Source organism: Cryptosporangium arvum DSM 44712, from assembly GCF_000585375.1.
In the GTDB taxonomy this organism is placed as follows: domain Bacteria; phylum Actinomycetota; class Actinomycetes; order Mycobacteriales; family Cryptosporangiaceae; genus Cryptosporangium; species Cryptosporangium arvum.
In genome coordinates, this window is record NZ_KK073874.1 from 8,605,083 (window position 1) to 8,832,064 (window position 226,982).

209 protein-coding genes, 4 tRNA genes and 6 pseudogenes (2 of these 219 cut by a window edge) are annotated in these 226,982 nt (G+C 71.0%); 106 read left to right on the forward strand and 113 right to left on the reverse strand.

Features of this window, described 5'->3' with window-relative positions; translation table 11 throughout:
* Positions 1-566 (reverse strand): annotated as a pseudogene (locus tag CRYAR_RS39255) (Ppx/GppA family phosphatase) (its annotated part extends 346 nt beyond the left edge of the window); the annotation flags it as partial.
* Positions 567-666: 100 nt separating this feature from the next.
* Between CRYAR_RS39255 and CRYAR_RS39260 the strand changes: the two are divergent.
* On the forward strand, positions 667-1,455 hold the full coding sequence (locus tag CRYAR_RS39260; RefSeq protein WP_035858405.1) for a DUF3109 family protein: 789 nt from the start codon (positions 667-669) through the stop codon (positions 1,453-1,455).
* Between the two features lie 39 nt (positions 1,456-1,494).
* Here the strand turns inward: CRYAR_RS39260 and CRYAR_RS39265 are convergent, their stop codons facing one another.
* Positions 1,495-2,469, reverse strand: a complete 975-nt coding sequence (locus tag CRYAR_RS39265) for a helix-turn-helix domain-containing protein (RefSeq protein WP_035858408.1) — start codon at positions 2,467-2,469, stop codon at positions 1,495-1,497.
* Between the two features lie 117 nt (positions 2,470-2,586).
* Between CRYAR_RS39265 and CRYAR_RS39270 the strand changes: the two genes are divergently transcribed.
* Positions 2,587-2,769, forward strand: coding sequence for a hypothetical protein (locus tag CRYAR_RS39270; protein ID WP_035858409.1), 183 nt, complete (start codon positions 2,587-2,589; stop codon positions 2,767-2,769).
* Positions 2,770-2,772: 3 nt separating this feature from the next.
* Here the strand turns inward: CRYAR_RS39270 and CRYAR_RS39275 are convergent, their stop codons facing one another.
* Positions 2,773-3,453, reverse strand: a complete 681-nt coding sequence (locus CRYAR_RS39275; protein WP_035858412.1) for a response regulator transcription factor — start codon at positions 3,451-3,453, stop codon at positions 2,773-2,775.
* On the reverse strand, positions 3,450-4,850 hold the full coding sequence (locus tag CRYAR_RS39280; RefSeq protein ID WP_084701540.1) for a sensor histidine kinase: 1,401 nt from the start codon (positions 4,848-4,850) through the stop codon (positions 3,450-3,452). Before CRYAR_RS39280 ends, CRYAR_RS39275 begins: the two co-directional genes overlap by 4 nt.
* A 158-nt stretch (positions 4,851-5,008) precedes the next feature.
* Between CRYAR_RS39280 and phoU (CRYAR_RS39285) the strand changes: the two genes are divergently transcribed.
* Positions 5,009-5,659, forward strand: coding sequence for a phosphate signaling complex protein PhoU (gene phoU, locus CRYAR_RS39285; protein WP_035858414.1), 651 nt, complete (start codon positions 5,009-5,011; stop codon positions 5,657-5,659).
* An 18-nt stretch (positions 5,660-5,677) separates the two neighbouring features.
* Positions 5,678-6,376 (forward strand): HAD-IA family hydrolase, encoded by a 699-nt coding sequence (locus tag CRYAR_RS39290; protein WP_051571580.1) that lies wholly within the window; start codon positions 5,678-5,680, stop codon positions 6,374-6,376.
* 3 nt (positions 6,377-6,379) lie between these two features.
* Here CRYAR_RS39290 and CRYAR_RS39295 read toward each other — a convergent pair whose 3' ends face one another.
* The 5 genes from CRYAR_RS39295 to mshA form a co-directional block, all read right to left on the reverse strand.
* Positions 6,380-7,135, reverse strand: a complete 756-nt coding sequence (locus CRYAR_RS39295) for a phosphoglyceromutase (RefSeq protein WP_035858416.1) — start codon at positions 7,133-7,135, stop codon at positions 6,380-6,382.
* Positions 7,136-7,159: 24 nt separating this feature from the next.
* Positions 7,160-10,282 (reverse strand): discoidin domain-containing protein, encoded by a 3,123-nt coding sequence (locus tag CRYAR_RS39300; protein WP_035858418.1) that lies wholly within the window; start codon positions 10,280-10,282, stop codon positions 7,160-7,162.
* A gap of 360 nt (positions 10,283-10,642) precedes the next feature.
* Positions 10,643-12,262 (reverse strand): MFS transporter, encoded by a 1,620-nt coding sequence (locus CRYAR_RS39305; RefSeq protein WP_051571581.1) that lies wholly within the window; start codon positions 12,260-12,262, stop codon positions 10,643-10,645.
* A 37-nt stretch (positions 12,263-12,299) separates the two neighbouring features.
* A complete protein-coding gene (locus tag CRYAR_RS39310) occupies positions 12,300-12,791 on the reverse strand; it encodes a type III secretion system chaperone family protein (protein WP_035858420.1) in 492 nt (163 codons plus the stop codon).
* Between the two features lie 9 nt (positions 12,792-12,800).
* On the reverse strand, positions 12,801-14,060 hold the full coding sequence (gene mshA, locus CRYAR_RS39315) for a D-inositol-3-phosphate glycosyltransferase (protein ID WP_035858422.1): 1,260 nt from the start codon (positions 14,058-14,060) through the stop codon (positions 12,801-12,803).
* Positions 14,061-14,212: 152 nt separating this feature from the next.
* Between mshA and CRYAR_RS39320 the strand changes: the two genes are divergently transcribed.
* Together CRYAR_RS39320 and CRYAR_RS39325 are read left to right on the forward strand one after the other, a co-directional pair.
* Positions 14,213-14,974 carry an SDR family oxidoreductase gene (locus CRYAR_RS39320; protein ID WP_035858425.1) on the forward strand — a complete coding sequence of 254 codons (762 nt, stop codon included), beginning with the start codon at positions 14,213-14,215 and terminating at the stop codon, positions 14,972-14,974.
* Complete coding sequence (locus CRYAR_RS39325) at positions 14,971-15,786, forward strand: hypothetical protein (RefSeq protein ID WP_245620621.1); 816 nt, start codon at positions 14,971-14,973, stop codon at positions 15,784-15,786. Before CRYAR_RS39320 ends, CRYAR_RS39325 begins: the two co-directional genes overlap by 4 nt.
* On the opposite strand, the gene CRYAR_RS39330 is transcribed toward CRYAR_RS39325, so the two are convergent.
* Positions 15,751-16,800 carry a UDP-N-acetylmuramate dehydrogenase gene (locus tag CRYAR_RS39330; RefSeq protein WP_245620622.1) on the reverse strand — a complete coding sequence of 350 codons (1,050 nt, stop codon included), beginning with the start codon at positions 16,798-16,800 and terminating at the stop codon, positions 15,751-15,753. The two genes, CRYAR_RS39325 and CRYAR_RS39330, sit on opposite strands and share 36 nt — an antisense overlap.
* A gap of 106 nt (positions 16,801-16,906) precedes the next feature.
* Between CRYAR_RS39330 and CRYAR_RS39335 the strand changes: the two genes are divergently transcribed.
* On the forward strand, positions 16,907-17,671 hold the full coding sequence (locus CRYAR_RS39335; protein WP_035858427.1) for a maleylpyruvate isomerase N-terminal domain-containing protein: 765 nt from the start codon (positions 16,907-16,909) through the stop codon (positions 17,669-17,671).
* Here the strand turns inward: CRYAR_RS39335 and CRYAR_RS39340 are convergent.
* The gene (locus tag CRYAR_RS39340) at positions 17,648-18,118 is read right to left on the reverse strand and encodes an Lrp/AsnC family transcriptional regulator (RefSeq protein ID WP_035858429.1); all 471 of its coding nucleotides are present in this window, start codon (positions 18,116-18,118) and stop codon (positions 17,648-17,650) included. The genes CRYAR_RS39335 and CRYAR_RS39340 overlap by 24 nt on opposite strands.
* Before the next feature lie 77 nt (positions 18,119-18,195).
* Between CRYAR_RS39340 and CRYAR_RS39345 the strand changes: the two genes are divergently transcribed.
* A complete protein-coding gene (locus CRYAR_RS39345) occupies positions 18,196-19,218 on the forward strand; it encodes a Glu/Leu/Phe/Val dehydrogenase family protein (RefSeq protein ID WP_035858430.1) in 1,023 nt (340 codons plus the stop codon).
* Here the strand turns inward: CRYAR_RS39345 and CRYAR_RS39350 are convergent.
* The 5 genes from CRYAR_RS39350 to CRYAR_RS39370 form a co-directional block, all read right to left on the reverse strand.
* On the reverse strand, positions 19,199-19,936 hold the full coding sequence (locus tag CRYAR_RS39350; protein WP_051571583.1) for an alpha/beta fold hydrolase: 738 nt from the start codon (positions 19,934-19,936) through the stop codon (positions 19,199-19,201). The two genes, CRYAR_RS39345 and CRYAR_RS39350, sit on opposite strands and share 20 nt — an antisense overlap.
* Positions 19,937-19,965: 29 nt before the next feature.
* Positions 19,966-20,268, reverse strand: coding sequence for a DUF2516 family protein (locus CRYAR_RS39355; RefSeq protein WP_211247865.1), 303 nt, complete (start codon positions 20,266-20,268; stop codon positions 19,966-19,968).
* 19 nt (positions 20,269-20,287) lie between these two features.
* Positions 20,288-21,289, reverse strand: a complete 1,002-nt coding sequence (locus CRYAR_RS39360) for a DUF4352 domain-containing protein (RefSeq protein ID WP_035858433.1) — start codon at positions 21,287-21,289, stop codon at positions 20,288-20,290.
* An 88-nt stretch (positions 21,290-21,377) separates the two neighbouring features.
* On the reverse strand, positions 21,378-23,009 hold the full coding sequence (locus CRYAR_RS39365; RefSeq protein WP_035858435.1) for an EAL domain-containing protein: 1,632 nt from the start codon (positions 23,007-23,009) through the stop codon (positions 21,378-21,380).
* Between the two features lie 40 nt (positions 23,010-23,049).
* The gene (locus CRYAR_RS39370; protein WP_211247866.1) at positions 23,050-23,388 is read right to left on the reverse strand and encodes a VanZ family protein; all 339 of its coding nucleotides are present in this window, start codon (positions 23,386-23,388) and stop codon (positions 23,050-23,052) included.
* Between the two features lie 89 nt (positions 23,389-23,477).
* Between CRYAR_RS39370 and CRYAR_RS39375 the strand changes: the two genes are divergently transcribed.
* On the forward strand, positions 23,478-24,104 hold the full coding sequence (locus tag CRYAR_RS39375; RefSeq protein ID WP_035858443.1) for a DUF47 domain-containing protein: 627 nt from the start codon (positions 23,478-23,480) through the stop codon (positions 24,102-24,104).
* Between the two features lie 3 nt (positions 24,105-24,107).
* Complete coding sequence (locus tag CRYAR_RS39380; protein ID WP_035858445.1) at positions 24,108-25,103, forward strand: inorganic phosphate transporter; 996 nt, start codon at positions 24,108-24,110, stop codon at positions 25,101-25,103.
* On the opposite strand, the gene phoU (CRYAR_RS39385) is transcribed toward CRYAR_RS39380, so the two are convergent.
* The 21 genes from phoU (CRYAR_RS39385) to CRYAR_RS39485 all read right to left on the reverse strand — a co-directional run bounded on the left by phoU (CRYAR_RS39385) (position 25,100) and on the right by CRYAR_RS39485 (position 54,548).
* On the reverse strand, positions 25,100-25,780 hold the full coding sequence (gene phoU, locus CRYAR_RS39385; RefSeq protein WP_281174664.1) for a phosphate signaling complex protein PhoU: 681 nt from the start codon (positions 25,778-25,780) through the stop codon (positions 25,100-25,102). The two genes, CRYAR_RS39380 and phoU (CRYAR_RS39385), sit on opposite strands and share 4 nt — an antisense overlap.
* A 52-nt stretch (positions 25,781-25,832) precedes the next feature.
* Positions 25,833-26,477 (reverse strand): phosphate signaling complex protein PhoU, encoded by a 645-nt coding sequence (gene phoU, locus CRYAR_RS39390; RefSeq protein WP_035858449.1) that lies wholly within the window; start codon positions 26,475-26,477, stop codon positions 25,833-25,835.
* Positions 26,478-26,507: 30 nt separating this feature from the next.
* Positions 26,508-27,284, reverse strand: coding sequence for a phosphate ABC transporter ATP-binding protein PstB (gene pstB / locus CRYAR_RS39395; protein WP_035858451.1), 777 nt, complete (start codon positions 27,282-27,284; stop codon positions 26,508-26,510).
* A gap of 39 nt (positions 27,285-27,323) precedes the next feature.
* Positions 27,324-28,397: a phosphate ABC transporter permease PstA gene (gene pstA, locus CRYAR_RS39400; RefSeq protein ID WP_035858454.1), complete on the reverse strand. Its 1,074-nt coding sequence runs from the start codon at positions 28,395-28,397 to the stop codon at positions 27,324-27,326.
* A 1-nt stretch (position 28,398) separates the two neighbouring features.
* Positions 28,399-29,433 carry a phosphate ABC transporter permease subunit PstC gene (gene pstC / locus CRYAR_RS39405; RefSeq protein ID WP_084701546.1) on the reverse strand — a complete coding sequence of 345 codons (1,035 nt, stop codon included), beginning with the start codon at positions 29,431-29,433 and terminating at the stop codon, positions 28,399-28,401.
* Positions 29,434-29,566: 133 nt separating this feature from the next.
* A complete protein-coding gene (gene pstS / locus CRYAR_RS39410; protein WP_051571587.1) occupies positions 29,567-30,667 on the reverse strand; it encodes a phosphate ABC transporter substrate-binding protein PstS in 1,101 nt (366 codons plus the stop codon).
* Positions 30,668-30,918: 251 nt separating this feature from the next.
* Positions 30,919-31,518 (reverse strand): prepilin peptidase, encoded by a 600-nt coding sequence (locus CRYAR_RS39415; protein ID WP_169745148.1) that lies wholly within the window; start codon positions 31,516-31,518, stop codon positions 30,919-30,921.
* Positions 31,515-32,429 (reverse strand): type II secretion system F family protein, encoded by a 915-nt coding sequence (locus tag CRYAR_RS39420; protein WP_051571592.1) that lies wholly within the window; start codon positions 32,427-32,429, stop codon positions 31,515-31,517. The genes CRYAR_RS39415 and CRYAR_RS39420 overlap by 4 nt, the downstream gene beginning before the upstream one ends.
* Before the next feature lie 2 nt (positions 32,430-32,431).
* On the reverse strand, positions 32,432-34,354 hold the full coding sequence (locus CRYAR_RS46490; protein ID WP_051571594.1) for a type II secretion system F family protein: 1,923 nt from the start codon (positions 34,352-34,354) through the stop codon (positions 32,432-32,434).
* Positions 34,351-35,847 carry a TadA family conjugal transfer-associated ATPase gene (locus CRYAR_RS39430; protein WP_035858456.1) on the reverse strand — a complete coding sequence of 499 codons (1,497 nt, stop codon included), beginning with the start codon at positions 35,845-35,847 and terminating at the stop codon, positions 34,351-34,353. The genes CRYAR_RS46490 and CRYAR_RS39430 overlap by 4 nt, the downstream gene beginning before the upstream one ends.
* A gap of 2 nt (positions 35,848-35,849) precedes the next feature.
* Positions 35,850-37,028, reverse strand: a complete 1,179-nt coding sequence (locus CRYAR_RS39435) for a CpaE/TadZ family protein (RefSeq protein WP_051571595.1) — start codon at positions 37,026-37,028, stop codon at positions 35,850-35,852.
* Positions 37,029-37,044: 16 nt separating this feature from the next.
* Complete coding sequence (gene cpaB / locus CRYAR_RS44300; RefSeq protein ID WP_084701550.1) at positions 37,045-37,788, reverse strand: Flp pilus assembly protein CpaB; 744 nt, start codon at positions 37,786-37,788, stop codon at positions 37,045-37,047.
* A gap of 46 nt (positions 37,789-37,834) precedes the next feature.
* A complete protein-coding gene (locus CRYAR_RS39445) occupies positions 37,835-39,103 on the reverse strand; it encodes a pilus assembly protein TadG-related protein (RefSeq protein WP_035858457.1) in 1,269 nt (422 codons plus the stop codon).
* A complete protein-coding gene (locus CRYAR_RS44305; RefSeq protein ID WP_051571599.1) occupies positions 39,091-39,492 on the reverse strand; it encodes a TadE/TadG family type IV pilus assembly protein in 402 nt (133 codons plus the stop codon). The genes CRYAR_RS39445 and CRYAR_RS44305 overlap by 13 nt, the downstream gene beginning before the upstream one ends.
* Positions 39,493-39,494: 2 nt before the next feature.
* The gene (locus tag CRYAR_RS39455) at positions 39,495-39,686 is read right to left on the reverse strand and encodes a Flp family type IVb pilin (RefSeq protein ID WP_035858459.1); all 192 of its coding nucleotides are present in this window, start codon (positions 39,684-39,686) and stop codon (positions 39,495-39,497) included.
* A 95-nt stretch (positions 39,687-39,781) separates the two neighbouring features.
* Entirely contained in the window at positions 39,782-39,976 is a 195-nt protein-coding gene (locus CRYAR_RS39460) for a Flp family type IVb pilin (RefSeq protein WP_035858460.1), read from the reverse strand.
* Between the two features lie 103 nt (positions 39,977-40,079).
* Entirely contained in the window at positions 40,080-40,274 is a 195-nt protein-coding gene (locus CRYAR_RS39465; RefSeq protein WP_035858462.1) for a Flp family type IVb pilin, read from the reverse strand.
* Between the two features lie 199 nt (positions 40,275-40,473).
* The gene (gene ggt / locus CRYAR_RS39470) at positions 40,474-42,213 is read right to left on the reverse strand and encodes a gamma-glutamyltransferase (RefSeq protein ID WP_051571601.1); all 1,740 of its coding nucleotides are present in this window, start codon (positions 42,211-42,213) and stop codon (positions 40,474-40,476) included.
* A gap of 75 nt (positions 42,214-42,288) precedes the next feature.
* A complete protein-coding gene (locus CRYAR_RS47825; RefSeq protein ID WP_157018426.1) occupies positions 42,289-52,818 on the reverse strand; it encodes an IPT/TIG domain-containing protein in 10,530 nt (3,509 codons plus the stop codon).
* A gap of 72 nt (positions 52,819-52,890) precedes the next feature.
* Positions 52,891-53,778, reverse strand: a complete 888-nt coding sequence (mshD, locus tag CRYAR_RS39480; protein WP_035869752.1) for a mycothiol synthase — start codon at positions 53,776-53,778, stop codon at positions 52,891-52,893.
* 53 nt (positions 53,779-53,831) lie between these two features.
* Positions 53,832-54,548: a winged helix-turn-helix transcriptional regulator gene (locus CRYAR_RS39485; RefSeq protein WP_035858466.1), complete on the reverse strand. Its 717-nt coding sequence runs from the start codon at positions 54,546-54,548 to the stop codon at positions 53,832-53,834.
* Positions 54,549-54,660: 112 nt separating this feature from the next.
* Here CRYAR_RS39485 and CRYAR_RS39490 point away from each other — a divergent pair, with 112 nt between their 5' ends.
* The 9 genes from CRYAR_RS39490 (at position 54,661) to CRYAR_RS39525 (ending at position 60,657) form a co-directional block, all read left to right on the forward strand.
* Positions 54,661-55,419: an alpha/beta hydrolase family protein gene (locus CRYAR_RS39490; RefSeq protein WP_281174665.1), complete on the forward strand. Its 759-nt coding sequence runs from the start codon at positions 54,661-54,663 to the stop codon at positions 55,417-55,419.
* A gap of 20 nt (positions 55,420-55,439) precedes the next feature.
* A complete protein-coding gene (locus CRYAR_RS39495; RefSeq protein ID WP_157018428.1) occupies positions 55,440-56,288 on the forward strand; it encodes a hypothetical protein in 849 nt (282 codons plus the stop codon).
* Positions 56,289-56,368: 80 nt separating this feature from the next.
* Positions 56,369-57,100, forward strand: coding sequence for an LmeA family phospholipid-binding protein (locus CRYAR_RS39500; RefSeq protein WP_084701552.1), 732 nt, complete (start codon positions 56,369-56,371; stop codon positions 57,098-57,100).
* 28 nt (positions 57,101-57,128) lie between these two features.
* The gene (locus tag CRYAR_RS39505; RefSeq protein ID WP_035858474.1) at positions 57,129-57,551 is read left to right on the forward strand and encodes a TlpA family protein disulfide reductase; all 423 of its coding nucleotides are present in this window, start codon (positions 57,129-57,131) and stop codon (positions 57,549-57,551) included.
* Positions 57,552-57,652: 101 nt separating this feature from the next.
* Entirely contained in the window at positions 57,653-57,727 is a 75-nt protein-coding gene (locus CRYAR_RS51410) for an Ms5788A family Cys-rich leader peptide (RefSeq protein WP_392726396.1), read from the forward strand.
* A gap of 79 nt (positions 57,728-57,806) precedes the next feature.
* Complete coding sequence (locus tag CRYAR_RS39510) at positions 57,807-58,274, forward strand: DUF4395 domain-containing protein (protein WP_035858476.1); 468 nt, start codon at positions 57,807-57,809, stop codon at positions 58,272-58,274.
* A complete protein-coding gene (locus tag CRYAR_RS39515; protein ID WP_035858479.1) occupies positions 58,271-59,104 on the forward strand; it encodes a sulfurtransferase in 834 nt (277 codons plus the stop codon). Before CRYAR_RS39510 ends, CRYAR_RS39515 begins: the two co-directional genes overlap by 4 nt.
* A gap of 2 nt (positions 59,105-59,106) precedes the next feature.
* A complete protein-coding gene (locus tag CRYAR_RS39520) occupies positions 59,107-59,409 on the forward strand; it encodes a DUF1416 domain-containing protein (protein ID WP_035858481.1) in 303 nt (100 codons plus the stop codon).
* An 87-nt stretch (positions 59,410-59,496) separates the two neighbouring features.
* On the forward strand, positions 59,497-60,657 hold the full coding sequence (locus CRYAR_RS39525) for a hypothetical protein (protein WP_035858483.1): 1,161 nt from the start codon (positions 59,497-59,499) through the stop codon (positions 60,655-60,657).
* Between the two features lies 1 nt (position 60,658).
* Here the strand turns inward: CRYAR_RS39525 and CRYAR_RS39530 are convergent, their stop codons facing one another.
* Positions 60,659-61,021, reverse strand: a complete 363-nt coding sequence (locus CRYAR_RS39530; protein WP_035858486.1) for a DsrE family protein — start codon at positions 61,019-61,021, stop codon at positions 60,659-60,661.
* Positions 61,022-61,218: 197 nt separating this feature from the next.
* On the opposite strand from CRYAR_RS39530, the gene CRYAR_RS39535 reads away from it, so the two are divergent.
* On the forward strand, positions 61,219-61,761 hold the full coding sequence (locus tag CRYAR_RS39535) for a heme-binding beta-barrel domain-containing protein (RefSeq protein WP_035858488.1): 543 nt from the start codon (positions 61,219-61,221) through the stop codon (positions 61,759-61,761).
* Positions 61,762-62,037: 276 nt separating this feature from the next.
* Here CRYAR_RS39535 and CRYAR_RS39540 read toward each other — a convergent pair whose 3' ends face one another.
* Positions 62,038-62,886 (reverse strand): aminotransferase class IV, encoded by an 849-nt coding sequence (locus tag CRYAR_RS39540; RefSeq protein WP_035858490.1) that lies wholly within the window; start codon positions 62,884-62,886, stop codon positions 62,038-62,040.
* A gap of 30 nt (positions 62,887-62,916) precedes the next feature.
* Here CRYAR_RS39540 and CRYAR_RS39545 point away from each other — a divergent pair, with 30 nt between their 5' ends.
* The 6 genes from CRYAR_RS39545 to CRYAR_RS39570 all read left to right on the forward strand — a co-directional run bounded on the left by CRYAR_RS39545 (position 62,917) and on the right by CRYAR_RS39570 (position 68,746).
* Positions 62,917-63,396, forward strand: coding sequence for a Fur family transcriptional regulator (locus CRYAR_RS39545; protein WP_051571603.1), 480 nt, complete (start codon positions 62,917-62,919; stop codon positions 63,394-63,396).
* Positions 63,393-64,436 carry a CAF17-like 4Fe-4S cluster assembly/insertion protein YgfZ gene (ygfZ, locus tag CRYAR_RS39550; RefSeq protein ID WP_051571605.1) on the forward strand — a complete coding sequence of 348 codons (1,044 nt, stop codon included), beginning with the start codon at positions 63,393-63,395 and terminating at the stop codon, positions 64,434-64,436. The genes CRYAR_RS39545 and ygfZ overlap by 4 nt, the downstream gene beginning before the upstream one ends.
* Before the next feature lie 191 nt (positions 64,437-64,627).
* The gene (locus CRYAR_RS39555; protein ID WP_157018430.1) at positions 64,628-65,206 is read left to right on the forward strand and encodes an aerial mycelium formation protein; all 579 of its coding nucleotides are present in this window, start codon (positions 64,628-64,630) and stop codon (positions 65,204-65,206) included.
* A 117-nt stretch (positions 65,207-65,323) separates the two neighbouring features.
* A complete protein-coding gene (locus tag CRYAR_RS39560) occupies positions 65,324-65,728 on the forward strand; it encodes a hypothetical protein (RefSeq protein WP_035858492.1) in 405 nt (134 codons plus the stop codon).
* A 50-nt stretch (positions 65,729-65,778) separates the two neighbouring features.
* The gene (locus CRYAR_RS39565; RefSeq protein ID WP_035858494.1) at positions 65,779-66,666 is read left to right on the forward strand and encodes a sigma-70 family RNA polymerase sigma factor; all 888 of its coding nucleotides are present in this window, start codon (positions 65,779-65,781) and stop codon (positions 66,664-66,666) included.
* Between the two features lie 115 nt (positions 66,667-66,781).
* On the forward strand, positions 66,782-68,746 hold the full coding sequence (locus CRYAR_RS39570) for a helicase C-terminal domain-containing protein (protein WP_084702052.1): 1,965 nt from the start codon (positions 66,782-66,784) through the stop codon (positions 68,744-68,746).
* Positions 68,747-68,753: 7 nt separating this feature from the next.
* Here the strand turns inward: CRYAR_RS39570 and CRYAR_RS39575 are convergent, their stop codons facing one another.
* On the reverse strand, positions 68,754-70,151 hold the full coding sequence (locus CRYAR_RS39575) for an AI-2E family transporter (protein WP_035858496.1): 1,398 nt from the start codon (positions 70,149-70,151) through the stop codon (positions 68,754-68,756).
* A 96-nt stretch (positions 70,152-70,247) separates the two neighbouring features.
* On the opposite strand from CRYAR_RS39575, the gene CRYAR_RS39580 reads away from it, so the two are divergent.
* Positions 70,248-70,598, forward strand: a complete 351-nt coding sequence (locus CRYAR_RS39580; RefSeq protein ID WP_245620628.1) for a GroES family chaperonin — start codon at positions 70,248-70,250, stop codon at positions 70,596-70,598.
* Here CRYAR_RS39580 and CRYAR_RS39585 read toward each other — a convergent pair.
* Together CRYAR_RS39585 and CRYAR_RS39590 are read right to left on the reverse strand one after the other, a co-directional pair.
* Entirely contained in the window at positions 70,595-72,004 is a 1,410-nt protein-coding gene (locus CRYAR_RS39585; protein ID WP_169745149.1) for a PrsW family intramembrane metalloprotease, read from the reverse strand. The genes CRYAR_RS39580 and CRYAR_RS39585 overlap by 4 nt on opposite strands.
* A 10-nt stretch (positions 72,005-72,014) precedes the next feature.
* Entirely contained in the window at positions 72,015-74,219 is a 2,205-nt protein-coding gene (locus CRYAR_RS39590) for an FUSC family protein (RefSeq protein ID WP_169745150.1), read from the reverse strand.
* Positions 74,220-74,745: 526 nt separating this feature from the next.
* Here CRYAR_RS39590 and CRYAR_RS39595 point away from each other — a divergent pair.
* The 5 genes from CRYAR_RS39595 (at position 74,746) to CRYAR_RS39615 (ending at position 81,355) form a co-directional block, all read left to right on the forward strand.
* Entirely contained in the window at positions 74,746-75,237 is a 492-nt protein-coding gene (locus CRYAR_RS39595) for a hypothetical protein (protein WP_051571326.1), read from the forward strand.
* A 271-nt stretch (positions 75,238-75,508) separates the two neighbouring features.
* The gene (locus CRYAR_RS39600; RefSeq protein ID WP_035858503.1) at positions 75,509-76,714 is read left to right on the forward strand and encodes a GAF domain-containing sensor histidine kinase; all 1,206 of its coding nucleotides are present in this window, start codon (positions 75,509-75,511) and stop codon (positions 76,712-76,714) included.
* A 523-nt stretch (positions 76,715-77,237) separates the two neighbouring features.
* Positions 77,238-78,035, forward strand: a complete 798-nt coding sequence (locus tag CRYAR_RS39605) for a universal stress protein (RefSeq protein WP_157018436.1) — start codon at positions 77,238-77,240, stop codon at positions 78,033-78,035.
* 122 nt (positions 78,036-78,157) lie between these two features.
* On the forward strand, positions 78,158-80,320 hold the full coding sequence (locus tag CRYAR_RS39610) for a HelD family protein (protein ID WP_063725831.1): 2,163 nt from the start codon (positions 78,158-78,160) through the stop codon (positions 80,318-80,320).
* Between the two features lie 21 nt (positions 80,321-80,341).
* A complete protein-coding gene (locus CRYAR_RS39615; protein ID WP_035858507.1) occupies positions 80,342-81,355 on the forward strand; it encodes a DUF389 domain-containing protein in 1,014 nt (337 codons plus the stop codon).
* A 72-nt stretch (positions 81,356-81,427) separates the two neighbouring features.
* On the opposite strand, the gene CRYAR_RS49295 is transcribed toward CRYAR_RS39615, so the two are convergent.
* On the reverse strand, positions 81,428-82,108 hold the full coding sequence (locus tag CRYAR_RS49295; RefSeq protein ID WP_035858509.1) for a hypothetical protein: 681 nt from the start codon (positions 82,106-82,108) through the stop codon (positions 81,428-81,430).
* 779 nt (positions 82,109-82,887) lie between these two features.
* Between CRYAR_RS49295 and CRYAR_RS39625 the strand changes: the two genes are divergently transcribed.
* On the forward strand, positions 82,888-83,226 hold the full coding sequence (locus CRYAR_RS39625) for a histone-like nucleoid-structuring protein Lsr2 (protein WP_035858511.1): 339 nt from the start codon (positions 82,888-82,890) through the stop codon (positions 83,224-83,226).
* 126 nt (positions 83,227-83,352) lie between these two features.
* On the opposite strand, the gene CRYAR_RS39630 is transcribed toward CRYAR_RS39625, so the two are convergent.
* The gene (locus CRYAR_RS39630; RefSeq protein ID WP_084701558.1) at positions 83,353-83,706 is read right to left on the reverse strand and encodes a response regulator; all 354 of its coding nucleotides are present in this window, start codon (positions 83,704-83,706) and stop codon (positions 83,353-83,355) included.
* Between the two features lie 212 nt (positions 83,707-83,918).
* On the opposite strand from CRYAR_RS39630, the gene CRYAR_RS39635 reads away from it, so the two are divergent.
* A complete protein-coding gene (locus CRYAR_RS39635) occupies positions 83,919-84,266 on the forward strand; it encodes a hypothetical protein (RefSeq protein ID WP_157018438.1) in 348 nt (115 codons plus the stop codon).
* A 99-nt stretch (positions 84,267-84,365) separates the two neighbouring features.
* Complete coding sequence (locus CRYAR_RS39640; RefSeq protein WP_035858517.1) at positions 84,366-84,650, forward strand: YggT family protein; 285 nt, start codon at positions 84,366-84,368, stop codon at positions 84,648-84,650.
* Positions 84,651-84,656: 6 nt separating this feature from the next.
* Here the strand turns inward: CRYAR_RS39640 and CRYAR_RS39645 are convergent, their stop codons facing one another.
* Positions 84,657-85,745, reverse strand: coding sequence for an FG-GAP repeat domain-containing protein (locus tag CRYAR_RS39645; RefSeq protein ID WP_169745151.1), 1,089 nt, complete (start codon positions 85,743-85,745; stop codon positions 84,657-84,659).
* Between the two features lie 119 nt (positions 85,746-85,864).
* On the opposite strand from CRYAR_RS39645, the gene CRYAR_RS44310 reads away from it, so the two are divergent.
* Together CRYAR_RS44310 and CRYAR_RS39655 are read left to right on the forward strand one after the other, a co-directional pair.
* The gene (locus CRYAR_RS44310) at positions 85,865-87,517 is read left to right on the forward strand and encodes an IPT/TIG domain-containing protein (RefSeq protein WP_084701562.1); all 1,653 of its coding nucleotides are present in this window, start codon (positions 85,865-85,867) and stop codon (positions 87,515-87,517) included.
* Between the two features lie 80 nt (positions 87,518-87,597).
* Positions 87,598-88,401 (forward strand): hypothetical protein, encoded by an 804-nt coding sequence (locus CRYAR_RS39655; RefSeq protein WP_157018440.1) that lies wholly within the window; start codon positions 87,598-87,600, stop codon positions 88,399-88,401.
* On the opposite strand, the gene CRYAR_RS39660 is transcribed toward CRYAR_RS39655, so the two are convergent.
* Entirely contained in the window at positions 88,398-89,006 is a 609-nt protein-coding gene (locus CRYAR_RS39660) for a class I SAM-dependent methyltransferase (RefSeq protein WP_035858518.1), read from the reverse strand. The two genes, CRYAR_RS39655 and CRYAR_RS39660, sit on opposite strands and share 4 nt — an antisense overlap.
* Before the next feature lie 19 nt (positions 89,007-89,025).
* Here CRYAR_RS39660 and CRYAR_RS51105 point away from each other — a divergent pair.
* Together CRYAR_RS51105 and CRYAR_RS49305 are read left to right on the forward strand one after the other, a co-directional pair.
* Positions 89,026-89,175 (forward strand): annotated as a pseudogene (locus tag CRYAR_RS51105) (cupin domain-containing protein); the annotation flags it as partial.
* A gap of 68 nt (positions 89,176-89,243) precedes the next feature.
* The gene (locus tag CRYAR_RS49305; RefSeq protein WP_051571616.1) at positions 89,244-89,612 is read left to right on the forward strand and encodes a helix-turn-helix domain-containing protein; all 369 of its coding nucleotides are present in this window, start codon (positions 89,244-89,246) and stop codon (positions 89,610-89,612) included.
* On the opposite strand, the gene CRYAR_RS39670 is transcribed toward CRYAR_RS49305, so the two are convergent.
* From CRYAR_RS39670 to CRYAR_RS39685, 4 genes are all read right to left on the reverse strand, one after another.
* The gene (locus CRYAR_RS39670; RefSeq protein WP_035858520.1) at positions 89,609-90,415 is read right to left on the reverse strand and encodes an ABC transporter permease; all 807 of its coding nucleotides are present in this window, start codon (positions 90,413-90,415) and stop codon (positions 89,609-89,611) included. The two genes, CRYAR_RS49305 and CRYAR_RS39670, sit on opposite strands and share 4 nt — an antisense overlap.
* On the reverse strand, positions 90,412-91,290 hold the full coding sequence (locus CRYAR_RS39675) for an ABC transporter permease (RefSeq protein ID WP_035858522.1): 879 nt from the start codon (positions 91,288-91,290) through the stop codon (positions 90,412-90,414). Before CRYAR_RS39675 ends, CRYAR_RS39670 begins: the two co-directional genes overlap by 4 nt.
* Before the next feature lie 106 nt (positions 91,291-91,396).
* On the reverse strand, positions 91,397-92,596 hold the full coding sequence (locus tag CRYAR_RS39680) for an ABC transporter substrate-binding protein (RefSeq protein WP_035858524.1): 1,200 nt from the start codon (positions 92,594-92,596) through the stop codon (positions 91,397-91,399).
* Positions 92,597-92,632: 36 nt separating this feature from the next.
* On the reverse strand, positions 92,633-93,682 hold the full coding sequence (locus tag CRYAR_RS39685) for an ABC transporter ATP-binding protein (protein WP_051571618.1): 1,050 nt from the start codon (positions 93,680-93,682) through the stop codon (positions 92,633-92,635).
* 146 nt (positions 93,683-93,828) lie between these two features.
* On the opposite strand from CRYAR_RS39685, the gene CRYAR_RS39690 reads away from it, so the two are divergent.
* Both CRYAR_RS39690 and CRYAR_RS39695 read left to right on the forward strand, forming a co-directional pair.
* Entirely contained in the window at positions 93,829-94,587 is a 759-nt protein-coding gene (locus CRYAR_RS39690; RefSeq protein WP_051571621.1) for a FadR/GntR family transcriptional regulator, read from the forward strand.
* Between the two features lie 28 nt (positions 94,588-94,615).
* The gene (locus tag CRYAR_RS39695) at positions 94,616-95,365 is read left to right on the forward strand and encodes a cache domain-containing protein (RefSeq protein WP_084701566.1); all 750 of its coding nucleotides are present in this window, start codon (positions 94,616-94,618) and stop codon (positions 95,363-95,365) included.
* On the opposite strand, the gene CRYAR_RS39700 is transcribed toward CRYAR_RS39695, so the two are convergent.
* Positions 95,362-95,922, reverse strand: a complete 561-nt coding sequence (locus CRYAR_RS39700) for a hypothetical protein (RefSeq protein ID WP_035858526.1) — start codon at positions 95,920-95,922, stop codon at positions 95,362-95,364. The two genes, CRYAR_RS39695 and CRYAR_RS39700, sit on opposite strands and share 4 nt — an antisense overlap.
* Before the next feature lie 14 nt (positions 95,923-95,936).
* On the reverse strand, positions 95,937-96,944 hold the full coding sequence (locus CRYAR_RS39705; RefSeq protein WP_035858528.1) for a hypothetical protein: 1,008 nt from the start codon (positions 96,942-96,944) through the stop codon (positions 95,937-95,939).
* Positions 96,945-97,035: 91 nt separating this feature from the next.
* On the opposite strand from CRYAR_RS39705, the gene CRYAR_RS39710 reads away from it, so the two are divergent.
* From CRYAR_RS39710 to CRYAR_RS39725, 4 genes are all read left to right on the forward strand, one after another.
* On the forward strand, positions 97,036-97,608 hold the full coding sequence (locus CRYAR_RS39710) for an NYN domain-containing protein (RefSeq protein WP_035858530.1): 573 nt from the start codon (positions 97,036-97,038) through the stop codon (positions 97,606-97,608).
* A gap of 135 nt (positions 97,609-97,743) precedes the next feature.
* The gene (locus CRYAR_RS39715; RefSeq protein WP_211247869.1) at positions 97,744-98,310 is read left to right on the forward strand and encodes a hypothetical protein; all 567 of its coding nucleotides are present in this window, start codon (positions 97,744-97,746) and stop codon (positions 98,308-98,310) included.
* Positions 98,311-98,314: 4 nt separating this feature from the next.
* Positions 98,315-100,432: an SPFH domain-containing protein gene (locus CRYAR_RS39720; protein ID WP_035858534.1), complete on the forward strand. Its 2,118-nt coding sequence runs from the start codon at positions 98,315-98,317 to the stop codon at positions 100,430-100,432.
* Positions 100,432-105,246 (forward strand): DNA repair ATPase, encoded by a 4,815-nt coding sequence (locus tag CRYAR_RS39725; protein WP_035858536.1) that lies wholly within the window; start codon positions 100,432-100,434, stop codon positions 105,244-105,246. Before CRYAR_RS39720 ends, CRYAR_RS39725 begins: the two co-directional genes overlap by 1 nt.
* Here CRYAR_RS39725 and CRYAR_RS39730 read toward each other — a convergent pair.
* Positions 105,184-105,834 (reverse strand): DedA family protein, encoded by a 651-nt coding sequence (locus tag CRYAR_RS39730; RefSeq protein ID WP_035858539.1) that lies wholly within the window; start codon positions 105,832-105,834, stop codon positions 105,184-105,186. The two genes, CRYAR_RS39725 and CRYAR_RS39730, sit on opposite strands and share 63 nt — an antisense overlap.
* Positions 105,835-105,944: 110 nt before the next feature.
* Between CRYAR_RS39730 and CRYAR_RS39735 the strand changes: the two genes are divergently transcribed.
* A complete protein-coding gene (locus CRYAR_RS39735) occupies positions 105,945-106,970 on the forward strand; it encodes an alpha/beta hydrolase-fold protein (RefSeq protein WP_035858542.1) in 1,026 nt (341 codons plus the stop codon).
* Between the two features lie 49 nt (positions 106,971-107,019).
* Here the strand turns inward: CRYAR_RS39735 and CRYAR_RS39740 are convergent, their stop codons facing one another.
* The 6 genes from CRYAR_RS39740 to CRYAR_RS39765 are packed head-to-tail and all read right to left on the reverse strand — an operon-like array spanning position 107,020 to position 114,250.
* Positions 107,020-109,161 (reverse strand): hypothetical protein, encoded by a 2,142-nt coding sequence (locus tag CRYAR_RS39740; RefSeq protein WP_035858544.1) that lies wholly within the window; start codon positions 109,159-109,161, stop codon positions 107,020-107,022.
* Between the two features lie 15 nt (positions 109,162-109,176).
* Complete coding sequence (locus CRYAR_RS39745; protein ID WP_035858546.1) at positions 109,177-110,445, reverse strand: lipopolysaccharide biosynthesis protein; 1,269 nt, start codon at positions 110,443-110,445, stop codon at positions 109,177-109,179.
* On the reverse strand, positions 110,442-111,761 hold the full coding sequence (locus CRYAR_RS39750) for a glycosyltransferase family 2 protein (protein WP_084701568.1): 1,320 nt from the start codon (positions 111,759-111,761) through the stop codon (positions 110,442-110,444). Before CRYAR_RS39750 ends, CRYAR_RS39745 begins: the two co-directional genes overlap by 4 nt.
* 10 nt (positions 111,762-111,771) lie before the next feature.
* Positions 111,772-112,527, reverse strand: a complete 756-nt coding sequence (locus tag CRYAR_RS44320) for a polysaccharide deacetylase family protein (protein ID WP_051571627.1) — start codon at positions 112,525-112,527, stop codon at positions 111,772-111,774.
* Complete coding sequence (locus CRYAR_RS39760) at positions 112,524-113,438, reverse strand: glycosyltransferase family 2 protein (RefSeq protein WP_035858548.1); 915 nt, start codon at positions 113,436-113,438, stop codon at positions 112,524-112,526. The genes CRYAR_RS44320 and CRYAR_RS39760 overlap by 4 nt, the downstream gene beginning before the upstream one ends.
* A complete protein-coding gene (locus CRYAR_RS39765) occupies positions 113,438-114,250 on the reverse strand; it encodes a glycosyltransferase family 2 protein (protein ID WP_051571629.1) in 813 nt (270 codons plus the stop codon). The genes CRYAR_RS39760 and CRYAR_RS39765 overlap by 1 nt, the downstream gene beginning before the upstream one ends.
* Before the next feature lie 115 nt (positions 114,251-114,365).
* Here CRYAR_RS39765 and CRYAR_RS39770 point away from each other — a divergent pair, with 115 nt between their 5' ends.
* Positions 114,366-114,788 (forward strand): YccF domain-containing protein, encoded by a 423-nt coding sequence (locus CRYAR_RS39770; RefSeq protein ID WP_035858553.1) that lies wholly within the window; start codon positions 114,366-114,368, stop codon positions 114,786-114,788.
* Here CRYAR_RS39770 and CRYAR_RS39775 read toward each other — a convergent pair.
* Entirely contained in the window at positions 114,708-115,736 is a 1,029-nt protein-coding gene (locus tag CRYAR_RS39775) for an SLAC1 family transporter (RefSeq protein ID WP_157018444.1), read from the reverse strand. The two genes, CRYAR_RS39770 and CRYAR_RS39775, sit on opposite strands and share 81 nt — an antisense overlap.
* A 71-nt stretch (positions 115,737-115,807) precedes the next feature.
* On the opposite strand from CRYAR_RS39775, the gene CRYAR_RS39780 reads away from it, so the two are divergent.
* Positions 115,808-116,731, forward strand: coding sequence for a LysR family transcriptional regulator (locus CRYAR_RS39780; RefSeq protein ID WP_035858556.1), 924 nt, complete (start codon positions 115,808-115,810; stop codon positions 116,729-116,731).
* Between the two features lie 90 nt (positions 116,732-116,821).
* Complete coding sequence (locus CRYAR_RS39785) at positions 116,822-117,283, forward strand: hypothetical protein (RefSeq protein ID WP_035858558.1); 462 nt, start codon at positions 116,822-116,824, stop codon at positions 117,281-117,283.
* Positions 117,284-117,290: 7 nt separating this feature from the next.
* Here the strand turns inward: CRYAR_RS39785 and CRYAR_RS39790 are convergent, their stop codons facing one another.
* Positions 117,291-117,746: a lamin tail domain-containing protein gene (locus CRYAR_RS39790; RefSeq protein ID WP_051571632.1), complete on the reverse strand. Its 456-nt coding sequence runs from the start codon at positions 117,744-117,746 to the stop codon at positions 117,291-117,293.
* A gap of 211 nt (positions 117,747-117,957) precedes the next feature.
* Here CRYAR_RS39790 and CRYAR_RS39795 point away from each other — a divergent pair, with 211 nt between their 5' ends.
* From CRYAR_RS39795 to CRYAR_RS39805, 3 genes are all read left to right on the forward strand, one after another.
* Complete coding sequence (locus CRYAR_RS39795) at positions 117,958-118,431, forward strand: hypothetical protein (protein WP_035858561.1); 474 nt, start codon at positions 117,958-117,960, stop codon at positions 118,429-118,431.
* An 89-nt stretch (positions 118,432-118,520) separates the two neighbouring features.
* The gene (locus CRYAR_RS39800) at positions 118,521-119,474 is read left to right on the forward strand and encodes an ATP-binding protein (protein WP_035858563.1); all 954 of its coding nucleotides are present in this window, start codon (positions 118,521-118,523) and stop codon (positions 119,472-119,474) included.
* Positions 119,475-119,488: 14 nt separating this feature from the next.
* Positions 119,489-119,881, forward strand: coding sequence for an SCO5389 family protein (locus CRYAR_RS39805; protein ID WP_035858565.1), 393 nt, complete (start codon positions 119,489-119,491; stop codon positions 119,879-119,881).
* Positions 119,882-119,915: 34 nt separating this feature from the next.
* On the opposite strand, the gene CRYAR_RS39810 is transcribed toward CRYAR_RS39805, so the two are convergent.
* Both CRYAR_RS39810 and CRYAR_RS47830 read right to left on the reverse strand, forming a co-directional pair.
* The gene (locus CRYAR_RS39810) at positions 119,916-121,055 is read right to left on the reverse strand and encodes a chitinase (RefSeq protein ID WP_051571634.1); all 1,140 of its coding nucleotides are present in this window, start codon (positions 121,053-121,055) and stop codon (positions 119,916-119,918) included.
* 317 nt (positions 121,056-121,372) lie between these two features.
* Positions 121,373-122,179 (reverse strand): hypothetical protein, encoded by an 807-nt coding sequence (locus CRYAR_RS47830; RefSeq protein ID WP_157018446.1) that lies wholly within the window; start codon positions 122,177-122,179, stop codon positions 121,373-121,375.
* 246 nt (positions 122,180-122,425) lie between these two features.
* Between CRYAR_RS47830 and CRYAR_RS39820 the strand changes: the two genes are divergently transcribed.
* The 5 genes from CRYAR_RS39820 to CRYAR_RS39840 all read left to right on the forward strand — a co-directional run bounded on the left by CRYAR_RS39820 (position 122,426) and on the right by CRYAR_RS39840 (position 127,063).
* On the forward strand, positions 122,426-124,228 hold the full coding sequence (locus CRYAR_RS39820) for an AfsR/SARP family transcriptional regulator (protein ID WP_051571635.1): 1,803 nt from the start codon (positions 122,426-122,428) through the stop codon (positions 124,226-124,228).
* 73 nt (positions 124,229-124,301) lie between these two features.
* On the forward strand, positions 124,302-124,958 hold the full coding sequence (locus tag CRYAR_RS39825; protein WP_035858570.1) for a DUF5709 domain-containing protein: 657 nt from the start codon (positions 124,302-124,304) through the stop codon (positions 124,956-124,958).
* 94 nt (positions 124,959-125,052) lie between these two features.
* The gene (locus tag CRYAR_RS39830) at positions 125,053-125,343 is read left to right on the forward strand and encodes a hypothetical protein (RefSeq protein ID WP_035858572.1); all 291 of its coding nucleotides are present in this window, start codon (positions 125,053-125,055) and stop codon (positions 125,341-125,343) included.
* A gap of 206 nt (positions 125,344-125,549) precedes the next feature.
* Positions 125,550-126,134, forward strand: a complete 585-nt coding sequence (locus tag CRYAR_RS39835; protein ID WP_084701578.1) for a SigE family RNA polymerase sigma factor — start codon at positions 125,550-125,552, stop codon at positions 126,132-126,134.
* On the forward strand, positions 126,131-127,063 hold the full coding sequence (locus tag CRYAR_RS39840; protein ID WP_035858573.1) for a hypothetical protein: 933 nt from the start codon (positions 126,131-126,133) through the stop codon (positions 127,061-127,063). The genes CRYAR_RS39835 and CRYAR_RS39840 overlap by 4 nt, the downstream gene beginning before the upstream one ends.
* On the opposite strand, the gene CRYAR_RS39845 is transcribed toward CRYAR_RS39840, so the two are convergent.
* Positions 127,064-128,584: an APC family permease gene (locus CRYAR_RS39845; protein WP_035858575.1), complete on the reverse strand. Its 1,521-nt coding sequence runs from the start codon at positions 128,582-128,584 to the stop codon at positions 127,064-127,066.
* 70 nt (positions 128,585-128,654) lie between these two features.
* On the opposite strand from CRYAR_RS39845, the gene CRYAR_RS44325 reads away from it, so the two are divergent.
* Together CRYAR_RS44325 and CRYAR_RS39855 are read left to right on the forward strand one after the other, a co-directional pair.
* Positions 128,655-129,371 (forward strand): TetR/AcrR family transcriptional regulator, encoded by a 717-nt coding sequence (locus CRYAR_RS44325; RefSeq protein WP_051571637.1) that lies wholly within the window; start codon positions 128,655-128,657, stop codon positions 129,369-129,371.
* Positions 129,365-130,327: an acetylxylan esterase gene (locus CRYAR_RS39855; protein ID WP_035858578.1), complete on the forward strand. Its 963-nt coding sequence runs from the start codon at positions 129,365-129,367 to the stop codon at positions 130,325-130,327. Before CRYAR_RS44325 ends, CRYAR_RS39855 begins: the two co-directional genes overlap by 7 nt.
* Here the strand turns inward: CRYAR_RS39855 and CRYAR_RS39860 are convergent.
* A complete protein-coding gene (locus CRYAR_RS39860; RefSeq protein ID WP_035858580.1) occupies positions 130,315-132,021 on the reverse strand; it encodes a PAS domain-containing protein in 1,707 nt (568 codons plus the stop codon). The two genes, CRYAR_RS39855 and CRYAR_RS39860, sit on opposite strands and share 13 nt — an antisense overlap.
* Positions 132,022-132,100: 79 nt before the next feature.
* Positions 132,101-134,446, reverse strand: a complete 2,346-nt coding sequence (locus CRYAR_RS39865; protein ID WP_035858583.1) for a glycosyltransferase family 39 protein — start codon at positions 134,444-134,446, stop codon at positions 132,101-132,103.
* Between the two features lie 192 nt (positions 134,447-134,638).
* Between CRYAR_RS39865 and CRYAR_RS39870 the strand changes: the two genes are divergently transcribed.
* From CRYAR_RS39870 to CRYAR_RS39880, 3 genes are read left to right on the forward strand one after another with little or no spacing between them, the layout of a single operon-like run.
* Positions 134,639-135,064 (forward strand): hypothetical protein, encoded by a 426-nt coding sequence (locus CRYAR_RS39870; RefSeq protein WP_035858586.1) that lies wholly within the window; start codon positions 134,639-134,641, stop codon positions 135,062-135,064.
* Between the two features lie 13 nt (positions 135,065-135,077).
* The gene (locus CRYAR_RS39875) at positions 135,078-135,305 is read left to right on the forward strand and encodes a helix-turn-helix transcriptional regulator (protein WP_035858589.1); all 228 of its coding nucleotides are present in this window, start codon (positions 135,078-135,080) and stop codon (positions 135,303-135,305) included.
* Complete coding sequence (locus CRYAR_RS39880; protein WP_035858590.1) at positions 135,302-136,273, forward strand: NAD(P)-dependent alcohol dehydrogenase; 972 nt, start codon at positions 135,302-135,304, stop codon at positions 136,271-136,273. Before CRYAR_RS39875 ends, CRYAR_RS39880 begins: the two co-directional genes overlap by 4 nt.
* A 19-nt stretch (positions 136,274-136,292) precedes the next feature.
* Here the strand turns inward: CRYAR_RS39880 and CRYAR_RS44330 are convergent, their stop codons facing one another.
* Positions 136,293-138,713, reverse strand: coding sequence for a serine/threonine-protein kinase (locus CRYAR_RS44330; protein WP_084701582.1), 2,421 nt, complete (start codon positions 138,711-138,713; stop codon positions 136,293-136,295).
* Positions 138,714-138,944: 231 nt separating this feature from the next.
* On the opposite strand from CRYAR_RS44330, the gene CRYAR_RS39890 reads away from it, so the two are divergent.
* The gene (locus tag CRYAR_RS39890) at positions 138,945-140,456 is read left to right on the forward strand and encodes an FAD-binding oxidoreductase (RefSeq protein ID WP_035858591.1); all 1,512 of its coding nucleotides are present in this window, start codon (positions 138,945-138,947) and stop codon (positions 140,454-140,456) included.
* On the opposite strand, the gene CRYAR_RS39895 is transcribed toward CRYAR_RS39890, so the two are convergent.
* The 3 genes from CRYAR_RS39895 to CRYAR_RS39905 are packed head-to-tail and all read right to left on the reverse strand — an operon-like array spanning position 140,425 to position 143,266.
* Entirely contained in the window at positions 140,425-141,393 is a 969-nt protein-coding gene (locus CRYAR_RS39895) for an SLAC1 family transporter (protein WP_035858592.1), read from the reverse strand. The genes CRYAR_RS39890 and CRYAR_RS39895 overlap by 32 nt on opposite strands.
* 8 nt (positions 141,394-141,401) lie before the next feature.
* On the reverse strand, positions 141,402-142,058 hold the full coding sequence (locus tag CRYAR_RS39900) for a response regulator (RefSeq protein ID WP_035858593.1): 657 nt from the start codon (positions 142,056-142,058) through the stop codon (positions 141,402-141,404).
* Positions 142,055-143,266, reverse strand: coding sequence for a sensor histidine kinase (locus CRYAR_RS39905; RefSeq protein ID WP_157018450.1), 1,212 nt, complete (start codon positions 143,264-143,266; stop codon positions 142,055-142,057). The genes CRYAR_RS39900 and CRYAR_RS39905 overlap by 4 nt, the downstream gene beginning before the upstream one ends.
* Before the next feature lie 131 nt (positions 143,267-143,397).
* Here CRYAR_RS39905 and CRYAR_RS39910 point away from each other — a divergent pair, with 131 nt between their 5' ends.
* Both CRYAR_RS39910 and CRYAR_RS39915 read left to right on the forward strand, forming a co-directional pair.
* Entirely contained in the window at positions 143,398-144,096 is a 699-nt protein-coding gene (locus CRYAR_RS39910; RefSeq protein WP_035858594.1) for an ABC transporter ATP-binding protein, read from the forward strand.
* Positions 144,089-144,853 (forward strand): ABC transporter permease, encoded by a 765-nt coding sequence (locus CRYAR_RS39915; RefSeq protein WP_035858595.1) that lies wholly within the window; start codon positions 144,089-144,091, stop codon positions 144,851-144,853. Before CRYAR_RS39910 ends, CRYAR_RS39915 begins: the two co-directional genes overlap by 8 nt.
* Positions 144,854-144,918: 65 nt before the next feature.
* Here CRYAR_RS39915 and CRYAR_RS44340 read toward each other — a convergent pair whose 3' ends face one another.
* The 5 genes from CRYAR_RS44340 to CRYAR_RS39940 are packed head-to-tail and all read right to left on the reverse strand — an operon-like array spanning position 144,919 to position 151,116.
* On the reverse strand, positions 144,919-145,488 hold the full coding sequence (locus CRYAR_RS44340) for a hypothetical protein (protein WP_051571646.1): 570 nt from the start codon (positions 145,486-145,488) through the stop codon (positions 144,919-144,921).
* A 4-nt stretch (positions 145,489-145,492) separates the two neighbouring features.
* Positions 145,493-146,677 (reverse strand): ABC transporter substrate-binding protein, encoded by a 1,185-nt coding sequence (locus CRYAR_RS39925; protein ID WP_169745152.1) that lies wholly within the window; start codon positions 146,675-146,677, stop codon positions 145,493-145,495.
* An 11-nt stretch (positions 146,678-146,688) separates the two neighbouring features.
* Entirely contained in the window at positions 146,689-147,288 is a 600-nt protein-coding gene (locus tag CRYAR_RS39930) for a GTP-binding protein (RefSeq protein WP_035858599.1), read from the reverse strand.
* Positions 147,289-147,301: 13 nt separating this feature from the next.
* Entirely contained in the window at positions 147,302-147,724 is a 423-nt protein-coding gene (locus CRYAR_RS39935) for a roadblock/LC7 domain-containing protein (RefSeq protein ID WP_035869809.1), read from the reverse strand.
* Entirely contained in the window at positions 147,721-151,116 is a 3,396-nt protein-coding gene (locus CRYAR_RS39940; protein ID WP_035858602.1) for a sensor histidine kinase, read from the reverse strand. Before CRYAR_RS39940 ends, CRYAR_RS39935 begins: the two co-directional genes overlap by 4 nt.
* Positions 151,117-151,361: 245 nt before the next feature.
* Between CRYAR_RS39940 and CRYAR_RS39945 the strand changes: the two genes are divergently transcribed.
* Entirely contained in the window at positions 151,362-152,048 is a 687-nt protein-coding gene (locus CRYAR_RS39945) for a response regulator transcription factor (RefSeq protein ID WP_035858605.1), read from the forward strand.
* Between the two features lie 297 nt (positions 152,049-152,345).
* On the opposite strand, the gene CRYAR_RS47835 is transcribed toward CRYAR_RS39945, so the two are convergent.
* Both CRYAR_RS47835 and CRYAR_RS39955 read right to left on the reverse strand, forming a co-directional pair.
* A complete protein-coding gene (locus CRYAR_RS47835) occupies positions 152,346-152,765 on the reverse strand; it encodes a hypothetical protein (protein WP_157018453.1) in 420 nt (139 codons plus the stop codon).
* A 92-nt stretch (positions 152,766-152,857) separates the two neighbouring features.
* Positions 152,858-154,069, reverse strand: coding sequence for an ABC transporter substrate-binding protein (locus tag CRYAR_RS39955; RefSeq protein WP_035858608.1), 1,212 nt, complete (start codon positions 154,067-154,069; stop codon positions 152,858-152,860).
* A 221-nt stretch (positions 154,070-154,290) separates the two neighbouring features.
* Here CRYAR_RS39955 and CRYAR_RS39960 point away from each other — a divergent pair, with 221 nt between their 5' ends.
* A complete protein-coding gene (locus CRYAR_RS39960) occupies positions 154,291-155,505 on the forward strand; it encodes an MFS transporter (RefSeq protein WP_211247871.1) in 1,215 nt (404 codons plus the stop codon).
* Here the strand turns inward: CRYAR_RS39960 and CRYAR_RS39965 are convergent.
* Complete coding sequence (locus tag CRYAR_RS39965) at positions 155,447-156,310, reverse strand: alpha/beta fold hydrolase (RefSeq protein WP_035858609.1); 864 nt, start codon at positions 156,308-156,310, stop codon at positions 155,447-155,449. The two genes, CRYAR_RS39960 and CRYAR_RS39965, sit on opposite strands and share 59 nt — an antisense overlap.
* Positions 156,303-157,154: a helix-turn-helix transcriptional regulator gene (locus CRYAR_RS39970; RefSeq protein WP_035858610.1), complete on the reverse strand. Its 852-nt coding sequence runs from the start codon at positions 157,152-157,154 to the stop codon at positions 156,303-156,305. Before CRYAR_RS39970 ends, CRYAR_RS39965 begins: the two co-directional genes overlap by 8 nt.
* A gap of 87 nt (positions 157,155-157,241) precedes the next feature.
* Here CRYAR_RS39970 and CRYAR_RS39975 point away from each other — a divergent pair, with 87 nt between their 5' ends.
* Positions 157,242-158,000 (forward strand): SDR family NAD(P)-dependent oxidoreductase, encoded by a 759-nt coding sequence (locus CRYAR_RS39975; protein ID WP_051571650.1) that lies wholly within the window; start codon positions 157,242-157,244, stop codon positions 157,998-158,000.
* A gap of 162 nt (positions 158,001-158,162) precedes the next feature.
* Here the strand turns inward: CRYAR_RS39975 and CRYAR_RS39980 are convergent, their stop codons facing one another.
* Positions 158,163-158,396 carry a hypothetical protein gene (locus CRYAR_RS39980; RefSeq protein ID WP_157018455.1) on the reverse strand — a complete coding sequence of 78 codons (234 nt, stop codon included), beginning with the start codon at positions 158,394-158,396 and terminating at the stop codon, positions 158,163-158,165.
* Positions 158,397-158,527: 131 nt separating this feature from the next.
* On the opposite strand from CRYAR_RS39980, the gene CRYAR_RS39985 reads away from it, so the two are divergent.
* From CRYAR_RS39985 to helR, 3 genes are read left to right on the forward strand one after another with little or no spacing between them, the layout of a single operon-like run.
* A complete protein-coding gene (locus CRYAR_RS39985; protein ID WP_035869815.1) occupies positions 158,528-159,964 on the forward strand; it encodes an MFS transporter in 1,437 nt (478 codons plus the stop codon).
* Positions 159,948-160,559 (forward strand): acyl-CoA-like ligand-binding transcription factor, encoded by a 612-nt coding sequence (locus tag CRYAR_RS39990; RefSeq protein WP_035858614.1) that lies wholly within the window; start codon positions 159,948-159,950, stop codon positions 160,557-160,559. The genes CRYAR_RS39985 and CRYAR_RS39990 overlap by 17 nt, the downstream gene beginning before the upstream one ends.
* Positions 160,560-160,609: 50 nt before the next feature.
* Positions 160,610-162,745, forward strand: coding sequence for an RNA polymerase recycling motor ATPase HelR (helR, locus tag CRYAR_RS39995; RefSeq protein ID WP_035858617.1), 2,136 nt, complete (start codon positions 160,610-160,612; stop codon positions 162,743-162,745).
* Here the strand turns inward: helR and CRYAR_RS40000 are convergent.
* The gene (locus CRYAR_RS40000) at positions 162,732-163,616 is read right to left on the reverse strand and encodes a LysR family transcriptional regulator (protein WP_051571652.1); all 885 of its coding nucleotides are present in this window, start codon (positions 163,614-163,616) and stop codon (positions 162,732-162,734) included. The genes helR and CRYAR_RS40000 overlap by 14 nt on opposite strands.
* A 70-nt stretch (positions 163,617-163,686) precedes the next feature.
* Here CRYAR_RS40000 and CRYAR_RS40005 point away from each other — a divergent pair, with 70 nt between their 5' ends.
* The 3 genes from CRYAR_RS40005 to CRYAR_RS40015 are packed head-to-tail and all read left to right on the forward strand — an operon-like array spanning position 163,687 to position 165,607.
* Positions 163,687-164,712 carry a threonine aldolase family protein gene (locus CRYAR_RS40005; protein ID WP_051571654.1) on the forward strand — a complete coding sequence of 342 codons (1,026 nt, stop codon included), beginning with the start codon at positions 163,687-163,689 and terminating at the stop codon, positions 164,710-164,712.
* The gene (locus tag CRYAR_RS40010) at positions 164,703-165,053 is read left to right on the forward strand and encodes a VOC family protein (RefSeq protein WP_035858619.1); all 351 of its coding nucleotides are present in this window, start codon (positions 164,703-164,705) and stop codon (positions 165,051-165,053) included. Before CRYAR_RS40005 ends, CRYAR_RS40010 begins: the two co-directional genes overlap by 10 nt.
* Positions 165,050-165,607 (forward strand): TetR/AcrR family transcriptional regulator, encoded by a 558-nt coding sequence (locus CRYAR_RS40015; protein ID WP_035858622.1) that lies wholly within the window; start codon positions 165,050-165,052, stop codon positions 165,605-165,607. Before CRYAR_RS40010 ends, CRYAR_RS40015 begins: the two co-directional genes overlap by 4 nt.
* Here CRYAR_RS40015 and CRYAR_RS40020 read toward each other — a convergent pair.
* Positions 165,600-165,776, reverse strand: coding sequence for a hypothetical protein (locus CRYAR_RS40020; RefSeq protein ID WP_157018457.1), 177 nt, complete (start codon positions 165,774-165,776; stop codon positions 165,600-165,602). The two genes, CRYAR_RS40015 and CRYAR_RS40020, sit on opposite strands and share 8 nt — an antisense overlap.
* A gap of 51 nt (positions 165,777-165,827) precedes the next feature.
* A complete protein-coding gene (locus CRYAR_RS40025; protein WP_035869825.1) occupies positions 165,828-167,225 on the reverse strand; it encodes an MFS transporter in 1,398 nt (465 codons plus the stop codon).
* Positions 167,226-167,275: 50 nt separating this feature from the next.
* Between CRYAR_RS40025 and CRYAR_RS40030 the strand changes: the two genes are divergently transcribed.
* Positions 167,276-167,851: a TetR/AcrR family transcriptional regulator gene (locus CRYAR_RS40030; RefSeq protein ID WP_035858625.1), complete on the forward strand. Its 576-nt coding sequence runs from the start codon at positions 167,276-167,278 to the stop codon at positions 167,849-167,851.
* Here CRYAR_RS40030 and CRYAR_RS40035 read toward each other — a convergent pair.
* Entirely contained in the window at positions 167,822-168,883 is a 1,062-nt protein-coding gene (locus CRYAR_RS40035; RefSeq protein ID WP_211247872.1) for a pyridoxal phosphate-dependent aminotransferase, read from the reverse strand. The two genes, CRYAR_RS40030 and CRYAR_RS40035, sit on opposite strands and share 30 nt — an antisense overlap.
* Positions 168,884-168,947: 64 nt before the next feature.
* Here CRYAR_RS40035 and CRYAR_RS40040 point away from each other — a divergent pair, with 64 nt between their 5' ends.
* The gene (locus CRYAR_RS40040) at positions 168,948-170,366 is read left to right on the forward strand and encodes an aminotransferase-like domain-containing protein (RefSeq protein WP_035858628.1); all 1,419 of its coding nucleotides are present in this window, start codon (positions 168,948-168,950) and stop codon (positions 170,364-170,366) included.
* A 1-nt stretch (position 170,367) separates the two neighbouring features.
* Here CRYAR_RS40040 and CRYAR_RS50465 read toward each other — a convergent pair whose 3' ends face one another.
* From CRYAR_RS50465 to CRYAR_RS40055, 3 genes are all read right to left on the reverse strand, one after another.
* Complete coding sequence (locus tag CRYAR_RS50465; RefSeq protein WP_035858630.1) at positions 170,368-171,051, reverse strand: acyltransferase; 684 nt, start codon at positions 171,049-171,051, stop codon at positions 170,368-170,370.
* Between the two features lie 17 nt (positions 171,052-171,068).
* Positions 171,069-172,676, reverse strand: coding sequence for a DUF2142 domain-containing protein (locus tag CRYAR_RS40050; protein WP_035858633.1), 1,608 nt, complete (start codon positions 172,674-172,676; stop codon positions 171,069-171,071).
* Positions 172,677-172,765: 89 nt separating this feature from the next.
* Positions 172,766-173,494 (reverse strand): alpha/beta hydrolase, encoded by a 729-nt coding sequence (locus CRYAR_RS40055; protein ID WP_211247873.1) that lies wholly within the window; start codon positions 173,492-173,494, stop codon positions 172,766-172,768.
* A 46-nt stretch (positions 173,495-173,540) separates the two neighbouring features.
* On the opposite strand from CRYAR_RS40055, the gene CRYAR_RS40060 reads away from it, so the two are divergent.
* Positions 173,541-174,164: a TetR/AcrR family transcriptional regulator gene (locus CRYAR_RS40060; protein ID WP_035858637.1), complete on the forward strand. Its 624-nt coding sequence runs from the start codon at positions 173,541-173,543 to the stop codon at positions 174,162-174,164.
* On the opposite strand, the gene CRYAR_RS40065 is transcribed toward CRYAR_RS40060, so the two are convergent.
* Positions 174,154-174,438 carry a hypothetical protein gene (locus tag CRYAR_RS40065; RefSeq protein WP_035858639.1) on the reverse strand — a complete coding sequence of 95 codons (285 nt, stop codon included), beginning with the start codon at positions 174,436-174,438 and terminating at the stop codon, positions 174,154-174,156. The genes CRYAR_RS40060 and CRYAR_RS40065 overlap by 11 nt on opposite strands.
* A gap of 143 nt (positions 174,439-174,581) precedes the next feature.
* Here CRYAR_RS40065 and CRYAR_RS40070 point away from each other — a divergent pair, with 143 nt between their 5' ends.
* Complete coding sequence (locus tag CRYAR_RS40070) at positions 174,582-176,084, forward strand: mannitol dehydrogenase family protein (protein ID WP_035858641.1); 1,503 nt, start codon at positions 174,582-174,584, stop codon at positions 176,082-176,084.
* Here the strand turns inward: CRYAR_RS40070 and CRYAR_RS40075 are convergent.
* Positions 176,081-176,731, reverse strand: coding sequence for a TetR/AcrR family transcriptional regulator (locus tag CRYAR_RS40075; RefSeq protein WP_211247874.1), 651 nt, complete (start codon positions 176,729-176,731; stop codon positions 176,081-176,083). The two genes, CRYAR_RS40070 and CRYAR_RS40075, sit on opposite strands and share 4 nt — an antisense overlap.
* A 99-nt stretch (positions 176,732-176,830) precedes the next feature.
* On the opposite strand from CRYAR_RS40075, the gene CRYAR_RS40080 reads away from it, so the two are divergent.
* Entirely contained in the window at positions 176,831-178,525 is a 1,695-nt protein-coding gene (locus tag CRYAR_RS40080; RefSeq protein WP_211247875.1) for a CocE/NonD family hydrolase, read from the forward strand.
* A gap of 66 nt (positions 178,526-178,591) precedes the next feature.
* Here the strand turns inward: CRYAR_RS40080 and CRYAR_RS40085 are convergent, their stop codons facing one another.
* Positions 178,592-179,527, reverse strand: a complete 936-nt coding sequence (locus CRYAR_RS40085) for an NADP-dependent oxidoreductase (RefSeq protein ID WP_035858642.1) — start codon at positions 179,525-179,527, stop codon at positions 178,592-178,594.
* A gap of 114 nt (positions 179,528-179,641) precedes the next feature.
* Here CRYAR_RS40085 and CRYAR_RS40090 point away from each other — a divergent pair, with 114 nt between their 5' ends.
* Positions 179,642-180,115: a MarR family winged helix-turn-helix transcriptional regulator gene (locus CRYAR_RS40090; protein WP_035858644.1), complete on the forward strand. Its 474-nt coding sequence runs from the start codon at positions 179,642-179,644 to the stop codon at positions 180,113-180,115.
* On the opposite strand, the gene CRYAR_RS51110 is transcribed toward CRYAR_RS40090, so the two are convergent.
* A complete protein-coding gene (locus tag CRYAR_RS51110) occupies positions 180,043-180,381 on the reverse strand; it encodes a diguanylate cyclase domain-containing protein (protein WP_342673891.1) in 339 nt (112 codons plus the stop codon). The two genes, CRYAR_RS40090 and CRYAR_RS51110, sit on opposite strands and share 73 nt — an antisense overlap.
* Here CRYAR_RS51110 and CRYAR_RS49995 point away from each other — a divergent pair.
* Entirely contained in the window at positions 180,295-180,543 is a 249-nt protein-coding gene (locus CRYAR_RS49995; protein ID WP_035858646.1) for a hypothetical protein, read from the forward strand. The genes CRYAR_RS51110 and CRYAR_RS49995 overlap by 87 nt on opposite strands.
* Positions 180,544-180,665: 122 nt before the next feature.
* Positions 180,666-180,998: a gamma-glutamylcyclotransferase family protein gene (locus CRYAR_RS40100; RefSeq protein ID WP_169744971.1), complete on the forward strand. Its 333-nt coding sequence runs from the start codon at positions 180,666-180,668 to the stop codon at positions 180,996-180,998.
* A 133-nt stretch (positions 180,999-181,131) separates the two neighbouring features.
* Here CRYAR_RS40100 and CRYAR_RS40105 read toward each other — a convergent pair whose 3' ends face one another.
* Complete coding sequence (locus tag CRYAR_RS40105) at positions 181,132-182,022, reverse strand: SPFH domain-containing protein (protein ID WP_084701586.1); 891 nt, start codon at positions 182,020-182,022, stop codon at positions 181,132-181,134.
* Between the two features lie 328 nt (positions 182,023-182,350).
* Here CRYAR_RS40105 and CRYAR_RS40110 point away from each other — a divergent pair, with 328 nt between their 5' ends.
* Positions 182,351-184,735 (forward strand): phosphoketolase family protein, encoded by a 2,385-nt coding sequence (locus CRYAR_RS40110; protein ID WP_035858651.1) that lies wholly within the window; start codon positions 182,351-182,353, stop codon positions 184,733-184,735.
* 23 nt (positions 184,736-184,758) lie between these two features.
* On the opposite strand, the pseudogene CRYAR_RS51415 reads toward CRYAR_RS40110, so the two are convergent.
* Positions 184,759-184,971 (reverse strand): annotated as a pseudogene (locus CRYAR_RS51415) (hypothetical protein); the annotation flags it as partial.
* A gap of 220 nt (positions 184,972-185,191) precedes the next feature.
* Between CRYAR_RS51415 and CRYAR_RS51120 the strand changes: the two are divergent.
* The 3 genes and pseudogenes from CRYAR_RS51120 to CRYAR_RS40125 all read left to right on the forward strand — a co-directional run bounded on the left by CRYAR_RS51120 (position 185,192) and on the right by CRYAR_RS40125 (position 187,856).
* On the forward strand, positions 185,192-185,995 hold the full coding sequence (locus CRYAR_RS51120) for a DUF6544 family protein (RefSeq protein ID WP_051571659.1): 804 nt from the start codon (positions 185,192-185,194) through the stop codon (positions 185,993-185,995).
* Between the two features lie 350 nt (positions 185,996-186,345).
* Positions 186,346-186,498, forward strand: a pseudogene (locus CRYAR_RS51125) (DUF4389 domain-containing protein); the annotation flags it as partial.
* A gap of 839 nt (positions 186,499-187,337) precedes the next feature.
* Entirely contained in the window at positions 187,338-187,856 is a 519-nt protein-coding gene (locus tag CRYAR_RS40125; RefSeq protein WP_035858653.1) for an RICIN domain-containing protein, read from the forward strand.
* A gap of 155 nt (positions 187,857-188,011) precedes the next feature.
* Here the strand turns inward: CRYAR_RS40125 and CRYAR_RS51130 are convergent.
* Positions 188,012-188,645 (reverse strand): annotated as a pseudogene (locus CRYAR_RS51130) (helix-turn-helix domain-containing protein).
* On the opposite strand from CRYAR_RS51130, the pseudogene CRYAR_RS51135 reads away from it, so the two are divergent.
* Positions 188,626-189,037: pseudogene (locus tag CRYAR_RS51135) on the forward strand (zinc-binding dehydrogenase); the annotation flags it as partial. The pseudogenes CRYAR_RS51130 and CRYAR_RS51135 overlap by 20 nt on opposite strands.
* A 6-nt stretch (positions 189,038-189,043) precedes the next feature.
* Positions 189,044-189,442 carry a (R)-mandelonitrile lyase gene (locus CRYAR_RS40135; RefSeq protein ID WP_035858654.1) on the forward strand — a complete coding sequence of 133 codons (399 nt, stop codon included), beginning with the start codon at positions 189,044-189,046 and terminating at the stop codon, positions 189,440-189,442.
* Between the two features lie 69 nt (positions 189,443-189,511).
* Here CRYAR_RS40135 and CRYAR_RS40140 read toward each other — a convergent pair whose 3' ends face one another.
* Positions 189,512-190,453, reverse strand: coding sequence for a magnesium and cobalt transport protein CorA (locus tag CRYAR_RS40140; protein ID WP_211247879.1), 942 nt, complete (start codon positions 190,451-190,453; stop codon positions 189,512-189,514).
* Positions 190,454-190,807: 354 nt separating this feature from the next.
* On the reverse strand, positions 190,808-191,602 hold the full coding sequence (locus tag CRYAR_RS40145; protein ID WP_035858658.1) for a MerR family transcriptional regulator: 795 nt from the start codon (positions 191,600-191,602) through the stop codon (positions 190,808-190,810).
* 78 nt (positions 191,603-191,680) lie between these two features.
* Here CRYAR_RS40145 and CRYAR_RS40150 point away from each other — a divergent pair, with 78 nt between their 5' ends.
* The 3 genes from CRYAR_RS40150 (at position 191,681) to CRYAR_RS40160 (ending at position 194,034) form a co-directional block, all read left to right on the forward strand.
* Positions 191,681-192,028, forward strand: a complete 348-nt coding sequence (locus CRYAR_RS40150; protein WP_035858660.1) for a nuclear transport factor 2 family protein — start codon at positions 191,681-191,683, stop codon at positions 192,026-192,028.
* Positions 192,029-192,070: 42 nt separating this feature from the next.
* Positions 192,071-192,856: an SDR family oxidoreductase gene (locus CRYAR_RS40155; protein ID WP_084701592.1), complete on the forward strand. Its 786-nt coding sequence runs from the start codon at positions 192,071-192,073 to the stop codon at positions 192,854-192,856.
* A gap of 164 nt (positions 192,857-193,020) precedes the next feature.
* Positions 193,021-194,034: an alpha/beta hydrolase gene (locus CRYAR_RS40160; protein ID WP_035858664.1), complete on the forward strand. Its 1,014-nt coding sequence runs from the start codon at positions 193,021-193,023 to the stop codon at positions 194,032-194,034.
* Positions 194,035-194,161: 127 nt separating this feature from the next.
* On the opposite strand, the gene CRYAR_RS40165 is transcribed toward CRYAR_RS40160, so the two are convergent.
* Positions 194,162-194,234, reverse strand: a tRNA-Lys gene (locus CRYAR_RS40165).
* Between the two features lie 233 nt (positions 194,235-194,467).
* On the opposite strand from CRYAR_RS40165, the gene CRYAR_RS40170 reads away from it, so the two are divergent.
* The 9 genes from CRYAR_RS40170 to CRYAR_RS40210 all read left to right on the forward strand — a co-directional run bounded on the left by CRYAR_RS40170 (position 194,468) and on the right by CRYAR_RS40210 (position 199,457).
* Complete coding sequence (locus CRYAR_RS40170) at positions 194,468-195,208, forward strand: polysaccharide deacetylase family protein (RefSeq protein ID WP_035858666.1); 741 nt, start codon at positions 194,468-194,470, stop codon at positions 195,206-195,208.
* A gap of 141 nt (positions 195,209-195,349) precedes the next feature.
* Positions 195,350-195,422: transfer RNA gene (locus CRYAR_RS40175), tRNA-Glu, on the forward strand.
* Between the two features lie 25 nt (positions 195,423-195,447).
* Positions 195,448-195,522: transfer RNA gene (locus CRYAR_RS40180), tRNA-Asp, on the forward strand.
* A 56-nt stretch (positions 195,523-195,578) separates the two neighbouring features.
* Positions 195,579-195,655: transfer RNA gene (locus CRYAR_RS40185), tRNA-Phe, on the forward strand.
* A gap of 223 nt (positions 195,656-195,878) precedes the next feature.
* Positions 195,879-196,277 carry a VOC family protein gene (locus CRYAR_RS40190; RefSeq protein ID WP_035858668.1) on the forward strand — a complete coding sequence of 133 codons (399 nt, stop codon included), beginning with the start codon at positions 195,879-195,881 and terminating at the stop codon, positions 196,275-196,277.
* 113 nt (positions 196,278-196,390) lie between these two features.
* The gene (locus CRYAR_RS40195; protein WP_035858670.1) at positions 196,391-196,825 is read left to right on the forward strand and encodes a hypothetical protein; all 435 of its coding nucleotides are present in this window, start codon (positions 196,391-196,393) and stop codon (positions 196,823-196,825) included.
* Between the two features lie 407 nt (positions 196,826-197,232).
* Entirely contained in the window at positions 197,233-197,646 is a 414-nt protein-coding gene (locus CRYAR_RS40200) for an SRPBCC family protein (RefSeq protein WP_035869841.1), read from the forward strand.
* A gap of 65 nt (positions 197,647-197,711) precedes the next feature.
* Positions 197,712-198,905, forward strand: a complete 1,194-nt coding sequence (locus CRYAR_RS40205; RefSeq protein ID WP_051571661.1) for an LLM class flavin-dependent oxidoreductase — start codon at positions 197,712-197,714, stop codon at positions 198,903-198,905.
* Positions 198,906-199,025: 120 nt separating this feature from the next.
* A complete protein-coding gene (locus CRYAR_RS40210) occupies positions 199,026-199,457 on the forward strand; it encodes a response regulator (RefSeq protein WP_035858672.1) in 432 nt (143 codons plus the stop codon).
* On the opposite strand, the gene CRYAR_RS40215 is transcribed toward CRYAR_RS40210, so the two are convergent.
* Both CRYAR_RS40215 and CRYAR_RS40220 read right to left on the reverse strand, forming a co-directional pair.
* Positions 199,396-200,349 (reverse strand): hypothetical protein, encoded by a 954-nt coding sequence (locus tag CRYAR_RS40215; RefSeq protein ID WP_035858673.1) that lies wholly within the window; start codon positions 200,347-200,349, stop codon positions 199,396-199,398. The two genes, CRYAR_RS40210 and CRYAR_RS40215, sit on opposite strands and share 62 nt — an antisense overlap.
* Before the next feature lie 48 nt (positions 200,350-200,397).
* Complete coding sequence (locus tag CRYAR_RS40220; protein WP_035858675.1) at positions 200,398-200,979, reverse strand: TetR/AcrR family transcriptional regulator; 582 nt, start codon at positions 200,977-200,979, stop codon at positions 200,398-200,400.
* 40 nt (positions 200,980-201,019) lie between these two features.
* On the opposite strand from CRYAR_RS40220, the gene CRYAR_RS40225 reads away from it, so the two are divergent.
* Positions 201,020-202,030, forward strand: a complete 1,011-nt coding sequence (locus CRYAR_RS40225) for an FAD-dependent monooxygenase (RefSeq protein ID WP_035869845.1) — start codon at positions 201,020-201,022, stop codon at positions 202,028-202,030.
* Here CRYAR_RS40225 and CRYAR_RS49325 read toward each other — a convergent pair.
* The 8 genes from CRYAR_RS49325 to bldC form a co-directional block, all read right to left on the reverse strand.
* Positions 202,027-203,265 carry an exonuclease domain-containing protein gene (locus CRYAR_RS49325; RefSeq protein ID WP_051571665.1) on the reverse strand — a complete coding sequence of 413 codons (1,239 nt, stop codon included), beginning with the start codon at positions 203,263-203,265 and terminating at the stop codon, positions 202,027-202,029. The genes CRYAR_RS40225 and CRYAR_RS49325 overlap by 4 nt on opposite strands.
* A 55-nt stretch (positions 203,266-203,320) precedes the next feature.
* Entirely contained in the window at positions 203,321-206,764 is a 3,444-nt protein-coding gene (locus tag CRYAR_RS40235) for a UvrD-helicase domain-containing protein (RefSeq protein WP_035858678.1), read from the reverse strand.
* A 98-nt stretch (positions 206,765-206,862) separates the two neighbouring features.
* A complete protein-coding gene (locus tag CRYAR_RS40240; RefSeq protein ID WP_035858679.1) occupies positions 206,863-207,360 on the reverse strand; it encodes a hypothetical protein in 498 nt (165 codons plus the stop codon).
* On the reverse strand, positions 207,360-210,155 hold the full coding sequence (locus tag CRYAR_RS50470) for an FtsK/SpoIIIE domain-containing protein (protein WP_035858681.1): 2,796 nt from the start codon (positions 210,153-210,155) through the stop codon (positions 207,360-207,362). Before CRYAR_RS50470 ends, CRYAR_RS40240 begins: the two co-directional genes overlap by 1 nt.
* 268 nt (positions 210,156-210,423) lie before the next feature.
* Positions 210,424-210,693 carry a hypothetical protein gene (locus CRYAR_RS40250; protein WP_035858684.1) on the reverse strand — a complete coding sequence of 90 codons (270 nt, stop codon included), beginning with the start codon at positions 210,691-210,693 and terminating at the stop codon, positions 210,424-210,426.
* A 153-nt stretch (positions 210,694-210,846) separates the two neighbouring features.
* Positions 210,847-212,373 (reverse strand): Hsp70 family protein, encoded by a 1,527-nt coding sequence (locus CRYAR_RS40255; protein WP_035858686.1) that lies wholly within the window; start codon positions 212,371-212,373, stop codon positions 210,847-210,849.
* Between the two features lie 76 nt (positions 212,374-212,449).
* A complete protein-coding gene (locus CRYAR_RS40260) occupies positions 212,450-213,820 on the reverse strand; it encodes a tetratricopeptide repeat protein (RefSeq protein WP_035858688.1) in 1,371 nt (456 codons plus the stop codon).
* 222 nt (positions 213,821-214,042) lie between these two features.
* Entirely contained in the window at positions 214,043-214,249 is a 207-nt protein-coding gene (gene bldC, locus CRYAR_RS40265; RefSeq protein ID WP_035858691.1) for a developmental transcriptional regulator BldC, read from the reverse strand.
* 601 nt (positions 214,250-214,850) lie between these two features.
* Between bldC and CRYAR_RS46595 the strand changes: the two genes are divergently transcribed.
* The 3 genes from CRYAR_RS46595 to tgmB all read left to right on the forward strand — a co-directional run bounded on the left by CRYAR_RS46595 (position 214,851) and on the right by tgmB (position 216,727).
* Positions 214,851-215,045, forward strand: a complete 195-nt coding sequence (locus CRYAR_RS46595; RefSeq protein WP_073261466.1) for a DUF3073 domain-containing protein — start codon at positions 214,851-214,853, stop codon at positions 215,043-215,045.
* A gap of 326 nt (positions 215,046-215,371) precedes the next feature.
* Positions 215,372-215,776: a putative ATP-grasp-modified RiPP gene (gene tgmA / locus CRYAR_RS40270; protein ID WP_035858693.1), complete on the forward strand. Its 405-nt coding sequence runs from the start codon at positions 215,372-215,374 to the stop codon at positions 215,774-215,776.
* Positions 215,777-215,779: 3 nt separating this feature from the next.
* Positions 215,780-216,727, forward strand: coding sequence for an ATP-grasp ribosomal peptide maturase (gene tgmB, locus CRYAR_RS40275; RefSeq protein ID WP_035858695.1), 948 nt, complete (start codon positions 215,780-215,782; stop codon positions 216,725-216,727).
* Between the two features lie 144 nt (positions 216,728-216,871).
* Here the strand turns inward: tgmB and purM are convergent, their stop codons facing one another.
* Positions 216,872-217,954 carry a phosphoribosylformylglycinamidine cyclo-ligase gene (purM, locus tag CRYAR_RS40280; protein WP_051572387.1) on the reverse strand — a complete coding sequence of 361 codons (1,083 nt, stop codon included), beginning with the start codon at positions 217,952-217,954 and terminating at the stop codon, positions 216,872-216,874.
* 81 nt (positions 217,955-218,035) lie between these two features.
* A complete protein-coding gene (gene purF, locus CRYAR_RS40285) occupies positions 218,036-219,559 on the reverse strand; it encodes an amidophosphoribosyltransferase (RefSeq protein ID WP_035858697.1) in 1,524 nt (507 codons plus the stop codon).
* A gap of 260 nt (positions 219,560-219,819) precedes the next feature.
* Between purF and CRYAR_RS40290 the strand changes: the two genes are divergently transcribed.
* Positions 219,820-220,275: a cupin domain-containing protein gene (locus tag CRYAR_RS40290; protein WP_157018459.1), complete on the forward strand. Its 456-nt coding sequence runs from the start codon at positions 219,820-219,822 to the stop codon at positions 220,273-220,275.
* On the opposite strand, the gene CRYAR_RS50010 is transcribed toward CRYAR_RS40290, so the two are convergent.
* Positions 220,250-220,606 (reverse strand): sterol carrier family protein, encoded by a 357-nt coding sequence (locus tag CRYAR_RS50010; protein ID WP_245620634.1) that lies wholly within the window; start codon positions 220,604-220,606, stop codon positions 220,250-220,252. The genes CRYAR_RS40290 and CRYAR_RS50010 overlap by 26 nt on opposite strands.
* Before the next feature lie 220 nt (positions 220,607-220,826).
* Between CRYAR_RS50010 and CRYAR_RS40300 the strand changes: the two genes are divergently transcribed.
* Positions 220,827-223,712, forward strand: a complete 2,886-nt coding sequence (locus CRYAR_RS40300) for a carboxypeptidase regulatory-like domain-containing protein (protein ID WP_035858700.1) — start codon at positions 220,827-220,829, stop codon at positions 223,710-223,712.
* Positions 223,713-223,844: 132 nt separating this feature from the next.
* On the opposite strand, the gene purL is transcribed toward CRYAR_RS40300, so the two are convergent.
* The 3 genes in view from purL to purS are tightly spaced (each overlapping or abutting the next) and all read right to left on the reverse strand, a layout consistent with a single transcriptional unit that may run on beyond the window.
* Positions 223,845-226,097 carry a phosphoribosylformylglycinamidine synthase subunit PurL gene (purL, locus tag CRYAR_RS40305; RefSeq protein ID WP_035858702.1) on the reverse strand — a complete coding sequence of 751 codons (2,253 nt, stop codon included), beginning with the start codon at positions 226,095-226,097 and terminating at the stop codon, positions 223,845-223,847.
* Positions 226,094-226,774: a phosphoribosylformylglycinamidine synthase subunit PurQ gene (purQ, locus tag CRYAR_RS40310; RefSeq protein WP_035858703.1), complete on the reverse strand. Its 681-nt coding sequence runs from the start codon at positions 226,772-226,774 to the stop codon at positions 226,094-226,096. Before purQ ends, purL begins: the two co-directional genes overlap by 4 nt.
* Positions 226,771-226,982: the 3' portion of a phosphoribosylformylglycinamidine synthase subunit PurS gene (purS, locus tag CRYAR_RS40315; protein ID WP_245620636.1), read on the reverse strand. The gene runs 49 nt beyond the window's last position; the window shows 212 of its 261 coding nt (coding positions 50-261); its start codon lies beyond the right edge, outside the window; its stop codon occupies positions 226,771-226,773. The genes purQ and purS overlap by 4 nt, the downstream gene beginning before the upstream one ends.

A 226,982-nucleotide genomic window follows, 5' to 3' on the forward strand; every position in this document is an offset into this window, starting at 1 on the left:
ACGCTGTCGGCGTAGTCACGCAGCTCGGTGACCTGCTTGCGTTTCGGCGGATCGTCGGACAGCCACTCCCGGGTCAGCCGACCGGCTCCCAGCGGCACCGACAGCGCCAGCTCCGGGCTCTCGTCGATGCCCACCGCGATCTCCAGCGAGCCGCCCCCGATGTCGAGGCACAGCAACCGCCCGGCCGACCAGCCGAACCAGCGCCGGACGGCGAGGAACGTCAGCCGCGCCTCGTCCTCGCCGGAGAGCACGGACAGACCGACGCCGGTCTCCTTCCGCACCTTCTCCAGTACCTTCTCGCCGTTGCGCGCTTCGCGGATGGCCGACGTGGCGAACGCGAGCAGGTGATCGACGTCGAGCCGGAGGGCGGCGTCCTTGGCCGAGACCACGGCGTCGAGCAGAGCGTTGGCGCCTTTGTCGGAGAGCTTGCCGCTGTTGTTCACCGCCTCGGCCAGCCGCAGCACCGACTTCTCGGAGTAGGCCGGGGTGGGATGCCCGCCTCGGCGGGCGTCGACCACCAGTAGATGAACGGTGTTCGACCCGACGTCCAAAACCCCCAACCGCATACTCGAACGGTACGCCCTGATTCGTGTCGACTCCGACCTCGTCACCCACTGTTCACCAGGGTCGTAGGCTGGCGGCGTGACTCATACGGTGGCACTCCCGATGCCCCGGCCGCGCGACGCGGAGGTCGGGCTCGACTTCCCGCGGGAGTGGCTGGAAATCACCGATCCGGCCGACCCGGAGCACGTGATCAAGGCCGACCTGACCTGGCTGCTCTCCGACTGGACGTGCATCTACGGCGCCGGCTGCCACGGGGTGGTGGAGGGCAGGGCGGAGACCGGCTGCTGCAGCCACGGGGCGTTCTTCACCGATGACGACGACGTCGCGCGCGTCGCGTCGTACGTGAAGCGGTTGACCCCGGCGGACTGGCAGTTCTACCGCAAGAGCGCGCCGAAACACTGGACCGAGCGGGACTCGGTCGGCGACGAGGACGACCGGCTGCGCACCGCGGTGGTGGACGGCGCGTGCCTGTTCCACAACCGCGAGGGGTTCCCGGGCGGCGCCGGGTGCGCGCTGCACGCGCTCGCGCTGCGGGAAGGGCGTCACCCGCTGGAGACCAAGCCCGACGTCTGCTGGCAACTGCCGGTGCGCCGGGAGCAGGAGTGGGTGACGCGCACCGACGGCAGCCAGGTGCTCGTCGACACGCTCGGGGAGTTCGATCGACGCGGGTGGGGTGAGGGCGGGCACGATCTGCACTGGTGGTGCACGTCCGCGCCCGAGGCGCACGTCGGCGCGGAGCCGCTCTACCGGACGTACGCGCCCGAGTTGATCGCGCTGATCGGCGAGAGCGCCTACACCGAGCTGGCCCGGCTGTGCGACGCCCGCGCCGCCCGCGGCCTGATCGCGCCGCACCCCGCCACCGTAGAAGCCACCCGCGCCGCCGGCGCCTGAGGGCGGCGCCCGCTCCACGTTCGAGCCACTATGCGACTGCTAGGCGGCGCCTTCGTCCGGGCACTCCTCCGAGGCGGCGCGGAACGCGCGGCGGTAGTCGCGGGGCGGTACGCCGCGGCGGCGGACGAACTGGTCGCGGAGTGCGGCCGCGGTGCCGAAGCCGACCCGCTTCGCGACCTCCTCCACCGGCAGGTCGCCGCCCTCGAGCAGCTCCTCGGCCCGATGCAGCCGCTGCGCGAGCAGCCAGGCCCGTGGCGTGGTGCCGGTGGCGGCCCGGAAGTGACGCGCGAAGCTGCGCGGGCTCATCAGTGCCTTCGCCGCCAGCACCTCGACGGTGAGCGACTCGTGCAGGTTCGACCGCATCCAGGCGAGCACCTCGACCAGCCGGTCGGAGTCACCGGCCTCCGGCAGCGGCGAGACGATGTACTGGGCCTGCCCACCGTCACGGTGCGGCGGGATCACCACCGACCGCGCCAACGCGTTCGCCACCCGCGCGCCGTACTCCCGGCGCACCCAGTGCAGGCAGAGGTCGAGCCCGGCGGCGCTACCGGCGCCGGTGAGCACCCGCCCCTCGTCGACGTAGAGCACGTCCGCGTCCATCGTGACGCCGGGGAACGCCCGGGAGATGAACTCGCAGTTCTGCCAGTGCGTCGTCGCCTTGCGTCCCTCGAGCAGGCCGGCCGCGGCCAGCACGAAGGTGCCGGAGCAGAAGCCCATCAGCGTGGCGCCGCGGGCGTAGGCGCGGCGCAGTGCGTCCAGGTACTCGGCCGGCGGCTGGGTGAAATCCTCCCAGGGCATCACGAGCACGAGGTCGGACACGTCGATGCGGCTGAAGTCACCGTCGAGCTGGATGGTGGCGCCGTACCGGGTGCGGATCGGCCCCTCCTCGGCGGGGACGATCGCGAAGTCGAACTCGGGAAGGCCGATGTCGGTTCGGTCGTAGCCGAAGACCTCGGTGACGATGCCGAAGGTCAGCGCGCCGATCATGCGCGGGGTGACGCCGGTGACGATCATGCCGCCATCATGGCAGCTTTCTTGCGCTCAGAGGAACCCTGTCATTGGCAGTTTTCTTGGCATGGTGGTCCCGTTTGCCACTCACGCCCGAGGTGCCGTCGGCGAGACGCTTTTCGCATGTTCGCAATCGACTGCCACCACCACGGCGCACGCACCCTGGCCAGCACCGACGACATCCGCAACTACCGCAACACCGACCACGGCATCGAGCTGGAGGTGGAGTGCTGGTGCGGCGGGATCGTCACCGTGACCACCGGCCGCAGCGCCGCGACCCCCGTCCTCACGGGAGCCGCAGCGTGAGAATCAGGCCTCGAACTTGTAGCCGAGACCGCGGACCGTGACGAGGTACTGCGGGGTGCTCGGCGACGGTTCGATCTTCGCCCGCAGGCGCTTCACGTGGACGTCGAGCGTCTTCGTGTCGCCGACGTAGTCCGCACCCCAGATCCGGTCGATCAGCTGGCCGCGGGTCAGCACCCGACCGGCGTTGCGGAGCAACATCTCGAGCAACTCGAACTCCTTGAGCGGCAGCGCGATGTTGGCTCCGCCGACGGTGACCGTGTGCCGGTCGACGTCCATCCGCACCGGGCCCGCCTCGAGCGTCGCCGGCGAGAGCTCCTCGGGCTCCGTGCGACGGCGCAGCACCGCCCGGATCCGGGCGACGAGCTCCCGCGGGGAGTACGGCTTGGTCACGTAGTCGTCGGCACCGATCTCCAGCCCGACGACCTTGTCGATCTCACCGTCGCGGGCGGTGACCATGATGATCGGCACGGTCGAGCGGGCGCGGAGCGTCCGGCACACCTCGGTGCCCGACAAGCCCGGCAGCATGACGTCGAGCAGGACGATGTCGGCACCGGCCCGGTCGAACTCGGTCAGCGCGTCCGGGCCGGTGGCGGCGAGCCCGACCTCGAAACCCTCCTTGCGGAGCATGTAGGACAAGGCGTCGGAGAACGACTCCTCGTCTTCGACCACCAGAACTCGGGTCACGCTTCACCTCTCGTACTTGCTGTGGGGCTGTGGGCCGGGGGCGTGGCGCCCCCGGCGTTCCGGGTCAGCGCCGACGGCGGGGCGTCCGCGGCGGCGTGGTCTTCGGCGGCGGGCTCATCGGCCGCGAGCGGCGCGGCCGGGTCTAACTCGCCGGCGCGGCGGCCCGCCTCGGGCGGGCGGCGCGGCGCGGCGGGGTCCGGCGCGGCGTTCGGGTCGGTCAGACCGTCGAGGTCCTCGAGCGCGTCGAAGTCCTCGAAGCCCGGGGAATCGCAGCCCGGGTCGGGCAGGCGCAGCGTGAACGTCGACCCGGAGCCCTCGACGCTCCAGACGTCGACGCTGCCACCGTGGTTGGTGGCGATGTGCTTGACGATCGCCAGCCCCAGGCCGGTTCCGCCGGTCTCGCGGGAGCGGGCCGGATCGGCGCGGTAGAAGCGCTCGAAGATCCGGTCGAGGTCGGGTTCGGCGATCCCCATGCCCTGGTCGGACACCGAGATCTCGATCAGGTGCCCACGGCGCCGGGTGCCGATCGCGACCCTGGTGCGCTCCGGGCTGTAGGTGACCGCGTTCTCGACCAGGTTGGCGATCGCGGTGACCAGCTGGCTCTCGTTGCCTTCGACGACCAGGCCGCGTTCGCCCCCGGACACGACGGTGATCGTCTTGCCCTCGGCGACGGTCTTCGTACGGTCGACGACCTCGGACACCACCCGGTCGACCGGCACGACGACCGGCTCGGGCAGCGGGTCGGCGCCCTGCAGCCGGGAGAGCTCGATCAGCTCCTGCACCAGACGGCCGAGCCGACCCGATTCGTGCCGCATCCGCTTGGCGAACCGCTGGACGGCGACCGGATCGTCGACGGCGTCCTGCAGCGCCTCGGAGAGCAGCGACAGCGCCCCCACCGGCGTTTTGAGCTCGTGGCTGACGTTGGCGACGAAATCACGGCGGACGTTGGCCAGCCGGTGCGCCTCGGTGACGTCTTCCACCTGCATCACGGCGTGGCCGCTGACGCCGAGCGGGGCGGCCCGGACCCGAACCCCCAACGGTTCCAGGCCGCGCCCGCGCGGCAGCTCAATCTCGGTTTCCCGCACCTCGCCGATCTGCCGAACTTGCCGGCTGAAGGCGCGAAGCACCGAATGTCCGATCCGACCGTCCCGGACAACCCCTAGCCTACGTGCCGCAGGGTTCGCGAGCACGACATCATCGCGGGGATCTAGAACAACTACGCCGATTCCCAGCCCGTCGAGGCTCCGCCGGGCCAGATCGAGGTCGAGGCTGACGGTGGGGGACGGCGTCGCCTCCGGCCGCGGCGGACGCCGCTGGAGGGCGAACACCGCGTACCCCACCGCTGCACCGAGCAGCACAGCGGGGACGCCTACCAGCAGCGCCGTTACGAGATCCACGACTTCGATCGTAAGAGGCGTGAAGTCCGCGGTGACCCTAACGTGACCTGCTGACCGAAATCTGCGGCTGCTGTTCACCCGTTAGCCGCCCAACCTTTGGTGGATCGACACCGGAACGGAAAGCCTCGCGGGCGCCCGAACTACTAACGTCAGGACGCATGCGCGATTCGTTCCACGGCGAGCTCTCGAAGGTCAACGAGATCCTCGTCCGGATGACCGACCTCGCGCGAGTGGCGATGGATTCGGCCACCACCGCGCTGCTGACGTCGGACCTCCGGCTCGCCGAGGCGGTGATCTCGGGCGACGCCCAGATCGACGCCCTCCACCGTGAGCTGGAAGAACGCTCGATGGATCTGCTCGCGCGCCAGCAACCGGTCGCGGTCGACCTCCGTACGATCATCGGCGGCCTGCGGATGGTCTCGTCGCTGGAGCGGATGGGCGACCTGGCCCGGCACGTCGCGACGATCGCGCGCATGCGGTACCCGGACTGCGCCGTCCCCGACGAGCTGAAACCGATCTTCGCCGAGGCGGCGGCGGTGGCCGACAAGCTGGTCGTCAAAACGCGTGACGTTTTAGTGGAGCGAGATGTGTCACTCGCGGCCGAAATCGTCAAGGACGACGACCGCATGGACGAGCTGCACCGCGAGCTGTTTGCCCGGGTTTTGGACGACAACTGGGCTCACGGCATGGAAGCGGCGATCGATGTGACCCTTCTCGGGCGCTTTTACGAGCGCTACGGCGACCACTCGGTCTCGCTGGCCAGGCGCATGGTGCAACTGGTGACGGGTGTGCTGCCGGCCAGCGCCTGAGGAAGAATTGCGGTCGTGATGGCCGCACGCACTCCCCTGAACCGCCTGGCTCAACCGGAGACCTGGTCGACGACGCTCGCCGGGATCCTCTTCGACCTCGACGGCACGCTTGTCGACTCCACCGCGGTCGTGGAGCGTCAGTGGGTCACGTTTCTCGGCTGGTACGGGCTACCGGCGTCGGCGCTCCCCCAGCAGTTCCACGGGAAACGGGCCGAGGACCACATCCGCGACATGCTCCCCGCCGAGCAGGTCGCCGACGCCGCCGCGCGCCTCACGGCCCTGGAGGCCAGCGACATCGCCGGGGTGACGGCGGTCGCCGGCGCGCAGCGGCTCATCGACGCCGTCGACGGTGTGGTGCCGTGGGGGATCGTCACCAGCGGCATGCGCGCGGTCGCCACCGCCCGGCTGGCTGCGGCCGGGTTGCCGACACCGGAGGTGCTGGTGACGGCCGAAGACGTCCAGGCCGGCAAACCCTCCCCGGAGCCCTACCTGCTGGGGATGGAGCGGCTCGGCGTCGGCGGTGCGGTCGTCGTGTTCGAGGACGCACCGGCCGGGATCCGGTCCGGACGCGACGCGGGCTGCCCGGTGGTGGCCCTCACCACGTCCCACCCCGCCGAGGACCTCAGCGAGGCGGACGTGGTGGTGGCGGACCTCACCGCGGTGGTCTTCACCGCGCCCGCCCGCGACGACAGCGCCGTGCTGACCGCCGCGAACTGAGCCCTAGCGGCCCTGGTTGGCGACCGCGGCGACGGCGGCCTCGGCCGCGTCCGGGTCGAGGTAGGTACCGCCCGGGTTGGTGGGCTTGAACTCGGCGTCGAGGTCGTAGCGCAGCGGGATGCCGGTGGGGATGTTCAGCCCGGCGATCGCCTCGTCGCTGACGCCGTCGAGGTGCTTCACGAACGCGCGCAGCGAGTTGCCGTGCGCGGCGACCAGTACGGTCTTGCCGGCCCGCAGGTCGGGGACGATCGAGTCGTACCAGTACGGCAGCGCGCGCTCGAGCACGTCCTTGAGGCACTCGGTCTGCGGCCGGAGCTCCGGCGGCAGCGCCGCGTACTGCGGGTGGTCGAACTGGGACCACTCGTCGTCCCGGTCCAGCGGCGGGGGCGGCGTGTCGTAGGAGCGACGCCAGAGCATGAACTGCTCCTCGCCGAACTCCTCGAGCGTCTGCTTCTTGTTCTTGCCCTGCAGAGCGCCGTAGTGCCGCTCGTTCAGCCGCCAGCTGCGTGTCACCGGGATCCACAGGCGGTCGAGGGCGTCCAGCGCGATCGTCGACGTCCGGATGGCCCGGCGCAGCAACGACGTGTGCAGCACGTCGGGCTGCAGCCCGGCCTCCTTCAGTAGCTCACCGCCCCGGCGCGCCTCGTCCTCGCCCTTAGCCGTGAGGTCGACGTCGACCCACCCGGTGAACAGGTTCTTCGCGTTCCACTCGCTCTCGCCGTGGCGGAGCAAAACCAGGGTTCCGATCGCTGCACTCATACCCCACAGCCTGCCAGAGCCGGCTCAGCCCTCTGCTTGTACCACCGAGATGGAGTAGGGCGGCAGGGAGACGGTGGTCGACGGTTGAGTCGTCTTGATCGGCGGGACGCTCTTCTTGGGCTGCCCGGCGTTTTCCGCGGAATCCCCGGGCTCCCATTCGTAGTTCTCGCTCGAGTACTGGTACATGGCGATCGGGCCGCTGAGGTCGCCGCCCGAGCCTTCGACCTTGACCTTGACCGTCTTCTTCGGGTCCTTGTTGATCAGCATCACGGAGATCTTGCCGTCCGGCCGCCGGATCCCGTACGCCGAGACCTGGGGACTCCCGTCGGCGAGCTTGAGGTCAGAGGTCGTTTTGAGCACCTGGTGCTTCTCGTTACCCGGCTTCACCCAGTGCCGGGTGACGAGTTGCGCCGCGAAGTACCCGACGACCGGCCGGATCTTGAAGTCCTCGTAGAACTGCAACATCATCAGGTTGCCGTAGGTGTTGCACTTCTCGCCCTCTTTTTCCTGGAAAGACCAGTTCGGCTCGAGCCCGTAGTAGTAGCTCGTGTTCCCGCCCTTGGCCAGGAACATCGCCGCGGTCTCGACGTTGACGATCGCGCCCGGGAATTCCACCTCGGCCTCGCCGGCGAACGACGAGTAGCCGTACTCGGTGATCACCATCGGCACGTCCTTGGGCAGGCCGTGCTCGTACTGCTTGTCGATGATGTCGTTGAACAGCTTCGCGTGCTGGGCGAGCTGCTTGTCGGGCTTTCCGCAGACGTCGTCGAACGGGTACCACTCGAACGAGAAGAAGTCGAAGTCGTCCATCCGCTTGTTGGCCTTGAGGTACTTGATGAAGCGGCTGGTCCAGGACTTGTCGCCGCTCGCGTCGGCCCAGTGGATCCAGTCCGGGAGAACGGTCTGATACCCCGGGCCGCCCATCTGGATGTCCGGCGCCACCTTCTTGATCGCGTCCGCGACCTGCATGTACAGCTGCCCGTAGTCCTCCGGCGTGGCCAGCTGGCCGTCGGGCTCCTCGCCCATCTCCACCTGGAAGAACGGGAACTTCTTCTTCTTGAGGTACGAGACGAGCGCGGCGGCGTCCTCCGGGATGCCGTAGAGCACCGGCACCGGGATCATCATCGGCTCGTTGTTCGTCAGCCCGCTGGCGTAGGTGCGCTCGAAGCTGGCGTGCTCGTAGTTCTTGTCCATGTCCGTCGCGCGGTGCCACGGGTCGGTGGACGACACCCAGGTCGGGGACTGCTCCTGGTCCTTGCGGTGCACGATGTGGTCGACGAACGAGCCGTCCTTGGTGTAGCCGATCGAGAGCTCGCGCACCGAGTAGCCGAGCCGGTCCCGGATGTCGCCGCTGTCGGGCCCCGTGCCGGACCCCTCCGACATCACGATGCGGACGAACTGCGCGTCCATCGGCGAGTCGGCGACCGTCACGGTCTGCTTGCCGCCCGTGCCGGTGAACTCGCCGGCCGGGAAGTCCTTCCAGTTCGCCGTCGGGTGCGCGGGGTGGATCGCGTCGTTGCTGCCGGCCCAGTACTGGACCTTGAACTTCTTCGCGTACGCGTCGCCCCAGTTGATCGTGATGTCCTGTACCGGCTTCGCGTAGCCGAGGCCGATCATGATCCACTGCTGGTGCTCGGAGGCCGACTTCTTGGTGAAGTGCGGATCCAGGTACGGATTGCTCTTCCAGAAGCTCTCGGGGTCACCGTCGGTCATCTTGGCGAACGCGTCGTTGTTCGCCTGGTCGATCGTGTTTCCGCGGCGCGGGAGGTTGTACCCGTAGGAGACGCCCGCGTCCTTCTCGATCGTGTCGTTGGAGGTCCAGTAGCCCTCCTTCTTGCCCGGGTTGCTCCAGGTGCCGACCGGGTTCCAGTGCCAGGCCTTGACGCCGAGCTCGGTACGGAGGCGGTAGCTGATCGATCCCCAGCCGGCCGACTTCATCGCGGTGATGTTCGTCGGCGTCCAGACCTTGTCGATCTCGCCGCCCTCGAGGCCGTCGACGCCGGCGCCGAGCTGCTTGTGCGGCTGGAAATCCTGGACGACCTCGTTGAGCGCGACCGTGACCGTGCCGTCGGCGGAGCCGGAGAGTAACTGGAACGGCGGCCGGACCTTGCTGTCGGCGGCCATCAGCGCCACCACGATGATCGCCGCGGCGGCCGAGATCAGCTTCGGGCGCTGCCAGAGCGGGCGCACGTCGGCGATCTTCTTGCTGCCGTCGCGGCCACGGCGGTGACCGGGACCGTCGGCGGGGCTGACCGGGGCGTCGGCGAGCGGCAGGCCCACCCCCGGACCGCTACCGGTGGCGTTGGAACCGGCCGACCAGCCCAGCTCGGACGGTGCCGCCGGCTGCGCAGGGCCCGCCGACCAGCCGACCTGCGCCGCGGCCGGTCCGGCAGCGGCCGGTCCGGCGGCGGGCGGGGGGCTCGCCGGTGCGTACGGGCCGGCGTTCGGGGGCGGGCCGGCCGGAGCGGGCGGTGCGGACGCGGCGCGCGGCGGCACGGGCAGGCCCGAGACCGGGCGCGGCGGTACCGGCATCCCGGAGACCGGTCGGGGCGAGTACGGCGGCCCGGACGCGGGAGGTGCCGAGGGGACGGCGGAGACCGGGCGGGCCGGCGAGCCGTACGTGGTGCCGTAGGTCTGCGCAGGCGGCGGAGGAGGCGGAGGCGAATACCGGCTCCGGTCGTCGTACCCGGACGCGTTGTCGTAACCGTTGTCGTACCCGCCACGGCGGTCGTACCCGGCACGGTCGTCGTGACCAGCACGGTTGTCATAGCCCGCACGATCGTCGCGACCAGCCCGGTCGTCGTACCCGGCCCGGTCGCCGTAACCAGCCCGGTCGTCGTACCCGGCGCGGTTGTCGTACCCGTTGCCGGCCTCGTGACCGGCGCCGCCGTTGTACTCGTTCCCGGCGTTGTACCCGTTCCCGGCGTTGTACCCGTTCCCGGCGTTGTACCCGTTCCCGGCGTCGTAGCCGTTCCGGTCGTCGTAGCCGCCGCGGTCGTCGTACCCGCCCCGGTTGTCGTACGCGGCGCGGTTGTCGTACCCGTCGTAGCCGCGATCGTCGTGACGGCCGGCATCCTGCGGCCGCCCCCCGCCGTAGACGGCGCCCGACTCGTGCGGATCCGCGTCGTACTCGTAGTTCCGCGGCATCGGCGGTGGAGGAGGAGGCGCCGAACGACGACGTACGTCCTGATCGTCCGACTGGCCGTCGTGGTTCCACCCACCACGCCCGCCGGGACCGTATTGACCGCCCTCGTTCACGCTGCTCCCCGTTGACCGGCAGGGCAACTGACCACCGTTACCCCGTCAGGCGCGATGGTAGGCAGCGAGCGCCGCCGTGAAATCGGTGGTCCGTCCCGCAAATCGGGTCACACCGATCACGTCTGGCTCAAACTTTTACGCGTCAGCTAAGCATCGTTTAAGAGAATTCACAGGATCGCGGTTCGGTCCCGCGCAATGGCCGTAAAGGTCGAAATCATCCCTTCATGCGTCCGAACCGCGTACCTGAGATCAAACCCGGGCCCCGTCCCCCGAAGGGTCCCCCGAGGGTTCCTCCGCAGCGTCGTCCGGCTCCGACGGTTCCGTCCCAGCGGCGTCCGCGCCGCTAGCCTGCTGGCGCCGCGGCAGGAACAGCAGCGCGACGATCGCGCCGAGCCACGCGACCACCGCCGAGCCCACCGCGGTCAGATGCATGGCGTCCACGAACGCGTCCTTGGCCGCGTCGACGAGCGCCAGCGCGTCCCGGGCCGACGACGGGGCGGAAGCGACCAGACGACCGGCCGCTTCGAGCGCGCCGCCGATCGACTCCCCCGCGTCGTCGCGGGCGGCCGCGGGGAGCACGTCGACGGCGTCGCCCAGGTGCGAGCGGTAGGACGCCGAGAGCAGCGACCCCATGATCGCGACGCCGAGCGCGCCACCGACCATCCGGACCGTGTTGTTCACCGCCGAGCCCGCCCCGGCCCGGTCCCGCGGCACCGCCGACATCACCGCCTCGGTGGCCGGCGCCATCGCGTTGCCCATGCCGAAGCCGAGCGCGAACACGATGATCTCGATGACCCAGATCGGGGTGTCGCGGCCGACGAACGTGTACGCGCCGAGGGCGGCGCCGACGAGCGTCATGCCGAACGCGACCACGATCCGGGTGCCGTAGCGCTGCGCCATCGTGGCCGAGCGGGGCGCGGCCAGCGCGATGCCCACCGCGACCGGCACCACGAGCAGACCGGCCTGCAGCGGCGAGTAGTCGCGCACCGCCTGCCAGAAGTAGGCCAGGAAGAACGTCGCGCCCTGCATGGCGAAGAAGACCAGGCCGATGCTGACCGCCCCGGCCGAGAACGCGGCGTTGCGGAACAGCGTGACGTCGAGCGACGGGTGGCTGCTGCGTGCCTCGACGAACACGAACAGCGCGACGAGCGCGATGCCGCCCAGGATCGGCCCGAGAACGGCCGGCGACCCCCACTCGGTCGTCTCACCGCCGTGGATGATGCCGTAGACCAGCAGCGACAGACCAGCGATCGAGAGCAGCACCCCGAACGGGTCGATCCGCCCCGGTGAGGGGTCCTTCGACTCCGGCACCACGAGCGCGATCGCGACGACGCCCACCAGCACGAACGGCACGTTGACCAGGAAGACCGAGCCCCACCAGAAGTGCTCGAGCAGCAGCCCTCCGGTGACCGGGCCGATCGCGATGCCGATGCCGGAGAAGCTCGCCCAGATGCCGATCGCCTTGCCGCGCTCGGACGGGTCGAACACGTTCGTGATGACCGAGAGCGTCTGCGGCTGCACCAGCGCCGCGCCGATCCCCATCAGCGCGCGGGTGCCGATCAGCTGGCCGGGCGTCGAGGCGAACGCGGAGGCCACCGAGGCCAGACCGAACACCACCATGCCGACGACGAGGAACAGCCGGCGCCCGAACCGGTCCCCGAGCACACCGGCGCTGAACATCAGCCCGGCGAAGACCAGCGTGTACGAGTTGATCGCCCATTCCATCTGGGACTGGGTGGCGCCCAGATCGGCCTGGATGGTCTTCAGGGCGACGTTGAGGATCGTGTTGTCGAGAATGACGACGAGCAGGCACACCACCAGCACGGCGAGGATCAGCCAACGGCGGCGATGCACGGTCTGAGCGTCCACGGGCCGGACGCTACTGCGCGTTTCTTGTGTCCTGCAACTAGTTGCCGGCCCAGTCGGCGAACGCCTCCAGGTTCTGCAGCGACTCGCCCCGCTTCACGCGCCAGGCCCACTCACGCCGGATAGCACTGGGAAATCCGATTTCGAGCATCGAATTGAAGCTGTTGTCGGAGTACTCCAGCACCGCTCCAAGGATGCGGTCGAGCTCGTCCTCGGTGATCGAGGCCAGCGGCAGGCGCCCGGTGAGATATACGTCACCGGCCTTGTCGATGCTCCACGAAACCCCGTACATCCGGGCGTTCTTCGTGAGCAGGTAGGAATACAACTCCTCGCGGTTCTCGTCCGGGTGCCGCATGACGAACGCTTCCACGCGCAGCGAGTGGTCGCCGATCACGAGGTTCGCCAGCGTCTTCTGCTTGCGCGTCCCCGGCAGCGTCACGACGAAATCGCCGCCGGGCGTGCGTTCGTAGTCGGCTTCCCGGTCCTTCAAGAACGCTTCGAGGACCGCGGTCAGCTCTTCTTTCGTCGCCACGCAACCTCCCTAGACGGGGGTCAGATCACCCCGGCGTTGCCGCATTGCGGCACGGTACCCGTCCAGAAGGCCGTCAGCCGTGCGCTGCCAGGAGAATCGTGCGGCGTGCACCACACCTCCCCGGCCGAGCGCGGCGCGGTAACGGGGCTCGGCGATCAGCCGGCCGAGCACGCGGGCGTAGTCGCCGGGGTCGTGCGAGCCGACCAGGACGCCGGACACCCCGTCGGCCACCGCGGTCCTTAAACCGCCGACCGACGCGGCGACGACCGGCGTGCCACAGGCCTGCGACTCGACCGCGACCAGCCCGAACGACTCGTTGTGGCTCGGCACGACGGTGACGTCGGCGGCGCGGTAGAGCTGCCCCAGCTCGTCGGGCGGGATCGGCGCGAGGAAGCGGATCAGGTCGCTGACGCCGAGCGACGACGCGAGCCGCCGCAGCGCCGCGGGCTCGCCCATGCCGTTGCCGCTGGCCCCGCCGCACACGACGACGGTCAGCGACCGGCGCAGCGACGGGTCGGCCGCGACCAGTTCGGCGGCGGACCGCACCAGGATGTCCGGTGCCTTCAGCGGCTGGATGCGCCCCACGAACAGCAGCACGGTGCCGTCCTCGGGCAGGCCGAAGTGCCGCCGGGCCACCCGCCGGTCACCCGGCTGGAACCGCCCCAGGTCGACGCCGGGCGACACTGTCGCGACGCGGGCGGCGTCGGCGCCGTAGAGGTCGACGAGCTGGCGCGCCTCGGCCGGGGTGTTGGCCACCAACAGGTCGGAGTCGGCGACGACCTGCTCCTCGCCGAGCACCCGGCTGGCGGGTTCCGGGCGGTCGCCGTCGGCCAGCGCCGCGTTCTTCACCTTGGCGAGCGTGTGCGCCGAGTGCACGAGCGGCACGCCCCACCGCATCCGGGCGAGCGCGCCCACCTGCCCCGAGAGCCAGTAGTGCGAGTGCACGAGGTCGTACCAGCCGGGTTCCTGGTGCGCTTCGGCCTCCAGCACCGCGCCGGAGAACGCGCACAGCTGGCCGGGTAGTTCGTCGCGCCCGAGCCCCTCGTACGGGCCGGCCGGAACGTGCCGGACCAGCACTCCGGGCGTCATCTCGACGACCGGGGGCAGGTCGGACGAGGTGGCCCTGGTGAAGATCTCGACCTGGACACCGGCACCGGCCAGGCGCCGGGAGACCTCCGCGACGTAGACGTTCAGCCCGCCGGCGTCGCCGGTTCCTGGTTGGTCTAGCGGAGAGGTATGGAGTGTGATCGTCGCGACCCGGCGTGGCAACTCTCGTCCGTCCCGTTGCCGGCGAGTCGAAAACGACACCCCGCACTCTCCCCTCGACACATCCGGTCCGACACTACGTAACACTCTCGCCTTCAAGCATCTTCCTGCCCGGGCCGTGACGCACCGCACCGGGCATGCGGCAGGATCGAGTCATGAGTAACCCGAGGCCGGTTGCGGTAGTCACCGGCGCCAGCAGTGGAATCGGAGCCGCGAGCGCCCGGCGGCTGGCCGCCGAGGGCTATCAGGTCGCGCTCGGGGCGCGACGACGGGACCGGCTGGACGCGCTCGCCGCCGAGATCGACGGGGTCGCGCTCACGCTCGACGTCACCGACGAGGCCTCGGTCGCCGCGTTCGCCGAGGCCGTCGAGGCCCTCCCCGGCCCGCTCGAAGTGCTGCTCAACAACGCCGGCGGGGCGAAGGGCCAGGAGCCGATCGAGGTCACCGACCCGGCCGACTGGCAGTGGATGTACGAGGTCAACGTGATCGGCACACTGCGGGTCACCAAGGCGCTGCTGCCCGCGCTGAAGGCCGCAGAGTCCGCGCACGTCGTGCTGATGTCGTCGACCGCCGGGCACGGCGTCTACGAGGGCGGCGCCGGCTACACCGGGGCCAAGCACGCGATAAATGCGTTCTCCGAGACGCTGCGGCTGGAGCTGAACGGGCTGCCGATCCGGGTGACCGAGATCGCACCCGGCATGGTTCGCACGGACGAGTTCTCGAAGGTCCGGTTCGGCGGCGACGAGGCCCGCGCCGAGAAGGTGTACGAGGGGGTCGCGGAGCCGCTGACCGCGGAGGACGTCGCCGACGTCGTCGGGTGGGCGGTGACCCGGCCGCGTCACGTCGACATCGACCTGGTGGTGGTCCGGCCGGTCGCGCAGGCGGCCAATCACAAGGTGCACCGGGTCAAACCGTGAAACGGGCTCCGCGGCTGGCGGCCGGGCGCGCTCGCGCGCTGGGTCTGCCCACCCGGGGCACCACGAACCCCAACCGGCTGCGCCGGATGGACCGGTGGCTCGTCGACACCCAGCCGCTACCGCCGTCCCCGCTGGTGGTCGACCTGGGATACGGCTCGTCGCCGGTGACGACCGTGGAGCTCTACGGTCGGCTGCGTGCGCGCAGGCCCGACGTCCGGGTCGTCGGGCTGGAGCTGGACGGCGAGCGGGTCGCCGCGGCGGCGGACGCGGCCGAGCCGCCGGCGTTGACGTTCCGGCGCGGCGGTTTCGAGCTGGCCGGGCTGCGGCCCGCGGTGGTGCGTGCGGCGAACGTCCTGCGTCAGTACGAGGAGGCGGCCGCAGCCGACGCGTGGCGGACGCTGTGCGGCGGCCTGGCGCCCGGCGGGCTGCTGATCGACGGGACCTGCGACGAGCTGGGGCGGATCGGCGGCTGGGTCGCGCTCGGGCCGGAGGGACCGCGCACGCTGACGTTCGCGGTGCGGGTGGCCTCGCTGGACCGGCCGTCGACGCTGGCCGAGCGGCTGCCCAAAGCGCTGATCCACCGGAACGTGCCCGGTGAGCGGGTGCACGCGCTGCTCGTCGCGTTCGACGCCGCCTGGGACGCCGCCGCCCCGATGGCCCCGTTCGGCCCCCGCCAGCGCTGGATCGACGCGGTGTCCCGGCTGGCCGCCGACGGCTGGCCGGTGCTGGACAGCGTCCGCCGGTGGCGGCTGGGCGAACTCACGCTCCCGTGGGAGTCAGTAGCGCCCCTTGCCGAGCTCGACGCCGACTAGGTGGGGTTCGGGCACGAGCGTCACGCCGTAGGCGCCCTGGACGCCGGCGACGATCTCCTCGGCGAGGTCGAGCAGCGCCGCGGTGGTGCCGTCGCCGCGGTTGGTGAGCGCGAGCGTGTGCTTCGTCGAGATGCCGACGCCGTCGCGTCCGTAGCCGCGCCGGAACCCCGCGCGCTCGATCAGCCAGGCCGCCGACGTCTTCACCCGGCCGCCGGGCGCGTCCCATCGCGGCGGGGCCTCCGGCGCCCGGATCTCCAGGTCGGCGAACACCTCGGGGTCGAGCACGGGGTTGGTGAAGAACGAACCCACGCTGCGGGTGTCGGGGTCGTCGGGGTCGAGCACCATGCCCTTGCTCCGGCGCAGCCCGAGAACGGCGTCGCGGACGTCCCCGAGCGGAGCCACGCCACCGGCGGGCACACCGAGCACCCGGGTCAGCTCCCCGTACCGCAGCGGACGTGATTCCAGGCTCGGCCGCAGGCGGAACCGCACCGAGAGCACCACGTACTGCTCGGTCTGCTTGAACGTGGAGTGCCGGTAGCCGAACCCGCACTCCTCCGCCGAGAGCTGCACGATCTCGCCCTGCACCCGGTCGTACGCGGTGACGTCGATGAGCACCTCGGAGATCTCGGCCCCGTACGCCCCGACGTTCTGGATCGGCGTCGCGCCGGTCGAGCCGGGGATGCCGGAGAGGCATTCGAGCCCCGACCACCCCTCGACGACGCTCTGCTCGACGAGCGCGTCCCAGTCGTGCCCGGCCTGCACGGTGAGCTCGATGTCGTCACCACGCCGGGTGGCCACCACGCCGTCCGACCGCACCAGGACGACCGTCCCGGCGAACCCCTCGTCGGCGATCACGACGTTGCTGCCCCCGGCCAGCACGAGCAGCGGCCGTCCGGTGGCGTCGGCCAGGCGGACCGACTCGGCGATCTCGGAGGCGTCAGCGGCCGTGACGAGGGTGGCTGCCGGACCGCCCAGACCGATAGTGGTCAGGGGAGCCAGGGAAGGGTCGCTCACGCCTGGAACGATACGGCTCGACCACGGATTGTCGACGGCCCGCCCGGGGTATCGGATCGGCGGACACCTACGCTTGTCCCAAGTACCCACCACGACAGGACGCGACATGAGCGACAGCCGCCCGAACGCGGAGTTCTGGCTGGACAGTCTGCGGCGCGAAGGCGCTGCTTTCCGCGCGGCGCTGACCCCGGAGACGCTCGACTCGCCGGTGCCGTCCTGTCCGGAGTGGAACGTGGGTCAGCTGGTGGCGCACCTCGGCGCCGTCTACCGGCGTCACGGGGCCCACGTGGGGCGCGGCGTCACGTCGGACCCCGGCGGGTCGATCGACACCGGGGCCGCCCCGGCCGGCCCGGCCGTCATCGAATGGTGGGACGAATCGTTCCGGCTGATCCTGGCCGCGCTCGAGGCGACCGATCCCGGTTCTCCGGCGTGGAACTGGTCGATCGTGCAGGACAAGACCGCGAAGTTCTGGTTCCGCCGGATGGCGCAGGAGACCGCCGTGCACCGCTGGGACGCCCAACTCGGGGCGGGCGCCGCGTTGACCGAGCCGATCGAGACCCGGCTGGCGGTCGACGGCGTCGACGAGGTGCTCGACACGTGGCTGCCGTCCAAGCACGACTGGGACCCCGAAGGCCAGCGCGGGGTCGTGACCCTTCGCACCACCGACGCCGACGCGCACTGGGCCGTGCGGCTGCGTGGCGTCGGGATCTCGCTGCTCGACACCGGCACGGTGTTCGACGACTCGCCGCACGCCCAGAGCGCGGTGAGCGGCTCGGCCAGCGACCTGCTGCTCGCGCTGTGGGGCCGGGTGCCGTTCTCGGTGCTCACGGTCGAGGGCAACCCCGAGCTACCCCAGGTGCTGATCCGCTAGCGGGGTGATGACCGGGTTGCGGGTGTGCTGGTAGATCACCGAACTGTTGAAGCCGACGACCTCCCGGCGTCCGCTGAGCCGGTCCATCAGGAAGTTGTGCATCGCGTCGACGTCGGGCACGGCGACGTGGAGCAGGAAATCGTCGCGGCCGGCGACCACGTAGACCGAGAGCACCTCCGGTAGCGCCGCCGCGTAGCTCTTGAAGCCCTCGATGACGCCGCGGTTGAGCGGCCGCACCTGCACCGAGATCAACGCCTGGACGTGCCGGTTGAGCGCGGCCAGGTCGACCCCGGCGTGGAAGCCGGTGAGCACGCCGGACGCGCGGAGCGCACGGACCCGCTCCAGGCACGTCGACGGCGCGATGCCGACCGCGGCGGCGAGCTCGCGGTTGGTCTGCCGTGCGTCGCGCTGCAGATGGGCCAGGATCGCCGAATCGAGTTCGTCCACGACCGGGATTCTGCCTCAAAGCCGAATTTCGTTCGGCGAATCGGTTCGAAGCCCGTTCGAACGCCTAGCTTCGTCGCATGTTCACGCATGAAGAACTCCACGTGCGGGCCGGTCGGCGCACCGGGCTCCCGATCGTCGTCGCGATCCACTCCACCGCGCTGGGCCAGGCGCTCGGCGGCTGCCGGCTCTGGCACTACGACGACTGGCGCGACGGCGTCGAGGACGCGCTGCGCCTCTCGGCCGCGATGACCGCGAAGAACGCGCTGGCCGGGCTGGCCAACGGTGGCGGCAAGACCGTCGTGCCGCTGCCGCCGGGGCTGACCCTCGACGCCGGGGCCCGACGCGACCTCCTCCATGACGTGGGGGACGCGGTCGCGGCGCTCGACGGGCGCTACGGCACCGGACCGGACGTCGGCACCGGCGCGGACGACATGGTGGTGATCGGCGAGCGCACCCCGCACGTGTTCTGCCGGCCGGTCGCGCACGGGGGTAGCGGCAGCTCGTCCCCCGGAACGGCGGCCGGTGTGATCGCGGCGCTGCGGGCCACGGTCGCTCGCCTCGACGGCCGGGCCGACCTGGGTGGACACACGTTCGCGGTGGTCGGCCTCGGGTCGGTCGGCGCCGACGTCGCCCGGCGCCTCGCCGCCGCCGGAGCCCACCTCGTGGTGTCCGACGTCCGCACCGAGGCGAAAGCGCTGGCCGACGAGCTCGGAGCGAGCTGGACCTCCCCCGAGGACGCGCTCACCGCCGAGGTGGACGTCGTGACCCCCGCGGCGCTGGGCGGCGTGCTGACGCCGGACCTGGTGCCGCGCCTACGCTGCCGGGCGATCGTCGGGCCGGCGAACAACCAGCTCTCGTCGCCGGAGGTCGCCGGGCTGCTGCACGAGCGGGGTGTCCTCTGGGCCCCGGACTACGTCGCCAGCGCCGGCGGCATCGTCCACGCGATCGCGTCGGAGCTCTACGGCGAGTCGCCGGACGTGGTCGCGCGGCGGATCGATCGCATCGAGGCCACGCTCGGACAGATCTACACGCTCCCCGGCACACCCGCGGAGGCGGCCGAGCGGCTCGTGGCCGACCGGCTCAGCTCAGGAACTCACTGATCCGGCGGCGGAGGTCGGCGCGCTGGTTCCAGAGCGGCCCGGGCCGGGGGTAGACGTGCAACGTCGAGTTCGGCAGCGCGCCGGCCAACTCCTCGGCGACGGTCGAGGGGTGCAGCGGATCATCCATCGCTCCGATGACCAGCACCGGCGCACGCACGGCGCGCAGGACGTCGGCCGACGGCACGGCGGTCAACCCGGGCAGGCGCCGCAGTGCCGCGGCGATGCCGGGAGCGCGCAGCGCGATCGACCGCTGGCGGACGTAGGTGCGTGCCGCCGCGGTGTCGGCCAGCCCGTCGGGCACCTCGAGCGCCACCACCGACGCCAGCCGGTCCTCGTCGCCGGCGTCGAGCGCGTCGGCAAGCGCGACGAACCGGCCGCGGGCCTCGACCGCACGCGGCCGGTCGAGCACCGCGGGCAGGAACAGCACGAGACGCTCGAAGCGTTCGGGGTCGTCGGCGACGAGCCTGGTCAGCGCACCGGCACCGAGGCTGGCGCCGACCGCGCGGGTGGCGCCGTGCGGATCGGCAACCCGGCGGACGTCGTCCGCGAGCGTGCCGTAGTCCCAGCCGGGCGGCAGCGGGCCCGACGTGCCGTGCCCGCGGAACGCGAGGAACAGCCGGGACCCGGCGACACCCGACCCGAGCGGCCGGGTGTCGCTGATTCCGCCGCCGAACCCGTGTGCGAACACCGTGACCGGGCTGCCGCTGCCGGTGACCATCCAGTCGAGGTCACCGGCGCGGCCGACGCCTACCAGCGGCTACCGCCCCCGCTGATCTCGCGGATACGCGGCCGGACGTCGAGCAGGTACACGAGGGCGGCGATCAACGCGATCATCGCGAAGAGCATGCCGAAGGCGAAGAACAGCAGGGACGCGAGCATCGTGCCGCCGATCAGCGCCAGCCAGACACCTTTCTGAAGCGTCTCGACGGCCGGGAACGCCTCTGCTTTCTGCATCAGCGCATGCACGAACGCCCAAGCCTCGAGACCGAGGCTGACTACCAGGACCACCAAATTGATGACCTGGATGACTTGGCCTACCCATCCACCCACGTATTCAGCCTACAGGCCGCTACTTGAGCGAGATCAGGATCTCGTCGGAGTAGTCGCCGACCGGGTTCATCTTCAGCTCCGCGGGCTTCTGGTCGGCCGGGATGTCGAAGACGATGATGCCGACCGCGTTCTTGCCCGGGTAGATGTTCTCGAACAGCGGCTGCTTGCCGTCGGGGTTCGCCTTGTACGAGGAGAAGTCGACGTAGGTCTCGCCGCCCTGCTCGTCGATCAGGTACGTCCCGAAGTCCTTCGGCTTGAGCGCCTTTTTACCGGTGTTCTCGAACTTGAGGTCGACCAGGCAGAACTGGCCCTTCTGGCTCTCGTAGACGCCGTAGCCCTCGCCGACCGTCTTGACCCCGCAGCGCGGAGGGCCGGTGACCGTGATCACCAGGTCGCCCTGGCGGATCGGCTTGCCGATCGAACCCTTGCCGCTGGTGGGAGCGGTGGAGTCGGTGGAGGGGTCCGAGCCGGCGTCGCTGTCGCTCTGCGGAGCGCCACCGCTCGGGGCGGCGTCGCTGATCGAGACCGTCGGGTCGTCGGACGGCTCGTCGCGGTTCGAGATGAACACCGCGGCGATGACGCCGCCCGCGATCATGATCAACACGACCGCCGCGACGATCGCGCCGACGATCAGGCCGACGTTGCGGTTCGGACCCTGCGGGCCCGACGGGGGCGGCGCAGGAGGCCCTCCGAAGCCGGAGTTGCCGCCGTAACCGGGGGGCGGCCCGTACGCGGGGTTGCCGGTGAAGCCGGGCGCCCCGGAGCTCGGCGCACCGGGGTAGGTGGCGTTCGGGTCGCCGTAGCCCGGAGCGCCGCCGGAACTCGGGGCCGGGGGGAAGCCGGGGGCGCCGGAGCTCGGGGCTCCGGGATAGCCGGGGGCGCCGGAACTGGGGGCTGGATAGCCGGGGGCGCCGGAGTTGGGGGCTCCGGTATTGGGGGCTCCGCCGTAGCCGGGGTTGGCGCCGTAGCTCGGGTTGCCCCCGTAGCCGGGTTGGTATCCGGGTGCCTCGGGCTGACCCATCGCGAAAACTCCAGTTCCCCGTTAACTCACACGTGACCGTGGAATCCAATCACGCGTTCGCCACCAGGCGAAGGGGCTTGAGAAGGGCTTAAGCCTGGCCCGGGCCGGTACCTGTAAGTACCGGGCGACTCGCGTACGGAACGCGAATTCCCGGCTCCGCTGCGGAGCCGGCGGTCCAGGCCGTGCCCCCCAATTGGTGGGCATGACGCATCAGCTCGGCCAGCCGGAGCGAGAGACCGTTGACGTCAGCGGCCGCCGACGCCGGCGGGCAGTCGAGCGTCGCCACCGTAAGGTCCACCGGGCGTCCGTAACGATCCTCCGGACGGACGTCGAGCAGGGAGCGGATCGTCCGATCCACCGCTGTCCGATCGGTGAGAAGCACGAACGCTCCGGCCCCGAAGTGACCTAGCCAACAACCGCCGCCCATCGACGCGGCCACCCGGCGCAGGACGGCCGCGGCCTCGACGATCAGCGCGTTGCCGGCCAGGAAACCCTCGGCCTCGACCACCGACTGCCGGTCGACCTCGACCCAGGAGATCGCGACGCCACCCGGGTCGCGCAGCCGGCGGCGGACGGTGTCCTCGACGACCTTGCCGCTGGGCAGCTCGGTGACCGGATCCAGCGAGATCGCGACGTCCACCTGGTTGCGCTGCGACGCGGTCAGCAGGTCGGCGACCCGGACGATGCCGACACAGCGGCCGTCCCGGTCGGCGACGACGAGGTCGTCGTAGACCCGACTGCGCGAGCGGGACGTGACCAGCCGGATCGCCTCCGACACCGGCGTGTCGGCCGCGACCAACCGGGGCTGCACCGCGTGCTGGAGCACCCCGCGCCGGGCGTGCAGCGCGTGGCCGAACGGCCCGCTGGCCGCCAGCATGAACGTGCCCCGCGGGACGACCCCGGCGATGTGGCCGGACTCGTCCAGCAGGACGACGGTCAGCAGGTCCTCGTCCAGGCCGAACACGTCGCGGATCTCGTCGCCGGAGGCCTCGACCGAAGCGACCATGGCCCGGCGCAGCAGCTCCCGGATGGTCTGGCCCTCGAACGCGTCGCCGGCGCGGTCGTCGGCGCCGACCCCAGGGCGGTCGGTGGCGAGCAGCGGCGGAACCGCGACGACGTCACGCCACTGCACGTCGACGCCGCCGAGCGCCGCGCCCTGGCCGTACGCGACGCCGAGCGAGCGCAGCGCGGTGACGGTGGCGTCCGACTCGACGCCGGTGGCGGTGAGCGTCGCGCCGATCTTGCGGGCGAAGACCACGATCGCCTCGATGACCGCGGAGGCTTCCGGGTACTCGGCGACCGAGCCGACCAGCGTGTGGTGGACCTTGACCACCTGCGGGTGGATCGCGGCCAGCACGGAGAGCGAACCGTGCAGCGCACCGACGTCGTCGACGCCGATCGTGAAGCCGTGGCGGCGGAGCGCGGCGCACCGGCGGCGCAGGCTGACCACGTCGGTCATGCAGTAGCGCTCGGCGAGCAGCACGGTGACGGTGTCGGGCGCGCGCCGGGTGGCGGCGCAGCGCTCGGCCAGCGCATCGGGCAACCCGGGGTCACGCAGCAGCGCGTCGGGGTGGAGCGGTAGGTGCAGCGGCGTCGGTAGCCCCGCCGCCAACTCGACCATCCGGAGCGGGTGGACGCCCCGCCCCGCGGTCAGCTCGTGGGCCGGTACCCGGCCGCTGAACAGGTCAACGACGGCTCTGTACTGGATCGATTCCCCCACGCCACCAGTATTCAGCGGCTCCGGAGCCACCCGAGCCGCGTTAACGAGGGGTCCGCCGAATGTTCACCGAACAGAGCCACCCGATCACGATGCCGACACAATCCGCAACAACGTCGAGCGGGTCGGAGGACCGGCCGAGCGCGGGCACCGACTGCACGATCTCGGACCCGACCGCGTAGACCACGAGCGCCGCGACCAGCCAGCGCGCCCGCGCGCCGGCCCGATGTCCGGTCAGTGCGAGCGCAGCAAAAAGCGCACTATGAACCACCTTGTCGGTTCCAGGAGGGAAGCCGGAGGGAACATCATCATTAGGAAGAAAAAGAACGAAAACGCTGATTATGACGACAATGCCGAATGACACCCGCCAAGTTCGCTTCACGGGCGCCCGCTGCATTGCGCCGCAGAGCGTGTACCTAGCATCTTCACGCAGTACAAGTTTCCGACACCTCGACGTCACCAGGGGTTCACGTGCGCTTCCGGCTCCGCCCCACCGAGACCGCGTTCTACGATTTCTTCAGCCAGGCTGCCGACAATCTGGTGAAGGGCGCGGAGATCCTCGAAGAGCTCAGCCTGCCCACACCCGACTTCCAATCGATCTCCGATCGGATGAAGGACGTCGAGCACGCCAACGACGAGGTTACGCACGCTCTGCTGCGCAAGCTGAACAGCACGTTCGTGACGCCGTTCGACCGCGAGGACATCTACCAGCTGGGCTCGCTGCTCGACGACGTCATGGACCACATGGAGGCCGCGGGCAACCTCATCTACCTGTACGGGTTGTCGACGCTCCCCGCGCTGCCCCGGGAGATGCACGAGCTGATCGACACGCTCAGCCGGGCGGCGAAGCTCACCGCGTCGGCGATGCCGCGCCTGCAGTCGCTCAAGGACCTCGAGGCGTACTGGATCGAGGCCAACCAGATCGAGAACGAGGGCGACCACGCCTACCGGATGCTGCTGGTCCGGCTGTTCAGCGGCGAGTACGACACGTTGACGGTGATGAAGCTCAAGGAGGTCGCCGACGAGCTCGAGGCGGCCGCCGACGCGTTCGAGCACGTCGCGAACACGGTCGAGACGATCGCGGTCAAGGAGTCCTGACCGGTGGAACTCCTCCCGGTCATCGCGATCATCGTCATCGCGCTGGCGTTCGACTACACCAACGGCTTCCACGACGCGGCGAACGCGATCGCCACGTCGGTCTCCACCCGGGCCCTGACCCCGCGCGCCGCCCTGATCCTGGCCGCGGTCGCCAACCTGGCCGGTGCGTTGCTCGGCACCGACGTCGCGAAGACCGTCGGCGAGGGCATCGTCTCCGCGCCGAACGGCGGTGAGGGCCTGCTGCTGGTCTTCTGCGCGTTGTTCGGCGCGATCGTCTGGAACCTCATCACCTGGTACTTCGGGTTGCCCTCGTCGTCCTCGCACGCGCTGATCGGCGGTCTGGTCGGGGCGGCCCTCTCGTCCGACGCGATCGTCAAGTGGGCCGGCGTCGTCGACAAGGTCGTCATCCCGATGGTGCTCTCGCCGATCGTCGGGTTCGGCCTCGGCTACCTGCTGATGCTCGCGATCCTCTGGGCGTTCCGCCGCGCGCACCCGGCGAAGATGAGCCGCGGGTTCCGGTACGCGCAGACCGCGTCGGCCGCGGCGATGGCGCTCGGGCACGGCCTGCAGGACGCCCAGAAGACGATGGGCGTGATCGTGCTGGCGCTCGTCGTCGGCGGGTACCACACCGGCTTCGACGTGCCGCTGTGGGTGATCCTGGCGGTGGCGCTGGCGCTCGCGGCCGGAACGTACGCCGGCGGCTGGCGGATCATGCGCACGCTCGGGCGACGGATCATCCACCTCGACCCGCCGCGCGGGTTCGCGGCCGAGACCGCGGCCGCCGCGGTGCTCTACACGACCGCCTACGTGTTCCACGTGCCGATCTCGACGACGCACACGATCACGTCGTCGGTGATGGGCGTCGGCGCGACGAAGCGGCTCTCCGCGGTGCGCTGGGGCGTGGCCACGAACATCGTCACGGCCTGGGTGCTCACGATCCCGGCCGCCGCGCTGGTGGCCGCCGCGCTGGAGTCGGTGCTCCACGCGATCATGTTCTAGAGCTCCTTCGGGAGCTCTCCGGTGACCAGGTAGACGACGCCGTCGGCGATCGCGACCGCGTGGTCGGCGAACCGCTCGTAGTAGCGGCCGAGCAGCGCCATGTCGATCGCCGACTCGACGCCGTACGGCCAGCTATCGAGCAACGTGCGGAACAACGCCCGGCGCAGGCCGTCCATCGCGTCGTCGTCGATCGCGAGGCGCCCGGCGTCCGCGGCGTCGGTGGAGTGCAGCACGGCGCCTGCGCTCTGGGCCATCCGGACGGCGACGTCGCCCATCTTCCGGATCAGCGGGAACAGCTCGTCCGGCACGGCGTACCCCGGGTGGCGCCGCACCGCGACCTTCGCGACGTGCTGGGCCAGCGTCCCCATGCGATGGATGTCCCCGCCGACCTTGATCGCCATGACCATCGTCCGCAGATCGCTGGCGACCGGCTGCTGCAGTGCGAGCACCTCGTACGTCTGGTCCTCGACCACCCGCCGGGCCGCGTCGAGCCGAGTGGCCTGTTCGCTCACGCCCTCGGCGACCGCCAGGTCGGCACCGAGCAGCGCGACGGTGGCCCGCTCCATCGCGGTCGCCGCGGTGTCGGTCATGTCGGCCAGCGCACCGCGAATCGCCGTCAGCTGGCCGTGAAATCCCTCGCGCACCCCGCTACCCCTCGCCCCAGGTCCGGCGAACATACCCGGGCCCGGCCCGCCGAACCAGCTGGGCGGACCGGGCCCGGGACGGGAACTACTCCGCGTCCGCCTCGGTGTACACACCGGTGACCAGGTACACCACCGCGTCGGCGATGGCGACCGCGTGGTCGGCGAACCGCTCGTAGTACCGGCCGGCCAGCGCCACGTCGGCAGCGGTCTCGGCACCGTACGGCCACTCGCCGGCGATCTGGCCGAACAGCTCCAGCCGGAGCCGGTCGACGGTGTCGTCGTCGTCATCGAGGCGGGCCGCGTCCGCGGTGTCCCGCGAGCGCAGCGCGGCGCCGGCGTCGATCGCCATCTGCTGGGCGACCTCGCCCATCTGCCGGAAGATCGGCGTCAGCGGCTCCGGAATCACGCTGCCGCGCTTCGCGGTCTCGGCGATGTGGGCCGCGAGCGAGCCCATCCGCTCGACGTCGGCGCCCAGCCGGACCACCGTGACCAGGACCCGGAGGTCCGAGGCCACCGGCGCCTGGAGCGCCAGCAGGTTGTAGGCGTTGTTCTCGAGCTCGGTCAGGCGCGTCCGCAGCGTCTGGTTCTGCTGCAGCGAGTTCTCCGCGGCATCCTTGTCCGCGTCGAGCAGCGCCACGGTCGCCTGGGCGATCGCGTCCGCGGCGAGGTCGGCCAGTTCGGCCAGGGTGTCCTCGGCCGTCGCGAGCGCACGACGGAATTCATCCCGCACGGGGGTCTCCTGTTGAAAGAGGGGGGACGGTCAGCCGAAGCGGCCGGTGATGTAGTCCTCGGTGCGCTTGTCGGTCGGGTTGGTGAAGATCTTCTGGGTGTCGTCCATCTCGACGAGCTTGCCGGGCTTGCCGACGGCCGAGAGGTTGAAGAACCCGGTGCGCTCGCTCACCCGCGCGGCCTGCTGCATGTTGTGGGTGACGATCACGATCGTGTACTCGGTCTTGAGCTGCTGGATCAGGTCCTCGATGGCGAGCGTCGAGATCGGGTCCAGCGCCGAGCACGGCTCGTCCATCAGCAGGACGTCGGGCTCGACCGCGATCGCGCGGGCGATGCACAGGCGCTGCTGCTGACCACCGGAGAGGCCGGAGCCGGGCTTCTTGAGCCGGTCCTTGACCTCGTTCCAGAGGTTCGCGCCCTGGAGCGAACGCTCGACGGTCTCGTCGAGCGTGCTCTTCTTCTGCCGGCCCTGGAGCTTCAGACCGGCGATGACGTTGTCGTAGATCGACATCGTCGGGAACGGGTTCGGGCGCTGGAACACCATGCCGATCGTGCGGCGGACGTTCACCGGGTCGACCGAGTTGCCGTAGATGTCCTCGCCCTCGAGCAGCACCTTGCCCTCGACGCGCGCACCCGGGATGACCTCGTGCATGCGGTTGAGCGTGCGGAGCACGGTGGACTTACCGCAGCCGGACGGGCCGATGAACGCGGTGACCGACCGCGGCTCGATCGACATCGACACTCCCTCGACCGCGAGGAAGCTGCCGTAGTAGATGTTCAGGTCCTTGACTTCGAGTCCCTTGGACATGGTTCACGCCTTTCGAAGATGAGGGGATTGGTGCGGGACTCAGCCGCGGGCCCGGGTGAACCGCCCGACGAACCGGGCGAGCAGGTTGAAGAGCATGATGATCGCGATGAGCGTGACGGCCGCGCCCCACGCACGCGCGGTGCCGGGAGCGTCGGGGTTACCGGCCGCGGAGCCGAGCTGCGAGTAGATGAACGTCGGCAGCGTCGAGATCGGGTCGTTGAACGGGTCCATGTTGATCTTGGCCTGGACACCGACGAGCAGCAGCAGCGGCGCGGTCTCACCCATCGCGCGGGCGATCGCCAGCATGACGCCGGTGACGATGCCGCTGAACGCGGTCGGCAGGACGATCTTGACGATCGTCTTCCACTTCGGAACGCCGAGTGCGTAGGACGCCTCGCGCAGCTCGTGCGGTACCAGCCGCAGGATCTCCTCCGTCGAGCGGACGATGACCGGCAGCATCAGGATCACCAGCGAGAGCGCGCCGGCGAAACCGGACTTCTGGAAGCCGAGCGTGAGCAGCCAGAACGTGAAGATGAACAGACCCGCGACGATCGACGGGATACCGGTCATGACGTCGACGAAGAAGCTGACGGCCTTGGCGAACCGCTTCCCCTCGCCGTACTCGACCAGGTAGACCGCGGTCAGCACACCGATCGGCACGGCGAAGACGGCCGCGATCGCGGTGACGATGAGCGTGCCGACGATCGCGTGGTACGCACCGCCGCCGAAGCTGTCCTCGGAGATCGTGAACATCGAGTGGGTCAGGAAGCCACCGTCGATGACGCCGAGACCCTGCGACAGCGTGTAGTAGATGATCGAGAACAGCGGCGCGATCGCGAGCACGAACGCCGAGTAGACGAACGTCGTGAACAGCCGGTCGACGGCCTGCCTGCGGCCTTCGACCGCGAAGCTGGCGCTGGTGAGCAGCACGATGAACAGCAGCGCGGCGAGCACGGCGAACCGCGCCTTGTTGAAGCTGTCACCGGTCAGGCCGAAGATCAGCCCGCTGACGACGATCGAGCCGACGCCGATCGCCCAGGGCGCCCAGTTGGGGAGCTTCTGCCCGCGCAGATTGCTCGCGACGTCGGACGGGGAAGCCTGGAGAGTAGCCATGTCAGGACACCTTCTTGCGGCGCACGATCAGCTGCGACAGCGAGTTGACGACGAGCGTGATGACGAACAGGCAGAGACCGGAGGCGATGAGCGCGCTGGTTCCGATCGTTCCGGCCTCGTCGTACTTGTTCGCGATGTTCGAGGCGAACGTGACGCCGCCGTTCTCGGTGATGTGGATGCTCACGTTGTAGGCGCTGGCCAGGATGATCGTGACCGCGAGCGTCTCGCCGAGCGCGCGGCCCAGGCCGAGGATCGCGGCCGAGACCATGCCGGCGCGGCCGAACGGCAGCACCGAGAGCCGGATCATCTCCCAGCGGGTCGCCCCCAGGGCCAGCGCACCCTCCACGTTGGCCGGCGGAACCTGGCGGAACACCTCACGGGTGATCGCGGCGACGATCGGCAGGATCATGACCGCGAGCACGATGCCGACGGTGAAGTCGGACCGGTTACCGGGGATGTCGTCCGGGCGGTACGCGAACAGCGGGATCCAGCCGAGGTACTTGTCGAGGAAGAGCGTCAGACCGGTCATGTTCGGCACCAGGAGGAACAGACCCCAGAGGCCGTAGACGACCGACGGCACCGCGGCGAGCAGGTCGACCAGGTAGGCCAGCCCCTGCGAGAGGCGGCGCGGCGCGTAGAACGTGATGAACAGCGCGATGCCGACCGCGACCGGGACCGCGATGATCATCGCGATCAGACCGGTGACGACGGTGTGGAACGTCAGCGCCGCGATACCGAAGACCGACGGGCCGCCCTGCGTGGCCGGGTCGGGGTTCCACTCCTGCGTCGTGAAGAAGTTGCCGTCGTTGTTGGTGAAGGCGTCGATCGACTTGTAGATCAGGAAGACCGCGATCGCGGCCATGATCGCGAGCAGGACGGCCCCGGCGCCCGTCGAGATGAACTTGAAGACCGCGTCGCCACCCCGGGTGGACTTCTGCCCGCTCAGGCCGGACCTGCCCGGGGTGGACGGCCGGCTCCCCGGCGGAGCGGGAGTGGTGGCAGTGGCGGTGGCTGGTTTCGTGGAGGGGTCAGCCATGACGAACTTCCTCTGACTCGTGCGGGGCACCGGAGGCCCGGGCGGGAGAAGGTCTGCACGCGCCCGGGCCGGGCGTGGACATTGGTGTCCTCACCCGGCCCAGACCGACGGACTACTCGTGCGAACTAGCTGGTCAGGCGATGGCGGCGGCGGCAGCCTGCGCCTTGGTCAGCAGCTCGGCCGGCAGCTTCGAGTAACCGGCGTCGGCGGCAGCGGTCTGACCGGCGTCGCTGAGCACGTAGCCCAGGAAGCCCTTGGTCAGCGCGACCTGGTCCGAAGTGAGGCCCTTCTCGCAGGTGATCTCGTAGGTCACCAGCACGGCCGGGTAAGCACCGGCCTCCTTGAGGCCGTAGTTCAGCTTCAGCTTCAGGTTGTTGCCGTCGAAGTCCTGCTCGGCCGCGGCGATGGCCTTGCCGACGGTGTCGTCGGAGATCTCGACCGCGCCGTTGCCGGTGTCGATCCCGGCCGACTTCAGGTTGTTCTTCTTGGCGTCGGGGGCGTCGACGTAGGCGATCGAGCCGTCCTTGCCGGTCACGGCCGAGACGACGCCGGCCGAGTCGGGCGCACCGGTGCCGGTCTTGCCCTTCCAGCCCTTACCGGTGCCGAGCTTCCAGGTCTCCGGCGTCTGCGCGTCGAGGAACTTGGTGAAGTTGTCGGTGGTGCCCGAGTCCTTCGACCGGAAGACGACGGAGATCGCGGTCGCCGGCAGCGTCGCGCCCGAGTTGGTCTTGGCGATCGCCGGGTCGTTCCACTTGGTGATCTGACCCTGGAAGATCTTCGAGATCGTGCTCGGGTCGAGCGCCAACTTGTCGACACCGTTCACGTTGAACACGATGGCGACGGCAGTGGCGATGCCCGGGATGTTGATGGCCTTGCCGGTCTTGCAGCGGGTGTCGCCCGCGGTCTGCTCGTCGTCCTTGAGCGACGAGTCCGACCCGGCGAACGCGACCTTGCCCGAGTTGAAGTCGGTGACACCGGCGCCCGACCCGGTGGCGGCGTAGTTGATCTGCGCGCCGCAGTCCTTGGCGTACGCCGTCGTCCAGGCGTTCATGGCCGTCTTCTGGGCCGAAGACCCGGAGGCCGAGATCTGACCCTCGGCGCAGTTCGGGTTCTTGCTGCTGCCCCCGCTGGAGTCGGAGCTCGCCGAGTCGACGTTGTCCGATCCACAAGCGGAAACAGCGAGCAGGCTGGCCAGCGCGATCCCGGCGAAGGCGCCAGTGCGGTACAGCTTCACGTTCAAGTCCCTCCGAGGGGTACAGACCCAGACCTCTGGGGCCGGCTACCTCGCCGGTCGTTCGGAACGCTAGGTAGCGAAAGTGACGCGCTCCCCGGGGCCAAATGAACGGACGGTGAACACCGCAAGTTGCCGGATAAACCGTCTCTGCACAGGTGGGTGGCCATTGGGTGAACGAGATCACGCCCCGCGATCACGATCCCGCATCAGCCGGACTTTAGTGACACTCTGTAACTTGCACTAAAGGGCGCTCAACCGCCCAAAAGGGCTAGTGTCGTCACCGCTCCGACGAGCATCGCCGGTCCGTGCGGCAGCTGTCCGCGGCGCCCGATCCGCTTGGTGACGAGCAGCACAATCGTCAGCAGGCCGTGCAGCAGGAAGCCCGAAGCCACCCCCAGCAGCGCCACGACGCCGCCCCACCAGCCGAGCGCGAGCCCGAGGGGGAACGCGAGCTTCACGTCACCGAGCCCCATTCCGGCCGGCATCACGAACGCCAGCACGAGGTACCAGGCGGCGGCCGCGAGACCGCAGAGCACCGCGCGACCGAGCCGGGCCGGCTCCCCCTCGGCCGCGAGCAGCACGAACACCCCCGCGGCCGCGGCACCGGTCCACGGGTTCGGCAACCGCTGCACCGCAACGTCGACGAAGGCCAGCACGACGCCGCACAACACCAGCCAGGACGCGGCGAGCTGCACCCAGATCGAGGCCCGTGCGAGCCCCCAGGCGACGAGCACCAGCCCGAGCGCCGCCGCCACCTCGACCACGCCGAACCGGGGCCGCACCGCGTAGCGGGCGATCCCCGCCCGGAGCAGCGGACCGCACCCGAGCCCGACGACGGCGGCGACGATCACCACTGAATGTTGGCGATCCTCACCACTGCCGGCCCCATGACGACCATGAACAGGGCCGGGAACAGGCAGAAGATCACCGGGAGCAGGATCTTGACCGGCACCTTCTGGGCTGCTTCCTCCGCCCGCTGACGTCGCTGCAAGCGCATCTCGTGCGCCTGTTCACGCAGCACCCCGGCGATCGGGATACCCCGGTCGGTGGCCTGCACGACCGCGCGGACGAACGTGTGGATCTCCACCACCGTCGTGCGTGCCGCCATCGCGCGGAGCGCCTCCGACCGCGAGCGCCCCAGCTGCAGCTCCTGCAGCACGCGCACGATCTCGCGGACGAACGGCCCCCGCCCGTTCGCGGCGACCTGGGCCAGCGCGGCGTCGAACCCGAGGCCGGCCTCGACGCTGATCACCATCGTGTCGAGCACGTCGGTGAGCGTGTTCTGCAGGTTCGCCTGGTGCTTCGTCCCGGCGTTGTAAACGAGCAGATTCGGCAGCAGGAAACCGCCGATCGGGCCGAGGATCAACCCGAGGACCGCCCCGCTGCCGCCGCCGAACGCGTTGCCGAAGAACGGCCCCAGGAACAGCCCGACGATCGCCACGGCGCCCTTCGCCGCGATCACCCGGTCCATCGGCCAGTCCAGCGGGTTACCGGCGTACGAGAGCTGCTTGCTCAGCCTGGCCTCGGAGTTCGGCAGCATGAGGGCCTTGCCGAGGATGCCGCACTGCCGGCGCGCGACGATCCGGATCCGTTCGGCCAGCGACCGCTGCGCGACCGGCACCGCACCGCGGCGCACCATCTCGAACGCCTCGAGCGAGCGGAGCAGCTTCTCGCCCGGCCGCAGCGTGACGGTCAACGACCAGGCCATTACCATCACCGCGGCCATCACCGCGGCGAGCGAAACCAGCAGGACGAAGGTCACCGCTACACCTCCACCTTGACCAGCTTCCGGATCCACGCCGCTCCGACGACCATGAGCAGGGCCGCGGACGCCAGGATGATGATTCCGACCGTCGTCGTGTAGAGCGGTCGCACGTATTCACGGCGGATGAGGAACAGGAATCCGCCGACACCGATCGGCAGGGCGAGCAGGAGGTTGCCGGACAGCCGTCCCTCGGCCGAGAGCGCCCTGACGTGCCGTTCGAGGCGGCCGCGCTCACGCATCGTCTCCACCGTCGTCTCCACGACCTCCGCCAGCGAACCGCCGACGTCGCTCTGGATCCGCAGCGCCATGACCAGCCAGGTGATGTCCCGGCTGTTGTTCCGCTCGGCGACCCGTTCCAGAGCTTCCTCGAGGTCGCCGCCGAGCCGGATCTCGGCCAGCGCACGCCGGAACTCCGCCGCCACCGGGCCGTCGCCCTCCGTGGCCACCGAGTCGATCGCCTGGTGCAGCGAGAAGCCCGAGCGCAGCGAACCGACGACGATGCGCAGCGAGTCCGGGAGCTGTTCGGCGAACGCGCGAGCACGCCGGGCCGCGCGGAACCGCAGCCAGGTGCGGGTGCCGAGCACCCCACCGACGAGGCCGAGCAGGAGGCCGGGGAGCAGCCCGAACATCAGCGCCAGCACGACGACCAGCCCGACGCAGATCGCGATCCGGAGCGCGACCCACTGGTCCGGCGTCATCGAGCTGCCCGCACGCTCGAGCGAGAGCTCGATCTTCGCCCGCCGCGCCGGGTTGGTGAGCACCTTGCTGACGGCGTCCGCCGCCTGGCCCGAGAGCGTCACGACCGAGAAGCGCGACCGGCGTTTGCCGCCACGTGGGTGTTCTAGGATCCGCTGGAGCCGGGCCATCGCACGGCGGCCCTCGTTGCCGGCCAGCGCGGGCGCGAGCACCCGGACCGCGAACCAGACCAGGAGCGCGCTCACCGCGGTCAGACCGACGAGCAGGCTCCAGATCGACCCGCCGGTCGCCGACGCCGGGACCGGGGCGGCGCCGATCGCGTCCGGGTCGACCGCGAACTTCACCGGCGTGGCCTTGGTCGTGAGGTTTCCCCCGGTGACGCTCAGCTCGGCGGTGCGCCCGGACAACGTGTACGGCACGGCCGCACGCACCAGCACGGCGGCGGCGAGCTCAGCCGAGGCCCGGTCGAGCGCACCCCGGACGCCGCTCGCCGATCCGGACGTCCGGATCGAACCGCCGGTGGCGGCGACGAGCGTGGTCACCGACTCCGGCGGCGTCCCGACCGTCACCGCGTCGAGCGGCCGCCCACCGGCCGCCATCCGGGCGCCGATGGTGCCCGCGGTCGCGACCTCCGGGGCGTCGCCGCTGGTCACGACCAGGATGCGGCGGTCGCGGTACTGCTCGGCGCCGGGCGCGCCGACGAGCATCGCGTCGGCTTGGGCCACCGCCCCGGGCAGGTCGCCGGACGTGGCCCCGGCGCTGCGGGCCAGCGCGGCCAGGAAGTCGTTCCGGTCGGTGGTCGGCGCGATCAGGTTCACCGGGCGCTCGCCGATCGCCACCAGCCCGATCGCGACGCCGTCGGGCGCGTTCACCGCGTACCGGGCGATCGCCGCGCGCAACGTGTCGACGTCGGCGCCGGCGCGCAGCACCACCACGACGGCGCGGTTGGGGTCGGCGGACGACTCCGGGAGCTCGCCCGTCGTCGCGGCGAGCCCACCCTCGTCCTTCGCGGTCACGACCGGGTCGGAGAGGTCCGGCGTGGTCGCGAAACCGTCGGGGTGGAGCACGAACTCCACCTCGCCCGGCAGCGTCCGGAACCCGCTGACCTGCAGGGCGGGGCCACCGACGCGGATGGGCTCCAGCGGCTGCGGTGACGGAGCGGCGACGGCCGGCGTGGCGGCACCGAGCAGAGCGATCACCGCGGTGGTCGCCAGCCACCGTTTCACCGGCCGCGCCCCGGTGTCGCGAACAGGTCCGGTGGGAGCTTCACGCCGTGGGCGGCGAGCTCGTCCATGAACCCCGGGCGCAGACCGGTGGACTGCAGCGTGCCGAGGAACTTGCCCTTCCCGTCCGTGCCGGCGTTGTAGTCGAACAGGAACAGGTCCTGCATCGTGACGACCTCGCCCTCCATGCCCGCCACCTCGGTGATGTGGGTGACCTTGCGGCTCCCGTCACGCAGGCGGCTGACCTGGATGATCAGGTGCACGGCCGAGACGACCTGGTCGCGGATGGCCCGCATCGGCAGGTCCATGCCGGCCATCAGCACCATCGTCTCCAGGCGCGCGAGCGCGTCCCGGGGCGTGTTCGAGTGCAGCGTGGTCAGCGAACCGTCGTGGCCGGTGTTCATCGCCTGCAGCATGTCCAGCGCGGCGCCGTCACGGACCTCACCGACGATGATGCGGTCCGGGCGCATCCGCAGCGCGTTCTTCACCAGGTCGCGGGCCGAGACCGTGCCGCGTCCCTCCACGTTGGCCGGCCGGGACTCCAGGCGCACGACGTGGTCCTGGTTGAGCTGGAGCTCGGCGGCGTCCTCGACCGTGACGATTCGTTCGTCGTGCGGCACGAAACTCGAGAGCACGTTGAGCATCGTCGTCTTACCGGAGCCGGTACCGCCGCTGACCACGATGTTCAGCCGGCCGCGCACGCAGGCCGAGAGCAGGTCGGCGGTCTGGCGGGTGAGCGTCCCGAAGTCGATGAGCGAGTCGATCGTCAGCCGGTCGACGGCGAACTTCCGGATCGTCAGCGTGGAGCCGTCCAACGCGATCGGCGGGACGATCGCGTTGACGCGGCTGCCGTCGGGGAGACGGGCGTCCACCATCGGGCTGGACTCGTCCACCCGGCGGCCGACGCGCGACACGATCCGGTCGATGACCCGGCGCAGGTGCGCCTCGTCGCTGAACTCCGCGTCGGTGATCTCCAACCGCCCGCGGCGCTCGACGTAGACCTTGTGCGGCCCGTTGACCATCACCTCGCTGACGCTCGGATCACGCAGCAGCGGCTCGATCGGACCGTGCCCGAGCACCTCGTCGGTGACCTCTCGGATGATCCGGGCCCGGTCGATGCCGGTCAGCGGCGTCTCTTCGCGCGCGAGCAGGTCGCTGACCGTGTCCCGGACGCGCAGGTCGAGATCCTCGGCGCCGTGCTCGTAGAGCTTCGGGCCGAGCATCTCGGCGAGCGTCCGCTGGACCCGGTGCCGCACCTCGGTGATCGGGTCGATCATCTGCCGCCCGGCCTCGCGGTAGCGCGAGGCCGCGTCGAGCCGGTTCCCGTCGGCCGACGTCGTGCGCCTGCTCTTCGCGGCGAGCCGGCGGCTCTCGATCGGCAGCATCGCCGGTTCCGCCGAGAGCGACGGCGGGGGCGGCGGCTCGACCTCGACTTCGTCCAGGTCGGCCTCGGCCTGTTTCTGCTGCTTGGCGAGGAGACGATCGGCGAGGCCCATGGCTATCTCCTCCGGCCGAAGATCGGCACCCGGCGCTTGACCTCGACCGGCGTCGTCCCCTCGTCCACGTCGGCGCAGCGGTTCGCCAGATGGCGGATCGCCTGGCTGACGGGGTTGTTCGGGTCGTCGAGGGCGATCGGCACGCCCTTGTTGATCGACACCGGCACGTCACGTGAGGACGGCATGTGCACCGCCATCGGGGTGCCGACCGCTTCCTCCACGTCCGCGATCGTGAGACCGACCTGGGAGTTCGCCCGGTTGAGCAGCGCCAGGCGCCGGTCCCGCGGGTACTCGAGGACATCGAACATGTCGAGCGTCAAGCGGACGCTCTTGAGCGTCGGCAGGTCCGGGGTGACCACCGGCACGTAGAGGTCGGACACGTCGAGCGCGGAGAGCACCTGGTCGGAGAAGAACGGCGGTGTGTCGATGACGACGAAGTCGAAGAGCGACTTGGCGACGTTGATGAGCTCGGTGACCAGGTCACGCGTGACGTGCTCGCCCTCGGCCGGCCCGGCGGGCGCCAAGGCGACGTCCACGCCGGGGCAGTACCGGGTGAGCAGCGAGCGCAGGCCCGGTTCGTCGAGTCGCCCGGCCATCCCGATCGCGTCCGCGATGCTCCGGACCGGCGTGAGCTGCAGCATGATCGCCACGTCGCCGAACTGCAGGTCCAGGTCGATCAGGCAGACCCGGCGGCTGCCGCCGGCCGCGAGCGCCACGGCGAGGTTCGTCGCGACCGTGCTCTTCCCGCAGCCGCCCTTGCCGGAGAAGATCGTGACGACCTTGCCCTCGGCCGAACTGGAGTCGCGGTTGCTCTGGACGGCGCTGCGCAGCGCGCGGGACACCTCGAGGGCCCGGGTGCACGCCGCCTTGATCGCGGCCGGGTCGTCCAGGTCGGCCACCTCACGGATGCCCGCGCGCATGGCGTCGGCCAGCATCTGGGGTGTGACCTGCCGGCGGAGCAGGACGACGCCCATCGCCGGGCTCTTGACCCGCTGGTAGGCGGCGAACTCGACGGCCGCACCGAACTCGACCCCGGCGCCGAGCACCACCAGCAGCGTCCCCGGATGGCGCTCGAGGTGACCGGTGAGCTTCTTCCAGGAGTTGACCAGCGTGAATCCGGCAGCGGCGATGTTCGCCGGGGTGTCGATGATGTTTTCCGCGGAAGGTTCGAGGTAGATCATGGGGCTCTCCTGTCGCCTACCGGAAGAGGGTTTCGGTGTCGACACCGCTACCCGGCTCGACCGTGACCGCGTCGTCGAGCAGCCCCAGCGAGAGGGTTCCGGTCTGCGACGCCTGAACCAGCCGCTCCGCGTCCGACTGGCTGGCCGCGAGCGTGACGCTCACCGTGCTGGTGTTGGAGCTCGAACTGGTCTCGGTCTTCTTCTCCCCGATCGCCAGGACCTGCGCCCGCGACAGCAACACCCGGGTCGCGGTGATCTGCTGGGACGAGGACACCGCCGCGCCGTTCTCGGAGTCCGGGATCGGCTGGTAGGTGTAGAAGACCGCGACCTCGGAGCCACGCTGGACGTACCCGGCCACGCGGGAGGCGGCGGTCATGTCGACGCTGACCGCGAGCTTGCCGGCCGGGATCGTCAGGCCGCCGGTGCTGGTCTGCTTCTGCCCCAGGGCGCCGCGCATCAGCAACTGGCTCGGCTGGACGTCGGCGGTGAGCGCGAGGTTGTCCAGGCCGGACGGGATCGAGCCCAGCGCGTCCTTCGGCACGGTCTCGGCGGGCATCTGAACGGTCTTCACCTTGCCGCTGTTGCGCAGCTCGGCGCCGGTCGTGCCGGCCGGGAGGAGCGCGGTGGCGACCAGCACCGATACCGGCTCCTTGCCGGCCACCGCGCGTTCGTCCGCCCCGCCGACGTAGGCGAGGATGCCTACGCAGCCCAGCAGCGCGAGCACGAACGCGAGCGCCAGCGCGAGTAGTCGACGTCTCATCCCGGTTAGGCCATTCCTCAAGAGCTACTGGTCAGCTCCCTATCGGCTACCCGACGCGGGTTATGAGTGAGACCCCGTAGTCGGTGGTGCCGAGGCTGCCGATGGTGACCGACGGAGCCGGGATGATCGCCTGGGTGAAGTAACCGTTGAGGCAGTAGTCGACGATGATCGTGCACGTCGGCCCGCCGGAGACGTCGAGCAGCGAGCCGACGGTCTTCAGCACGCCGTTGAGCAGACCCAGCTGGTAACCACGCACGACGAACGCCGCGAACCCCGCGATCCGCACGGTGTACGCGCTGAGGTTGATCACCGGGTTCCACTGGTAGTCGTAGATCGGGATCAGGATCGGCGCCCCGCTGGTCACCGCGTTCTGCAGCGGGGTCAGGCAGTTCACCGGAGCCAGGACGCCGAGGTCGCTGGCCGGGAGGACGTCCCCGACGGCGACGGTCTGCACGCAGTTGGCGTCGTTGTAGGCGCCGGAGAGGAACCCGAAGCCGTTACCGCCGGTCCACGGCGGCGGCGCGGCCGGCGCCCCGGCGTTGCAGGCCGGGTTCGTCGTGACCTTGCCGATCGTGTCGTGGATGAAGACCAGCTGCCCGCCGGTGACCGGCGGCGTGACGCCGAGCAGCCCGGCGACCGCCGTGCCGGTGTCGCCGAGGAGGCCGGTGAGCAGCCCACCGACGCTGCTGACCAAGTTGTAGACCAGGCCGGAGTTGGTCATGTTCAGGAACTCGCACCGACCGATACCGACGGCGAGCACGGTGGCGGTGTTCGGGATACCCCAGGCGACGCGGGAGCACGCGCCCACCGAGGAGCCGGTGTTCGAGCTGTTCAGCAGGTTCGCGAAGACCGGTGGCACCTTCGTCGTGCCGTCGGCTTCCTTCGTCGACGTCTGCACCTGGAGGTAGTTGGCCGTCGCCGGCGGGGAGCCCACGCAGTCCGAGAGCTTCGCGGTCTGGGCTCCGCACGCACTCAAGCCGGTGAACCGCCCGCAGATCGAGCTGATGTTCGTCGCGGAATCCTTGGCGTTACTGCCGGCGAGCGTGGCTGCGAGCGCGGCCTGGGCCCCGCACTGCGCCCTGGTCGCCGCCGTGACGCACCGTTTGGCGAGCGCCCAGGACGCGAGGTCGGCGCCGCTCTGCAGCTGCTCGCGCTCGTCGTAGAGCTTGCCGACGTCGACGACGAGCGCGCCCATGCCGAACAGCAGGCCGCCGCCCATCACGGCGGCGGCGATGATCGCGACCGCGCCGCGCTCGCCGGACGGACGCCGGGCGAGGATCCGGTCCCACCAGTGCCGGCGGGTCAGCCGACGCATGCCATCACCCCGGTCGACTTGAGCGTGCGGGTCGATCCGGCGGTGCCGAGCAGGCCCATGATCGGCGTGATGTAGGTGTAGGTCTGCTTGAGCGTGACCGAGGCCGTGTTGGCGACGGTCGCACCGGTCGCGGGGCAGGGCACCGACACGTCGACGCTCGTGGTGGCGTCCCCGGTGATCAGCTGCGCCCGGATGAGTGCGTTCGCCGGGGTCTGGCCGAACGCGTAGGCGCGAGCGGCCTCGCGCGAGGCCTCGGTGAGCGCCATCTGGGTGTTGATGATCCGCCCGAAGTCGATGATGCCGAAGATCATCACGAGCAGGATCGGGAGGATGATCGCGAGCTCGATCGCGGCGGCGCCGCGGTCGTCGTGATCGGTGGGCCGGCCCATGGTCAGGGCAGGTGGCTCGAGACCGTCGAGAAGGCGGAGTTGATCTTCCCGCCGAGCGTCACGACGGTCGCGACGATGACGGCGGCGATCAGCGCCGCCAGGAGCCCGTACTCGACGGCGGTCGCGCCGCGGTCGGATCGGGCCCGGAGTGCGGAGGCACGGCTGACCACTGCCGTGTAGAGGTGCAGGAACATCGGTCCTCGCTAGGTCTTCGGTCTGCCCATCCGTGGGCCGACCGGGCCAACGGCGAAATCGGGGACGGCGGCCGGGCCGCCGTCCCCGCTCGAGATCAGGGGAGCTTGCTGGAGATCGTGTTGAACGCGGTGTTGATCTTCCCGCCGAGCGTCACGACGGTCGCGACGATGACGGCGGCGATCAGCGCCGCCAGGAGGCCGTACTCGACGGCGGTCGCACCCCGGTCGTTGGCACGATCCTTGAGTGCGACGGCGCGCTCGGCGATTGCGGTGTAGGCGTAAAGGAACATCGATCCTCGCTTAGGTCGGTCGGTCCATCCGTGGGCCGGCCACCGGCATTCGGTGTCGGTCAATCTGTTCGTCGGCAGCTGGCGCGCCGACGTGAGGAGTACGTCAGGGCAGCTTGGTGGAGATCGTCGCGAACGCCGTGTTGATCTTCCCGCCGAGCGTCACGACGGTGGCGACGATGACCGCGGCGATGAGCGCGGCGAGCAGGCCGTACTCGACGGCAGTGGCGCCCCGGTCGTTGGCACGAGCCTTCAGCGCGACGGCGCGCTCGGCGATTGCGGTGTAGGCGTACAGGAACATTCGGGCCCCCTCGGTGTGGGGCTCGGTTGCCCCTGTGCCCTACTCATCGACACCCGGGCCCACTCCAGGAGAGCGGGCCCGGTGCACCTCGGGCGCAGGAAGGTTGCGGGGCGGCCCGCCCAGGGCGGGCTCCAGGTCAGTGGGTCAGTGGGTCAGTGGGTCAGGGCGTCGGGCGTCAGGGCGTCAGGGCGTCAGGGCGTCAGCGGACGGTTCCGGCGGAGCCGCCGCCGCGGCGGGTGGGTTCGGCGGCGGCCAGGAAGCGGCCGTCGCGGAGGAACTCGATGGCCGCGACGGCGCCGATCTCCTCGACGGTCGAGAACTTCCAGCCGAGCGTCGTCAGCGCGGCCTGGTCGAACGCCGGTTCGGCCTCCACCGCGGCGCCGTTGCGGGCCGACGCCCGCGGCGCGGCGATCGCCTGCGGCAGGCTCAGCCCCCGCGCGAAGCGGCCGAGCAGCACCTGCAGCACGGTCGTGATGATCGTGGCCCCGCCCGGCGAGCCGAGCGCGAGCACCGGCTCGCCGTTCTTCAGCACGATCGTCGGCGCCATCGAGCTACGCGGACGCTTGCCGGGACCGGGCAGGTTCGGGTCCGGAACACCGGCCGTGACCGGCACGAAGTTGAAGTCGGTGAGCTCGTTGTTGAGCAGGAAACCACGGCCGGGCACGGTGATCCCCGACCCGCCGGTCTGCTCGATAGTCAGCGTGTACGCGACGACGTTGCCCCACTTGTCGGCCACCGTGAGGTGGGTCGTCGACGGCCCTTCGTACGGCGTGGCGGACGCGGCGCCGGCCGGAACCTCGCAGCCGGCGCCCGCAGCGCGGGGATCGGCCGGCGGCTGCGGGGTGGTCAGCGCCTTCTTCGGGTCGATCAGGCAGGCGCGGCTCGCGGCGAACCGGTCCGACAACAGCTCGCGGACCGGCACCTCGCCGGTGTCGCCCACCCAGCGGTTGCGGTCGGCGAACGACAACGTGCTGGCGGCCAGGTAGTTGTGGTCGCTCGCACCGGTCTTCTCGAGGATGTTGAGCGCCTCCCCCACCGTCGTTCCGCCGGAGGACGGCGGCGCCATGCTGTAGACGTCGAGACCGCGGAACCCGGTGCGGGTCGGCGCCCGGAACGGAGCCGTGTACTTCGCGAGGTCGGCCTTCGTGATCTGGCCCTTGCGCACCTTCCGGGTCACCGCCGGATCGACCGGCGGGTTCTGCGCGGTCTTCACGATGTCCGCACCGATCGGGCCGGTGTAGATCTCCTCGACGCCGTTGCGGGCGAGCTGCTCGTAGGTGCGCGCCAGGTCGGGGTTCTTCAGCGTGCTGCCGACGGTCGGCGGCTGACCGCCGGGCAGGAACAGCGCCTTGGTCGCCGGGAACTCGGCGAACCGCTCGGCGTTGTCCGCGGTCTGGTCCCGGAACGTCGCGTCGACCACGAACCCCTTCTTCGCCAGGGCGGTGGCCGGCGCGAGCGACTGCGCGAGCGAGCGGGTGCCCCAGGTGTCCAGCGCGTGTTCCCAGGTCATCGGAGTGCCGGGGACACCGACCGAGAGCCCGCTGGTGACCACGTCAGCGAACGGGATCGCTTTCCCGTTCTCGGTGAACACGGTCGACGTGAAGCTCGCCGGCGCGGTCTCGCGGCCGTCGATCGTGCTGATCTTGTTCTTCTTGGCGTCGTAGTAGACGAAGAAGCCGCCCCCGCCGATTCCGGCGGAGTACGGCTCGGTGACCCCGAGAGCGGCGGCGGTGGCCACCGCCGCGTCGACGGCGTTGCCGCCCCGGCGGAGGACGTCGAGGCCGATCGCGGTCGCGTCCGGGTCGACCGAGGAGACCGCACCGCCGTTCCCGACCGCGGTGGGGCGGCTCGGTGGTGGGGTGGCCGCCACGGCCGGGGTAGTGGTCGCGACCAGCACGGCCACTACCCCTGCGGACAGGACACTGAGCTTCTTCGCCACGGGGGCCTCCCCAGTCCTTTGGGGAGTGTCGTTTCCCGTTCGAACGCGGATCTAACCCGGGTAGCCCATCGTTTCTCAGGCACCCCGGCGGCGCAGGGCGTCCTGCAGGTCGGGATGCCAGCCCTGACCGATCACCTGGGGCTCCGGGTGCGGCATCGCGTGGCGGCCGCGCCGGGCCGGTGCGGGAACCGGGCCGCGCCGTACCGCCTGCCGGGCGGCGATGCCGGCGAACAGCAGCAGCGCGCCGATCAGCCCCGCGGCGAGGTTCTGCGGCGAGGTGGTGGCCAGCGTGTTGCGTGGCGAGGCCACGTTGCTGTTCGACATCGACGCGGAGAGCTGACGGGTGGAGCCGCCCGCGGCGTTGGTGCCGCCGTAGGTGTATTCGCTCGTCGCGACGCCACCGCCGGTGATCACGTGCACGACGCTGGTGCCCGCGGTGCAGCGCGGCGCGGTGAAGGTGAGCGACGTGGCGTTGCTGTTCACCGCGACCGCGTTGGCGGCGACCTTGGCGTTGCAGATGACGACCGCGGTGTCGGCGCCGCCGAGGTTCGCTCCGGTGATCGTGATCGGTGTGCCGCCGTCGGCCGGGCCGCGGGCGGGCGTCAGCGAGGTGATCGTCGGGGTGGCCTTGGCGGCCGCGCGGGGGTCGGCCGCCGCGGCGGTGAGGTTCGGTGGGCGCAGGCCGGTGGCGGGTGCGCGGTCGAAGAACAGCGGGGCCGCGGCGGCGGTGAGGCGCTGGGGCAGGACGGCCACTGGGGCCGCGGCCGGCGCGATGAGCAGCGGGTTCGCCGCTGCGGGCGCGATGGCTTCTGCGACCGGAAGCGCGTCGGGTGCCTCGATCGCGACGTCGGGCACGGCCACCGGCCCGATCACGCCTGCTTCCGCTCCCGTTCCACCCGCCCCGCTCGTGTCCGGGACGACGCTGTCCGGCACCGCGTTGTCCGGAACGGTGCTGCCCGGGGTTGTGCTGCCCGGGGTGGTGGTGCCCGGGGCGGTGGTGCCTGGGGCGGTGCTGACCGGGGCGGTGTCGGTCGGGGTTGTTACCGCTGGGGCCGCGGTGGCCGGGTCGATCGCGACCGGGTCCGTGATCGCCGGGACCGTGATCGCCGGGGCCGTGATCGCCGGGGCCGTCGCGGCCGGGACGGAGGTGGCCGGGGCGACCACACCGGGGATCGTGGTGGTCGGGGCCGTCACCGCCGGGCTCGTGAGGGTCGGGTTCGTGCCCGTCAGCACCGGGTCCACCAGCGCCGGATCCGTGATCGCCGGAGCCGACGTGCCGGGGACCAGTTCCGCGGGAGACGAAGTGCCGGGGACCGTCCCCGCGGGAACCGAGGTTCCGGGAGTCGTCCCGACCGGGGCCGCAGCGGCCGGATCGATCGTGGCCGGGTTGGGCGTCGCCTCGGTCGGGGTGGTGTCGGTGGGAGTGGTCGCGGTGGGGGTGAGCGCGGCCGGGACGCAGGAGGCGGTGGCCAGGCGGATCGTGCCGAGATCCACCGACACCTCGTCGGCACCGATCGCGGAGATCCGCGCCTCGACCGCGGCGTGCGCTCCCCCGGCGTCGACCGCCGCGGTTTTCTGCAGTTCGACGCCGAGCTGGACCCCGCCGACCGGCACCGTCACCGGAGCGCCGCCGACCTCGGCGGGAGCGCCGGCGACCAGGAGCCCGGACACGTCGGTCTCCGCGACCGGCTCCGCCGAGCCACCCGGCGGGCAACTCACCTGGGCCTCGACCCGGTCCGCGCTCACCAGCGGCGTCCCGAGCGCGGTCAGCTCGAACCGCCCGAGCCGGGCGGCGGCGTCCGAGCCGGTCTCCTGACGCTCGGCGCGCACCTCGGTGGCCACGCCGTGCGCGGCGAGTCCGCCCGTGTCCACGCTCACCGGGACCCCGGCCAGCGCCGTGTCCCCGCTCTTCGGCGCGACCGCGGTGACCCCGTCCCGGCTCAACGCCGTGAACTCCACCGACTCCCCGGACTCCGCGCTGCCACCACCACCCGAGGTTTCGCCCTCGGACAGCTCGACCGGCAGCGTCTCGACGCCCGAGGAACCGGCTGCGGACCCCATGTCAGCCGAAGAATCCTCCAACGGAACCTCCGCCGCCGGAGAATCCTCGGCGGCCGGAACACCCTCCGTGCCCGGAACACCCTCGGCGGCCGGAACGTCCTCCGCGGCCGGCACCAGCGCGTTCACCGTGGCAGCGCGCAGATCGACGCTCATCACCTGCGCCGATGCCTCACCGGCCGACGTCACGAGCCGAGCCCCGCTCGACGCGTGCACGAACGCGGGCGACACCAGCGGAGCTCCGGACACCACGCTCGCGCTCGCGGGCCGCTCCGCCACCGCCAGCACCAGCGCCGCCGCGCACGGCACCGCGACAAGCACCGCTCGGAGCCCGGTCGAACCCATCATCCGGGTCCGGGGCCGGGGCCGTGCGTGCCCCTTCCGCGTCGTACGCATCTTCCGACCCCTCGCAGTCGTCGAGTAAGGCGTGCCCATCGGCACCGTGAGCCCGCGGGCCCCCCACACGCACCCGGCGCCGAGCACCAGCAGCACGATGCCGCCGAGCGCCAGACCGTCGATGCCGAAGCCGGTCACGTCGGTGCCGGTGGTCGGCAACCAGTTCGAGGTGCCGGTCCGGTTCCCGCCGCTGGTGTACCGGGTCCCGCCGGTGGACACCTTCTTGCCGTCCGCCGGCTTCGACGCCGACGCGGCGGCGAATTCGACCTCCGCGTCGGTGCTACCGCCGGCGGTGGTCAGCTTGATCGTCTGCTTGCCGGCCTTGCAGGCCGGCGCCCGGAACGTGGCCGTCGTCCCGCCGAGCCCGACGATCACCTGGGAGGCGGGGATCGTGTACCCGCAGATCGTGACCGTTGTTCCGTTGATGACGAAGTTCTCGCCGGTCACCGTGATCAGTCCGCCGCTGCCGACCTTGAGCTTGGCCGGCTTCACCGAGCTGTCCACCGGCGGCTTCTTGGGCTTCGGCGTGGTCGGCCCGCCCGGCGTCCCGTCGTCCGGGTCCTCGGTGCCCGGGTCGGTGCCGGGATCGGTTCCGGGGTCCGGGTCCGGGCCGGGGCCGGGGCCGGGGCCCGGGTTGCCTCCGCCGGTCGTGTAGTACGTGTAGCTCAGCGGCTGAGCCGGGATGTTGTCGGTGGTCACGACCACGAACACCGATCCGGCCGCGTGCGCGGGCACCACCGCGGTGAGCGTCGTGGCCGACTGCACGGTCACGTTCGTCGCCGCGATGCCGTCGAACGTCACGGTGGTCCCGGGGTTGAACCCGCTGCCGGTGATCGTGACGGTCTGCCCGCCCGAGGTCGGGCCCGTGGTCGGGGTCATGCCGTCCGCCGACGGACCCGCGGCGTAGAACACGTCGTTCGTCGACGCCGCGTCCTCACCCGGAAGGATCACGCTGACGTCCGCGAGCGTGCCGTTCGGACGCGCCGGCGCCTTCGCGACCACCTGCGAGTTCGGTGTCGCGGCGGCGATCCGCCCGGTCCGGCGCCCGGCGGGCTCGGTCCGGCGCTCCCCGGACGTCGAGGAGACCGGCTGCACGGCCGCCGCGCGCACCGACGCGGTACCGGCCATCGTCTTCGCCGACAGCAGCTCGCCGTCGACGCCGTCGAACGTCACCCGGACCGCGTTCTGCAGGTTGACGCCGTTGATCGTCACGAGCGTGCCACCGGTGATGTTCGCGTACGGCGGCACGACCGACGTGATCGCCGGCGGCGTGTACTCGATCGTGCCGAACGGCTTCGTGCTGTTGTCCGAGAACACCAGCACGATCGCCTTGGTGCCCTGCTCGTGCGGCGGCGACGTGACCGTCACCTGCGTGGCGCTGGCCGAGACGTTGGTGCCCGGCAGCGCGTCGAAGTTGACGCCGGTGACCGCGGCCAGGCCGGTACCCGTGATCGTGACGGTGGAGCCGCCGTACGTCGGGATCTGCGCCGGCGTGAGCGACGTCGGCGTCGCGCCGCTGGAGATCGGGGGCACGGTCGCCGGCACGTAGGTGTAGCCACCGCTCGACTGGGCGTCCGCGCCGGGCAGCGTCACGACCACGTCGACCGCACCGGCGGCGTGCGTCGGAGTGGTGACGGTGATCGACCGGCCGTCGGGCGCGACGACCATGCCGGTGCCGGCCAGTCCGTCGAACCGGACGGCGACGGCCTGGGCGAGCCCGGTGCCGGTGATCGTCACCGAGGTGCCGCCGTTGACCGGCCCGGTGGCCGGGACGATCGAGGTGATCGTCGGCGCGACGTAGTTCAGCGTGCCGATGTTCTTCTGCCCGGCGGCGAACTCCAGCCGGACGATCGGCGAACCGGCGGTCTCGCTGGCCGGGATCTTCGCGGTCAGCGCGGTGCCGGCGGGGTTGATCACCACACCGACCGCCGCGGTGGAGCCGACGTAGACGCGTGACACGTAGGACAGGCCCGTGCCGAAGATCGTCAGCGTGTCGCCACCGGCGGTCGGCGAGTCGGCCGCGGACAGCACCGCGGTCGTGGAGCTGCCGTCGGCGAGGTACGTGAACTTCGCCGCGGCCGGCGACTGGCCCGGCTCCTCGACCGTGATGCTCGCGTCGCCGACCGTCCCGGCCGGGGTCACGAACGTGATCGTGGTGCCGTCCGGACTGGCCGAGAACGTGACCGGGCGGCCGTTGATCTTGACCGCGGACGCGGCGGCCAGGCCGGTGCCCTTCAGCGTGACCTGGGTGCCGCCCGACTCCGCCCCGGTCTGCGGCGTCACCGCGGTGATCACCGGCGTGGCGTAGGCGATGGTGCCGCCGTCGATCTTCCCGGCCGGGAAGCCGACCTCGACCTTCGCGGTGTTGTCGCTGGACGGCGGCGAGGTGACGGTCATCGTGCTGCCGTCGGGGGCCTTGTTCGTGATCGTGCCGGGCACCCCGTCGAACGTCACCTGGGTGGCGTCGTTGAGGCCGGTGCCGGTGAACGTCACGGTTCCGCCGGAGGCCGGGAGCGACGCCGGGTCGGCGCTCGTGACGCTGGCCCCGGTGCCGTCGGCGATGTAGGTGAACGTCTGCGCCGGCGGTGAGGCCGCGCTGTAGGTCAGCTTCACGTCCGCCGGGCCGGGCGTGCCGGTCGGCGTCGTGAACGTCATCCGGGTGCCGCTGGCGTTGACCGTCGGCGTGACCTGGACGTCGTCCACGGTGACGCTCTGGACGCCGCTGAGCGCGAACCCGTCGATCGTCACCTCGGTGCCACCGGCGGCCGGGCCGCTCGACGGCGACATGCTGGAGATCGTCGGCCCGGCGTAGTAGTAGCCGCGGGGAACCGTGCTCGTCGCGTTCGGGGTGCTCAGCACCACCTGCACGGCGCCGGACTGGGCCCGCGGCGGCACGGTCACGACGATCTCGTTGTTCCCGGCGCTCACGATCTGCGCGAGGTCTCCGGCGAACGTCACCGTGACGACGTCAGCCAGGTTGTCACCGGTGATCGACACCGTCGTCGGCGTGTTCGTCGGGCCGAACGCGGGCGTGATCGCGGTGACCGTCGGCGCGGCCGGCACGAGGTAGGCGAAGCCGCCCGCCTGCGTCGCGTCCCGGCCGGGAAGGACCACGGCGACGTCGACGACGCCGGCGCCGTTCGGGGCCTGCGGGGTGCGCGCGGTGAGCGTGCTCCCGGAGCCGCCGACCACCACGTCGGTCGCGGGCGCACCGTCGAACGTCACCTGGGTGGCGCCGGTGAACCCGATGCCGGTGAGCGTGACCAGGGTGTCTCCGGCCACCGGGCCCTGTGACGGGTACACGGTGTAGATCGCCGGGGCGACGTAGTTGATCGTGCCGGCCTCGAAGTTGCCGCCCGGGAACCAGACCAGCACCGTCACCGGGCCGGAGTTCTCGGTCGGCGGGGCGGTCACGGTGATCCTGGTGCCGTTCGGGTCGACCGTGAGGTCGTCGCCGGCCTTGCCGCCGAACGTCACCGCGGTCGCGCCGGTGAAGTTCGTGCCCTGCATGGTGACGGTGCCCCCCGCGGTCGGGATGCTCGACGGGCTCAGGCTGGTGACCGAGGTGTTGGTGCCGTCCGGCACGTACCGGTAGGCGGCCCGCTTCACCGCGTCCATGCCCGGCAGCGTCACGACGACGTCGACCGTCCCGGGCCCGTGCGCCGGGGTCTTGACGACGACCGCCGAACCGGCCGGGTCACGGCTGGTGATGTCGGCCGCGACCCCGTCGAACGTCACGGCCGTGGCCTGGTCGAGGCCGCTGCCCTGGATCACGACCGAGTTGCCGCCGGAGTCCGATCCGGACGCGGGGTCGAGCGCCCGGATCTCGGGGGCGACGTACTTCAGCTGGGTGGCCGAGAGCGCCGCGCCGTTCGGCGTGACCACGGCGACGTCCACCGCGGTGTCGGTCTCGGACGCCGGGACCAGCGCGCGGACCTGGGTGTCGGTCGGCGTGCCCTGGATGTCGGCGGACTTGCCGCCGATCGTCACCGACGTCGCCCCGCTCAGGTTGGTGCCGGTGATCGTGATGACTTCGCCGCCGTCGGTGGAGCTCGTCGTCGGCGAGATGCCGCTGATCGCCGGCGGCGGCAGCGGTGAGTACGTGAAGCCGCCGACCGCGGTGGCGTCCGCACCCGGCAGCACCACCAGCACGTCCACCGCACCGGCCGCGTGGGCCGGGACGGTCGCGGTGACGACGCCGTTCTGGTCGACCGCGAAGTCGGTCGTCGGCTTGCCGTCCACGGTCACCGCGGTCGCGCCGGCCAGCCCGGTACCGGAGATCCGGATGCGCGTGCCGCCGTCGACGTAACCGCGGTCCGGTGCGACGGTCCTGATCGTCGGTGCGACGTACGCGGCCGTGCCACCGCGGTAGGTGCCCAGCGGGAACGTGATCTCGACCGGTGCCGGGCCGGCGTTCTCGCGCGCCGGAGCGTTCGCGGTCAGCGTCGTGCCGTCCTGGCTCACCGAGACGACCGAGCCCGGCAGCCCGCCGAACGTGATGCCGTTCGCGCCGGTCAGGTTGGTGCCGGTGACCGTGACCTGCCCACCGGCGGTGGCGACCGAGGGCGCCACGTTCGTCACCGACGAGTTCGAACCGTCCGCGACGTAGGTGTAGGTCAGCGGCTGTGGGTCGGGGCCGGTGAAGTCGACGACGACCGGCGCGTCACCGGCGACGCCGGCGGGGGTCGTGAACGTGATCGTCGTGGTGGTCGTGGCGAACGCGGTGACCCCGACCCCGCCGACCTTGACGCTCAGCGCGTTCTTGAGCTGGGTGCCGGTGAGCGTGACCGACGTTCCCCCGGCGACCGCGCCGCTGGCCGGGGAGATCCCGGTGAGCGTCGGACCCTGGTAGGTGTACCCGTTCGGGAGGATGCCGGTGCCGGCCGGGCTGGTGACCGCGATCGCGACCGGGCCGACGTCGTTGGACGCCGGTGTGGTGACGGTCAGGCTGGTGTCCGAGCTGACCAGCAGGTCGGTGGCCGGCACGCCGTTGAACGTGACCTGGTTGACGTTCGTGAAGTTCGTGCCGGTCAGCGTCACGCTGGTGCCGCCGCTGCTCGGGCCCTGCGGCACCGAGACGTTCGTGATGGTCGGCGCGCCCGGGGCCACGTAGGCGAAGCCGTTGTTCGCCCGCGCGTCCGCGCCGGGGAGCTCGACGACGACGTTCACCGCACCCGGGTTGTTGCCGGCCGGGGTCCGGACGGTCAGCCCGGTGGCGGTGACCGTCAGGTCGGTCGCGGGTGTGCCGCCGAACAGCACCCGGGTCGCCGCGCTCAGCCCGGTACCGGTGATCGTCACGACGTCGCCACCGGCGACGGCGCCCTGCGCGGGCTGGATCGACGTGATGGCCGGAGCCACGTACGTGAGGTCACCGGCGTTGACCGTGCCGCTCGGGAACCGCAGCGCCACCGGGACGCTGCCCGGGGTCTCGGTCGGCGGTGCGGTCACCGTGATCTTCGTTCCGTTCGGGTCCACCACCAGGTTCGTGCCGGGGACGCCGTCGAACAGGACGGCCGTGGCCGCGGCGAGGTTCGACCCGGTGATCGTCACCGTGCCACCGGCGGCCGGGACCGAGCGCGGGTCGATCGCGGTGATCTGCGAGGCCGAGCCGTCGTCCTGGTAGGTGTAGGCGCTCACCGCCTTGGCGTCCGCGCCGGGCACCACCACGGTCACGTCGACGACGCCCGGCGCGTGCGGTGGCACGGTCACGTTGACCTTGGTGCCGGCCGGGTTCACGGTCACGCCGGTCGCCTCGGCGTCGCCGAAGCGCACGGCGGTCGCGCCGGTGAGCCCGGTGCCGATGATCTCGACCGCGTTGGTGCCCGCGGCCGGTCCGCTGACCGGCGTCACGCTGGTGATCGTCGGCGCCTCGTAGGTGATCGAGCCACCGTCCGCGGAGCCGGCCGGGAACTTGATCGAGACCGCGGCCGCGCCCGCGGTCTCGGTGGCGGGCGCGGTGACCGTGATCGCCGTGCTGTTCACGGTCAGGTTCGTGCCGGGCACGCCGGCGAACGTCACGCCGGTGGCGCCGGTGAAGTTCGTGCCGGTGATCGTGACCCGGCGTCCCGAGGTCGGGATCGGGCTCGGGTTGATGGTGCTGACCGTGGTCTGGGAACCGTCGTACTCGTACGTGTACTTGATCGGGTCCGGGTCGTTGCCGGTGACCGCGACCGTGATCTGCGTGTCGCCGGGCGTGCCGGCCGGGGTCGTGAACACCACCGATGTGCCGTTCGGCGCGACGCTGACGATGCTGGCGTCGACGCCACCGACCTTGACCCCGGAGGTGGTCGACAGCCCGGTACCGGTGAGCGTGACCTGGGCTCCGCCGCGCTGCGGGCCGGTCGACGGGTCGACCGCGGTCAGCGTCGGGCCGTCGTAGGTGAAGCCGCCCGGCCGCGTGCCGGTCGTGTTGTCCGAGGTGGACAGTGTGATGTCGACCGGTCCGGCGTCCTCCGAGACCGGGGTGGTGATCTTCAGCGTCGTCGCGGTGCGGCTCGCGCCGTCGATCGTGGCGGTCCGGCCGTTGACCTTCACCGAGTTGACGTTCGTGAAGTTGGTACCGGTGAGGGTGACGACGGTGCCGCCGACGGTCGGTCCGCGCGACGGCGAGACGTCGGTGACCGTCGGCGTGCCCGGCGGCTGGTAGGAGTATCCATTCGCGAGCGTGGCGTCGGCGCCGGGGAGCGTCACGACGATGTCGGCGAGGCCCGTCGCGTGCGCCGGAGCCGTGAGCGTGATCCGGGTACCGGCCTGGTTCACGCTCACCCCGGTCGCCGCGGTCCCGCCCACCGTCACGGCCGTTGCTCCGGTCAGCCCGGTACCGCTGAGCTCCAGCTGGGTGCCGCCGGCGATCGGTCCCTGGGGCGGGTCGACGGCGGTGATCGTCGGTGCCTTGTAGGTGTACGTGCCGGCGTTGACCGTGCCCGCCGGGTACACGACGACGATCGGGACGTCGCCGCTCTGTTCGGTCGTGGGCACGGTCGCGGTGATCTGCGTACCGGCGGAGTTGACCGTGAAGTTGGCGGTGTCGACGCCGCCGATCCGCACGGCGGTCGCCGGGGACAGGCCGGACCCGGTGATCGTGACCGTGTTCCCGCCGGACGTGAAGCCGGAGCTCGGGTCGGGCGGGTTGACGGTCGCGTCGGAGCCGTCCGCCAGGTACGTGTACTTCAGCGCGGTGCTGCTCCCGCCGGCCGACGTGACGACGACGTCGACCTGTCCGACCGGCTTCGCCGGCGCGGTGTAGGTGAGCGAGTTGCCGTCGGCCGAGACGTTCGTGACGGTGGCGGGCGTGCCGCCGACCGTCACCGTCGTGTTGCCCGGCACGAAGCCGGTGCCGGTGACCGTGACCGGCGTGCCGCCCGACTGCTTGCCCGACGACGGGCTCAGCGCGGTCGCGGTGGTGGCCGGCACCGCCGGCTTCTGGCAGCTGGCGGTCGCGAACGCCAGCGTGCCGAGGTTGATGTCGATGCCCAGATCGGCGGTGAGGCGGATCGACACCTGCAGACCGGCCGCGTAGGCCGAGTTCACGGTCGTGGTCTCGACCCGGGTCGCGACCACCGTGAGGCGGGCGTTGACCAGACCACTGACGGTGACGGCCGAGCCCTTGGTGACCGACACGTTGGCGGCCAGGTTCACCGCCTGGCCGAGGAGCGTGACGCCGGTCGTCGAGGTGGTCGCGGTCTGCTTGCCGGTGGCCGGGCAGGTGACCTCACCCGAGAGCGCGCCGACGTTGAGCAGCGACGTGCCGAGCAGCGTGACGTTCAGGCCGGCGATCTTGGCCTTCGCCGACGACTGCACCGAGCCTTTGGTGGCGGTGATCGTGTCGACGTTCGCGTTGGCCGACACCCCCAGACCGTTCAGCGGCAGGGTGAGCACCCCGGCGTCCCGGGTGCCGCCGGCGGCGGGCGCGTCGGCCGCGCCGATCGTCGAGTTCAGCTGGAGCAGCGGTATCCCGAGCACGGTGGCGCCGAGCTGGGCCACGATGCCCCGCGCGGACGCGTCGCCGGCCGCGGCCTCCGCGCGCGTGGCGGGCAACTGCGCGAGGACGCTTCCCACGAGCAGCGACGTGATCAGCGCGCCAACTCCGCGCATGACTCGCCGCGACATGGTGCCCTGGGAGGAAGGCGCCACCGATTTCGGCAGTTGCATACAGACAACGTACGAATTGAACTAATAACCTGTTAAGTCGGTATACGGGTGCAATTCGGGTGCAGAACGAGATTATTCGGGGTGCGCGTACATCACGTCCGTCGCACAGACCTCGAACCCCAGACCGGAATAGAGACGTACGGCGCGAGGATTCGATTCGTCGACGTAGAGCGTCGCTTCGGTCGCTCCGGTGCGGACCAGGTACTCCAGGCCGGCGAGCGTGAGCGCGGTACCCAGCCGCAAGCCCTGGGCGCCGGGGTCGACCCCGACGACGTACACCTCGCCTTCCGGACCGGGCGTGCCGTCGGCGGCCAGTTCGCGTTTCGTCCAGTGGTAGCCGAGCAGCTTCGACCGGTCGTCCGCAGCTACCGCGAGCAGGAAGCCCGACGCGTCGAACCAGGGCTCGGCGAGACGTAGTTCAAGATCCGACTGCGTCCATTTTCCCTGCTCAGGATGGGTGGCGAAGGCGCGGGCATTGACGCGGAGCCAGGCCGCGTCGTCGGTTCCGGGCTCGAACGCACGCAACTCGACGCCTGCGGGCAACTCAGTGGGCGGCAGCGGGCGACCCAGAGGGCGGCACATCTTGAAGAGCACACGCGAGCGCTCCAGACCGAGCTTCGCGGCCAGTGCGCGCGCGGCCGGGTGCTTCCCGTGCGCCCAGATCGCGAGGCGGGTGTCGGTGGCGCGCAACATGGCCTCGGCCAGCTCGCGTCCGAGTCCGCGCCCCCGCCGAGCGGGATGTACTACCAATTCCCCGGAATCACCGGCGATTTGTGCGTAACCGGCAATTACCGAGTCCGCACGCGAAAAAAGATGTATGACATCCGGATACTCGCGGGGATTACGCAACGCCAAAAGCGTCTGCTCGGAAAGCGGTGCTACTCCGTCGGTGGCGGTGGCCGCGTCGGCGAGCGCGAGCACCGCATCGATTTCAACTGCGGTTACGGACGTCACCTTCATGTAATACAACAGGAGCGGGCCCCGATGCGGGGCCCGCTCCGGTCGGAAAAGTCTCAGACCACCGTGAGCAGCGGGTCGTTCTCCGGCAGCGTGCGCGGCGGCGGGGTGACGAACTTGTAGCCGACCTGGCGGACGGTGCCGATCAGCGCCTCGTGCTCGCTGCCGAGCTTCGCGCGCAGACGACGAACGTGGACGTCGACCGTGCGGGTACCGCCGAAGTAGTCGTAGCCCCACACCTCGCGCAGCAGCTGGTCGCGGGTGAACACCCGGCCCGGGTGCTGGGCGAGGAAGCGGAGGAGCTCGAACTCCTTGTACGTGAGGTCGAGCGGGCGACCCTTGATGCGGGCCGAGTAGGTCTGCGGGTCGATGACCAGCTCACCGGCGCGGACGACACCCGGCTCGTCGTCGGCGGCGTCGTTGCCGTTCTTGCCGGTCGCGAGCCGCAAGCGCGCCTCGACCTCGGCCGGCCCGGCCGAGGTCAGAAGGATGTCGTCGACGCCCCACTCCGCGTTGAGCGCGACCAGACCGCCCTCGGTGAGCACCGCGAACAGCGGAACGGTGAGCCCGGTGGTGCGCAGCAGCCGACAGGTGGAACGAGCGCCGGCGAGGTCGCCACGGGCGTCCACCATGACGGCGTCGGGGGTCGGGCCGCCGAGCAGCGCCTTCAGGTCACGCGGGGCGGTGCGAACGGTGTGTCCGAGAAGATCCAGGGCAGGAAGCACGGTCGCGGCCTCGGCTTCGACGCCGGCCGTCATGAGGAGGATTTCCATGGGCCACCTCCGGGTGAATCGATCCGGTCGGGCGGCGCTGCCCAGGTCAGCCCCGACATGAGCGGCTCGGAGCGTTACGGGCAGGATAACAACAGTGAACCTCGGAGAGCCGGTGCTCCTTCTCACAGATGACCAAATTCAGCTTTTCGGCTCGTGGTGGCCATCCACTCCGGCAGGTGAGGGGCCCGTCGAATCGGACACCTTGATCGTCTTCATCCCAGGTTTCACCGGTCACGCGCGTATTGCGGCAGTGCGACGTCTCGTCGTCCGGCTGCGCCGGCGGGCCGACGTCCTCGTCGTCGAACTGCGCGGCCACGGACGCAGCGCGGGCCGGTCGACGATGGGCGCGGAAGAAGTGGCCGACGTGGCCGCGGGCGTGCAGTGGGCACGCCGCCGGGGGTATCGCCGAGTGGTGACGGTGGGCTTCTCGTTCGGCGGCGCGGTGGTGCTCTGCCACGCCGCACTCCACCACGACGTCGACGCGGTGGCCGCGGTCAGCACACCGTCACGCTGGTTCGTGCGCGACACCCGGATCATGCGGGCGTTGCACGTCCTGGTGGAGAGCCTGCCCGGCCGGGTGGTGGCCCGCACGGTGTACAAGGTGCGGCTCGCTCCGCTGACGTCTGACATCCCCCCGTCGCCGCTCGAGTTGATGCCGCGGATCGCTCCGATACCGGTCCTCCTCGTGCACGGGCTGATCGACCACTACTTCCCGATCGAGCACCCGCTGGCGCTCGCGGCCGCCGCCGGCGACAACGCGACGGTCTGGCTCGAGCCGGACTTCGCCCACGCCGAGAACCGGTTGCCGGTCGCGCTCGCCGATCGGCTCGGGCGGTGGCTGTCGGAAGCGGCGGCCGAGGTACGCCCGTGAAGGTCTGGCACGATCGGGGCGTGCCTGACTCCGAAGCACCTGCGCCCGATACGTCACGGGCGGACGCGGACGCCGGCGTGGGTACCGCCGCCATCGCCGGCGTCACCGCGCTCGTCGGCGGTGCGGTGCTGGGCGGAGCCGCTCTCACCGGTCCACTTCTCTACGCGACCGCGATCCTGCTGGCCCAGCTGGCGCTGGTCGGCACCTGGTGCGTCGTCACCCGCCCGCCGGGCACGTTCGGCACCGCGGTGGTCGGGGCGCTCACCGCGATCGCGGCCGACGCCGTCGCGCTGGCCACCGGCCGCAGCGGAGCCGGAGGGCTGGTGGCCGTGCTGGCCTGCGCGTTCGGCGCGACGACGTTCCACCAGCTGGCGCGGGGCGTCGCCCGGCGCAACGTGACCGAGTCGTTCGGCTCGACGCTCACCGTCGCAGTCGCGGTGATCGCGCTCGCCGCGACGGTCGCGCTCCGGCAGGCCGACGAGGCGCACCTGGTCGCGCTCATCGCGATCGCCGCCGCGCTCGGCATGATCGTCGCCCGTCTGGCCGACCTGGTGGCGCCCCGGCCGACCGTGCACCAGGAGGTCCCGCGCGGGGTCGTGGGCCCGGCGCTGGGCAGCGCGGTCGCGGCCGGTGGCTCCGCGCTCGCCGTGACGCTCGGCCTGGACCTGCCGCTGGGGCCGGCGGTGCTGGTGGGCTGGCTGGTCGGCACCGCGGCGGTACTCGCCGACCTGGGCGTCGACCTGGCGCGGGCCGGACGGATCGCGGCCGGAGGGCCGGCGACCTCGGGGCCGGGTGGAGCGGCGCTCGGTCCGCTCGTCGCGTTCGCGGTCGCCGCACCCATCGGCTACCTCGTCGGCCTCACCCTGTAAGACGTCTTACCGGGCACCGGTTACCTGGCACCTGCCTGGTAGACACGGGGCTCGAACGCTTCAGCGCTGGAGGAACACGAATGGCCAGAAGTCGGCGCGGCGGCTGCCTCGTCCTGGTGTTGATCCTGGTCGTGATCCTCTGCGGGGTGGGTTTCGCGGTGGACCGTGCGGTGGCCTCGGCCGCCGACGAGCGGCTCAACGCCGCGGTCGCGCAGAACCTCCGCGACAACGGCACCCCGGCGCAGTCCACCGAGGTCGAGACCATCGGGTTCCCGTTCCTGACCCAGCTGCTCTCCGGTGACTTCGACGGGGCCGACGTGCGCCTCGACTCGGTGAAGACGTCGGAGGGCACCGTCGACCGCGTCGACCTGAAGCTGCGTGACGTGAGCATTCCGCAGGACGTGCTCCGGGGCGGGCAGCTGCACGACGTCACGGCGAAGAGCATCACCGGCACCGGGCACGTGAGCGTCGCGGAGATCGCGCGCCGGCTCGGGGTGCAGGGGCTGAAGCTGGAGAGCGCCGGCCCGGCCCTGCGGGCGACGCTGCCGGTCGACGTGCCGGTCGTCGGCTCGATCGAGGTGCGTGCCGACATCACGCCGAAGCTGGAGGGCAACACGCTGACGTTCGACGTCGGCACGGTCAGCGCGGCCGGGATCACCGTGCCGGCCGCCGTCGTCGACGAGATCACCGACCAGTTCGCCCGGCCGGTCGCCCTGCCGCTGCCGTTCGAGGTGAAGCTCGACAAGGTGTCCGCGAGCAAGGGTTCGCTGCAGGTCACCGGCAGCGCGACAAACGTGCCGCTGGTGCAATAAGCAGCGGCTCGCGCGCGTTGGCCGGTGCATGGGTGACCGGATCTGGATCCTGGCGGCGGTGCTGGCCGTGGCGACCGCCGTCGGGCTGGTCTGGCGTGCGCGCACCGGCCGTGTCCGGAGTACGGAGGACCACGTGGACGTCTGGGCCGAGCTGGGGATCGAACCGGGGAACGCGGCGGTGACGCTCGTGCAGTTCTCCTCGGCGTTCTGCGCACCGTGCCGGGCCACCCGGCGAATCCTCAGCGAGGTGTCGGACCGCCTGGACGACGTGAACCACGTCGAGGTCGACGCCGAATCGCACCTCGACGTCGTCCGCGCTCTCGACGTGCGCAGCACCCCGACGACGCTGCTGGTCGACCGCACCGGGGCGATCACCGGCCGGGCCGTCGGCCAGCCCCGGCGGGACGACGTACTCGGCGCGATCGGGCCCTATCTTTCTCGTGACGTGTAAATCCTTCCTTACAGGTAGGAAATACCAGTTGTCCCGCACACCAGGAGTCACGTCCCACATTTCAAGACGGCAGCCCGGAAGTGTTTGCTAGGCTGGCCGACATGAGCCCCCTGCTCACCAAGCGCCGCGCGGTGGATCTCTGCCGCGTCGGTAGCTGCCTGTGTCCCCCGGCCTGACGCCGGGCGATGCACGCTGAGCAGGCCATGAACGCGTGACCGTCGCCCTGACCCCAGCTCACTGGATGTCAGGAGACCTATGTCCAAGTTATCCCCAGCGGCGGTCGATCCGCGTGGGCCGCGCTTCGCCGCCTGGATCACCTCGGTCGTCCTCGCGATCGTGGTGCTCACCGGCAGCGGTTGGCTCCTCGCCGCCCAGGCGGTGGTGTTCGCGCTCGGTGCGTTCGTCGGGCTGGGCGCCGCTCCGTACGCGGCGCTCTACCGGGCGCTGATCGCACCGCGGCTCGCGCCGCCTACCGAGCGCGAGGACGCCACCCCGGTACGGTTCGCCCAGGGCGTCGGTTTTGTGTTCGCGCTGGTCGGCACCGTCGGCTACCTCGCCGGGGCGCCACTCGTCGGCATCGTCGCCACCTCGGCGGCGCTGATCGCGGCGTTCCTCAACGCCGCGTTCGGACTCTGCCTCGGCTGCCTCGCGTACCTCCGCGGCCGGCTGCTGCTGTCCCGCTTCTCCCGCACGAAAACCCCACACAAAGGAGTGCCTGCATGAGCCGCGAGTCCGCGCTCGTCTCGACCGATTGGGCCGAGAAGAACCTCAACGCCGAGAACACCGTGTTCGTGGAGGTCGACGAAGACACCACGGCCTACGACAACGGGCACATCCCCGGCGCGATCAAGCTCGACTGGAAGACCGACCTCCAGGACCCGGTGCGTCGCGACTTCGTCAACAAGGAGCAGTTCGAGGCTCTGCTGTCGAGCCGAGGCATCGGCAACGACGACACCGTCGTGCTCTACGGCGGCAACAACAACTGGTTCGCCGCGTACGCGTACTGGTACTTCAAGCTCTACGGCCACGAGGCCGTGAAGCTGATCGACGGTGGCCGCAAGAAGTGGGAGCTCGACGGTCGCGAGCTGGCCAAGGACGTCCCGCAGCGCGCCGCGACGAGCTACACCGCCAAGGAGCAGGACACCTCGATCCGCGCCTTCCGGGACGAGACCGTCGCCGCGATCGGCGTCCAGAACCTGGTCGACGTCCGGTCGCCCGACGAGTTCTCCGGCAAGCTGCTCGCCCCGGCGCACCTGCCGCAGGAGCAGTCGCAGCGGGGCGGTCACATTCCGACCGCGGTGAACGTGCCCTGGAGCAAGGCCGCAAACGAGGACGGAACGTTCAAGTCGGACGACGACCTCCGTAAGATCTACGGCGAGGCCGGCCTCGACGACAGCAAGGACACGATCGCGTACTGCCGCATCGGCGAGCGGTCGAGCCACACCTGGTTCGTGCTGCGTGAGCTGCTCGGCCACCAGAACGTCAAGAACTACGACGGTTCGTGGACCGAGTACGGTTCGCTGATCGGCGTTCCGATCGAAAAGGACGTCTGAGCATGTGCGGAGCTCCTGAGCAGACCGAAGACCTGAGCACCGAAGGCATCGACACCGCCAAGGAAACCGTGATCCAGGGTGTCGTCACCGCGAGTGACGGCTCGCCGGTTCCCAGCGCGTTCGTGCGGCTGCTCGACTCGACCGGCGAGTTCACCGCCGAGGTGGTGTCGTCGGCGACCGGCGCGTTCCGGTTCTTCGCGGCGCCCGGCGACTGGACGGTCCGGGCCCTGCACTCCAGCGGCAACGGCCAGACCGACGTGGCGGCCGACAAGGGCGTCAACCAGGCCAGCCTGGTTCTCGCCTGAGCGGTTCAGCATTTTGTCGAGAGCCTGTCCGGCATACCGCCGGGCAGGCTCTCGTCATGAGCGCGGTTCCGCTTCTACCCTGGTCGTATGGGCACCCCGGACGAAATTCCGGGCGACGGTGAACGTCACCTGAGCCGTGCGCCTGCCTACTGGGACGACGGCGACGGCGCCGTCCCAGGTTTTGAGGTGTCCAGCACGAGCGTGTGGGAGACGTCGGCGCGCCGGGGGTTACCCGAGCCGCACGCCCCGGAGGGCCCTCCGCTCCCGGAGACCGACGGGCCCGGCGGCTCGGAGCCGTCGGCCGACGCCGAACCACCGCCCGCCGACGAGCCGGCCCGGCGGACGGACGCGCTCGCACGGGCCGAGCTCTGGGCGCGTGCCCGGCGGACCCCGCTGGTGTGGATCGCGGCCTTCGTCGTCGGCACGCTGCTGGGGGGCGCGGCCGTGCACGGCTGGGAGACCCAGGCCGCCGACGCGGCCCGCCGCGACACCGTGCAGCTGACCGCGCGGGTGGCCGAGGACGCGGCCAGCAGCGCGAGCTGGACCGGTGCGCGCCAGCCGTGGACGTTACGGATCGTCCTGACGAACAGCGGCCCCAACGAGGTCCGCCTCCGCGACGCGCGGCTGCCCGACCGCCGGTACACGTCGAAGCTCCGGCAGGTCAGCCGCGGCGTCCGGATCCCGGCCGGTCAGGAGACCTGGATCTCGATGGACGTCACGCACTCGTGTCTGCGCGGCGGCCCGGCGTCCGCGCCGCGCGACGTCGCGCTGACCGTGGCACCGGCCGGGCGACCGGAACGCGAGGTGCGGGCCCGGCTCGCCGACGACAACACGCTCTTCGTCGACACCGCCCGGCAGAAGTGCCAGACCGTCGCGAGCGACATCTGGATCACCTCGGAGTTGACCGGCGATCCGGCCGATCTGGACACCGTGCTCGTGACACCGATCCGGATCCGCCAGCACGACCGGCGCGCCGTGGCGATCCGGGAGATACGCACCCCGACCCCGGGCCTGTCGATGGTCGCGTCGACCCGGCCGGTCGGTTTCGTCGAGGACGTCACGCCGGTGACCGCGTTGCGATGGTCCATCGCGGACTGTGAACGCGCCCGCGTCGTCGTCTACGCGGAGGTGGGCATCTCAGGTGTGGTGCAGCTCGCCGACGGTGATCCGTCGATCCGGACGGCGATCGTGCTCGACGCCAACGCGGTGCTGGCGATCGTCCGCTTCATCACCCGCTCGTGCGGGTGACTCAGTAGACGAGCGCCTGGGCGTTGTCGAGCAGGATCTCCTCCACGAACACCGCCGCGCCGGCGATGCGCACACCGGGCAGCACGTCGTTCTCGGTGATCTCGCGCCGGGCGGCGCACTGCGTGCACAGCGTCACCCGCCCCGCGGACAGGAGAGAGATCAGGAGGTCCGAGAGCGGAGCCGAGTGCGGGAGGTCGAACTCGGCGGCCCGGCCGGGCAGCGCGAACCAGGAGGATTCACCGGTGAGCCAGAGCGAGACGTCGACTCCGGACGCCAGGGCCGTGGCGGCGACCGTGAACGCCTGCGCACAGCGTTCGGGAGCATCCGCTCCTGCTGTCACCTTGACGACCAGTGAGCGGCTCATGAGCAGACCTTAGGGGTAGCGCGGCCCCGCCGCTGTACCCGCCGCGCTGTGTCCAGGGCCACCTGCGTGGATGGCGGGTCGGCGCCATAGACTCGGGGGGTGCTCGAGACCTTCTTCCTAGTGCTGCTGGTGGCGGCCTTCCTCGTCATCGGCTGGTTCGGCTTCTACGTCGTGTACAAGCTCTACCAGGGGCAGCGCTGACCGTGACCGATCCCGCCGGATACCCGTACGAGGAGACCCACGACCTCCGCACCGGGCCGAACCTGCACGAGTCGCTGCTCGGTCTGCTGCCGTTCGTCGGTGTGTGGCGCGGCACCGGCAAGGGTGGTTACCCCGACATCGAGGACTTCGACTACGCCCAGGAAGTGCGGTTCAGCCACGACGGCCGCCCGTTCCTCGCGTACGAATCGCGGGCCTGGATCATCGACGCCGAAGGGCGCCCGGTCCGCCCGGCGGCCCGCGAGGTCGGGTGGTGGCGTCCGCAGGGTGAGGACGCGGTGGAGGTGCTGCTCACGCACCCGACCGGTTTCGTCGAGGTGTACGTCGGTGAGATCGACGGGCTGAAGGTGGAGCTGAGCACCGACGCGATCGTGCGCACCGCGAGCGCGAAAGAAGTCTCGGCGAACCATCGCCTCTACGGAATCGTCGAGGGCGATCTGCTGTACGCGCACGACATGGCCGCCATGGGCAACGATCTCACGCCGCACATGAGCGCTCGCCTCAAGCGCATCGCCGGCTGAGCGCGTCTCTGATCGGGGGCATTAAAAAGCCCCTCAGGCTTTGTTCCGCGATTCGTATCGCGGAGCCGGTCGGACGAGTCCGGCAGCCTGAGGGGTCGGTGGTTACCTTGGTTTGCCTCACCGCCGTCTACGTGCACAAAGGCAGCGGTTCGGACCGTAGTCCAACGGGCGGCTAGGAAGTAGCCACCTCACGAGTCCGATAAGTATTCAACTTTGGACCACCTCCCCTCTCGTGTACCTCGAATCTACGTCGGGCTCCGGGAGTCGGCAACGCAATTAAAGCGGGAATCCGAGAATGCGTTGTACGCCCTCGGTGAACCCCCGCTCGCCGAGCGGCTTGCCGTCGAGCGTCGTCACCCGGGCCGCACCCCGGACGCTCGAGCACAGCCACACCTCGTCGGCCGCCGCGAGCTCGTCGACGCGCACCCGGGCGTGTTCGGCCCGCAGCCCCAGCTCGCCGGCCCGTTCGAGCAGGAAGCTCGCGGTGGTCCCGGCCAGGATCCCGGTGTCGACCGGAACCGTGCGCAGCGCGCCGTCGGCGGCCCACACGACGGTGGCGGTCGGCGCCTCCAGCACCTCACCCTCGGTCGAGACCAGGATCGCGTCGTCGGCACCGACCGACGCCGCGTGCCGCAGCGCCGCCATGTTCACCGCGTACGAGAGCGTCTTGGCGCCGCCCAGCAGCCACGGCGCGGTGTTCCGGGCGTCCGCGGGCACGCCGAGCGAGATCGAGACGACCGAGACCCCTTCGCGGCGGCCGCGCAGCTGCGCCGGCGAGACGTCGAACATCGTCGCGAACACCGTGGGCGGCTCGGCCTGGCCGGTGTCGGGCCCGCGGGTGCAGACGATCTTCACCGCCACTTCGGCGTCCTCGACCGCGTCCACCAGCACGTCGTCGATCAACGCGGCGAGTTCTCCGGCCGGCGGGAGCGCGATCCCGAGCGTCCGGGCCGAGCCCGCCATGCGGGCCAGGTGCTCGTCGAGCTGCCAGGGCTTGCCGTACCGGACGTGGACGGTCTCGAAGATGCCGTCGCCGCGGGTGAGCCCCGCGTCGTCGGCGCGGGCGATGGGCGTTTCGACCGGCACGGGACCCCGGCCGAGGAGCGCGAGCGCACGGGTAGTCATACGCCGAACGGTAGTGAATACGATGGAAGCATGCCGCCACCGTCACTGACCGATGCGCTGCGGTCCCGCGGGCTACGGATGACCGTGCAGCGGCAACTCGTCATGGAAGCCGTCGAGCGGCTGGGGCACGCCACCCCGGAACAGGTGCACGCGCAGGTGACGCGGACGGCGGCGGGCATCAACCTGACCACCGTCTACCGCACGCTCGAACTGCTCGAACAGATCGGGCTGGTGCGCCACACCCACCTCATCGACGCGGCCACCACTTATCATCTGGCCGCTGACCAGCACTTCCACCTGGTCTGTCGGATGTGCAGGACGGTGTCGGAAGCCCCGATCGGGATGCTCGCCGACCTGGCCGGGCGGCTGGCCGACGAGCGCGGCTTCAGCATGGACGTCGGCCACGTCGCGCTGTTCGGTGTCTGCGGCAACTGCAGCGACGGAAATACCTGCGACCCGGAGACCGCTGCACCTACCGGATCCCCCAATCCGGAGGTGCTGTCGTCATGAGCCGTGTTCTCGCCGAAGGTGTCGACGCCGGAGTCGCCGCGCACTACGGTGACCCGTTCCGTGAACAGCGGCACCTGGCCGAGGACGTCGGTGTGGTCGACCGGAGCAACCGCGGCGTCATCGCGGTACCGGGCGCCGACCGGTTGACCTGGCTGCACAGCCTCACGTCGCAGCACCTGGAGTCGCTCCCGGCCTGGCACGGCACCGAAGCGCTCGTGCTCTCCCCGCACGGCCACGTCGAGCACCACTTCCTGGTGGGCGACGACGGCGCCACGACCTGGCTGGACGTCGAGCCCGGCACTTCTGCGGCCCTGCTCGGCTACCTGCAGAAGATGGTCTTCTTCATGCGGGTCGAGCCGGCCGACGTCACCGCCGACTGGGCGGTGCTCTCGGTGATCGGCCCGCGCACGGCGGAGGCGCTCGCCCGGCTCGACGTCACGCTGCCGGCCGAGCCCTACCGGCTGGCGCCACTGCCCGGTGGCGGGTTCGTGCGCCGCATGCCGGGGCTCGGTGCCGATCTGCTCGTTCCCCGGGATCAGAAGGACACCGTGATCGAGCGCCTGGACGCGCCGCTCGCGGGCATCTGGGCCTACGAGGCGCTGCGGGTCGCCGATCGGCGTCCGCGGCTGGCGTTCGAGACCGACCACCGCACGATCGTGCAGGAACCCGAGTGGATCCCGACCGCGGTGCACCTGGAGAAGGGCTGCTACCGCGGCCAGGAGACGGTCGCGCGGGTGCACAACCTCGGCCGGCCGCCGCGCCGGATGGTGCTGCTGCACCTCGACGGCGTCAGCGAGGAGCTCCCGGTCCAGGGCACGGCGATCACGCTCGGACGCGACGGGCGCCCGGTCGGGTTCGTCGGCACCGCGGTGCGCCACTTCGAGCTCGGCAACATCGCGCTCGGCCTGGTCAAGCGGAACACTCCCGACGACGCCGATCTGTGGATCGGCGAGACCAGGGTCGCGGTCGACGCTCACGCGGATACGGACTCCGATTACGGAACTTCGCAGGTCGCCGCACGGGCCGTCCCGAAAACGTGAGAGCCCGTCTCAAATAGCGGCCACGCTCCGGGTTTTGTGGCCGGAATGTGACTGTTTCGTCATCGCATCCATGCCAAATGCTGCTGCAACCCGCACTCGGACCGCTCCCGCATGCCAGGATGCTCCAGACGCGGTGGGTGACCCGCCACACCACTGGCCTGCGAATCCGCGCCGTGCGAAGGAGCAGAGGCATGACGGATGTCGTACCGGGAGGGAGACGGCGGATCGACCGGGTGCTGGCTCCCGGTTATCTGCACGGTCTGAATGCCCTGCGAACGGCGGAGGTGCGACAACGGCGAGACGAGTCGCTCGCTGAACTCGCTGAACTGAACCGGCTGGGCCATCAGCTGGACGAACGAATCGCGATGATCACGGCCGAACAGCGCCACCGCGCGGCTGTCGTGTTCGACGGCGCGCCGGACGCACGCCCGGTGGACGAGGCGTCCTCCGGCGGGCGGTTGGCGCGGGTGTTCCGGCTGCGTGCCGACTCCGACAGCCCCCCGACCCACCGCCGTCGCCGCCGGGTCGAGCGGCTGGTCGCCGACGTGGACCTGGCCGACGTGGCCCGGCGCACGGACGACGAGCTGGCCCGGGTGCTGCGCACGTTCCGGCACGAACGCAGGCAGGTCACCGACGTGGCCGGGCGGGTACGCGCGGTCGTCGACCGGTGCGGGGGTGAGCTCGGACGCCGGCGCGTGGCTCCGCGGAACCCGGGCCCGGCCGAGGAGCCCGAAACATCACCGATCGCAGAACGGCGCACCCTTCCCTGACGTCGCTCTCAGGGTCCGACCCTGACCGTTCCCTGAAGTGCTAGCTGAGCGCTTGCAGGTGTTAGCGCGGGCGACCTACCGTGGAGTTCAACGACATCCACAGCGAAGGGACGAGAGATGTCTACTCCCACCCCGCCCGTCGACAACGAGCAGCCCGCCGCGATCGGGCCGGGCCAGGGCAGTGGCACTGACTCGAAGCAGTGGCCAGAGCCGCTGTACGCCCTCGCCGGCGTCGGTGACCTGGTCGCCGAGCAGATCCGCAAGCTCGCCGCCAACGCTCCGGAGATCTCGGAGCGCTTCCAGCGCAACGCCGCCACCCTCCCGGAGGACCTGCGCAGCCTCCCGCGCGAACTCCGCACCCTGGCCGCCGACCTGCCGTCGTACGCGGCCGGTCTGCAGACCAAGGCGCGCGAGGTGAACGGCGAGTCGGTCAAGCGCAACGTCGAGACCGCGCAGACCCGTGCTCAGGACGCCTACCGCACGCTCGTCGAGCGCGGCGAGCAGGCCGTCAAGCCGCAGTAATCGTTCGGCCCCGCTGTCACGGACAGCGGGGCCGAATCGTCTACTGGGGCATGGACGAATTCAGCGCGCACCGGGAGCACCTGGTCCGGGTCGCGTACCGCATGCTCGGCAGCCTCTCCGACGCCGAGGACGCGGTGCAGGAGACCTGGCTGCGCTGGGAGCGCACCGACCGCTCGGAGATCGTCGACCCGCGCGCGTGGCTGACCCGGGTGACCGGCCGGATCTGCCTGGACGTGCTCCGGTCCGCCCGCGTCACGCGCGAGGCGTACGTCGGACCGTGGCTGCCCGAACCCCTGGTGGAGCGCCTGCCCACCGCCGGCACCGACCCGGCCGACCTCGCGGTGCTCGACGACTCGGTCCGGATCGCGCTGCTGCACCTGCTGGAGCGGCTCAGCCCGGAGCAGCGCGTCGCGTTCGTGCTGCACGACGTGTTCGGCGTCCCGTTCGACGGCATCGCGGCGGCGCTCGGCACCAAGGTCGACAACGCCCGTCAGCTGGCGTCCCGCGCGCGACGGCTGCTGCACGAGAGTGCACCGCCGCGGCTGGCGCCGCTGGCCGAGCAGCGGGCCACCGTCGAAGCCTTCTTCGACGCCTGCCAGGGCGGCGATCTGAGCCGCCTCACCGCCTTGCTGGCCCCGGACGTCGAGTTCCACTCGGACGGCGGCGGCCAGGTGCGCGCCGCGCTGCGCCCGATCTACGGCTCCGACAAGGTCGTCCGCTTTCTCCTCGGGGTACTGGCCAACGGGAGCTACCTCGAGCCGGAGCCGGCGATGGTCAACGGTCAGTTCGGCCTGGTGTTGTACCGCGACGGCCAGCTGCTCGGCGTGGTCGTGCCGGACGTGACCACCGACGGCCGGATCTCCCGGTTCTCGTTCGTCGTCAACCCGGAGAAGCTGCGTCGCCTGCCGCCTGTGGACGGGGCCGACGAAGTGTCGTAGGACCCGGGTACCGTTTCCGCCCGTGGCAGTAGTGACCGAAGCAGATTCGACGCAGGCCGATCAACGGCAGACGGAGGCGCTGCTCGCCGCAGCGATCGGCGCCGTGCCCCAAGGCATGGACCGTCCCGGGCAGCGGATGATGGCCCGCGCGGTCACCGAGGCCGTGCACACCGGCGAACACCTGCTGGTGCAGGCCGGCACCGGCACCGGCAAGTCGCTCGCGTACCTGGTGCCTGCGCTGGCCACCGGCAAGCGCGTCGTCGTCACCACCGCCACGCTGGCGCTGCAGGCCCAGCTGGTCAACCACGACCTGCCCCGGCTGGTCGAGGCCGCCGCCCCGGTGCTCGGCCGCACGCCGACGTTCGCCCTGCTGAAAGGCCGCCACCACTACGCGTGCCGGGCCCGGCTGGAGCCCGGCGCGGCCGACGACGACGATGGCCTGTTCGAGACCGACACCCAGTGGCTCGGCGCGGCCGGGAAGCTCGTCCAGCAGGTCACCCGGGTGCGCGAGTGGGCGGCGGAGGAGACCGACACCGGCGACCGCGCCGATCTCGATCCGGGCGTCGACGACAGCGCCTGGCGGCAGGTCAGCATGCCGGCCCGGGAGTGCGTCGGCGCGGCCCGGTGCCCGTTCGGCGAGGAGTGCTTCGCCGAGGCGGCCAGGGCCAAGGCCAGGCAGGCCGACATCGTCGTCACGAACCACAGCCTGCTCGCCGTCGACCTGCTCTCCGGCCGGCACATCGTCCCCGAGCACGCGCTCCTGGTGATCGACGAGGCCCACGAGCTCACCGACCGGGTCACCAGCGCCGCGCAGGCCGAGCTCAACGCCGAGGTGATCAGCCGGGCCGCCCGCCGCCTGCGCTCGTTCGTCCCCGACAAACTGCGCGACGACGTGGAGGGCTCGGCCGATCTCCTGGAGCGCATGCTGGACGGGGCGCGGCCGGGTCGGCTGGAACGGCTGCCGGAGCCGCTCTACGACGCGCTGTTCCTCGTCGATTCGGCGGCCAGGGCCGCACTGGACGCGCTCGGCGGAGAGGTCGGCCCCGAGGAAGCCGACGCGGTCAAGCGCAACCAGGCCAAGCAGGGTCTCACCGGGCTCGTCGACACCGTCGAGCGCCTGCTCGAACAGTCCGACCGGGACGTCGCCTGGGTGGCCCAGGAAGATCGGCGGCCGCCCGCGCTGAACGTCGCTCCGCTCTCGGTCTCAGCCGCGCTGGGCAGCGGCCTCTTCCGGGACCGGGTCGTGGTCGCGGCCTCGGCCACGCTCGCGCTCGGCGGGCGCTTCGACACCGTCGCCCGTTCGCTCGGTCTCGAAGTCGACTACGGGCGCACACCCGAGACCGGCGACGTCCGGCGGGTCGAGCCGCCCGTGATCGACGATGACGACGACAAGGAGCCGCCGGCCGTCTGGCGCGCGCTCGACGTCGGCTCGCCGTTCGATTATCCCAAGCAGGGCATTCTCTACGTCGCGTCGCGGCTGCCGAAGCCGGGCATGTCCGGGCTGTCGGAGGCCGCCCAGCGCGAGCTGGTCGAGCTGGTCACGGCGGCCGGCGGGCGGACGCTCGGCCTGTTCTCGTCACGGAAGGCAGCCTCCACCGCGGCCGAGGCGCTCCGGGCGCAGACCGATCTTCCGGTGCTGCTGCAGGGTGACGACTCGATCCACCTGCTCGTGCGGCGCTTCAAGGAGGAGCCGCAGACGTGTCTGCTCGGCGTCGCGTCGCTCTGGCAGGGCGTCGACGTGCCGGGCGACGCGTGCCAGCTGGTCGTGATCGACCGGTTGCCGTTCCCCCGGCCCGACGAGCCGCTCACCGCCGCCCGGTCCAAGGCCGTGGACGACGCCGGCGGGTCGGGGTTCATGGCCGTGTCGGTGCCCGCGGCGGCGATCCGGCTGTCCCAGGGCGCCGGGCGGCTGATCCGGGCCGCCGGTGACCGCGGGGTCGTCGCGGTGCTCGATGCCCGCCTGCACAACGCGCGGTACGGCGAGTTCATCCGCCGCACGCTGCCGCCGTTCTGGTACACGACGTCGCCCGACGTCGTCCGCGGTGCCTTGAAACGCCTGGGCGGCACCGCGGAGACGTGACGCGGGTTCAGCTGCTGGTGGCCACCGGGCCGGGTGGCTCCCCGGTCGGAGCCGGCGGCACCGTGGCTGCCGGAGCGGCCGCGACCGGGTCGGTGCGGGTCGCCGCGCCCGCGCCGGCGGCACCGACGGTGGCGTTCTGCTCGGCCTCCACGCGGGCCTTCTCCACCTCGGCCTCGTCGTCGTCGGTGGGTTCCGTCCCGGGTGGAGCGTCCGAGGGTGCGGGGCCGCCGTCGGGCCGCAGCACCAGGTAGCGGATCGCGGTGTTCAGCACGGCCAGCAGCGGCACCGCGACCAGACCACCGACGATGCCGGCCACCGTGATGCCGATCGCGATCGCCAGGATCACCGCGAGCGGGTGCAGCGCGACCGCCCGTCCCATGATCAGCGGCTGCAGGACGTGGCCCTCGAGCTGCTGCACACCGATGACCACCGCCAGGATGATCAGCGCCGGCACCGGCCCCTGGGTGACGAGCGCGACCGCGACGGCCACCGCTCCGGAGAGCGTCGCACCGATGACGGGGATGAACGCACCGAGGAACACCAGCGCGGCCAGCGGCAGCGTGAGCGGCACCTTCAGCACGGCCAACCCGATGCCGATGCCGAGCGCGTCGACGAACGCCACGAAGACCGTGGCGCGTACGTAGGACGTCAGCGTGTGCCAGGAGTAGTGGCCGGCCTGACGCACCGCCGGGCGGGCCGGGCGCGGCAGCAGGCGGGTGAGGAACCGCCAGATCTGAGCGCCGTCCTTGAGGAAGAAGAACGTCGTGAACAGCACCAGGAAGAACCCGGTGACGACCTCACCGAGCGTCGTCGCGGTGCTCAGCGCACCCGACGTCAGCGACGAGCTGTTCTCCGACAGCCACGTCTGCACCCGCTCGACGTACTGGTCGATCTGGCCCTGCGAGATGTGCAGCGGGCCGGAGAGCAGCCAGTCGCGGCCCTCGTTGAGCGCCTGGTTGACCTGATCGGTCAGGTCGGCGAGACCGTTGATGAACGCCTGGACGACGAGCGCGAGGGTTCCGAACACCAGGACGAGCCCGAACACCAGGATCGTGGTCGCGGCCAGCGCCCGGGGCGCACCGTTGCGCCGCAGGAAGCCTGCGGCCGGCTCCAGCAGCGCGGCCAGCAGCAGCGCCACCATCAGCGGGATCACCACGACGCGAAGCATCGAGATGAGGTGGAACAGCCCGTAGAGCACCACGGCGACGATCGCCAGGCGCCAGGCCCAGGCCGCTCCGACCCGCAGCGCGACCGGCACGCTCTCGTTGTCCGGCTCGTCCGCGGGCAGCAGGACCACGCCCGGTGGACCCTCGACCACCGGTTGATCCGGTGGGACGGCCTGATTCTCCCGCGCTGCCGCGAGTCGCTCGCGCGCCTCGTCGCGCACCCGCAACAGCCAACTCACCCGGGGTTCCCCCTTCAGACGTTCCCGACGCACCGTACTGGCGCCTTCTACCCGCGCCCACGGATCCCCACACACTCGGCGATACCGTGTGGAGCTGTGAGTACAGAACCCGACTTGGTCAACTCCGTGAACGGTGGCCTACCGATCCACCTGCTGCACGATCGGGTACTGGTGAAATTGGAAGGCACCGCTGGTGAACGGCGGTCCAGCTCCGGCATCGTCATCCCGGCCACCGCGGCCATGGGGCGCCGGTTGGCGTGGGCGACGGCGGTGGCGGTCGGCCCCACCGTGCGCACGGTCGAGGTCGGTGACCGGGTGTTGTTCGACCCCGACGAGAAGTCCGAGGTCGAACTGGGCGGCAACGACTACGTGCTCATGCGTGAGCGCGACGTCCACGCGGTCGCGGCGTCCCGCGTCGACGACGAGGGCACCGGGCTGTATCTCTAACGACCGTCGTGGTGCGGCTGGTACCCGGGGTGGTGCCCGCCGCCGTAGTACGTCGGGTTGTAGATCTGGCCGGGGCCGCTGTAGTTGGACCCGGCCGGATAGCTGCCGCTGACGTAGTTGGAACCGCCGTGGCCCGGCGGGTAGGCGGCCGGCGACGTCGACCACGGCATCGTCGTGCCCGGGCGCGCGTGCTGCAGGATGTACTGCCGCCGGGCGTCCACGGTCGCGAGCAGTTGACGCTCCTCGTCGGCGAACTCGCGGTTGGCGATGCCGCGGGCGAGCGCATCCCGGATGATCGCCAGCTTGGTGGCCGCGAACTGGTAGTCCGACATCGCTTTGGCGCCGATGCCGCCGGCGATGCCCCGAGCCCACTGCCGCCCGGCGCGCCGGGTCTGCATGGTGGCCAGCGCGGCGATCTCCTGCGCGGTGAACCAGCCCGCTTCCGCGTACACCGGGAGCACCCGGCCGACGACCTTGGCTTCCCGGCCGCGGAGCACGATCGCCAGCGTGACCATCGCGATCAGGATCGGCAGCATGAGCAGCGTGTACCCGGTGAGGATCACGCCGAAGTCCTGGCTGGAGGCCAGCAGGTTCCAGGTGCCGTGCAGGAGCACCGCGAGCGCGAGACCACCGATCGGCGCGACGATCTTCACCCACGTGTGCCGGCTACGCACCGCCAGCCCCACGCCGACCCCGGTCATCGCGGTGAACAGCGGGTGCGCGAACGGCGAGAAGATGCCGCGGAGCACGAACGTGACGATCAGCGCGGTGATGCCGCCCGGCATGTTCTTCTCTTCGTCGCCGAGGTACGCCGAGCCGAAGTAGAGGACGTTCTCGGTGAAGGCGAACCCGACCGCGGACATACCGGCGTAGACGATGCCGTCGACCACACCGTTGATCTGCCGCCGGCCGGTGAGCGCGAGGCCGAGCAGGATGAACAGCGGGATCGCCTTGAAGAACTCCTCGGTCGGCGGCGCGACGAGCACCGCCGTGGTCGACTCGGAACCGCCGGCGCCTGTGATGACCCGCCCGCCGAACGAGTTGATGATCAGCGCGGCGAACGTCGCCACGCACGCGCCCCAGGCGAACGCGAACGCCAGGTAGCGCCGCGGCTCGGGCTCGTACCGGTCGAGCCACCAGAAGAACGCCAGCAGGATCGGCACCGGTAGCACCGCGGTGCCGAGCGCCAGGATCAGCGTGCCCGGCCCGAGGCTGTAACCGAGGATGCCGTAGATACCGAGACCGGCGAGCGCGATCACGCCGACGGCGACGACCGCGACCGCGATGCCGACCCAGCGTCGTTTGTGCCAGGGCACCATCGGAGCCGCTTGGGCCATTCCCTCGGACGGGTGGGGAACGCCCGGATGCTGCCCGGGCAGCCCCGGACCGGCGGGGGGATGAACCATGCTCCGCAGCCTAATCGGAGCTAGCCTCGGATGCCCCCCGAGCATCCTGTCGGAGCAGGTGATTGAGCGTGCCGATCCCGTCGGTGAGCCGATCGGCGGCGGTCGCGAAAGTCGCGAGCCGGGCGGATGGTGCGACGGCGATCAAATCGTCGACGTCCGCGCGCAGCGTCGGAAGAGCCTTCGGGCGACGCCCGGTGCGCAGCGCGCCGGCGATGGCGGCCAGCGCCGTGTCGACGTGGGCGGCGAACGTGCGTGCCTCCGGGCGGGAGAGGCCCTCCGGGTACATGTCCCGGGCGGCCTCCAGCGCCATGCCGCCCTGCACCAACCGGCTCGCGTGCACGCTGACGCCGTTGGCCAGGTCGACGAGCGCGGGCGGGGTACCCGGCTCGTCGGCCAGCCGCTTGGCCGAGTCCCGCGCGTTGCTCAGCGCGACCCTGGCGGTGGTGCGGGCGGCGTCGACGTCGGTGTCGGACGCGTCCGGGTCGGCCGCGGTGCGCAGGTAGCCGCGCGCCGACTCGATGGCGTCGGCGAGGGTCTCCCTGGCGGTGGACCGCTCCCAGGTGGGCCAGGCCAGGTACGCGGCGAGCGCGATGACACCGGCCGCGACGGTGTAGGTGAGCCGCTCCGGGATCAACTGCCCGGCGGACGCCCCGAGCAGGTCGGCGATCAGCACCGCGTTCCCGGCCATCGCGGCCGCGCCGAGCGCGAAGTTCGCGGCGAGGACCGTGCGCAGGAGGAAGTAGAAGACCGGGACGAGCGCCATCTTCTGCCAGGTGTCGGAGACGACCCACTCCAGCAGCGCGGAGACGACGAGCATGCCGAGGAGGGTTCCGGCGACCCGGTCGACGACCTGCTTGACGGTCGCGGAGAAGTCGGGACGGATCGCCACCGCGACGGTGAGCAGCAGCCAGTAGCCACGCGGCAGGCCGAGCGCGACAAGTGCGGTGGCCACGACGGCCAGGGTGAAGGCGAGCCGCAGGGCGTGACGGAAGGCTTCGGAGGAGGGACGGAGGTTGGCACGCAGCACGGTGAGCGGCTCGTCGGCCGGCATGAGGAACACGGGCGCGTCGTGGTGAGGGGGTGTGTGGTCCGGGTAGTTGGCAGTGGTCGGGGAGTCGGTCGCGGGGCTGTGGCCCGGGCCCGGGTCGGTGGCCTGGGCTGGGCTGGTGGCCTGCTGGGGGTCGGTGGCCTCGACTATTCGGCGGGCGGCGCGGAGTTGGCCGGCCAGTGCGGCGGACCGGGCCGCGGCGCCCCGCCGGGTGAGCGGAGCCCGGCCGGGAGCGTCCCGCCGGGCCCGCACCGCCGCGACGGCCTTGGCGAGCGCCTCGTCCAGCGCGGACACCAGATCGGGGTGCAGGTCGTCGGGCCCGGAGGTCAGCCGCTCCGCGATCGTGGCCCCGACCGCCGCCGCGGCATCGATCACCGCGCCGACCTCGTCAGCGGCCGCGGCCTCGTCCAGGTCCGCCAACCGGGCCCGAAGCACCGCCAGCGCGACGACCTCACCCCGGGCCCGCTCGACCTCGTCCAACAACATGCGCAGCCCGGCTACGGCCCGGTGGCGCTGCGGGTCGAGCCCTCGCAGCGCCGCATGGGCCTCGAGCACCACCGGGTACGCCGGTCCCCCACCCCCGGGGTCCACATCGGTGAGCTCCCGATAGGCAGCCGCCACCGCCGTCCGCTCCGGCGCATACCCCCGCACCGGCCACGGCGCGATCGCCAGCAACGTCTGCAACGCCGCCCCCACGAACACCGCCGCCGCGGCCACCAGCGCCTGACTGAGCTCCTGCGGTTGCTCCCCGATCACGATCAGCACGATCAGCCCGGTGATCCCGACCCGCGTGCCGGACGGCCCGAGCGACGTCAGCAGCCCCGCGAGGAACCCCCACAGCGCCACCAGCAGGACCGCGACGACCGCGTAAGGGTTGGCGAGCGCCCCCAACAGCACGGACAGCGCCCCACAGAGCGCCAACGCGAACCCGAGCCGCAGTCGCCGCCGATAGGGCCCGGTCAGGTCGGCGAACCCGGTGAAGTAGGCCCCGAGCGTGGCCGCGACGGCCGGCAGGACGTCCCCGGAGATGGCCCCGATCAACAGCGGCAACGCCACCGCGAGCGTCCCCCGAGCCGCGACCCGAGGACTCAGCTTCGCCCGGGGAACGGCGATCAGCCCGCTGAAGGCAGCACGCGCCGTCCGCCCCACGTCCGCCCCGGTTGCCACGTGTTCCGACCCTAACGCCCCCAAGCCCCCCGCACCCGCATCCACACCGAGAGCCACCGCTCCGCGCTGCCCCGCGGCGCTCCCGGACCGGCCCGCACGACCTGCGCCGCACCTCGCATCGGCGCCGATCGACCCGGCCCACGAACGACGGCCGCCCCGCAACAATCGTTGCGGGGCGGCCGGGAAGTTTGGACGGGCCCTGTTCTCTCCACCGCGTTGCGGCGTTCTGAGAGGCGGGGCCCGCCAGGAATTTGTACCCCCGGGCACAACCGAAGGCAAGGCTTTCGTGCTTTCGAATTCAGAAGCACGGCGTAACCGCACGTTCACCTTGAGGTGGTCATCCGTACCTTCGATCCGATGGTCGGGCGAACGGGTGTCACCGAAGCATCGTCGGTGACCTGACACTGCCAGCGGAAAGGCCCACCCGGGTGGCACATTCTGGGGATACCAGCGTGCTCGTCGGCGCCTAACGTCGACTTCGAGCACGCCACGAAGCCAGTACAGACGCGGAAGGACGCGAACCCCGATGAGCGAGTACGAGACCAACGTCGACGTCGACGGCGACGGCACCTACGACGACGTCACCTTCTCGGAGAACGCCGACGGCAGCGTCACCATCACCGCCGACCAGAACAACGACGGCACCGTGGACTTCGTCGCCCACGACTACAACGCCGACGGCATCGTCGACGACGCCATCTACGACGACGACCACGACGGCGACGCCGACACCTACTGGAAAGACACCACCGGCGACGGCATCCTCGACCGCGCCGCCGGCGACACCAACGACGACGACGTCGTCGACTGGAACGGCGTCGACGCCAACCAGGACGGCCACATCGACCACGCCACCGCCGACACCAACTACGACGGCAAAGCCGACACCTACGTCGCCGACGACAACTACAACGGCAACGCCGAATACGCCGCCGTCGACACCGACGGAGACGGCTACACCGACCGCACCACCGACCCCACCCAGGCCGGCAACCAGACCCAGGTCAACTGGAGCTGACCCGCCGACCCCCTCCCCGGCCCTAGCGCACGCCGCGTAGGCCGGGAACAGGTCGAAACCCCAGGAACTCGCCGGGCCCCGCGCATCGCGCGGGGCCCGCACCCGTAGTGCACCTCCGTTTGTGCTCGCGCCGGCCCGCGCCCACCCGATGTCACCCATGTACGCCAGGAGGCGGCACGGATGCCGCCCCAGACATACGGGGACTGACATGGATGTCGAGCTTCCGGCCCGTTGGGCCGACGAGCCTGCACGGCTCGCCGCAGTACGGACGATGCGTGAGTTCAGCGCGTCGGTCGAGCCGGTGCTGGCGAACATCGTCCGCATCGCCGCCGAGGCCGTTCGCGCGCCGATGGCGATGTTGACGCTCGTCGAGGCCGAGCGTGTCCGAGTGGTGGTCCGCCACAACATCGGCGTCACGCAGCTCTCCCGCGCCGCGTCGCCGTGTGCCCGGATCGTCGGCGACCGCGCTCCGCTGCAGATCCCGGACCTGCTCGAGGACCCTCGGTACGCGGTCGGGCCGCTCACCGCGGTCGAGCAGGGCGCCCGCTCCTACGCCGGCGTCCCGTTGCTCGACACGACCGGCAACGTCGTCGGCGCGCTCTCGGTGCTCGACCGCAAGCCCGGCGCGCTGGGGCCGGAGCGGGCCCAGCTGCTCGGCCTGCTCGCCGACCAGGCGACCGCCATCCTCACGCTCGGCTCGGCCGTCGAGCAGTCGGCCAGCGAGGCCGCGGCCCTCGGTCGCTTCGGCAGTGACTTCATCTCGCTGATCACCCACGAGGTGCGGACGCCGGTCGCGGTCATCACCGGCAACCTCGAACTTCTCGACGAGCTCGACGACATCCCCGAGCAGTACCGCGAGCGCATGGTGAGCGCGATCCGCCGGAACGCCGACCGCCTGGTCCGGCTGATCGACCACCTACTGGTCACCGCCCGCGCGGGCGACGCGCTGAAGGCGACCGTGCACCGCTCGCCGATCGACCTGTCCGCGCTCGTCAACGACGCCGTGCGTACGGCCGGAGCCAGGGCCAAACAGGCCGGGGTCGCCGTCGACGTCCGGGTGGAGCAGTCGGTCCGGGTCCCCGGCGACGGCACGATGCTGCGCACCGCGGTCGACAACCTGCTCTCCAACGCCCTGCTGTTCACCCCGGCCGGCGGCCGCATCGGCGTGCGGGTGTCCTCCGGCGACGCGGCCGACCTGCGTGACGCCGCGATGGTGACGATCACCGACACCGGCGTCGGCATCCCCGCCGACGAGGTGCCGCGGGTGTTCGACCGGTTCTACCGCGGTGAGCACGCTCAGCGCGTCGAGGCGCCGGGGGCCGGGCTCGGCCTCGCGGTGACCGAGGCGATCGCCGCCGCGCACGGCGGTCTGGTGCGCCTGGAGAGCGCGCCGGGCAGCGGAACCACGGTCCGGCTCCTGCTGCCGCTCGCCGCGGCCCAACCCGCGCCTGTTCTGGAACTCGTCCGGAACAGCTGACGACTCCCCGGCTCCGGTCAGCTCCCGCACCGGAGCCGGGTGAATCTCCCTGCCGGCCCGCCCCTCTGGGGAGGGATGGCCGGCGGGGTGTCCCACCCCGAAGCGCACGGCTCGCCCGCCCCTCTGGGGAGGGATGGCGAGCCGTGCGCCGAGGCATTCCCACGGAGTGATACTCGAACCTTCATCTACTCTGGGTAGACGTATCTAAACGCCTAGTCATACCCGCTGGTACTCCCCTCCTGCCCCCGAAGGGACGGTCCGGCTATCCGTCCCGATTACAGAGATTCGCTGGTACGGGCCCGTCGGATTAGGCACGCTGAACGAGGGCCCACGGGAGCCCACCGCCAGCAATCAGCACGAACGACGGGGTGCCGGCCGTCGCAGGAGGGGAAGTGCCGTGACGGTTTTCGACACGAGTAGATCGACAGCACCCTCTGCGCCGCTGCGCCCTCGGGAGCAGGTCCAGCGTCGGGTCACCGGCACCCCCCGCTGGGCTCCCGCCGCCGCAGGCATCGTGGTCGGCGTGTCCCGCGGCGACGATCCCACCGGCGTCCTCACCTGGGCCGCCCGCGAAGCCCGCGCGCTGCACGCCCCGTTGGTGGTGGCCCACGCCGGCAACGACGAGCGCGCCGACGCCGTCCTCGCCGAGGCCGGTGCGCTGGCCCGGCGGGCCGTTCCGGCCGGCCACGTCCGCACGGTCCGGGGCGAGGGCCGTCCGCTCACCGTCCTCGCGGCAGCCGCCGACCAGGCCGGCATCGTGGTGGTCGGCACCGCGGCGGGGGCCGGCTCCGGCACCCAGCTCGTCGGCACGATCGCGGTGCGGCTCGCCACCGAGGGCCGTTCGGCGGCGGTCGTCGCCCGGCCACCGGTCCGTACCGGCACCGCGCAGCAGGGTCCGTTCCCGGGCCACGTCGTCGTCGGCGTCGACGGGTCGCCCGCGTCCCGCGCCGCCCTGGAGTACGCGTTCGCGCACGCGGCCGGCCACCGTCGGCCGCTGGTCGCGGTGTTCGTGACCACCGGTTCGGCCGCCGACTACTGGATCGACGACAGCCTGCTCGACACGTCCGTCACCGACGACCCGGCCGCGAACGCGCTGGTGGACGAAGAGGTGAGCGCGTTCGCCGACCGTTTCCGGGTACGCGCGACCTCGGCGGTGCACCGCGGGCGGCCGCTCGCCGTGCTGGCCCGGCTCTCGCGCGGTGCGGATCTGCTCGTCGTCGGCGTCAACGGACGCCCGGCGGGAGCGCGCTCCCGGCTCGGTTCCACCGCCCGCGGGGTGCTGCTCGACCCGCCGACGACGGTGGCCGCGGTCCGCGCCTGATCTCCCCTTCGATCCTACCGGTCGGGGCGGATTGAAACATCGACTCGCGGCACGACCCCGCCCGCGCCATGCTCTGTCTAGGCTTCTCTAGCCGCATCACCCCCGAAGCCCGGAGCACCGCGTTGACCGACCGTCCTTCCACCCTCACTACCGAGATCGCCGCCGAACAACGGCACGTCGACGACGTGTACGCCCGGCTGGAGGAGGTTCGATCCGGTACCGCCGAGGTCGAAGCCGAGGGACACCGACGGGCCCTGCTCGGCCACGAGGGCGCGCTCTACGAGCGTGACGTCCTCGTCCACCAGGCCGCCCGGCGGCGCAAGGCGCTCGACAGCGGGTACGACGGTCTGGTCTTCGGCCGCCTCGACCTGCGCAGCGGTGAGGCCCGTCACATCGGCCGGCTCGGTGTGCTCGACGCGCGCTACGAGCCGCTCGTCGTCGACTGGCGCGCTCCGGCCGCCGCGCCGTTCTACCGCGCCACCGCCGAGGACCCGCTGGACGTCGTGCGACGGCGGGTGATCCACTCCTCCGGCACCCGCGTGGTCGGCCTCTCCGACGACCTGCTCGATCCGGCCGCCGCACCGGAGGGCATGGCCGTCGTGGGCGAAGGCGCGCTGATGGCGACGCTGGCCCGGGCCCGCGGGCAGGCCATGCGCGACATCGTCTCGACGATCCAGCGCGAACAGGACGAGGCGATCCGGGCGCCGGCCGCCGGCACCACGATCATCGAGGGCGGGCCCGGCACCGGGAAGACCGCGGTCGCGCTGCACCGCGTCGCGTACCTGCTCTACTCCGACCGCAACCGGTACGCCGGTGGCGGGGTGCTCGTCGTCGGGCCCTCCCCCACGTTCGTGCGGTACATCGACCAGGTCCTGCCTTCGCTCGGCGAGGAGGGGGTCGTGCTGCGCTCGCTCGCGACGATGCTCTCCGGGGTGCGCGCGACGAGGCGTGACGACGCGGCGCTGTCCGCGATCAAGGGCGCGGCGAGCATCCGCCGGGTCCTCTCCCGCCTGGCCTGGCTTCCGGCGCCGACCGCGCCGGACCGGTTCCGCGTCGTCTACGGCGGTGAAGTGCTCACTCTCGACGTGCGGGCGCTGGCCGCCGCGCGCAAGGCGGCCCGCCGGCGCGGCAGCACCCCGAACTCCGCTCGCGGCCAGGCGGCCACCGCGCTGCTCGACGCGCTGTGGAACGTCTCCCGCTCCTGGTCCGGGGCTCCGGAGAACTGGGAGCGCGAGTCCTTCGACGCCACCCTTCGTGACCGCGACGAGTTCCGCGAGTTCCTGGCCGCGTGGTGGCCGATCGTCGAGCCCGAACAGGTACTGCGCTGGGCGGCCGACCGATCGCGCCTGGCCCGTTGCGCGGGCTCCGAACTGGGCCGGAGCGACGTCGGACCACTGGCGGCGTCATTCGCGAAGGACGGCTGGTCGGTGGCGGACGTCGCGCTGATCGACGAGCTGCGCGCCCTGCTCGGTAAGCCGCCGAAGCCGCAGGTGCGTCGTCGGCGTCCGGAGGAGTGGGAGATGCAGGAGATCCGGCTCTCCTCCGACCGCGCACCGGCGACGACCCCGGCGGTGGACGAGGACGACGACGAGTTCTCGCTGATCGTCGTCGACGAAGCGCAGGACCTCTCCCCGATGCAGTGGCGGATGCTCGGTCGCCGCGGCAAGTACGCCTCCTGGACGCTCGTCGGCGACCCGGCGCAGAGTGCCTGGGAGGACCCGGAGGGAGCCACCGCAGCGATGGACGCGGCCGTGGGCACCCGGGTGCGGCGTCGCTACACGCTCACCACGAACTACCGGAACTCGGCCGAGATCTTCGAGCTCGCCGCCTCGGTGCTGCGCCGGTGGGAGCCCGGGCTCGAACTCCCGACCGCGGTACGCGAGACCGGCGCGAAGCCGTCGGACCGGCTGGTGTCCGGCGAGCGGCTGACCGCCGAGCTGCGGTCGGCGGTCGAAGAGCTCCTGGCCGACGTCGAGGGCACGGTCGGTGTGGTCACCCCGGCCGTGCGGCAGGACGAGGTCGCCGCGCAGCTGGCCGGGCTCGGCGCCGGACGGCTCCAGGTCGTGGACAGCATCGAGGCCAAGGGCCTGGAGTACGACGGCGTCGTGGTGCTGGAGCCGGCCGAGATCATCGCCGAGTCCAGCGCGGGGCACCGGGTGCTGTACGTGTCGCTCAGCCGGGCAACGCACCGCTTGGTCGTGATCTCCACCGAGCCCGACTGGGCGGCCCCGCCCGCCGACCGGTCCGCGCCGGACCGCGTCGCGGAGCCCCTCTCGCTGTTCTGAGCCCGCCCCTACAGTGAGCCGGTGCTGCACCTGCGTTTGATCGTTCCGGCGGACCGGATGCCCGCGGTGACGGAGCTGCTCGAGGGCGACTCCTCGGTCACCCACCTGGCTGTGCTGACCGGGGCGGCCCGCGATCCGGTGGGCGACGTCGTGCTCTGCGACGTCGCCCGGGAGGGTGCGAGCGCCGTGCTCGGCGCGCTCCGCGACCTGGGCCTCGCCGAGGACGGCGCGATCACGGCCGAGAACGTCGACCTCGTCCTGTCCGAGTCGGGCCGGAAGGCGGAGGAGGACGCCCCCGGCCTGGGCGCCGACGCGGTGATCTGGGAGGAGATCGAGCACCGCGTCAGCGACGAGATCCAGCTGTCCGCGACCTACCTCACGTTCCTGGTCGTCGCGACGATCATCGCCGGTATCGGCGTCCTGCTCGATCAGCCGATCCTGATCGTCGGCGCGATGGTCGTCGGGCCGGATTTCGGGCCGCTGGCGGCGTTCTGCGTCGGCCTGGTGCAACGTCGGCGCGCGATGGCCGTGCGCGCGGCGGTCGCGCTGCTCGTCGGTTTCCCGGTGGCGATGGCCGCGACGCTGGCCACGACCTGGCTGCTCGCCGCGCTCGATCTCGTCGACCGGTCGATGCTGCTCGGCGACCGGCCGCTCACCGACTTCATCTGGCGCCCCGACGCGCTCTCCTGGGTCGTGGGGTTCCTCGCCGGGATCGCCGGCATCACGTCGCTGACCTCGGCGAAATCCGGGGCGCTGGTCGGCGTGCTGATCTCCGTGACGACGGTGCCCGCAGCCGCGAACGTGGCCGTCGCGCTCGCCTTCGGGGTGTTCGACGAGGCCTGGGGCTCGGCCGTGCAGCTCGCCGTGAACCTCGTCGCGATCGTGGTCGGCGGGGTGCTGACGCTCGTCGTCCAACGACTGTTCTGGCAGCGGCGGTCCCTGCAGCCGAAGCGCACGCCGCAGGCGCGCCGGGTGGCGGCGCGGGCGCGCCGCAGTGCACGGCGCCGAGCGGCCGACGGCGACCCGCGCGACTGACGCCCGTACCGGAACGCCCGCCCCCGGTGAACCGGGGGCGGGCGGGTGCCTGAACCAGAGGCTTACGAACCGTCAGAAGCAGCGACGGTCGCAGTCACGTCCCCAGCCGTGGTGGTGACGGTGGAACGACGGGCAGTCCCAGCGGTGGTGGTAGCGACGACCGCCCTCCCACCACCAGCCGCTGCGGAAGATCGGGCCCCGACCGATGAAGTCGAAGTCGTCATCGTCGTCGTCGATGACGACGATCGGACGGGTGATCGGACGCACGATGAGCGGCCCGTTCGCGTTGACGACGGTCGGCCCGCCGGCGGCCGGAGCAACCGCGTTCTCGGGTGCCGGAGCCGGAGCGGCCGGAGCAGCCGGCGTCTCCGGAGCGGCGGGGGCGGCCGGCGTCTCCGGAGCCGCCGGGGCGGCCGCGTTGTTCTCGCCCGCCGGAGCCTGGGCCTGGCCGGCCGGAGCCGCGCTGTAATCCGCATTCGTTCCGGCCGGACGGCCTTCGTTAGCGGGCTGCTGCGCCTGCCCGGCGGGCGCGTTCTTGTCGTAAACCTTCGCGCCGACCGGGATGCCACCATTTACCGGCTGCTGGGCGTCGGCGTCATTGTCGTCGGTGGTGTTCCCGCCCTGGACGACGCTAGTCGGCGCGGCGGTGTGGTTGACGTTTCCGGTCTGCGCCTGCGCGGCCGCCGCGCCGGCCAGGACGATGCCTGCCGACACGGTTCCGACCTGCAGCGAACGACGAATCCAGATGTTCATCGAAATGGAGACCTCTCCTGAGGTACGTGTGAACTGAGTAAGGGTCCTGTCGCGGCCTCCGGCCGTGATCAGGCATCGAGCGAACGCGCGACTGCGCGGGGGGAGAACCGTCGGCAGAACGGTTATTGGTCAGTAGCCGACTTCGTCCCCACAATGGACCGTTGTCGGCCGGACGATTGGCGGCGGGAACACCGTGGCGATCGTCGTCAGAGTGAGCGTTCCGGCTCTACCGCGCAGCGCGCACAACGCGCCGGTCCGGCAGCACACGAAACAGCCAACCCTCGTACGCCTCAACCCGCGGCTCCCCACGGCCACGAGACCGACGAGCAGTCACGACAGCACCGCTCGACGGGGGGAACTTTGGTGGCAGAACGGACTATTTGCAACCCCGCCGCGAGACGAGCGGCTCCGGTCACGCAATTCACTCACGCACTCGGTGTTAGACGAGAAGCGTTCCGTGACCACTCTTGAATGATCGACCGGTCACGGCCAGTATTGGCGGTGGCGAGTATCACCTTCACGGCCGAGCAGCCCCTCTATTAACCCCACCTGCTAGCAACGAACGGATATCCTGCAATCCGCAGGCGATCATCCGGGCACTACGGCCACAGCCCTACGTATTTGCTCTGCGGCGGAACTCCCGCGACCGCCGATTCGTTATCGACCGACTACCGGTTCCGGGCGTCGGGAATCACCCTGAACACACCAGGGTGCATGCAGGATTCGTTCCGCACGACTAGTAGGGTGTGGCCACCGATAGCACGACGAGGAGAACTTCTGTGGCGCGGAAAGTACAGGTCATGTTGGTGGACGACCTCGACGGCGGCACCGCCGAAGAGACCGTCACCTTCGCGATCGACGGAACCTCTTACGAGATCGACCTGTCGAGCGACAATGCAGCCGCACTCCGGGATTCGGTCGAGAAGTACGTGCAGGCGGCCCGCAAGGCCGGACGTGGCGGAACCCGTACGAATCGTCGTCCGGCCGCGACTAGTCAGCGGTCCGGCCGCGAACAGAACCAGGCCATCCGGGAATGGGCCAAGGGCAAGGGCCTGCAGGTAAGTGATCGCGGACGCATCCCGCAGGAAGTCATCGATCAGTACAACTCCGAACACTGACGGTCATCACCGTTAACCGGCTAAAGGGCTGACGAACCCGATCAGCTCGATTTCCGGAACGAGCCGGCTTTCCGTCCGGCGTGTCGCCCGCCTGGCCCCGTCGTACGGATGGGGCGGGGCCGGCGCTCAGCTCGTCAGCAGGGCATATTCCAGCGCCGCGCGGTGGTGCGGCAGCGTCAGTACCGCATCGACGTCGACCCCGACGAAGTCGCTCGGCTCGTAGATCGTCGAAATGATCAGCCGGCAGGGCCGACCGGCCAGACCGGCCCGGATCCGCTCCACCAGCGGCTGGCCGTCCGACGCGGGGATCAACGTGTCGATGATGATGGCGTCCGGTGGCTGCGTCCTCGCCGCCTCGACGACCTCGGCCTCGGTCCGGACCTGGTCGACGCACCAGCCCAGCGCCTGCAACTGCAGCGCGAACAGTGCGGCGAGATCCGGCTGGTCTTCGAGCACAAGCGCCCGGCGTCGCTCGGTCATGCCGTCAGCATTCGCCGCCCCGGTGGCGGTCCCGGTGCACCCCGGTTGCGGGCCGGTAGCAATCCTGACCCCCGAACGGCCCCCTTAACAGCCGACCCCCGACCTCATCGGATCGGTCAACGCTCGTTTCCGGCAGGTTAGCTACCGGCGAGTAGCCTTCCCCGCTCCACTGGGGACTGGCAGCATCCCCGCCGGGAAACGGGGGAGGTGCAGTGACTGGTTCGGGTCCCGCGACGACTCCTCCGGCGGGGTGCTCCGACCCCGACCGGTGGATGGACGCCTACTTGATCGCCGAGGCGCACCGCGCCGAGAAAGACGTCTGCACCTGCGGGCGGCCGCTGCCGTGCATCGCCGCGGAGCGGGCCGCGGAGATCATGGCCGAGACGATGGCCGCGGCCCGGCTGGCCGAGGAATGGGCCCGGGCCGCCGAGGAGCAGCGCGCGATGAGCCGCGCGATCACCCAGGAGATCCCGGTGGTCCGGTACGTACCGGAGGCCGCTCCCCCGCCGGTCGGCGCGCGGTTCTACCGGGAGCGCAAACCGCCTCGTCACCGGGGTTGAGCACTAGGGTTGTGCTCAGCATCTCCGCACGGACCTCTCAGTCTGCCCTCAGGCGGCCGACGCACTGTTGAGACAGTTGGAAACCTCGGGGAGGAACCCTTGACCATCGTCGGCTATCTGCTCGGGCTCGTCCTCACGGTCTTCTGGTGGGTGCTGATCGCCCGCATCGTCCTGGACTGGTCCGTGGTCCTGGCCGGCCCGCCGGCCTGGGGCGGATTCCGGGCCAAGGCCATCAACGTCGTCACCCGGATCACCGAACCCGTGCTGGCTCCGATCCGCAAGGTCGTGCCTCCGCTGCGCGTCGGCGGCGTCGCGATCGACCTGTCGATCATCCTGGTGTTCGTCGCGCTCATCGTGCTGCGCAGCCTGGTGGCCGCCCTGTAGGGCGCCTCACCAGAGGACACCCGGCTGCGGGATCTCGGTAGCGGCCGCGAAGTACTCGTGCCACCGCTCGGCGGACGCGACGAACGCCGAGCCGGTGGAGCGGGCGACGTACACGTCCGCGAGTCCGCCCCGGGTGAACGCGGCGACGTCGTCCTTCCCGTCACCGTCGAAGTCCCCGACGCCGGGAACCGCCTCACCCTCGGCCCACGACCGCAGCCACGGCGCCGCCGAGCGGGTGAAGGACCGCCCGGTGGACACGGCCACGGTCACCGCGCCCCGGTCGAACGCCACCAGGTCCGCCCGCCGGTCGCCGTCGACGTCACCGAGCGCCGGCGATGCGCCGTTCTCGGCGAACCACGCGTTCCACCGCGTCGCGCCCCGGAACGCCGCGCCGGTCGAGAGCGCGACCCACACCGACGCCGTCCGCCCGCGCGCGAACGCGACCAGGTCGGCCCGGCCGTCGCCGTTCACGTCACCGACCGCCGGGATCGACGTTCCGGGAGCGAACCAGCGGTGCCAGGTCGTGGCCGCGCGGAACGACCGGCCGGTCGAGAGCGCGACCGACACCGTCGGAGTGCTCCCGCGCCGGAACGCGACCACGTCGTCCTTCCCGTCACCGTTCACGTCACCGACCGCCGGGATGTCGGTGTCCGGTGCGAACGACGTCGTCCACACCGTCGTCGGTCCGAACGACCGCCCGGTCGACAGCGCGACCGACACCGTCGGCTTGGCGCCCCGGGCGAACGCGGCGACGTCGCTGCGACCGTCCCCGTCGAAGTCGCCGGCGAGAGGTGTCTGGCTCCAGAACGCGAACTCGTCCGACCACAGGTCGCCGATGCCGTCGAACCGGGTGCCGGTGGAGCGGGCGACGTAGACGTCACCGCCCTTTCCCCGGGTGAACGCGGCGACGTCGTCCCGACCGTCGCCGTCGAAGTCCCCGGCGCGGCCACCGAACCCATCGGCCGACGCCGACAACGGCCGATCGGCCGGGACGCCGGACTTCGACGGATCGTCCGGCGTCGGCCCGACGATCTGCGCGCCGTGCGCCACCGCAATCGACACCCCGATCGCGACGACCGTACTAATTGCTCCCATGTCTGCCCCTCCGACCGAAACCCACCCCGTTCGCCCCTGAATAACACCCATCCGCCGCTCAGCTCCGGCACCTCGCCGACGACGTCCTGGCATCAGGACGTCTTCGCGAAGGAGCACGGATGCGCACGTTTGCTCGCCCGCTCTCGGCTTTGGTCAGCGGAGCGGTCGCGGTCACCGCCGCCGTCGTGCCGCTGGCCCCCGCGGTCGCCGCACCGACACCGGCCTACGCCGTCGGCGGGTACGTCCCCGGCACCACCGTCGTCACCGCCGCTTCCCGATCGGCCCAGATCCGGGACGCCGAGGACCTGCCGGCGAGCGTCGACCTGCGCGCGGACGCTCCGGCCGTCGGCAACCAGGGCAACGTCGGTGCCTGCGTGGCCTGGACGATCGGCTACTCGATAATGGGTTACTACGCCAAGGGGTCCGGGGAGCCGTACGCGCCGCTCTACCTCTACCTGCGCGCGGTCAAGGGCGCGGCGCCGAACACCGGGCTGGTGCCGGAGAACGCGCTCACCGAAGCGCAGAAGTACGGTGTGGACACCCAGTCGGACTACTTCCAGGGCACGCTGAACTACTCGGTCAAGCCCACCTCCTCCGAGGTCGCCAACGCGTCGAACTATCGGATCACCGGGTGGAAGGCACTCTGGTCCGGCGTCGCCAACCAGGGCACCACCGGTCAGCTGGCGATCGAGCGGGCGCTCGCCGCGGGCAACCCGGTCGCGATCGGCTTCCCGGTGTTCCGGGACTTCCAGAGCCTCAAGGCGAACAGCACGTACAACACGCTCTCCGGCACCTCGCTCGGCGGCCACATGGTCACCGCGTACGGCTACGACAGCGAAGGTGTCTGGATCCGCAACCAGTGGTCGACGGCGTGGGGCACGAACGGCGACGCGAAGCTCTCCTGGGCGTTCGTGAACAAGCTCGTCAGCGCCGCGTACACGGTGAACGGCATCACCGTGGCCGAGAAGCCGACAGTTCCGGCACCGACCGTGGTCTCGCTCTCGTCGCGGACCGGGTCCACCGTCGGCGGTGACACCGTGACGATCACCGGGACCGGCCTCGACACGGCCACCGCGGTGAAATTCGGCCCGGCCACGGCCACGTTCACGACGACCAAGGTGGACGGTGCCACCCGCCTCGTCGCCACCGTCCCGGCGTCGACCGCGGGCGCGGCCGACGTGACCGTGACCTCGCCCACCGGTTCCAGCTCGGCGTCCGCCGCGACGAAGTACCGCTACGTCGCTCCCCGCCCGACCGTGACCGGGCTGTCCGCGTCGACCTCGGTGATCTTCGGCGGCAGCACCGTCACCCTCACCGGTACCGCGCTGACCGGCGCGAAGAGCGTCAAGGTCGGGTCGGCCGCGGCCACCGCGGTCACCGTCACGTCGGACACCACGCTCACGTTCGTCGTACCGAAGGTGGCGCGGGCCGGCGCGGCACACGTGGTCGTCACGACCGCGGGCGGTGCCAGCGCGACGAGCGCCACCGACGTGCTGACCTACGTCAACCCGCCGGCTCCGGTCGTCACCGGGCTCTCGGTGGCCTCGGGCAAAGCCAAGGGCACCACGCCGGTGACGATCACCGGCACCGACCTGCTCGGCGTCAGCGCGGTTCTGCTCGACGGCAAGCGGATCACGTTCACCGCCGTGTCGCCGACCCAGGTGCGCATCGTCGTTCCGCAGCACGCCGCCGGTAGCGCGAACGTGCAGGTCACCACGCCGGGCGGCACCAGCGCGCCCGGCGAGGGAAACCTCTTCACCTGGGTGTCCTGACCCGGTCCGAACGGTCCGGAGAGTCCGATCGGGCTCTCCGGGCCTTTCCCCGTCGACGCTTTCTCGGCACCATGGGCAGCGTGGTGGGGACGCACGGTCTGGCCGATGCCGGGCGCACCGAGGTGGCGCCCCGGGTCCTGGCGGCCTGGGACGCGTTTCTCGTCTCGGCGGAATCGGCCGATCTGAGCCGCGGTTGTCTCGCGGCGGGCAGCACCGGGGCCGACGTCTGCATCCAGCTGGGGCTGTGGACCGAGTACGCGGCCCTGCACGACCTGGTGAGTTCCGCGCGCAGCGGCGCCGTCGGCCCGCCGCCGGATCTGCACGCCGTCGTGGAGACCCACCGGCACGTCGGCCGGGACGAGATCCTCGCCGCGCTGCGCCGGCACCGCGACGCGGTCGCGATCTACTTCACCAGCTTCGACGAGTGGCTCGACCTCGACCCGACCGTGTCGCCGTTCGGGCGGCTCCCGCTGCTCACCACGCTGCTCGGCCAGGTCTACCCGCTGGCCGTGCACGCTCTCGACCTGGTCGACTGCGGTGCTCCGACGCCGCCGGACGCGTTACTGGACTCCGGGCTCGCCGCGTGGGTCGACCTGCTCGGCGGCTCGGCCTGCGAGGACGGCATCGCCGGTGGGGCGGCCGTGTTCACGCCGCCGTCCGGTGGCTGGGCGTTCGCCTGCGGTGACGACGGGTGGACGGTCACCCGGCTCGATCGGCGGCGGCCCGGCGGCACCGTGCTGGAAGGGTCGGCGGCCGCGGTGCTGCTGGCGACGGCCGGCCGCTCCGAGTTGCGCACGCTCCGCGTCCACCAGCAGGCCGGGCTGCTCCGCCTGACCGACGTCGTCGAGAGAATCGCGCACACCACCGCGATGCCGAAGCCCTAGGCGCGGGCCCAGGCCACGTGTGCTTCGAACGCGGGACGCGGGTCCTGGCCGCTCTCGATCCGGCGCACCCGCTCGGCCAGCGCGGTGTCCAGCTCGGCGCGCTCGAGCGGGCTCATCGCGCGGTACACCGGTGAGGTCACGACGAACGGCGTGAAGTCCAGCAGGAACTCGTCGGCCCGCGGCAGTTCGTACTTCGCCTCGATCGGCTCGACCCGCACGTCCGAGAACCCGGCCTCGGACAGCACCGCGCCGAACTCGTCCCGTCCCAGGTGGGGCAGGTCGACGGCGAGCGCACTGCTCGTGCTCCAGAGGATCTCGGTGTACGGGGACATGTGCGGCTTCGCCCAGTGCACGATCGCCACCGTGCCGCCGGGACGCACGACCCGGCGCATCTCGGCCAGCGCGTGCGGACCGGCGTACATCACCGCGAGGACGGAGAAGGCCGCGTCGAACGAATCCGTCTCGTAGGGGAGCGCGTTCGCGTCGGCCTGGTCCGCGGACGCGTGGGGGTACCGCGCCACACGGCCCTTCAGGTACGTCGCGGTGAGCGGCGCGTTGTCGGTCGGCAGCGTCCGGATCGGCCGGGCCCAGGCCTGCTGGGTCACCGGCGCCGGTTCGTGGGGGATGCGTTACCCGTCCTACCCGGTCAGCGGCTTCCACATCATGATCCGCGGCGAGGGGTGGCTGGTCTCGCCGTCCGACCCGCCGCGTGCACTGGCGCCGGGCGACGTCGTCTTCACGGCCGCGGGGGCGCCGTACGGGCTCAGCCATGCCCCCGACCGGCTGGAGTCGTTACCAACGGCCGAACTGGGCCGGCCCTGCTCGACCTGGTCCTCACCCACGTGCTCCGGGAGCTGTTGCGCCGCTATCCGGCCGACGACGGCTTCGACGACCCGGCCATCGCGGCCGTCGTCGGCCAGATCGCGTCCAGCCCGGCGAAACCGTGGACCGCGCAGCAGCTCAGCGACCACGCCGGGCTGCCCCGGCGGGAGTTCGCCCGCCGATTCACTGAGGTCACCGGCCGACCGCTGCGTGCCTTCCTGACCGAATCCCGCCTCGCGCTCGGCGCGCAGCTGCTGCACGGCTCCGACCTGACGCTCGCCGCGATCGCACGCCAGGTCGGCTACTCGACCGAGTTCGCGTTCAGTGGAGCCTTCCGGCGCGCGTACGGCGTCTCCCCCGGCCGCTACCGGAAAGCGTCCACGGCCTAGAAGCGGCCGCCGCCCTTGCTGTCGCCGGACAGCCGCTGGGCCAGGTAGATCGGCACGACCGACAGGACGATCAACACCGCGGCGACGACGTTGACCACCGGCGCCTGGTTGGGCCGGAACAGGTTGTTCAGGATCCAGATCGGCAGCGTCTGTGTACCGGCGCCCGCGGTGAACGTCGTCACGATGATCTCGTCGAACGAGAGCGCGAACGCGAGCAGGCCGCCCGCGAACAGGGCCGAACGCAGCATCGGGAACGTCACCAGCCGGAACGTGGTGAACATGTCGGCGCCGAGGTCCATCGACGCCTCCTCCAGGTTCCCGCCGAGCCGGCGCAGCCGCGCGATCACGTTGTTGAACACGATCACGACGCAGAACGTCGCGTGCGCCACGACGAGCGTGAAGAACCCGAGGTCGACGCCGAGCACGGTGCGGAACGCGTTGTTCAGCGCGATACCCGTGACGATGCCCGGCAGTGCGATCGGCAGCACGATCAGCAGCGAGATCGAGTCCCGGCCGAAGAACTTGTGCCGCTGCAGGCCGAAGCTCGCCAGCGTGCCGAGCACCAGCGCGATCACGGTGGCCACGAGGCCGACCTGGATACTCGTCAGCAGCGCGTCGAGAGCGCCCTTGTTCTGCGCGGTGCGCTCCCACCACTCGAGCGTGAAGCCCGAGGGCGGCCAGCCGAACGTCCGGTCGGAGTTGAACGAGTTGATCAGGACGACGAGCAGTGGCACGTAGACGACGCCGAGCGCGAGGAACGTGAACGTGCGCAGGGCGATCCGGGCGGTACGCGAGAGAGTCACAGGTTCTCCAGGGCACCGGTGCGACGGACGGCGGCCAGGTACACGAGCATGATCGCGACCGGCACGGTGGCGACCGCGGCCGCGAACGGCAGGTTGTTGGCCGCGCCGATGTTGTCGTAGACGACGTTGCCGAGCAATTGTTTCGTACCGCCGACGATGCGGACCGCGATGTAGTCGCCGAGCGAGAGCGAGAACGTGAAGACCGAACCGGCGACCACGGCCGGGAAGACCGTGGGCAGCACGACCGTGCGGAACGTCCGCAGAGGACGCGCACCGAGGTCACCGGCGGCGTCGAGCAGTGAGTCGGGCAGGCGCTCGAGGCCGGCGTAGACCGGCAGGATCATGTACGGCAGCCAGAGGTAGGCCAGCGTCACGGTGGTGGCGGTGATGCCGTAACCGGGGGTTCCGCCGAGCCAGGACAGGATGCCGTCGCCGGAGAACATCAGCCGCCAGGCGTAGACCTTCACCAGGTAGCTGGCCCAGAGCGGCGTGAGGATCGCGACGACGAGCAGCCGCTGGGCCCGCGGGGACGCGACCTTGGCCATGTAGAACGCCACCGGAAGGGCGATCAGCGCGTCGATGACCGTGACGCCGATCGCGACGCCGATCGTCCGGAGCGTGATCGCGCGGTAGACCTCGCCGGTGAACAACGTCGTGAAGTTGTCGAGCGTCCAGGACCGGACGATCTGGCCGGTGAAGTCGTTCACCGACCAGAACGCGGCAATGAACAGCGCCGCCAGCGACCCCAGGTAGGCCAGCCCGAGCCACAGCAGCGGCACCGACAGCAAGATCCCGAGCCGAGCCCTGGGCCGCCGGTACAGCGCCGTCGAAACTCGCCGCGCCACCGACGGGCGCCGCTCCAACGTCGCCGTCATCCGTTCTCCTTAAGCACGCAAAGCGCGCGTTGTCTTTTGCCTGAACCTGGAGCCCGCTGAGGGCAACGCTGACGATCGGCAGCGTTGCCCTCAGCGGGCCGCCCACCTACCCCTTGATTTCCGTCCAAGCCTGGGTCCAGGCGCTGTAGTCCTTGCACTTCACGTCGGTGCGGCCGTCGAGGCACTGGGTGATCGGCGTCGACCAGTACCAGATCTTCTTCGCGTACTCGGCGTCACCGGCGTGGAAGGTGTCGCAGTGCTTCTTGTCGGCGGTGAACTCACAGGCCTTGGGGTTGGCCGGCGACTCGCCGAAGTACTCCGCGACCTGCGCGTTGGCCTGCGGCGACACGATGTGGTCGAGCCACTTGTACGCGCACGTCTTGTGCTCGGACTTCGCGCCGACCATCCAGGTGTCCGACCAGCCGGTCGCACCCTCGGTGGGCAGCACGGCCTCGACCTTCGCGTTCTCGGACTTCGCGACGTTGACGATGACCTGCCAGGAGGTACCGATCACCGAGTCACCGGACTTGAACGCCGAGACTTCCTTCAGGTAGTCCGACCAGTACTCGCCGACGTTGGCCTTCTGCTTCTTCAGCAGGTCGACGGCCGCCTTGAACTGCTTGTCGTCGAGCGCGTAGGGGTTCTTGATCCCCAGGTCGGGCTTGGTCTTCATCAGGTACAGCGCCGCGTCGGCGATGTAGATCGGCGAGTCGTACGCGGTGACCTTGCCCTTGGTGGCGGCGTTGTCCTCGAACACCGCGCTCCAGGACGTCGGCGCCGGCGTCACCACGTCGGTGCGGTACATCAGCAGGTTCGCGCCCCACCCGTGCGGCACCCCGTAGGAGACGCCGTCGACGCTGTTCCACTTCTGGTCCTTGAGGAACGGGAAGAGGTCGGCGTAGTTCGGCACCAGGCCGGTGTTCACCGGCTCGACGTCGCCGGCGGCGATCATCCGCAGCGACGCGTCACCCGACGCCGACACCACGTCGTACTGACCGGTCTTCATCAGCGTCACGGCCTCGTCCGAGGTACCGAACACCTTCACGTTGACCTGACAGCCGGTGGCCTTCTCGTACGGGGTGACCCAGTCGACCTTCGGGTCGTTCGAGCCGTCCTCGGCGTACCCGGCCCAGGCCAGGACGTTCAGCGCGCCCTCGGGCGTCCCGAGCTTCTTCAGCGCTTCCAGCTTCGGCGGGGTGAAGCCCGCCTCCGACTCCGAGCTGCTCCCGGAGTCGTCGCTGGTACCGCAGGCCGCTGCCATCAACACGACGGCGGCGACCCCGGCAAAGACACGGGCTAACTTCATGGTGCCTGCTTTCTCCGTACAGGGGGTGTGGAGGAGTCAGGAAGTGGTGGCGGTCGCCGCGACCGGCTCGCCGTGCACCGGCAGCGCGTGCGCGGCCTGCCAGTGCAGGCGGACGCGGTCGCCGCGCCCGATGCCGCGGTCGTCGTCGTTCTGACGCTGCACGACGAGTTGGCCGCCCGCGTCGAGATCCACGACGTACCGGGTGGAGGCGCCGAGATAGATCTCCTCGAGCACCGTGCCCTCGGGGCCGTCACCGGCGTCGGCGAGCGGGTGGATCCGGATCTTCTCCGGCCGGATGCTCACCATGTCGGGCGAGCCGAGGAGCGCGGTCGCGGTGGGGCCGGACAGCAAGTTGGTGACGCCGACGAACCCGGCGACGAAATCGGTGTCGGGGTGCTCGTACAGGCCGGCCGGGGACGCGATCTGCTCGATCCGCCCGCCGCGGACGACCGCGACCCGGTCGCTCATCGTCAGCGCCTCGTCCTGGTCGTGGGTGACCAGGACGAACGTGATGCCGACGTCGCGCTGCAACTGTTTGAGCTCGACCTGCATCTCCAGGCGCAGCGCCCGGTCGAGCGCGCCGAGTGGTTCGTCGAGCAGGAGCACCTTCGGCCGGTTCACCAGCGCGCGGGCGAGCGCGACGCGCTGGCGCTGGCCACCGGAGAGCTGACCGGGGCGGCGGTCGCCGAAGCCGGCCAGGCGCACCGACTCCAGCGCCTCCAGCGCGCGCTGCCGGCGCTCCTTCTTCCCGACGCCCTTGACGCGGAGCCCGTACTCGACGTTGCCGACGACCGTGAGGTGCGGGAACAGCGCGTAGTCCTGGAAGACCGTGTTGACGTCCCGGTCGTACGGCGGCCGGCTGGTGACGTCGGTGCCGTGCAGCAAGACCTGGCCCGCGGTGGGTAGCTCGAAGCCGGCGATCATGCGCAGCAGCGTCGTCTTGCCGGAACCGGACGGTCCGAGCAAGGAGAAGAACTCGCCGTCCGGGATCTCCAGGTCGATGCCGGCGACGGCCTCGACGTCACCGAACGTCTTGCGCAGTCCACGCAGTTCGATGGCCGGGGCGGTGTCCCTGGTGGGGTTCAACGGAACTCCTGGTGAGACGACGACGTTGGGTGAGGCGGACAGCTGATGACTACGCGCCGAAACCTATGACGTCATAGTTCACAGCACAACCTGAGTACGTTGGAATTTATCGTGGAGTAACCTGAGCGCTCCACACGGGAGGGTCGATGGGCACGCGACGGTTCAACCGTGGTCCGCGATCAGCGCTGTTCGCGCCGCTGGAGAGCCTGAGCCGCACCGAGTTGGTGACCCATCGGCTGGCCGACGCGATCATGCTTGGCCTGCTCACCGACGCCGAACAGCTGCCGAGCGAAACCGCCCTCGCTACCGGTTTCGGCGTTTCGACGGTCACTGTTCGTGAAGCGTTGACCGCGCTGAGGCAGAGGGGCCTGATCGAGACCCGGCGCGGGCGAGGTGGGGGGAGCTTCGTCCGCTCGCCGGCCGAGGACACGACCGAGGTGTTGCGGGAGCGGCTACGCGACTACAGCCCGAGCACGCTACGTGACATCGGGGATCACTACGCGGCGATCAGCGGGGCGGCGGCCGAACTCGCGGCCGAGCGGGCCGACCGCGACGACGTGGCGCGCCTCCGGAGTGCGGTGGCCACTCTCGAGACGGCGGTCCGCCCGGGGGATCGCCGCCGCGCGGACGGCCACTTCTCGATCGAGGTGGCGGCCGCCGCGCAGTCGGCCCGCTTGACCAGGGCGGAAATGGCGTTGCAGACCGAGGTCGGGCCGCTGTTCTGGCTGGTGATGGTGGACGACGCCGCGCACTCCCTGGCGGTGGAGCGGTGCCGGGCGCTGACCGCCGCCGTGGACGAGGGTGACGGTCCGCGAGCACGCGCCGCCGCGCAGGAACGAATCTCCGACGCCGTGAGCAATCTGACCGAACGTCACCTCGAATTGATTCGTCAGCCGCGGGAGTAAATGTCCGGGGTTGCGGGATGATCCGGTAATGGATCGCACGCGAGCCGCACACCCGACCGCGACGCCGGTCGGCCCCGCGACGGCTGCGGTGGTGTCGGTGGTCCGCAGAACCGTCGAGGAGGTCTTCGACGGCGTCGCCGCGTTACGCCGGGACGTCGAGAGCGCGTTCGCCGGTGGCACCACGGTCGGCCGGGACGATCTGGCCGAGCTCTACCCCACGCTCACCGCCCCGCTGCGGATACCCGGCGGGCTCGCGAAGGGCGCCGGTTTCGTCGCCGCACCGCACCTGCTCGCCGACGCGCCCTGGTGGCTCGAGTGGTGGGTGCGCGAGCCGTCCGGTGAGCCCAGCCGGCTGGTCGTCGACGTCGACCCGGACGGCGAGAACTTCTACGACTACACGACGCTGCCCTGGTACCGGGATCCGCAGCGCACCGGCGAGCGCACGGTCACCGGCCCGTACGTGGACTACATCTGCACCGACGACTACACGCTCACGTTCACCGCGGCCGTGCGTCACGGCGACAGGTTCCTGGGCGTCGTCGGCAGCGACGTGGACGTGGGTCTGTTCGAGGCGATCGCGCTCCCGTCGCTGCGTGCGGTGCCGTGCCCGGCGACGCTCATCAACGCGCACGGGCGGGTCATCGCCTCGAACTCACCGCAGCGGCGTGGTGGCTCGCTGGTGCGCGACGTCGACGTCGCCGCGCTGTGGGAGCACGGCTCGGTGGCGGGCACCCGGCTGGTCCGGTGCGGGAACTTCCCGATCGGGTTGATGTATTAGAGGCAGGGTGCGTCGCCCGGCCAGCGGTCGGCGAGCACCAGGTGGAAGTGGCCGACCTCGCCGAACTCCTCCAGCCCGTCGAACTGGTGCACGACGCGGACGAACCCGTCGGGCACCGCGATCGCCATCGCGTCGGTCAGCTGCGTGCGGGCGTCGGCCGCGGTCCTCGTCGTGCTCGTGCCGTCGAGCGTGGAGAACAGGTCGGCGACGAGACCGAACGGCGCCGGGTCGATACGCACGCGGTGGCCGGCGCACTCCACGCGAACGCCGGAGGGCACCCGCTCCCGGTAGTACTCGGCACAGGCCGTGAGCAGCGCGTCCTGGTCGGGCGAGTGGTCGTCGGCGCCGTAGAGCGGGGGTAAGAGCTCGAAGCGCACCCCGTCCACGACGACGCCGTGGCCCTCCAGCGGTACCTGGACGGTCTCGGTCGCGTCGGCGCCGAACCGCTCGCGCACCGCGGCCCGGGCGGTGGCCAGGTCCGGAGCCGGATCGAGCCGCTCGCCGGTCGACAGCACCGGCTCCCACCCGTCGTCGGTGCTGCGGTAAGTGACGTCCACGAAGCAATCGTGCCTCAGTGCAGCGGGCGGGTGAGGGCCGACAGGATCAGGATGCTGAGGCGGCGCGCGCGGTCGGGAGTGAAGCCCGCGTCCTCGGCGGCCTCCTCGACGATCTGGCCGACGGTGGCGGTGCCGAGGCTGCTCAGGTGCGGTAGCGCGGTGGCCGGTCCGTGGATCAGGCGGCGGCGGGCCGCACCGCGGTTACGCCGCCAGCGGGCGACACCGCCGTGGTGGCGGGTCCCGACGTGCCCGAGCACACCGGTCGCCGCGCAGGTGAGCATCGCCAGCGACAGCACCGTGACGAGTTCGGACTTCGGACCACCCAGCTGGAGCGCGAGCGGGTCGTCGCGTCGGGCGCCCGACAGCGCCCAGCGGATGACGCGGCGCCGCAGGACCTCGTCCTCGAAGAAGCGCTGGACGACGATCGGGAAGCGGGTCATCTCGGCCGGGGCCAGCTCCTGGACGATCAGCTCGGTGGCGCCGCCGACGGTGTGCGGACCCAGGTCCTCCCAGCGCGGCTCGACCGGTTCGGCCGGTTCGTCGGCCGGGACGTCGGGGAAGCGCTCGTCGTCGGTTTCGACGTCGTCGGCCGGGATCTCGTCGGCCGATTCCGCCGGTTCGTCGTCCGCCTGCTCGTCGTCCGCCGGCTCGTCTACTGCCTGCTCGTCGTCGGGGTCGTCGTCCCAGTACTCCGGCGTGCCGTAGCCGGTCGCACGGTACTCGCGCGCCGGTGGGCGGGACGGCACCTCGCCCCGCCAGACCACTTCGCCCTCGATCACCGCGGGCGGACGGTCACCGAACGGCTCGTACGCCTCGCGGTACGGGTTGAGCACGAACCGCATGGTCGGAGCGTCGTCGTCCGGGTGGTCGAACACTCCACGGTAGGAGTTCAGCACGAACCGAGCCGTGGGGGTCTCGTCCTCGGTCCACGGATCGGGGTCCACCCAGAACGCCGCGGTCGGAGCGTCGTCTTCGTCGAGCGCCGCACCCCGATGGCGTCCTCCGCCGTACGGGTCGGTCACAGGCGCCACCTCCTGCGACTGTCATCGGCGGAAGCATCCGGATGATGAGGCCGATAACTCGCCGATTTAGCGAGGCGACTACCGTGTCGGCATGGACCGGGCCCCCGCGCAGACCACTTATCTACTGGTCGACGGCGAGAACATCGACGCCACGCTGGGCAGCAACATCTTCGGCGGTCGCCGCCCCAGCCCGCAGGAGCGTCCCCGCTGGGAGCGCGTCCGCGACTTCGCCAGCGAAACCTGGGACCGTCCGGTCAAGGCCCTGTTCTTCCTCAACGCGAGCTCGGGCCAGTTGCCGCTGCCGTTCATCCAGGCGCTGCTCGCGCTGGACTACCAGCCGATCCCGCTCTCCGGCAGCACCGGGGAGAAGGTCGTCGACATCGGTATCCAGCGGACGCTCGACGCGCTCGTCGACCGGCCCGGCGACGTGCTCCTGGCCAGCCACGACGGTGACTTCTTCGATCAGATCGAACGGCTCCTCGACGGCACCCGCCGGGTGGGGCTGCTCGGGTTCCGCGAGTTCGTCAACTCCCGGTTCACCGAGCTGACCACCGAGGGCCTGGAGATCTACGACCTCGAGGACGACGTCCGGTGCTTCAACGCGCGCCTGCCGCGCGTCCGCATCATCAACATCGACCGCTTCGACCCGCTGCCGTACCTGTAGTTCAGTCGCACATAAGACGACTACCTGGCATTTCTTCGCCCGAACTGCCACTCTGCCGGCAAGAAAGTAACGATGCGGCGGAGAGGAAAGCGCCCGGTGGGTGGTCTGTTAGGTGCGGCCTTCGGCTTCCCAGCGGTGATCTTCACTTTCGCGCTCGTGGTAGTTGTCGGTTACTGGGTCCTGGTGATCGCCGGCGGCCTCGGCGTCGACGCGCTCGACGGTGACGCCGGCGCGGACGGCACCGGTGCGCTCGGTGCGATCGGCCTCGGCGGGGTGCCGGCGAGCGTCTCGCTGTCGGTGTTGATCGCGGTCGCCTGGTTCGGCACGTTCGTGGGGAGCGCGGTGCTCGGCAACGACGGATTCCTCATCGACGTCGGACTGCTGACCGGAGCAGTCGTCGTCGCCTGGTTAGCGACCCGGCTACTGGCCCTTCCGCTGCGCCGATTCTTTCCGGACGAGAAGCTGCCGTCCCGCTCGGATTTCCTCGGCCAGGTCTGCGTGATCCGCACCGGCCGGGTCGACGCCAAATTCGGTCAAGCCGAAGTCACCGCCGACGACGGATCGTCGGCACTTGTGCAGGTGCGCCAAACTGGCGAGTACGACCTTCGCGCGGGTGAAACCGCGCTGATCTACGACTACGACTCGGACGGCGAATACTTCTTCGTGATGCCGTCGACGCTGCCCAACCACGGAGCTAGGTAAATTCATGGACGCTGTGGCCCTCGGGGTCGGCGTGTTGATCGCCGTCGCCTTGATCGTCGTTCTCGGCCTCACCATCATGGTGAGCAGATTGTTCAAAAAGGTCGAACAGGGCAAAGCCCTGATCGTTTCGAAGGTCAAGAAAGTCGACGTGACTTTCACCGGAGCGACGGTCATTCCGGTGCTCCACCGCGCCGAGGTCATGGACATCTCGGTGAAGACAATCGAGATCGCGCGGACCGGCCGTGAGGGCCTGATCTGCCGCGACAACATCCGTGCCGACATCCGGATCACGTTCTTCGTGCGGGTCAACAAGACCGTCGAGGACGTCATCAAGGTCGCGCAGGCGATCGGCACCGCACGCGCGAGCAACCAGGACACGCTCCAGGAACTGTTCAGCGCGAAATTCTCCGAGGCGCTGAAGACCGTCGGTAAGCAACTCGATTTCGTCGACCTCTACACGAAGCGGAACGAATTCCGCGATCAGATCATCGCGGTCATCGGCACCGATCTCAACGGGTACAGCCTCGAAGACGCCGCGATCGACTACCTCGAGCAGACGCCGCTCACCCAGCTCGACCCGGCAAACATTCTCGACGCGCAGGGCATTCGCAAGATCACCGAATTGACGGCGATCGAGCACGTGCGTACCAACGAATTCCAGCGCACCGAAGAAAAAGAGATCACGCGCCAGAACGTCGACGCCAAGGAAGCGGTTCTCGAGCTGCAGCGCCGGCAGGCCGACGCCGAGATCAAGCAGCGGCGTGACATCGAGACCAACCGGGCCCGCGAAGAGGCCGAGATTTCGCGCGTCCAGGCCGAGGAACGGCTGAAGGCCCAGAAGGCGCACCTGATCACCGACGAAGCGCTCGGTATCCAGAACCAGAACAAGGACCGGGAGATCGCGGTCGCGGAGAAGAACCGCGAGCGGGTACTGGCGATCGAGACCGAGCGGATCGAGAAGGACCGCCTGCTCGAGGTCATCGCCCGGGACCGCGAGACCCAGCTCTCCACGATCAACAAGGACAAAGAGGTCGAGGTCGAGAAGCGCGCGATCGCCGACATCGTCCGGGAGCGCATCGCGGTCGAGAAGACCGTCGCCGAGCAGGAAGAGAACATCAAGAAGCTGCGCGCGGTCGAAGAGGCCGAGCGGATGCGCCAGACGCTGATCATCCAGGCCGAGGCCGAGGCGCAGGAGAAGCTGGTCAAGGACATCAAGGCCGCCGAGGCCGCCGAGCAGGCCGCGCAGCACCTGGCCCGCGAAGCGCTCACGCTGGCCGAGTCGCGCCAGCGGGCCGCCGAGCTCGACGCCGCCGCGAAGATCCGGCTCGCCGAGGCGACCAAGGCCGAGGCCGCCGCGCCGGGCCTGGCCGCGGTGCAGGTCCGCGAGGCCGAGGCCGACGCGATCGAGAAGAGCGGTCTCGCCGAGGCCGTCGCCGACCGCGAGAAGGGCCTGGCCCAGGCGCTCGTCGCCAAGGAGAAGGGTCTGGCCGAAGCCGCCATCGCGAAGGAGAAGGGCCTCGCCGAGGCGACGGCCGTCAAGGAGAGGGGCCTGGCCGACGCCGAGGCGCTGCGCGAGAAGCTGAAGGGCGAGGCCGAGGGCCTCACCGACAAGGCCGCCGCGATGGCCGCGCTCGACGACGCCACCCGCCAGCACGAGGAGTACCGCCTGCGGCTGGAAGCCCAGAAGGAGATCCAGCTGGCGAACATCGACGTCCAGCGGCAGATCGCCGAGGCGCAGGCCACCGTGCTCTCCACCGGTCTGCAGAACGCCGACATCGACATCGTCGGTGGCGACACGGTGTTCTTCGACCGGCTGATGAGCTCGATCGCGTTCGGCAAGGGCGTCGACAAGTTCGTCGAGCACTCCGACGTGGCCGGCAAGCTGACCCAGCCCTGGCTGGACGGCTCCGCGAGCTTCACCGACGACCTGCGCAACGTCCTCGGTTCGGTGGACTCCGCCGACATCCGCAACCTGACGATCTCCGCGCTGCTGATGAAGATGATCAAGGGTGGCGGCCCGGACGCCGCGAAGCTCGGTGAGCTCCTCGGCTCGGCCCGTCAGCTCGGCATCGCCGACACCCCGCTGTCCCAGCTCACCGCTCTGAACGGCGCGACGAAGTAGTGACCGAGGTAGCGACGGATCCAGCCCCGGCAACGCCGGGGCTGGACGCCGGAACCTACGACGTCCTCCGCACGCGGCTGAAGACCCAGGCCACCGAGCTGGCCGAGCACGTCGAGACGCTGAACACCCAGCGCCTCGAGGTCTTCGGCGGCACCGAGCTGCGTCTCACCGGCACCGCCCAGATCCGCACCGCTCACAACTGCGTTCCGCGGGACATCGCGTCGGTCGGCGACCGGCTGCTCTTCGGCTACAACGCCTACCTGGGCATGAAGCCGGAGACGACCGTCGACGACGTCTTCTCGGTGCACCGCCTGGTGCGTGACAACGACCGGCTGAGCTTCGAGCAGCTCGAGCACGACCCGCTCCTGACCGACGAGCAGTTCACCAAGGACCTCGGCGAGCAGTACCGGTACTTCCGGGAGAGTTCGCTGCTGCAGCTGCGGCGGGTCGACCCGCTGCTGCTCGCGGTGTTCCGCACGAGCCCCAACGCCGACGACAACCGCGTGCTGCGGTGGCGGCTCAACCTCGACGGGTCGGCGCAGTACGTCGACAACAAGGGCGAGCGCGACCACACGTTCCCGGCGAAGCAGGACTTCGACTGGGTCGAGACCACCCGCAACGATCACGTCCTCGGCCGGCACCCGCACATCTCGATCCAGGGTGTGGTGTTCGTCGAGACGATCGGCGGCGACCTCACGATCAAGGTCGAGAACAACACCGAGTCCGGCGAGGGCATCTACACCGAGCCGGTCAAGGAGCCGCTGCAGAGCCTGGCCGACGCCGACGTCGGCTACGCCCGGATCGGGCCGCTGATCCTGCTGCGCATCCGGCCCTACAAAGAGGACGCCTGGCGCTACCTGATCTTCAACACGCTCACCCGTGACGTCCTGCGGCTGGACGGCATCGGACAGGCCTGCCAGCGGCTGCCCGAGGACCAGGGCATCATCGTGCCCGGCGGGTACTACCTGGCCACCGGCGTCCACCGGGTCTTCGACCAGGACACGACCGGGCTGGAGTTCGAGCGCGTCATCCGCTCGACGAACGGCGAGGACGTCCTCTACGTCTTCCACAACCGCGGCGACGGCCGGTACCTGTTGCTGCCGTACAACGTGATCCGCAAGGAGATCGCCAACCCGATCCCCTGCCACGGGTACGCGTTCTACGACGACGGCACGCTCGTCGTGCTGCGCGCGACCAGCGCCGAGCCGACTCGCGTCCACCAGTTGCAGGTGTGGCAGACGCCGTACGTGTCGGACACGTACGCGGCGGCGCAGCCGGTGGGCACCGGACCACTGGAGCGGATCGGCAACGCCGACCTGGTCCGTGGGATCTCCGACCTGCTGTCGGTCGCCCGGATGGCCGAGGAGACGACGCCGACCGAGGCGGCGTTCGACGCGCTGATCGGGGCGTGCCGCCGGGCCGTCGACCAGTACCACTGGCTCACCGACAGCGGCCTGGACGCGCCGCTGGGTCAGTTGCGTCGCACCGCCGAGCAGGTCCGGGAAGAGTTCGAGAAGGTCCAGAGCCTCACCGCGCAGGCCGCGGAGGCGCTCGCCGCCGCGGTCACCGAGATCGGCACGCTGATCCGGGGTGCGCGCACGGAGTCGCCGGCCACCGCCGAGGAGTGGGCGGCCCAGCTCGCGTCGCTGCGCCGGGCCCAGGGCCGGCTGGTGGGGCTGCGTGAGGTCCGGTACGTCGACGTGGCCGCCGTCGACGCGCTCGCCGCGGAACTGACCGACGAGCTCGCGGCTGCCGGCCGCCGGGCGGTCGAGTTCCTCCGCGGCGACGGCGCTTTCGACAGCTACGAACAACAGGCCGAACAGCTCACGGCCGACGCCGAAGCGATCGCGTCGGTGGCCGAGGCCGCGCCGCTCGCCGAGCGGCTCGATCAGCAGTCCGACGGGCTGGCCGTCGTCACCGAGGTCCTCACCTCGCTCGACATCGAGGACGCGACCGTACGCACCGAGCTGCTGGCGCGGATCGGCGGTGTGCTCGGCAGCATCAACCGGGCCCGGGCCACGCTCGACGCCCGGCGGCGCGAGCTGCTCGCGGTCGAGGGGCGGGCCCAGTTCGCGGCCGAGTTCGCGCTGCTCGGGCAGGCCGTGACCGGCGCGCTAGCGGTCGCCGACTCCCCCGAGGCCTGCGACGAACAGCTCGCGAAGCTGATGGCGCAGGTCGAGGGCCTGGAGTCCCGGTTCGGGCACTTCGACGAGTTCCTCGGTTCGCTCGCGGAGAAGCGTGAGGACGTCTACGAGGCGTTCTCGGCGCGGAAGCAGGCGCTCCTCGACGACCGGCAGCGGCGGGCCAACCGGCTGGCCGGGAGCGCCGACCGGATCCTCGGCAGCATCCAGCGCCGGGCCACCACGCTGGCCACGCTCGAGGACGTCAACACGTACTTCGCGACCGACCCGATGGTCGGCACGCTGCGTGGACTGATCGGTGAGCTGAAGACGCTCGGCGACCCGATCCGCGCCGAGGAGTTCGAGCGGCGGCTGGCGACCGCGCGCCAGGAGGCCGGCCGGTCGCTGCGTGACCGCACCGACCTGTACGACGGCGACACGATCCGGCTGGGGCGCCACCGGTTCGCGGTGAACACCCAGCCGGCCGAGCTGACGCTGGTGCCGCACGACGGCAGGCCGGTGTTCGCGATCACCGGCACCGACTACCGCGCGCCGGTCGCCGACCCGACCTTCGCGGCGACCGCCGAGTTCTGGGACCAGCCGCTGGTCTCCGAGGACGCGTCGCTGAGCCGCGTGGAGTATCTCGCCGGGTCGCTGCTGCTCGCCGGCGAGCGTGACCCGTCGAAGGTGCAGGCGGCCGCGGCCGACCGGTACGAGGAGGGGTACGAGCGCGGGGTCCACGACCAGGACGCGGCGCTGATCCTGCGGAAATTGGTCGAGCTGTACGACGGCGCCGGGCTGCTGCGGTACTCGCCGCGGGCGCGGGCGGCGGCTCAGCTCTTCTGGGCATACGCGGTCCGGGACCGCAAGCAGTGGGAGGTCCGCGCCCGGTCGCTGACCCGCGCGAACGAGATCTTCGGCGCCGCCGACGGGCTGGCCGCGCTGACCGCGGACCTGGCCGCCGAGATGACCGAGGCCGACCAGCCGCTGCTCGCGGCCGAGTACCTGATCGCCGAGCTGGCGCACGAGCCGTTCGGGTTCGTCACCGGCCCGTCGGCCGCCGCGTTGGTCGCGGGGTTCGAGAAGGCGCTCGGGCCGAACGCGTCCACGCTGGAGGAGGACCTCAAGGAACTCGGCGACGACGTCACGGCCCGGCACCGGCTGATCGACGCGTGGATGGCGGCCTATTCGCCGGACGCGAGCGAAGACCGCGACGAGGCGGTCGCGTACCTGCTGATCGGCGACGCGGTGCCCCGCCGGGACTCGACGGCGTCCCTCGAAACGACGGTGGAAGGGCTGCTCTCGGCCCATCCCCGCATCGCCGGCCGGACGCTCACCGTGCGACTCGACGACGTGCTGGCCCGGGTCCGCCGATTCGCCGACGTCCGGGTGCCGGCGTTCCGCGCGTACCAGAAGCAGCGCGCCGCGGTGATCGCCGAGGAACGCGCCCGGCTCCGGCTCAACGAGCTCGAAGCCGGCGTGCTCAGCTCGTTCGTCCGCAACCGGCTCATCGACCAGGTCTACCTGCCGCTGATCGGCGACAACCTCGCCAAGCAGCTCGGCACCGTCGGCCCCGACTCGCGTACCGACCAGATGGGCCTGCTGCTCCTGCTGTCCCCGCCCGGCTACGGCAAGACGACGCTCATGGAGTACGTCGCGTCGCGGCTCGGCCTGGTGTTCGTGAAGGTCAACGGTCCGGCGCTGGGCCACGACGTCACCTCGCTCGACCCGGCCGAGGCACCGAACGCGGCCGCCCGGCGCGAGGTCGAGAAGATCTCGTTCGCGCTGGAACTCGGCAACAACACGCTGCTGTACCTGGACGACATCCAGCACACCTCGCCGGAGCTGCTGCAGAAGTTCATCTCGCTCTGCGACGCCACGCGGCGCATCGAGGGCGTCTGGAACGGCGAGACGAAGACGTACGACCTGCGCGGCAAGCGGTTCGCGGTGTGCATGGCCGGTAACCCGTACACCGAGTCCGGCCAGCGGTTCCAGGTGCCGGACATGTTGGCCAACCGGGCCGACGTGTGGAACCTCGGCGACGTGCTCTCCGGGCGCGAGGAACTGTTCGCGCTGAGCTTCCTGGAGAACACGCTCACGTCGAACCCGGTGCTCGCTCCGCTCTCGACCGGCGCGCCCGCCGACGTCGAGCTGCTCGTCCGGCTCGCGCGCGGAGACGCGACCGTGCGGCCCGACCAGCTGGAGAAGACCTACTCCTCGGTGGAGCTGGAGCAGATCCTGGCCGTGCTCCGGCATCTGCTGCGCGTGCAGCGGGTCGTGCTGCGCAACAACGAGGCGTACATCGCGTCGGCGGCCCAGGCGGACGCTTCGCGTACCGAGCCGCCGTACCGGCTGCAGGGTTCGTACCGGAACATGAACAAGATGGCGCAGCGGGTGCTGCCGGTGATGAACGACGCCGAGCTCGAAGCCGTCATCGACGACCACTACGTCGGTGAGGCGCAGACGCTCGCGGCGGACGCCGAGGCGAACCTGCTGAAGCTGGCGGAGCTGCGGGGGGTGCTGACTCCCGCGACGGCCGAGCGGTGGGCGGCCGTGAAGGAGGGGTACCTGCGCGAGCGCGCTCTGGGCGGCGCGGACGACCCGCTGGGCCGGGCGGTCGGCGCGGTGGGCCTACTTGCCGACCGGGTCAGGGAGGTCGAGCAGGCCATCACCCGACTTGGGCCGCGCGCGTAGCGTCCGGATGGCCAACGTCAGCAGGACGACGGCGAGCAGCCCGACGACGGCGTAACCGCCGAGGGCGAACGTGTCCTCGATGCGGCGGGCGGCGGAGCCGAGCGCGGCACCGATGCCGACGTGCAACGCGGACCAGCTCGCCGCGCCGAGGGCCGCGGCGGGCAGGAAGCGGGAGAGCGTGAGCCCGGCGCTCCCCGCCGCGGCGGGGCCGAGCGCCCGCACCGCGGGCAGGAAGCGGATGAAGAACACCGCCCACGGGCCGCGCTTCTGCAGCGTGGCCGCGGCCCGGTCCCAGAGCACGGCGCCGTAGCGGCGGATCAGGCGGGTCTCCCGTAACCGCGGCCCGTACCGCCGCCCGATCGTGTAGCCGATCGCGTCGCCGAGGATCGCGCACAGCGTGACCACCGCCCACAGCGCGACGAACCGGCCCGGCCCGTCGACCGTGGTGGCCGCGACGAGCAGGCTCGACTCCCCCGGCACGATCAGGCCGAGACCGAGCGTGCACTCGCCCAGCACGAGCAGCCCCGCGACGACGATCACCGCAGGCGGCGGCAGCGATTGAAGCCAGTCCAGGATGTCGGTGATCATGTGCGCTCCTTCGGCTCGGAGCCAGACGCTACGGACGAGCCTCGCAGCGGATTAATGCACTTTCGTCAGGGACACACCCTGACTTCCGCCAGCCGTGATTGGCTGGACGCATGCTTCCCTGGGACACCGAAATGGCTGGTCAGCTTCATCGGGAGACGATTGATTCGACGTTGCTCCGGGGTAATCCCCTGGGGGATCCGCATGAGCGTCCACTGTGGGTGTACACACCGCCCGGGTACGCGTCGACCGATGCGCGGTGGCCGGCCGTGTACGTGATCCAGGGCTACACCGGCCACCTGGCCATGTGGAACAACCGGACCGCGTACCGGCAGCCGTTCCCGGAGGCCGCCGACGCGCTGTTCGCCTCGGGCGAGGCACCCGGCTGCGTCGTGGTGTACGTCGACGCGTGGACCGCGTACGGGGGCTCGCAGTTCGTGGACTCCCCCGGCACCGGCCGCTACCACTCGTACCTCTGCGACGAGGTCGTGCCGTGGGTCGATGCCCGGTACCGGACGCTGGCGCGGCCGGAGTCGCGGGCCATCACCGGGAAGTCGTCCGGCGGGTTCGGGGCGATGATCACGCCGATGCTGCGTCCGGACCTGTTCGGGGCGCTGGCCACGCACGCGGGCGACTCGCTCTACGAGTACTGCTACGCGGCCGAGTTCCCGAAGGCCGTGCGGTTCCTCCGCGGTTACGACGGCGACATCCAGCGGTGGTGGTCCGACTTCCGGTCGCGGACCTCGTTCACCAAGGAAGCCGACGCGTACCTGCTGCTCCTGCTCGGCTGCACGGCCTGTTTCTCGGCCGACGAGGACGGCACCCCGCAGTTGCCGTTCGACCCGGTGACCGGGGAGCTGATCCCGGAGCGCTGGCAGCGGTGGCTGGACTGGGACCCGGTGCGGATGGTCGACACCTACGCGGACGCACTGCGCTCCCAGCGAGCGATCTGGATCGACGCCGGCACCCGCGACGAGTGGTACCTGGATGTGGGCGCGCAGGCGTTCCACCGGGGCTTGCAGCGAATCGGCGTGCCCGACGACCGCATTCACTTCGAACTGTTCGACGCCACCCACGGCGGCATCGACTACCGCTACCCCCAGTCGCTGAAATGGCTAGCCGAACGCCTGGCCCGCTAGGCCGTATGTGGGAACGTCCCCGGGGCCTGGACCGGCCGGCCGAGTACGGCTAGGTGGGTTCCAGGCGGTAGATGGTGATGGCGCCGGAGCGGTAGTAGGTGGACCAGCGGTCGGACTCGTCGAGGGCTCGGCGTAGGGCATCCACCGAGCCGGTCGGCAGGTTGCCGAAGTACTCGGCCGTCGTCTGCATCAGCGGGGTGATCACCAGGAAGGTCTCGGTGCCGCCGTACGACGCCGCCCAGCTTTCGATGGCCGGGAGCTGGTCGGCGTCGAGCATGACGTGCTTGAAGGACGGCTGGTCGGTGATCGACGGGTCGACGCTGTGGCCCGGGTTGAGGTTGCCGTAGTCGGCGGTGAGGCGGGCCGGGAACGCGGGCGCGAGCATCGTCATCGTCGAGCCGGCCGGTGCCTGGGCCTCGAGGTAGCGGGCCGCGCGGAGGTCGGCCGGCGGGACGACGTGCAGTGCGAACTGCCCCTGCAGCCCCTGGAGCGCGGCGATCGCGAGCACGGCCAGCACCACGCCCGATCCGAGCCCTCCCCGCCGGAGACCCGCCCACCACGACGCGGCGAGCATCGCGCACCAGGGCACCGAGAACAGGTACACCCGGTAGATCGCCTCGCCGCCGTAGCTCTGCAGGAGCAGCAGCAGGAACGGCGTGAACCCGAGGACGAGCGGGACGACGATCCGCCCGAGCCCACGGCGGTGCCGCCACCCGACGACGAGCGCCGCGAGCCACACCACCACCGAGAGCCCCCTGGCGACGATCGCCGAGAACTCCTGCGCCCGCGTCCCCCACCCGCTCGACGTCCCGGCCGCGTTGTGGAACAGGTCGAAGCCGTCGAACAAGTTGTACTGGCTGCTCACCCCGCCCATCCGCGGCACGAAGTACCCACCGGCGACGACGGCCAGCACGAGCACCAGCCAGTACGGCCGGATCAACCCGAGAACGGTCAGCACGCCGACGCCGAACAGCAGCAGGTACGGCGTGAGCTGGTGCGCCGCGGTGACCGCCGCGAACACCACCGCGACCGCGACCAGCAGCGGCCACCGCGGCCGATCGGCCACGTCGGGGGCGTCACGCACCAGCCAGCGCCGCAGCCGATCGAGCCGCCAGGCCGTCCCGGCGCCGGGCAACCCCCGGCAGCCGTGCATCAGCAGCGCGAAGAAACCCAGGCTCAGCGCGTACGCGTAGGCCTGCGGCGAGAAGTAGTTCTGGTCGACCCACAGACAGCAGACGAACAGGAACACCGCGAGGAACACCGTGCGCACGTCCCGGGTGAACCCCCGCACGATCGCCGCGATCATCAGCGCGTCGATCAGGCCGAAGTACGGCGTCGACCAGCCCGCGAACCGGATCGAGGGCACCCCGGCGACGTCCGAGAGCTGCGCCGCCGCGGCGAACAGGACCGGCCAGCGCTGGTAGATGTCGTCGGGGTCGACGACCCGGCCGTACCGCTGGATCAGCTCGACGACGCCGATGTGCTTGTACACCCACGGGTACTCGGGTACCGGCACGAGCAGCGGCGCGGTCGCCCAGACCAACAACCCCATCGCGCCGACGCCGGCCAGCAGCACCGGCGTCCGGCCGCGTCCGAACAGTTCGACGCCGAACCCCACGCCCACCATCACGATCGCGGCGACGAACGGCACCCCGAGCCCCCACGTCAGCCCGTAGAGCGTGATCCGCTCCGGGTCGGCGCGCAGCACGGTGACCAGCCAGAGCCCGATCGCGACCACGAACAGCGTCGGGCTGAGCGCGGGATGGGCCCCCGCCGGAAGCGGCCCCCGCTGGTAGGCGTCGGCCCGCTCCACGTCCGGGTGACGGAACCGGGCCAGCGCGAGCGCCGCCGTGAACACCAGCGCGACCACGGTCGCCGCGTTCGGGTGCCAGGACTTCACCCACACCATCGACGCCGCCCCGAGCCCGGTGACGGCCAGGCTGAACGTGATCGACAGCGCGGCCGCCACGACCCGGTCGGCGATCCGCAGGTGGCTGACGATCGCCGCGCCCGGGGCGGCGGTGAAGAACGCCAGCAGCAGCACCAGCCGGATCGGCCCGGCCGGGATCAGCAGCGCGATGGTGCCGGCCGCGACGAGTACCGCGGCGACCGCCGCCAGGCCGGTCTCGGACGTCGGGGTGCCGAGCGACGTGGTGCCGCGCGACACCGGCGAGAACAGACGGACGGTCATCACATCATTCTGTACCTATTGATGCATCAAAGTCCGGATTCGGGAGATGAGCCCGGGTAGCAATACGACGGCCGTCAACGCCTGCGCTCCCACGTACGCGAGCCCGACGCCGGGCAGCCCGAGCCGTGGCAGCAACACGACCGTGCCACCGAGGAAAACGACGGCGGTCACGGCCTGGACGAACACCGCCGGCCAGAGCCGGTTCACCAGGATCGCCAGCGCGCAGTAGACGATCACGACCGCGGTGAACGGAAAGCTCAGCGCGGCCACCCGGAGCAGGGCGCCACCGCCGTCGGCGAACGCGCCGCCCTGCACGAGCAGCAGCGTCGGGCCGAGGGCCACCAGGCCGATGGTGCCGGCCACGGCGACCGCCGCCACCAGGCCGAGGATCCGGCGCAGGTGCTGGGCCAGGCCGTCCGGGTCCCGGCCGACCTGCGCGATGAACGACATCATGATGTTCCAGACGAGCGTCTGGAGCGTGATGACGATCAGCCACGGCACCGCGAAGTAGGCGTTGGCCACCGACCCGGCCAGGTGCACGACGAGCACCGGCGGGATCAGCGTGACGACGTTCCCGACCAGGTTGTTGACGTACTCGGCGGCCACGAAGTTGCCGAGCTGCCGGGGCCCGGGGAGCCGGGACTCGCCCGCGGTCCGGCCCGGCACCAGGCGGCCGAAGATCACGAACGTGACCACGACGGCCGCCACCGCGGCCGGGATGCACCACGCGGCCTCGATGCCCAGCTCGGAGCCGGTGGTGACGAGAGCGACCAGCAGCACGAGCTTCGCGCTGGAGGTGGCCACCTGCTTGGCCACGACCGTGCCGGCCCGGCCGAACGCGGTGAGCACGCCGTCCTGCACGTAGAACAGCGCGTAGACGGTGACCCCGAGTACGAACCCGAGCCAGTCCCAGCGTCCGAGGCCGAAGCCGTGGCCCAGACCGAGCAGCAGGTAGACCGCGCTGAACAGCGCCGAGCCGACGAGGATCCCGGCGTAGCCGGAGGCCAGGAACGCCCGGGTGCGGTGCCCGGCCTGCGGGAGGAACCGCACGAACACCGACGACAGGTTGAGCTGCGCGATCCCGCAGACGAGCGCGATCGCCGAGACCGTCGCGTTGCCGTGCCCGACCTCGTCGGTCGGGTACAGGTGGGCGGCCGCGACCCAGAAGAGCATGTTCAACGCCGACGCCAACACGGTCGACGACATCAGCGCGGACGCCTGCCGCAGGACCGTCGACGATCGCCAGCCGGTCGGCGCGGGCGGCGCCGGCGGCGCGATCGTCATCGGAGTCCCACCGCGGTCTTCTGCGCCACGCGCGCGGGTACGGGGGCGATCCGTCCGCGGACGTACCGCCACGGGCCGGCCAGCATGCCACGCCGGTTGGCGGCGAAGAGCTCGGGCGGGAAGTCGTCGCGGACCGTGCCGACCCGGACGCTGTCGGAGCTGGTGAGGTCCTTCCACGCCCGTGGCACCAGCGCGAGCAACCGCACCAGCCGGCGCGGGTCGTCGCGGAGCAGCGCGGCGTAGAACGCGGTGAGCCCGGCGCCGTAGCCGGCCATCTGCGTGCGGAGCCCGTCGAGGTCGGCGCGGTGCACGTGGCGCACGAGCGCGGCCGGGTGGTAGAGCGTGGTCGCGCCGCGGTCGAGCAGCCGGCTGAAGATCAGCGTGTCCTCGCCACCCTGGGCGGGCGTACCGGCGCCGAGGGCCTCGTCGAAGCCTTTCAGCGAGCGCAGAGCGCTCAGGCGCAACGCCATGTTCGCCCCGACGCCGAACGCCGGCAGTGGGTAGAGCGGGCTCTGCGCGGTGAGCGGGCCGAACTCGTCGGCGGTGAACCCGCGGCCCTTGCTGTGCCCGCCGAACTGCTCGAACCAGACCTGCGCGTCGGTGCGGAGCTCGGCCGGCACGACGACGCCCGACACCGCCGCGGCCGCCGGGTTCTCCACGAACGCGCGGACGATCTCGGCGACCCAGTGCGGGTCGGCCCGGACGTCGTCGTCGGTCCAGGCGACGATCCGCTCACCGGGCTCGCGGCTGAGCGCGGCGAGCGCGGCGTTGCGGGCCCTGGACAGACCGGGGCGCGACTCGACGACGTACTCGATCCGCAGCCGCGAGGCGAACTCCTCCACCACGTGCCGGGTGCGGTCGCTGCTCGGCGCGTTGTCGACGACGAGCACGTCGAACCGGTCGAACTCCTGGTCGGTCAGGCTGATCAGGCAGTCGCGCAGCTCGTCGGGGTGCTCCCGGGTGCAGATGACGACGGTGACCGGCGGCGCCAGCTCCAGCGCGCGGGCCCGACCGGCCAGGAACGGCGGGGTCGCGGGCAGCGCCGCGAGCGGGACGCCGTCCGGCGTGAGCGACGAGACGTCGATGCGAGCCGCGATCGCCTCGCGGCACTCCGCGAGGATGCCGCCGAGCAGGTCCTCCGGGCTCAACTCGTCGTCCGACGGCAGGTCGAGCCGCACCATCGCGAGCGGCTCGGTGAACAGCCGGACGATCACCCAGGCCGCCTCCCGGCGATGTCCGAGCGTGTCGACGGCGTGCACGGAAGGCAGCGGAGCGGAGAGCTCGACGTCCAGCACGACGCCGGGGATTCGAGTCATCGGGTCTCCCTCAGGTGAGCTCGTGCATCAGGACGCGGGTGCTCGCCAGGCGGGCCAGCCGCCAAGCGGGTTGAAGCGCGCGTTTCACGACCGGGCTGAGCCCCGGCTCGCCGGACGCGACCATCCACCGCAGTTCGTCGCGGCTCATGCCGGGTAGCGGCTGGAGACGGGGTAACGCGAACCGGTCGTCGCCCGGGCGGGCCAGCCGGCGTCCGATCACGCACGCGTTCAGGTAGCCGGCGTCGGCGACCGCGCGACGGGCCCGGCCGTTGCTGTAGCCGTGCGGGTAGCAGAACGACCGGATCGGTACGTCGAGACGTGCGGTCAGCTCGGCGCGGCTGCGCACGAGTTCGTCGCCGAGCATCGTCGGCGGGAGCGTGTCCATCGGGTGGTGCTGCCGGGAGTGACTGCCGATCTCGACGCCCGCGGCCGCCAGCGCGCCGAGCTGGTCCCAGCCGAGGTAGCCGGGGCTGCCGACCGATCCGGTCGGCACGTAGAGCGTCGATCGGGCCCCGAACTCGGCCAGCACGGCGGCGGCGTTCAGGAAGTCGTCGTAGGCGTCGTCGAACGTCAGCGCGACCACGGGACGGTCGGGGTCGGCGGCCTTGGCGCCGAGCGCTTCGGTGAGGCCGAGCAGTTCCCAGCCGTCGGCGGTGAGCGTGGAGATCTGGGCCCGGAAGTCCGCCGCCGGAACCCGGAGCGGGTCGGGCACGGCGTCCGGCTCGGCCGGGACGCCGTGGTACATCAGGATCGGCAACGCGGTCATCGGGCCAGCCCGGTCCGGGCCAGCTGCAGCGCGAACCCGACCCCGGTCGACGCCACGCCCGCGAGCACCATGCCGGCCTTGGCGACGTCGCCCCGCTGCAGGTAGGCGCGCACACCGCGGGGCAGCACCCGACGCAGGTAGCTGCCCTCCTCCGACAGCGCGGCCGCGCGGTCGGCGCGGTCGCGGGTGAGCGTCGCCAGCCCGGCTTTGCCGCGGCCCTCCAGCCAGCAGCGGCGCAGGAAGAACGCGACGCTCGACCGTTCGGCCGGCACGTGGTGGCGGATCACGGCGGCCGGGACACGCAGCCACTGCCCGTCCGGACGGCTACGCGACATGCGCAGGCAGAGCTCGGTGTCCTCGGGTTCGGAGACGTTCCCGACCTTGCCGAAGTCGGCGCGGAACCCGCCCACTTCGGCGAACACCTCACGGCGGACGATCATCCCGCCGGTCCAGACGTTGCGGACCGGGACCGGCTCGGCCGAGGCCTCGGGCAGCGTCGCGCCGATCACCCAGCCGAACTCTCTCGGGAACCAGCGGGGCTCGCTGGTGTGCCAGACCGGCAGGATGCGCGAGCCTGCGCCGATGACGTGCCCGGCGTCCATCGCGCGTACCAGGGCGGTGAGCCAGCCCGGCTCGGCGAACGCGTCGTCCTCGAGGAACACCACGAGCGGCGTGGTGGCGGCGAGGGCGATCGTGTTCCGGGAGCCGGACACGCCCCGCTGGTACCGGTTCTCGACGACCTCGATCTCGTCGCCGAAATGCTCGGTCAGACGCTCGTGGAGCGCGCGATTGTGGTCGACCGACACGACCAGCCGGTGCGCGTGGTCCTGGCCGCGCACCGAGGCGATGGCCTCGAGCAGCTGGGTCCACCGCTCCTCGGTGTGGCACGTGATGCCGACGGTCACCGTCATCAGGCAGCGCTGTTCGTACTGGTGGGGGTCATGACCGCTGCATCGACCGGCCGCTGCGGAACCTGAGTCACGATTCGGGTCGCGGATGGGAGCTTCCGGCTGAACCGCTCGCGCACGATCGTGACGAGCACACGCCAGCCGTCGCGGAACGTCCGCAGGTTGCTCTCGCCGTGCAGGCGGTCGGACTCGAAGCTGGGCACCTCGGCGATGACCAGGTCGGCCCGGGCGACCCGGATGTTGACGAGCGTCTCGACCTCGAAGCCGTCGCCCCAGTGAGCCTCGGACAGGTGCGCGGGGGCTAAGCCGAACGTCGGGATCACGCTGCGGCGGAACGCGTTGTAGCCGTAGCAGAGGTCGGTATAGCTGGTGAGGAACAGCAGGTTGGTCAGGGTGTTCAGGCCCCAGTTGCCGGCTCGGCGCAGCGGGCTGATGTCGTCGCTGCCGCCGCCGTCGACGAAGCGGCTGCCCTTGACGTAGTCGGCGCCGTTGTCGAGCTCGGTCACGAACGCGTCGATCTCGGCCGGGTCCATCGAGCCGTCGGCGTCGATCATCACGACGTAATCGCCGGTGGCGGCCTCGAAGCCGGCCGCGAGCGCGTTGCCCTTGCCGCGCCGGGTCTGGCGGATGACCGTGGTGTCGGGGCGGACCGCGAGTGCGGCCTCCACCGTGCCGTCGACCGAGCCGGCGTCGACCAGGACGACCTCGTCGACGTAGTGCGGCAGCGCGGCGAGGACGACCGGGATGTTCCGGGCCTCGTTCATCGTCGGGATGACGACGCTGACGGTGCGGTGCGTGACGCGCTTCTCGAACATCGCCGTTCTCCCTGCTCTCTCGCGGATTCAGCAGGGAGAGCGCCGAGGGAGGAGCGGTGATACTCAGGGCATTTGTGACGTGGGTCGCATTGCGCCCGGGAGGGACACTTGACTCATGAGCGCCATTCGCCTTCTGCTCAACGTCATCTGGGTTTTTGTCGCCGGCTTCTGGCTCGCCGTCGGCTACGTGATCGCCGGCCTGATCTGCTGCCTGCTCATCGTCACGATCCCGTTCGGGGTCGCCTCGTTCCGGATCGCCGGGTACGTGCTCTGGCCGTTCGGGCGGGAGATGGTCCGCAAGCCCGGCGCCGGGGTCGGAGCCGGGTTCCTCAACGTCATCTGGTTCGTGGTGGCCGGCTGGTGGCTCGCGCTGGGCCACCTGTTCACCGCGGCCGCGCTGGCCGTGACGATCATCGGTATCCCGATGGCCTGGGCCAACCTCAAGCTGATCGGGATCTCACTGGTGCCGTTCGGGCGCGAGATCGTGGACAGCGACCGGTTCGTCCCGGCGCCACGCGTGCTGGAGCGTCAGCACTGACACCAGCGCCCACAGGGTGAGCAGTAGCAGGAAGAGTCCGACTGCGGCGGCCGTCAGCACCGGGGAACCGGTGTCGGCGGCCGCCGCGGTCGTCCCGGTGACGAGCGTCCCGGTCGGGAACGTGAAAGCCCACCAGGGGAGACCGAACGGCGGTCTCGCCCGGAGCGTGACCGCGCCGGCCAGCGCGAGCCACAGCAGCGCGAAGCCCCAGACCGGCAGCGTGTACGGGAGCGGGCGCTCCCACAGCAGGTGCGCCGCGGTGATCGACTGGCCGAGCGGCCCGAGCACGATCCAGAGCGTGGGGACGAGCTTCGCCGGCATCGGCGGGCCGGCGACCAGCCGCCCCCAGAGCTGCGAGGTCACCAGCAGCGCGGCGATCAGGGCGGCCCCGAACAGCGCGGTGCAGATGATCTCGAGCTCGGCCCCGAACGGCACGTGCGGCGCGAGGAGCGCACCGTTCGCCGCCGACACCATCGGCGGCACGACCGGCATCAGCCATCCGCCGAACGGGAGCTCCCGGTGTTGGCGGGTGATCATCAGGTACGGCACGCCGACCGCCGTCACCAGGCCGCCGAGGGTGCCGAGCGTCCACAGCACCGCGTCGAGCGCGACGGCGGCCGGAGCCGCCCCGGTCAGCACGAGCGCACCCCCGCCGACGGTCATCAGCGCCATCGGCGGCGCGCCGTAGAACTGCAGGGTCGTCGGGTCGGCCAGGTGCCGGGCGAACCGTCTCCACTGCGCCGCCGACGCCACGAGCAGGCCGACGAGCAAGCCGGCCGCGGCGAGCCAGGTGACCGTGGCGAGCACGCGCAACCCGGGAACCTGAACCGGTAGCCCGGCCGCGGAGACGGCGACGATCCCGGTACCCATCACCGCGGCGAACCAGTTCGGGAGCACGTCAACCCGGCGGGTGACCACCGCGGGGGGCAAAAGCGGGAGCGTCGTCACGCCCCTCAGCCTCGGGCGCGCCGGGGTGGGCCGGTAGGGAGCAGATCAGGCTGAGCTCATAATCTACGGTTATGCCTCTCGCGCCGCTCTTCGCCGACCTGGGCAGCTTCGACCTGCTGCTCTCGGTCGCACGGCTCGGCAGCGTCGGGCAGGCCGCCCGCGAGCACGGCGTCTCCCAGCCCGCGGCGAGCGCCCGGCTGCGCCAGCTGGAACGCCGCCTCGGCATCGCGCTGCTCAACCGGACGCCCCGCGGTTCGACGCTCACCGGCGAGGGCGCGCTCGTCGCCGACTGGGCGCGCGCGGCGATCGAAGCCGCCGACGCGCTGGCGGCCGGTGTCGGCGCGCTCCGGGCCGCGCACGACAGCACGTTGCGGGTGGCCGCGAGCCAGACCGTGGCCGAGTACCTCTTCCCGGGCTGGCTGGTCTCGGTGCGAGCCGCGCACCCGGCGCTCGGCGTGACGCTCGACGCGGTGAACTCGGCCGACGTCGCCCGGCGCGTGCTGGCCGGCGAGGTGGACCTCGGGTTCGTCGAGGGTCCTGATCTACCGTCCGGCCTGCACGCCGAGACCGTCCACCACGACCGGCTCACGCTCGTCGTCGCACCGGACCACCCGTGGGTCCGGCGTCGGCGCGGTGTCCCGGTGAGCGAGTTGGCCGCCACGCCCCTGGTCGCGCGCGAGTCGAGCTCCGGCACCCGCCGCGCGTTGGAGAGCGCGTTGCACGCGGCCGGCGTGACGACGATCGCTCCGCCGCTGCTCGAACTCTCGTCCACCACCGCGATCAAGTACGCGGTGGCGGCCGGGAGCGGACCGGCCGTGCTCAGCTCGCTGGCGATCGCCGGCGAGCTGAGCAGCGGAGCGCTCGTCGAGGTCGCGGTGAAGGCCGACCCCGGCGCGCCGCCGCTGGTGTTGCGGCGCGAGCTCCGGGCGGTGTGGCCCACCGGACAGCCGCTCTCGGGCCCGGCGCGCGACCTCTTCGCGATCGCGCGGAGATAGCGTCCTTTGTGGATTGACTGTTGCCTCGCGGCGACGGAACGACAAGGATGTAAGGCGCGTGTCGTTTCTCGGTAGGGCGGGTGTTCAGGCGTGCTCGACTTCGGCTTCTCGTTAGCCATCGCTGCGGTTGCGGTGTTCCTCACGATCGCCCTGGTCACGACGCTCTTACCGGTCGGTGTCGGCCTCGGAGGCGTCGCCGTCACCTTCCTCGGGCTCACCGGCGCCCTGTCCGGTTACTCGGCCTGGCGCTGGGTTCGCTGGGTTCGCTCCCGTGTGGAGCGCATGCACTGGTCGGTGATCGCCTCGCTCGGCGCCGCCGCGACCGCGTCCGAGCTCTACGGAATGACCCGCCTCGCCACCGACTCGCTGGTCGGCATGCCGCAGCAGCTCGCCGGGCTGGCCGGTTTCAGCCTGCTCGCCGCCGTGACGGTCGCGGTCACCGGCGTGTCGAGCCTGGGCCTCTACCAGCGCTCGATGACCGACCAGGCGCTCACCCGGTGGGCCGAGCGTCGTCTGAGCCGGCTCTCCGCGGGCGCGCTGACGGTCGCCTGACCGCCGGTCAGCAGGCCACCGGCTGGGTTCCCTTCTTCCAGCTGCACGTGTCGATCTGGGTTCCGGCCGGGTCACGCAGATAGGCCGTGTCGCCGGTGTTGTTCCAGATGTAGTTGCCGGAGTTCCAGTACCGGTGGCTGGCGTCGTCCGTGCCCCGGCCGGTGTGCAGCCACAGCGTGGCACCCGGTTGCACCGTCACGTTCCCGGCGAACGTGTAAACGTGGTTGGCCTTGTCGCGCACCGTCCACCGATTGAGGTCCACCGGAGCCTTGCCGGTGTTCTTCAGCGTCAGGTACTCGGCATTCAGACTGCTGTTCGTCCGGGTGTCGGCACCCGGGGAGTTGTAGACCGAACGAGTGAACTGGACGACCGGCGCAGCCGCGGCGGGAGAGGCCGGCACGAGGGCGAACACGACAGCAGCGGCCGCAGTGGCCGCGGAGGTCAGACCCGGGATCAGACGCAACGTAATGCTCCATCTCCATTGATTCGCAGCACGAAGTGGGTCGACCGTATCCACAACGCAGCCGGAAAACCTCAGCCGCCGGGACGTGTCGGGCGGGCCGTTCATCCACAGGGGAATCTGCGTTCGGCGCCGGCGGTGGAGAAACGGCCGAGCCGGCATCGGGTTCCCTACCGTCACCGACGAACCCGCTTCGCCGGCTGATGGGAGCACCGTGGACGTGTACGACGGCTGGGGCGTCGAACCCGCACCCGACTTCGGCTGGGTAGCGCGGCGGATACTTCTCGACGCCGTCGACGAGATCCTCCTGACCGGCTCGGCGGCGCCCGCCGACGACGCCACCCGGCGGCTGTGGGTCACCGAGCGCCGGGCCGAGTTCGAGCTGAGCCCCGGCGGCGCCACGCTCACCGGTGAAGCGGTCGCGGCGAGCCAGCTGCTCGCCCTGCGGTCCGGCTGGACGCCGCTCGACCCGGCGGCCGTCATCGGCTGGGTCTCCGATCGGCTCGGCGCCGAGCACGGGCGCCGAGCGCTGCGCGTGGCGGGCCTCCTCGGCCACCCGGAGGCTCCGCGGTGGTCGTCGGTCCGCCCGCCGCCGCACGGCGGAGGCCCGCTGCTGCCCGCACTGGTTCTGCTCCTCGCCGGTGTCGCGGCCGTCGTGAACGAGGCTTCGGCCGATCACGCGCCGTGACGCGACACGCCGCCATCCCTTCGACTCGATCTAGATCTTCATGATATTCATTTTCAGGTCAAGGCCAACCGTCTATCGAGGAGTCACCCGTGAAGATCGCGTTCGTCGGAAAGGGAGGGAGCGGCAAGACGACGCTGAGCGCGCTCTTCATCCGCCGGCTCGCCGCCGAGGGCCGGCCGGTGCTCGCCTTCGACGCCGACATCAACCAACACCTCGGTGCCGCGCTGGGGCTCCCGGACGACGTCGGGATCACCCCCTTGGGCCAACACCTCGACGAACTCAAGGACTACCTGCGCGGCGACAACACCCGGATCGCGTCGGCGGCCGAGATGATCAAGACCACGCCGCCGGGGCGTGGCTCACGGCTGCTGCGGGTCGGCGACGACGAGCCGCTCTGGGCGAAGTACGGCCACCCGGCCGCGGGGGCCCGGCTGCTGGTCACCGGGCCGTTCGCCGAGTCCGACCTCGGCGTGGCCTGCTACCACAGCAAGGTCGGCGCGGTGGAGCTCCTGCTCAACCACCTGGTGGACGGTGCGGACGAGTACGTCGTCGTCGACATGACGGCCGGTGCGGACGCGTTCGCCTCCGGGCTGTTCACCCGGTTCGACCGGACGGTGCTCGTCGTCGAGCCCACCCGGAAGAGCGTCGGCGTCTACCACCAGTACTGCGGGTACGCCGCCGAGCACGGCGTGGCGGTGTCGGTCGTCGGCAACAAGGTGCTCGACGACGGCGACGTCGCGTTCCTGCGTGAGCAGGTGGGCGGCGATCTTCTCGGCTGCGTGGGGCTCTCGCCCGCGATCCGGGCGGCCGAGCGCGGCGAGCCGCTGCACCTCGACGACCTGGCACCGTCCGACCACTCGGCGCTGGCCGCGGTCCGTGCCGCGCTCGACGCGACTCCGCGCGACTGGCACCGCTACACCCGCCAGGCCGTCGACTTCCACCGGCGGAACGCGGCGGCCTGGGGCGACGAACGCACCGGTACGGAGCTGGCCGATCAGATCGATCCCGACTTCGTGCTGGGCCCCGACGCACTCATCCACTGATCGAAGGAGAAATCATGTCCCTCAACGTCCCCACCGCCCTGCTCGAGCGGGCCGAACACGGCGAGGTCAGCGACGCCGAGTTCGTCGACTGCGTCCGCGAGTCGCTGCCCTACGCCTGGTCGACGATCACCCGGGTGATCGCCGATCTGGAGTCCGGCTCCGACCCGTTCGCCGACGACTCGACGCCGCCGCCGAGCGAAGCCGAGCGCGGGCAGCTGCTGCGCGCGCTGGCCAGCGATGCGATCCGCGGCGGCCTGGAGCGGCACTTCGGCGTGGCGCTGGCGTTCCAGAACTGCCATCGCGTGGCGGCGTTCCGGCCGGCCGCGGTCGGCGGCCCGGAGCACCGCGCGTTCACGTCCACCCGGGGCCAGCTGCTCAACCAGTCCCCGGAGCTCCGCGACTGCTGACACCAGGGTAGCGCCGGCCGCCCCGCGGCCGGCGCTACCCCAGGAACGAACGGGCGAGGTGGTACTTGCTGTCGCTCGCGCCGGAGCAGGAGTCCGAGCTCGCGTTCGCCTCGGCGCCGTCCGAGCACGGCTGGTCCCGGGCGAGCTGCCAGAACGACGTCCACGCCGCGCCCCGCGAACGCGCGAACGCGCTCAGCTGCTGGGCGTCGGAGGCGGTGAACACCTCGGTCGAGGGCTCGTTGACGCCGATCAGCGTCGTGACCGCGACCCGGGACCAGGCCGCGGCCTCCGACAGCCCGAACGCGCTCTTGATCTGCTTCTGCGTGCCCTTCATCGACTGGATCGCGTAGTACCCCATCCGGCCGTCCGGGTCCGGCGCCGCCTCGCTGCCGAAGTCCATCGCCATGACGTTCACGGCGTGGATCGTGGCGCCGTTGCTCGCCGCGCTGTTGAGCAGGTTGACCCCGTCGGAGGTCAGGCCACTCGGGTTCACCGGAAGGGTCACCGAGACTTCGAGCGACTTCCCGGCCGCCGAAGCGGTCCGCTCCAGGATCGCGATCGCCTGTGAGCGCCGGTCGACCGACGCGCTGTCACCGAGCACGCCGCCCTCGACGTCGAAGTCGACCCGGGTGAGCCCGTACGCGTCGATGACGCTCTGGTACGCCGACGCCAGCTCGTCGGCCGACGAGCAGCTCGCCGCGAGCTCGGTGCCGGACTCCCCGCCGAACGAGACCCGCACCTGGCCGCCGGCGGCCCGGTACGCCGACACCTTGCTCTTGACCGACGAGTCACCGACACCCACCTGGCCGTCCCACGCCGGGGTGCAGCCGTTGCCGGAGATGATGAACGCCAGGTTGAGGTGCTTGACCCCGGCGTTGCGAACCTCGAGCAGGTCGGCTTCCGAGTACTGCAGCACGTCGACGTAGGGCGAGAACTCGGTGCCGTTGGAGTTGGTCGGCCTTGGCGACGGCGAGGCCTTGCCACCCGCGGCCGGGAGGTGCGATCGACGCACGTGCGGCCGCTTCGACTCCGCGGACGGCGCCGGCTCGGCCGAGGGCGTCTCGTCGTCTTCGCACTCCTCCGCGCTGCAGCCCGCAGCGAGCGGCGAAGCGGTGTGCCGGATCGTCGGCCCGACCGCGGCGTACGCACCGGCGGTGGTCATCACGAACGCCACGACGAGACCGGCCGAAACGACGAGGCGTCGGGGCGTTCGGCGTCTGTGGGCACCCCCGGCACCCTTGCTCGATCGATGCACGGGGACGTTGCACTCCAGACGTGGCGGTTGTTTCAGTCATCAACAATATCGGTCCAGAGCAACGATCCGTTACCACCGTCCACCGGACTTAAGGCAGCGTTAGGCTGGCATCCAGCCTGCTCACAGCCTTGGCACCAGAACCGTGACGGTGCCCACTCAGTCGCGATCGGACGATCACAGCACGACGCCGGGCGACCGCCCCCCGTGGTGGCGGTCGCCCGGCGCGGTGCGTCGGATCAGCTGGCGAGAAGCTCGTAGACGGAGTCCGGGGTCTCGGCCGTCTCCGCGGCCGTCGGCGCGGTGATCGGGGTACCCGAACCGGGCTTCTGGTAGGTCACCGTGTAGGTCTGGGCCTTGCTGACGCCGGTCGCGGGCGCCGAGAGCACGAAGTCGGTGAGCTTGCCGTCGGCGACCGAAGCCGTGAACGGCACCGCCTTCGCCGTGTCACCGAGCGCCTTCATCGTCTCGGCCGAGAAGAACTCGCTGTCGGGCTGCTCGGCCAGGTTGATCGTCCCGCTGAACTTGCCCGGCGACTCCTCGGTCGCGTCGACGATCGAGGTGAACAGCGCGTTGAGGCGCTGCGGGTCCTCGTCCTGCGGGCCGAAGACCAGCTTCGTCGCCAACCGCGACTGGTCGAGCGCCATCCACTTCTTCGGGTACTCGACGAAGCCCGCGTCCGGGTCGGCCTCGAGGTTCACCTTGACCCAGGACTTCTGATCGATGACCACCAGGTCCAGCGTCAGCGTGTACTCCTCGGTCTTGCCGACGGACTTCTGGTGGTACGCCTTGTCCGGCGGGTTGACCGAGCCGGTGAACGTCTCGGCCTCCTTCGGCTCTCCCTGCTGCACGACCGTGTAGTCGTACAGCGCGGTGGTGGGCTTCACGGTGGCGTCGATCAGCTTTTCCTGCTGGGTCTGGACGGCTTCCTTCACGGTCTCGGCGACGTCCGACGCGCCGCAGCCGGTGAGCACGACGGAGGCGGCCAGAGCCAGACCTGCTCCCAGCACGCGGACTCGGCGGCTGGTCTTCACTGCAGAACGCATGACTTCTCAACTTCCAATTCGATTAGGGGCTGCGGTAACGCGGGAGCCGCTGTTACGGCAGGGGCACGAGTTGTCGCGCTTCGGAAGCCTGTCGAGACCGGCTGCCGAAGTGCTGCGGCTCCGCTGCCGCGCACTGCCGAACGACTTCCCCGCCCCGCTGAACTGCGCTTTCGCCAGGTCACAAATCGAATTCCGAGGAAGTTGCTAAGGTCGCGTGCGCGCGCACAGACGGTCGAGGAGGTACGGGTGGACGTCGACGGCGCCGAACCGGCGCTGCGTTTCGCCGCCCTCGGTCCACTCCGGATCTGGCGAGGCGGCCAGGCCCTCGACCTCGGTCCGGGAAAACAGCGGGCAGTGCTCGCCGTACTGCTCCTCGACGCCAACCGTGCGGTGCCGGCGCAGCGCATCGTCGAAGCGGTCTGGGACGACGATCCGCCCGAGAACGGCGCGAACGTCGTCCAGAAGTACGTCGCCGGGTTGCGCCGGGTGCTGGAGCCCGAACGCTCGCCACGCACCCCGTCCCAGGTGCTGACGCTCGGCGACGGCGGGTACCGGCTGCACGTCGGCGAGTACGACGTCCAGACGTTTCAGAGTCGGGTTCGCCGGGCGGAGACGTCACGGAGGAGCGGTGACGCGGTCGGAGCCGCCGCCGAGTTGCGCCGTGGCCTCGAACTCTGGCGCGGGATTCCGCTCGCCGGGCTCGCCGGCCGGTGGTTCGACGCCCGGCGCCAGCAGCTCGGCGACCACTACGCCGCCGCGTGGGAGTCGCTCGCCGAGCTCGAGCTCGAGCTCGGACGGCACGCCGCTCTCACCACCGAGCTGGGCCGCCTGGTCAACGAGTACCCGGGGCGCGAAGGCCTGCGCGCGGCGTTGATGCTCGCGCTCTACCGCTCGGGGCGCCAGGTCGAGGCGCTGGCCGCCTACCGGGACGCCCAGGACCATCTGCGCGAGGAGTTCGGCGTCGATCCCGGCGACCACCTCCGCGAGCTGCACCAGCAGATCCTGTCGTCGGATCCGGCGCTGGTGTCGGTGCCGACGCAGCGGGTCGCCGAGCAGCTCCCGGAGACGCCACCGCCCCTTCCGGCGCCGGCCCACGCGACGGCCCCGGCCCCGGCGGCGACCCCGGCCCCGGCCGCGGCCCGGATCGCGCCGCCGGTGGCGCCTCCGCCGGCCGCGCAGTGGCACCCGGTCGGCTCGCCGGCGGTGCCAGGCCCTCCGCCGCTCGGCTCTCCGCCGCTCGGCCTACCGCCGCTCGGCCCACCGGGGTTCAGTACTCCCCCGTACAGCCCGCCGCCGTACCCGATGCCGTTCCCCTCGCCGCCGTACGGCGTCGGGCACTCCCCGCCCCCGCTGCCCATCCCCAAACCGTCCGGTGACAACCGGGTCGTGCTCGGCTGGATCAAGGCGTCCCTGTTCACGTTGCTGGCCATCTTCACGTTCGGTCACGCGACGTTCCTGCTGATCGGTTACATCGGCATCCGTCGGCGCAGCATCCTGAACGTCGCCGCCGCGGTCGTCTACCTCGCGGCGACCCTCGGGTTCTGGATCGCGGCGTTCACGATTCCGGCCGAGTACAACGAGGTCGACAGCCCGTGGACGATCTGGGACTGGTTCATCCTGTCCGGTCTGGTGATCTCCCCGCTCGTCGGCGCGGCCCACGTGTTCACGCTCGTGATGTACGACGAGAACAGCCGGCGCAACGTCGACCAGGCCGCGGCGATCACCGGGCAGATGGACCGGGAGCGGGCGCTGCAGATCGTCACGCACCACCCGGAGATGGCCCGTGAGCTCCGGATCGGCCGCCCCGACCTGCCCCGCTGGTTCGGCGACGGCGGCCTGATCGACGTCAACGGGGTGCCGGAGTACGTCCTGGCTCAGTTGCCCGGGATGTCGGTGGAACAAGCCGGTCGGATCATCGCCGACCGGATCGTGCGCGGGCCCTACACGTCGGTCTACGACCTCACCTGCCGCCACCCCGACCTGCGGCTCAACGTCGCCGCGCTGCACCGCTTCGTGGCCCTCGTCGTGCCCAGCAACTCAACTACGTGACGTAACCGCACGTATGACCTGATCCGGGATGGGTAGCCACTCCACGAGCTATCTCGACGATCCCGGAGGACCCATGAGCACCGAGCACTTCGCCGAATCGGTCACCGACCCGGAGGCCGAGGGGCTGCCGGGGTATGCCGACGACGACTCGTTCGCGGACCCGGAGCGTAACGCCGCCCGCGCGGCGGACGGTCCTTCGGCGGCGGCTCTCCCGACCGACCGCCCGATCGCGTCGACGGAGTTCGGCACGACGGCCGAGGAACAACGCGAGGGCGAACCGCTGGAGGACCGGCTGCGTCGCGAGGAGCCCGACGTCATCGAGGAACTCGACGCTCCCACGGTGGCCGACCCGGTCGGCGAGGCCGAGGCCGAGTGGGAGTCGACGAACACCGACGAGACCGACCTCGACACCGGGGGCAGCCCGCGTGACGACTACCCCGAGGTGCAGGCGCGCCCGCTGGACGCCGACGACGTCGCCACCGAGATCGACGGCGTCGCTCCCGAGGCGGAGGACCCGGAGACCGCGGCGGCCCTCGACGGTCTCGACCCGCGCACCGACTCGCCGGTCTCGGTCTACGACCGGGACTTCGACGACCAGGCCGGCCGCCTGGTCGAGCCGGACGAGGGTGCCCACGTCGACGACGAGAAGGACGCGATCGCCGACGAGCGGGGTTTCGGCGGCACCTCGGCCGAGGAACAAGCCATTCACGTGGTGCGCGACCTGCCCTGACGAACCGTCCTCAATAGAGAGTGGTTAGTCACGCTCAGAACCGGGAACCACAGCAGCAACACAGTCGACGCACAGCTCCCTGGGGAGGAAGCTCATGGCGAACGTCTCCGGACACCCCGAGATGGGTTACGACAACGCACCGGCCCGCTCGGCCGGTAACGGCCTCGCGATCGGCTCGCTCGTCGTCGGTATCCTCGCGATCGTCGCCAGCTGGGTGCCGATCGCCGGTTGGATCCTCGGCGCGGTGGCCGTCGTACTCGGCTTCCTGAGCCGCCGTCAGGCCAAGGCCGGCAATGGTCTCGGGCTCGCCGGCCTGATCCTCGGTGCGGTGGCGTTCGTGATCTCGACCGCGCTGTTCCTGGTCGCCGTCAGCCAGACCACCTGACGTCACGAGCATCTTCGACACGGGCCGCCCCGCCAGGGGCGGCCCGTGCTGTCTTATCTAGACCTGTCGTCGACTTAGGGCCCATTTAAATAGCTGCCCGGCAACCTTTTTTTGTATTCTCACCATTGATTTGACGGCACTTTTTCCGTGGCTAACATTCGATTTGTTTCCAGGCGCTGACTACGCACCCGGCAGCGCTGTGGGAGGTGGAAGGCGTGTTCGATCGGCCCCGCGAACACGCCTTCCACAATTTTTTTGAAGCCCACCACGGAGAGCTGGCCCGCATGGCGTCGCTGATCACCGGGGACAGCAGCGTCGCCGACGACCTGGCCGCCGACGCCCTGGCCGAGATCTGGCGCTACTGGGATCGCGTGAGGGCCGCGGACGACCCGCTGGCCTACGCGCGCGGAGTCCTGGTGAACGTCGCCCGGAGCTGGAACCGGCGCAACGGGTTGGAAGAACACAGCGCCCGCCTGCTGGGCCTGTTCCGCCGGGACGAGCGCACCGCCGAGGCCGACGTTCCCGCCGCGCTCGACGTCCGCGCCGCGCTGGCCCGCCTTCCGTACCGCCGGCGCGCGTGCGTCGTGCTGCGGTACGCGTTCGACGTGTCCGAGCGTGAGGTCGCGGACATCCTCGGCATCTCCGTCGGCACCGTGAAGAGCCAGACGTCCCGCGGCGCCGCGCAACTCGCCGCGTTGATCGCGGCCACCGACGGGTCGGTCGATCCGCGGGCCGCGCTGGTCCGGAGCGTGGCCGGTGGCCGCCGGGGCGCGACCGGGGGCGCGAGATGACGCCGGGCCACCGCGAGGAGGAGCTGCGCCTCCGCCTGCGCGCGGCGGCCGACGAGCACCAGCCCGACCGCGACGCGATCCTCGCCCGGATCGAACGCCGCCGCGCCGAGTCCGCGGCCGGCCCGGGCGCGTACGGCTCGGCCCGGCGAAGCACCGACCGAGCAGGCCTCGGGCGAGCAGGCGGACGCCGGGCCGCCGGGCCACTCGGCCGGGCCGGCGGATTCGGCGGCTTGCGGCCGCTGGCGGCGGCCGGGGCCCTGGGCGCCGTCGTGGCGCTGGGAGTCAGCGGCGCCTGGCTCGTCGGCGGCTTCGGGTCGACCGAGCAGCCCGATGCGGCGAGTGCGCCACCCCCGCCGCCGGTGACCGCGGTCGCGCCCACCGAGGCTTCCGGAGAGGCGACCCCACCCGCACCGACGTCGTCGGCCGCATCGCCGTCCGCGGCGTCACCGTCCGCGCGGTCGGCGTCCCCGCGCGAATCCTCGACGCCGCGGTCGAGCCGGTCCCCCGAGGCGTCGCTCCCGATCGAGACCTTCCCGGGCGGGAGCGCCCCCGAGCAGGGCTGGCTCTGGTCGGACGGCTCGATGGACCCCAACTCCAACGACAACTACGCGCAGAGCACGGTCACGCTCAAGAGCAAGACCGAGATGACCGCGCTCGACGTGACGATCCGCGTCGCGCTGTCGTCCGGTGTCCGCGCGACCGGCAACTGGAGCACGATCGCGAAGGACAAGCTCGTCGTCACGACGCGGGAGCGGTCCGGGTGGCTGTACTACCGGTTCCAGCTGCGCGCCGGAGCCACGATCGCCCCGGGTGACTACACGTTCGCCGGTCAGTACGACCCGGGCGGCCCGCGGAGCACCGGCAAGGACGCCTACCTCGCGTCGGCGAGCGCGCGGACCTCGGACGTGCGGGTGCACGGCGGGTTCTGATCAGCGGTGGTACGAGTACGTCTCGTGCACCGGAACGTGCTCGGCGACCGGCGGCACCGCGGCGACGGGCGGGACGGCGTCGTCGTCGGGCCGGCCGATGCCCGCGTGAACGGACGGACGGCGGAACCGCAGCACCATCGCCCACGCGACCCCGGCGGCGAACGCCGCACCGATCAACGCGGCGAGCAACCACGACGGCCGGCCACCGGCCGGCGGGAACACCGACGACAGGCGTAGCAGGCCGAAGACGAATACGAAGCCGGTCACGACCGCGGCGACCGCACCGGCGACCGCGCGCAGCTCCCAGCCGCCGACGTCGGTCTCGTCCTCGTCGCTGCGCAGGAACCAGAACAACGCGCTTATCGACGTGAGCGCAAGTGCGCCGGTGATGCCGAGCCCACTGGCCAGGCCGAGCCAGAGCGCGTAGATGCGGTCGCCACTCGCGACGACGGCGACCGCGCCGATCGCGGCCAGCGCCGGGACGGCGGCGCGGACGTGCACGGCTTTCCGCGCGCCGAGCCGGAACGCCGGCGGCAGCACACCGTCGAGCGCGAGGCCGGACAGCTGCCGGTTCACGGCCTTGTGCAGCACGACCGCACAGCCGACGACCGCGAGCACGAGCGTGAACATGATCAGCCGGGCGACGTTCGCCGCCGCTTCCGGGCCGACGATGCGGCCGATCAGCGTGAACAGCGACTGGCCGGTGGTGCCGGTTGTGGCGGCGACGTCGTCGGGCGCGACGGCGGCCCGGGCCTGGCCGCTGGTGGCCGCACTGACCGCCCAGGCGCTGAACGCCGACGCGGCCGTCATGATGATTCCCGCCAGGTAGGCCGCCCGCGGGACGTTGCGGCCGGGGGCGCGCACGTCGCGAATGAAGTTGAGGCTGGTGTCCAGGCCGATGAACGCGGTCACCGCGAAGCAGAGCGCGATCCCGAACGAGCCGCTGAACAGCCAGCCCGGATCGAGCGGCGCGGTGAGGTCGCCGTCACGCATCGGCAGTTGCAGCGCCCGGACGTCGAACCAGATCAGGATGACGGCCTGCGCGACGAGCAGCGCGCCCAGCAGCCAGATCACCCGGCGCAGCCGGACCATGCTCAGCAGCGAGACGAGCACCACGCCGATCAACGCGGCGGCCTCACCGGGCAGGTCGACGCCGAGCACGTCGACCGACAGGCCGGAGAGGGTCAGCGCGAACACGGCGTAGAGCGAGACGAGCGACCCCAGGTACGACACGAGCACCACGGCGGCGACGCCGAGCCCGAGCGTCGGGCCGAGCCCGGCGGAGACCAGCGCGTAGAGGCCGCCGGGGTGCCGTACCCGGCGGGCCATGCTGGTGAAGGCCAGCGCCGCGCAGAGCAGCGCGACGCCGCCGAGCACGTAGACCAGCGGCATCGCGACCACGTGCCCGAACTGGAAGGCGCCGGGGATGGCCACCCAGGCCACCAGCAGGGGTGCGTGGCTCATCGTGGCGACGATCGCCAGTTGCCAGCCGGCGAGTGTGCCCTCGTGCGTTCTGGACATGCGAACAACTCCAATGCGAACAACGTTCGCGTAATAATAGGTCGATTGCTCGATGCGTCAAGATGAGCCAATGAGCTCCGCGACCGAGATCGGGCGGCCCGGCAGCGCCGCGTGGTGGCACGACCGCCGCGCCGCGCGGCACCGGCGCCGCCACCGCCCGGGCGGCTTGACGATCGAACAGATCACCAAGTCCGCGCTGGTGATCGTCGACGACGAAGGGCTGAGCGCGCTGACCATGCGCCGGCTGGCCGACGAACTCGGCACCGGGGCCGCATCGCTGTACCGGCACGTCGCCAACCGCGAGGAACTGCTGGTCGAGGCCGTCGACCACGTCCTCGGCGAGGTGGAGTTCGGCACCCCGAAGCCGACCTGGCGGGAGGACTTCGCCAACCAGGCGCACCTGCTGTGGTCAACGCTCATCGCGCACCCGCATCTGCTGCCGGTGGTGCTGCGCACGCCGCTGCTCGGGCCGAACGCGGTCGCCGGACGCGAAGCGAGCCTGCGCCGGATGCTCGACTTCGGCTTCGACCCGGTCGACGTCCAGCCGATCTACACCGTCATCGTCACGACCGCGCTGGGCCACGCCGCGTTCGCGGGGGCCATCGAGCGGCCCGGCCCGCTACGCCCGGAGGTGTACGCGGCGCTGCCGGCCGAGGAGTACCCGACGGTGACCGCGCTGGCCGAGCGCACCGAACCCCAGACCTCGTCGGCCCTGTTCGCGCTGACGATCGACATCATGTTGGACGGCATCAACACCCGTTATCCCCGCAAGGAGCGTTCGTGCTGACCGATCTACCCCTAGACCAGCTGATCACGTACCGCAGCAGCCAGACGCGACCCGACGATTTCGTGGAGTTCTGGGACACCACGCTGGCCGCGGCCCGCCAGCACGACATCGACGTCTCGGCGGAACTCGTCCAGACCGGCCTCACGACGATCGACACCTACGACGTCTCGTTCGCCGGGTACGGCGGCGAGCGGATCCGGGCCTGGCTGCGGGTCCCGGCCGGGGCTTCCCAGCCGCTGCCGACGATCGTCGAGTACATCGGGTACGGCGGCGGTCGGGGGCACGTGCTGGAGAACCTGACCTGGGCCTCGGCCGGCTACGCCCACCTGTACATGGACACCAGGGGCCAGGGCTCGAAGTGGAGCGTCGGGCACACGCCGGACTCGGCCGCGTCCGGGCCGCAGATCCCGGGGTTCGTCACCCGGGGCATCGAGGACCCGTCGACCTACTACTACCGGCGGCTCTACACCGACGCGGTGCGCGCGGTCGACGCCGCCCGAGCGCTTCCACAGGTCGACGCCGAGCGCATCGCGGTGCACGGCCGGAGCCAGGGCGGCGCACTGACGCTTGCCGTCGCCGGGCTGCGCAACGACGTCCGCGCCGCGCTGGCGTTCGTGCCGTTCCTGTCGGACTTCCCCCGGGCGACACGCATCACCGACGCGCAGCCGTACCGCGAGGTGGCCGACTACCTGGCCACCCACCGCGAGAACGTGGCCAAGGCGCACCGCACGCTCTCGTACTTCGACGGGGTCAACATGGTCTCGCGGGCGAGCGCACCGGCGTTGATCTCGGTGGCGCTGATGGACCCGGTCTGCCCGCCGTCGACGGTGTACGCGGCGATCAACGCGTACCCGGGGCCGTGCGAGGTGCTGACCTGGGACTACAACGGCCACGAGGGCGGCGGGCCGGTCGACCAGGAGCGGGCGCTGACGTTCCTGAAGGCTCAGCTGGGCTGACCCTGGCGGTGCACGTGGAGGTGGTAGCCGAGGTCGGCGGCGACCCGGGCGAGGTGCGCGGCCAGCGCGTCCGGTTCGGCCTCGTCGTCGCCGCCGAACTCGGCGTCGAGGACACCGAGCACCTCGTCGGCCCCCGGCACCGGGACGGCGATCCCGGATCCCGGGCCGACGGCCGGGGCCGCGGTGGCCAGGGCCGAGCCCACCCGGCCCTCGCCCCGGCGCACCGCGGCCGGCCGGCACTCCCCGGACGAGTCGGCGACCAACCGGAGCTCGGCGTCCTCGGTGAGCCAGAGCCGGACGCGGGTGCCGGGCTGCGCGTCGGCCACCGCACCGACCAGGCGCTGCGCCACCTCGGCCGAGTAACCGCAGCGCAGCAGCAGCCGGGCGACGGCCAGCTCGCAGGCCCGCCGGCCGCGGTCCTGGCTCGCGACCGTGACGTCACGCAGGGCCACGACCGCACCCTCGGCACCGTCACCGACGACGATCCGCTCGGCGTTGGCGAGGAAGCGCCGGACCGGTCGGCCCGGGACGTGGAAGACCATCGGGGCGTCCCGGACGTGCTCCCCGGCCAGCGCGCGTGCGCTCGGGTAGTCGGCCGGCTCCATCACGGTGCCGTCCGCCCCGAGCAGGTACTGCCGCAGCTGCAGTGCGGCCCCGGCGAGCGACGCCGGCTCGGCCTCCATCACCTCGAGCAGGGCCGGGTTGCCGAACAGCGGGCGGCCGTCCGCGTCACACACGTAGACCGCGGTGGTGAGGCTGTTCAGCACCGCCTGGAGCAGCCCCTCGCGCCGATCGGCGTCGGCTTCGGCGTCGAACCGGCCCGAGGCGTCGAGCAGCGAGACGCAGATCCGGGTGCCACCGGCCCCGGACACCGCGCGGATCGACGCGTCGACAGGCATCCGCCGGCCCGCCTTCGTCGTCGCCCACATGGTCTGACGTCGGACCGCGCCGCGCCGCTCGGAGGGCAGCGCGGACAGCGTCGCCAGGATCGCGCGGATCGTCACGGCGTCGCGGTCGGGGAACAGCAGCTGGTGCAGCGGGGTACCGAGGACCTCCTCGCGGGTCCAGCCGAACGTTCCGGTCGCCGCCGCGTTCCAGGCCAGGATCGCGCCGTCGCCGTCGACCACCAGGAACGCCTCGGCCAGCGCGTCGAGCAGCGGGACGAGGTCGAGCAGGTTGACCGTGAGCTCGGCGGCCATCCCCGCGACGCCGGGCAGCAGGCCGGCCGTCGTCGCGACTCCGGACAACGCGGCACGCTGAGCCACGCTCCACGGCCGCGGGCCGTGGTCGAGCGCGCAGATGCTCCCGACGACCGCACCGTCCGACCCGAGCAGCGGCACCGCGGCGAACGCCCCGATGCCGAGGTAGGAGACCACCGCGGCCCGGGCCGCCGCCGGATCCTCGGCGGTGTCGGCGAGCCAGACCGGTTCGCCCGAGGCCACCACGCTCCGGCACAGGGAGTCGGCGACCGCGATCCGCCGGGTCAGCGCGAACACACCGCCGATGCCGTGCAACCCGACGAGCCGGTCCCACTCGCCGTCGACGAGCGAGACGACACCGATCGGCGCGCCCGTGACGCTCGCCGCTGCGCCGGCGATGGCGTCCATCGAGAGCGGGACTCCGGACAGGATCGCCGCCGCCCGATCGACCGCCGCGAGCCGTCGCTCGTCGTGGAGCTCGCAGTTTTCGTCCATGTGCGCGTGCCTGCCGTCGTCTGACCGCGGGGGAGGTTCGACGCGCGGGACGATAGCAGTATTAACGACATTTTCGGCGCTATGCGGCAGGTACCTGATCTGACACCGTTACGAGCTGCTCATCCGGTTCGTCGGGCACGGGGAGGTTCCACGGGCTCAGGCCGTCGAAGAGCCGGGCGAGCATCCCCATCGCCGAGAGCAGGATCAGCGGGAAGACCGGGCCGAACGCGCGTGCGCCGGAGGGCGTCCCGCTCGCGACCTCGAGCACGACGGCGGCCACGATGCCGCCGAGCGCCAGCGCCGCCATCGGGTCACGGAGCGCCCCCAGCGACGACGCGACCACCGCGAGCACGAGCACCGAACAGAGCACGGCGTCCTCGGCGAGGTACGTGCCGTCGATCCGGACCAGCACCCCGAGCCCTTTCCCGAGGCTTCCGAGGTACCGGGCGTCGGCGATCGTCGCGACCTGCCCGAGCGCGACCAGCCCGACCGCGAGCCCGGACGCGACCGCCAGGTAGGGCAGCCAGACGTTGCGCACGGACCGCTCACGCACGGCCGTGAGCACCCAGACGGTCCCGACGGCGGCGACGAAGGCCATCGCCGGTGCCCTGCTGGCCAGCAGCAACGCGGTGAGCACCGCGAACACGACGAGCGCTCGGCGCCCGCGCCGACCGTCGAGCGGCAGCGTGAACAGCAGTGCGCAGCCGAGCGCGAGCGCGAGCATGTCGGCCGTGCCGGTCAGCGAGGTGGCGACGATCTGGTCGCAGACCAGGAACACGACCGCGGTGACGGTGCCGGCGAGCGCACCCCAGCGTTTGGCCGTGAAGAACGTCAGCAGCCCGACCGCCACGAAGAACGACACCACCGGGACGACGATCAGGCCCCGATCGCCGAACAGGGCGACGAACGGCGCCGAGAGCACCGGGTAGACCAGGTTCGGGTCGGCCGAGGTGGCGTGGCCGAACAACCAGTCGGAGCCGGTGCCGAAGCACGAATCACGGCCGCAGAACGTCGCCGCGAACGGCTTGTCGTGCAGCTCGGCGTAGGTTCGTTCGGCCGCGTCGCCCGGCGAGAAGCCGAGGACCCGGTACGACCACGCCAGGTGGTACATGCTCGCCGAGTAGAAGTGCCAGATCCGGTACGACAGCACGGCCGGCACCAGCACCGCGAGGCTCACGACCGTGGCCACCGCGTGGGCCGGCATCCGTCCGATCCGTCGGGCGCGCTGTTCGAGCGCGATCGGTTCGCGAGGGCCGGCTTCGGTGGAGCGGGACGGGTGCCGCCGGATCGGCCCCCACAGGTCGACCATGAGCGCGACGACCGCCAATACCAGCAGCGGCACGATCGGCGCGTGGTAGCGGAACGCGGCCGGCCAGAACTCGATCACGTTGAACGCGCTGACCACGAAGAACGCTCCGGCGGCAAGCGCGGAGATCTCACTGCGCAACCGCCGGACCACGGCCACGGTCGACGCCGCGAGCAGCGCCACCAGCGCGAGGTCGTACCGCACGGCCAGTAGATCGGAGCGGATGATGTTCCAGGTGACCTCAGGGATAGCGGCGATCCCGGCGCTGCCGAAGTACGTGAGCGTGAGTTCGTCGAGGCGCTGCAGCAGCGACAGATCCTCGCCGCCGAAGATCATCGGCGTGATCACCATCTGCGCGGCCAGCACGACGAACGCGACGACGTTCCCCCAGACCGCGAACGGCAGCCAGGGATTGCGGAAGGCCCGGTCGCGGACCGCGACGAGTAACCAGGCCGCCGCGACGGCCACCGGAAGCGCGATCGCGAACTGCCGGTTGAGCATGCCCAGGAACACCAGCACGGCGTAGACGATCAGCTGCTTGCGGCCGACCTTCCGGGCCAGCGGAAGCACGAGCAGCGGCAACGCCAGCAGCGCGAACGCGGGGCCCTCGGTGTGCGCGACGACGCTCCAGCGCGACACGTAGACCGGCAGCAGCAGCATCGCGCCGGCGACGAGCGCCCAGCGCGGCCCCCACAGCCGGGAGGCCAGCAGGACGGTCGCGAGGATCGTCACCGCGTAGCCGACGATCGGCACGACGAGCATCCCGGCCGGCCCGAACAGCGCCACGAACGGCGCCGAAAGCACCGGGAGCAGAACGCGCGGGCCCACCACGGCCGCGTACGGGCCGGTGAAGAAGCTCTCCTGGAAGTCGGCCGGCCAGCAGGTCAGGCAGGTGGCCAACCCCGGGTCGTCGCGCAGGTAGTCGTACGACAGCTGCGCCGCCTCGGCCTGCGGATGCCCCAGGTACCAGTAGGTCCAGGCCAGGTAGATCCGCGAGTCCGGGCCGTACTGGGCGTTCGTCACCAGGGCCAACACCACGGCGAGGACGCAGAGCGCCCCCAGTACGAGCCAACCTCGGGGCGGCAGAGCGTTGCGCAGCGATCGGGCCATCGTCTTCATCGGTTCGGAACGCTAGGCAACTCCGGCCCCGATCTCCGCTCTGAGCAGCGGAGTTCGCGGGGTGTACAGCAGCTGTTCGACGGCGCGGCGCCGGTTGGTCGGCAGTCTGACAGCGTGTAAAGAACTCTTGACATCGTGTCAGCTCTGCCTGACATTGGAGGTGTCAAGAATGCTTTACATCGGAGGTCGGTCGTGACGCTCACCGAGAAGCGGGCGTGGATCACGTTGGTCGTCACCGTCGTCACGTACTCGGGGTACGTGATCACGGTCCTTCGCCGGGCGGACGGGCGGGCGTTGCACGACGTTTCTTACGCCGGGCCGCTGCTCTCCACGATCGGCATCGCGATGGTCGCGGCGATCGTGCTGGAGATCCTGGTCGGCATCGTCACGCCGAACGCGTCCCGCGCCACCGACGTCCGCGACAAGGAGATCGGCCGCCTCGGCGAGTACATCGGTCAGTCGTTCGTGGCGATCGGTGGCGTCGCGGCGCTGCTGATGGCGCTGGCCGAGTGGGACTGGTTCTGGATCGCCAACGTGATCTACCTGAACTTCGCCCTGGCCGCGGTGCTGGCCGCCGTCGCCAAGGTCGTCATCTACCACCGCCCCTTCCCCCTATGAGCGCGGGTCCCGAATGGTGAAGCCGACCAGGGTCACGAACTCGATCCGCGCCCTGCGGTTCACCAACAGCGAGATGACCCAGGCCGACCTGGCCGAACGCATCGGCGTCACCCGCCAGACCGTGATCGCGATCGAGCAGGGGCGGTACTCACCCTCGCTGGAGATGGCGTTCCGCATCGCCCGCGTGTTCTCGGTTCCCCTCGACGACGTTTTCCACTACCCGGAAGAAGAGGTGCCATGAAAGCGTGCATCCGCTCGGTCTACGGCTCCGCCGACGTGCTCCAGGTCCGCGACGTCGAGACACCCACCCCGGCCGACGACGAAGTCCTGGTCCAGGTCCGGGCCAGCAGCAACGATCGCGGGGTCTGGCACATGATGACCGGGTACCCGCTGGTGATGCGGCCGGTCATCGGTCTGCGAGCCCCGAAGGTCCAGGTTCTGGGCCGGGCCTTCGCCGGGGTCGTGACCTCGGTGGGTTCGTCTGTGACCCGGTTCTCCGCCGGCGACCAGGTGTTCGGCACCACGAACGCGGGCAGCTGGGCCGAGTACACGGTCGCGCCGGAGCGTCTGCTCGCTCCGCTGCCGCCCGAGGTCACGTTCGAGCAGGGCGCGAGCGTCGGCTGCTCGGGCACCACCGCGTTACAAGCACTCCGCAGCGGCGACGTGCGCGCCGGGCAGCGCGTGATGGTGATCGGCGCCGGCGGTGGGGTCGGATCGTTCGCGGTGCAACTCGCCGCCCTTCGCGGCGCCGGCGTGACCGCGGTGTGCGGCGCCTCGAAGCGCGAACTGGTGACGTCGCTCGGCGCGGACGAGGTCATCGACTACACCCGCGAGGAAGTGGACGCGCGCGGGCCGCGGTACGACGTCATCGTGGACTGTGCGGGCAACCGGCCGCTGTCGCTGCTGCGGAAGGCACTCAAGCCGGGCGGTGCGCTGGTGTCGGTGGGCGGCGAGGACCACCCGGGGCGGCTGATGCAGGGCTTCCAGTGGCAGATGTTCCGGCCGATCGCCGGGATGTTCGTCAAGCGGCGGATCCGCAGCGTGATCGCGCGCGAGGGCGGCGAGGACCTGGTCGAGCTCGGCCGTTTGATGGCAGCCGGCGAGCTGACGCCCGCGATCCCGCGGACGTACTCGCTCGCCGAGGCGCCGGAGTGCATGCGTTACCTGGCCGAGGGGCATCCGGCCGGCAAGGTGCTGATCTCGATGTAGTGGCGCCGTTCGGCGAGTGTCATTTGGTGAGTGAGCCCAGGGCGGCGCCGACGCCGATGCTGATCGCGGCGACGACCAGTACCACGATTGCCAGGACGATGAGGACGCGACGCGGGACACCCTCGTCCTCGGTGACGTCGTCGGGGTGCGGTTGCGAGCGCGACGTGCGCTGCTGGGAGGTGCGCTGCTGGGAGCGGAGCTCTTTGCGTCGCTCGGCCCGGCCGCGGCGGGGTTTCCCGTCGGACGAGTTCGGGCCGTCGGAGGCGGTTCCTCCGCCCGATGTGGGCCGCAGATCCAGACCGGAATCCGCGTCGTTCCCGTAGGGCGGCCGACCTCCGGGCCCGGGGTCCGTTCCGTAGGGCGCCGGACCGCCGGAGACCGGGCCGGTCACGTACGGCGGCCGTCCGGAGTCGGTCGCGTAAGGCGGCCGGCCGGAGTCGGTCACGTGAGGCGGCTGGCCTGGGTCGGTCGCGTAAGGCGGCCGTCCGGGGTCGGCCCCGTGCTGCGGCTGGCCGTGGCTGGTCGCGTACGAGGGCTGACCGGGGTCGGTCGGGTACGGCGGCTGGTCGTCGAGCGCGCGGTGCGAGCCTGTTCCGCCGTCGGTGCGGTACGGCGGCCGGGCGGTCGGCGGCGGGGTGGGGGTGTACGGCGGCTGCGGGGCTGCCGACGGCGGAGGCGTGTCGTAGACGGGGTACGAACCCGACGGGGACCGCACCGCCTGAGAGCCCAGCACGGGGTGCGAACCGGAGACCGAGTGCGCCCCGGGCCCCGACGTTCCACCGGCCGGAGGAGCCGAGGACCGCGGCCCGGCCACCGGCGCCCCGGAGGTCGGCGGACTGTCCACCGACGGGCCGGCATCGGGTGCACCGGAAACCGACAGCCCAGAAACCGGCGAGCCGGAAACCGGCAGCCCGGAGACCCGCGGCCCGGAAACCGGCGGCCCGGAGACGAGCGGCCCAGAAACCGGCGGGCCAGAAACCGGCGGGCCTGAAACCGGCGGGCCGGGTACTGGCGGCCCAGAAACCGGCGGGCCGCCGACCGGCGGCTCACCGACCGGAGGGGCCGACACCGGAGGCGCGGAAAAACCCGAAATCGACGGCGCCCCGGACATCGACCCGGCCACCGGCGAAGCCCCCGAAACCGACCCCGCCGAATGCCGCCCCGACCGAACCCCCGAAGACGAGGACCCCGGCGACGAAGACCCGGGCGACGAAGACCCCGAAGACGAAGACCCCGGCGAGGGATTCAGCGGCGACGGAGCAACCGGCTGCGACGCCCCCTCCGACGGCGTACCGAAGAACGCCTCGGCCCCGAACGGCCGCGCATCCCCCGGACCGCCGAATCCCGGCGTCGTCAACCCGCCGGGAGGAACCCCGTGCCCGTACGACGACAAAGGGTTCGGCGTCGCGGCCGGATAGGACTCCGCCTGATAAGGCTCCGGCACCGCGAGATGCCCGGGCGGCGGCGTCCGCAACTGCAGCGAGGCCGCATCGGCCTGCGCCCGCATCGGCGTCGACCGAACCCGCGTCGCCAGCGAGGCCTGCGCGCCCCGTGTCGTCATCGCCATCACCGCGCGCACGTCGTCGTCCACCCGCAGTGGCGTGTCCGCGTGAGCCGACCAGCTCGACCCGAAATCGGCCACCGCCGCCGTCGCGAGCGCCAACGCGAACGCCTTCGCGGACTCCGGCCGCGCCGCCGGGTCCTTCTCCAGCGCCTGCCCGACGACCGCGGCGATCTGCGGCGGCATCCCGGCCGGGAGCTCGGGCCGCATGTTCAGGTGGTGGTGCAGCATCGCCGAGAACGGCAGGTCCAGCGAGAACGGCGTCCGGCCGGTGAGCATGTGATAGATCAGCCCGCCGACGGCGTACACGTCGGTGGCCGGCCCGACCCGCGAACCCAGGATCTGCTCCGGCGCGGCGTACGCCGGCGTCCCGACGAGCGTCCCCGTGGTGATCGACGAGCCCTCGAACAGCTTCGCGATGCCGAAGTCGGTGACCTTCACCGCGCCGTCGCCGGCGAACAGGACGTTGTCCGGTTTGATGTCACGGTGCACGATGCCGCGCTGGTGCGCCGCGTGCAGTGCGTCGGCGATCGCCAGGCCGATCGCGCACGCGGATTCCGGCCGTAGCCCCTCGGCGATCCGAGAAGTGAGCGTGCCACCCGGAAGGTGTTCCATGACTATCAGACAGAGACCGTCACTTTCCGCGTAGTCGTGCACGCGGACGACATGCGGATGGTCGAATACGGCCATCACTTGCGCTTCGGCGAGAAATCGCCGTTCCACATCCGGGCCGGAAATCGTCAGAATTTTGATTGCGACGGGTCGTCCGAGACGCCGATGTCGGCCCTCGATGACCAGCCCGAAGCCTCCGCGACCCAGCTCGGCTCCCACCTCGTACTGGGGTAGCGCGGCCGTGAGCTGGGCCCGGTCGAAAAGCATTCGATGGATCCCATCACGTCGAACGGTTATCTACTGCACTACTCGTTGTCTCGATGAAACACCATCCGGTGAGCGCTTTCAGGAGAATTCCCGTTCCAGCGAGGTGCGTTACAACACTTCACCGAGTTATTGCTCGGCTACGCGTCAGTACTATTACGGAAAGTGATTGTCGGCACGCAATTCCCCTGATTTCGCACGCAATGAAGTGCGCCGGGATGGCACAGTGGAGCGGTGACCGGTTCCGTGCTGTCGCGCCGTGGTTTCCTCGCGATGGGTGGCCTCGCCGCCGTGGCGGCCTGCACCGACACCAAGGCGGCGCACACCGCGGCGGCGACTCCGTCACCCTCGTCGGCGGCGGCGTCCCCGTCCCCGGCCGCCCTCGACCTCCCCGGTCTGCGGAGGGCGCTGAAAGGCCAACTGCTTCTTCCGGGCGACGCCGGATACGCCACCGCCGCCCAGCCGTTCAACGTCGCGCTCGGCACCCGCAAGCCGGCCGCGATCGCCAAGGTGGCGACCGTCGACGACGTGCGTGCCTGCGTCATCCGCGCCGGCGGTCGGGGCGTGCCGCTCGCCGCCCGCTCCGGCGGGCACAGCTATCCCGGATACTCCACGCCCGACCGCGGTGTCGTCGTCGACCTCGGTGCGTTCCACTCGATCACGGTGAAGGACGACGGCACCGCGGTCGTCGGCGCCGGAGCCCGGCTGATCGACGTCTACACCGCGCTGGCCGCCCGGGGGCGTGCGCTCCCGGCCGGTTCCTGCCCCACGGTCGGTGTCGGCGGAAGCACGCTCGGCGGCGGGCTCGGCGTGGTCGCCCGCCCGTACGGTCTCACCTGCGATCACCTACGTGCGGCGACGATCGTCACCGCCGACGGGGAGGTCCGCACCGTCAACGCGAACCGCGACGCCGACCTGTTCTGGTCACTGCGTGGGGGTGGCGGCGGGAACAGCGGCATCGTCACCGAGTTCACGTTCGACACCGTGCCCGCGCCCAGCGTCACGATCTTCACGCTGCGGTTCCCGGCCGCGTCCAGCGCGCGGGTGCTGGCGGCCTGGTCGGCCTGGATGGCGGCGGCTCCGGACCGGTTGACCGCGCTCTGCGCCGTGACCGCGGCCGGTACCCCGACGAACCGCGTCACCGGCACCTGGACCGGTGCGGTCACCGGGCTCCCCGCGCAGCTGAACGCGTTGATCGCCGAGGTCGGCGCGGCCCCGACGTCGCGCACCACGAACACGTACGGCTACCTCGACGCGATGAAGTCGTTCGGCGGCTGCCTGAGCAAGACCGCCGCTCAGTGCCGCCCGGAGTCGGCCGGTGGCGTCCTGCGCCGGGAGACGTTCCGCGCCACGTCCCGCGTGGTCGGGAAACCGATCGACCGGTCGACGGCGAACTCGATCGTCCAGCTGGTCGGGCGCCGGTCCGGGATGGTGCTGCTGTTCGATTCGCTCGGCGGCAAGGTGGGAGCGCTCGCTCCCGGCGACACCGCGTTCGTGCACCGCGAGGCGCACGCCAGCGTGCAGGTGTACAGCGGCCGGGCGAACAGCGGGCCGGCGGTGAACGCCGTGCAGGCGGCCCTGCGTCCGCTGGTGGGCCCGGGCGCGTACGTGAACTACCTCGATCCGCAGCAGGCCGACTGGGCCACCGCCTACTACGGCGCCAACCTGCCTCGGCTACGCACGACCGTGCGCCACTTCGACCCCGACGGCGTCTTCACTTTCCCCCAGTCGATCCTGCGGGCGTGACCGGCAGGAACTGCCGGCGGGCCAGCGCCATCGCCGTACGCAGGGCGACGGCGCCCACCAGCACCGTGACGACGACGAGCACGACGTACTCCCACACCCGGTAGCCGCCCGGACGGAGCTCTTCCAGCCACAGCAGACCGGCGGTGGCGACGGCGGCCCAGCTGAACGTGAACGACCACGTGCTCGGCGCGAACGGCAGACGCACGAACAGCGGCAGCAGCCGCACCTGCGCGAGCACCATCAGCAGCCCGTAGCCGCCCAGCGCCAGCGCGACGGTGTCGAGGCCGCCTCCGCGCAGCTGGAACCAAGCGATGCTCGCCACCGCGGCCGGCGCCACCTCGATGGCGAGCGTCGGCACCAGCGGGGTCGGCAGCATCGGCCGCACCAGCAGCCGGGCGAGCACTATCGATCCGAGCACCAGCCAGCAGACCGCTCCGAGCCCGAACAACACCCACCCCAGCCGGGGCTGGCCCACCACCGCCGCGCTGTACGCGGCGAGCAGCCCGCCGGCGACGGTCGGCAGGAAGTAGCCCGGGTGCAGTTGGTCGACCCCGATCGGGCCGTAGATCCACTGGCCGGTGAGCCAGCCGCCGAGCAACACGACGAGCACGAGCAGAACGTCGACCACCCACCGGGCGACCGATTCCGCGTGCGGGTGCAGCGCCTGCGCGGCGAGCAGCATCGGGGTGATCAGAACGAGGGCGGTGAACGGTGACGCGATCGGGTCGGCCAGGTCCCGGCCGAGTGCGCCCCGGTCGGTGGCCAGGTACCGCCCGTACGCGACGAGCGCCGCCAGCCAGGTCAGTGCGGCCAGCGCGAAGATCACGGTGGCGATCACGTCCGGCACGCGGTCGTGACGGGCCAGGACGAGCCAGACGTTGCCGAGGCCGGTGAGCCCGAACGGGATCCCGAACACGTTCGGAGGAATGCGAGTCACGCCGCAGGCTAGCTGTCGCGGGCCGAGACCAGGCCGCTCTCGTAGGCGGCGATGACGAGCTGGGCCCGGTCGCGGGCGGTGAGTTTGTCGAGAAGGCGGCCGATGTGGGTTTTCACGGTGGCCGCGCTGAGGTGCAGGCGGTCGGCGATCTCGGTGTTCGAGAGGCCGCGGGCGACGAGGAGCAGCACCTCGCGCTCGCGGGGGGTGACGCCGTTGAGGGCCGGGGTGGGGAGCGGGCGTTCGGCCTCGGTGAAGCGGGCGATCATCCGCCGGGTGATCGTGGGGGCGAGCAGCGCGTCGCCGGCCGCGACGACGCGGATCGCGGCCAGGAGGTCGGCCGGGGGTGCGTCCTTGAGCAGGAAGCCGCTGGCTCCGGCGCGCAGTGCACCGTAGACGTACTCGTCGAGGTCGAACGTGGTGAGGATCAGGACGTGGCTGCCAGGCACCCGCTCGCAGATGCGCCGGGTGGCCGCGACCCCGTCGAGCTCGGGCATCCGGACGTCCATCAGCACGACGTCGGGGCGCAGGCGCACGGCGAGTTCGACCGCCTCCAGCCCGTTGCCGGCCTCCCCGACCACGGTGAGCCCCTCGGCGGTCTCGACGAGCAGCCGGAAACTCCCCCGCACCAGCGCCTGATCGTCCACCACCAGCACCCGGACGCTCATGCGCTCTCCTCCCGGGCCGACGGGACCGCCGCCGCACGGCCGGCGGGAAGCGTCGCGATCAACCGGAAACCCGGCGGGCCCGGGCGTGGGCCCGCCTCCAGCTCGCCGCCGAAGAGGGCCACTCGTTCGCGGAGGCCGACGAGACCGTGGCCGCTCGGATCGGGCGCCGGCGGCGGCGACGTGGGCCCGTCGTCCTCGATCACGATCCGCAGGGTGCCGTCGGCCTCCGACAGTTCCACCCGGCACGTGGTGGGCCCGGCGTGCTTGACGACGTTGGTCAGCCCCTCCTGCACCACGCGGTAGACGGCCAGCTGCACGGCGTCCGAATAGTGGCGTGGATCCACTCGCACGTCGGACGCGACGCGGACCCCGCCGGCGACCGCGAGCTCGACCACCGCGGGCAGCTCGGCCAGGCCGGGCGTCGGCGCGAACTCGGCGTCGGGGGTGCGCAGGACACCGAGCAGCCGGCGGATGTCGGTGAGCGCGCCCCGGCTGGTCGCCTCGATCACCCGGAGCGCGTCGCGCGCCGCCTCCGGACGCTGCTCGACGACGTGGTTCGCGACGCCGGCCTGCACCGCGATCAGGCTCATGCTGTGCGCCACGACGTCGTGGAGCTCGCGGGCGATCTGCAGCCGCTCGTCGGCCACCACCCGCTCCGCGTCCCGGCGCCGGGCCTCCGCCGCCGCCTCCCGGCGCTCCCGCATGATCACCCCGGCCACCCAGAACCCGCCGTTGACGAACCACACGTAGGTGAGCACGGCGACGGCCGACGCCAGATCGCCGCCCTCGGCCCCGGACACGATCAGCGTGCCCGCGCTGACCACCAGCGTGGCCGCGAGCGCACCGACCACCCACCGCCAGGTGCAGCGCAACGCGATCACGTACAGGACGATCGCGGTCGGGAACCATGGTTCGAGCGTGATGTCGAGCAACGTGGCGGTGATCAGCCCGCTCGCCGAGACCGCCCAGGCGGCCCGCGGCCACCGGCGACGCACCGCGATCGGGACGCCGATCACGAGCGCGAGCAGCACGGCCAACCAGAGGGGACCGCCGTAGTGCGGCTGGTCCGGCGGGAAGTCGGCCGGGTCGAACGTGCCGAACGCGATGTACAGGGTCACGTAGAACACCGCCGCGGCGACGTCGACGGCGACGAGCACCGCGTCGTTCACCCGGGGGGAGCGCACCACCCTGCGCAGCGCCGAAGTCACCGGCCGACCGTATCGGCCGCCCCCGACGAAAACATCCGACCGCGGCACGTCATCCCTGGGTAGGACCCCGCCGGTCACGTCCAGACCCCGGTCCGATCCGGGCGGCGCCGGCACCGTCCACGGTGGAAACCATGATCCGCATCGACACACTCACGAAGCGGTACGGCAGCACGCTCGCCGTCGACCGCCTCTCGTTCACCGTGCCGCCGGGGCAGGTCACCGGCTTCCTCGGCGCGAACGGCGCGGGCAAGTCGACGACGCTGCGCGCGATCCTCGGCCTCGACCGGCCGACGTCCGGGCAGGCGCTCGTCCACGACCGGCCGTACTCCTCCTACCGGCACCCGCTGCGCGTGGTGGGCGCCGCGCTCGACGCGTCCGCCGCCCACGGCGGCCTCCGCGCCCGCACCCACCTGCTGGCGCTCGCCCGCAGCAACGGCATCACGGCCGAGCGCGTCGACGCCGTGCTCGACGAGGTCGGGCTGGGGAACGTCGCCCGGCGGCGGATCCGCGCCCTCTCGCTCGGCATGAGGCAACGGCTCGCGATCGGCGGCGCGCTGCTCGGCGAGCCCGAGGCGCTGCTGTTCGACGAACCGCTCAACGGCCTGGACCCGGAGGGGATCCGCTGGTTCCGCGCTCTCACGGCACGGCTGGCCGGCGAGGGACGGGCGGTGCTGATCTCCAGCCACCTGATGTCCGAGATGGCCAGGACCGCCGACCGCGTCGTGATCATCGGGCAGGGCCGGCTGCTGGCGGAGGAGCCGCTGGCCGAGCTGGGCCCGTCGCTCGAAGAGGCCTACGTACGACTCACCGAAGGAGCAACCCGTGTCTGACGTCGTCTCGTCCCAATGGCTCGTGCTGCGGTCGGTGCGGTCCACCGCCTGGCTGCTCGGATCGCTGCTCCTGTTGCTCGCCGGGTGCTGGGGCGCGGGCACGCTCATGGTGTCGGCCTGGGACGCCGCGTCCCCGGCCGACCGTGCGCTCTTCGAGAGCGCGGACATGACCGTGATCTCGGGTCCGCTGGCCCAGCTGGTGCTCGGGATCGTCGGCGTGCTCGCGGTGACCGCCGAGTACCGCACCGGCTCGATCACGACGACGCTGACCGCGGTGCCGAACCGGCTGCGGCTGCTGGGAGCGAAGACGCTCGTGGTCGCCGGGCTGGCGACGGCGGCGGCGCTCGTCGTCGCGGTGGGGTCGGTGGTGCTGTCGCTGCAGATCGCCGGTGACCGGCCGGCGCCGATCGATCCGTGGACGTCGGCCGGTGACATGGTGGGGACCGGAGCGGCGAACATGGCGGTGTGCCTCGCCGCCGCGCTCACCGGGGTCGGGCTCGGGGCCGCACTGCGTTCGTCGGCCGGTGCGGTGATGGCCGTCGCGGGGCTGTTGTTCGTCGCCCCGGTGATCGCGGTCTACCTTCCGGACCCCTGGGACACGCGGATCGCGAGCGTGCTGCCCTCGTCGCTGGCGGCTCAGCTCTCCGGTGACGACTACTACTCGCTGGGGGTGGCCGGCGCGGTCTGCGCGCTGGTCGCCTACCCGCTGGTGGCTCTGACCGCCGGTGGCCTGACCCTGCTCAAGAGGGATGCCTGAGGAGGCGTGCACGCTTTGGTGGGCTCCACGTCACCAAAACGTGCACGCCTCAGGACCCGGGGCCGTCAATCCCGGGGGCTGGGGAACAGGCTCGACCAGAACGAGCCCGATTCTTCGGTGGTCGGAGCCACCGAGGGCGGCGGAGCCGCCGGTGCGGAGCTGGAACGGCGGGTGGGCTTCGGCCGCGCGGACCGGGACGCCGGAGCCTGCACCTCCGGTGCCGGCCCGCGCGGGGCCCGGGCGGACGGTGACTTGCTGACCGGCGAAGGGGTCGGGGAAGCCGACGGCGAGCGAGTGGAGGGTGCCGTCGACTCCCCCGGGATCGGTAGCGCCGAGTCCGCGTCGACACCGCCGAGCATGCTGGCGGCCAGCGCCACCGTGTACAGCAGGCCGCCGACCGCGGCCAGGGCCAGCGCCCAGGTGACCCGCCGCTTCCGACGTCCACTGCGGTCCACGAAGATCGCACGCTCCTGGGACACTCCGCCGCGCCGGTGACGCCCGGCCGCCGGCAGCACCTGCTGCAGGACGGTCGGGTCGTCACCGGCCCCGGACCGGGGAACGGGTCCGGTCACGGGTGCTGGCCCGGGCACCGGTGCCAGCACCGCGGTCTCGGCGTCGCGTGCGGAGCGAACCATCGGATCAGCCCTTGATCGTGGTCCAGGCCTGAGCCCAGTCCTCGTAGTCCTTGCACCTGATGTTCGTCCGTCCGTCCAGGCACGAGGAGATCGGCGTCGTCCAGTACCAGATCTTCCGCGCGTAGGACGCGTCGCCGGCGTGGAACGTCTTGCAGTGGTTCGGGTCGGTCGTGAACGCGCACGACTTCGAGTTGCCGGGCGACTCCCCGAAGTACTCCGCGACCTGCGCGTTGACCTGCGGGCTGACGATGTGGTCGAACCACTTGTACGCGCAGTTCTTGTGCGGCGACTTCGCCCCGACCATCCAGGTGTCCGACCAGCCGGTGGCGCCCTCCTCGGGCAGGATGGCCTTGATGTTCGTGCCCTCGGCCTCGGTGAGGTTCGCGATCACCTGCCACGCGGTACCGACGATCGCGTCACCGGCCTTGAACGCCGCGACCTCCTCGGTGTAGTCGCTCCAGTACTCGCTCACGCTCGACTTCTGCTGTTCGAGCAGCGCGATCGCCGCGGCGAACTGCGTGTCGTCGAGCGCGTACGGGTTCTTGATGCCGAGGTCGGGCTGGTGGCGCATCAGGTACAGCGCGGCGTCGGCGATGTAGATCGGCGAGTCGTACGCGGTGACCTTGCCGACCACCGACAGCGGCGGCGCGAACACCGCCGACCACGACGTCGGCGCGGGCTTCACCTTGTCCTGGTGGTACATCAGCAGGTTCGCGCCCCAGCCGTGCGGGACGCCGTAGGGCACTCCCTTCACGCTGTTCCAGGTCTGCTTCTTCAGGAAGCCGTAGATGTCCTTGTAGTTCGGCACCAGGTCGGTGTTCACCGGCTCCACGTCACCGTCGGCGATCAGCCGCAGCGACGCGTCGCCGGACGCCGAGATGACGTCGTACTTCCCGGTCTTCATCAGCGTCACGGCTTCGTCGGACGTGTTGAAGACCTTCACCGACACCTGACAACCGGTCGCCTGCTCGAACGGCGTGACCCAGTCGATCGCCGGGTCGGTGCTGCCGTCCTCGGCGTAGCCGGCCCAGGACAGCACGCTCAGCGCGCCCTCGCCCGGGCCGACCTGCTCGAGCACCGGGAGCTTCGGCGGCGTGAACTCGCCACCGGCCTCGCTGGTGTCCGAGCTGTTGTCCTTGCTGTTGCACGCGGTCGCGGCGAGGACGAGGGCCAGGACGGCTGCGGTCACGCGGATCGCCCTCACGTGAGCGGAACCGGTGTGCGTGCGGCGAGCGGAGCGGTGCCCCGGGCCCGGAGCACGTACTCGACGAGCGCGATGAGCAGCTGCTTCGTTGAATCCCGCCGACGGGCGTCACAGGTGAGGATCGGCACCTCCGGCCGGATCGTGAGCGCTTCGCGCAGCTCACGGATGGTGTTGGGCTGCACGCCGTCGAAGCAGTTCACCCCGACGACGTAGGGCAGGCCGCACTGCTCGAAGAAGTCGACGGCCGAGAAGCAGTCCGCCAGCCGGCGCGGGTCGACGAGCACGACCGCGCCGATCGCACCGCGCACCAGCTCGTCCCACATGAACCAGAAGCGGTTCTGGCCGGGCGTCCCGAACAGGTAGAGGATCAGTTCCTGGTCGATCGTGATGCGGCCGAAGTCCATCGCGACCGTGGTGGTCTTCTTGCCGGCCACCGCCGTCGTGTCGTCGACGTCGACCGAGGCCATCGTCATTATCGCTTCGGTGGTGAGCGGGCGGATCTCGGAGACCGAGCCGACCATCGTCGTCTTGCCGACGCCGAAACCGCCGGCGACCACGATCTTGGCCGAGGTGGCCCGAGGGCTGGTCATGTCCATGCTGATCCCTCCCTCACAGCGCCAGCGACGTGTGCAGTTCGGAGCGCAGCGCCGGGGTCAGCACCTGGCCGACGCGCTCGACGAGAAGCGCCATCTCGTACCCCACCTGGCCGATGTCGCAGGCCCGGGAGGCCAGCACCGCCAGCGACGAGCCGTCGCTTATCGACATCACGAGCAGGAATCCGGTGTCCATCTCGACGACGGTCTGGCTGACGCTGCCACCTTCGAAGCACATCGCCGCGCCGTGCGTGAGGCTCACCAGACCCGAGGCGATCGCGGAGAGCTGATCGGCCCGGTCCCGCGGCAGGCCGTCGGAGACCGCAAGCAACAGCCCGTCGGCCGAGACGGCGACCGCGTGGGCGATACCGGGAACGCGGTTGGCGAAGTTGCCCACCAGCCAGTTGAGGTTCTGCGCATCGTGGCTCAGCGAGCTCACATTTCCTCCTTGGAGCCGGTCCCTGCGGGGCCGCCGGCCTGCCGGCCCTGCTCGAGACCACTGCGGTAACTGGATAGAACGCCTCGCACCGCCTCGGGTGAACGGCGAGTGGCGGGAAGAGCCTCGGAGCGCTCCACCTTGCCGGGCACGTAGTGCGCCATCGGGACGCGCTTCGGGAGCCCCGACGACGTCGTGCTGGTCGGCTGGGTTTCCGCGGCCGCCTGCGCGGCCCGCCATCCGGCGTCCGCCGGCGACTTCCAGCTCTCCATCGGTTCCGACGCCTTGAGCGGTGCCGCGGGAACCGGGGACGCCACCGGTGCGGCGGGAGCCGCCGGTGCGGTGGTCGCGACCGGACGCACGGGCAGCGACGGGGTGGCCGGAACCGACGGAGCCGGCGGGGCCTGACGCACGGGCGGCGCGACGAGCGTCGTGCCGTTGGCGTGGTGGGTCAGCGGGGTTTCGCCCACCGTGACGTGCACCCGAGGTGCCGGGGGCTGCACTCCCGCCGCTTCCGGGACGCGCGGCAGGTTCCGGACCCGGAACCAGTCGTTCTCCGTCGCCTCGAAGATCGGCAGCGGCATCTCGATCGTCGGATCGGGAGCCGGTGCCGGCTGAGCCGGCAGCGCGTGCACCGGCAGCGGCGCCAACGCCTGCGCCGGAACCGGCCGGTCCGAGAACGGCGACCGGGTCGGGAGCGGCTGCTCGTCGGAGGGCCGCACCGGCAGCGCGGGCTCCGGCCGGGACGGGGTCCTGGTCGGCAGCGACGGCTCCGCCAGTGACCGGGTGGGCAGGGGTTGGGTGGGCAGGGGTTGGGTGGGCAGGGGCTGGGTCGGCTGCGCCCAGCTGGCCTCGATCGGCTCGACCGGTGTCGCGTCGATGATCGGTGCACCGTACGAGGTGTACGTGCCGCCCAGGGCCGAGGTCGCCGAGGGCGGAGTCTCGACGACCTCGGCGGTCCAGTTCGCCGCGAGCGGCGAGGCGTCCACCGCGGCGGGCGTCTCGGCCGCGCGCCGCTCGGCGGCCGTCTGGAACCCGTTCCACGACTCCGCCCGCACCACCGGAGCCGGCTGCCGCCGCGGCATCGACGGCTCCGCCGGTGCCGGAGGCGGTACGGGCGCCGCGGCGGGTGCCGACGTCGTCCCGGTGCCGTGGAACGTGGTCGAGTGGGCGCCGTTCTGCGCGTCGTACTGGTACGCGGTGGGCCCGCCGAATCCACCGGTCGGCACGTACGAGCGCGGCTCGGGCCGGTCGACCCGCTCCGAGACGACCCGCTCCACCGGACGCATCGACACGTCCCGCGGCCCGGCCGGCGGCTGGTCCCCGTGCAGCACGCCGGTCGGCAGCGTGATCATCACCAGGACGCCACCACCGGCGGCGTCACGCAGCATGACCTTGATGCCGTGCCGCGAGGCCAGCCGGCCGACCACGAACAGGCCCATCATCCGCGAGACCGCGATGTCGAACACCGGCGGCTTCGCGAGCCGCTCGTTGAACTCCGCCAGCTGCGTCCGCGACATTCCGATGCCCTGGTCGATCACCTCGACCACGAGCTGGTTGCCCTCGCGGCGGGCGTCCACGGTCACGTCCGTGCGCGGCGACGAGAACGACGTCGCGTTCTCCAGGATCTCCGCGATCAGGTGGACGGTGTCGTTCACCGCGCCCGAGGCGATCTGGACCGAGTCGTCGATGGAGCCGAGCTTGACCCGGGTGTACTGCTCCACCTCGGCCGCGGCCGCGCGGAGGACGTCGACGAGCGGAGCCGGCTTGGACCAGCTACGACCGGAGTCCGCGCCGCCGAGCACCAGCAGGTTCTCGTCGTTACGACGCATCCGGGTGGCCAGGTGGTCGAGCTTGAACAGCTCGGCCAGCCGGTCCGGGTCACGCTCGCCCTGCTCCAGACCGTCGATCAACCGGATCAGCCGGTCGACCAGCAGCTGCGAGCGGCGGGACAGGTTGACGAACATCGCCGAGACGCTCTGCCGCAGGCGCGCCTGCTCGGACGCGACCCGGACCGCCTCCAGGTGAATGGCGTTGAACGCCTGTGCCACCTGGCCGATCTCGTCGGTGGAGCGCACCTCCAGGGTGCGGGCCACGGTCTCCGCCGAGGCCTGCTCCGCCGTTTTCGAGTCGGCTTCCTGCAGCTTGCGGACGACGTCGGGCAGGCTCTGGTACGCCACCTCCAGCGCGGAGGAACGCAGGCTCACCAGCGGGCGGATCATCGAGCGGGCGACCGCGAGCGACACCAGCAGCGCCACGATCAGGGCCGCCAGCGCGGCCGAGATCACGCCGATCGCCTTGCGCACCGCGTCGGACCGGAAATCGCCGGCCGCTTCCACGGTGATCGCGTTGATCCGCGTCTCGACCGACCGGAGCAATTTGTTCTCGCGGTCGCTGGTCTCCAGCCACGTCTCGAGGCTGAACGACAGCTTGTTGCCGAGACCGGCGTTCTGGGCCCGGGTCCGCAGCTGCTGGTAGGTCAGCTCCTGGGTCACCGTGCTGTTACGGATCTCCTGCTGCTTCGGGGTGCCGCTCAGCGCGAACTGGGCGCGGTAGGCGCTCTCGTCCGAGACCGCGGCGCGGAAGGATCCGAACGTGTCGTTCGTGAACTGGCTGTTGCCGTCCTCCAGCGCGGTACGCACGACGATCTGCTGCTGCCAGACCGCTTCCTTGTACTTCGCGAACGCGGCGACGGCAGTGAGCTGATTGGACAGCGTCTCGTCGCCGGCGGAGGCGGCAGCGAGCCGCTCTTTCATCTGCAGCAGGCTGGTGATCAGCTGGCCGTAGATCGTCACCGCCGCGCCCACTCGGACGCCGCTGCCCTGCCGAGCCTGCTCGAGCACCGCGTTCCGGTTACGGGACAGCGTGCTGAATCCGCGCTTCACCTGCTCGTATTCGGAGCTGATCGGGGCGGCGATCTCTTTGTCGAGCTGCTCGTACTCGGCGAGGAACAGACGGAGGTCCTCGTCGGTGGTGCGGGCGTGCGCGGTGAAGCTCTTCAGCGTCGACGCCTCGGCCCCCTGGCCGGGCGTGGTGACGTAGGCCGCCGCGGCCGAACGCTCGGTCTGCAGCACGTCGACGAGCGACGACGACTCGTTGCCCAGCCGCGCGTAGTCCTGGATGCGGTTCGCGGCCTGCGCTTCGTCGATGACCGACCGGGCGAGCACGCCGGAGAACACGAACATCGCGACCAGCGGGACCACCGTGATCAGGATGACCTTGGTGCGGATCGAGGTGTTGCCGAAGAACCGGCTACCCGGCAGGCGGGTGCGCTGATCGGAGCCGCCGATCTCGGTGGAAGTTCTCTCCCCGGTGGGCGGGCCGACCGTCCGGAATCGCTCCGACGAGTCCTCCTCGGGCCGCGCCGGGCTGGGGTCCAGAAGGGACGTGGACACGACTCCTCCGTCCTGTGACGAAACACTTTCGCGGAGGAATTTGACCACAACGGAATGGAGAAAGGAAAGCCGGAACGCAATTTCCGTAGCTCACCATTCACTTCATCAATTCCTCATGAACGGACTTCATGAAATCCTCATGAGGACGGTCACCGAGCGATGCGCGACCAATACGCCGAGCGCTTCGGATAACCAATTACATCTGACGGACACACGAACTCGGTATCGGCTGGCAGGATGAACCGGTGCGCGTACTTGTGGTCGAAGACGAGGCCGAGCTGGGATACGCGGTCGCCGCCGCTTTACGCGGAACCGGCATGGCGGTGGACCTGGTCGGCGACATTCCCCCCGCCGACGAAGCGATCTCGACACATCCCTACAGCTGCGTGGTCTTCGACCGGATGCTCCCGGCCGGCGACAGCATCGGCTACGTGGACGCCCGGCGGCGTGGCGGCTGGTCCACGCCGGTGCTGTTCCTGACCGCACGCGACACCGTCGCCGACCGCGTGGCCGGCTTCACCCACGGCGGCGACGACTACCTGTTGAAGCCGTTCGCGGCGGCGGAGCTCGTCGCGCGGGTGCGCAGCCTGTGCCGACGCACGGCACGCAGCGGCTCGCAGCCCCCGCCGATCGCCCGCGTCGGCGACCTGGAGATCGACGTCCGGCGCCGCCAGATCCGGCGCGCAGGCGTCCTGCTGACGATGACCGCCAAGGAGTTCGCGGTGCTCGAGGCCCTGGCCGCGGCGGACGCCACAGTGGTCAGTCGCTCGCAGCTGATCGAGCACTGCTGGGACTCCGGCACCGAGCCGATGTCCAACGTGGTCGACGTCGTCATCGCGCAACTTCGGCGCAAACTGGGCTTCCCCGCGCTCATCCACACCGTGCGCGGCGCGGGTTACGTGCTCGAGGTACGCCAGCCGGAAGGCGTCTGACCAGCATCCTCACCAATGCACAACGGTGGAATCATCAGCCCATCTGTGCACAACTGGTCACACGGTTTAACATGCTTCCATGGCTCGAGTGTCGTTACCGGGCGTACTAGAAGACGCTCCACCCACCGAGACAACCGAACCCACACCGAACGAAACGTCCAGATCGGGCCGCCATCGGGCGCCCGAGAAGGTGACCGAGAGTCCACGACCGCGGCGCGAGCGCCCGGCGTTCTCGTCGTCACCTGCTGGCCGTGCGTTCCGGGTGACGTTGTGTCTGGCCAGCCTCGTGGGGCTGGCCTATGCGACGGTCATGGTCCTCGGCCTGCACAGACCGACCGGCCAGGAGGCCCTCGGGTTACCCACCCGGCAGTCCGGCGAAGGCGGCCAGGTCGCCACGATCGGACCGATCGACGTCCAGGCCGAGGACGAAGCACTCAGCTCCTCCTCGGCGTCCCCCTCCGCGACCTCGACCCCGTCGACCGCGCCCAACGACGCTTCGCCGTCGCCGGTCGCGGACGAGCCGGCGGGTAACGCCGCGGCACCACCGCCGGCTTCGGACTCGGGCTCCGGCAACGACTCGGCCGGGGCTCCACCGGCCGACGACTCCGCCCCGACCGCCGGATCCGACTCCAGCGGCTCCGAGTCCAGCAGTTCCGGCTCGAGCAGTTCCGGGTCCAGCAGCTCCGACGACGAAGACGACGACCGCGGCAAGCTCATCGACGTCAACCTCCTCGGAATCCGTATCTCGATCTGACGGACGTACACGGCCCGCTGGGAGTGTCGGGACTCCCAGCGGGCCGTGTGCTCACTCAACCCTTGATGGACGTCCAGGCTTGGGTCCAGGCCGAGTAGTCCTTGCACTTCACGTCGGTGCGGCCGTCCAGGCACTGGCTGATCGGCGTCGACCAGTACCAGATCTGCTTGGCGTACGACGCGTCACCGGCGTGGTAGGTCGTGCAGTGGTTCTTGTCCGCGGTGAACGCGCACGCCTTCTCGTTGGCCGGCGACTCCCCGAAGTACTCCGCGACCTGCGCGTTGGCCTTCGGCGACACGATGTGGTCGAGCCACTTGTAGGCGCACGTCTTGTGCTTGGACTTGGAGCTCACCATCCAGGTGTCCGACCAGCCGGTCGCACCCTCGGTGGGCAGCACCGCGTCGACCTTCGCACCCTCGGCCTTCGCCACGTTCGCGATGACCTGCCAGGTCGTGCCGATCACCGAGTCACCGGACTTGAACGCCGAGACTTCCTTCAGGTAGTCCGACCAGTACTCGCCGACGTTCGCCTTCTGCTTCTTCAAAAGGGCGACCGAGGCGTCGAACTGCTTGTCGTCGAGCGCGTACGGGTTCTTGATCCCGAGTTCCGGCTTGGTCTTCATCAGGTACAGCGCGGCATCGGCGATGTAGATCGGCGAGTCGTACGCGGTGACCTTGCCCTTGGTCGCGGCGTTGTCCTCGAACACCGCGCTCCACGACGTCGGCGCCGGCTTGACGACGTCCGTCCGGTACATCAGCAGGTTCGCGCCCCACCCGTGCGGCACCCCGTACGAGACCCCGTCGACGCTGTTCCACTTCTGGTTCTTCAGGAAGTCGAAGACGTCGGCGTAGTTCGGCACCAGGTCGGTCGTCACCGGCTCGACGTCACCGGCGGCGATCAGCCGCAACGACGCGTCACCCGACGCGGAAACCACGTCGTACTGGCCGGTCTTCATGAGGCTGACGGCCTCGTCGGACGTACCGAACACCTTCGCGTTGACCTGGCAGCCGGTCGCCTTCTCGAACGGCGTGACCCAGTCCACCTTCGGGTCGTTCGAGCCGTCCTCGGCGTACCCGGCCCAGGACAGAACGTTCAGCGCGCCCTCGGGCGTCCCGAGCTCCTTCAAGGCCTCCAACTTCGGGGGCTTGAAGCCGGAACCGGAGTCCGACGATTCGGTCTCGTCACTCGTCCCGCAGGCCGCAGCGGACAGCACCAGCGCTGCGACGACAGCACCGGCGAACCTGCGGCTTAACGGACGGATCTTCATCGTGCCTGCCTTCTGCAGAATCTCACTCCTAACGAATAGCGGCACCTCGATGGCTGAGGGGTGCCGCAGCGCGCAACGCCTCCCAACGTCGCGCGGCGCAATTCCACCACAGCCGGAGCGAACGAGGAAGTAGATCCCTCCAGATTGGAAAGAATTGCTTTCCTCATGAATTCTTCATGATGGACGTAATTGCAAAAACCCGAGCCGGTAGGATTGTTGCAGTGAGCAATAGACTGACCTGGCTGTTCGCGGTCGCCGGCGGGACGGCGGTCGGCAACCTGTACTGGGCGCAGCCGCTCCTCGAGTTCATCGCGCGGGACCTGCACTCGTCCCCCGGCACCGCCGGGTGGTTGGTCACCGCGACGCAGATCGGGTACGCGGTGGGCATCCTGCTCGTCGTCCCGCTCGGCGACGTGCTCGACCGCCGCAAGTTGGTGCCGATCATGATGGTGTGCGCCGCCGCCGCGCTCACCGCGTGCGCGCTGGCCCCGTCGCTCGGTGCGCTGCTGGTCGCGATCGCCGCGGTCGGCGTGACGACGGTCTCCGGGCAGATCCTCACTCCGCTCGCCGGTGACCTGGCCGACGACACGAACCGGGGCCGGGTCGTCGGCACGGTCGTCTCCGGCCTGCTGATCGGCATCCTGGTCTCCCGGACGATCAGCGGATTCGTCGCCGACGTCGCCGGCTGGCGCACGATCTTCGCCGCCGCGGCGGTCGTCGCGCTGGTGCTGGCCGGCGTGCTCTACCGGTCGATCCCGGCGCTGCCGCCGAAAGAGCGGCTCCGGTATCCGGCGCTCATCGCCTCGGTGGCGACCGCGGTGGCCCGGGAGCGCGCGGTGCGCTGGACGCTGCTCCTCGGCGCGATCGGCTTCGCGCTGTTCACGATGTTCTGGACGTCGTTGACGTTCCTGCTCAGCGCGCCGCCGTACCGCTACCCGGTGTCGGTGATCGGGCTCTTCGGGCTCGCCGGTCTGGCCGGGGCGCTCGCCGCCCAGCGCGCCGGCCGGCTGCACGACCGCGGCTGGTCGCTCCCGGCCACCGGTATCGCCTGGGTGTTGACGCTCGTCGCGTTCGCGGTGGCCGGGTTCGGCGGCCACTCCGTCGTCGCCGTCCTGGTGGCGATCGTGCTCCTGGACGTGTCCGTCCAGGGGATGCTCATCCTCAACCAGGCCCGGGTGTTCTCGGTCTCGACCTCGGCCCGCAGCCGGCTCAACACCGCGTTCGTGACGAGCAACTTCGTCGGCGGGGCGGTCGGCTCGGCCGGGGCTTCGGTGCTGTGGTCGGCCGGTGGGTGGGCGGCGGTGTCGACGGCCGGCGCGGCGCTGAGCGTCGTCGCCCTGGTGGTCTGGTTGTTCGGACGCCGCGGCGCGCTCGTGGTCAGCGGTGGAACCGACGCAGCGCCGCAAGCGTCGCCGACGGGTTCTCCTCGGGGATGAAGTGGCCGCTCTCGATCGCCTCGCCGGTGACGTCGTCGGCCCACTCGCGCCAGACCGCGAGCGGGTCGTACCACGCGCCGACGGCCCCTCGGGAACCCCACAGCACCTGCACCGGGCAGCCGATCCGACGGCCGGCGGCCCGGTCGGCCTCGTCGGCGGCACGGTCGCACGTCGCCCCGGCGCGGTAGTCCTCGCAGACGGCGTGGATCACCTTCGGGTCGCGGACGTGGCGGGCGTAGTCGTCGATCGCCGCGAACGATCGGAGCGCGCCACCGAACTGGGCGTCGAAGAAGAACCAGTCGGGGTCGGCCGCGATGAGCGTCTCCGGGATCGGCTCCGGCTGCGCCAGCAGCGGCCAGTGCCAGTAGCCCAGCGCGAACCGCGCATCGGCCCGGGCCCACACCTCGGCGGTGGGCACGATGTCGAGCACGCTCAGCCGGCGCACGACGTCGGGGTGGTCCAGCGCGAGCCGGTAGGAGACCCGCCCGCCCCGGTCGTGCCCGACCACGTCGAACCGGTCGAAGCCGAGGTGACGCATCAACGCGACGGCGTCACGCCCCATCGCCCGCTTGCCGTAGGTGGTGTGATCGGCGACCGTGCGCGGCGCGCTGCTGTCCCCGTAGCCCCGCAGGTCGGGCGTCACGACCGTGAAGTCCGCGGCGAGCTCACCGGCGACCGGGTCCCACATCCGGTGGGTCTCCGGGTACCCGTGCAGCAGTAGCAGCGGCGGCCCGTCGCCGCCGTGGCGCACGTTCACCACCACCTCGCCGACATCGACGCGCTCGGTGACGAACCCGTCAGACATGCACGTCCCCCATCTGTCGGGTGCCGACCTGTTGGGTGCCGACGACCGAGAGCAGGCGCAGGGCCTCCTCGGACGGCGAGCCCGGTACCGCGGTGTAGATGACCACCCGCTGATCCCGGTCGGCGATCTCCAGCGCGTCGCAGTTGACGGTCACCGGCCCGACCAGCGGGTGGTGGAACGTCTTGCTCAGCGTCGGGGTGGAGGCGACGTCGTGGGACGCCCACAGCGCCCGGAAGCGCTCGCTGCCCGCGTGCAGTTCGTCCACCAGCGCGCGCACGCCCCGGTCGTCCGGATACCTGGCGACCACCGCCCGTAGCTGCCGGGTCGACGACCGCTCGAACTCCGCAGGGTCGGACACCCCGTAGAGGCGGCCGAGGAACGCCCGCCGGAGCAGGTTGCGCTCCCGGCGCGGCACGGCCGAGAAGTCCTCCATCAGCGCGGCCGCGAGGTCGTTCCAGGCGAGCACCTCGTAGTCCGCGGCGGTCACGAACGCCGCGGAGAGCGGGAGCCGCTCGATCAGGTCGAGGATGCCCGGCCGTACCTCGCGCGGCGGCCCCGGCGGCGACGTGGGCGGCGCACCCGCGAGCTGGTGCAGGTGAGCGCGCTCGGCGTCGGACAACCGCAGCGCCCTGGCCAGACCGCCGAGCACCTCACGCGAGGGCTGTGGGCCGCGGGCCTGTTCGAGCCGGGAGTAGTACTCCGGCGAGATGAACGCCAGGCGCGCCACCTCCTCGCGGCGCAGCCCCGGGGTGCGCCGGCGCCGCCCCGCCGGGAGGCCCACCTCCGCCGGTGCGATCCGCTCGCGTCGGCTGCGCAGGAAGTCCGCCAGTTCGCGTCTGTCCACGCGTCCGAGTGTGCTCCCGGAGACCGCTCGGCAACCAGGTACCGACGGTGCCTGGATGCGCCCCGCCGGTCGAAACAGGCTCGGGCCATGAACCTGCTCGAGAACAAGGTCGCTTTCGTCACCGGCGCCGGCCGGGGCATCGGAGCCGCTGCCGCGCGGCTGTTCGCCCGGGAAGGCGCGCGGGTGCTGCTCGCGGCACGCAGCGAGGACCAGCTGACCGCGGTCACCGACCAGATCCGGGCGGCCGGTGGCACCGCGGACCACGTCCGCTGCGATCTGGCCGACGCCGACGACGTGCGCGCCGCCGTCGACCGCACCGTCGCCACCTACGGGCGGCTCGACGTCGCGTTCAACAACGGGGCGACGATCTCGCCGCCCGGGCCGCTCGACGAGGTGAGCGTCGAGGACTTCGACCGCCTCTACGGCGTCAACCTGCGTGGCCAGTGGTTGGCCATGCGGGCCGAGATCGCCGCGATCCGGGCCACCGCGGGCACCGGGGCGATCGTCAACAACTCGAGTGTCGGCAGCCTGACGGGCAACCCCGCGCTGCCCGCGTACGGCGCGATGAAGCGGGCCGTGAACAGCCTCACCGAGTCGGCGGCCATCTCGTACGGCCCCGAGGGAATCCGGGTCAACGCGATCGCGCCCGGCAACACGCTCACCGCAATGATTCGCACCTGGGAGGCCGAATCACCCGGCCTCCAGGAGCGGCTCGTCGCGTCCACGCCGCTGGGGCGCGGCGCCGACCCGGACGAGATCGCCCAGGCCGCCGCCTGGCTGCTCAGCGACCGGGCGTCGTTCGTGACCGGCGTCGTGCTCCGGGTCGACGGCGGCGCCAGGGCCTAGGCCGTGTCCTGCGAATCCGTGCTCGGCTACGGCTCCGCTCAGCCGCCGCCAGGCCGCGTTGTCGGAGCATCCGGATACAACAGCGGTATCCGGATGCTCCTCCGCCTTGCCTGACGACGCCTGAGCGGTGCCTCGCTGCGAGCGAGATTCGCAGGACACGGCCTAGTCGATCAACGTGCCGTCCATGAAGTGTTCGGCCAGGTCCGGACGGGCGGTCAGGCACTGCAGGCTGGTGAGCCGCCGGTACATCAGCTCCGCGTCCTGCGGTAACGCCGCGGCTGCCCGGCGGCGTGCCTCGGCCAGCCCGTCGAACCGCGCGGCCCGCCGGGCCTCGTCGAATCGCTCGTGGAACTGCTCGGCCAGCCGCACGACTTCCAACGTCACTGCGTAGTCCACCTTCGCTCCTCCCCCAGTGGTCGTCACGGGTACAGAGCCGCGGCAAAGCGGTTTGATACGCCCCACTTGACGGCGCGCCAATCTGGGGGTTACCTCTTTTTAATGGTAACCACCAGAAAGGCGTGACCGTCATGACGAAGTGGTGGGCGCTGGCCGCAGTGAGCACGAGCGTTCTGGTGGTCGGCCTGGACGGCACGGTCCTCTCGGTCGCGCTGCCGACCCTGGCGACCGAACTCGGCGCGTCGCAGACCGACCTGGTCTGGTTCACGTCCGGGTACCTGCTCGTGCTCGCGGCCGCCGTGCTCCCGGTGGGCGTGCTCGGAGATCGCTTCGGCCGGAAAAGGCTGCTGCTGGTATCGCTCCTCGGGTTCGGCGCCGGGTCGGCGATCTGCGCCTACGCGTCGTCGGCCGGCGTGTTCCTCGCCGGCCGGGCGCTCCAGGGCGTCGCGGGCGCCGGGATCACGGTGATGGCGATGTCGGTGCTCGTCGTGCTGTTCGCGGCGGACGAGCGGCCACGGGCCGTCGGCATCTACCAGGCCGCGAACTTCGTCGCCCTGCCGCTGGGGCCCCTGCTCGGCGGGTGGATGCTGGCCCACCTGTGGTGGGGGTGGGTGTTCCTGATCAACGTGCCGATCGTGGCGGTGGCGCTGGCCGTGACGGCGGCACTCGTCCCGGAATCGCAGGCCTCCGAGCGGCCCGGGCTCGACCCGATCGGAAGCCTGACCTGCGCCTGCGGTCTGGTGCTCACGATCGGCGGCACGATCAGAGCCGGTGCGCACGGCTGGGGTGACCCGGCGACCCTGGCGCTGCTGCTCGGAGGCGTCCTGTTCCTCGTCGGCTTCGGCGGGTGGGAGTGGCGTGGTGCGGCGCGGCCGCTGATCGATCACCGGCTGTCGCGGAGCTTCTTCGCCGGCGCCGTGCTCATCGCGATCGCCGGGGTCGCGATGGTCGGGGTGCTGTTCGCTCTGCCCCAGTTCTTCCAGGAGGTGCGGGGCGCCGACACGCTCGGCTCGGGGCTGCGGCTGCTGCCGCTGATCGCGGGGACGGTGGTGGGTGCGGGCACGGCCGCGCCGCTGGCCCGAGCCGTCGGTCGGCGAGCCGCCGTCGTGAGCGGATTCCTCGTCACCGCGGCCGGGCTGCTCACCGGGGCCACCCGCCTCGACCCGGCGGTCGGATGGACCGCACTGCTCGGGGCCGGAACCGGCCTCGCGCTGGCCGCGTCGACGTCCGCTGCGCTCTCCACCCTGGACGCCGAGCGCAGCGGCGTCGGATCCGCCGTCGTTCAGGCGTTCAACAAGGCCAGCGGGCCGTTCGGCGCTGCGCTGTCCGGCAGTGTGCTGATCGCGGTGTACCGGAGCCACGACCTGCCCGCAGGCGCGCGACGCGGGCTCACCGAAGGGCTCCTGGTCGCCGCCGAGCCGGCCCGGGCCGCGTTCGTGGCAGGATTCCGGGTGTCGCTGCTGGTCTCCGCCGGAGTTGCCGTCGTGGGCGCGGTGGCGGCTGCGGCACTGCTTCCCGGCAGATCGGCAGCGGAGCGGAGGAACACCGAGGATGTCGTCCACGGCTGAGCGCCCCCCGCTCGGGCTGCGTGAACGCAAGAAGGCGCGCACCCGGGCCGCGATCCAGACGCACGCGCTGCGCCTGTTCCGCGAGCAGGGTTACCAGTCGACGACCGTCGACCAGATCATCACCGCGGCCGAGGTGTCGGAGACGACGTTCTTCCGGTATTTCCCCACCAAGGAAGACACCGTTCTGCAGGACGACTTCGACCCGATGATCGCGTCCTCGCTACGCGACCAGCCGGCCGCGCTGTCGCCGGTGGCGGCGGTGCGGCGCACGCTCCGCGACCACTTCGAGGCGCGGACGCCCGAGCAGCGCCGGGAGATGCACGAACGGCTCGCGCTTGTGGTCGCCGAGCCCGCGCTGCGTTCGACGATGCTGGTCCAGGCCACCGGCGCGATGCGGCTGATCGAGCAGGCGCTCGCGGCCCGCGCCGGAGCCGATCATGCGGACCTCGCGACCCGCGCGGTGGCCGGTGCGGTGATCGGCGTGTTGCTGGCGGCGGTCGAGGAGTGGAGTGAGGCTCGCGGCGAGCTGCCGCCCATCGTCGACGCGGCGCTCGAGCACTTGGAGAACGGCCTCTCTTCCCACTTCAACGTATAGCGGAGAGGGGGACTTGCGGCAAGACCCGGGTCAGGGCTCACGCTAACGACGTGAATTTCTTGTCTACCAGCGCATTCGACCTGCCCGAGCGCCTCGCGGCCAAGGCCGACCCAGCTCTCATCGCCGACGACGAGAAACACTTCGCGGCCATCGCGGAGAGCCTCGAGGAACTGATCGCCGACCTGACCGAGCGGCTCGGCGTCGCGCTCAAGGCGCCCGGTGGCATCGGTCAGAAGGCCATGGACCGGGACCAGGAGGTCCATCGGCTCAGCGCGCGGCTGCGTACCGTGCGACGGTTCGGCCTGGACCTGTGCCTGGGTCGGGTCGTCCGCGACGACGAGCCCGAGCCGGTGTACGTCGGGCGCCTCGGCCTCACCGACAGCGACGGTCGACGGCTGATGGTCGACTGGCGCTCACCCGCCGCCGAACCGTTCTTCGGCGCGACGCACGCCAACCCGATGGGCCTGGTGAGCCGCCGCCGGTACCGGTGGGCACGCGGCCGGATCAACGACTACTGGGACGAGGTGTTCACGCCCGACGGGCTGGAGGGCCACGCGGCCCTCGACGACCAGTCCGCGTTCATCGCCAGCCTCGGCGGCAACCGATCCGACCGGATGCGCGACGTGCTCGGCACGATCCAATCCGACCAGGACGCGATCATCCGGGCCGGCTCCCGCGGCGCGCTCGTCGTCGACGGCGGTCCCGGCACGGGCAAGACCGTCGTCGCGCTGCACCGCACCGCGTACCTGCTCTACTCCGACCCGAGGCTCGGTTCCCGCCACGGTGGCGTGCTGTTCGTCGGTCCCCACCAGCCCTACCTGGCGTACGTCTCCGACGTGCTGCCGAGCCTCGGTGAGGACGACGTCCAGATCTGCACGCTGCGCGACATGGTCGCCGAGGGGGCGGCCGCTCCCGACGAGACCGATCCCGCCGTGGCCGGGCTCAAAGCGTCGGCCCGGATGGTGAACGCGATCGAGACCGCGGTGCGGTTCTACGAGGAACCGCCGCGCACGGGGACGCGGGTCGCGGTCGAGCGGTCCGAGGTCTGGCTGAGCGCCGAGGACTGGGCCGAGGCGTTCGACGCGGTCGGCCACGGCACCCCGCACAACGAGGCGCGCGGACAGATCTGGGACGAGCTGGTCGAGATCCTGGTCGCGAAGTCGTCCGAGGACAGCCGGGCGGCGCTGGAGCGCAACACCGCGCTCCGGGACGCGCTGAACCGGGCGTGGCCGGTGCTGCACGCCGACGACCTGGTCTCCGACCTCTGGTCGGTCCCCGCTTACCTGCGGAAGTGCGCTCCCTGGCTGAGCGCTCCCGAGGTCCGGCTGCTGCAGCGCGAGGACCCGAAAGCCTGGACGGTCGCCGACCTGCCGCTCCTGGACGCCGCCCGGCAGCGGCTCGGCGACGCGGGCCTCGACCGGCGCCGGCGGCGACGCGACGCCGAGGTGGCCGCGCGGCAGGAGCAGATGGACCAGGTCGTCGATCACCTGGTCGAGGCCGCCGACGACGAGTACGGCTACGGGCTGATGACGATGGTGCGCGGAAGCTTCCAGGGTGTGCTCATCGACGAGACCGGTCTGGTCGTCGCCGAGCCCGACCGGCTCGCCGGGCCGTTCGCGCACGTCGTCGTCGACGAGGCGCAGGAGCTCACCGACGCGGAGTGGCAGATGCTGCTGCTCCGCTGCCCCTCGCGCAGCTTCACGATCGTCGGGGACCGCGCCCAGGCCCGGCACGGGTTCACCGAGTCGTGGGCGGAGCGGCTGACCCGGATCGGCCTCAACCGGATCGACCTGGCCTCGCTGACCATCAACTACCGGACGCCGGAAGAGGTGATGATCGAGGCCGAGCCGGTCATCAGGGCCGCGCTGCCGGACGCCAACGTGCCGACGTCGATCCGGCGCAGCGGCGTCCCGGTGACACACGGTTCGGTCGACGAGCTGGAGTCGATCCTGGCCGAATGGCAGGCGGCGAACGACGACGGGATCGCGTGCGTCATCGGCCACCCCGGCTTCACGGCGACGAGCCGGGTGCGCTCGCTGACACCGGAGCTCGCCAAGGGACTCGAGTTCGACCTGGTCGTGCTCGTCGATCCGGAGTCGTTCGGCACCGGCATCGAAGGCGCGGTCGACCGCTACGTCGCGATGACCAGGGCCACCCAGCGGCTGGTCATGCTCACGAGCTCCTGACCCGCAGCTCCCGCCGGAACTCCGCGACGGCGGGAGAAGCGTCGGCGGCCCGCGTCGCCAGTTCGACGGTGCGGGCCAGTCCGGCCGGTTCGGTGATCTCCAGCAGCCGGAGTCCCGGCTGGGGCGCCGCGGCCGACCGGGGCACCAGGGCCACCCCCAGGCCCGCGGTCACCAGCTCCAGCACCACCGGGTAGCCGGCCGCGCGGCAGGTGATCCGGGGCTCGAAACCGGCCAGCCGCGCGGTCAGCTCGGTGACCGCCTGGAACCCGCGGTCGGGGTAGGTGGCGACCCAGTCGGCGTCGGTGAACGCACGCAGGTCTGCGGTGTGCGCCCCGACCGTCGACGGCGCCGCGAGCAGCAGCGGCTCGGTGTAGAGCGTCGTCGTCCGCAAGCCGTGCGTGTCGGGGGCGGCGAGCAAGTGGTAGCGGTGGGTCACCGCGGCATCGAGCTCGCCGGCCCGCACGGCGGGCAGCGCGTGTTCCGGCTCCAGTTCGGCGAACGAGAGCCGCAGGCGGGGATGGCGGCGGCGCAGCGTACCGAGGACCGGAACGACCAGTCGGCGCGCGGCCGTCGAGAACGACGCGACACGCAACCGCCCGCCGCCGACCGAGCCGGCCGCCGCCACTTCCTGCTCGGCCGTGTCGAGGTCGGTGAGGATGCGCCGGGCGTGTTCGACGAGCAGTTCACCGGCCCCGGTCAGCCGCACGCTCCGGGCCGAGCGTTCCAGCAGCTGCGCGCCGCTCTCCCGTTCCAGCAACGTCAGCTGCTGGGAAGCGGCGGCGGCGCTGCACCCCACCACGGCGGCCGCCCCCGCGATCGAACCGGCGTCCGCGAGCGCGACGAGGACCTGCAGACGACGGGTCGCGAGCATCGGAAAATCTTAGGCTCAGCGCTTCGAGGACACGGTTTCGCCGCGCAGCCACGCGCCCGAGACTGGCACCATGTTCGCCAGCGACAACTACTCCGGCGTGCACCCCTCGGTCCTGGCCGCGATCGCCGCGGCCAACGTCGGCCATCAGGTCAGCTACGGCGGGGACGACCACACCGAGCGGTTGCAGGCCGTCTTCCGGTCCCACTTCGGCGACCACGCCCGGGCCTATCCGGTCTTCAACGGGACCGGCGCCAACGTCGTCGCGCTGCAGGCCGCCGCGGACCGGTGGGCGTCGGTGATCTGCGCGGACACCGCGCACGTCCACGTCGACGAGTGCGGTGCGCCGGAGAAGGTGGCCGGCCTGAAGCTGCTCCCGGTGCCGACCGAGCACGGCAAGCTGACCGTGGCGGCCATCGCGCGGGAAGCACGCGGCTTCGACGACCAGCACCGCGCCCAGCCGCAGGTCGTGTCGCTGGCCCAGCCCACCGAGCTCGGTACCGTCTACACCCCCGACGAGATCCGGACGATCGTCGAGTTCGCCCGCACGAGGAACCTGCGCGTGCACCTGGACGGCGCCCGGCTCGCCAACGCGGCCGCCCACCTCGACCTGCCGTTCCGCGCGTTCACCACCGACGTGGGCGTGGACCTCCTCTCGTTCGGCGGCACGAAGAACGGCCTGCTGCTCGGCGAAGCGGTCGTGGTGCTCACCCCGGGGCTCGACCACGCCCTGGTCCGTTCGCGTAAGGCCTCGATGCAGCTGGCGTCCAAGATGCGCTTTCTCTCGGCGCAGTTCGTCGCGTTGCTCGAGACCGACCTCTGGCGTTCCAACGCCGCGCACGCGAACGCGATGGCGACGCGGCTGCACGAGCGGGTGCGCGACGTACCCGGCCTGCGGGTGAGCCGTCCGGTGCAGTCCAACGCCGTGTTCGCGACGCTCCCGCCGGCCGCCCTCGCGGAGCTGCACCAGCGCTTCCACTTCTACGACTGGGACGAGTCGATCCACGAGGCGCGGTGGATGACGTCGTTCGACACCACCCCGGAGGACGTCGACCGATTTTCGTCGGTGGTGCGGTCCATACTGGCCGCATGCGGGTGAATCGAGTCCTGATCAACCTTCCGGTCGCCGACATCGAGACCTCGAAGACCTTCTACACCGACTTCCTCGGGCTGAGCAGCGAGGAGTTCAACCTGGGCTGGGTCGCCCGGTTCACGTCCCCGGAAACCGGCGCCAACGTGCAGCTGGTGACGCGGGACGCGACCGCGCCGGAGGATTCGGCGTTCTCCGTCCAGGTCGAGGACGTGGAGGCGGCCTACGCCGACGCGCAGGCCCGGGGCTACGAGATCGTGCACCCGCTGACCAGGGAGCCGTGGGGCATCTACCGGTTCTTCGTGCGGACGCCGGACGGCGCGGTGGTCAACATCGCCCAGCACGCGTGACGCTCACGCCCGACCGGGTGGTGCGTGCCGCCGTCGAACTCGCCGACGAGGCCGGGTTCAGCGGTGTGACCGTGTCCGCGGTGGCCCGGCGCCTGGGCGTCCGCACGTCGACGTTGTATTCGCACGTACGGGGCTCCGACGATCTCCGGACACGGATCGCGCTCGTCGCCCTGGCCGAGCTGGCCGATCGCGGCGAAGCCGCGTTGGCCGGCCGGGCGGGGCGGGACGCGCTCGTCGCGCTGGCCGACGTGTACCGCGATTACGCGCGTGAGCATCCCGCGCGGTACGAGGCGGCCCGGACGAGGCTCGATCCGGAGACGGCCGCGGCCAGCGCCGGGCCGCGGAACGCGGAGATGATCAGGGCGATCCTGCGTGGGTACGACCTGTCCGAACCTGACCAGACCCACGCGGTCCGGCTGCTGGGCAGCGTCTTCCACGGCTATCCGAGCCTGGAGTCGGCCGGTGCGTTCGCGCACAGCTCCCCCGGCTCGGAGGAGTCGTGGACACGCATTCACGACGCGCTCGACGCTCTGCTGCGGAACTGGCCTAGATGAGCTTCTTCTGCGCCCGCACGACCTCGCGGGAGGTCGGGTCGAGCGACCGGCACACCAGCCGGTCGGTGACCTGGGCGCGCTTCGGGTAGGAGCCGGCCACGGTGGCGGTGGGTCGGATCGAAACGCCGGCGCGTCGGGTGAGGAGGCAACGGATCTCGGTGATCGACATGCCTCCAGCCTCGCCGCCGACGAGGCTGAGCACCTGAGTAGTTCTGCGGGATCAAGCGGAGCGACGGAACCCCCAGCCGACGAGCGCCCCGGCCACCCCGGTGAGCACCAGCCCCGCCACCGTCACCGCCGCGCGGAACTGCGCGGTCTGCCCGGCGCTCCACCCCGTGGTGGCGATGCTCCCGGTGAACATCGCGGCCAGGATCGTCCCGGCGGCCGCGATGCCGACGCCGGTGGTGACCTCGCTGGCCGTGTCGACCAGCGCCGCGCCGGTCGTGGTGCGGTCCTCCGGTAGCCCGCGGAGCACGTTGACGCCGGCCACCACCCCGACGACCCGCATTCCCGCCGCCACCAGCACCAGCGCGAGCGCCACCCACGCGTAGCCGAACCGGCCCAGCACCGCGTAGACCGCGAGCCCGACCACGACCGCACCGGCGCTGAGCCAGGCCGCCCGGGCCAGGCCGAGCTTCTCCATCAGCGGGCGGACCAGCACACCGCCCGCGATCAGCACGACGACCTGCGGCAGCATCCCGAGCGCGGCGGCGCCGGGCGACCAGCCCCAGTCGAGCTGCAGTTGCAACGTCACCAGGTATCCGAGGCCGGCGGTCGCGAGCCCGGCCGCCGCCTTGAACGCCAGGCCACTGGAGACCAGCGGCCGCGCGACCAGGTGCAGGTCGAGGAGCGGGTACTCAGCGAGGCGCTCACGCCGCACGAAGAGCACCGCGGCGGCCAGCGCCCCGACGGTGATCGCCGACGCCCCGGCGGTGTCGCCGCTCACGAACAGCGTCGGCGCGACCAGCGCGAGCACGATCGTCACCGTCCCGAGTGCCGCGCCGGCCACGTCGATCGGGTCCCGGTGCAGTTCGGCCGGGTCGTCCGCGGTGATGCCGAACCGCACCCCGACGATCGCCAGCACCGCGATCGGCACGTTCACCAGCAACAGCGCCTGCCAGGGCGCGACCGCGAGCACGAGCCCGCCCACCGTCGGGCCGACCGCGAGGCCGACCAGCCCCACCGTCGAGATGAGCGTCGTCGCGCGTACGCGCAGCGCGTCCGCCGGGAACAGCCGGAACGCCAGCGCGAGCGAGCCGGGCGTGGTCATCGCGGCCGCGACGCCCATCGCCGCCCGCACCGCGATCAGCTGCTCGGCCGTGCCGACGAACACGGTCGCGAGGCTCGCGACCCCGAGCAGCACCAGGCCGACGATCATGACCAGCCGCCGCCCGTACCGGTCGGCGACCGCACCGAACGCCAGCATCAGCCCGCCGAACACGACGGCGTAGGCACCGGTGACCCACTGCAGCGCGGTCGTCGAGGCGTGCAGCTCGCGACCGATCGTGGGCAGTGCGACGTTGAGGATCGAGTTGTCGAGCATCTCGACGAGGAACACCGCGGACAGCCCGGTGAGGGCCAACCACGCGGCGCGCAAGGAAGACTTACCGTGAGCCATGGCCACTAAGTTAAGTCACTAAGTTTAGTGACACAAGAGATCGGGGTCACATGCCCAGGACCAGCGAGCGCGGCGGGCCCCGGACCCGTGCCCGGATCTCCGAGGTCGCGACCCGCCTGTTCCTCGAGCGAGGGTTCGACGAGGTCACCGTCGCCGAGGTCGCCCGCGAGGCCGGCGTCTCGAGCGTCACCGTCTTCAAGCACTTCCCGCGCAAGGAGGACCTCCTCCTGGACCGCACGGACGACGCCACCGAACTGCTGCGCGCCGCCGCCGGGGCCGGCCCGGACGTGTTGGCCGCGCTGCGCGAGACGACGCTGCGCCTGGCCGACGAGCGGCACGCGCTCTCCGGGCTCGCCGAGGGCTCGGTCCCGTTCTTCCGCACGATCGCGGCGTCGCCGGCGCTCGTCGCCCGTACCCGGGAGATCGCCGCGGAACTGCAGCGCACGCTGGAGAACGAACTCCCCGGCGACGCGACGCTGCTGGCCGCGTTCTTCGTCGCCGGCTACGGCACGGTGCTGGTGGGGACCGCGCGCCGCCTGATCGCCGGGGACCCACCGCACGCCGTGGCCGACGACCACCGGGCCCGGGTGGAGAACCTATTCGACGCGCTCCGCCACGGGGTATGAGTGAGCCACCGCGTCCAGCGCCGCGCGGAGGTCGTCGATCGGCAGGTGCCCGAAGCCGACCCGGAACACCCGGTCGTCCTCGCCGAACCAAGAGCCGGGGGCGACCCGGGCGTCGAACGTGGCCAGCCGCTCGTAGAAGTCACCGACCGGCCCCGGGAGACGCACGCAGCACAGCGCGCCCCCGTCCGGCACCACGAGCTCGAACCGCTGTTCACGCGACCAGCGAACCACCTCGTCGAGGCCTCGGCGGAGGTGTTCCGTACGCGCCGCGAGGATCGGCTCCCGGCGTCGGAACACCTCGGTCGCGAGGTACTCGTCCACGTTCGAGCACGCGACCGTGGTCAGGAACTTCAGCTCGCGCAGCCGCTCGTAGAGCTCCGGGTCGGTGGTCGTCAGCCAGCCGATGCGCAGGCCGGGAGCCCCGTGCGCCTTCGAGAGCGACGAGCACGTGACGACGCGCGGCGAGAGCCCCGCGGTCGACGGCGGCACGAGCCCGTCGTACGTCGAGGCGCGGTACGTCTCGTCGATGAGCACCACCGCGTCCGGCGCGTACTCGGTGACCTCGGCCAGGAGCCGGCGCAGCTCGGCGTCGGTGAACCGCACCCCGGAGGGGTTCTGCGGTGACGCCAGCGAGACCAGGCGCGTCTGCGGGGTGAGCGCCGCCGCGATCGGCGGCAGCCGGTACCCGTCGTCGAACGAGAGCTTCACGACGTCGACCTCGGCCCCGACCGCCTCGGGTGCCGACCGGGCCGGCGGGAAGCACGGCGTCACCAGCAGGACCCGCCCGCCGACGACCTGGGCCAGCAGGAACATCGCCTCGATCCCGCCGACCGTCACCAGTACCTGGTCGGGCCGGACCCCGGAGTCGGCGGCGATCAGCTCGCGCAACTGCTCGCTCCCCGGTGAGGTTCCGTAGCCGAGCGTCAGATCGGGGAGCACGCCCAGCTCGCCGGTGGTCAGCGGCGGGCACGTGCTCTCGGCGAGGTCGTAGCGGACCGTCTCGTCGATGAGCGAAAGCATCGGGCTGGTCATGCCCTCGATGATCCGAGCCCGTTCCGCCGCCCGGCAGAGCCAATGGCGCTAAATTGGTTCGCCGATGGAGCCAATCAAGCTGGTGGAGCGCCTGGGCCGGTGGTCGTCCGGGCGCGGCCCGCTGTACCTGCTGCTCGCCGCGCGGATCCGGACCCTCGTCGACGAGGGCGAGCTTCCACCCGGCACCCGGTTGCCGGCCGATCGTGCCCTCGCGGTGGCGCTCGCAGTCGGCCGCACCACGGTGGTCGCGGCCTACGACCAGCTCTCGGTCGAAGGCCGCATCGTGCGCAGGCAGGGCAGCGGCACCCGGGTGGCCGGACCTCCGGCCGAGTCCATGCGGTCCACCACCGACTCGCCCGGCTTCCTGCACCTGCTCGAACCACGCGACGGCGTGATCCTGCTGGCGTGCGCCGCACCCCACGCACCACCCCCGGAGCTCCTCGACGCGTACGAGCGCACGCTGCCGGCGCTGGCCGGGACCGTCGACATCGGCTACCACCCGACCGGGTTGCCCCGGCTGCGCCGGACGATCGCCGCCCGCTACGCCGGCCGCGGTCTCCCCACCGAACCCGAACAGATCCTGGTCACCACCGGTGGGCAGCAGGCGCTGTCGCTGATCGCCCGGGCCCTGCTGCGCCCGGGCGACCGCGTCGTCGTCGAGACCCCGACCTACCCCGGGGCGCTCGAGGCGTTCCGCGAGGAAGCCGCCGTCGTGCGCGGGCTGCCGATCGGCCTGCCCGGGTTGCGCTCGGCGGTGTCCGAGCTGCGTCCGGCGTTCGTCTACACGATTCCCAGCTTCCACAACCCCACCGGCGCGGTGCTGTCCGAGCCTGCCCGGCGGCAGTTGGTCCGGGAAGCGGCCGGCACCGTCCTCGTCGAGGACGAGGTCCACGTCGACCTGGGCTTTCCCGGCGAGCCCCCGCCGCCGCCACCGCTGGCGGCCCGCGCCGAGGGAGTGCTCACGATCGGCTCGCTGAGCAAGATCGCCTGGGGTGGCCTGCGGGTCGGCTGGCTGCGTGCACCGGCCCCGATGATCAACCGGCTGGCCCGGCTGCGGGCGGTCCACGACCTCGGCGGCAACGTTCCCGCCCAGCTCGCCGCGGCGGAACTACTGCCCCGGTTGGACGCGCTGTGCGAGCGCAGTGCGTCGCGCCGCCGGGACGGACACGACCATCTGCGCGCCGAACTCGCCCGCGCGCTCCCCGGCTGGCACGCCCCGGCCGTCCGGGGTGGCCAGACGCTCTGGATCCGCCTGCCGCGCGGGGACGGCGGGTCGTTCGCCCAGGCCGCGCTGCGCCACGGCGTCGCCGTGCTGCCCGGCGCCGGCCTCGACGCGACCGGCGGCAGCACGGAGTACGTCCGCCTGCACTTCCTCGCGCCGCACGCCGAGCTGACCGAGGCCGTCCGACGCCTCGCCGCCGCCTGGCAGGCCTACGACCCGTCGTCCGGACGCCCCGCCGGACCACCGCCGCTGGCGGTCTGAGCTACGCGGACTCCTCTTCCTCACCGAAGTAGCCGCGCCGCACCGGACGCACGTCGCCGCGGCGCCCCACCCAGCCGACGCCCGGCTCGAGCCGCCGGATCAGCGTCGCCGGCGCTCCCCCGACGACGCAGTGGTCCTCGACCTCGCCGCGCACCACCGAACCGGCCGCGACCACGGCGTTCCGCCCGATCGTGGTGCCGGGCAGGATGATCGCGCCGTGCCCGACCCAGGAGCCCGATCCGATCCGCACCGGCAAGTGGTCGCCGAACTGGTTGCCGATCGGCAGGTCCGGGTCGAGGTACCCGTGGCTGGCGTCGCAGACGAACACGTCCTGCCCGAACCACACGTCGTCGCCGAGCTCGATCAGCTCGTGCGCGACCAGGCCGGACCGGTCACCGATCACGCACCGGTCGCCGATCACCAGCCCACGCTCGGGAATGCCGGGGAAGTCCGGCCAGTAGCCGACCGAGAGCGTCACCTGACGGCCGACGATGACCCCGGAGCCGATGTGGATCGACCGCGTGTTCATCAGCGTCGCCGACGGGAAACCGATGCTGGAGTGCGCTCCGAAGCTGCCGAAACCCGCGGCGGCGCGGGTACCGGGCGTCACCTTGCCGATCTGGTCGAGCCAGCGCCACCCCGCCAGCACGCCCCGGTTCAGCAACGATTTGATGCCGATGTTCACCCACGGAGGTTAAGCGGTCAGCGTGCCGCGTGCAGCGGGATCCCCACCTCCTGGTCGCTGGGGGCCCTGGCCGCGATCACCGGAGCGGACGCGCTGGGCGGCCGGCGCTTCCCCGGACGCGCCAGCGAGTACGCGACCGCGAGCCCCGCCGTCACCGTGGACGCCATGACGAACAGCAGCACGGCCGGCGGCAGCGCGTACCAGTGGTAAATGGCCCGCACGCCGATGTCGAGAGCCGACACCCCCGACGCCGACCGCGGCGCCCAGAACAGTTCGAGCACCGAGCGCAGGTAGAGCAACTGCAGGCCGACCGCGACGACGAGGACGGCGAGCGGCACGCACCAGCGCACCCGGTCACGCAGCCGGGCCGCCGCCGCGACCGCCACCACGCCCAGGCCAACGAGCCCGCCGTACAGGTAGCGCCCCTGCATTCCGCTGTAGAGGTTGCGCTCGGTGACGAAGTTGGCCCACGTCCCGCTTGCGACGATTAGGAACAGGCCGACGACCGGCACCAGCAGCAGCAACGTCGTCGACCGCGCGAGCGTGCGCAGCGCCAGCGTGACCAGCACGGCCAGCACGACGAGGGCGATCGCGAGCCAGGCCGCCTTCCACGACACGTCGTGCAGCCGGCGGCCCGACTGGTCCTGCATGAAGAACAGGGTGCCGACGCGCTCGACGAGGTTGTGCAGCCAGAGCGCCCCGCCGTCCGACCAACCGTAGCGGGCGACCACCTCGGTCGGCTCCGACGTCCGGCCGTCCGGCTGGATCGAGCCGTAGGTCAGCTTGTTGTGCGCCCACCACAGCGCTCCGGGAGCGCTGGTCACCCACGCGATCACCAGTGACGTCGACGCGGCCCGGCGGTCGTAGCGGCGGGCGGCGACCAGGTACACCAACCCGATCCAGGCCGGTAGCAGCAGCGCGAAGCCCTTGGTGAGCAGGGCCAGCGTGGTGAGCACGCCGATCCAGAGCGCGGTGCGCCGGGACGTGTCCCCGGTCAGCACCCGCGCCACCAGCCAGGTCACCGCGGCCATCAGCACGACGAGCAGGTTGTCGTTGTTGATCGCCGACTCGTTGCGCGTCAGCTCCGGAATCGCGAGCGGGACGAGAGCGGCGGCGACCGGCAGCGGTCGCGGTAGTCGCAGCCGGCGCGCGGTCGCCCACAGCAGCAGCGGCAGCGCCGCGGTGAGCAGCGCGTTCCACCAGCGCAAGAGCAGGTAGACGCGGTCGAACGGGACGTCCTCCCAGCCCGGGATCGCGGACAGGAACGCGGCGCCGGTGAGGTAGTAGAGCGGCGGGTGCTGGATCAGCTGGTTGAACGACGGTCCGGTCTCGGCCCCACCCGCGTCCACATACGACGCCCGGTCGTCGCGTTCCGGCACGGCCCGGTCGGGCAGGTGCATCCGCTCCGGCGCCCGGGTGGAGGTCGTGAAACCGCCGGCCCGGCTGCCCTTCGACACGTCCAGCTCACCCGGCCCCGGCCAGGGCCAGGCCTTTCCCTGCTCCACCATGACGATGAGGTCGGCGTGCTGCCGCTCGTCGGGCGCGCGGAAGTTGGGGAAGACGGCGGTCTGGCACAGCACGATCGCCAGATGCAGGGCGACGATCCCCCACACGACCCGCGGCACGCCAGCAAACCGGTTGATAACGGAAAACACGGGCGGAACTTAACCCGAACACCGCCCGCGATTCCGGAGGCTTCGAGCGTGTCCGCCCGCTACCGCCCCAGCAGCGCGTCGGCGACGAGATCGGGCGCGGTGAGGAGCGCCTCGTGACCACCGGGTACGAGGACGGGCTCCACACCCGCCCGCGCCGCGAGTTCCGCACCCGGCGCGGCCAGCGCCCGGTCGTCGGCCGCCAGCACGTAACCGACCGGCACCCCCAGCCCGGGAACGTCGACGGACTCGAGCGCGTCGAGCATGTACCCACCGGGCTGCGGGACCAACTGCTCGAAGACCAGCCGCTGCAGCGCCTCGGGCTCGCCGGGCATCAGCGAGGCCTGGAACGACTCGAAGTCGACGCTGATCGTGCGGTCCGCGGCCGACTCGATCGACGTCCGCAGGAACGCACCGACCTCGGGGCCCATCGCGTCGGCCATCGACTCCCCGGCGCGGGGGATGAAAGCGCTGAAGAAGTCCAGCCGGGCCAGCCGCTTACGCAGCCGCTCGGCGGCGGCCACCACCGGGATACCGCCCCAGCTGTGGCCGACCAGCACGACGTCGACCAGGTCCCTGCGCTCCACCTCGTCGACGAGGAAGTCGACCGCGTCCGCGAGCCGTAACCGGCCGGAGTCCTCCCCCAGCGACAGGCCGGGCATCGTCAGCGCGGTGACGCCGTGACCCGCAGCTCGTACCCGGCGAGCCACCGGGTGCCAGGCCCAGCCACCGTGCCACGCACCGGGCACGAAGACGTACTGCATGATCGGCTCCTCGATATAGGTAGGCATATTCACCAGAGTCAGACTCTGATGAACTGACGCCTAAGGTACGCCCATGGCCGCAGCTGCGAAGAAGCCCCTCCCGGGGCGGCGAGCCGAGTACGCCGCCGCCACCCGACTGGCCATCGAGGAGGCCGCCCGGGACCTGTTCGTCGAGAACGGCTTCGAGAAGACCACCGTCGACGCGATCGCGCGGCGGGCACGCGTCGCGCCGGCGACCGTCTACGCGGTCACCGGCGGAAAACAAGGGCTCCTGAAGACGCTCATCGAGTCGCGGATCACGGCGCCCGACGTCGCCGAGGACTACGCCCGGATCGAGTCCCAGCCCGACGCGGACTCCTTGCTCCGGTTCGTCGTCCGGGTCACCCGCGAGCGGTTCGAGCGCTCCTCGCCGCTGATGCGCGTGATCATCGCCACCGCACCGCACCACGCGAACGCGGCCGAAGCGCTGGCGATGGCCCACGCCTCACTGCGCGGCGCCCTCGAACTCGCGGCCCGGCGGCTGGCCGACCTCGGCGCGCTCCGCCCCGGGATCGACGTCGACGAAGCGACCGGGCGCCTGTGGTTCCACGTCTGCAACGCTTCGTACTTCACGTTGGTCGACGACAACGGCTGGCCGCTGGACAAGGCCGAGCGGTACCTCCACGAGTCGCTGCGTGCCGCACTGCTCACGCGCTGAGCTGATCCTCGACCTGCGGCCGGGTGGAGCCCCAGCGCCGCAGCAGCTCCGGCTTCGAGATCGACCACTCCTTGACCTGGCCCCATTCGATGCGCACCGCGGGCCGGTCCTCGTCCAGGCACCGGTGGTACCTGGGCATCTGACGACCGAAGTCAGCCTCGAACTTGGCCCGCAGATCGTCCTCGCTGCGGCCGTACATCCGGATCGGATAAGTCGCCTCGTCGATCGTGAGACTGACGCCGAATTCGACCGGAGGGCGGGTGCCAGAAGCCATGGAGGCAGGATACGTACACGCGTTCGAAAAAGTCGAGACTTCGGCCCGATTTCCGCCCCGTGTTCGCGACCCGTCTCGACCGTCGTCGTCGTGGCTCGAGTGCTACTCGTAGAGGACCGAGTTCCCGGACTGGAGCCGCGCCCATGACGAACGCCGTTTCCCTCACCACGACGAACCTGCCCGCGATCGCGGCGTCCGGACGCGTCGACGTCCCGCAGTACGACCGGCAGGGTCTGACGGCAGGCATCGTGCACCTCGGGGTGGGCGCCTTCCACCGTGCGCACCAGGCGATGGCCGTGGATCGGCTGCTCACCGCCGGGCTCGGCCGGGAGTTCGCGATCTGCGGGATCGGTGTCCTGCCGTCGGACCGGCGGATGGCCGACGTGCTGACCAGCCAGGACGGCCTGTACACGCTGCTGCTCAAGCACGCGGACGGCCGCCGCGAGGCGCGGGTGATCGGCAGCATCGTCGACTACGTCTTCGCGCCCGACGATCCGGCCGCGGCGATCGAGCGCATGGCCCGGCCCGAGGTCACGATCGTCTCGCTCACCGTCACCGAAGGGGGGTACTTCGTCGACCAGGTGACCGGCGAGTTCCTCGCGGACGACCCCGGTATCCGCCACGACCTGGCCCACCGGCAGGCCCCGGCGACGATCTTCGGCTACCTGGTGGCCGCTCTGAAGCTCCGCCGGGACCGCGGCGTGCCGGCGTTCACGGTGATGTCGTGCGACAACGTCCAGGGCAACGGGCACCTCACCGGGCGGATGCTCACGGCCTACGCGCGGCTCGCCGACGCCGAGTTCGCCGACTGGCTGCAGTCGTCGGTGCGCTTCCCCAACTCGATGGTCGACCGCATCGCGCCGGTCATCACCGACGCCGACCGCACGGAGACCGTGACGCGATTCGGTGTGCGCGACGGCTGGCCGGTGGTGGCCGAACCGTTCTTCCAGTGGGTGCTCGAAGACGACTTCGGCGCGGGCCGGCCGCCCTGGGAGCACGCCGGTGTCCAGCTGGTGCCCGACGTCGAACCGTACGAGCTGATGAAGCTGCGGCTGCTGAACGCCGGTCACCAGGCCCTGTGCTACTTCGGTTACCTCGCCGGCCACCGGTACACCCACGAGGCCGCGCAGGATCCCGCGATCGCCGCGTTCCTGACCCGCTACCTCGAGGAGGCGACCCCCACGCTTCGCCCGGTCGCCGGCATCGACCTGGCCGACTACAAGCGCACGCTCGTCGAGCGGTTCTCCAATCCGGAGGTGCGCGACACGCTCGCCCGCCTCGGCACCGACACCAGCGACCGGATCCCCAAGTTCGTGCTGCCCGCCGTGCGTGAGAACCTCGCCGCCGGTCGGCCCGTCACGCTGGCGGCCGCCGTCTGCGCGAGCTGGGCCCGCTACGCCGAGGGCGTCGACGAACAAGGCGCCCCCATCGACGTGGTGGACCGCCTGGCCGAGCGCCTCACCGCGTCCGCACGCCGATACGCCGACGACCCGGTCGCCTTCCTGCGCGACCCGCAGCTCTTCGGTGACCTCGTGACCGAACCGGCGTTCCGGACGCCGTACCTCGCCGCCCTCGACTCCCTGTACCGCCACGGCGCCGCCGCCACCCTGACCGACCTCGGGCACGACGACCACCCGACGTCCTAGGGAAGCGTCTCGGTGAGTCCGATGGCCGTCGACCGGAGCAGCAGCCGCAGCCGGGGCCGGAAGTCCAGAGCCACGTGCCCCCACTCCGGCACCTGCTCGTACAGCGCGGCAAGCGTCGGCGTGGGGTGCGACACCTGCCAGAAGCTGGCCGCGAACGCGAGCGTGGCGGCCAGCAGGGCCTGGATCTGCTGGACCGTCATGCTGCTCGACCGCTCCAGCACGCCCACGATCTCGTCGTACGCCGCGAACGAGTTCGTCTTGTACTGACGGGCCCGCTCGATGTCGACGTCACCTTCCAGGCTCAGCGTGACGTGCGTCAGGAGGTCGCAGAACACCGGCAACGAGGCGATCGTGTCGGCCAGCACGGTCGCGACGTCCCGGGGGGCCAGCTCGCGGCGCTCGCCGACCGCGTCGGTGATCGCGGCGCTCCACTGGCGCCAGCCCCGTTCGGCCAGTTCGAGGAGGAGCTCCTCCTTGCTGGCGTAGTAGCGCCGAACGCCGGTGCGGTGCAGGCCGGCCCTCTCGGTGACCGGCGCCAGCGTCACGAACCGGACGCCACCCCGCTCGAGCGCGATCGCTTCCGCCGCCACCAGCAGGTCCTCGGAGCGGCGCAGCTTGTCGTCGGTCGATCGGGCCCGCTGACGCATGCCTCCACAATAACGCACCTTGCGATGCGCTAACTCCCATGCCTATGCTCCCGGTAGATAACGCATCACGGCGTGCGTTAAATCCGAAGGGACCCCGCAGTGAGTACTCGCGACTTCGCCATCAAGCTGGCCGGTCGGCTCGGGCAGCGGATGCTCGCGCTTCCGCCCGCCCGCACCCGTGACGTGACCGTCGAGCGGGACATCCCGATCGAGGTCGCGGACGGCGTGACGCTGCTCGCCGACCACTGGGCGCCCGCCGCTCCCGCTGACCCCCACCTGCCGACCGTGCTCGTGCGCACCGCCTACGGGCCGGGCGGCCCGCTGGGCTGGCTGTACGGACGCGCGATCGCCGAGCGCGGCCTGCACGTGCTGATGGTGCGCAGCCGCGGCACGTTCGGCTCCGGCGGCGAGTTCCTGGCCATGCGTCACGAGCGCGAGGACGGCCTGGCCACCATGCGCTGGCTGGCCGATCGGCCGTGGGCCACCGGCGGTGTGGTGCTGGCCGGCTCGAGCTACTTCGGCTACACCGCCTGGACCCTTGCCGCCGATGCGCCGGTGCAGGTCAAAGCGATGGTTCCGCACATCACCTCGTCGCGGCTGGCGCTGACCCTGCTACGTCCCGGCCGCTTCGAACTCGACACGCTGACCAACTGGGTGTGGAACACCGCGACGCAGGAACGGCCACGCGCCTTGCTGCGGTCGATGCTGGGCCTGGACCGCAAGCGCGTCGCCGCGGCGATGAACACCCTGCCCCTGGTGGACGTGGACAAAGCGCTGCTCGGCCACGAGTCGCCGTTCTTCCAGGAGACGCTGCGCTACGACCAGAACGATCCGTACTGGAAGGACGAGGACCACAGCGGCACGGTCGCCGACGTCACGGTCCCGGTCAGCTCGGTCACCGGTTGGTACGACATCTTCCTGACCGACCAGTTACGCGACTTCCAGGCCCTGGCCGCCGCCGGCCGTCACCCGCGTCTGACCGTCGGACCGTGGTGGCACGCCGACCCGGCGGGCATGGGGGCCGCGATCGAGCAGGTGGTCGACTGGGGTGCCACCCTGGCGCGCGGCGAGCAGCCGGCCGACCGGGCCCCGGTGCGGCTGTTCGTGATGGGCACGAACCAGTGGCGGGACTTCGACCAGTGGCCGCCGGCCGGCTACCCGCAGCAGCGCTGGCACCTGCGCTCCGCAGGCGCGCTGGAGCGCGGCGCGAACCCCGCCTCCGCTCCGACCACCTTCACGTACGACCCGAACGACCCGACCCCGGCGCTGGGCGGACCGAAGCTGGACGCCGACGGGCCCGGGCCCAAGGACAACCGGCCGCTGGAGAAACGCGCCGACGTGCTGACTTTCACCTCGCCGGTGCTCGAGGCCGAGCTGGAGGTCGTCGGCGAGGTCGAGGCGCAGGTGTGGCTCCGTGCCGACCGCCCCGGCTGCGACCTCTTCGTCCGGCTCTGCGACGTCGACGAGCGCGGCCGGTCCGTCAACGTCTGCGACGACCTGGTCACGGTCCGGCCCGACGGCGACACCGAGGTCACCGTCCAGTTGTCACCCACCGCGTACGTGTTCCGGCGTGGCCACCGCCTGCGTGTCCAGGTGTCGGCCGGCGCGTTTCCCCGCTTCGCCCGCAACCTCGGCGGCGGCGAGCCCGTCGCGACCGCCACGACGGCCCACGTCACCACGATCGAAATCCTGCACGACGACGTCCACCCCTCCGCCGTGCTGCTGCCGGCGAAGTCCCCGATCGGCGCGGAGCGGCCGGCTGCGACGATCCGGACCCGCGAGGCTCAGCCCTGAGGCAACCGCTCGATCAAGCGCTCCGTCTGCTCGTAGCGGGCCGCCACGGACGATGCCGAGCGTGCCTCAGGCGACGACGATGACTGTTTTGCCTCGTAGCTTGCCGTTGGCGGCCTCGTCGTGGACGGCCGCCAGGTCGTGCAGGGGGCGGCGGTCGACGACGTGGAGCTTGAGGCGTCCGGCGTCGATCCGGGCGACCAGGTCGGCCAGTCCGGAGCCGCTCGGGGCGACCCACACGCTCGCGCTGCGCACCGAGCGGCTCTCGTCGGCCGGCACCGGCCCGGCGGAGCTGACCACGATGCCGCCGTCGGCCACGTACGGGGTCAGTCCGGCCAGGTCGTCCGGCGCCAGCCGGACGTGGTTGATCACCACGTCGAAGGGGCCGCCGACGGACGCGGGACCGGCCTCGAGGTCCAGCGGACCGACGACGTTCCGCGCACCGTAGCCGCGCAGACGGTCGGCGTGCTCGGGCGAGTCGACCGCGGTGACCTCCGCCCCGGCGTCGGCCGCGAGCTGGACGACGATGCTGCCCACGGCACCACCCGCGCCGTTCACCAGCACGGTCTGACCGGACCTGATCCCGGCGAGCTCGACCGCGGCCTGGCGGGCGGCCAGACCGGTCAGCGGCAGCGCGGCGGCGTCGGCCAGCGCGATGCTCTGCGGAGCGGCCGCGATCAGGTCCGCCGCGACCAGCGCGTACTCGGCCGCTCCGCCGTGCGCGTCGAGCGGGAGCATCGCGACGATCGGGTCACCGACCCGCAGCCCGCTCACCCCCGCGCCGAGCTCGGCGACGGTGCCGGCCAGGTCCAGGCCGGGCGTGATCGGTAACGGCGTGGGGATGGCTCCGGCGAGCACACCGAGCCGGATGTGGTCGTCGACGGGGTTGAACGACGTGGCCACGACCTTCACCAGCACCTGGCCGGGGCCGGGTACCGGACGGTCGACGTCCTCCTGGCGCAGGACCTCGACGTGGCCGAACTCGTGGTACCGAACTGCCTTCATGCCAACTCCTGAGACGCCTTGACTTGCCTGGGCAACTCCCAAGCTAACCCTCTGGACTTGCCTGGGCAAGTGAGATCGGGCGCTGGACCGAACCGGCGAAGTAGGCTGCGCGCCATGACCGGCTCGCCCCGTTGGCTCGACGACGAACAGCAGAAGGTCTGGCAGGACCTCCTCACCGTGGTGATCGCGCTGCCCACGCTGCTCGATCGCCAACTGGAGCGAGACGCGGGCATCTCGAACTTCGAATACAGCGTGCTGGCGCGGCTCTCGATGACCGACGCGCTCACCATGCGCCTCAGCGAACTGGCCGAGGACTGCAACTGCACGCTGCCGCGGCTGTCAAAAGTGATGGTCCGCTTCGAACGACGCGATTGGGTCACCCGCTATCCCGACCCCGACAACGGCCGATACACCTTGGCGACGCTCACCGAGGCCGGCCTGCGCAAAGTCGTGGACAGCGCACCGGGCCACGTCGAACGGGTCCGGGAATTGGTGTTCGATCCGCTCAGCGGCGCTCAGCAACGCCACCTCGGCGCCGGACTCGCGCGCCTGGCCGCCACGGTGCGCGACCAACTCGGCGACCGCTGAAGCGTCAATTCAGCACCTCGATCGGGGCGACGCTCACCCGGTTCCGCTCGTCCGCCCTGGCCCGGTACAACGATTCGTCGGCGACGAACGTGAACTGTTGGGGCGTCCGGGCGTTGTCCGGGCGTCGTCGAGCGCGATCGGGCGTCGCAGATCGATTTCCGAATGCGTTCGGCGACAGCGTGCAGGTGCTCGGGATCGGTGGGCGTCAAGACGGCGGCGAACTCTTCCCCGCCGTAGCGGGCGACCACGTCACCGAGGCGAACCACATCCGCGAGATTTCCTTGAGCACGGCGTCGCCGGCCGGCCCGTTCGGCACCGGCCATGGCGATCGCGAGCGCTTCGTCGAAGAATCGACGCGTGTGCCCACCGGCGGGCTCCAGCCCAGCGATCCGAAGCACACGAACAGCGCCGGGAGCAGCGCGCCATGAGCACGAAGCACAATGGCGTCCAGAAGTGCCGCGCCGCGCGCAGCTTGCCCATCGAAGGTCTCCCGGTTCGACCGTACGGAGCGCCCCGGTCCGCCGGGTTCCAGATCGGTACCGTGGGCTCCGTGCCATTGCTCTTCTCCTACGGGACGCTTCGCGATCCCGGCGTCCAGCAGGCCACGTTCGGTCGCGAACTGACCGGTGAGCCCGACGCCCTGCTCGGGTACCGCCTCACCCGGGTCGAGATCACCGACCCGCACGTCCTGGCGGTCAGCGGCCAGACCCATCACCCCATGCTGACGCCCAGCGCGAACCCCGCCGACACCGTCGACGGAGCGGCGCTGGAGGTCACCGAGGCCGACCTGCTCCGCGCCGACGAGTACGAGGTCGACGACTACCGTCGCGTGCAGGCACCCCTCACCAGCGGCCGCACGGCCTGGGTCTACGTGGAGGCCTGATCGCGGGCGGCTTCGACGGTGGCGGGCTGGTGCGGGCGGCGATCCGCCCGGTGGCGGGCACCGAGCAGGTCGCGCGCTTCTTCGCCGAACGCTCGCCCTCCGAGCTTCGATTCCTCGAACGGACCGTCAACGGTCAGCCGGGGTTGGTGGCGATGGTCGTGGCGCTCCTCGGAACCGCGAGGACGGTCGGGTCCAGATCGGCGGTCTGGTGTCCGTTGTGTTCGCTGGTGGCCACCGGCTGTGCCTCGGTGACCGCGGTGTCGGCCGGGGTCACCCGGTCGAAAAAGCGCAGCAGCTCGACCGGGAACGGCATCACCAGCGTGCTGTTCTTCTCCGCGGCGACGTCGACCACGGTCTGCAGCAGCCGCAGCTGGAGCGCCCCTGGCGTCGCATCCATCGCCCGAGCCGCCTGCGCCAGCTTCGCCGAAGCCTGGAACTCACCATCGGCAGCGATGACCCGCGCGCGGCGCTCCCGCTCGGCTTCGGCCTGTCGCGACATCGAACGCTTCATGCCTTCGGGCAGCGACACGTCCTTGACCTCGACACGCTCGATGTGCAGGCCCCACGGACCTTCGGTCGGAGCGTCGATGACCTGCTTGAGCTCATCGTTGATCTGCTCCCGGTCGGACAGCAACGTGTCCAGATCGGCCCGGCCGATCACCGAACGCAGCGACGTCTGCGCGACCTGGGACACCGCCAGTGCGTAATTCTGGACATTGATGACGGCCTTGACCGGATCGATCACCCGGTAGTAAACGACCGCGTCGACGACCAGCGTCACGTTGTCGCGGGTGATCGCGCCCTGCGGCGGGATACCCACCACCACGGTCTGCATCGTCACCTTGATCATGCGATCGGCCAACGGAACGATGAAATGCAGTCCGGGCTCTCGCAGCTCGGGAAGCAACCGCCCGAAACGCAGCACCACGCCCTTTTCGAACTGCTGGACCAGGCGCACGCCGGTGACCAGCAGGAGAAGCACCACGACCAGGACGACGACCAGGGCCACGACGACCAGCGTCATGACCCGACACCGGAAACGAGTAAGAAGCAAAGATTACGGACCGACCTCATGCCGGTACATCCGTTCTCGACCGCAACGGTCGAAGAGGATCCTCACCCGGGAACGGCACCGGCCAGAACGCCGATGTGCGACTTGCCCTCAGGCAATTGCGACTCTACTCCGCGCCGACGGTGGTCAGCCGGCTCGGCGATCGTGACCGGACCGACGAGAGGTCGAGCGCGCGTAGCCTGGAGAGACCAGGAGCATCTCGCGCATCGGCGGTCAGCCGGATGCCGCTCTCGGTGTATTCCGACATCGGTCGCCCGGCGACCCGAGACGGTGCCACGACATGACAATTCTCGCGTCCACGACACCTCGGCAGCGAAGCCCGCACGACCTGGCCCTCATCGACGCGTACTGGCGGGCGGCGAACTACCTGTCGGTCGGTCAGATCTATCTGATGGACAACCCACTCCTCCGAGAGCCGCTGAGCGTCGACGACGTCAAGCCGCGCCTGCTGGGGCACTGGGGCACGACCCCCGGTCTGAACCTGCTGTACGCGCACATGAATCGGGTCATCAACGAGCGCGCCCTGAACGCGTTGTACGTCACCGGCCCGGGGCACGGCGGTCCGGGCCTGGTGGCCAACGCGTACCTGGAAGGCACCTACAGCGAGGTCTACTCCGCGATCGGCCAGGACGAGGAGGGTATGCGGGCGCTGTTCCGGCAATTCTCGTTCCCCGGCGGCATCCCCAGCCATGTGGCGCCCGAGACACCGGGGTCGATCCACGAGGGTGGTGAACTCGGCTACGCCTTGGTGCACGCGTACGGTGCCGCATTCGACAACCCGGACCTGCTGGTGCTCTGCGTCGTCGGGGACGGCGAGGCCGAGACCGGTCCGCTGGCCGCCAGCTGGCATTCGAACAAGTTCCTCAACCCGGTCACCGACGGTGCGGTGCTGCCCGTGCTGCACCTCAACGGCTACAAGATCGCCAACCCGACGGTGCTGGCCCGGATACCCGAGGACGAACTGGCCGCCCTGATGCGCGGCTACGGCCACCGGCCCTACTTCGTCACCGGGGACGACCCCCTCGCGGTCCACCAGCAACTCGCGGAAACCCTTGACGCGGTCGTGGACGAAATCGGGACCATCCAGCAGGAAGCCAGGGAGGCCACCGGGAAGCGGCGGACATCACTGCGGGCGGCCTGGCCGATGATCGTGCTGCGCACCCCGAAAGGCTGGACCGGACCCAAGGAGGTCGACGGGCTCCCGGTCGAGGGAACCTTCCGCTCTCATCAGGTGCCGTTGTCCGAGACCCGCACCAACGTGACCCACCGCGTGCAGTTGGAGCAGTGGATGCGCAGCTACCGCCCGGAGGAACTGTTCGACCCCACCGGACGGCTGGTTCCCGAACTGCAGGCGCTCGCCCCCAAGGGTGTCCGCCGGATGAGCGCGAACCCGCACGCCAACGGCGGCCGCCTGCTCCGCGATCTGGTCATGCCGCCCTTCCGCGACTACGCCGTAGGCGTCGAACAACCAGGGCTCGAGTCCAGCTCGGCCACCGGCGTGCTCGGCGGGTTCTTGCGCGACATCATCACGGCCAACCCTGACCGGTTCCGGCTGTTCGGTCCGGACGAGACCGCCTCCAACCGGCTCTCGGCGGTGTTCGAGAAGACCGACCGCGCCTGGGACGCCGAGGTGGTGCCCGGTGACGATCACCTCTCCGCCGACGGCCGGGTGATGGAGGTGCTCTCCGAGCACCTGTGTCAGGGCTGGCTCGAGGGCTATCTGCTCACCGGCCGGCACGGGATGTTCAGCTGCTACGAGGCGTTCATCCACATCGTCGATTCGATGTTCAACCAGCACGCCAAGTGGCTCAAGACCACCCGGCACATTCCGTGGCGCGCACCGATCGCGTCGCTCAACTATCTGTTGTCCTCGCACGTCTGGCGACAGGACAACAACGGGCTCTCCCACCAGGACCCGGGATTCATCGACCACGTGGTGAACAAGAAGGCCGACACCGTTCGGGTCTACCTGCCGCCGGACGCCAACACGTTGCTGTCGGTGGCCGACCACTGCCTGCGCAGCAGGCATTACGTCAACGTGATCGTGGCCGGCAAACAGCCTGCGCTGAACTACCTGAACATCGACGAGGCCGTCGCGCACTGCGCCCGCGGACTGGGAATCTGGAAGTGGGCCAGTAGCACCGACGGAGAACCGGACGTCGTTCTCGCCTGCGCAGGCGACGTCCCCACGCTCGAAGCCGTCGCGGCTGCGGCCGTGCTCCGCAAGCGCCTCCCGGAGTTGCGCGTCCGGGTGGTCAACGTCGTCGATCTGATGCGCCTCCAGCCGGACACCGAGCATCCGCACGGGTTGTCCGACCGCGATTTTGATGCGCTGTTCACGTCCGACAAACCGGTGGTGTTCGCCTACCACGGCTACCCGTCGCTGATCCACCGGCTCACCTACAGCCGCGCCAACCACCACAACTTCCACGTTCGGGGCTACAAGGAAGAGGGCACCACGACGACCCCATTCGACATGGTGATGCTCAACGATCTCGACCGGTACCGACTGGTCATGGACGTCATCGACCGGGTCCCGTCATTGGGCAGCCGCGCCGCCATGCTGCGCCAGCAGATGGCCGACGCCCGCCTGGCCGCCCGCGCCCATACCCGCGACCACGGTGAGGACGACCCCGCGGTCGCCAACTGGACCTGGACCACCTAGGAATCCCGCCAGCGGCCTCGGCGCCCACCACGGACAGCTGGGCGCCCCGAGCCGCGTCCAGAGTGCTGGCCGAACCTCTCCGTTCCGGGCGCGAGGAGGCCGTGCGTCACCAGAGTGATCCAGAGAATCTGGGCCGGGAGCAGCGGCAGCGGCATACCCGAGAGCGGCTCGAGAAGCATGACCGCGATTTCGGCGGTGCCACCGGCGAATGCGTAGCGGACGAAGCGTCGAATGTTTCACCGGTGCGCTCACGGGCCCGAGCACCTCCTGACCTGCCGCTACTGGTCTACCGTTCGGAATGCGTCGAACCAACTCGGCGATGAGGCACGTCGGAGGCGGCTGCGGTGTCGGCCACGGAGTCGTGCGCCGCGCTCGCGTCACCGCGTCCGCGAGGTGAATCGCGACCGTCGGGCGTACGTCTCCACCTGAATGCACCCCCTGCCGCGAAGGACTCCGATGTCGCTGGAAAAGAAGTCCCCGCCCCCGCACGGACTCACCGCCCGCACGCTGGGCGACTGGCAAGGCCTGCTGATCGCGACCCGACCGGCCGCCACCTTCACTCCGACGCTGGTCGCGGAGCACCCGGAACCGGTGCGCCGCTGGCTGACGCACGCCATCGAACCGGGAACCCCGCTTCTGACCTCGGTCGAGATCCGCACCACAGGACAGATCCGGCTCCGCGGATGGCGGCCCTTCAGCGCGACACAGCGGCTCTCACCGGACGGCGGATACGTATGGGCAGCGACCGCACGGGTGTTAGGACCTCCGGTGGTCGGGTTCGACCGCTACACCCGCGGCACCGGTGAGATGCGCTGGCGGCTCTTCGACGCCGTCCCCGTGGTCCAGGGCACGGGGGCGGACATCACCCGTAGCGCCTCCGACCGGCACGCCTGTGAGCTGCTGTGGGCAGCACCGGCCGCGGCCCTGAGCTCGCACGTCAGCTGGCAGCCGCTCGACGCCGACCGGGCCGTCGCCCGGATCGGACGCGTCGCCGGGGCCCACGGGGCGCACGAAACCCATGAGGTGACGGTGACGGTTGACACGGAAGGGACGTTGACCGACCTGGTCATGTCCCGATGGGGTAAACCGGGCCGCGCACCCTTCGCCTCACATCCTTTCGGCGCCACGCTGAGCGGCGAGATCAGCGACGCTGGATTCACCATTCCGCGCACCGCGTCCGCCGGCTGGTTCCACGGCACCGACCAACAGGACTCCGGCGAATTCGTCCGATACACCGTCGAGAGCCTCCGCTACCGCTGACGGCACCCGCGGCGGCCACCGGCGCGTCCGAATTCACGGCGGCGCCGTTCGCACGAACGAATAGCGCGTGCAGCCGGGGTCGGATCGGTTCATCCGTACCTGGGACGGCCGACGCCCACCGGACGTGCTGCCCCAGATCTCGGTAGCCAGACGTGGCACCGCTGCGTTTCGGGTCGAGCGACAACAGAGTGGTCGGTCGGCTTCTTGACGGGCTCGTGCAACTGTGGCTCGGTCCGTCGCGACTTCTTGACCTCCGGACCGGCGCTCTCGCCGATCCAGGGAGGTACGACGGTCAGGACCGTAGCGTCCGCTCGTCCGGTGCGTGTGGATGCGCACCTCGACCCACACTTGTCACGTTCACCGGCCGATATCCGCGGCCGCTGTTCGACTCCAACCTCGGCGTGCTGCGCTGGAGTTGGCGAGTGACCTTCTACGCCTACAGCGCACTGGGCACCGACCGGTATCCTCCGTTCACCCTGGCCGAGGCGCCCGACTATCCGGCACAGCCCCGGCTCGGGCACCGGCGCTGGCGCTGGGCTTCGTCGCCGCCCGCGCTCTGGAGGGCCACCATCATCTCCGGTGTCGCCGTCGTGATGTCGATGGTGATCCTGCGAGAGGCCGGCGCCGGGCCAGAACCAGCGCCAGTGACGCGGACGGCCACGCAGACCGACCGCTCCGACGAACACGACGCTCAGCGCGACCACCGTGTCCACCAGCGAGCGTCGCCAGGACCAGGGTGGCCGAGCGCGGACAGCGAGATCAGCTTCGCTGGCTTGGGCGCGCGGCAGGGGCCGACCACTGCCCGATGACCAGTCATCCGGAAGTGCACGCCAGGTACGTGTGGTGGTCGCTATTGGAAATCAGCAGCTGTATCCGAGCTCGGGATGAGGAACCTGATAGATCGACATCCGATCGAGGAATGGACCGGCCGCACTAAAAGACCTTCGGTGGACGTAACTGAAAGCGAGTCGAACGGGACTTTAGTGCGCAGCGGCGCTTTCCAGCCCGACTCGAAGCTCCGGAAAGAAGCCAACCCATAACCCCGTAATCGCCCCCGAAGGCACCGACATCGCATGATCGGTTGGGCTTTCCACGGCCGGCAGTCCGGGTCGATCGCTCCGGGCTCGACCGGGCTCCTGCGCGGGACAAGGACCGTGTCGAGCGCAGCCCGGCACCGACGGAGTGCTCGAGCCGCGCGAAGGTGCACAGTAGACACCGCCGCCTACGATCGCCCCCACTCAACCGAGTAGGCCCCTCACCGTCGGGCGCTGGGCCGTATCTCCGGAGACATGGGGAAGAGAAGAAATTGAAGCTACCTCGGCGCTGGCTCACGCGAACTTCCGTGGTCCTCACAGTGCTCGGAGCCGCCCTGTTGGGTGTGGCCCAGTCACCTGCGACAGCGGCCACGCTCGGCCCTTACCAGATCTTCCCGGCGTCTCCCGATCCGGTCAAATGCCTGGACGTTCCCGACGGTACGACGGCTAACGGCGCGAGCATCATCATCTACACCTGCGACCGGTTGAAAGAAAACCAGCAGTGGTACTTCGACGAGGTGTCGACCGGAGTCTGGGAAATACGCAACCGGGAAACCGACAAGTGCATGGTGGTGAAGGGCGCTTCGACTGCCTCCGGCGCGGCGATCATTCAATACACCTGTAACGGATCCACCAACTCGAGGTGGCGCACGGACTACGTACGGCCAGCCGGAGGCGGCCTCGGCTGGTACAAGATCCGCAACGCGAAGAGCAACCTCTGCATCGCGGTGAAGGGCGCCGGGACTGCCAACAAGACCACCCTCGTCCAATATGCCTGCAACGGGACGCTCAACGGGCAGTTCACCTGGAACTACCCCTTCCCGTAAACCCGCTGTTCTGCCGGCGGCCGTTCCGTTGTGGACGGCCGCTCGGCAGCGGTCGGTCACCGCGCCCAGCCGTCAGGCCACGAATCATGCCGGCCTGACGGTTGTCGGCGGGGAACGTCGCGTCCCGGGCCTCCGCTCCAGGCCCTGCCCCTACCTCAGCCCTGGTCGGACCCCGCCGACGCGGCGTCCGCGTCGGCCACTTCCTGGGTGACGGCCCAGCTGGCGAGCATCTTCAGCCCGTCGGCGGCCGGGGTGCCCGCGGCCGCCGTGTAGATGTTGAGCGTCAGTTCCGGCTCGGAGGGCAGCTGCACTCGCTCTGTGTGGAGAGCTCACCGACCAGTTCGATCAGGGCCCGGGCGTGCGGTCCGGCACGGCCGGATCCGGATAGACGAATCGCGTGGTGTTCGGCGGCGGCCGCGGGTCGGCGAGGACCGGTCGAGCACCTGCTGCACGGTCGGCCGGACGCTACTCGGCGGAGTGCGGCGGGGACGAGCGGCCGGGCCGGCCGCCTTGGCCAACGCGAACAGGTGTTCGTGCTCGGCCTCGTCCAGCCGGAGAGCCGCGCGACCGCGTCGAGAACGCGGTCGGAGGCGCCGGAAAGGTTCCCGCGCTCCATCCGGACGTAGTAGTCGATGGAGACCCCGGCCAGGAGCGCGACCTCTTCCCGGCGCAGGCCTTTGCCCGGCGGTGGCCGCCGTAGGCGGGTAGCCCGGCCTGTTGCGGGGTGAGTCGCGCTCGCCGCGAGGACAGGAACTCCGAGGCCCTCCCTCTCCGCGGCGGCGTCACCAGCACCACCACGGTGATCGGCGACGGCGCCGTCGGCCTCCTCGCCGTGCTCTCGGCCAAACAGCTCGGCGCCGAGCAGACTGTCCTGATGGGGCGCCACAAGACCCGCACCGACCTCGGCCGCGAATTCGGCGCCACCGACGTCGTCGAAGAGCGCGGCGACGAAGGCATCGAGCGCGTCCGTGAGCTCACCGGCGGCGACGGCACCCACGTCGTCATCGAAGCCGTCGGCCACCGCCCCGGCGGCACGATCAGCCGCGTCGGCGTCCCCCCAGTACGAGGACGCCCCGATCGGATTCGGCAGCCTGTTCGGGAGGAACATCACCCTCACCGGCGGCCCCGCTCCGGTGCGCGCCGGCTCGGCGTCCCCAGGAACGGCGTCCCAAAGGAAAGTAGGAACGATGGAATTCATCAAGCCGCAGTCCAGCAGCAAGGCCCCGGCCGACTGGTTCACCGGCGACGTCTGGTGGGACGTCGTCGTCGCCGGTCAGGAACCCTCGCGGATGCGCGCCAACCTGGTCCGGTTCTCCCCCGGCGCCCGCACCAACTGGCACACCCACGCGCTCGGCCAGACCCTGCACGTCGTCTCCGGCGTCGCGCTGATCGGCACCCGTGACGGGACGGTCTTCGAGGCCCACCCCGGCGAGACCGTCACCTGCCCGCCCGGCGAGGAGCACTGGCACGGCGCGGCACCCGACCGGTTCATGGAGCACCTCGCACTCTGGGAAGGCGACGCCACCACCTGGGCCGAGCCGGTCACCGACGACCACTACAACGCCGCTCGCACCACCAGCCGCTGAGGAGACCGACCATGGAACTGCGGTGGGTCAGGCATTCGCCAGGAGAGCCAGCGCCGCTGGCTAGGCGATTCACAGCCAGCCGTTGCGCCGGAAGAGCACGTACAAGGTGACGCAGACCGCGGCGATGACCGCGAGGACCCCGAAGTAGCCGTACTCCCACCGCAACTCCGGCATGTTGTCGAAATTCATCCCGTAGAGACCGGCGATCGCGGTCGGCGCCAGACCGATGGCCGCCCACGCCGAGATCTTGCGCATGTCCTCGTTCTGGCGGGCGGTGACCTCGTTCTGCTTCAACGCCAGCTCGCTCTGCCGGACGCTCAAGCGGCTCAGATCGGCTTGGAGGATGTCGCTGAGCAACCGGTCGTGCGCCTCGATCGCGTCGATGGTCCGCAGCACGTGGTCGTGGACGTCCCGGAAATTCTCCGAGAGCGCCTCGTCCACTCCTGGCACCGTTCCCCCGGCCAGCCGCTGTAGTGGCGCGTTCAGCGGCACAGCAGCCCGGCGGAACTCCGCGATCTCCCGCTTGAGCTTGTAGATGCGTTCCCCGTGATCGGTGTCGCGGTCTCCGAACACCTGCGCCTCGATGTCGTCGACATCGACGTTGATCCGTTCCAGCGCCTCTTCGTACCCATCGACGACCAGGTCAGCGGCTCGGTACAGCACGCCGGCCGGGCCATAGGCAGCCAGCGGGCCGTCGGGTTGGTTGAGCTCGGAGCGCACCTGGCTCAGGACACCACTCTCACCGTGACGAACAGTGACGAGGAAATGCGGACCGAGGAACAGCGCGAGCTCCGCGGTCTCCAGCACCTCGTCGTGGTTGACGTAGCGGACCGGCTTGAGGACGGCGAACAGCACGTCGCCGTACTGCTCGAGTTTGGGCCGCTGATGGGCCACCACGGCGTCTTCGACGGCCAGCGGCGGGAGCGAGAGCTCCTCGGCGAGCGTGGCGATGTCCTCGTCGGTGGGCTGCTGCAACCCGATCCACACGAAGCCTTCGGTCTGCGACGCCACGTCCCCCACCAGAGGAAAGGGAACCGGTCGGCCCTGACGCCGCCCGTTCTCGTAGAGAGCGCAATCACCGATCACCGCATCGATCGCCCGCGAACCGTCGGCAGCCGGCTGGGAACCGACCGGTCGCGGTGCGCCGGAGGGGGACTGCTTTTCGCTCGTGACCCTCACCTCATTCTCTCGGTCGATCGCCGTGACCCTATGCGTAACGGTCACCTGGGGTCGATGAATAGCCAGGTCGCGGTGCAGGGACCACGGGATGGTCGGCCGCAGCAACGTACTGGCCGGAGCCGGACCCGCACGCTCGACGACTACCGGACTGCCCGATCCGGGCAGGCCCGCGCCGCAGTGCCCGCTTCAGGTGACGCGGAAGACCGGCCAGCCGATCTGGGTGCGCCAGGCGGCGGGATCGCGCGTGTCACGCGGACCGACGAGGTAGACCTCCCGCACCGGCCCGGCCACCGACATCGCGTTCTGAACCACCCAGGTCCCGAGTTCGCCGTAGGTGACCTCGACCCCGTTGTGCTCGCCGACGTGAGTCGTGACGGCCAGCTCGGCAGCCGGCAGCGTCACGGGGTGCACGCGTCCGGTGCGGGGTGGAGCGCTCGTCGGCAGGTATACCAGCGCGTGACCTCGTTCCTGTTCGAACAGGGCGTTGTCGTAGGTGCCGCCTGGCGGTCCGGCCACGGTGTCGCCGACGGCTGCCTCCAGCTCGGCCATCGCGCCGGCGAACCAGGCCTCGATGTCAGAACTCTTGACCACGGCCTCCACTGCCGCGACCGTCCGGGCCGGCTCGGCACGCAACTCCACGTGGATCGGCGCTGGATCAGGCTCGAGCAGACGACGTAGCGACACGACCGCGGCTCGGGTGCGGTCGAGCACGTCTTCGAGGCGTTGCAGGTGCTCTGCCACGAGGGCCGCCCGGACCCCGGGGTCGGGGGTGCGCAGGATCCGCTGCACGTCACTCAGCGGGACGTCGAGTTCGCGGAGCCGGTGGATGACCTGCGCGATCGGGATCTGGTCGACGCTGTAGTAGCGGTAATTGGTGGCCTGGTCGACGACGGCGGGTTCGAGCAGCGCGGCGTCGTGGTAACGACGCAGGGTCCGCACGCTCAAGTGGGTCAGACTCGAGAACTCCCCGATGGTCAGCACCCGCGCAGTCTGAACCCTCCCCCGGGGAGAGAGTCCAACGCTTGACCCTCCCGGCGCGTCAGGCCGCACGGTGCATTCATGACACAGTCCGAGCAGCTCCCGACCATCGTGCGTGATTTCCTCGCCGCGCACATCGTCCACGACGCCGACACCGCCTCGAAGTTCCTCGCCGAGGACGTGGTGGCCATCGACCAGGGTGAGACCTTCCGCGGGCACGACCAGGTCCACGCGTTCATACGCGACGCCGGATCCGAGTTCCAGTACACCACCGAGCAGACCGGCGCTCGCCGCGTCGACGACACCCATTACGTCGCGACCCTGCGGCTGGAAGGCACGTTCCCCGGCGGCACCGCCGAGCTCGACTACCGGTTCACGCTGCGTGACGACCTCATCGCGGAGATCGTCATCGCCAACCACGAAGCCTGACCAGACCCGGCCACATCATCTGCAGAGGAGAAGTAGAGCACCATGTCTGGTTCGGATCGCGACCGTCTCGACGGTCGCCGGGCACTGGTCACGGGCGGATCGAAGGGCTCAGGCAAGGCCGTAGTCGAGAGACTCCGGGAAATGGGCGCCGACGTGTACGCGACGGCCCGAACGATGCCCAAGGGCTACGAGCACCCTGACCGGTTCATCGAGGCGGACACGTCAACGATCGACGGCGCCAACGCCGTCGCCGCCCGAATCTCCGAGGGCGGCGCACTGGACATCCTGGTGCACGTCGTCGGAGGGTCGTCGACGCCACCCGGCGGCTTCGCGGTCATCACCGAAGAGCAGTGGCTCACCGAGTTGAACCTCAACTTCCTGGGAGCGGTACGACTCGACCGAGCGCTTCTCCCGGCGATGATCGAGTCCGGGTCGGCGACGGTGCTGCACTTCACCTCGATCCAGCGCGAAATGCCTCTACACGACGCGACCCTGGCGTACGCAGCCGCGAAGAGCGCGCTGCGCACCTACAGCAAGGGACTTGCCAACGAGCTCGCGCCGCGCGGCATACGGGTCAACGCGATCAGCCCCGGCGGGATAGCGACCGAGGCCACCGAGAACTTCGTGGATCTGCTCGCCGAGGGCAACGGACTCACCCGTGAGGAAGCCAGGCAGACGATCTACGACTCCCTCGGGGGAGTACCGCTGGGACGATTCGCGACCACCGAGGAGATCGCCGACCTGGTCGGGTTCCTGGTCTCGGATCGCGCCTCGGCGATCGTCGGCGCGGAGTACGTCATCGACGGCGGGACCGTCCCGACCATCTGAGCCAGCAACGAACTCCGCACCGCCACTTCCGCAACGGTTCGATCCGGCGCCACAGCTGACCACCGAGTCGGTGGCGCCGGATCGCCCCGGGGGCGCGATCCCGGCGGCCATTGCCTGCGACCCGGCGCAGAAGCACGCCCAGTTGACGACCGCAAGGAGAACCCATGACCACCCACACCACGGACCGATCTTTCGTCCAGCCGATCGGACCTCCGCCGCCCTTCGACCCCGAGCTCGCGCCCGTCGTAGAAGTGCTGAGCAGCCTGCGCGCGCCCGACGCGTACCGCCCCGACAACATCGTCGAAATGCGCGCGCCCGTCCCCGGCGTGGAATCCCCGACCGACGAGAGCCTCACGCGCGGCGGCGCCTACGACGTCCGGCAACGGATGGTGCCAGGGCCCGACGGGGAACCGGACATCTCCCTGCTGATCTGCTTGCCGCAGCACACGGCAGCCCCGACCGCGGCCATCTATTACGCCCACGGCGGCGGCATGATCGTCGGAGACAACCGCTTCGGTCTGGTCGAGATGATCGACCTTGCCGAACCGCTGGGCATGGCCGTGGTGTCGGTCGAGTACCGGCTCGCACCCGAGACACCTCATCCAGGTCCCGTCGCGGACTGCTACGCCGGCCTGGTGTGGATGTCGGCTCACGCCGCCGAGCTCAACATCGACCCTCAGCGCATCGTCGTCGCCGGTGCCAGCGCCGGCGGCGGCCTCGCTGCGGGGGTCACCCTGATGGCACGTGACTCCAACGGCCCGGCCGTTTTCGCTCAGCTACTCCAGTCCCCGATGCTCGACGACCGCAACGACACACCCTCCGCCCGGCAGCTGCAAGGCCTCGGCATCTGGGACCGCTCCTCGAACGAGACCGGATGGAACGCGCTGCTCGGCGACGGTGTGCGCGGAGGACCCGACGTGTCTCCGTACGCCGCGCCATCCCGCACCGCGGATCTTTCCGGACTTCCGCCCACCTTCATCGACGTCGGCACGGCCGAAACGTTCCGAGACGAGGACGTCGACTTCGCAAGCCGCATCTGGCTGGCCGGCGGCCGCGTCGAGCTGCACGTCTGGCCCGGCGGGTTTCACGGGTTCGACGTCGTGGCCCCCCAGGCGGCAATCTCCCAGGACGCCATCGCCGCCCGGGCGTCATGGCTGCGCCGCCAGATGAACACCTAGCATCGACGCCAGACGTGGTCGCCCCGAGTCATCGAAAACATGGGCGACCACTTGGGGATCGAACCCCGGCCTCACCGCTGACCTGCGCCGCGTCAGACATGGTCAGAGGGTTCGTCATCTTGCGGGGTGGGCCGCCTGGGGATCGAACCCAGAACCCGCGGATTAAAAGTCCGCTGCTCTGCCAGTTGAGCTAACGGCCCGGCACAGGCGCAGCCGACCCTCCCGGCCGCGTCCCCCAGAAGTGTCTCAGACCCGAACGCCGACGGCGACAGACATCCCCCAGACCACGCTCCGTCGCGGCATCCAATGGTTCAGAGGTGCCGAGTTTCTGACAGAAACGGGCGTTGCCGCCCATCGTCGTTCACAGTGCTCATCTGGGCATACGGCACTAAAGCGTCGCCCGGGCACAGTTCGACGGTGACAGGCAGGGATCATGAAGCGACGTTCGAGGACCACACTGCTCGCCGCGGGCGCGGCCTTGGCGCTCGTCTCGACGCTCGGCGTGAGCGCCGGCCCGTCGTACGCGTCGTTACCCAGCAGTGGGGTGGTCGCGACGTCGCGGCCCACACCGAAGCCACTGCTGCACCCGACGTCGACGCCCTACCGTCACACCGGCCGGTCCGCGATTGCGCTCACCTTCGACGACGGGCCCGACCCGACCTGGACCCCCCAGGTGCTCGCCCTCCTACGCAAGTACCACGTCAAAGCGACGTTCTGCCTGATCGGCGTCAACGTGAAGGCGCACCCGGACCTCGTCCGGAAGATCGCGGCCGACGGGCACACGCTGTGCAACCACACGATGCGGCACGACCTGCACCTGAAGTCGAAGTCGCGATCCGCGATCGACGCCGACCTGCGGGCCACCAGCAGGCTCATCACCAGGGCGAGCGGCGGCGTGCGGCCCACCTACTTCCGCGCGCCCGGTGGCAACTGGGCCGGCGTGATCGTCTCGGTGGCCCGCAAGCAAGGCATGGCGTCGCTCGGATGGACCGTGGATCCACGCGACTGGGCGAAGCCGCCGTCCAGCTCGATCGTGGCGCGAGTGCGTGCCGGTGAGGCCCCCGGTGTGATCGTGCTCATGCACGACGGAGGCGGTGATCGGTCCCGAACCGTGGCCGCATGCAAGGTCCTGCTGCCCGAACTCACCGCCAAGTACCGCCTCACCCGACTCTGACCTGCGCTTTCACATTCGGTGGGGGGCGCTTTTGCCACCTGGCCTCGTTGTCGCATATGCTGATCTCGCTCCCGACGCGGACGGGGTGGGTGCGCCGCCCGGCGGACATGTGTGACAACATGAACGCCGTTCGGGTTGCACGCCCTCATCGTCTAGTGGCCCAGGACGCCGCCCTTTCAAGGCGGTAGCACGGGTTCGAATCCCGTTGGGGGCACGGCAAGACTTGGTCTTACCCACCAGGTCCCGTGGAGCAGTTCGGAGTGCTCGCCGCCCTGTCAAGGCGGAGGTCGCGGGTTCAAATCCCGTCGGGACCGCTCTAGCTGCCGCGCTTCGGCGCGGCAGCGGAGTGGCGTCTTTAGTCGCCGCATTCGGCCAGGTAGCTCAGTTGGTACGAGCGTCCGCCTGAAAAGCGGAAGGTCGGCGGTTCGACCCCGCCCCTGGCCACCACCATCACCACCAGGCATCTTCGCCACTCAGCGAAGGTGCCTTTTGTTTTGCCCACGCGTAATCCGCTTCCCAGCCGGCGGCCGGCGTGCGAGAGTGGGCCCGGCGTCCACGACCCGGAAGGAGGTGCGGCGATGATCACATCCATTGTTTCCGCGCCTCTCGTGGTCGGCTGAACGACGCCCTCGCGGCCACGGATGGCGCGCTGTCTTGCGAAGGACATCGCATGAGCGTCCGAGTTCGGCACATCACTATCGACTGTGCCAATCCCTACGAGCTGGCTCAGTTCTGGTCGGCTCTCACCGGTTACGGCGAGCACCCCGAGAACGGCAATCACCCGGACGACCCGGAGGCGCTTCTCGTCGCGCCCGACGGTGGCCCGGACCTGCTGTTCGTCCCGGTGCCCGAGCCCAAGACGGTGAAGAACCGGTTCCATCTGGATCTGCAGCCCACCAGCCGCACCCGCGACGAGGAGGCTCAGCGGGTTCTGGCGTTGGGTGCGACGCTCGTCGCCGATCACCGGCGCACCGACGGCACCGGCTGGGTCACGCTGGCTGATCCGGAGGGCAACGAGTTCTGCATCGAACGCAGCGCGGCCGAACGCAGCGCGGCTGAGACCGGCTGATCCGAGGTGACGAGCCGCCCACTCCGCGCCCCGGAGTGGGCGGCGCTCCGCGGGCGAAAAAACGTCGGTGGTCACCGCTACGGTGCCACCGACGAAGCCAGGGGAGGCGACGGATGTTCGAGAACGACCACGACCGGGTCCCGACCGGTCGTGACGAGAACACCGAGGAGGTGGCCTCCGCGTTGCACGGCGCGGTGGCCCTGCTCCAGTCCTTGCACGCCGATGAGGCGTCGATGCCCGGGGCGGTCGCGTCCTGGGCCGCGGTGTACGGCACCGCGACCGTAGAACCCGATCTCGACGATCTGCAGCGCGAGTTCCGCGTGCGGCGTCCACGCACGATCCCGGACGCGTTCATGGCCGGCGCGGTAGCGATGGGTGATGCGATAAGCGCACCGACGTCCGACCTGGTCAGCCAGCAGCTGGCCGCTCACGTGAAGATCGAGAACGAGCTGTTGAAACGGCTGGCCCAGGCCACCGACCGTCCCGTTCACGACGTGCTGACCTACCTGGAGGAGTGGGCCACGATCGAGACCGCCGAGCCGCGCTAGCGGTCAGCGAGCAGGCGGCAGCACGCCGAGCAGCAGGGCGGCGAAGTCGTCGGGGCGGGAGAGACGTCCCGCCCCGAACTCGCGGCGTGAAGGCCTCCCGCCTCAGACTCGCGGCGCGAGACTCCTCCCGCCCCGAACTCGAGGCGAGACGGGCCTCCCGCCCCGAACCGACGACCCTCTAAGCGTGCGCCGCCCGCTCGCGCTGCACCACGGCCGGAATCGCGGGTGCCCACTCAGGCCGCGGGCACGTCGCGCCACGCGGCGACCGCACGGACCGACCGCACGGACCGACCGCACGGGCCGGCCAAATGGGCCGGCCGTACGGACCGGCCAAATGGGCCGACCGTACGGACCGGCCGGACGGCACCCTCGGCAGACTGTCGTACCCACCCGAAATACTGTTCGCCATGGAGAGACCCACAGGTCAGACGAAAGACGTCGGATGGGAGATCGGAGTCTCCCGCACGATCCCGCACGGCTCGGCGGAGGTGTGGGCCTTCCTCACCTCGCCCGAGGGCGCCGCTCTATGGGTCGGCCCCGGCGTGGTCCTCGAACCCACCAAAGGCGCGAAATACGTCGCGGAGAACGGCACCAGCGGCGAGGTGCGCAGCTTCCGCCCCGGTGACCGGGTCCGCCTCACCTGGCGGCCGAACACCTGGTCGCACGACAGCATCGTCCAGCTCGTCGTACGCCCGGCGGCCACCGGCACGTCCGTGCGTTTCCACCAGGAGCACCTGGCCGACGCCGACGAACGCGAGCAGCAACGCAACCACTGGCGCGACGTCCTCGGCACGATCACCGCCGCGCTCGCCCAGCACTGAGTAGCCTCATTCCTATCAAGAAACTAGGATTAGGCATCCCCGTCGCCGACACCGGAAGGGCCCCGATGAGCCTGACCTTCCACTGGTTCCTCCCGACCATGGGCGACAGCCGCAACCTCGTCGCCGGTGGTCACGGTGTCGACCTCGGGCGCGCGGCCGGGGACAGGCCGGCGTCGCTGGGCTATCTCACGCAGATCACCCGCGCCGCCGAGCAGCTCGGGTTCGTGGGTGCGCTGACGCCCACCGGCGCCTGGTGCGACGACGCCTGGCTCACCACGGCGATGCTGGCGGGGGCGTCCGAGCGGCTGAAGTTCCTGGTCGCCTTCCGGCCGGCTCTGCTCTCCCCCACCCTCGCCGCGCAGATGGCGACGACGTACCAGCGGCACTCCGGCAACCGCCTCCTGCTCAACGTCGTCACCGGCGGGGAGAGCAAGGAGCAGCGGCTCTACGGCGACTTCCTCGACAAGGACGCACGCTACGAGCGCACCGACGAGTTCCTCGAGGTCGTCACGCGGCTCTGGCGGGGCGAGACGCTGAGCCTGGACGGGCGGCACCTCCAAGTCGAGGACGCCCGGCTCAACCGGCTCCCCGACCCGGTACCCGACGTGTACTTCGGTGGCTCGTCACCGGCGGCCGGCCTGGTCGCCGCCAAATACGCCGACACCTACCTGACCTGGGGCGAGAAGCCCGAACAGGTCGCGGAGAAGATCAACTGGGTCAAGGGCCTGGCCGCGGCCCGCAACCGGACCCTGCGGTACGGCATCCGGCTCCACGTCATCAGCCGCGACACCTCCGAAGACGCCTGGGCGGAGGCCGCCCGGCTGCTCCGGGGCCTCGATCCGGAGACGATCCAGCGCGTCCAGCAGGGGCTGGCCCGGAGCGAGTCCGAAGGCCAGCGTCGGATGGCCGAGTTGCACGACCGCGGTCGCGCCGGCACGGCCCTGCGTGACCTGGAGATCGCGCCGAACCTGTGGGCGGGGGTCGGCCTGGTCCGGGGCGGGGCGGGCACCGCGCTCGTCGGTAGCCACACCGAGGTCGCCGACCGGATCGTCGAGCTCCACGAGCTCGGCATCGACGAGTTCGTGCTGTCGGGCTACCCGCACCTGGAGGAGGCGTACTGGTTCGCCGAGGGCGTGCTGCCGCTACTCCGCCGTCGGGGCCTCTGGGAGCATCCCGACGCCGCCTCGCTCGACACCACCCAGGTGGACGTGCCGTTCGCCGGCACCGCCGGTCGCGCACTGGCACCGGCACCTCACTGAAGCGATACTCAGCGCCACAGATCGACCGTCAGACGCACAGCCGCGGCCCGGACTCCACGTTCTGTCGGACCCCAGCGGTAAAGTTCGCCGACGCCGTCACCAGCACCGGAGAGTAGCTCGATGTCCACCACTCCACTCGAGGTCCTGGTCGTCGACGACGACGCGGGCGACGTCCTGATGATCGAGGAGGCGCTGAGCGCCAACGACGTCCCCAGCAACCTGCACGTGGTGTCCGACGGCGTCGAAGCCGTGGCGTTCCTCCGGAAAGAGCCGCCGCACGCCGACGCCCCGCGCCCCCAGCTGATCCTGCTCGACCTGAACATGCCCCGCATGGACGGGCGGGAGGTGCTCGCCGAGGTCAAGGGCGACGAGAACCTGCGTTCGATCCCGGTTGTGGTGCTCACGACGTCGGCGCTCGACGAAGACGTGATCCGCAGCTACGAGCTGCGCGCCAACGCGTTCGTCACCAAGCCGGTGGATCTGGACCAGTTCACGTCGATCGTGCAGCAGATCGAGACGTTCTACGGTCGGACGGTTCGTCTCCCGCGGTAATCGCGTCCAGGCGGGCCGCGGTCTCGGCCCGATGCTGATCGGCTCGCTCGAGGGTGCGTTCGGAGCCGGCCAAGGTTCGCTCGGCGTCGGCCAAGCGTTGTTCGGCTTCGGCCAGCACCGCGGCGGCCTCTTCCCGCGCGTGGCGCGCGACGTCGCGGCGGCGCCGCGCTCCGTCGCGCTCCGCCCGTGCGACCGCCACCGCCTGCTCGGCCACCACGTGCGCCCCCACCGCCGCCCTCTCCCGCTCCCCCGGGTCGTCCGCACGAGCCTCTGCCCCCACCCCACCCCGGCCGCCGGACGCACGCCCAGTGGATGACGACCCGGTGGACGAAAACCCTGTGGATGACGACCCTGTGGATGAAGAACCGGCGGCCGAAGACCCTGTGGACGAAGCCTCCGGCAGCGGACCGAACCCGACGTACGACTCCCCCCGCACCAGCCGACCCGACAACACCCGGCGAGCCACCGCCGCGTCGGCCACCGCCGCGTTCAACGTCGCCTCGAGATCAGCGACCACGCCCGGCTCCAGCCCGACCACCTCCGCACGCGGTGGCACCGACTGCGCCGCCAACCGGGCCGCCACCCCCACCAACGCAGTCACCCGGCGCCGCTTTTCCGCCGATAAAACCCGTATCGTCGCCGCGTCACCCCGGCGCTGAGCGTCGGCCAACTCCCCTCCGAGGTCCACCAACGCCTGGACCTCGGCCCGATACCCACCCACCAGCAGGTTGACGCACCACGCCGCGACGGTCGGCCGGCGCAGCAGCTTCAGGCGCCCGGCGAGCGCCGCCCGCTTCTCCCCTTTGAGCTCCGCGATCCGGACATCGCGGGCGGTCGTGAACTGGGCCGGCGGCAGCGCGTAGAGCGCGATCGCCTCCTGCTCGTAGTCCATGGACTCGCCTCCCGATCGAACGCACCGCGTTCATCGGAGCACAGGCGGTTAGTTATCCACAGGTCCTTCCACAGATTTGACCCAGGACTCCAGCAGCGCGGCGAGCGCCTCCTCGGGGGCGAACTCGTCGTCCCCACCCCGGGCCAGCCGGTCGATGAGCAGCCCGTCGCCGAACGCGAGCAGCTGCCGGGCGTGGAGAACCGGCTGCGGCGAGCCGACCGCCGCCAGCCAGTCCGCGGACCATGTCCACAGCCGTTCGCTCCACTCCAGGAGCGGCACCCGCAGCGACTCGTGGTGCGCGGCCTCCAGGAAGATCGCGTGCCGCGCCAGCGTCAGCAGTCGTGCCGGCCCAGCCAGCTGACGCAGCATCGCGCCGAACCGGCCGGCCAACTCGTCGACCGACACCGGCCGCGGCTGCCCGGCCAAGGCTACGAACGCCGCGGTTTCGCGTTCGAACAAGTAGCCCAGGATCCCGGCGAGCAACGCCTCCCGGGTGCGGAAGTAGTTGGAGGTCGTCCCGGCCGGCAGGGCGCCCTCCGAGTCCACGGCGCGATGGGTCAACGCCCGGGTGCCCTGACCGCCGAGGACCCGCACGGCCGCATCCAGCACCTGTGCACGACGTCCGACCACATCGAGACCCTAGCACTACATCCGTAGTAACCTGCCGACCATGGGTACTGCAGCTGTAGTAGGCGCCGGGATCGGCGGGCTCGCCGCCGCGATCGCTCTCCGCCGGGAGGGCTGGGACGTCACCGTGTTCGAGCGCTGGCCACACGTGGTCGACCTGGGCACGGCGATCGGGCTGTGGCCGGACGCCCAGCGAGCACTCGACCGGCTGAACATCGGCGACCGGATCCGAGAGGTCGGTGTCCCCTACCGAAGCGGCACGGTTCGCAGCAAGTCCGGCCGGACGATCGCCGCCCTGCCGCTCCGCCGGATCGAAAAGAGCGGTGGCGCACCGGTGCTGATGGTCCCGCGCACGACCCTGATCAGAACCCTGGCCGACGCCATCCCCGCCGACATCATCCACACCGGCATCGCCGTGACCGCCCCAGCCGCTCCGCGCCCGGGAGACGGCCCGGCCGCTCCGCGCCCGGAACACGACCCCGACGCCCTGCGCCGGGACTACGACCTGGTCGTCGGCGCCGACGGATATCGCAGCGCGGTGCGAGCCGCCTACTTCCCCGGCGTCCACACCCGCTACCTCGGCCTGATCACCGCCCGCGCGGTCGTCGACGGCGAGTTCGGACCGGCCGGAGAGATCTGGGCCCGCGGTGCGCTTGTCGGGGTCACGCCGGTCGAGCGCGGCCGGACGAACCTCTACGTCGCCCTCCGCGCCCCCGAAGGCACCCGGCCGACGATCGCCGACCTGCGCGAACGCTTCGCCGGCTACCCGGACCCGATCCCCGCCGTGCTCACCGCGGCGACCGACGACGACCTGCTGTGCCACGACCTCCAGGACCTCGCGCCCAGGCCGCGCACCTACGTCCACGGGAACGTCGCGCTGATCGGGGACGCCGCCCACGCGATGGCACCGTCACTGGGCCAGGGAGCATGCCAGGCGTTGATCGACGCCGACTGCCTGGCCGCACACGGCCCGGAGCGCTACGACCGGATGCGCCGGGCGTCCACCCAGCGGCTGGCCCGGGCGTCCTACCTGCTCAGCCGGGTGCAGACCTAGGACGCGTGGGTGTGGTGCGTCCAGTTCTCCCCGTCGTACCAGCGCAGCCCCGGCTGCCCGTACGGATCGGGGTACCAGCCGGCCTCGTACTCCGACGACGCGGCCGACGAGGAGCCCGCGGCCGGGGCGGAGCCGCCCACGGCGTCGGGCTTCGTGTCCTCGATGAGCGCGTCCACCTCGGTGTGGGTCAGGTCGAGCAGCTTGCCGACCGCAACCAGGTCGTCGCGCTCCTCGTCGGTGACCTGCTTGTCGGCCCACGCGGTCGCGGCGAGCGTGCGTACGTACTGGCGGTGGGCGTCGTTCTGCTCGGCCTCGAAGATCGCCAGCGCACCGGCCAGGTCCTTGAGGTGGATCGCCTCGGTGAACGAGAGCACCCGATCGGACACCGCGTTGTCCAACGCGCCCAGGTACGCGCTGACCGGCCCGGACTCCTCCGGCGACCGCGGCGCCTCCTCCACCACCTCGGCGACGAACTCGCTGTCGACCTCGGGGTTGGGAGCCTTCACGTCGGCGTCGGACGCGCCCGACAGGCCCGCGTACGCCGCCGCCATCCGCGCCATCTCGGGGCTGACGATCGCGGTCTGCTCCGGGTCGGGAGCCTCCCACTCCTCCTCGGCGCGCGGCGCCATCTGGAAGTCCTGCATCGGGATGCGCGGCCAGGACATCCGGCGCGCCCGCTCGATGTACTGCACCCAGGGCGAGGGCAGCGTCGGACGCTGAGCGAGGAACGTCCCGAACAGGCCGCCCGCGGCGCGCGCGTTCGTCAACGCCGAGCGCGGTCCCTCGAGCGGGACGCCGGCGGCCGCGCAGCACTGCTCGAGCGTGCGACCCGGCAGCGAGGGCAGGTAACGGGGCGCGTTCGTCATCGTGCAGATCGCCGGTACGTGCGGCATCTCGATCCCGGCGCGCCGGAACTCCTCGTCGAGGAAGGCCGAGGTGAACAGCAGGTTGTGCCCGACGAGCACTTTGCCTTTCAGCCACTCGACCAGCCAGCCGGCGAGCTCGTCGAAGCGAGGAGCGTCGAGGACGTCCTCGTTGCGGATGCCGTGGCCGTCCGCCGGGCCGATGTCCACACCCGGGTTGACGAGCGTGGCGGCTTCACCCATCGAGTTGCCGCGCTCGTCGAGCACCACGACGGCCAGCTCGACGACACGGTGTTCCTTGGGGCTCAACCCGGTGGTCTCGGCGTCGATGACGACCCACGTCGGGGCCCCGGCTTCAGTCGTCACGTCCATCGCGTCGAGCTTAGGCCACCCACCCCCGACCCCCGCCAGCACTGCGCCCGAAACGTTAGATCAGGCGCATCTGGCGGGCGGCCGGGCGGCGGGACTCTTCGGACGTGCCGGTGCGGTCCAGGAGGCCCTCGTCCACCGGGGCGAGGAACGGGGTGAGCGTCGCCGGCGCCGACTTGCCGCGCCGCGTCACCGTCCGCGGCGCCGACAGGAACAACCGTCGCTGCGCCCGCGTCACCCCGACGAAGAACAGCCGCCGCTCCTCGGCCAGGCGCTCGTCGACCGAGGCCTCACCCGGGAACACGAGCGGCACCACACCGTCCACGCACCCCACGATGAACACCACCGGGAACTCCAGCCCCTTGGCCGCGTGCAGCGTCAGCAACGACACCGCGTCCGCCCGCGGGTCCAGCGCGTCCACCTCGGCCCCGGTGGCGACGTACGCAAGGAACCCGTCGAGGTCGTCCTCGAACGACGAGGCCACCGGGCGGAGCAACTCCACCGCCGCCCACACGTCCGACGCCCGGAGCGAGGAATCGTCGGAGAACAGGTCCGGCTCCGCGGCCCGCGAGGCCAGCGCGGACCCCGCCGCCTGCAGCCGGGCAGGCACCGGGCCGGGCAGCAGCGCCATCTCGCGCAACATCGACGGCACCGCCGGCCGGTCCGCGAGCCGGTCGACACCGCGCTTCTGGAACGGCAGCCCCGCCGACGTGAACGCCGACTGCAACGCCCGCGACTGCGCCGCCGACCGGTAGAGCACGGCGACGTCGCCGAAGTCGTAGTGCTCCTCGACCTCGTCACCGTCCACCCGGCCCGAGTCCAGCGAGTGGAACGACGAGCCGCCCACCAGCGAGTCGACGGTCGCCGCGACCCAGCCGGCCTCGGACACCTCGGTCGGGACCGCATGCACCGCGATCCGCGCCGCGCCCAGGTCGCGTCGCTCCGCCGACAGACCTCGCCCCGGCACCAGCGTGCCCGGCCGCACGACCTGCACCGCGGTCGCCACGATCGGCGGCGCCGACCGGTAGTTCCGGGTCAGCGTCACGGTCGTCGCCGCCGGGAAGTCGTCGGCGAACCGCAGGAAGAAGCCGACCTCGGCGCCCCGGAACGAGTAGATCGACTGGTCCGGGTCACCGATCGCGAACAGGTTCCCGTCGGACGGCACCAACTCGCGCAGCAACGCGTACTGGGACGCGTCCACGTCCTGGTACTCGTCCACGAGCACGTGCGACCACCGCGACCGGTACCCGGCGGCGAACGGCACGGCCAGCGGCACGAGCTCGTCCAGCTCCAGCAGACCCCGTGCACGCAGCCGTTTGCGATAGCCCTCGCTGAGCGCGTCCGGCACCGCCGAACCCGGCGCCAGGTCCAGCTCGGCCAGCACCGCGGAAACGTCGGCCTCGTCCGCCACCGACGGCGGCGCGTCGAAGCCCAGCTCGGCGAAGTGCTCGCGACAGATCGTCAGCGCCAACGCGTGGAACGTCGCGACGAACGGGGAACCCGACCCGGACGGCAGCAACGAATCGAGCCGCGACGCCAGCTCACCCGCCGCTCGCCGGGTGAACGTGATCGCGAGGCACGACTCCGCCGCCACCCCCCGCTCCGCCACCAGGTACGCCACCCGGTGCGTGAGCGTCCGCGTCTTGCCGGTGCCCGGCCCCGCCACCACGATCAGCGGCCCGTCCGACGCACCCGCGGCCGCACGCTGCTCCGGGTCGAGCCCTTCGAGCACACCCCAGTCCGGCACTTCGAACGGCAAAATGTCTACGCCGGCATGGTCACCCGCCGCCGGCTCGTCCGCGCGGTCACCCGGTGCCCCGCCGTACGAGGCTCCTCCGTGCGTGGCGAGCCCCGTCACATCCTGCTCGCCCCGCGCGGTGGCGCGCGCTCCCCCGGCCGCAGCTCCCCCGGCTGCGGCTCCCCCGGCTGCGGCTCCGCCGCGTGGTGCCGGGATCGCCGCGGTCTCGACCAACGCCGCCGGATCCGCGGTCCGGCCCACCGCGGAGCTGCCCTTACCCCGGGCGGTGGCGCGCCCGCGCGCGGTGGCCGCGGCGGGGATCGGCCCGGTGCCGTTCAGTGCCGCGGCCGCGCCGGCCGGTGCGGACCCGCTCACGGCGGGCACGGCCGTTCCGGGGGCTTCGGTGTTCGCCGCCCGCTGCACCTGGGCCGCGGTGGTTCGCCGCGTGGCGTGGTCATCCTGGGAAGGCAGATCGAAGAGCGCGGACGTGCCGGCAGACGCCTTCAGTTCGGACGGCTCGAAGAGCCGGATCACGCCGTACTCGCCGTCGTAACCGGACCGGCGGATCACCTCGCCGCGGCGCAGGCGGGCGATCGCCTCACCGAGCCGCTCGCCGCCGACCGCGGCGACCTGGTCGACCGGCACCTCGGTGAGGATGCCGAGCTCGGCGCCGAGCGCCGCGACCAGACCGTCGATCTCGCGGGTCACGGTCTTGCTGCGCGGACCGACCGAGTTGATCTCCCCGACGATCTCGGGCAGCGGGACGAGGTTGCGGAAGTTGGCCTTGCCGGGCGGGCGGTCACCGTCGGCGCGATCGGCCAGGGCTTCGACCCGCGACAACACCCCGACCGTGACCGGTTTGCCGCAGACCTCGCACTTCCCGCCGGCGGCGATCGTCTCGGCCGGCTGCCAGCTCAGGTTGCAGGCCCGGTGTCCGTCCGCGTGGTACTTGCCCTCTTCCGGGAAGAACTCGATCGACCCGGCGTAGCCGTCACCCGTGCGGAGCGCCTCTTTCACCGCGAAGTAGTCCAGCTCGCAGTCGTAGCTGTGCGCCTCCCGGGCCAGCGCCGGTGGCGAGTGCGCGTCGGAGTTGCTGACCAGCGTGTAGCGGTCCAGTGAGGACACCCGCCAGTTCATCGCCGGGTCGGAGCTCAAGCCGGTCTCCACCGCGAAGACGTGGTCGGCCAGGTCGGCGTAGCAGTCGGCGATCGCGTCGAAGCCCGACTTGGAACCCAGCGCCGCGAACCAGGGCGTCCAGATGTGCGCGGGGACCAGGTACCCGTCCGGGCTGGCCTCGAGCGTGATCTCGAGCAGGTCACGCGAGTCCAGGCCGAGGATCGGACGGCCGTCGGAGGCGATGTTGCCGATCTTCGCGAGCTTGGCGTTGAAGCGGGCGACCGCGTCCAGGTCCGGCAGGTAGACGAGGTGGTGCACCTTGCGCGTCTTGTCGTCGCGCTTGTAGATCGTCGAGATCTCGACGCTGAGCATGAACCGGACCGTGCTCGCCGCGACGATCCCCGGAAGCGTGCGGTCGACGGACCGGGCCAGGTCGTCGTTCAGCCGGTACAGGCCCGGCTCGGCCTCGACGAGCGTCTCGTGCAGGTGCGCGTTCCACGCCGGGTGGGTGAAGTCGCCGGTGCCGACGAGGGTCAGGCCCTTGCGCTTGGCGAACCAGGTCAGGTGCTCGAGATCGCAGTCACGACTGCAGGCGCGGCTGTACTTCGAGTGGATGTGCAGATCCGCGTGGAACTGGGGGCGCGGCATCCCGCGATCCTCCCACGAGCCACAGTGGCCTCATTGCCCCGCCACGCCGCGATGGGCGGGCCCGCCGAGAACCGCCAGGGGCGGCTCTCGGGGTCCGCTCAGAAGATCACGCGAAGCAGCAGCGCGCCCAGGATGATCAGGGCGATGAGGCCGCCGATGCGGAGGAGTTCTCGGCGCAGGGCGGCTTTGCGGGCGGCCTCCGCGGCCCGTTCCATCGCGCGCGCCCGGCCCGCGCGCCGGGCCTCGTGCAGCCCCGACACCTCGGCCGACAGCTTCTTGTCGAGGTCGGCCAACCCCTCCAGCAGCGGCTCGGGAGCGTCGTAGGAGATCGTCGGTGCGGCGGACGGGTCGGGCACCAGGATGTGGGCCGCGACCAGCCGCGCCTCCGAGTTGGCAAGCGTCCGCTTCGCGTAGACCTGCCACTCCTCGCACCGGGCGAGCGCCAACTCCTGCGCGGACTTCGCTCGCATGATCGCCGCCTCCTCGTCGGCCTTCGCCGTGCGGCGGCGTTCGTCGACCAGGTTCGGCAGGCTGGCCAGGTGTTTCACGGACTCGAGGTAGTCGATCCACTCCCCGTCCGGCGACGGCTGCGTCATCATCCACCTCCAGCGGGCAGACCGAACGGCACCACCGGCACCGGCCGGCCACCGTGCGAGAGATCGCAGAACAGCCCCCGGTGCATCTGCGGCTGGTACCGCAGGTAAGGCCCCAGCACGCCCTGCACGTCGGCCTCCGGCGCACGCAGGAACACGTATCCGCCGACCAGCGGCGCGAACTCGTACCCGACGTGCTCACTGAACACACGCAGGCTGTTCCACCAGCCGATCAGGTGGACGTCGACGAGCGGACCCTCCCGCACGAGCGTGCGCAGCGCGTCGGTGGGGGCGCCGCCCTGGTCGTCGTCGTAGAGGTCCAGCCGCGCCGCCCGGTGCAGGCCGATGCCGAGCACGTAGATCGGCCGACGCTCCGCCAGCAGCCCGGCGGAGTGCTTGCCGCCGACCGCGATGCGCTCGTCGACGATGCTCGCCAGCTCGGCGAGCCCCGCACCGACCGAACCGCCGGTGTGCACGGTGACACCGTGGTCGTACGCCCCGGCGGCTTCGGCGAGCAGCGCGGTCTCGGGTGAGCCCAGGTCCCCGCCGACCGCGTCGAGCAGCACGAACTCGGCGCCGCCACGCACGTGTTGGGCCGCCAGCGACCACACCACCGCGCCGAGCGTGCCGAACGCGTCGTCCCGGCCGTCGCCGACCACCGCGAGCGTGCGCCCCGGGTCGGCGGTCAGCCCGAACGCGACCGGCGCCGGATCGACGTCGACCGGCAGGCCGAGCAGCGCGAACTTCGTGTCGTCGCCGGGTGGCGCGTCGCTGAGCACCCGCTGCAGCGCCTGCGTGAGCAGGTTCGGGTCGGAGGGGCGCGCGGCGTAGAACACCCGCGGCGCCGCCGGCCGGCCCGCCTTCTCCCAGAGGTCGTGACGCAGATCGTCGAGCAGGTGCTCGTCGGCGTACGCGACCACACCCCGTCGGTTGTGCGTCGGGTCGCCGTACTCGCGGTTGAACACGATCTCGCCGCGGAAACGCAGCTGAGCGGCCTCGGTGTTCTGCCGCCCGAGCACGGCCTCGGACTCGCTGGCCTCGGTCTTGAGCGACAGTCGCCACGGGAACTGGCCGAAGATCGACCGTTCCTTGGTCACCAAGGTCTCGATGCCGCTCAGCGTCTGCGAGGCCAGCACCAGGTGGACGCCGACCGCCCGCCCGCGCCGGGCCAGCGTCTCCAGGATGACGATCGACGCGCGCGCGATGTCGTCGTCCTCGGCGACGAGCACCTGGAACTCGTCGATGACCAGCAGCAACCGCGGCACGGTCTCGGTGGGGCGCAGAGTGCGATAGGTGGCCAGGTCATTGGCACCGGCCAGCCGGAACTGTTCCGCGCGGCGGCGGAACTCGTTGTCCAGGTGCCGCAGCGTGGCCAGGCCGAACGCGCGGTCGCCCTCCAGGCCGAGCACCCGTGCGTGCGGCAGGTGCCAGGGACGCCCCGGACGCGGGCCGAGCCGGTCGAACTCGAGCCCGTCCTTGAAGTCGAGCAGGTACATCGCGACCTCGTCGGGCGAGTACGAGGCGGCGATCGAGTGCAGGAGCACCAGCAGCAGGTTCGACTTGCCCTGCCCGGACGCGCCACCGATCAGGACGTTCGGCAGCGACGGGTCGGAGCCGCGCAGCTCGAGCTCCACGGTGTCCAGGCCGGCCCGGCCGATCTTCGCGGTCATGCCGCGGATCGCGTCCTCGGTCCAGATCTTGTCCCGCTCGGGCAGGAGCGCCTGGAAGTCGACGACCGGCGCGGCACCGCGGCGGGCGCCCTCGGCGATCCGCGCGGAGACCTTCTCGACCAGCTCGCGCGGCGGCGGCTGGTCGGGCCGCACCGTCACGGCCGGCAGCGCGCTCACCGTGATCGCGGAGTTGCGGCCGCGCGCGATGTTCAGGTGACGCAGCAGATCCTGCGCGTTGACGCCGTCGTCGGCCTCCGCCCGTGGATCGTGGTGGACGATCAGCGACACGCCCCGGCGCGGGCCACCCTCGGCGAGCCGGATCAGCTCGGTCTGGGCGCGGCTGTCCACTCCGTACGGGTAGTCGCAGACCACCAGCAGCCGATAGGGCTCCGGTTGCACGCCGGTGGCCTCGGTCAGCGCGGCCAGGTCGGGGACGCCGTGCGCACCGGCCAGTTCGGCCACCCGCATCACCGCCGAGCGCAGCAGCGTCAGCCGGGAGAGCAGTTCGTTCGGCGTCGCCAGCGGGTCGGCGAGCAGGTCGTTGCCGGCCTTGCGCAGCGCGGCGAACGGGCTCGTGACGCCCCGGATGCGCGGGTCGTAGGTGACGATCTCCAGGCGGCCGGGCGGAACGGACGCGAGCGCACGCAGGAGCAGCGTATTTATCGTCTGGAGCGGCCAGTCCTTGTCGTCGCCCTCGGCGATCAGCCCGATCGACGCGACGTCGAGCAGCGGGACGAGCGCGGGCAGGTGCTCGGGGTTCGCGTTGCCGCTGCTGGGCGACGCTCCGGGCACCGAAAGCGAGCCGATGCGGATGTAGCGGGCCGGGTTGCTGCCCAGCCAGTCGTCCGAGCGCCAGCCGACGTCGTTCCAGTCGGCCGCGGCGGCGAACGGCGCCACCCGGCCGGCCCGGTCGAGCAGGGTGTCGCGGGCGTGGACGTACGCGGCCTCGGCGTCGGCCCCGGCGCTCTGGATCGCGCGGTGGGTGCGGCGGGCCGCGTCCCGCTCGGCGATGTCGTAGGCGCCGGTGGCGGCGCTGCGCCCGGCGTCGGCGGCCGCGAGCACCGCGTCGACGGTGCCCCGCAGGCGCAGGAACGTCGTGCGGATCTGGCGTTCCTCGTCGGGCAGCACCTCGGCCCCGTCGTCTCCCCCACCCGGGGAAGACGCGCCGAGCGGGGAGGCGCCGGGCGGCCGGACCCGGGGGTTCTCGCTGGGTTCACGGCGTGCCTTGGACCAACGTCCACCGGCCCGGCGCGTTCCCGGACCACCCCGACGGCTCTGTCCGCCGCCGGCTTGGTTGGCACCGTCCGGCGGTGGAACACCCGGGCCGCCGGTTTGGTTCGTGCGGGGAGGCATCATCCGACGCGTCGTCTCCTGGGTCTCCGGGGTCCAGCCGGCGCTACAGGGTGCTCGCGAACTTCTTGCCCTCGGAGGCCGCGTGCTGCAAGGCGGCCGAGGCCTCCTCCAGCTTCTTCTCCGCGGCCTGCAGGGCAGCCACCATGTTCTGGTCGGTGCGCCGGGCGGAGCCGCCGATCGTCCCCTGAACCGCGGGAATGACGTCGGAGAAGTTCTGTTTCATCGCCAGGAGTTGCTGGGCCGTCCGTGTTGCCTTATCGGACAACCCGGAGAGCCGCTGTCGCAACTGGACGAGATTCGACTGGCTCGACACCGAACTGGTTCCTCACTTTCAGTGCCCTGGGGTGAACCCCCCGTGAAGTAGGGTAGCCGCTCACTCGCGGGGTCAACCCTGTCCGCTTCGCGTTCCGCACCGTGGGACGCATCACGACGACGACCGAGAGTAACTACCGGCCCGCGCCGGTCGTCAGCCGACCTCCAGGCTCCGGAGCGCGGCACGCATCCGGTGGATGTCCGCGGCGTCCAGATTGGCCTGCCGGTCGATTTCGAACTCGGCGATCTGCCTGTCGTTGTCGCCCGGTTCGGTCAGTGACACGTGGATGATTCCGTCCTCGTCGTACGAGATGACGATGTCGAACTCCACCGCGCCGAGCGCCTGCGGAATGGCCAGTCGGGCCGAGCCGACGACGGTCGCGAACCGGAGGTCCGTGTCGTCGCCCTCGGTGACCACGAGTAACACTTCGCGCTGATTTTCCGCGAGCGTACGGAACCGCCGCCGCCCCTGGCACGGGATCGGGGTGTTGCGTGGGATGACGATCGAGTTCACCTGCTCGCCGCTCTCCCGGGCCCTGGCCACCACGCCGACGCCCTGGGAGGTCACGTCGTTGACCGTGACGGTCCGGCGTGGACGGCTCTCCGGGTGCCGCCTCGCGTTGGACAGCACGTCGGCCAGCACGGCGGCGCCGAGCGCGACCGCCTCGTCGGGGTGCACCGACCGGTCCGCTCGCACGCCGGTGACTTTCTCGACCATCGTGGTGACCATCGGCATCCGGGTCGACCCGCCCACCATGAGGACGCTGCCCAGCCGGCCGAAGCCGATCCCGGCCTCCTCCATGACCTCCTGGACGATCTCCTCGGTGCGGCGCAGCAGCGGCCGCGTGAGGGCCTCGAAGGTCGGCCTGGTCACCGTCACCATGTGGTCGCCGCCGTCGACCTCCATGCTGATCTTGGCCTCGGGCAGCGTGGAGAGCTGCCGCTTGGCCTGCTCGCAGTGCTCCCGCAGGACGGCCTCGGTCTCGCCGTCGTCGAGGCCGGGCGAGAGCAGCCACAGCCCGGTGGCCTTCTGCATCAGCTCGGAGACGTGGATCATCAGCGCGTTGTCGAAGTCGAACCCGCCGAGGTTGCGGTCGCCCGCGGTGGCCAGCACGTCGAAACGGCCGTGCCCCATCCGCATCACCGTGCAGTCGAACGTGCCGCCGCCCAGGTCGTAGACGAGCAGCGTCTCTTCGCGGTCGGCGTTGTAGCCGAACGCCAGCGCGGCCGCGGTGGGCTCGTTGAGCACCCGGAGGACGTCGAGCCCGGCGATCTCGCCGGCGTCGGCGGTGGCTTTGCGGCGGGCGTCGTCGAAGTAGGCCGGCACCGTGATCACGGCTTCCGACGCCGGCTCGCCCAGCGCCGCCGATGCGTCCTCGGCCACTCGCTTGAGAATCATCGCGCTGATCTGCTCGGCGCTGAACTCCTCGCCGCTCGCGGTCGGGAACCGCCAGGTGGGATCGCCCATGTAGCGCTTCACGAACTCGACGCAGTCGGTGGGGGCCGCGGTGACCGACCGGCGCGCGGCCATGCCGACGACCGGTTTGTCGTCCCGGAAGCAGACGACCGACGGCGTGGTGGAGTGCCCCTCCCGGTTGTGCAGGATGTACGGCTCCCCGTTCTTCGCGACGCCGGCCGCCGCCGAGAACGTCGTCCCCAGGTCGATACCTATCGCACTCATGCCGGCTCCTCCCTCCGGTCGTCGCCAGCACGAGCGCCTGGCAGCTCTGCTGGCCGGACCTCGCGCGAGCGCTCGGTCATGGCGTGCCCCCGCTCCGCTTCCGCCGTGGCCTGCGCCGGTGTCCGCCCTCGGCGTCCTCGTCGGCACCCGAGGACGGATTGCCCGGCTCCAGCGCGAAGGAACCGCCTCCGGCCCGGCCTTCCGCTTTGCCGCCGCCCCGATCGCCGGGACCGCGGCCCACCCGGCGCGGCACCGTCTCGGCGATCAACGCGGCGTTGCGCTTGTAGACCGGCTCATAGCAGGTGTACAGCAGCGCACCGACGAACGTCAGCAGGACGATCAGGACGCCGACCGCGAACGACCGCTGGACGAGGTCCCCACCCTGGCTGGCCCGGTAGATGTTCGGGGCGCAGCAGCAGCCGGAGACCAGCAGCAGCCCCAGCCCGATCGGCCACCGCCAGTTGCGCCGGAACGCGTTGCGCGAGAACCGGCGGCGCTGAGCGCGGCGGGCGTACTCCTTCTGCTGCTCGAGGTCCTCGAGCACGGCCGGGTCGGCCGGCCGCACCGAGATACCCCGGTTGGCCAGCGCGAGCACGTAGTTGGCCTGGGCCTCGCTGGCGATGACCAGGCGCCCGTCGTCCAGTTCGTGCTGCGCCGCGACCGCGCGTTCGGCCAGCGACGTGCCCAGCGCGGTGCGGACGTCACCGTCGTCGGGGCGGGCGCGGTAGGCGTCCTCGGCCTCGCGGACGGCCTCGTCGACGCGACCGGCGCGCAGGAGCGCGGTGACGATCCGGACCCGGTAGTCGATCCGGCTCGGATCGAGCTCGGCCGCGGTGCGGTACGCGGCGACCGCGCGGTCGGGCCGGCCGCTGCGGTCGAGGATCCAGCCGCGTTCGGCGTGCAGGTGGGCCGACTCGGGTTCGAGCGCGAGCGCCCGCTCGATCGCGGCCTGGGCGGTCTCGGTGTCGTCGGAGCGAGCTGCCGCGTCGGCGAGCACCGACCAGGCGTACGCGTTCTGCGGGTCTTCGTCGACGGCCCTCCTGGCGGTGAAGATCGCCAGATCGGACTGACCGCTCTTCAGCTGCTCGACCGCCCGGACCAGCCACTCGCGAGCGGCCGGTGCGACGGGCGGCGGCCCGGGCCGGTCGCCGCTCGGCGGTGTCTCGGGCGGCTCGGTGGCCTCGGCGGCGTGCGGTGCGCTGGAGGCGCCGTGCGCGGACCGGGACGGCGGGCCGGCGAGCAGCGCCCGTTCGGCGGCGTCCAGCGCCTGCATCCAGCGCTCCGCCTCTTGGCGCGCGTCGATGTCGGGGGCGGTGGTGCGCCGGCGCCATTTGCGTCGCTCGGCGGTGATGCGCTGGCGGACCGCGGTTTCGTCGGCGTCGGGCTCGAGGCCGAGGAGCGCGTAGTAGTCGCCGTCCGGGGCGAGCGGACCCCCAGGGCTGCCCACTGCGCGACCTCCGCTGTTTCTTGCGCCTCCCGGGCGCGGCCGGTGGCGGTCACGCTCGTGCTCGGACTATAGCCTCGCGTATACCGTCAACGCCCGTACGTCCGTCCACAGGCGCCACTACATGAAAGAACGCGACCCACGACGGAGGTGTCGTGAGCCGCGCTCTGGAAGTCTGTTGCGACCGGGAGGGCTGTGGGGGCAGCAGGTCGCGCACCCGAAAGATCAGTCGCCGGTCCGCTGCTGCGGGATGCCGGCCAGGAGCGCCCGAACCTCCGACTCGCGGTAGCGACGGTGGCCGCCGAGCGTCCGGATCGCGCTCAGCTTGCCGGCCTTCGCCCAGCGGGTGACGGTCTTCGGGTCGACCCGGAACATGGTCGCCACCTCGGCCGGCGTGAGCAGCGGCTCCGATTCGGGGGTACGGGTAGCCATCGATTTCTCCTTCAGAGGGGTATGCGACGGGGAGGGCGTCGCATTGCCCTCCATACTCCCGGGTGTCCGCCTTGCCCGACATGGTCCGAAAGGATGATCCTGCGTACCGATCCGGCCTAATAGGGGAACAGTGCGCATACCGGCCGTTTACTGACGGTAGTCCGAAGGGTCGGTAGCGGCACTGTATCCGCAGGTAGGCCCCCATTCGACAGTGGTTTCAGGGCTTCTCAACCGTTCGGCCAATACGGATACCGCTGTCCCGACTGGTCCGACTGTCCGCCCTTCATTGAGTAGCCGTCCCTTTGCCGGAAGTACCTGTCGATCGGTCGAGGCGCGTTCGTCTTTCCGGTCAAGCGCAAATCTGTTGCGATTCCAAGGTGTGATACGCGTCACGAAAACCCGTCGCGGAGCCCGGCGCGCGTCAGGCGACGACGGCCGTCGCGGTGGGGCTATCGTCCTCGAGCGTCACCCGAGAGACGATCGACAGACCCGCGAGGTGCCGAACGTTGGGCGGGGACGGTACGGTGTCACTACGAGACATGCCATCATCCGGGGCCTCTCGCATGACGCCCCGATACACCTGTGCGAGGGGGTCGAGCCAATGGGGCGCGGCCGTGCTAAGGCTAAGCAGACAAAGGTCGCGCGTGAGCTGAAGTACAGCTCTCCCAACACCGACTTGGACGCTCTCCAACGGGAGCTGTCCAGCTCCCCTAGTTCCGCCTCCACGGATGACGACGAGTACGAAGACGAGTACTCAGGTCGTTACGACGAAGACGACTGGGCACCGCGGCGCTGAGCCGCGAAACCCAGTTGCGACGTCGCCCGCTCCGTCGCCGCGCCGGACCTTTCGGCGCGGCCCCCTTATGTCGGGGGGAGCGGGTCCAGGCCGAAGAGAGCAAGGTCGTGGGAGCAAAGCTCACGTCTGAACCTGAGGGGGTGGGGAGAGTCACCTCACGGTGACTGAGTGCGGGATCTTCGGTAGCCCGCACGCTCCCTTCTGGGATGCTGAACCGCGGAGCTATGAACGGCGCAGACTCGGTTTGCGCTGTTCATGGCGCTTGACGTAGGTCAGCTTGCCCCGCGCGAACGAGCAATCCGCGCGGCCCGGAGAAGGAGACAGTCGTGACCAGCCAGCACGCGGCTTACGGGGCGGTTTTCCCGATCAGCGACCAGCTGCCGCTGGGTCGGATCACCGCCGATCTCGCGAGCATGGCGCTGCGGTCGGGTGAGGTGCTCGGCAGCGACGGCGTGAAGACCGGCCACGACCCCGACGAGGCGTCGCAGCCGGAGTTAGTGTCGCCGGAGGAAGCCGGGGCCGCGCGGCCCTTCGGGCTGCGTTTCGCCACGCTTCCCGACCGGGCCGTCAACCTGCCGTTGGACACGATCGCCTACGACGACGACACCCAGGTGGCATTGGCCAGGGAGGGTGCCGGCTGGGCGCCGCTGGCCCACCACTCGATGGGGTTGACGCTGCGTACCACCGGCCAGATCCCCCGCGAGGACGAGATCCACGACAAGTCTTCCTGAGCCGTGCCGCCAACCGTTCTGATCCTCACCGAACGGCTCGACCCGACCTCCGACCTGGTGGTGACCGCACTCGCCGACCGCGGTGTCACGGTGTTCCGCGTCGACACCGCGGACTTCCCGGCTCTCCTGACGGTCACCGCCGAGTTCGACGGCGCCGGGTGGCGGTCGGAGCTGCGCTCGCCGTTCCGTTCGCTGGCGATCTCCGACGTCTGCGGGGCCTACTACCGGCGTCCGTCGGCGTTCACGTTCCCGACGATGAGCCCGGCCGACCGGCAGTGGGCCGAGCTGGAGGCCCGGATCGGCCTCGGCGGGCTGCTCGCGCTGGTTCCCAACTGGCTCAACCACCCCAGCCGGATCGGCTACGCCGAGTACAAGCCCGTGCAGCTCGCGACGGCCGGCCAGGCGGGCCTCTCGGTGCCCCGGACGTTGATCACCAACGATCCGGACGACGCCCAGCGCTTCGCCCGGGAGATCGGCCCGGTCGTCTACAAGCCGTTCTCGTCACCGGTGGAGCGCGACGGGCGCCGGATGTTCGTCTACACCTCGCCGGTGGAGGCCGAGGACCTGGTCGACGAGTCGATCCGGCACACCGCGCACCTGTTCCAGGAACACCTGGACAAGGCGTACGAGGTGCGGTTGACCGTCGTCGACGAGCAGTTCTTCGCGGCGGCCCTGACCGCCCGCTCGGCCGCCGCGACGATCGACTGGCGCAGCGACTACGACGCGATCGAGTACACGGTGACGACCGTCCCGGACGGCGTGCGGACCGGGTTGCTGCGCATGATGCGGCTGCTCCGGCTGCGCTTCGCCGCGGTCGACTTCGCCGTGACCCCGGCCGGCGAGTGGTACTTCCTCGACCTCAACCCGAACGGCCAGTGGGCCTGGATCGAGCACGAAACCGGCCTCCCGATCTGCGCGGCGATCGCGGACGCGCTGACGCCGCGCGGTTGAAGCGCCGCCAGGCGCGCGCCTTTGTCTGAACCTGGAGCCCGCTCAGGGCGACGCTGACGCTCGAGCGGGCCGACGTCGTGACATCAGCGAAGCGTCATAAGGAGGCCCGCTCGCGCGTCAGCGTCGTTCTGAGCGGGCCGCCCACTAGGAAGGGTGTTCGTCTACTAGGCGGACCATGCCGGTGCCCTGGACGACCTCGCCGGCCACCCAGGCGCTGATGCCGCGGGCGTTGAACGACGCGATCGCGCGGTCGACGTCCGAGGGCGGCACCACGACGATCATGCCGACGCCCATGTTGAACGTCCGCTCCATCTCCGGCCGGGTGACCCGCCCGATGGTGCCCACCAGGTCGAAGATCGGCTGCGGCCGCCAGGTGGACCGGTCGATCACCGCGTCGACGTCCTCGCCGATGACGCGGACGACGTTGCCCGGCAGCCCACCGCCGGTGATGTGCGCCAGCGCGTGCACCTCGCACTCCTCGATCACCGCGAGGCAGGGCTGCGCGTAGATCGTGGTGGGCGTGAGCAGCTCTTCGCCGAGCGTCCGCTGGTTGCCGAGGTCCGCGACGACCTGGTCCAGCCGCATCTTCCCGTCGGCCAGCAGCGCGTGACGCACCAGCGAGTACCCGTTGGAGTGCACCCCGGAGGACGGCAGCGCGATGATCTGGTCACCGGGCTTGATGCGCTCGACGCCGAGGATCTTGTCCGCGTCGACGACGCCGACGCCGGTGGCCGCGATGTCGTACTCGCCCGGCGAGAGCAGCCCCGGGTGTTCAGCGGTCTCGCCGCCGAGCAGCGCGCACCCCGCCCATCGGCAGCCGTCGGCGATGCCACCGACGATGTCGGCGACCCTCTCCGGCACGACCTTGCCGATCGCGATGTAGTCCTGCAGGAACAGCGGCTCGGCGCCACAGACCACGAGGTCGTCGACGACCATCGCGACCAGGTCGACCCCGACCGTGTCGTGGATGTCCATCGCCTGCGCGATCGCCAGCTTCGTCCCGACCCCGTCCGTGGACGAAGCGAGCACCGGCTTGGTGTACTTCGCGGTGTCGAACGCGAACAGCCCGGCGAACCCGCCGATGTTGCCGACCACCTCGGGCCGGAACGTCTTCTTGACCTTCGAGCGCATGAGCTCGACCGCGCGGTCACCGGCTTCGATGTCGACGCCGGCCGCTCGGTAGGAGGAGCCACCGCCCTCCGTGGCATCGCGTGACGTACGCGTCACTCGGGCGCCACTCTGCGTGGGCGCCCCGGACGTCACCACGTCCTTCACTCTGCCTCCATGTTTTTCGGCCCCGTGCTGAAGTTACGGTCGGCTCAGAGCGCCGGCACCGCCGGGCGAAGCCACCAAGGGCAACGGCGCACCGACGCCACGCTCGATGCCCTCGAGCATGTGCTTACCGATCACGTCGTCCGCGGGCAATGGGATCGGGTACTTCCCATCGAAACATGCCATGCACAGCCGCTTGCGGGGCTGCTCGGTGGCGGCCACCAACTCGTCGAGCGACACGTAACCGAGCGAGTCGGCGCCGATCGACGCCCGCACACCCTCGGTGTCGAGGCCGTTGGCGATGAGCTCGGCCTTGCTCGCGAAGTCGATGCCGTAGAAACACGGCCACTTCACCGGCGGCGACGAGATACGCACGTGCACCTCGATCGCACCGGCCTCACGCAGCATCCGGACCAGCGCGCGCTGGGTGTTGCCCCGGACGATCGAGTCGTCGACGACGACCAGGCGCTTGCCGCGGATGACGTCACGCAGCGGGTTGAGCTTGAGCCGGATGCCGAGCTGCCGGATCGTCTGGGACGGCTGGATGAACGTCCGGCCGACGTAGGAGTTCTTGACCAGGCCGATGCCGTACGGGATACCGCTGGCCTGGGCGTACCCGACCGCGGCGGGGGTGCCGGACTCGGGCACCGGGATGACGAGGTCGGCCTCGACCGGGCTCTGCGCCGCCAGCCGCCGGCCGATCTCCACGCGGGTGGCGTGCACGCCGCGCCCGGCGATCGTGGTGTCGGGCCGGGCCAGGTAGACGTACTCGAAGATGCAGCCCTTCGGCTCGGGCATCGCGAACCGCTCGGAACGCAGACCGTCCTCGTCGATGGCGATCAGCTCACCGGGCTCGACCTCGCGGACCATGCTGGCGCCGCAGATGTCCAGGGCCGCGGTCTCGCTGGCCACCACCCAGCCGCGCTCGAGCCGACCCAGCACCAGCGGGCGGACGCCCTGCGGGTCGCGAGCGGCGTAGAGCGTGTGCTCGTCCATGAAGACGAAGCTGAACGCGCCGCGCAGCGTCGGCAGGACCTCCAGCGCCGACTGCATCAGCGACCGGTCGGGGTCGGCCGCGAGCAACGACGTCACCAGCGAGGTGTCGTTGGTGCTCACCGGGCCCTGCGAGCCGATGCCGGTCGCGGCGACCGCGCGGGCCAGCTCACCGGTGTTAACCAGGTTGCCGTTGTGCGCGAGCGCGACCGACGTGCCGGCACTCGTCGACCGCAGCGTCGGCTGGGCGTTCTCCCACGTCGACCCGCCGGTCGTCGAGTATCTCGCGTGACCGATCGCGAGGTGGCCCTGGAGGCTGGCCAGCGTCGATTCGTCGAAGACCTGGGACACCAGCCCCAGTTCCTTGTAGACGACGACGCCGGTGCCGGCGCTCACCGCGATACCGGCGGCCTCCTGGCCGCGGTGCTGCAGTGCGTAGAGCCCGTAGTACGTCAGCTTCGCGACGTCCTCTCCGGGAGCCCACACACCGAAGACCCCGCAGGCGTCCTGGGGGCCGGTATCTGAGGGGTCGAGTTCGTGCGTCAGTTTGCCGTCACCACGGAGCACGTGGCCCAGTCTAGGCCCTGTTCTCCGAAACGCCCGCCGCCGCCGGGAGACCCGTGGGATCGGTGGGGTTGCGCGGTGTGGTTCACTCTCTGTCGTGACCGCGAACTCGTACCCCGCTCCGCTGCCGGCGACCGCCGGCCGTTGCGGCGTGTCCTCGCGCGGTCACGTTTACGACGAGTGTTGTCGCTGACGGCCGCCCGGCTCGTGTGCAGTCCGCCCCGGACGCTGCGAGCTTCTCACTCTCCTGAGACGGACTCGTCGTGCTCGACTTCCCTGAGCCCTTTCTGCTCGCACCCTCGTCGCTGACCCCGACCGCTCTGCGCGAGCGGGCCGAGGCACTACTTGCTGTTACCGACGCCACAGTGCTGTCCGAGCTCCCGGTCGGCGGCGCGATGGAGCTGCGGAGCAACTTCCTCTACGACGCCTGGCTGGTTCGCCTCGGTCCCGGCGCAGCGAGTGACCTGCACGCCCACGAGCACGGGTTCGGCACGGTCGCCGTGGTCTCGGGTGCGCTGCGCGAGACCCGGGCGTCCACCGAGGGACTGGACGAGCGGGTGGTCACGGCCGGCGAGACGGTCGCGACCCGCCCCGGCGACACGCACCGGCTGACCGTGGAGGAGGACGGCGCGGTGGCCGTCTACCTGGCGTCGCCGCCGAAGCGCACCGCGCCGCGGATCGTGTCGTCCGCTACTACACCAGTGGCAGCCACTCGCTGAGGTCAGCGCGGGAGCCGCTCGCCGAGACCTGGCCGGCGGCGACCACCTCGGCCCAGCTCTTCCGGCCGGTGCCGAGCGCGACCCACGTCTCCGGGTCGGTCTCGACGACGTTCGGCGGCGTGCCGCGCGTGTGCCGCGGCCCCTCGATGACCTGCACGGCCCCGTACGGCGGCACCCGCACCTCCACGGTCCGGCCGGGGGCGCGCCTGGCCAGCACCCCCAGGAGATGACGTACCGCGTTGCGGAGCACCAGCGGCGCGGGTTTCTCCCCCGCGTCCAGCGACGCGACCGCCGCAGCCACCGCTTCCGGATCCTCGACCACCTTCGCCACGCCAAGAACGTATCGCTCACGGTCCGGACGGCCGAGGTGGCCAGGTCCGAGCGGTCGGAGCTTCCGCGTGCGAGTCGGGCAAAACGGCAAGACGTTAGGTATCGGATACGTCAGCAAGGCATAGTGGTCGGTCGAAGAACCCGACCAGCGGGAGACAGTGGTGCGGTACGCAAGGCGGCTTGGCGTTCTGCTGTTAGCTGCTCTGGCGACGGCGACTCTGGTGTTCCTCCCCGCGGCCCCGGCCTCCGCCGGCGACCCGGCCGACCTGCGTCTGGAGGTGCGCCAGGGCAACCTGGCCAGCCAATCCGGCGGGCAGCCCGCCTCGCTCGTGTTCGCCGTCACCAACGACGGTCCGTCCACCGCCGACGCCTTCAACGCCAACGTCGTCATCCCGTTCGGTGACCGGGGCGTCTACCTGGCCAGCAGCAACCCGAGCTGCAACCAGACCGGTGGCCCCACCGTCCTCTCGTGCCCGGTCGACCAGCTCGAGGTCGGCCAGACCACCGTGTTCACGCTGGTGATCGGCGCCCCGCCGGTCGGGTCCCTGCAGCAGACCGAGGCGGTCAGCGCGCCCGGTTCGATCACCATCGACGCCGGGGGCGACGACCCGAACAACGCCAACGACAGCAGCGAGTTCACGCTGAACCTCACCGGGGCACCGCCGGCGGTCACCAACATCACCGGCTCGGTCGCCGACGGCAGCACGACCCAGCCGATCGTCGGGGCCAGCGTCGTCGCCCGCGACGTGAACGGCGCCACCTGCGTCTCCACCACCGACTCGGCCGGCGCGTTCAACTGCACGCCGGCCCAGCCGCTGGCCGGTGGGCAGGTCACGATCGAGGCGACGATGGCCGGCTACCAGGTCAGCCGCACCACCGTGCAGCCGCAGAACGGCACGATCAGCGGCGTCCAGCTCGCGCTCAACCCGACGGTGGCCAGCGCGAGCCCGACACCGTCGGTCGCCCCGAGCAGTGCCGCGCCGGCGCCCACCGCGGCCCCGCAGGCGATAAAGAAGGACGGTGACGGGTTCCCCTGGGACACCCTGATCCTCGTGCTCGGCATCGTGCTGGCACTCGGCGGCCTCGGGGCCCTGGGCTGGTGGGTCTACAAGCGCAACGACAAGGACCCCGACGATCCCGGCGGTCCGGGCGGTACGCCGGACCTGCCCGACCTCGTCGCCGCCGAGTCGATCATGCCGACGATGCCGATGCGGGTGCCGGACGCACTGTCGGAAACGACGGTGGCCAACGAGCTGCCCGGCAACGAGCCCACCGCGGCATGGGGCGCTCCACCGGCCGACGGCACGTGGGTGAATCGCTCGACCGAGCCGATCCAGGTGTCGGACGTACCTGGGGGGTGGGGCGGCGCCGACGCTTCCCCCGGCGGCGCCTCCCGAGGTGGCTCCGCCGGTGGCGAACGCACCGCCGAGTGGCCCACGATCGATCCCACGTCGGATGCCCCCGTCTCCGCGGCTCCGGCTTCCGGGGTTCCTTCTTCCGGGGTTCCTTCTTCCGGAGTTCCTGTTTCCGGGGTGGCTGGGTCTGGCGCTCCCGTTTCTGGGATGCCGGCGTACGGCGTCCCGAGCTCGGGTATGCCGGGTTCCGGGGTTCCGGGTTCCGGGATGCCGGGTTCCGGGATGCCGGGTTCCGGGATGCCGGGTTCCGGGATGCCGGGTTCCGGGATGCCGGGTTCCGGGATGCCGGTGTCCGGGATGCCGGCGGCGGGAGCCGGAGGGTCTCCGTCGGGACGGGTCGCACCGAGTGATCCGACGACCGCGTGGCCGGCGATGGGCGAGGCCGGATGGGCCGGAGCACCGTATACCCGGGCGGCCGGGCCGCTCGGCGACCAGTACGCGTCCGCGCTGCCGACCGAGGCCCCTGGCACACCGTCCGGTCCACCCGCGGTCGGCACGACGAGCGACAAGTCCTGGGGCACGCCGGGCCGCCCCGCCTACGGTGCCGCTGACCAGAGCGCTCCTGGCTACCACGCTCCGGGGCACGCAACTCCCGATTACGGCGTTGCGGGCTACACCAACGCTGAGCCTTCGCGCTCGCCGCTCGCCGGCTGGGACACACCTCCCGCCCCGATGTCGGCCCCGCCCATGCCGATGTCCGGACCACCGATGGCCGGACAACCCATGTCCGGCCCGCCCCTGGCAGGACAACCGATGTCCGGATCGCCGATGGCTGGGCAATCGATCTTCGGGCAATCGATGTCCGGAGCGGCGATGCCCAGGTCCGAGCCGCCCAACTCCGCCTACCCGGCGCCGGGCCAGCCAGGCGCCGCTCCGATGGGCCCGGGTCAGTGGTCCGGACAAGCCTTCCCCGCGTCGGTACCCCCCGCGTCGGCACCGCCCGCCCAGGGCTACCCGACCTCGGCACCCCCGAACTACCCGAGCTACCCCGCCTCGGCCCCACCAGCCCCGAGCTACCCGATGTCCGGACCGCCCATGAGCGGGCACGCCATGAACGGGCACCCCATGTCCGGCCAACCCGTGTACGGACAACCCATGTCCGGCCCGCCGATGCCAGGCCAACCGATGTCCGGACCACCCATGCCAGGCCAGCCCATGTCCGGGCCACCCATGGCTGGACAACCGATGTCCGGGCCGCCGATGCACATGTCCGGACCGCACACGCCGGGGCAGCCCATGTCTGCGCCCCCGGCCGGCCACAACGGAGCCGCCCCGTACGGCAGCTACCCTTCCCCGGCGAACTACGGCCCCCCGGCCAACTACGCCCCGCAGCCCAACGGCACGCAGCCCAACGGCCCGGCCGCCGGCTTCCCGCCCAACTCCGCCCCGCCGGCCAACTACGGCCCGCCGGCCGACTTCGGCATGCAGCCCAACCTCGGCACGCAGCCCAACTCCGGCCCGCCGGCTAACTTCGGCGCGCCCGCGAACTACGGCCCGCAAGCGAACTACGGTCCGCCCGCGAACTACGGCGCACCGGCGAATTACGGCCCGCCGCAGTGGCAGCAGCCCCAACCCCCCGCGGGCTACCCGCCCTACCCGGCGAACTCTCCCCAGCCCCAGCACGACCAGCCCTACGGCAACTACCCCCCGCCGGACGAGGGCGACCAGCCTTACTACCCGCCTCAGCGCTGAGCCTCGGCGCTCAGCCTCGGCGCTGAGCCTCGGCGCTCAGCCTCGGCGCTGAGCCTCAGCGCTGAGCCTCGGAACAACCAAAACCGGCCGCCGGGATCAACCCCGGCGGCCGGTTTCGTTCGTGCCAGAGGATCAGCCGAACAGCGCCGGCAACGTCCCCGTCCACGCCGACCGCAGCTCGTCGAGCGCGATCGTGAACTGACCCTGCACCTCGAGTGCCCCGCCGACCTTGTCGACGACCCCGATCCGGTTCCACGGCAGCCCGCGCATCGTGCACATGTCGGTGAACCGCAGTTCCTCGGTACGCGGCACCGACACGAGCACCCGCCCGGCCGACTCGGAGAACAGCCAGACGAACGGGTCGGCACCTTCCGGCAGCACGATCCGCGCCCCGACGCCGTACCGCAGCGTCGCCTCGGTCAACGCCTGCGCCAACCCGCCGTCCGACAGGTCGTGCGCGGCGGAGAGCATCCCGTCCCGCGAACCGGCGATCAGGATCTCGCCGAGCAGCTTCTCCCGTGCCAGGTCGACGCGCGGCGGCACCCCGCCGAGGTGCCCGTGCAGCGCCCACGCCCACTCCGAGCCGGACAGCTCCTCCTCGGTCGACCCGAGCAGGATCAGCGACTCGCCGTCCTCCTGGAAGCCGATCGGGGTACGCCGGGAGACGTCGTCGAACACGCCAAGTACACCGATCACCGGTGTCGGGTGGATCGCCGTCGACCCGGTCTGGTTGTAGAAGCTGACGTTGCCGCCGGTCACTGGAGTGCCGAGCGTCGCGCAGCCGTCGGCCAGGCCGGTCACGGCCTGCTTGAACTGCCACATCACGCCCGGGTCTTCGGGGCTACCGAAGTTGAGACAGTTCGTGACCGCCAGCGGCGCCGCACCGGTCGTCGCCACGTTGCGGTACGCCTCGGCCAGCGCGAGCTGAGCACCGGCGTACGGGTCGAGCTTGGCGTACCGGCCGTTGCCGTCGGTGGCCAGCGCGATGCCGCGACCGGTCTCCTCGTCGAGCCGGATCACGCCGGCGTCTTCCGGCTGGGCCAGCACGGTGTTGCCCTGCACGTACCGGTCGTACTGCTCGGTGACCCAGGTCTTGTCGGCCAGGTTGGGGCTCGCGACCAGCTTCAGCAGCGTCTCGCGGAGTTCCTCGCCGGTGCGGGGCCGGGGCAGCGTCTCGGCCCGGTCGGCCTTCACGAGTTCGAAGTCGGCGGGCTCCGCGATCGGGCGCTCGTAGACCGGCCCCTCGTCCGACAGCGAACGGGGCGGGACGTCCACCACGACCTCGTCGTGCCAGGTGATCACCAGCCGATCGCCCTCGACGACCTCACCGATCGCGGTGGCGAGCACGCCCCACTTCTCGGCCAGCGCCAGCACCTCGTCGAGCTTCGACGGCTCGACGATCGCGAGCATGCGCTCCTGCGACTCGCTGGCGAGGATCTCGTGCGGCTCCATCGAGGCCTCGCGCAGCGGGACCCGCTCCAGCCAGACCCGCATGCCGGACTTGCCGGCCGCCGCGGTCTCGGTGGTGGCGCAGGTCAGCCCGGCGCCACCGAGGTCCTGGATACCGACGACCAGTTTGCGGTCGAACATCTCCAGGCACGACTCGATCAGCAGCTTCTCCGCGAACGGGTCGCCGACCTGCACCGACGGACGCCGGGTCTCGGCGCCCTCCTCGAACGTCGCGCTGGCGAGCACCGACACGCCGCCGATGCCGTCACGGCCGGTCTTCGCGCCGAGCAGCACGACGACGTTGCCCACACCGCGCGCGGCGGAAAGCTGGATCCGGTCGTGCGGCATGACGCCGACGCAGAGCGCGTTGACGAGCGGGTTGCCCTGGTAGGACGGGTCGAAGACGACCTCCCCACCGATGTTGGGCAGACCGAGGCAGTTCCCGTATCCGCCGACGCCCGCGACGATGCCGGGCAGCACCCGGGCGGTGTCGGGGTGGTCGGCCGCGCCGAAGCGCAGCGGGTCCATCACCGCGATCGGGCGAGCGCCCATCGTGAGGATGTCGCGGACGATGCCGCCGACGCCGGTGGCCGCGCCCTGATAGGGCTCGACGAAGCTCGGGTGGTTGTGGCTCTCGACCTTGAACGTGACGGCGAGACCGCCGCCCACGTCCACCACGCCGGCGTTCTCGCCCATGCCGACCAGCAGCGCGTCGGTCTTGGGGGCTTTTTCGCCGAACTGGCGCAGGTGCACCTTGCTCGACTTGTAGGAGCAGTGCTCGCTCCACATGATCGAGTACATCGCGAGCTCGGTCTGGGTGGGCCGCCGGCCGAGGATGTCGCGGATGTTCGCGTACTCCTCGTCCTTGAGGCCGAGCTCGAGGTACGGCTGCTCGGCGTCGGGGGTCTCGGCGGCGTTCGAAACGGTGTCGCTCATGCGGCCGGCACCATCGCCCGGATCACGGAGGTGAAGAAGCCCAGACCGTCGGTGGACGGACCGGTCAGCGCCTCGGTGGCGTGCTCGGGGTGCGGCATCAGGCCGACGACGTTCCCGGCCTCGTTCGTGATGCCCGCGATGTCACGCAACGAGCCGTTCGGGTTCTCCCCGACGTACCGGGCGATCACACGGCCCTCGGCTTCCAGCGCGTCGAGCGTCTTCTCGTCGGCCATGTAGGCGCCCTCGCCGCTCTTGAGCGGGATGAGGATCTCTTCGCCCTGCTGGTAGTCCGAGGTCCAGCGGGTGTTCGCCGACTCGATCCGCAGCACCTGATCGCGGTTGCGGAAGTGCAGGTGGTGGTTGCGGCGGAGCGCACCGGGCAGCAGGTGCGACTCGCACAGCACCTGGAAGCCGTTGCAGATGCCGAGCACCGGCAGGCCGCCCTTGGCCGCGTCGACGACCGAGCTCATCGCCGGAGCGAACCGGGCGATGGCGCCGCAACGCAGGTAATCGCCGTAGGAGAAGCCGCCGGGCAGGATCACCGCGTCGACGCCGTGCAGGTCGGCGTCCGCGTGCCAGAGCGACACCGGTTCGCCGCCGGCGAGCTTGACCGCCCGCAGCGCATCGCGGTCGTCGAGCGAGCCGGGGAACGTGATCACCCCGATTCGAGCGGTCACTGGGCTACCTCGACACGGATCTCGAAGTCCTCGATCACCGGGTTGGCGAGCAGCGTCGCGGCAGCACGACGCACCTCCTCCAGGGCCTCTTCGGTCGCCTCGCCGGCGATTTCGACCTCGAAGCGCTTGCCCTGACGGACGCTGGCGATCGAGGAGAAGCCGAGGCTTGGCAGGGCATTGGCGATGGCCTGCCCCTGCGGATCGAGGA

What these genes read in the sequence shown, in the direction of transcription:
- CRYAR_RS39260 (WP_035858405.1), top strand. Translation starts at nt 667, where the DNA reads ATGCCCCGGCCGCGCGACGCGGAGGTCGGGCTCGACTTCCCGCGGGAG.
- CRYAR_RS39265 (WP_035858408.1), bottom strand. Translation starts at nt 2,469, where the DNA reads ATGATCGTCACCGGCGTCACCCCGCGCATGATCGGCGCGCTGACCTTC.
- CRYAR_RS39270 (WP_035858409.1), top strand. Translation starts at nt 2,587, where the DNA reads ATGTTCGCAATCGACTGCCACCACCACGGCGCACGCACCCTGGCCAGC.
- phoU (WP_035858414.1), top strand. Translation starts at nt 5,009, where the DNA reads ATGCGCGATTCGTTCCACGGCGAGCTCTCGAAGGTCAACGAGATCCTC.
- CRYAR_RS39290 (WP_051571580.1), top strand. Translation starts at nt 5,678, where the DNA reads ATGGCCGCACGCACTCCCCTGAACCGCCTGGCTCAACCGGAGACCTGG.
- CRYAR_RS39295 (WP_035858416.1), bottom strand. Translation starts at nt 7,135, where the DNA reads ATGAGTGCAGCGATCGGAACCCTGGTTTTGCTCCGCCACGGCGAGAGC.
- CRYAR_RS39300 (WP_035858418.1), bottom strand. Translation starts at nt 10,282, where the DNA reads ATGCCGCGGAACTACGAGTACGACGCGGATCCGCACGAGTCGGGCGCC.
- CRYAR_RS39320 (WP_035858425.1), top strand. Translation starts at nt 14,213, where the DNA reads ATGAGTAACCCGAGGCCGGTTGCGGTAGTCACCGGCGCCAGCAGTGGA.
- CRYAR_RS39335 (WP_035858427.1), top strand. Translation starts at nt 16,907, where the DNA reads ATGAGCGACAGCCGCCCGAACGCGGAGTTCTGGCTGGACAGTCTGCGG.
- CRYAR_RS39345 (WP_035858430.1), top strand. Translation starts at nt 18,196, where the DNA reads ATGTTCACGCATGAAGAACTCCACGTGCGGGCCGGTCGGCGCACCGGG.
- CRYAR_RS39350 (WP_051571583.1), bottom strand. Translation starts at nt 19,936, where the DNA reads ATGGTCACCGGCAGCGGCAGCCCGGTCACGGTGTTCGCACACGGGTTC.
- CRYAR_RS39360 (WP_035858433.1), bottom strand. Translation starts at nt 21,289, where the DNA reads ATGGGTCAGCCCGAGGCACCCGGATACCAACCCGGCTACGGGGGCAAC.
- phoU (WP_281174664.1), bottom strand. Translation starts at nt 25,780, where the DNA reads ATGTTCGCCGGACCTGGGGCGAGGGGTAGCGGGGTGCGCGAGGGATTT.
- pstB (WP_035858451.1), bottom strand. Translation starts at nt 27,284, where the DNA reads ATGTCCAAGGGACTCGAAGTCAAGGACCTGAACATCTACTACGGCAGC.
- pstA (WP_035858454.1), bottom strand. Translation starts at nt 28,397, where the DNA reads ATGGCTACTCTCCAGGCTTCCCCGTCCGACGTCGCGAGCAATCTGCGC.
- pstC (WP_084701546.1), bottom strand. Translation starts at nt 29,433, where the DNA reads ATGGCTGACCCCTCCACGAAACCAGCCACCGCCACTGCCACCACTCCC.
- CRYAR_RS39430 (WP_035858456.1), bottom strand. Translation starts at nt 35,847, where the DNA reads ATGGGCCTCGCCGATCGTCTCCTCGCCAAGCAGCAGAAACAGGCCGAG.
- CRYAR_RS39435 (WP_051571595.1), bottom strand. Translation starts at nt 37,028, where the DNA reads ATGATCTACCTCGAACCTTCCGCGGAAAACATCATCGACACCCCGGCG.
- cpaB (WP_084701550.1), bottom strand. Translation starts at nt 37,788, where the DNA reads ATGAGACGTCGACTACTCGCGCTGGCGCTCGCGTTCGTGCTCGCGCTG.
- CRYAR_RS39445 (WP_035858457.1), bottom strand. Translation starts at nt 39,103, where the DNA reads ATGCGTCGGCTGACCCGCCGGCACTGGTGGGACCGGATCCTCGCCCGG.
- CRYAR_RS44305 (WP_051571599.1), bottom strand. Translation starts at nt 39,492, where the DNA reads ATGGGCCGGCCCACCGATCACGACGACCGCGGCGCCGCCGCGATCGAG.
- CRYAR_RS39455 (WP_035858459.1), bottom strand. Translation starts at nt 39,686, where the DNA reads ATGTTCCTGCACCTCTACACGGCAGTGGTCAGCCGTGCCTCCGCACTC.
- CRYAR_RS39460 (WP_035858460.1), bottom strand. Translation starts at nt 39,976, where the DNA reads ATGTTCCTTTACGCCTACACCGCAATCGCCGAGCGCGCCGTCGCACTC.
- CRYAR_RS39465 (WP_035858462.1), bottom strand. Translation starts at nt 40,274, where the DNA reads ATGTTCCTGTACGCCTACACCGCAATCGCCGAGCGCGCCGTCGCGCTG.
- CRYAR_RS47825 (WP_157018426.1), bottom strand. Translation starts at nt 52,818, where the DNA reads ATGCAACTGCCGAAATCGGTGGCGCCTTCCTCCCAGGGCACCATGTCG.
- mshD (WP_035869752.1), bottom strand. Translation starts at nt 53,778, where the DNA reads ATGAAGGTGACGTCCGTAACCGCAGTTGAAATCGATGCGGTGCTCGCG.
- CRYAR_RS39485 (WP_035858466.1), bottom strand. Translation starts at nt 54,548, where the DNA reads ATGGAAATCCTCCTCATGACGGCCGGCGTCGAAGCCGAGGCCGCGACC.
- CRYAR_RS39500 (WP_084701552.1), top strand. Translation starts at nt 56,369, where the DNA reads ATGGCCAGAAGTCGGCGCGGCGGCTGCCTCGTCCTGGTGTTGATCCTG.
- CRYAR_RS39505 (WP_035858474.1), top strand. Translation starts at nt 57,129, where the DNA reads ATGGGTGACCGGATCTGGATCCTGGCGGCGGTGCTGGCCGTGGCGACC.
- CRYAR_RS39510 (WP_035858476.1), top strand. Translation starts at nt 57,807, where the DNA reads ATGTCCAAGTTATCCCCAGCGGCGGTCGATCCGCGTGGGCCGCGCTTC.
- CRYAR_RS39515 (WP_035858479.1), top strand. Translation starts at nt 58,271, where the DNA reads ATGAGCCGCGAGTCCGCGCTCGTCTCGACCGATTGGGCCGAGAAGAAC.
- CRYAR_RS39520 (WP_035858481.1), top strand. Translation starts at nt 59,107, where the DNA reads ATGTGCGGAGCTCCTGAGCAGACCGAAGACCTGAGCACCGAAGGCATC.
- CRYAR_RS39525 (WP_035858483.1), top strand. Translation starts at nt 59,497, where the DNA reads ATGGGCACCCCGGACGAAATTCCGGGCGACGGTGAACGTCACCTGAGC.
- CRYAR_RS39530 (WP_035858486.1), bottom strand. Translation starts at nt 61,021, where the DNA reads ATGAGCCGCTCACTGGTCGTCAAGGTGACAGCAGGAGCGGATGCTCCC.
- CRYAR_RS39540 (WP_035858490.1), bottom strand. Translation starts at nt 62,886, where the DNA reads ATGACTACCCGTGCGCTCGCGCTCCTCGGCCGGGGTCCCGTGCCGGTC.
- CRYAR_RS39545 (WP_051571603.1), top strand. Translation starts at nt 62,917, where the DNA reads ATGCCGCCACCGTCACTGACCGATGCGCTGCGGTCCCGCGGGCTACGG.
- ygfZ (WP_051571605.1), top strand. Translation starts at nt 63,393, where the DNA reads ATGAGCCGTGTTCTCGCCGAAGGTGTCGACGCCGGAGTCGCCGCGCAC.
- CRYAR_RS39555 (WP_157018430.1), top strand. Translation starts at nt 64,628, where the DNA reads ATGACGGATGTCGTACCGGGAGGGAGACGGCGGATCGACCGGGTGCTG.
- CRYAR_RS39560 (WP_035858492.1), top strand. Translation starts at nt 65,324, where the DNA reads ATGTCTACTCCCACCCCGCCCGTCGACAACGAGCAGCCCGCCGCGATC.
- CRYAR_RS39565 (WP_035858494.1), top strand. Translation starts at nt 65,779, where the DNA reads ATGGACGAATTCAGCGCGCACCGGGAGCACCTGGTCCGGGTCGCGTAC.
- CRYAR_RS39570 (WP_084702052.1), top strand. Translation starts at nt 66,782, where the DNA reads ATGGACCGTCCCGGGCAGCGGATGATGGCCCGCGCGGTCACCGAGGCC.
- CRYAR_RS39585 (WP_169745149.1), bottom strand. Translation starts at nt 72,004, where the DNA reads ATGGTTCATCCCCCCGCCGGTCCGGGGCTGCCCGGGCAGCATCCGGGC.
- CRYAR_RS39595 (WP_051571326.1), top strand. Translation starts at nt 74,746, where the DNA reads ATGAGCGAGTACGAGACCAACGTCGACGTCGACGGCGACGGCACCTAC.
- CRYAR_RS39600 (WP_035858503.1), top strand. Translation starts at nt 75,509, where the DNA reads ATGCGTGAGTTCAGCGCGTCGGTCGAGCCGGTGCTGGCGAACATCGTC.
- CRYAR_RS49295 (WP_035858509.1), bottom strand. Translation starts at nt 82,108, where the DNA reads ATGAACATCTGGATTCGTCGTTCGCTGCAGGTCGGAACCGTGTCGGCA.
- CRYAR_RS39630 (WP_084701558.1), bottom strand. Translation starts at nt 83,706, where the DNA reads ATGACCGAGCGACGCCGGGCGCTTGTGCTCGAAGACCAGCCGGATCTC.
- CRYAR_RS39645 (WP_169745151.1), bottom strand. Translation starts at nt 85,745, where the DNA reads ATGGGAGCAATTAGTACGGTCGTCGCGATCGGGGTGTCGATTGCGGTG.
- CRYAR_RS44310 (WP_084701562.1), top strand. Translation starts at nt 85,865, where the DNA reads ATGCGCACGTTTGCTCGCCCGCTCTCGGCTTTGGTCAGCGGAGCGGTC.
- CRYAR_RS39675 (WP_035858522.1), bottom strand. Translation starts at nt 91,290, where the DNA reads ATGACGGCGACGTTGGAGCGGCGCCCGTCGGTGGCGCGGCGAGTTTCG.
- CRYAR_RS39680 (WP_035858524.1), bottom strand. Translation starts at nt 92,596, where the DNA reads ATGAAGTTAGCCCGTGTCTTTGCCGGGGTCGCCGCCGTCGTGTTGATG.
- CRYAR_RS39690 (WP_051571621.1), top strand. Translation starts at nt 93,829, where the DNA reads ATGGGCACGCGACGGTTCAACCGTGGTCCGCGATCAGCGCTGTTCGCG.
- CRYAR_RS39695 (WP_084701566.1), top strand. Translation starts at nt 94,616, where the DNA reads ATGGATCGCACGCGAGCCGCACACCCGACCGCGACGCCGGTCGGCCCC.
- CRYAR_RS39710 (WP_035858530.1), top strand. Translation starts at nt 97,036, where the DNA reads ATGGACCGGGCCCCCGCGCAGACCACTTATCTACTGGTCGACGGCGAG.
- CRYAR_RS39720 (WP_035858534.1), top strand. Translation starts at nt 98,315, where the DNA reads ATGGACGCTGTGGCCCTCGGGGTCGGCGTGTTGATCGCCGTCGCCTTG.
- CRYAR_RS39730 (WP_035858539.1), bottom strand. Translation starts at nt 105,834, where the DNA reads ATGATCACCGACATCCTGGACTGGCTTCAATCGCTGCCGCCGCCTGCG.
- CRYAR_RS39735 (WP_035858542.1), top strand. Translation starts at nt 105,945, where the DNA reads ATGCTTCCCTGGGACACCGAAATGGCTGGTCAGCTTCATCGGGAGACG.
- CRYAR_RS39740 (WP_035858544.1), bottom strand. Translation starts at nt 109,161, where the DNA reads ATGACCGTCCGTCTGTTCTCGCCGGTGTCGCGCGGCACCACGTCGCTC.
- CRYAR_RS39745 (WP_035858546.1), bottom strand. Translation starts at nt 110,445, where the DNA reads ATGACGATCGCGCCGCCGGCGCCGCCCGCGCCGACCGGCTGGCGATCG.
- CRYAR_RS39750 (WP_084701568.1), bottom strand. Translation starts at nt 111,761, where the DNA reads ATGACTCGAATCCCCGGCGTCGTGCTGGACGTCGAGCTCTCCGCTCCG.
- CRYAR_RS44320 (WP_051571627.1), bottom strand. Translation starts at nt 112,527, where the DNA reads ATGACCGCGTTGCCGATCCTGATGTACCACGGCGTCCCGGCCGAGCCG.
- CRYAR_RS39760 (WP_035858548.1), bottom strand. Translation starts at nt 113,438, where the DNA reads ATGACGGTGACCGTCGGCATCACGTGCCACACCGAGGAGCGGTGGACC.
- CRYAR_RS39765 (WP_051571629.1), bottom strand. Translation starts at nt 114,250, where the DNA reads ATGTTCGAGAAGCGCGTCACGCACCGCACCGTCAGCGTCGTCATCCCG.
- CRYAR_RS39770 (WP_035858553.1), top strand. Translation starts at nt 114,366, where the DNA reads ATGAGCGCCATTCGCCTTCTGCTCAACGTCATCTGGGTTTTTGTCGCC.
- CRYAR_RS39780 (WP_035858556.1), top strand. Translation starts at nt 115,808, where the DNA reads ATGCCTCTCGCGCCGCTCTTCGCCGACCTGGGCAGCTTCGACCTGCTG.
- CRYAR_RS39805 (WP_035858565.1), top strand. Translation starts at nt 119,489, where the DNA reads ATGTCCCTCAACGTCCCCACCGCCCTGCTCGAGCGGGCCGAACACGGC.
- CRYAR_RS47830 (WP_157018446.1), bottom strand. Translation starts at nt 122,179, where the DNA reads ATGCGTTCTGCAGTGAAGACCAGCCGCCGAGTCCGCGTGCTGGGAGCA.
- CRYAR_RS39825 (WP_035858570.1), top strand. Translation starts at nt 124,302, where the DNA reads ATGAGCACCGAGCACTTCGCCGAATCGGTCACCGACCCGGAGGCCGAG.
- CRYAR_RS39830 (WP_035858572.1), top strand. Translation starts at nt 125,053, where the DNA reads ATGGCGAACGTCTCCGGACACCCCGAGATGGGTTACGACAACGCACCG.
- CRYAR_RS39840 (WP_035858573.1), top strand. Translation starts at nt 126,131, where the DNA reads ATGACGCCGGGCCACCGCGAGGAGGAGCTGCGCCTCCGCCTGCGCGCG.
- CRYAR_RS39845 (WP_035858575.1), bottom strand. Translation starts at nt 128,584, where the DNA reads ATGTCCAGAACGCACGAGGGCACACTCGCCGGCTGGCAACTGGCGATC.
- CRYAR_RS44325 (WP_051571637.1), top strand. Translation starts at nt 128,655, where the DNA reads ATGAGCTCCGCGACCGAGATCGGGCGGCCCGGCAGCGCCGCGTGGTGG.
- CRYAR_RS39860 (WP_035858580.1), bottom strand. Translation starts at nt 132,021, where the DNA reads ATGGACGAAAACTGCGAGCTCCACGACGAGCGACGGCTCGCGGCGGTC.
- CRYAR_RS39865 (WP_035858583.1), bottom strand. Translation starts at nt 134,446, where the DNA reads ATGAAGACGATGGCCCGATCGCTGCGCAACGCTCTGCCGCCCCGAGGT.
- CRYAR_RS39875 (WP_035858589.1), top strand. Translation starts at nt 135,078, where the DNA reads ATGGTGAAGCCGACCAGGGTCACGAACTCGATCCGCGCCCTGCGGTTC.
- CRYAR_RS39880 (WP_035858590.1), top strand. Translation starts at nt 135,302, where the DNA reads ATGAAAGCGTGCATCCGCTCGGTCTACGGCTCCGCCGACGTGCTCCAG.
- CRYAR_RS44330 (WP_084701582.1), bottom strand. Translation starts at nt 138,713, where the DNA reads ATGCTTTTCGACCGGGCCCAGCTCACGGCCGCGCTACCCCAGTACGAG.
- CRYAR_RS39900 (WP_035858593.1), bottom strand. Translation starts at nt 142,058, where the DNA reads ATGAGCGTCCGGGTGCTGGTGGTGGACGATCAGGCGCTGGTGCGGGGG.
- CRYAR_RS39910 (WP_035858594.1), top strand. Translation starts at nt 143,398, where the DNA reads ATGATCCGCATCGACACACTCACGAAGCGGTACGGCAGCACGCTCGCC.
- CRYAR_RS44340 (WP_051571646.1), bottom strand. Translation starts at nt 145,488, where the DNA reads ATGGTTCGCTCCGCACGCGACGCCGAGACCGCGGTGCTGGCACCGGTG.
- CRYAR_RS39930 (WP_035858599.1), bottom strand. Translation starts at nt 147,288, where the DNA reads ATGGACATGACCAGCCCTCGGGCCACCTCGGCCAAGATCGTGGTCGCC.
- CRYAR_RS47835 (WP_157018453.1), bottom strand. Translation starts at nt 152,765, where the DNA reads ATGAGCTTGCCGCGGTCGTCGTCTTCGTCGTCGGAGCTGCTGGACCCG.
- CRYAR_RS39955 (WP_035858608.1), bottom strand. Translation starts at nt 154,069, where the DNA reads ATGAAGATCCGTCCGTTAAGCCGCAGGTTCGCCGGTGCTGTCGTCGCA.
- CRYAR_RS39965 (WP_035858609.1), bottom strand. Translation starts at nt 156,310, where the DNA reads ATGTCTGACGGGTTCGTCACCGAGCGCGTCGATGTCGGCGAGGTGGTG.
- CRYAR_RS39975 (WP_051571650.1), top strand. Translation starts at nt 157,242, where the DNA reads ATGAACCTGCTCGAGAACAAGGTCGCTTTCGTCACCGGCGCCGGCCGG.
- CRYAR_RS39985 (WP_035869815.1), top strand. Translation starts at nt 158,528, where the DNA reads ATGACGAAGTGGTGGGCGCTGGCCGCAGTGAGCACGAGCGTTCTGGTG.
- CRYAR_RS39990 (WP_035858614.1), top strand. Translation starts at nt 159,948, where the DNA reads ATGTCGTCCACGGCTGAGCGCCCCCCGCTCGGGCTGCGTGAACGCAAG.
- CRYAR_RS40000 (WP_051571652.1), bottom strand. Translation starts at nt 163,616, where the DNA reads ATGCTCGCGACCCGTCGTCTGCAGGTCCTCGTCGCGCTCGCGGACGCC.
- CRYAR_RS40005 (WP_051571654.1), top strand. Translation starts at nt 163,687, where the DNA reads ATGTTCGCCAGCGACAACTACTCCGGCGTGCACCCCTCGGTCCTGGCC.
- CRYAR_RS40010 (WP_035858619.1), top strand. Translation starts at nt 164,703, where the DNA reads ATGCGGGTGAATCGAGTCCTGATCAACCTTCCGGTCGCCGACATCGAG.
- CRYAR_RS40020 (WP_157018457.1), bottom strand. Translation starts at nt 165,776, where the DNA reads ATGTCGATCACCGAGATCCGTTGCCTCCTCACCCGACGCGCCGGCGTT.
- CRYAR_RS40025 (WP_035869825.1), bottom strand. Translation starts at nt 167,225, where the DNA reads ATGGCTCACGGTAAGTCTTCCTTGCGCGCCGCGTGGTTGGCCCTCACC.
- CRYAR_RS40030 (WP_035858625.1), top strand. Translation starts at nt 167,276, where the DNA reads ATGCCCAGGACCAGCGAGCGCGGCGGGCCCCGGACCCGTGCCCGGATC.
- CRYAR_RS40035 (WP_211247872.1), bottom strand. Translation starts at nt 168,883, where the DNA reads ATGACCAGCCCGATGCTTTCGCTCATCGACGAGACGGTCCGCTACGAC.
- CRYAR_RS40040 (WP_035858628.1), top strand. Translation starts at nt 168,948, where the DNA reads ATGGAGCCAATCAAGCTGGTGGAGCGCCTGGGCCGGTGGTCGTCCGGG.
- CRYAR_RS40055 (WP_211247873.1), bottom strand. Translation starts at nt 173,494, where the DNA reads ATGCCTACCTATATCGAGGAGCCGATCATGCAGTACGTCTTCGTGCCC.
- CRYAR_RS40060 (WP_035858637.1), top strand. Translation starts at nt 173,541, where the DNA reads ATGGCCGCAGCTGCGAAGAAGCCCCTCCCGGGGCGGCGAGCCGAGTAC.
- CRYAR_RS40065 (WP_035858639.1), bottom strand. Translation starts at nt 174,438, where the DNA reads ATGGCTTCTGGCACCCGCCCTCCGGTCGAATTCGGCGTCAGTCTCACG.
- CRYAR_RS40070 (WP_035858641.1), top strand. Translation starts at nt 174,582, where the DNA reads ATGACGAACGCCGTTTCCCTCACCACGACGAACCTGCCCGCGATCGCG.
- CRYAR_RS40075 (WP_211247874.1), bottom strand. Translation starts at nt 176,731, where the DNA reads ATGCGTCAGCGGGCCCGATCGACCGACGACAAGCTGCGCCGCTCCGAG.
- CRYAR_RS40085 (WP_035858642.1), bottom strand. Translation starts at nt 179,527, where the DNA reads ATGAAGGCAGTTCGGTACCACGAGTTCGGCCACGTCGAGGTCCTGCGC.
- CRYAR_RS40090 (WP_035858644.1), top strand. Translation starts at nt 179,642, where the DNA reads ATGACCGGCTCGCCCCGTTGGCTCGACGACGAACAGCAGAAGGTCTGG.
- CRYAR_RS40105 (WP_084701586.1), bottom strand. Translation starts at nt 182,022, where the DNA reads ATGACGCTGGTCGTCGTGGCCCTGGTCGTCGTCCTGGTCGTGGTGCTT.
- CRYAR_RS40110 (WP_035858651.1), top strand. Translation starts at nt 182,351, where the DNA reads ATGACAATTCTCGCGTCCACGACACCTCGGCAGCGAAGCCCGCACGAC.
- CRYAR_RS51120 (WP_051571659.1), top strand. Translation starts at nt 185,192, where the DNA reads ATGTCGCTGGAAAAGAAGTCCCCGCCCCCGCACGGACTCACCGCCCGC.
- CRYAR_RS40135 (WP_035858654.1), top strand. Translation starts at nt 189,044, where the DNA reads ATGGAATTCATCAAGCCGCAGTCCAGCAGCAAGGCCCCGGCCGACTGG.
- CRYAR_RS40150 (WP_035858660.1), top strand. Translation starts at nt 191,681, where the DNA reads ATGACACAGTCCGAGCAGCTCCCGACCATCGTGCGTGATTTCCTCGCC.
- CRYAR_RS40155 (WP_084701592.1), top strand. Translation starts at nt 192,071, where the DNA reads ATGTCTGGTTCGGATCGCGACCGTCTCGACGGTCGCCGGGCACTGGTC.
- CRYAR_RS40160 (WP_035858664.1), top strand. Translation starts at nt 193,021, where the DNA reads ATGACCACCCACACCACGGACCGATCTTTCGTCCAGCCGATCGGACCT.
- CRYAR_RS40170 (WP_035858666.1), top strand. Translation starts at nt 194,468, where the DNA reads ATGAAGCGACGTTCGAGGACCACACTGCTCGCCGCGGGCGCGGCCTTG.
- CRYAR_RS40190 (WP_035858668.1), top strand. Translation starts at nt 195,879, where the DNA reads ATGAGCGTCCGAGTTCGGCACATCACTATCGACTGTGCCAATCCCTAC.
- CRYAR_RS40195 (WP_035858670.1), top strand. Translation starts at nt 196,391, where the DNA reads ATGTTCGAGAACGACCACGACCGGGTCCCGACCGGTCGTGACGAGAAC.
- CRYAR_RS40200 (WP_035869841.1), top strand. Translation starts at nt 197,233, where the DNA reads ATGGAGAGACCCACAGGTCAGACGAAAGACGTCGGATGGGAGATCGGA.
- CRYAR_RS40205 (WP_051571661.1), top strand. Translation starts at nt 197,712, where the DNA reads ATGAGCCTGACCTTCCACTGGTTCCTCCCGACCATGGGCGACAGCCGC.
- CRYAR_RS40210 (WP_035858672.1), top strand. Translation starts at nt 199,026, where the DNA reads ATGTCCACCACTCCACTCGAGGTCCTGGTCGTCGACGACGACGCGGGC.
- CRYAR_RS40215 (WP_035858673.1), bottom strand. Translation starts at nt 200,349, where the DNA reads ATGGACTACGAGCAGGAGGCGATCGCGCTCTACGCGCTGCCGCCGGCC.
- CRYAR_RS40225 (WP_035869845.1), top strand. Translation starts at nt 201,020, where the DNA reads ATGGGTACTGCAGCTGTAGTAGGCGCCGGGATCGGCGGGCTCGCCGCC.
- CRYAR_RS49325 (WP_051571665.1), bottom strand. Translation starts at nt 203,265, where the DNA reads ATGGACGTGACGACTGAAGCCGGGGCCCCGACGTGGGTCGTCATCGAC.
- CRYAR_RS40235 (WP_035858678.1), bottom strand. Translation starts at nt 206,764, where the DNA reads ATGCCGCGCCCCCAGTTCCACGCGGATCTGCACATCCACTCGAAGTAC.
- CRYAR_RS40240 (WP_035858679.1), bottom strand. Translation starts at nt 207,360, where the DNA reads ATGACGCAGCCGTCGCCGGACGGGGAGTGGATCGACTACCTCGAGTCC.
- CRYAR_RS40255 (WP_035858686.1), bottom strand. Translation starts at nt 212,373, where the DNA reads ATGAGTGCGATAGGTATCGACCTGGGGACGACGTTCTCGGCGGCGGCC.
- bldC (WP_035858691.1), bottom strand. Translation starts at nt 214,249, where the DNA reads ATGGCTACCCGTACCCCCGAATCGGAGCCGCTGCTCACGCCGGCCGAG.
- CRYAR_RS46595 (WP_073261466.1), top strand. Translation starts at nt 214,851, where the DNA reads ATGGGGCGCGGCCGTGCTAAGGCTAAGCAGACAAAGGTCGCGCGTGAG.
- purL (WP_035858702.1), bottom strand. Translation starts at nt 226,097, where the DNA reads ATGAGCGACACCGTTTCGAACGCCGCCGAGACCCCCGACGCCGAGCAG.